Raw genomic sequence first — 230,686 nt, forward strand, 5'->3', positions numbered from 1 at the left:
GGATGTGGTGGGGGACGGTGCGGCGGGGCGAGACAATGCCCGGGACGAGCAAACCCTGTGAATCTTTCGGCATGGTTTGATCCTAGTGCGCCCGGCTGCGTGACTGCGCAGCGGCGGTGCTGTCGAGTCTGGGTTCGCAAATGAGAGCAGTGTCGCGTATGCGGCGGCTTCTCGGCTCGCCATGCCAGCATGGGATACATGTTTGGAAACAAAAAGACGCAGTACTGGTACAACACCCGCACCGGCGAGGTTGAGCAGGGTAAACAATCGCCCGCGCATGAGCTGCTCGGTCCCTTCGACACGGCCGACCAGGCACTTCATGCCGATGAGCGGCTGCGCGCAAACGCGCAGGAGTGGGCAGAAGACGACGCCCGAGAAGAGGCAGAACGAAACGGCGAGAAATACGAATAGCTCGCCGCGGCGCTACTGCTGCGTATTTTCGTAATTCTCTGCCTCGGATGGGTAGGCACCCGAGCGCACATCATCCACGTAGTGACGCGCTGCCTCACCGAGCACACCGGCAAGGTCTGCGTAGCGGCGCACGAAACGGGGCGTGCGGCCGGTGGTCAGTCCGAACGCATCTTGCCAAACGAGAATCTGGCCGTCGCAGCCGGCCCCGGCACCAATCCCAATCGTCGGGATTTGCAATTGTTCGGTAACCCGCTGGGCAACATCCGCCGGCACCATCTCAAGCACCACGGCAAACGCGCCGGCGCGCTCAACAGCGAGCGCATCGGCAAGCAGCTGAGCCTCGGCAGCGCCGCGGCCCTGCACCACATGCCCGCCGAGGCCGTGCTCCGATTGCGGCGTGAAGCCGACGTGTCCGCACACGGGGATACCCGACTCGGTGAGCCGCCGGATCTGCGCCGCCATTCGTTCGCCGCCCTCGAGCTTCACCGCCGCAACATTGGTTTCTTTCATGAACCGGGATGCGGTTTGCCAGGCTTGTTCGGGCGAATTTTCGTACGAACCGAAGGGGAGGTCAGCGACCACCAGGGCGCGCTGTGCCGCACTGGCCACCGCGCGTGCCATGGGGATGAGCTCATCCGTGGTGATCGGCAGCGTTGTTTGGTAGCCGAGCACGACGTTCGCGGCCGAATCGCCCACCAGCAGCAGATCAACATCCGCGGCATCGAAGATTGCGGCGGTGAGCGCGTCATAGCTGGTGAGTGCGGTGATTTTGTGGCCGGCAGCTTTCGCCTGGGCGAAGTGCCGGGTGCGAATACGCTTGCGAGGTTCTGGCTGGCTCATGTCGACAGTCTAAGCGTTGACACCGAGCATCAGTCCGGATCGCAGCCGCTGCAGGCGGCGTGACGGTAGCCTGGAATATATCCGCAGCAGCCGGATCGCGACGATATTTTCGGAAGGTGTGCGCTCATGAGCCGACAGCAAGACTACGTGCTTCAAGCCATTGAAGAACGCGACATACGCTTCGTACGGCTGTGGTTTACCGATGTGAACGGCTCGCTCAAATCGGCCGCGCTGGCACCCGCCGAAGTGGAGGGAGCATTTTCTGAGGGCGTGGGGTTCGACGGCTCATCAATTGAGGGACTTACCCGGCGCACCGAATCCGACATGTTGCTGCGACCCGACCCGTCAACCTTCCAGGTGCTGCCATGGCGCCACGTTGACCCCACCGCGCGCATGTTCTGTGACCTCACGACCCCCGACGGCCAGCCCGCAGCGGCCGACCCGCGCGGGGTGCTGCGCCGAGCCCTCGACCACGCCGCCGAAATGGGATTTGGGTTTTTTGTGCATCCCGAGATCGAGTTCTATCTGTTCGAATCGGGTAAGCCCGGTCCCGAAGGGCTCGTCCCGGTGGATGAAGCGGGCTATTTTGACAACGTTGCCGGCGGCGTCACCCACGAGTTTCGTCGCCGCGCCGTGCGCCTGCTCGAAGATCTCGGCATCCCGGTTGAATACAGTCACCACGAGGGTGGCCCCGGACAAAACGAAATTGACCTGCGCTATGCCGACGCGCTCACGATGGCCGACAACATCATGACCTTCCGCACCGTGGTCAAAGAGGTCGCGGTTGAGCAGGGCGTGTTTGCATCGTTCATGCCGAAGCCGCTCAGCGGCTGGCCCGGATCGGGTATGCACTGCCACCTGTCACTCTTTGAGGGCGATACGAACGTGTTCTACGAACCGGGTGCGCGCCACCAGCTCTCGCAGACGGGGCGCCGATTCATCGCCGGGCTGCTGCGCCACGCGCCCGAAATCACCGCCCTCACCTGCCAAACGGTGAACTCTTACAAGCGCATCTGGGGTGGTGATGAGGCACCGAGCCACGTGTGCTGGGGCCACAACAACTCTTCGGCGTTGGTACGAGTGCCCACCTACAAACCCAATAAGGGCAACTCGGCGCGAGTGGAATATCGCGCGCTCGACTCGGCAGCCAACCCCTACCTGGCATTCGCAGTGCTGCTCGAAGCCGGGCTCAAGGGCATCGCCGAAGAATACGAGCTGCCCGAAGAAATCGACGGCGACCTGCGAGACCTCAGCGAACGAGAACGGCGCGTGCTGGGATTTAAAACCCTGCCATCGAACCTCGACACGGCCCTCGAACTCACGCAGGAGTCGGAACTGGTCGCCCAAACCCTCGGTGAGCAGTTGTTCAGCTACTTCCTCGACAACAAACATGATGAGTGGCGCCAATACCGCGCCCAGATCACCGATTTTGAGCTGCGCACCGGGCTCGCGAAGTACTAGTCACTGAGATAACCGTGCGCACCGCATCCCGAACTGAACTCATCCGCCTCGGTTATTCCAACCCAACCGCGGCACTCGAAGATATTGCGGTAATTGCTGAACTGTTGAGCATCGACACCGATGCGGTACTGGCAGTTATCGGCAACGCCACCGCCGACCCGGATGGCGCCGCCGCGGCGCTGCGGTTGATAATCGAACGAAACCCGCAGCTGGGGGAGACCTGGCACTCAGAATTGCGGATGCTGCGCAGCGGGGCGACGCTTGCGGGCGCGTCTGTGGCATTTGGTGAGTTTTTGCGACGTCACCCTGACCGGCTCGAGTGGATTCACGAGCGGCGACACGAATTGCCTAGCCGGGCCCAGGTGTTCGCCGCCATGCAGGATGCGGTGGCCGGTACAACCGGAGATGCCGCGGTTACCGCACTGCGTGTCGGCTACCGCTCGGTGCTGGCGTGGATCGCGCTCTACGACCTGCGCCTCGACGATCCGGCGGTGTCACTGCACCGCATCGCCGGGGTGCTCGCCGACCTGGCTGACGCCACCGTCGAAACCGCGCTGCAGCTTGCGCGCAACGAGGTAGCCTCCGAAAGCCCGGGATTTGGCAAATTCCCCGCCGCGCAGGTTGAACAGGTGCGACTCGCGGTGATCGCGATGGGGAAATGCGGGGCGCAAGAACTCAACTATGTGTCGGACGTTGACGTCATGTTCGTTGCTGAGCCACAGCGCGGAAGCGAGCTCAGCGGTAACCAGGTCGCAAATATTGCCACAGCAATTGCGCGGCAGATGATGCGCATCATCGAAGAACCGGCTGTCGAACCGGGCCTGTGGGAAGTCGACCCAAATCTGCGCCCCGAAGGCCGACAGGGTGCCCTCGTGCGCACGATTGACGCCTACCGTCGCTATTACGAGCGCTGGGCCGAAAACTGGGAATTTCAAGCCCTGCTCAAAGCGCGTCCGATGGCTGGCGACGCCGAACTCGGCGCCGAGTTCATGGAGGTCATCGAACCGCTCGTTTGGCAGGCCAGTGAGCGAGACGACTTCGTGTTGCAGGTGCAGGCGATGCGCGAACGAGTCATCGCAAACATCCCCGCCGACGAAGTGCAGCGTGAGCTCAAACTTGGGCCCGGCGGGCTGCGCGATATCGAATTCACGGTGCAGCTGCTGCAGCTCGTGCACGGTCAAAACGACCCCTCATTGCGGGTGCGCTCCACACTCGACGCCCTCAGCGGCCTGGTCGCGCAGGGATTCATCGGCCGTGACGACGGCGCTAATTTCATCAACGACTACCGGTTCCTCCGCCTGCTCGAGCACCGCATCCAAATGCGCCAGCTGCGCCGCACTCACCTGCTACCGGTTTCGGAAGCTGAGCTGCGCATCATCGCCCGCGGCGCCCGGCTCGGCACCGCAGCACAGCTTCAGCAAGAACTCAACGAGGTGCGTCGCCGCGTGCGAGGCCTGCACCAGCAGGTCTTTTACCGGCCGCTGCTCAGCGCCGTGGCAGCCCTGCCCAGCGAATCGTTCCAGCTCACCAGCGAACAGGCAGAAGTGCGGCTACGCGCCAGCGGCTATCGCGACCCGCAGGGTGCCCTCAACCACATCAACGCGCTCGTCAAGGGCGTGTCTCGACGGGCCACGATGCAGCGGCACCTGCTGCCAGTGCTCATCGACTGGCTGGGCCGTGGCGCCAACCCCGACCAGGGGCTGCTGGCGTTTCGCAAACTCTCGGAGCAAAACGGCGAAGCATCCTGGTACCTGCGACTGTTGCGCGACTCGAATCTCGCCGCACGACGGCTGTGCGCGCTGCTGTCATCAAGCCGGTTCTGCGCGGTGTTTTTTGAACTTTTCCCTGAAGCGGTGCGCTGGCTCGACTCAGACGACCGGCTGCATCCCACAAACCTTGAGGCGCTCGAAATCGAATTTTCGGGCGCACTCAAACGGCACCGGCAGGCAAACGACCTGGCACGCATCATTCGAAGTATGCGACGACGCGAAGTGCTCCGCTTGGCGATCGGATTCATCCTCGGCATCAACAACATCGACCAGACCGCTCAGGGACTCACCGATATTGCCACCGCCACCATCCGCGCCGCTGACGCCAGCGCCCGGCTACTCGACGAAAACCCGCATCCCAACACCGAGTTCGCCGTCATCGGGATGGGCCGCTACGGCGGGTCCGAGCTCGGATTCGGATCCGACCTCGACGTCGTGTTCGTCTACCGCGGCAGCGAGGACGGCGACGAACAGCGATGGTCGCAGCAGCACGTACACCGGATGGTGGAACTCACCATGGATCCGCGCCTGCCACTCGACCTCGACGCGGCACTGCGGCCCGAAGGTAAGGCCGGGCCGCTGACCCGGTCACTCGACGCCTATCGCAGCTACTACGAGCGCTGGTCACTCAGCTGGGAAGCCCAGGCACTACTGCGCGCTAACCCGGTGGCTGGTGGCCCCAAACTTGGTGACGACTTTCTCGCAGTGGCCGAACCGATTCGGTACCGGGCCGGCGGACTTAGCGCGTCAGACCTGCGCGAGATTCGTCGCATCAAAGCGCGGGTGGAATCTGAACGACTGCCGCGCGGAGCCGACCCCCGCCGCCACCTCAAACTCGGGCGCGGATCGCTCAGCGATGTTGAGTGGCTCGTGCAAACGTGGCAGATGAATCGCGCCCACGACACTCCCGGGCTGCGTACCCCGTCGACACTCACGGCGCTCGCGGTTGCTGAGGAGGCCGAACTAGTCAGTCGCGAGGATGCGCAGGTGCTGCGGCGAGCATGGCTGCTGGCCTCGCGCATCCGCTCGGCCGTGTACCTGTTTGCTAACACCCAGACCGATGTGCTGCCGACCGATCCGGTTGAGCTTGAGGGTGTCGCTCGGCTGCTGGGATATCCGGCGGGTAGCGGTATGGAGCTCGAAAACGACTACCTCGAGGCAACGCGGCGGTCACGGCAGGTGTTTGAGCGGCTGTTTTACGGCGACGAATAGCTGCACCGTTACGCAACGCTGCGCCGCTACTCATATAAAGGGCCGCTGTGGCACGAGCCGAAGCTGTGCCACAGCGGCCTTGGTTGGATGCGCTTAGCGTATCCGGTGCGCTTTAGCAGCCGAATGTGGTCTGGTACTCGAAGGGGTGGGGCAGTGCGGCCAGCGGCGCCACATCCGAGTTGATTTTCAGATCGATCCAGGTGCGGATGAGGTCTTCGGTGAACACACCACCCTTGAGCAGGAACTCGTGGTCTTCCTCGAGCGCGCGCAGCGAGTGGATGAGCGAGGTCGACAGCTGCGGGATATCGGCCGCTTCCTCCGGCGGCAGCTCGTAGAGATCTTTATCGATCGGGGCCATCGGCTCGATCCGGTTATCGATACCGTCGAGCCCGGCCATCAGCTGCGCGGCAAAGGCCAGGTAGGGGTTTGCCGAGCCATCCGGAACCCGGAATTCGATGCGCTTGGCCTTCGGGTTGGCACCGGTGATCGGGATGCGCACGGCAGCCGAGCGGTTACCCTGCGAGTAGACGAGACTGATGGGCGCCTCGTATCCCTTCACCAGGCGTCGGTACGAGTTCGACGACGGGTTGGTGAAGGCGGCCAGCGCGTTGGCGTGCTTGAGAATACCTCCGATGTACCAGCGTGCGGTGTCAGAAAGGGATGCGTAGCCGGCCTCGTCATAGAACAGCGGTTCGCCGTCCTTCCACAGCGACTGGTGGGTGTGCATCCCCGAACCGTTGTCGTGGGCGAGGGGTTTCGGCATGAATGTGGCAACCTTGCCCCAGTCGTTTGCGACGCCCTTGACGAGGTACTTGAATTTCAGCAGGTCATCGGCTGCGGCGACCAGCGTGTCGAAGCGGTAGTTGATCTCGGCCTGACCGCCGGTACCCACCTCGTGGTGGGCGCGCTCGAGCTTCAGACCCGCTTCCATCAGCGTCACCGAGATGGCGTCACGGATGTCTGCCTGCTTGTCAGTGGGCGGGACAGGGAAGTAGCCGCGCTTGAGCGGGATTTTGTTGCCGAGGTTGTTGCCATCGTCTTCGGCAGCCGAGTTCCAGTACCCCTCATCCGAGTCAACCTCGTAGAAGCTGCGGTGGGCGCTGACCTCGTGGCGAACACTGTCGAACAGGTAAAACTCGGCCTCGGAAGCGAAAAACGCGGTGTCGGCGATGCCGGTTGAAGCGAGGTATTTTTCGGCCTTTTTGGCGACCTGGCGGGGATCGCGGTGGAAAATTTCACCGGTGCGCGGGTCGTAGATGTCAAAAATAACGATGAGCGTGGGTTCGGCGCGGAACGGGTCAACGTAGGCGGTGGTCACATCGGGGATGAGCTGCAGATCCGATTCGTTGATCTGCGCAAATCCGGCGATTGAGGAGCCGTCAAACAGCTGCCCCACCGAGAAGAACTCCTCGTCCACAGAGTCTGCCGGGATGTTGAAGTGCTGCTGCACCCCGTGCAGGTCACAGAAACGAACGTCGACGAATACGATCGCGTTCTCTTTAATAAACGTCATCAATTCTGCGGGCGTGGTGAACATTGTTCTCCAGTCGTTGTGCGGGTTGGGCATAATGCCGAAACGAGCCCGGTGCCACAACGCCCGTGGCCCGTCTTGCATGCCTCAATAATACGGGTCGTTATGCCGATGACATTCAGCGCAATGCAGGAAGTCGTGCAGGGCAATACACTTCAAGTCATGTCGAACTCCTCCGCCTCACCAGAATCCGCGTATCCCGGGCAGCGCCTGGGCCTACCCGAAGACGGGCCGGGGTCGATCGCCGGCTATGGGCGGCGAGTGGTCGGCCTGATCATCGACTGGGGGTTCGCCTGCCTGCTCGCCTGGCAATTTTTTAACTATCACCCGGTCGCCATCATGGTGCTGTTTGTGGCGATAACGGCCCTGACCATCACACTTTTTGGCGGCTCGATCGGGCATCTGCTGTGCGGGATGCGCCTGAACACGGTGGCGGGGAAGGCACCGGGGTGGTGGCGTCCGTGGATTCGACAGACCCTCGTGGTGTTTGTGATTCCCGCGCTCATCACCGATGTGGATCAGCGCGGGGCACATGATGTGCTCTCGGGGCTGGTGCTGCGCCGTTACGTTGCCGAGTAGCTCACGCTGCATCCGCCGGCTGACAAAAAACGGTGGTGGCCAGCCGAGCTGACCACCACCGAGTGAGTTACATGCGACTAGCGCATCTGCGAGCGCGAGGGGCGAACCCGGTTCGGGTCGATGCCCTTTGGAATTGGCAGCGATGACTGCTGCAGTGATGCGAGCCGCTTGTCAACGGCGAGGATTTCGGCCTTGTTGAGCTTTTTCGGCAGCTTTTTCAGTTCGCGACGCAGCTGGCCGAGCTTAATCCCGCCCTGACCCACAAGGATGTGGCGTATCGGTACGTTCGGCAAAATTCGCTGCAGCTTGCGGCGCTCATCCGCCAGCAGTTTTTTCGAGGCGGCACTATCCGATTCGGTGATGAGCACCACACCGGGCTTACCGATCGCACGGAACACGACGTCCTGCGTGCGCGGGTTCATTGCCACCGGGGTGTCGCTGGTTTTCCACTGGCCGCGCAGTGACGACGAGAGTACCGCGCCCGAGGCACCTTTTTGGCCTTCGAGCTGGCTGTAGGCCACGCGTTCGGCTCGCCGGTTGAGGGTCATCATGAACAGCAGCAGCGCCACCAGCAGCGACAGCAGCATCATCAGGATCCACATGACCCAGTTGTTGTTGTACACAAACACAACAAGCAGCACACCGGCTACGATCGGCAGCACCACCGCCGCGATCATCAACACGATCGCGAGCTTGTCGTACTTGGCCGTCATTTTGACGATGTCGATAATTTGCCGGATGCGTCCGGGCTGCTTCTGCGTCTGCGCGCTCGATGTATTCGCCATAATGCTCAATTCTAGGTGGGATCTGTCGCACCGGCAGAAACCGCGCCTGCGCTCTGAGCGAGAAGGCAGTTTCCACAACCCGCTGACAGCTCGAGTTTCCACAGCGACCTCATTATGCGAGTGGTCACTGCGGCGGGATCGGCGACACTTGGCTGCCATGACGAGCATTACACGATCCAGGCACGGGGATGCGCCACAGCTGGGCGAGGTCATTGCGGGCTGGCGGCTGGTGCGCCGTCTTGCTGACGATGCGGCCGGGCGGGCGCAGTTTGCGGTTGTGGGGGAGCGCGGCGACGCTGCTGCCGTGGCCAGCACGCACTGGGGTGGTTTCGCGGCTGTAGATCCGGCGACTATTAGTTATTTGGAGCGGCGCGCGGTGGTGGTGCCGGAGGCTGATTCGGCCGGGCTCTTGGCCGAGTGCGCGATTCGGAGTCGACTCGAGGCCGACTTCGTGCCACGGGCTGAAGAAGTGCCGGCGACCGAACATTGGCGCATCGCGATCTATCCGCTGCACTATCTCACCAGCTTCGCCGAATATGTGGCACACGGCGTTGAACTCGAGGCCGGCAGTATTGTCACGATGCTCGTGCCGATTGCTGAGACGATCACGGTGGCGCATCGTAGTGGCGTCGCCCACGGCGAATTGAATCTGCGATGTTGCAGCATCGATGAGGCCGGCCGGCCGCAGCTTGGTGATTGGCATGCCGCCACTGAGCTGGCGAAACTTTCAAATCTGCGACGCGATTTGCAGCTGGGCGCCGATTTGCGTGCGCTCGGGCAGATCGCCGACGCCCTGCTAGCACAGTGCTCGACCCCGGCCACGGCGGCGTTGCGGCAGTCGATCGATCAGCTGCGTAGCGGTGTTGCCGATGATCAGGCTGCCGCCGCGCTGCTGGACGCGCTGTTTCGCTGGGCACCCGCAGCAGCCGTGCCACCACTCACGAGATCCCAGCCGCATAGCGAATCGAGCGCTCTTCGACCACAACTCTCCGGCCTGCAAAATGCGTTTGAGGCCGGAACAGATGATGATGAACCGCTGCTGGCAACCGCACCGCGAAAGCGATTTGCGGTGCTCGAGCCGACTATTGAGCGTTTCCGGCGGCTTGCGGCACCGATCCGGCCGGTGATTTGGTTGGGAGTTGCCGCCATCGGCGCCGTCACAGTTGCCGCCGGTGTTGTGCTGCAAGCCGCCGGTGCGAGCGCAGATGCGGAGCCCGCGCATCAACCCGCGCAAGTGGTGACGGAGCACGAAGCCAGCGGCCAGGAGATGTCTGCCGATGAAAGCTCTGGCTTGGCGGCGCAGGCTACCGATAGTACTGCCGTCGCGGCTGATGACTCGACGGACGCCGCCGGCGATTCGGCAGCGGTAGTGGAAGAGCTCGTCCAGCGGCGCAATGCCTGCCTTGAGGTCGGGGATGCGGAGTGTCTCAACACCGTGTATGCAGTGTCGGCGCCGGGCCTAGAAATTGATGTTGAAGCTATCGGTGCAGGGGAGTCGCAAGCGCGCATCATCACGGCAACGCAGTGGCACAAAAGCACCGATTTGGGTGATGTTGAGTTATACCGCAGCTCGGATGGACGAGTGGCGGTGGCAGTGATGCGTGATTTTGAGCGGGGCTGGCTGCTGCGAGAGGTGTGGATGCACAGCGAATAAACCTGGCAACTGCGGGCTGGCCGTTCAGTAGCGCCGCGCTGCAATAAGTGCTGCCGTGCGGTCAGTGCCGCTGTTCGGGCAGTGTTGCTGTTCGAGAGATGGTTTGAGGGTGGATCACCGCGGTGACCCACCCTCAAACTCTCGGTGCCGGTAAACGGCTGGGCTGCGTGCGCCCGGTTGTGCTAGATGCCGAGATTACCCTCGAACGCACCCTCTTCGAGGCGCTGCTTGACCTGGGCAAGGAAGCGAGCAGCGTCGGCGCCGTCGATGATGCGGTGGTCGTAGCTCAGGGCCAGGTACACCATCGAACGAACCGCGATCGCCTCGCCACCGTCGGCAGTGGGCACCACGGCCGGGCGCTTCACAACAGCGCCGGTGCCGAGGATTGCTTCCTGCGGGAGGAACACGACCGGGGTGTCGAACAGTGCGCCGCGCGAACCGGTGTTGGTGACCGTGAACGTGCCACCGGCCAATTCGTCGGGCAGCAGCTTGTTGTCGCGGGTGCGGGTTGCCAGGTCATCGATCGACTTGGCGAGATCGGCGATGCTCATTCCCGCGGCATTCTTGATAACCGGAGTGAGCAGACCGCGCTCGGTGTCAACCGCCATCGAGATGTTTTCGTAGCCGGGGTAGACGATTTCGTCGCCCTGCACGGTCGAGTTGATGATCGGGTAGGTCTGCAGGGCCTCGATAGCCGCAAGGGTGAAGAAGGGCAGGTACGAGAGCTTCGAACCGGTCTTCTCGAGGAACTCGGCCTTGCGGCGATTGCGAAGCTCGGCAACCCGAGTGACGTCCACCTCAACCACAGTGGTCAGCTGGGCAGTCTGGGTCATCGACTCAACGGCACGCTGCGAAATGACCTTGCGCAGACGCGACATCTTCTGGGTGGTGCCGCGCAGCGGCGAAACCTCAAACGGGGTCGGGGTGTCGGCGGCGCCAGCGGCAGCGGGAGCCGCGGCGGCCGGAGCCTCGACTACCGCATTGAGGACGTCTTCCTTGCGGATGCGGCCACCAACGCCGGTGCCGACGATGGTGCTGAGGTCAACACCACGCTCCTGTGCGAGCTTGCGCACGATCGGGGTGACGTAGCGAGGATCGCCAGCCTGGGCCTTCGGGGCAGCTGGTGCCTGAGGTGCTGCCGGAGCTGCAGGGGCCTTCGGCGCCGCGGGCGCAGCCGGAGCCTTCGGGGCGGCGGGTGCCTGAGGTGCTGCCGGGGCCTTGGGGGCTGCGGGTGCAGCGGCTGGCGCGGGCGCAGCCTGAGCCGGTGCCGGCTCTGCCGCTGGCGCTTCCGGTGCCTCGGCCGGAGCCGCTTCCGGCTCAGATGACTGTGCCGATGCTGCCGACCCCGAACCAACGCGAGCCAAAACAGCGCCAACCTCGGCGGTCTCGTCCTCACCAACCAGGATCTCGAGTACGGTACCGGCTACGGGGGAGGGCACCTCGGTGTCGACCTTGTCGGTTGAGACCTCGAGCAGCGGCTCGTCGACCTCGACCGTCTCACCGACCTGCTTGAGCCAGCGAGTGACTACGCCCTCGGTAACACTCTCGCCGAGCGCGGGCAGGGTGACATCCTGAGCGTCACCCGATTCCGGCTGCGCCTCGGTAGCAGCTGCAGGCTCAGCCTCTTGTTCAGCTTCTGGTTCGGCCTCTTGTTCAGCCTCGGATGCGGCCGGGGCGGCACCCGACTCGGGTGCGGCTGCACCGCTGCCGTCGCCGATGCGGGCGAGCACCGCGCCAACCTCAACCGTTTCGTCTTCACCAACGAGAATTTCTTCGACGGTGCCTGCCACGGGTGAGGGCACCTCGGTGTCGACCTTATCGGTTGAGACCTCGAGTAGTGGCTCGTCGACCTCGACCGTCTCACCGACCTGCTTGAGCCAGCGAGTTACCGTTCCTTCGGTAACGCTCTCACCGAGCGCGGGGAGTGTTACATCCTGAGTCATCTGGAATCGCTCCTAATTGTGTTTTTCAAGCTCGAGCAGGTGTCTAGACCGCGTGCAGCGGTTGACCGGCGAGTGCCATCATGGCCTCGCCAAGCACTTCATTCTGGGTCGGGTGGGCGTGGATGAGCGGCGCAACATCCTCGGGATAAGCATCCCAGTTGACGATCAGCTGCGCCTCGCCAACGAGCTCGCCAACGCGAGCCCCGATCAGGTGGATGCCAACAACCGGGCCGTCCTTGACTCGCACCACCTTGGCAATACCGGCGGTGCCGAGAATCGAGCTCTTGGCGTTACCGGCCAGGTTGTACTCGTAGGTGGCGATGGCGTCGTCGCCGTGCGTTTCACGTGCCTTGGCCTCGGTGAGTCCCACCGAAGCAAGCTGCGGCTCACAGTAGGTCACCTTCGGGATGTTGGCGTCGCTGACGAGCTGCGGGTTGAGGGCGGCAATGTGCTCGGCGACAAAAATTCCGTGGGCGTAGCTGCGGTGCGCAAGCTGCAGGCCAGGCGTGATATCACCGATGGCGTAGATGCCGGGAACCGAAGTCTGCAGGTTTTCATCAACGATGACAAACCCACGCTCCATATTGATTCCGACACGCTCAAAACCGAGGTCGGAGGTGACCGGGCCACGGCCAACGGCAACCATCAGCACATCGCCATCGATAACGTCACCCTTGTCGGTCTTCACGTGAACGCCGTATTCGTCCTGCGTGACCGAGTCGAACTTGGTGTTGGTGTGGAAATTAATGCCGCGTTTGCGGAAGGCACGTTCGAGCTGCTTCGAAAGCGCAACATCCTCGGCCGCTGCGAGGCGGTCAAGCCCCTCAATGATGGTGACCTCGGCGCCGAGTGAGCGCCAGAGACTGGCGAACTCGAGACCGATCACACCGCCACCGAGCACCACGGCCCGGCGCGGCACCCAGTTCATCTGCAGTGCCTGGTCGGAGGTGATGACGTTGCCGGTGATTTCAAGGCCGGGGATGGTCTTCGAGAACGATCCTGTTGCCAGCACGATGTGCTTACCGACATAGCGCTCACCGTCGACCTCAACGGTTTTGTCATCAACGAGGCGGCCGAAACCCTCGACAACCTCGACACCGCGCATCTTCAACAGGCCCTGCAGACCCTTGTGCTTTGACGAGACGATGCCGTCGCGGAACGCGGCGATCTTTTCGCCGTCTACACCGTCAAGGCTCAGGTTGATGCCCATGCGAGCGCCATCGGTCACCGCATCAGCCACCTCGGCGCTGTGCAGCATTGCCTTGGTGGGGACGCAGCCGCGGTGCAAGCAGGTGCCACCAAGCTTGTCTTTTTCGATCACCACAGCTGACATGCCCAGCTGGACACCGCGGATGGCGGCGGCGTAGCCGGCGCTTCCGCCGCCAAGTACGACCAGATCAAAGTTGTGTTCTGACACTCCTGGAGCTCCCTCTCGGTGTGTGTTGTGGAAGTTCTGTGCTCATGCAGAATGCTTCTCGTCAGCAGGATTACTGCCACGAATTCGCGCTCAGCCGATACCTCGCGTCAGCCTACACCGCGCAACCTTGCGCAATCTTGATTGTGAGTCCAGAAAAGATGTGCGGCTGGCTCGGATGCACCCCAAACCAGCCGCAAATCATGCGCGCGTGTGCGTAATCGCTATTGTGCCGCCGCGATCAGCTCAACGAGCGTGCGCACCGGATTACCGGTGGCACCCTTGTTGATGTAGCCGTAGGCACTGTCGCTATTGGCCGGGCCGGCGATATCAAAGTGCAGCCACGGCAGCGGTTTCCCGTCAGCATCCTCACCGACAAATCGCTCGAGGAACGCCCCCGCAAAGAGCATGCCGGCCTCACGGTAGCCGGGCTTTGAATTGACAATGTCGGCGACATTCGACTTCAGCGCGTCGTCGAGCTCTTCCGGAATCGGCATCGGCCACAGCGGTTCGCCCGTCTGCTTCGCGGCAGCGACGGCCGCATCCCGCCAGTCATCGGTGTTCCCCATCAGACCGGTGGTGCGGCTACCGAGCGCAACTACCTGGGCGCCGGTGAGTGTGGCGATATCAATGATGAGGTCGGGACGCTGCTCCGAGGCCAGGCACAGGCCATCGGCCAAAACCAGCCGACCCTCGGCATCAGTGTTGGTGACCTCCACGGTGGTGCCATTGCGCATTTTGAGCACATCATCGGGCTTGATCGCCGAGCCCGACGGCATATTTTCGGCGAGGCAGCAGTAGCCGGTCACCTGCACGTGCAGCCCGAGCTTTGCCACCGCGAGCAGGGTGGCAAGCACCGACGCGGCACCCGACATATCGAATTTCATGCCGAGCATCGAACCGGCGGGCTTGAGCGAAAGGCCACCGGTGTCGAAGGTGATGCCCTTACCAACCAGCGCAATGTGTTTGGCGGCGTTTTCGGGGTTGTAGCGCAGCTGCACGAGTCGCGGCGGGTTGTCTGAACCACGGCCGACCCCGAGGATGCCGCCGCAGCCGGCTTCTTCGAGCGCTGCTTCATCCCAAATCTCAACCTCAACCTCGTACTCGGCAAGTACGTCCTGGGCGAGCGCAGCGAAGTCTTCGGGAACCAGGTCGCTCGGCGGGGTGTTGGCGAGGTCACGAGCCAGCGCAGCCGACTCGGAAAGCACACTCGCCTGCAGCAGTGCCTCGGCGAACTCCTCGCCTCCAGCCACGAACGCAACCTCGCGGTCGTGCTCGTCAGCCTTGCTGAGGAAGCGGTCGAGCTTGTGCGCACCCAGCGCAAAACCGGTGGCAAACGCCTCTACCTCGTCGGCGCTGCCAGCAAAATCAACGATGACCTGCTCGGCCTCGGCGAGCGCGCGGGCGGCTACACCAGCGGCACGGCGAATCGCCTCAAGCTCACGCTCGTCACCGATACCCACCAGCAGGGCGGGGCGCTCGGTTTCACCATCGGTGATCAACACGCGAAGGGTTGCCTCGGCCTTACCGGTGAAATCGAGTGCCGCTAGGCGCTCGGCGGTGATGCCGTAGTCGTTCGCAGCCAGCAGCTGCGGGGTCTCAGAACCGAGCACCGGGATGACGATGATGCCAGCGGCGCCCGCGGTCGAATCAATCAACGAAAAGCTAGGAATCTGCATAGTGCAGACTTTAAGCGCCCCGGGCTGAAAGAGCGCCGTACCCGCGTGACCAAGCGGCTGCCAGCATCCGGTTGGTGCCGCGCGAACGGTCACGCCGTCAGCGAACCAGCCAGAATTTTTTGCCGAGCCGCGTACCATGGCGTTCATGATTGGTCGCGACTCACTTTTTGAACCCGCGGCGCACTGGGCAGCGGTGCCACAGGGGCTGCCGCTGGTGGCGCTGCTCGACGGGTATCGTGACGCCGGCCACACTGTTGCGCTGAGCGTCGAAACCATGCTTGCTGACGATGGCGGGCAGCTGGTGGCGGTGTTCGACACCGATTCGCTGCTCGACTATCGAGCCCGGCGGCCGCTCGTGAAAGTCGAGGGGAACCACATCAGTGACTTCCGCAGCGCCCGTCTCGATCTGCGACTGCTGCGCGACTCGATCGGGCAGCCCTTCCTGCTGCTCTCGGGGTTTGAACCCGACTTCCGCTGGGAAGCGTTCACTCGCGCGCTCAATGAAATCACCACGCATTTCGCTGTGTCGAGCGTGACATGGGCCCACAGCATCCCGATGCCGGTGCCGCACACTCGTCCCATTCGCGTTGCCGCAACCGGGAACCGCGAAGAAATTATCGAACAGCTCTCGGTGTGGAAAGCACACGTCGAGGCGCCGGCTCACGCGCTGCACCTGCTCGAATATCAGCGGATGCAGCAGGAGCTCGACGTGGTGAGCATCGTGGTGCTCACCCCGCACTATTTGGCCGACGGTGCCTATCCTGCGGCGGCGATGCGGCTGCTCGAGGCACTCGGCACCGTTGACGGCATCCTGGTGCCAACCGAATCGCTGCGAGAACGCGATCGCGAGTTTCGGGCGACATTTGAAGAGACGCTCGCCGAAAACGACGAGGCGGTCAAACTCGTCGAAGTGCTCGAACAGCAGTACGACGGTTTTTTGAAGGGCACCCCGCTCGAAAACCCGTTCGCTAACGCCGACGGCGAACTACCCGACGCTGACAAGATCGCGGCCGAGCTCGAACGCTACCTGAAATCACGGTCGGACGGCACGAATTGAGCACCAACAAGGCAGCGAACGAACCCGACGAGTTCACCAACCCCACCACCGCAGCCCTGCAGCTTGTGCCGCGACGGCTGCCGACCGTGATGTTCACTATCGCGCTATTCGCGTATCTCATCGCGGTCACCCAGCGCTCGTCGCTGGGGGTTGCCGGGGTGGATGCAGCCAATCGCTTTGATGCTGGCGGTGCTGCCCTGTCGACACTTGGCGTGATGCAGATGGCCGTATATGCGCTCATGCAGATTCCGGTTGGGATGCTGCTTGACCGCTTCGGCCCGCGGATGCTGATTCTCGCCGGTGCCATCGGTATGGCGCTCGGACAGGCAGTGGTGGCGTTCGCGCCAACGCTCGAGGTCGCTGTGCTTGGCCGCATCCTGGTGGGTATCGGTGACGCCACCACATTTGTTTCTGGTCTGCGCATCATCGCCGCATGGTTCCCGCAGCGCCGGGTGCCGCTGATGCAGCAGTGGTTCAGCAACCTCGGTCAGATCGGCCAGTTTCTTTCAGCGGTACCGTTCGCGATGCTGCTGCACTGGAGTAACTGGACCGTGGCGTTTTTGTCGACCGCAGCACTGTCGGTCATTGTCGCGATTGTGGTTGCGGTGGTGCTCTCCGACACCCCGTGGAAGCGCACCGCCGGTAGCCGCGTGTCGCTGCGCGGCGCATTCGTGAAACTCGGTGACGCTTTCGTGCGCCCCGGCACCCGCATGGGTTTTTGGGCGCACTTTTCGTCACAGTTTGTGGGCACCGTGTTTGCACTGCTGTGGGGATATCCGATCATGGTGCAGGGGCTGGGGCTGGCGAAAGAACTTGCCGCTGTGCTGCTGATTGTGCCCATGCTGGTGGGCATGATCGCGGGGCCCTGGATTGGGCTGGCAACGGCGCGTTGGCCGCTGCGACGATCAAATATTGTGGTTTTGCTGGCGAGCCTGATGACCGCATCCTGGATTGGCCTGATTGTGTGGCCCGGTGTGCCGCCGCTGTGGTACTTCCTGATTGTGCTGGTCGCGACCGGGGTGTGCGGGCCGGGCTCGACCATCGGCTTTGATTTCGCGCGCACCTTTAACCCGGCCTCCAGCTACGGCTCGGCCTCGGGCATCGTAAATATCGGTGGCTTCACGGCGAGTGCAATCACCATGCTGCTGATTGGATTGGGGCTCGACTTCGGGCCGCAAACCGCAGCGGGCGTGCCGAGCTGGGAGGCCTACCAGATCGCGCTCTGGGCCATTCCGCTGATGATCGTCGTCGGTATCGGCGGGCTACTGGCCGAGCGGCGCCGCACGCGCTCGCGGCTGGCCGCAGAAGAGGGCGTTACCGTGGCGCCGCTGTGGTTGGCCGTTGCTCGCCAGCTGCGCCGCAAGCACGACAACTAATTGGCCGCAGCTTGGGGCCACTGCCGGGTATCGGCGTACCGGGCATACGCGAGGGAACACTCGCGATAGAAAGCTGAGTGCCGCTGGGAATAGTAAGCGGTGGCACACTGTAGTATCGATTGCCTAACCCGGTCAATCGTTTCGTGCGACTTGACTTGGGGTTTCATTTTGCCTGCGGTGAGAGGGGATACAACATGGCCAGCGCATCCAAGCAGGTCGCTTCGTACACCGAGACTGAACTTTCAAACAAGCGCGTGGTTGAACTGCGCGAAATCGCTAAGGACGCCGGCGTCGCCGGTGCCTCCGGGATGCGGAAGGCCGACCTGGTTGCCGCCATTGTTGCGAATGCTGGTGGGGCTGGCGAAACCGCCACAGCGGACAGCAAGCCCGCAGCGAAAAAGAAGTCGGCGGCAACGGCAACGAAGCCAAAGTCGGCCGCTAGCGCGTCGAAAGCGAAACAGCCCGCCGAAGATGCGGGGGATGGGTTTACCGAGGCGCAGCTGCGCGGCAAGGTGGTCGCCGAGCTGCGCAAAATTGCCAAGGAAGCCGGTGTCGACGGCATCAGCTCGATGCGCAAAGCCGAGCTGATCGAGGCGATTATCGCGGCCGACGGTTCGGCAACCGAGGTGGCAGAAAAAACCCCCGCCCGCAAGCGCGCAGCAAGCAAGTCGACGGCAAAATCGAGCAAGTCTACGGTCGAAAATGAAGTGATCGACCTCGATGAAGATCACGAGGTCGATGAGGCCGATATGGAAGAGTCGGCCGACGTCGAAGACGATGCCGAAGCTGACGATGACCCCGATCTGGGCGAGCGCGACGAAAAGTCGGAAGATCCCGAAGAGGATGTTGCCAAGGCAGAAACGGCGGTCCGTGCCGCCGGTGCTTTGGTGTTGAGCAATAAGGACGACGACGACCAGCCCGTCTACTCGACGGCCATCACCGGCGCCACCGCCGACCCGGTGAAGGACTACCTCAAGCAGATCGGTAAGGTGCCGCTGCTGAACGCGGCCGAAGAGGTCGATCTGGCCATGCGAATCGAGGCGGGGCTGTACGCCGAAGACAAACTGCTGCGCGAACAGGGGCTCGACCCGAAATATGTGCGTGAACTCAAGTGGATTGTGCGTGACGGTCGCCGTGCCAAGAGCCACCTGCTGGGTGCCAACCTGCGTCTGGTCGTTTCGCTCGCCAAGCGCTACACCGGGCGCGGGATGCAGTTCCTCGACCTGATCCAGGAGGGGAACCTCGGTCTTATTCGCGCGGTCGAAAAATTTGACTACACCAAGGGCTTTAAGTTTTCGACCTACGCCACCTGGTGGATTCGTCAGGCAATCACCCGCGCCATGGCAGACCAAGCGCGCACTATCCGCATCCCCGTACACATGGTTGAGGTCATCAACAAACTCGCCCGCGTGCAGCGGCAGATGTTGCAAGACCTGGGCCGCGAACCCACGCCGGAAGAGCTCGCACACGAGCTTGATATGACACCCGAAAAGGTTGTCGAGGTGCAGAAGTACGGTCGTGAACCGATTTCGCTGCACACTCCGTTGGGCGAGGATGGCGACTCGGAGTTTGGTGACCTGATCGAAGATACCGAGGCCGTGGTGCCCGCCGACGCGGTGAGCTTCACGATGCTGCAACGTCAGCTCGAGTCGCTGCTTGACTCGCTCTCGGAGCGCGAGGCCGGAGTGATCCGGATGCGTTTTGGTATCGGTGACGGTATGCCCAAAACCCTCGACCAGATCGGTGAAACTTTCGGCGTCACCCGTGAGCGCATCCGACAAATCGAATCAAAGACGATGGCAAAACTGCGCCACCCCTCTCGCTCGCAGTCGCTGCGCGACTACCTGGAGTAGCATTTTTGCTTCGAGCATAGGAAGGACCCCACATGAACCTGTCGGTTTTCGACCAGACTGAATCAGAAGTTCGTAGCTACATTCGCTCGTTCCCCACGGTGTTCACCACCGCGAAGGGATCGAAGCTCACTGACGAGGATGGACGGGAGTACATCGACTTCTTCTGTGGGGCCGGCGCGGTCAACTACGGTCACAACGACCCGGACATCCAGGAAGCGGTAATCGAGTTTTTGCGCAGCGACCAGCTGCAGCACGCGCTCGATATGGCCACCACCAGCAAGCGCCACTTCCTCGAGCTGTTCCGTGATCGCATCCTGGCACCGCGCGGTCTCGACTACCGCGTGCAGTTCACCGGTCCGACCGGCGCCAACACTGTTGAGGCCGCGCTCAAGCTGGCGCGGATGGCAACCGGTCGCACCGGCGTGGTCGCCTTCACGCACGGCTATCACGGCCTGTCGCTCGGTGCGTTGGCCGCCACCGCAAACCAGTGGTTCCGGCAGGCTGCCGGCACGACCCTGAACGATGTCACCTTCCACCCGTACGACGGCTACTACGGCGACCAGATCGACACCGTAGCGCTGCTGCGCAAGCACATCGAAGACCCCTCGAGCGGGCTCGATCTGCCGGCCGCGATCATCGTCGAGACGGTGCAGGGCGAGGGCGGCGTGAACGTGGCGAGCGCGCAGTGGCTGCGCGATCTGCGTGCGCTGTGTGATGAGTACGGCATCGTGCTCATCTGCGATGAAATCCAGATCGGCATTGGCCGCTCGGGCAAATTCTTTGGTTTTGAAGAGTCGGGCATCGTACCCGATATGGTCACCCTGTCGAAGTCGCTTTCGGGCTACGGCTTCCCGATGTCACTCCTGCTGATCAAACCCGAGCTCGACAAATGGCAGCCGGCAATGCACACCGGCACTTTCCGTGGTAACTCGATTGCGTTCGTCGGTGCTGCCAAGTCAATTGAAAAATTCTGGAGCGACGACCAGCTCGAAAACACTATTGCCGAGCGCTCGGATGCAGTGGTGACGACGCTCAACGAGATCGCCGAGCAGTATCCCGGCGAATTTTCGGTGCGGGGTCGTGGGCTCCTGCAGGGTCTCGTCTGCGAAAAAGACCGCGAGCTTGCCGGTCGCATCTCGCGGGCCGCGTTCGAGCGCGGCCTGGTTGTCGAGACCGCGGGCGCCTATGACGAGGTCGTCAAGATCATGCCGACACTCAACGGCGATATGGAAACCCTTAAGGCCGGTCTCAGCATCCTGCGCGACGCGGTTGCGGCTGCCCGCGGCTAGGGGAGAGGTAGCAGGGCTGTGACAGAACAACTGCAGGCAAACGAGGGCAAGGCTCTCACCAATACGGCCGACGGCGTGGCTTACGACCGGCTGCCGATCAAAACCCACGTGGTTATGCCCGATGACGACCTCCGTCAGGTCGTGCGCACCTACGCGGCTCCCGTGGTGCAGGATGGCGACATTTTGTTTGTCACCGAAAAAATTGTGGCAATCACGCAGGGCCGCTCGATGCTGCTTGAAGAGATCAAGCCCCGGCGACTGGCTACCGTGCTATCAAAGTATGTGACTCGCACCCCGCACGGCATCGGACTCGGAATGCCCGAGACCATGGAGATGGCGCTGCGCGAATGCGGAACACCGCGCATCCTGCTGGCCGCGGCGGTGTCGGTGGTGTCGAAAAAACTCCTGCGCCGGTCGGGCGATTTTTATCGTGTCGCCGGTGAAAAGGCTCGCGCGATTGACGGCCCCACCGAGGGCACAATCCCGCCCTACGACCGCTCGGTGGTGCTTGGCCCCGCACAACCCAACCGGGTTGCCACCGATCTGAAAGTGTTGCTCGGCAACCGGGTGGAGGTGCTGATCGTCGACATCAACGACATCGGCGGCAATATTCTCGGTTCGACGCTCGATCATAAGCGCAACGAGCACTGGGCTCGGGTGCTCGCCGATAACCCGCTCGGGCAGGGCACCCAGTCGACTCCGATGGGAATCATCCGCCCGCGAAACGACAAATAGCCAGAGTCTCGCAACAGATTGGGCGTGCGACTACCGTGTTCGGTGTCGCACGCCCAATGCGTTGCGCGGCCTGCTTTGTCGCTGCGGCAGCTAGTGCCCGATCGCGGCGCGATACACCGGCAGCAAACCGCGTCGCAGCCCCGAAACAGAGGGCTTGGCCTGGAATACGCCGGTGTTGTAGTTCCCCTCGATCAGAACCGGCCGATCGGGGGCGATCGCCACATCCCAGCCCACATAGGGCACCTCGGGGATGCGCTGTGCCGCAGCCTTGACCGCCTCGATGGCCTCGGCAAAAAGCGGCACCTCAAAACCAACGATCGGCACACCGGTCAGCGGATGGATACCGTGGGTGTCGTTGGCATCATCGAATGCCGGGTAGAGCGCAGTACCCTCGGGCGAGAGCATCGTGTACATACCGCCGCCCGAAAAATTATCGACGTCGCCACCGGCCCCGATGCGCAGTGCCCGGCACAGGATGTGCACTCGATTGCCATCGTTATAGCTGGCGATGCGCATGGTGTTGACACTCGACGAATTGAGTTCGGCCATACGCGGATGCTGCCGCAAAAATTCCTCAACCAGGAACTGGCGGTTACGCATCCGTTCAGCGCGAAAAGCGGCGACATCCGTGACGTCGGCGGTGCGGATGCGTTCGATCCCCTTGCCTCCCAGTGAATCGGGAACCTTCACCATCACATCCGTGAACCGATTGAGGAATGCCGCGAGTTCATCCTCGTCTGTTTCGCGCACGTCGAGCCACTCGCGTCCGATCACATCGCTAAAGCGCACGTTAAAACGCGACTTATCACTGAGGTCACGGTTGGCAGGCTTATCGGTGTTGAGCTGCAGGGCATAGCGGTTCGACATCGGATGCGTGATGTAGGTGCGGCGCTCGGCACGCGACAGAATCGCAAAGTCCCAGTCTTGGAAGTCTTGGAAGGCGCAATCGTAGCGAGCGGCCGACCAGAGCATGTCGCAGAACACATTCAGCCGCGGCTTGCGGAACTGGTGGCCGATAGCGCCGGCCATCTGCCACACCCGTGGCAGATTCGCGGCCCTGGCACGCTCAAGAAAATACGAAAAACGCAGATTTGCCACGGGCGAAGCTCACTTTTCAATCGGGGTCGTTGGCTGGCGACAATTCTAGCGATTGGTTTATCGAAGGCCGGTGCGCCTGAGGGGGTATTGCGAGGAACGGCAATAGATTTTTGCTGTATCTATTCGCTCTCACACCGCTACCGGAGGCGCATTGGCCAACGACTACTCAGCCGCACAGCTGCAGGTGCTCGACGGACTCGAGGCGGTGCGGAAGCGGCCGGGTATGTATATCGGCTCGACCGATTCGCGCGGCCTGATGCACTGCCTTTGGGAAATCATCGACAACGCCGTCGATGAGGCACTGGGCGGCTACGGCGACGAAATTTTGGTGCGGCTCAATCCCGATGGCTCGGTTGAGGTGCACGACCGCGGACGCGGTATTCCCACCGATATTGAGCCGCGCACCGGCATGACCGGTGTGCAGGTGGTGTACACAAAACTGCACGCCGGCGGCAAATTTGGCGGCGGTAACTATGGCGCGGCAGGTGGCCTGCACGGTGTGGGCGCCTCGGTGGTGAACGCGCTCTCGGCGCGGCTCGACGTTGAAGTTGACCGCGGCGGGGTAACCCACGCGATGAGCTTTCGCCGCGGCGTGGCCGGCGAATTTGCCGACGGCAAGGCCGAACCAACACCCGATGCCAAGTTCACCGAGCATCCCGGATCAGCGTCACTGCGCCAACTCGGCAAGGTGAAACGCGGTGTCACCGGCACCCGCGTGCGCTACTGGGCTGATCCGCAGGTGTTCGTACAGGACGCCGAATTTGACCTCGAAAAGCTGCAGGAACGCGCTCGACAGACCGCGTTTTTGGTGCCCGGGCTGGCAATCACCATTGATGACCGGCGCGATCCCGACGAACCCGAGGTCGAAACCTACCGCTACGAGGGCGGTATTTCAGAGTTTGTCGAATATCTGGCACCGGATGCATCCGTCACCGAAACCTGGCGCATTCAGGGGTCGGGGGAGTACGTCGAAACTGTGCCGGTGCTCGATGAAGCCTCGGGACATATGGTTTCGCGCGAGGTTGATCGCGAGATGCACGTTGATGTGGCCCTGCGTTGGGGTATCGGCTACGAAACCACACAGCGCAGCTTTGTGAACATCATCGCAACCCCCAAGGGCGGAACCCACCTGGCGGGTTTTGAACAGGCCCTCGTCAAAGTGGTGCGAGATGAGATCACAAAAAATGCGCGTCGCCTCAAGGTTGGTAACGACAAACTTGAAAAGGATGATGTGCTCGCCGGGCTGACCGCCGTGGTGACCGTGCGCATCCCCGAACCGCAATTTGAGGGCCAAACCAAAGAGGTGCTCGGAACCCCGCAGGCGCGGCAAATCGTGTCGAAGGCGGTTACGGCGGGGCTGAAAGAGCGGTTTGGGTCGACAAAGCGGCAGGACAAAACCGAAACTTCGATGCTGCTCGAAAAAGTCGTCACCGAGATGAAAAGCCGCATTTCGGCGCGCGCTCACAAAGAGACGCAGCGTCGCAAAAACGCGCTCGAAAACTCGTCACTCCCGGCGAAACTCGTTGACTGCCGCTCAAACGATGTGGAACGCAGCGAGCTGTTCATCGTCGAGGGTGACTCGGCGCTCGGCACCGCAAAACCGGCACGCGACAGCGAAGTGCAGGCACTTTTCCCGATCCGCGGCAAAATTTTGAATGTGCAGAAAGCATCGCTTGCCGACATGCTGAAGAACGCCGAATGCGCCAACATCATTCAGGTGATTGGTGCCGGTTCGGGACGCACCTTCGATCTCGATCAGGCCCGGTATGGCAAGGTCATCATCATGTCGGATGCGGACGTCGACGGTGCGCATATTCGAACCCTGCTGCTGACCCTGTTTTTCCGCTATATGCGTCCGATGCTCGAAGCCGGTCGGGTCTATTCGGCCGTTCCACCGCTGCACCGGGTCGTGGTGGTGCATCCCGGTAAAAAACCAAACGAAACCATCTACACCTATAGCGAACAGGAACTGCAGCAGCTACTGGCGAAACTCGAGCGCACCGGTCGCCGATACCAGGAGCCGATTCAGCGCTACAAGGGTCTCGGTGAGATGGATGAAGACCAGCTGTGGGACACCACTATGAACCCCGAACACCGACTGTTGCGGCGGATGACGATGAAGGATGCGGCCGAGGCCGAAACGGTGTTTGAGCTGCTGATGGGCAACGAAGTGGCCCCGCGCAAAGAATTCATCATCGCCGGCGCCGACGAAGTTGTACCCGAACTCATCGACACCTAGGCTGCACATCGGTGCGGGCTTGCGGTTCGCTCGGCACTTGGCTAACGTCATCGGGTGCTAATTCGAGAAGCGAATGCGGCGGATGTGTCCGAGATCGTGGCGATTCTGAACGCCGATACCCTTACGAACCCATCAAGTTGGCGCATCGAACCCGAAACCGAAGCGGATCGCGAAGGTTGGCTTGAGTCGCGTCGCGCCACCGGACATCCGGTGCTGGTGGCAGAAGAGGATGGCCGCGTGCTCGGTTTCGCCTCGTGCGGTCCGTTCCGGCCGTTTGATGCCTGGGCGGGTGTGGTCGAGCACTCGATTTACCTGCACCGGGATGCGCAGGGCCTGGGCCTGGGCAAGCAGCTGCTCCCCGCGCTCATGCACGCCATCGCGGATGCCGGATTCACCCATGTGGCGGCGGTGATTGACAGCGCGAACGAGCCGAGCCTGCGACTGCACCGCAACTTTGGGTTTGAAGATATCGGCCGGATGAACGGGGTGGGGAAGAAGCCCTCGGGTATCCTCGACGCTGATTTTTTGCTCTACGATCTCAAAAAACTCGACCGCGACCGGGTGGAACGCGACGAGTGCGGTGAAGGCGAGTCTGAGCAGTAGCGACGGCGGCGGAAAACGCCACGGGGCGGTGTCGCAATGGCGACACCGCCCCGTTTTGTCGAGCGCTAAATGACACCTAGAGCACACGGCGCAGGAAGGCGCGGGTGCGCTCACGCTGGGGGTTCGTGAGCACCTCCTTGGGGTCGCCTTCCTCGACGACCACGCCCGAGGCCATGAACACCAGGTGGTCACCCACATCGCGGGCAAACGCCATCTCGTGCGTGACCACGACCATGGTCATACCGTCTTCGGCGAGCTGCTTCATTACCTGCAGCACCTCGTCTACCAGCTCGGGGTCGAGCGCTGAAGTGGGCTCGTCGAAGAGCATCAGCTTCGGCTTCATCGCCAGCGCACGCGCGATCGCCACGCGCTGCTGCTGACCACCCGAGAGATGGGCAGGATACGACTTAGCCTTGTGCTCGAGACCAACCTGACGCAGCAGTGCGTGGGCCTCATCGATGGCCTGCTTGCGCGGCACCTTTTTCACCCGCGTCGGAGCCTCGATGATGTTTTCGAGCACCGTCATATGCGGGAAGAGATTGAACCGCTGGAACACCATGCCGATATCGGCACGCTGCTGAGCAACTTCGTGGGGTGCGAGCTCGTAGAGCTTGTCACCGCGCTGCCGGTAACCCATCAGCTCATCTTCGACCCACATCCGGCCGCCGTCGATTGTTTCGAGGTGGTTGATGCAGCGCAGGAAGGTCGACTTACCCGAGCCCGAAGGCCCAACCAGGCACAGCACCTGACCGCGTTCCACGGTCAGCGAAATGTCTTTCAGCACCGTGTTCGAACCAAACCGTTTCACGATGTGTTCGGCACGCACCATTGGCGTGGCTGCGGTAGCGTTCGTGCTCATGCGCCGTCTCCCTTCGGTGCGGTGGTGTTGGTGTTAGTCGGGTCTTCAGCGGTGCCAACAGCACCGGTGGCGAGCTGCTCGGCCGTGCGGTTGTCGGGGCGCTGCTTCTCGGGCGCGATGCCGCGGGCGAAGTGGGCCTCGAGGTAGTGCTGGCCAACCATCAGGATGCTCGTCACTGCCAGGTACCAGATGCTCGCCACGATCAGCAGCGGCACCGGTGCGTACAGCTCGGCCGAAATTTCGCGCGAACGCGCATAGAGGTCGAGCGTGTAGCCAAGCGCGGTGACCAGCGACGTGGTCTTGAGCATCGAGATCAGCTCATTGCCGGTGGGCGGAATGATGACGCGCATCGACTGCGGGATCACGATCCGCAGCATGGTGTGCCGCCAGGTCATACCGAGTGCCTTCGCAGCCTCTTCCTGGCCGCGATCGACCGAGAGGATACCCGAGCGGATAATCTCCGCCATATAGGCCGCCTCGTTAAACGCGAGACCCAGCACGGCGAGCCAGAACAGGCTGAACCCTTCGAAAGGTGAGAACGTGAACAGCTCGACATCGGTGAAGGGGACGCCGACGGTCACGGTCTTATAGATCGTGCCGAGCAGTCCCCAGAACACCAGCTGCACGTACACCGGGGTGCCGCGGAACAACCACAGGAAAAGCCACGACAGCGACTTCAACACCGGGTTATCGCTCAGCCGCATGACCGCCAAGACCAGACCCATGATTACGGCCAGCACCATCGACAGGACGGTAAGCGCGAGGGTGACTCCCGCAGCCTGCCAGATGCGCACATCAAACAGGTACTGCCCGACAAGCGGCCAGCGGTACTGCTCACGGGTGGCGGCGTCGTAGATGAACAACGCCAACACCAAAAGCAGGATTACGGCGAGAACATTTCTCCAGGGGTGGCGCAGCGGCACCGCGGTGATGGGCTCACCCGCAACCACCGCGGTGTCGTTGCCAGTAGTTTTATTCAGTGACACTGTTTACCTTTGCTTCGGTGAAGGCACCGTCTTCAACGCCCCACTTTTCGAGGATCTTGGTGTAGGTGCCGTCGTCCATGAGCTCCTGCATCGCCACCCGAACTGCCTCGGTCATCTCCGAGTCTTTGGCGAGCACGAGGCCGTAGGGCGCTGCATCGAACACGTCACCCTCAAGAGCCACCGAATCACCGGCAACCTTCACACTGTTCTGGGCGATGGGTGAGTCGGCGAGCATGTAGGGAGTGTTGCCGAGCACCACATCGTTGGTGGCCTCGTCCTGGCCATCCTTCTTCAGGATTTGGATGGGCTCCTTGCCCTCCTTGGTGCATTCCTCGCTCGCCGCCTTGAGGTAGTCGTCCGAGGTGGTCGTAGCCTGAGCGCCGATGGTGAGACCGCACAGCGACTCGGGCAGCGGGTCTTCGTCGGCACCGCGCACAAACTGCAGGCCGGCACTGTAGAAGTCGACGAAGTCAACCGACTTCTGACGCTCAAGGGTGTCGCTGAAGCTCGACGAACCCATGTTGAGGGTGCCACCGGTTACCTGGGGAATGATCTGGTCAAAACCGAGCTTTGACCACTCGACCTTCAGATCGAGCTTGGCGGCCACTGCCTCAACCAGTTCGACCTCCCAGCCGACAGGCTGTCCGTCAGCGCCGGCGTACTGGTTGGGGGCATAGGTAGCGTCGGTGCCAACCTTCAGCACACCGCTCGAGCGGACATCGTCGGGGACGAGTGCCGAGGCGGTTTCCGACTTCGAGACTTCAATCTTGGCTTCCTGTGAAGCTCCAGCGCCCTCACCGCTGCTGGCGGCTTCGTTGTTCACGCAGCCGGTGAGCAGCAGCGACGCACCGGCGGCTGCAGCCACCAGCGACATCAGGCGACGGACGGGACGCGTTTTTTGGGTTGGTTGCATCATTGCAACTCCTTCGTCGTGTTCGCGGGAACTCAGATGGTTGAGCATCGAAGTGACACTCGGCCATAGCGATGGGCGACAGCTTCGGTGCCGTCTTTCATCGCATAACTGACATATTGCCACGTTTTTCGCACTTGTGTATGCGATTCACAAAGAGAGTTTGCGAAAAACTCGAAAACTACCTCGCCAGGTGGTGAAATGCTGCGAGATTCGATACTGGCCTGACACTCTGTGACTGTTGGTGAGCAGTTTTATAGCAGATTGGAAAGCTTGGTGCGGCCGAGCGCGGTCAGTCCTGGTTGTCTCCCATTGCACCGCCGAGCCAACCTACCGCGCCCTCCAGCGGCATCCCCGAGCCGTCGCGACGACCGAGTTCCTCGGGCAGCTTCCGAATGGCGCCGTCGCGCGCATTTGCCAGTGGCGGTTCGCCACCGGTCCAGGCAAGCGCCAGCTCAGATTCGCCGGTGAGAAAACGCTGTGCCCGAACGCCGCCGGTCGCGCGGCCCTTCGGCGGGAAGTCTTCGAGCGCGCTGACCTTTGCTGTGCCATAGGCATCCGTTTCAAAGAGCCCATCGTCGTCGGACACTGGCGCAGCAACGGTAACCACCCGCGCCCGTTCGGCCGCATCGGCAACGATCACACCGAAGGCAAGCACGCGCGCGCCCGGGGCGAGTTTAATTCCTGCCATACCGCCCGCAGTGATTCCCTGCGGGCGCACCAGCGATGCGGAATAGCGCAGCAGCTGTGCGTTTGAGGTGATGAACACCAGCTGGGCATCGTCGCCGGCTCGCGCAGCGCCAACAACCTCATCGCCCGGTTTGAGCGTGATCACCGGCAGATCGGTGTGCTTGCCCCAATCAGCAGGATTGACGCGCTTTACGACACCGTTTTTAGTGCCCAGCGCGAGAGGAGTTTCACTGCCGAGGGCAACCAACCCCACCACGCGCTCACCGCGGTCGCTAATTCCGAAATAGTCGCGTGCATTCACACCCGCCGACATGATGGTGGATGCGGCCGGGGCGACCGGTAGTGATGAAGCCACCATCTTGTAGACGCGACCAGCGCTGGTCACCGCAGCAATTTCATCCAATGATGCGCACGAAACCTGCGCCAAGATGGCGTCATGTTTTGAGCGTCGTTTCGGCGCCGGGAAGAGGTCATTATCGCCGAGGTCGACGCGCAAAATCTTGCCCGAAGTCGATAGCAACACGCGGGTGGGTTCATTTTTCACCTGCAACGCCTCGGCACTCACGGCCTTTTTCGAGCGCGGCGAGGCAGCCACCGCATCCTCGCTGAGCAGCACCGTGCGGCGCGGGGTTGTAAATTGATCGGCCACCGATTCGAGCTCGCGTGACACCTGGGCGTGCAATAGCTGCCGATCAGCCAGCAGCGCTTCGAGTTCGGCGATTTCGCGTGCCAGCTGATCGCGCTCGGCCTCAAGTTCAATGCGCGAAAACTTGGTGAGTCGACGCAACCGCAGCTCGAGGATGTATTCAGCCTGGGCATCCGAAAGATCAAAAACGAGCTTGAGTCGCTCACTCGCCTGTGGCGCATCGTCCGATGAGCGGATGATCTGGATCACCTCGTCAATATCGACAATGGCGATCAGCAGGCCCTCCACCAGGTGGAGCCGCTCACGACGGCGATTGAGACGGAACTGGCTGCGACGACGCACCACATCAACACGGTGGTCGAGATACACCCGGAGCAGCTCGATCAGCCCGAGCGTGCGCGGTCCGCCGTCCACGAGTGCGACATTGTTGATGTGAAACGAGTCTTCCAGCGGCGTGTGCCGGTAAAGCTGCTCGAGCACGGCCTCGGGTGCAAAACCGGTTTTTACCTCAATCACCAGGCGCAGGCCGTGGTCGCGTCCGGTGAGATCGTCAACGTTCGAAATGCCGGCGAGCTTTTTTGACTGCACGCCCTGCTTGATTTTTTCGATGACCTTCTCGGGGCCGACGCCGTAGGGGAGTTCGGTGATGACGATGCCGCGCCGGCGTGCCGTGATCTGTTCAATGCTGGCGGTGGCCCGCATTTTGAACGATCCGCGACCGGTTTCGTACGCATCCCGAATGCCGTCCAGGCCGACAATCTGGGCGCCGCCGGGAAGGTCGGGGCCGGGCAAAAACTCCATCAGCTCGTCGAGTGTGGCGTCGGGCACCTCAAGCAGGTGCCGAGCCGCAGCCACCACCTCACCGAAATTGTGCGGCGCCATATTGGTCGCCATCCCCACCGCAATACCGCTGGCACCATTGACGAGCAAGCTCGGCCATGCCGATGGCAATACCGAGGGCTGTTGCAGCGAGTTGTCGTAGTTCGGCACAAAGTCGACGACATCTTCATCGAGCGATTCGGTGAGCGCCAGGGCGGCCGCGGTGAGGCGCGCCTCGGTATAGCGAGCTGCTGCCGGGCCGTCATCGAGCGAACCGAAGTTGCCGTGACCGTCCACCAGCGGCACGCGCTGCACGAACGGTTGCGCCAGCCGCACGAGCGCGTCGTAGATGGCGCTATCACCGTGCGGGTGAAGTTTACCCATCACATCGCCGACCACACGGGCCGATTTCACGTGACCGCGATCGGGACGCAGTCCCATTTCGGTCATCTGATAGAGGATGCGCCGCTGCACGGGCTTGAGGCCGTCGCGGGCGTCGGGGAGGGCGCGCGAATAAATAACCGAGTAGGAATATTCGAGAAATGAGCTGCGCATCTCGGCCGAGACATCGACATCGTCAATCCGGCTCTCGAATGTGGCAAGGCTCTTACTCATGTACTACGAATCCTCGATTGCTGAAACGGGCCCGCGGGCTGTGGGAGACTAGCCCGAGTGAACTCCATCGTATTGACCAGCGCGGAATCTCGGCCCGCACTCGCCGCGGTGATGCCGAATTGTCTGTCAGCGATCCGCGGTGAGACCGATTCGCTGGGGCTGCCGGCGGTACGTGGTGTGATCGTGATGCTCGTGGACGGGCTCGGCGTGGCCCCGCTGATGGCCCGATCCGGGCACGCTCGACGATTGCTATCGGGATGGGATGCGGACGCGACGGCCTTTTCGTTTCCATCCACAACCGCTGCCGGAATCACCCAGCTCACCACCGCGCGCGCCGCTGGTGAACACGGCATGGTCGGCTACGAGGTGTGGGATCGGACCTGCGGCGTATTGCGCAATCAGCTCAGCGGCTGGGGGCCGGGGATGGAGCCAGCCAGCTGGCAGCTTCGCCCCACGGTGTTCGAACAGCTGCGTGGCAGTGGGGTGCGCCCGACGGTGATTTCAGTGGCCGAGTATGCCGACTCGGGGCTGACAAATGCGTCGCTTCGTGGCGCCCGATTTATTGCGGGTGACTCGATGCGGGAGCGTTGCGAGCTTGCTGCGCGCGTGTGTCGCGCAGCTGGCAACCACCTCGTGTATCTCTATCACGCCGAACTCGATCAGGCGGGACACCGCTACGGATGCGGTAGCGACGCCTGGATTGAGCAGCTGGAAGAACTTGACGCGGCCTTCGCGCAGCTGCTCAACGAGCTGCCGGACGATATCGGGGTGCTGGTCACGGCCGACCACGGCATGGTTGATATTCCAAAAGAGAACTATCGTGAGTTCAACACCGATCTGCTCGACGACGTGGCAGCTATTGCGGGCGAACCGCGACTGCGCCACCTCTACCTCAGTGACCCATCACCCCGGGCGGGTCTTGAGTTCTCCCGGCGGATTGCCGACGAAGAGGCAGGGCAAGCAGTGGTGTGCACTCGTGCCGAGGCGATCGCCGCGGGATGGTTCGGTGCCGATATTGATCCGCGTGCCGAAGCGCGAATCGGGGATGTGCTCGTTGCCGCGACCGCTGAGCTGACCTATCACGCTCCCGGCACCCCCGAATCAAAACGGCGGATGATCGGGCAGCACGGATCAATCACGGATGCCGAAACGCTCGTACCGCTGCTGCGGCACGGTGCCTTTGCCGGCTAGAACGCCTTTTGCTAACCGCAACTGGCAGGCGGCTGTTGTGTTCGGACCCGGTTAATCGTCGCTGCGGGTGCCGAAAACGATTTCGTCCCAGGATGGCATCTGAGGGCGGCCCGAACGGCCGCGTCGACCGAGGGATCCGGTGTCGTAGCTGAGCCTGTTGGTTTCTGAGCCGCTACGAGATTCGTTGGTGCCGTCAGTCGATTCCCGAGCTGCGCGCGAGGCGCCGCGGCTGGCCTCCGAGTCTTCGTCGGCGGCATCGTCCGAAGTATCAGGATCGTGCGAAGCAGTGTCCGCGCTCGATTCCTCGGGCGCAGAATCCGCATCCAGTTCGGTGTCTTCATCCAGGCCCGCGAGCGGAATATCGACCGCGCGGGTGGTGTTGGTGCCGGCCGCCCGGAATGGGGTGACCGTAGCTTCCCGCTCGGGCTCATGCGCTGCTGAAAAATCGTCGACGAAGTTTTCATCAAACTCATCGTCAACGTATTCCGCCTCTTCGTCATACGGGTCGCTGGCGCGTTCGCCGCGGCGGCGACGCAGCGCATCGAGTAGATCGGCAGTGTCGAACTGGGTGTTGTGGCGCTGTGCCGCAGCGTCGGTGCTATCGGCTGATTCATCGGTAGATGCCAGTGGAATCACCGCGCTACCGTGGTCGACGGCACGCAAATGCGGTGCCGAAACGTGTGCCGCGCCATCCTGCTGAGACAGGTTGGTTGCCGCCGGTGAGAGCGGGTCGAGTGACTGGCTTTTGGGGTCGAACGCCCACAGTGCATTGCGCTCAACCTCATCGGTGGTGAAATCAATGCCGATGTGCCAGCCCGATTCGGGGTCTTTCCAAGCATCCCAGCGCACGTTTTCGGCACCAAGCTGCTCGAGTCGCTCGTTAATGGCGGAGCCAAAGGTTGCGCCCTCGCCGGCAAGCGGGTCGATCGATTGCTGCAGGCGCACCGGCACCGCGCGGGCTTGCTCTACGAGATAACCGCGTTCAGCGAGAATCGGCCCCTCGAAGCGCTCAACGATTTCTTGATCGGCGCCGGTCTGGTTGACCACCTCTCGCACGGTGCGGCCAGCCCGGATGAGCTGCTGGATCAGTCGTGGAGGCACCGTCTTGGTCTCGGTCGAGCGATGTGCGGGCTGCGGCCGAAGCGCATTGCGCAGCGCATCATCGATGACGAGCTGGAAACGTTCGCCCTCAGCGTTGGTTGCAATAACGGCGCCCTGCTCGACGCCCACAAAACGGAGCTCTTGCACTGTGCCTCCCGGTTCTCAAGCCGTAGCCATACGGATGCCAATGCAGTGATGTTCTCGCCTCTCAAGCGCGGTGCGGTGACATGACCACAGCGCGCCGAAAAATCGTGGCGGAATCGGGTTGAAGTGCTACTTGAGAGTTTCGCGCTCGACGCGCCGCGAGTCAGCACTTGCGCAATGGTGTAGGTTCGTGCAAAATAGCGCGCCGACGGGGAAATGATTTCCCGGGTAACCGAAATTTGGATGGTAATGGCAACCGACTACGACGCGCCCCGAAAAGGCGAAGAAGATAACGACTCGATCGAGGCTCTCAAAGAGCGAGTGCCGCAGTCGAGCTCTCATAACGTTGACATCGACCAGGGCGATGGCGTGCACGGCTTCGACCTCTCCGACGCCGATCTCTCGGACGTCGAGCTGGAGACGGTCGTAATTCCGCCGCAGGTGGATGAGTTCACCTGTATGGAATGTTTCCTGATCAAGCACCGCTCGCAGCTTTCGCCGCAGTCGACCGAGGGCAATCCGATCTGCAACGACTGCGCCTTCTAACGAGGCCTGTAGCCCAAGTATTTTTCGCGCGGTTGTGGCTGTCAGTGGCTAGCGCTGCTGTACGGCCGCAGCCGCGCGTTTGAGTTCGCGCTGCAGCTCGACAGGGCGGCGAGTGGAGAACAACCAGTAGGGCACGGGGTCGAGCGGGTCGCTGATTTCAACCCGTACCGATAGCGGAGCCCAACCCCGCAGGCAGGTCCAGGCGCGCGCATCCAATTCTGGACCGGCGGCCATGCGGGCGCGATCACGGTCGGCGTAGGCTGTCACGTCACCGATGTGGCGAAGCGGCACCCGTGCCGAGCCGACGCGCAGGGTTGTCGAATCGATTTCGATAACTGGCGATGACAGCCACAGCATGAGACAGATCCCCAGATAGCAGGCGACTGCCAGGATGATCCCGACCGTGGCATTGATCGGCCAAAAGACGATGAGTACGGCCGGGATCACCATCGCGCTCACCAAGAAGGCGAAGATGGTCGGGGTTACTCGTTCTCGAAATCGCACACTTCCATTGTGGGCGGATGCATCCGTGCAGATGCTGAATGACAGTCACCACTCGTGCCGCCTCGGGATGCAGACACGGTAACCTCGAGCTATGACCGAATCATTCGATATCCCCTTTACCGGGACGCAGCCAGTTCAGGCGCATCCGGGCGATGCCGGTGCGGATCTGGTCTCGGCGATTTCACTGACGCTCGCGCCGGGGGAGCGCGCACTGGTGCCCACGGGTACGAGTGTTGCGCTGCCGGATGGCACGGTCGGTTTGGTGGCCCCGCGCTCGGGGTTGGCGGCCAAACACGGCATCACCATCGTGAATGCTCCGGGGATCATTGATTCCGGCTACCGTGGCGAGCTCAAGGTGTGTTTGCTCAACACCGACCACCGCGAGGCATATGAGATCGCAGCCGGCGACCGCATCGCCCAGCTGCTAGTGCTGCCCATTCCGCAAATCACGTATCGAGCGGTGACCGAGCTGCCAAGCGGTGAGCGTGGCGATGCTGGCTTTGGTTCGAGTGGATATGGCCAGCGCACCGTAACCGAGGCCGAGTAGTTTGAAAACAGCAAATTTGCAGGAGAGGTTTCATGGGACTTTTTGATTTTTTCAAGCGTGAAGAGCCCAGGGCAAAGGCTGATCGCCTCGTCCTCGACGATGAGGAAGAACTCGAGGTCGAAGACGAACTCGAGGTCGAAGAAGGGCTGCGCGATAAAGAGGCACCCGAAGACCGCGAAGAGAACGGCCCTTTTGATGAGGCTGATGACCATGAGGCCGGCAACGTTATCGACTTCGGAGCGATTCGGATTCCGGTGGTAGAGGGGCTCGGGCTGCGGCTTGAAGTGCAGGAAAAAACCAAGCGTCTGGTCGCAATTGCACTGGATTATGGTGAATCGAGCGTGCAGGTGCAGGCATTTGCTACCCCGCGCTCGTCGGGACTTTGGGCTTCGGTGCGGGAACAGCTCGTCGAACAGCTCGCCAAACAGGGCGGCACGGCTGAAGAGCGTGAAACTGATCTCGGTACCGTGTTGCACGCCAAGGTTCCGGTGATTGCGGGCGGTAAGCCTGAGCGGCGAGTCGAGTTCATCGGCGTCGACGGTCCCCGCTGGTTTTTGCGCGGGGTCATTACCGGGCAGGCAACGGTCGATGACGAGGCTCGTGACAAGCTCTATGAGATCTTCCGCGGGCTAACGGTTGTGCGCGGTGCACATCCGGTGCCGCCGCGTGATCTGCTGCCGCTGCAGGTGCCCGAGGCGATGGCACAGCAGATGGCAGCGGCACAGGCTGCAGCACAGCAGCAGCAGGCAGCACCGCCCACTCCTGAGCAGCGCACGGCTCAGCTCGCACAGCAAAAAGTTCGGGAACAACTGCTCAAACAGCAGAACGGCGGCGAAAAATAGTGCCCACCGACCCGCAACCGCGCAACTCGGCAGATACGGCGTCAGGGTCGTCTACTGCCGAGTCGGTGGCGAAGTCAACGAGCACTGCGACTCGTGAGCAATTGCGCGACAAGCTCACCGACGCGGCCCGTAGCAGCGCAATTGGCAAGGCTGCGGACGGCGAGCTGAGCGGGAAGCAGGTGCTCGAAACATTTGGTGGCTGGTTCGGGATTGTCGAGGCCATCGTTCCGAGCCTGACATTCGTTTTGCTTTTCCGGTTTGTTGGTGAGCTGGGTGTGGCAGTTGCCGTACCGGCAGCGCTTGGGGTGCTGGCGATCATTGTGCGGCTGGTGATGAAACAGCCGGTCGGTGGTGCGGTTGCGGGGCTGTTCGGGATGGTCGTGAGCGGCCTTATCGCAGTCGCCACCGGTCAGGGGGTCGATTATTTTGTGCTCGGCCTTTGGATCAACGCCCTGTGGACTGTCGGACTTGCGGTTTCGATCGCTTTTGGTTGGCCGCTGATTGGTGTGGTGGTTGGGCTGCTGTGGCCCGAGCTCGCGCACTGGCGGCGATCGCGTCGGCAGCGACTGTGGATGCACGGGCTGACCATCATGTGGATGGGTGTGTTTGTCATCCGGTTGCTGGTGCAGGTACCGCTCTATCAGGCCGGAGCGGTTGAAGCGCTCGCTACTGCGCGCATCGTGATGGGTGTGCCGCTGTACGCGCTTGCCGTGATTCTCAGCGTCGTCCTGGCTCGACTGTGCGCCCGTCGTGCCGCCAAACCCAGCAAAACGTCATCAGCCAATATCAACACCCGATAAGATATCTTGATATCGAGATAAATCCGATCGAAGGAGTATCCGCATGAGTGCAGTGAACACCTTCGGTGCAAAAGACGTACTGAACGTCGACGGCACCGATTACGAGATCTATCGCATCGACAAGGTTGCCGGCCACGACAAGCTGCCCTTCAGCCTGAAGGTGCTGCTTGAAAACCTGCTGCGCACCGAGGACGGCGCGAACGTCACCGCAGAGCAGATCAAGGCTCTGGGTGCGTGGGATGCGTCGGCTGAGCCCAACACCGAGATTCAGTTCACTCCGGCTCGTGTGGTGATGCAGGACTTCACCGGCGTTCCCTGCATCGTCGACTTGGCCACCATGCGTGAAGCGGTTGCCGATCTGGGTGGTAACCCCGAGGCCATCAATCCGCTGGCTCCGGCAGAACTGGTCATCGACCACTCGGTGATCGCCGAGCTTTTCGGCAGCTCGGACGCGTTCGAGCGCAACGTCGAAATCGAGTACCAGCGCAATGGCGAGCGCTACCAGTTCTTGCGCTGGGGTCAGACCGCCTTCGATGACTTCAAGGTCGTTCCTCCGGGCACCGGTATCGTGCACCAGGTCAACATTGAGTACCTGGCGCGCGTTACCTTCGTGCGCGAGCAGGATGGTGTCAAGCAGGCGTATCCCGACACCCTCGTGGGTACCGACTCGCACACCACCATGGTGAACGGTCTGGGTGTGCTCGGTTGGGGTGTCGGCGGTATCGAAGCCGAGGCCGCCATGCTTGGCCAGCCGGTTTCGATGCTCATTCCAAAGGTTGTGGGCTTCAAGCTCAACGGCACGATTCCCTCGGGTGTGACCGCCACCGACGTGGTGCTCACCATCACCGATATGCTGCGCCAGCACGGCGTGGTCGGCAAATTTGTTGAGTTCTACGGTGAGGGTGTCGCCCAGGTACCGCTCGCCAACCGCGCGACCATCGGTAACATGTCGCCCGAGTTCGGCTCGACCGCGGCAATGTTCCCCATCGACGACGAGACGCTCAACTATCTGCGTTTCACCGGCCGCGACGAAGCCCAGGTGCGCCTGGTCGAGGCCTACGCCAAGGAACAGGGACTGTGGCACAACCCGGCCAATGAGCCCAACTACTCGGAATACCTCGAACTCGATCTGTCGACCGTGGTGCCCTCGATCGCCGGTCCTTCGCGCCCGCAAGACCGCATCCTGCTCAGTGAGGCCAAGGATGTGTTCCGCGAGACGCTGCCGAAGTTCACCGATGACGACAAGGTTGACGGCATCCCTTCGCGACCCGTTTCGGTGAACAATGATGACGACACCTTCGTGCTCGACCACGGTCACGTCGGTATTGCCGCGATCACCTCGTGCACCAACACCTCGAACCCCTCGGTGATGATGGCCGCCGGTCTGCTCGCGCGCAACGCTGTCGAAAAGGGCCTGCAGCGCAAGCCCTGGGTAAAAACCACCCTCGCTCCCGGTTCGAAGGTCGTTACCGAGTACTACGAGAAGGCGGGGCTCACGAAGTACCTCGACCAGCTCGGCTTCTACCTTGTTGGCTACGGCTGCACCACCTGTATCGGTAACTCGGGGCCGCTCGACGCGCCGATTTCGGATGCGATCAACGAGAACGATCTCGCCATTACCGCGGTGCTTTCGGGTAACCGCAACTTTGAGGGTCGCATCAATCCCGACGTCAAGATGAACTACCTGGCTTCGCCGCCGCTGGTGGTCGCCTACGCGCTCGCCGGCACGATGGACTTCGATTTTGAAAACGAACCGCTCGGCCAGGATGGCGACGGTAACGACGTCTACCTGCGCGATATTTGGCCCGACGCTGCCGAGGTGCAGCAGACCATCGAATCGGCAATCGACACCGAAATGTACACCAGCGAATACGGGTCGGTGTTTGAGGGTGACGAGCGTTGGCGTTCGCTGCCAACCCCCACCGGTGCCACTTTTGAATGGGATGCGGAATCGACCTATGTGCGCAAGCCCCCGTATTTCGAGGGCATGGCACTCGAGCCCACTCCGGTCGCCGATATCGCCGGTGCCCGTGTGCTGGCCAAGCTCGGTGATTCAACCACCACCGACCACATTTCGCCCGCCGGTTCGATCAAGGCTGACTCGCCAGCCGGCCGCTATCTCGCCGAAAACGGTGTCGAGCGCAAGGACTTCAACTCGTACGGTTCGCGTCGCGGTAACCACGAGGTGATGATCCGCGGTACCTTCGGCAACATTCGGCTGAAAAACCTGCTGCTGGATGGTGTTGAGGGTGGCTACACTCGCGACTTCACCCAGGCCGGTGGCCCGCAGTCGTTCATTTACGACGCGGCTCAGAACTATGCCGCGCAGAACACCCCGCTGGTGGTGCTTGCCGGTAAGGAATACGGCACCGGTTCATCGCGTGACTGGGCTGCCAAGGGCACGCGCCTGCTCGGCGTCAAGGCCGTAATTACCGAGAGCTTTGAGCGTATTCACCGCTCGAACCTGATCGGCATGGGCGTTGTTCCGCTGCAGTTCCCCGAGGGGCAATCTGCGCAGTCGCTGGGCCTTGACGGCACCGAGGAGTTCGCGATTACCGGTCTCACGCAGCTCAATGAGGGCGTCACCCCGAAGACCGTGCACGTGGTGGCTACTCCCACCGCCGACTCGCCCGAGGGTAAAGAGCCGGTCGAGTTTGACGCGGTAGTGCGCATCGACACGCCGGGTGAGGCTGACTACTACCGTAACGGCGGCATCCTGCAGTACGTGCTGCGGTCGCTGGTACAGAAGTAGTCACACGGCTCTGAACCACACCACGCAGTGGGCGCAACCAGTCTGGTTGCGCCCACTGCGCTTAGAATGAACTCTTACCGTTCAGTGCTGCGGCATCGAGCAACTTGAGTTGCAGGGAAGCATATGGTCGAGCAGGAGGGAACAGGCGTCATGAGCGAATCGCTACTCGCGCGCATCCAAAGCCCGCGCGATCTGCGCGAACTCAACGCACAGCAGCTGCAACAACTCGCAGCCGAAATCCGTTCGTTCCTGGTCGAAAATGTGTCGCGCAGCGGTGGTCACCTCGGCCCCAACCTCGGCGTGGTCGAGCTAACACTGGCCATTCATCGGGTTTTTGACTCGCCAACTGACGCAATTATTTTTGACACCGGTCACCAGTCGTACGTGCACAAACTACTGACGGGACGACAAGATTTTTCAAAGCTGCGTGAGCGCGGTGGGCTGGCGGGATACCCACAGCGCGGCGAGTCGGAGCACGACATTGTCGAGTCATCACATGCGTCGAGCTCGCTGAGCTGGGCCGATGGTATTTCGCGGGCTTGGAAGGCGTCGGGGCAGGACGATCGCACCGTTGTTGCGGTGGTGGGTGACGGTGCGCTCACCGGCGGGATGACCTGGGAAGCGCTCAACAACATCACCGACGACAATGACCGTCGGCTCGTGATCGTGGTGAACGACAACGGTCGCTCGTATGCGCCGACAATCGGTGGTATCGCGCGCTTCCTCAACCGGGTGCGCACCGACCGGGTGTACACGAGTCTGCAATCAAAATCGAAAAACCTGTTTTCGCGGCTATTCGGTAAATTCGGTCGCGGTATTTTCCGTGCCACTCGCGGTGCGCTGCACGGATTCGCATCCCGGCTGGGGGACACCGGCGGCCTGTATTCCGACCTCGACATCAAATATCTCGGACCGGTTGACGGCCACGATCAAAAGGCGATGGAAGAAGCGCTGCGATTGGCGCGCGCCTACGGCAAACCGGTGATCGTGCACGCCATCACCGAAAAGGGCCACGGATACGAGCCCGCCCGCAACGATAAAAACGACCAGTTTCATGCGGTGGGGCAGATCGATCCGATCACCGGCGAACCGGTTTCAGAATCTTCGGGCCAGTCGTGGACGGGCGTATTCGGCGAAGAGATGGTCAAACTCGGCGCCGAACGTGATGACATCGTGGCAGTTACCGCGGCCATGCTGCGGCCGGTTGGACTCGCGCCCTTCGCAGAGGCGTACCCCGACCGCGTATTTGATGTGGGCATTGCCGAACAGCACGCGGTCACCTCGGCCGCCGGTATGGCGTTTGGCGGGCTTCACCCGGTGGTGGCGCTGTACGCAACATTCATGAACCGCGCCCTTGACCAGGTGCTGATGGATGTCGGTTTGCACCGGGCGGGCGTGACCTTTGCGCTCGACCGTGCCGGCGTGACCGGGCCGGACGGCCCCAGTCACCACGGCCTGTGGGACCTCTCACTGCTGCAGCTGGTGCCGGGCATCCGGATTGCCGCGCCGCGAGATGCCACCCGGCTGCGGGAAGAGCTGCGTGAAGCGGTCGCGATCGAAGATGCCCCAACCGTCGTGCGCTATTCGAAGGGCAAAGTTGGCGACGAGATGGAAGCCGAAATGCGGTTTGCCGACGGCGTCGATCTGCTTCGGCGCGGCAGCCGCCCGGATGTGCTGATCGTCGCAGTTGGCCCGATGGCGAAGCTCGCGCTGGCGGTTGCTGACCTGGTTGAAAAGCAGGGGATTGGGGTCACCGTTGTTGATCCCCGCTGGGTGGTTCCGGTGCTCGAGAGCGTGATCGCGCTCGCCCGCCACCATCGACTCGTGGTGTCGATTGAGGACGGCATTGTGGTTGGCGGCATCGGCACTCGCATCCGCCAAGACCTGCGTGCCGCCGAGGTTGAGGCCACGGTTACCGAACTCGGATTGCCCGATGAGTTCATCGATCACGCGAGCCGCGATGAAATTTTCGCGGATGCGGGTCTTACGCCCCGGCAAATTGCCATGAACATCGTGGCGCAAGTGCTCGGTTCGCGCGTGCCGCACGCGCGCCCCGAACCACCCGAAACCGAAACACAGGCAATTGAAACTGTGCTGCGGCAGCTCAGCTCAAGCGAGGCTTCGAGCGCACACGATAATTAATACGCGTACCACAGCAGCATAAAACGGGGCCGAGCTCGCAACTCTAGCGAACTCGGCCCCGTTGTGATGCCAACTAATTGGCAGCTTCGCGAGTTGCGGCACCGAGAATCTTTGGGGTGTGGAATGTGCCACCAAAGACGCGCTCGGATGCGCCAATCCGGTCGAGATAGGGGGTGAGCCCACCGTTGATGAGCGGGAACCCGGCCCCCAATATCAGGCAGAGGTCGAGATCTTCGGCGGCGGTGACCACCTGCTCATCGAGCATAATTTTCACCTCATCGGCGAGCGCATTCTGTGTGCGTTCGAGCAACTGCTCGGCGGTGAGTGGTTCGTTGCCCGCCGATCCCACTACCGCCTGCAGCTCGCGGGTGTAACCGGTGACATTGCCCTTGCCGTCACGCTTGAGCAGTTTCGCGTCACGGTCGGCTAGCTCATGCAAACTTGCCGAGTCGAAAAAGCGGTCGGGGAAGGGCTCGTGGTGCGATCGCAACACATGCGCCCCGACCTTCAGGCCGATCAGCTCGAGCAGCGTGAATGGCGACATGGGCAGCCCCATTGGTGCCAGCGCGGTATCGGCGATCTCGACACTGGTGCCGGTGTCGACCGCGTGCATCACCTCGCCGAGCATGCGCGCCAACACACGGTTGACAACGAACCCGGGGCGATCGCGAACAATGACGGCGTTCTTTTTCAGTTGCTTGGCCACAGCCATTGCGGTTGCCAGTGTTGCATCGCTGGTGGAGTCCACCTTCACCACCTCGATGAGCGGCATGACCGCAACGGGGTTAAAGAAGTGGAAACCGACAAGCCGCTCGGGATGCTTAAGCGCCGAACCAATTTCGGTCACCGAGAGTGACGAGGTGTTGGTGGCCACGATGGCGTCTTCGGGAATGATCTGTTCAAACTCGCGGAACACCTGTTGTTTTACGCTGAGTTCTTCGAACACCGCCTCGATCACCCAGTCGCAATCGGCAAATTGCTGGCGATCGGTGGTGCCGGTGACCAGGCCCTTCAGCCGAGCGTGGGTGTCGGCGTTGATACGGCCCTTGTCGAGCAGCTTGTCGATCTCGGCCTGCACTGAGGCCACGCCACGGTCGACCCGTTCTTGATCGAGGTCGGTCATCACCACCGGAACCTGCAGACGGCGCACGAATAGCAGCGCGAACTGGCTCGCCATCAGCCCGGCGCCGATCACCCCGACCTTGTTGACGGGGTGGGCGAGCTCACTATCGGGAGCACCCACAGGACGCTTCGCTCGTTTTTGCACCAGGTTGAAGCCGTACATCGAGGCCATGAACTGGTCGCTGGCCACTAGATCGCCCAGTGCCTGGTTTTCGAGTTCAAACCCGGCCTCGCGGTCGCCCTTTTTCACGGCGGCGAGAATTTCCAGCGCCCGGTAGGGTGCTCGCGGCACCTCACCGATTTTTTGTTCGAGCGACTTGCGGGCAATTTTGATGGCCGCATCCCATTTCATGGCCCGTTCGATTTTGCCGGGCTCGTTCGGCCGCTTGATCTTTTCACCATCAAGCACCGCAGTGATGAACTTGATCGAGTCTTCAATGAAGTTCACCGGGGCAATCATGCGATCGAACAAACCCAGCTCGTATGCCTGTTCGGCCTTCAGCATGCGGTTCATCTTGAGCGGGTTCTCGATGATTACCCGCAGTGCGTTTTCGATGCCGATCAGGTTTGGCGTGATGGTGGCACCACCCCAGCCGGGAACGAGGCCCAGATAGGTTTCGGGGAAGGCCACGGCAGGGCAGGATGCATCAATCACCCGATAGTCGCAGTGCAGCGCCACCTCGAGCCCGCCACCGAGCGCCATACCGTTCACGAGCGCGAAACTCGGCACACCCAGCTTGCTGAACAGCCCCAGCGCATCGTGGCCGAGCTCGGCCATCTGACGGGCAGCGACCGTGTCGGGGATCTGGTCGACCAGCGATAGATCAGCACCGGCTGCAAAGTTGAACCGCTTACCGGTGACCGCGACGGCGTGAATCTCGCCGTCCTGCGCGCGCTGTGCGAGTGAGGCGAGCAGCTCACCGAGCTGGGCGAGCGTATTCGGTCCGAGCGTGTTGGGACGCCGGTAGTCGAGGTTGTTATCGAGCGTGATGAGTGCCAGCGTGCGATCGCCGGCTAGCGGCACATCCCGCACCTTCGATTCGGTGATGACCTCGCTATCGGCAGCGTTGAGAATGGCCGAGTAGCGATTGCGATCAAAGAGTTGGTTCGTCATGTGGTCTTACCTTCCGACTCGAGCGTGACGCTTGCCGTTCCAATGCGGGTTTTCCCAAATCACCGCACCACCCTGGCCAAGACCCACGCACAGGGCGGTGAGTCCGAATCGCACTTCGGGGTGCTCGGCAAACTGGTTCGCCAGCTGCATCATCAGCCGCACGCCACTCGCCGCAAGGGGGTGCCCGAGGGCGATGGCACCGCCGTACGGGTTAACGGATGGATCGTCATCGGCGATTCCGAACGCATCCAAGAATGAGAGCACCTGCACGGCAAAGGCCTCGTTGAGTTCAAACAGGCCGATGTCATCGATAGTGAGCCCGGCACGCTGTAGCGCTTTCTTGGTGGCCGGAACCGGGCCGAGCCCCATGACCTCGGGTTCAACACCGGCAAATGCAAAGTTGACCAGGCGCATCTTCGGAGTCAACCCAAATTCCTTTACCGCGGCACCCGAAGCAAGAATGGATGCGGTGGCACCATCGGTGAGCGGTGAGGCGTTCCCCGCGGTAACCCGGCCGTGCGGCCGGAACGGTGTCTTGAGTCCGGCAAGCGCCTCCATCGAGGTGTCTGGGCGCAGATGCTCATCGCGGGTGACAAGCCCCCAGCCGGCGTCAGATTCAATGGCAACCGGCACAATATCGGTTTCGAATTTGCCCGCCCGCACGGCCGCATCCGCCTTGCGCTGCGAGTTTAGGGCGTAGCTGTCGGCACGCTCTTTAGTGAGTTCGGGGAAACGGTCGTGGAGCCGCTCGGCCGTTTTGCCCATGTAGAGCGCGTCGGGCTCAACGAGCTTTTCGGCCAAAAACCGCGGGTTCGGGTCGGCATCGAAGCCCATTGGGTGACGACCCATATGCTCGACACCGCCGGCAATCACCACATCGTAGGCACCGGCGCGGATTCCCGAGCCCATGGTGGTTACCGAGGTGAGTGAACCGGCACACATCCGGTCGATGGCAAGGCCGGGGACCGTATTGGGCAGGCCCGCCAGAATTGCCGTCGTGCGACCAAGCGTGAGACCCTGGTCGCCCTGCTGGGTGGTGGCGGCGATCGCCACATCGTCATAGCGGTCGAGCGGAATCGTGGCGTTGCGTTCCACAACGGCGCGAATCGCCTTTACCGCGAGATCATCGGCGCGGGTGCGTCGATACATCCCCTTGTCGCCGGCACGACCAAACGGTGTGCGGGCACCATCAATGAAGTACGCATCAAGGGCGCTGTGCTGAGCCAAACTGCCTCCTTGCAGATCGGTGCCGTGCAGTGGGAACGGCAGAGATGGACTCTCGCAGCCTAGCTTTCCCGAGCGGCGGATTCCTCAGCGTCTTGGCGCGAGGCTACAAAAGCATCCCAAATAATTGGTGCCGTAATGTTGCACTGCCAATTCCGGGCACCGAGTTCGCGCAATTGTTCGGCAATCGCTGCCTCGCTGTCTCCGGCCGGTTCCCACGCCACCCGCCGCAAAATTGCCGGCGTGAGCAGGTTTTCGGTGGGGAGGTTCAGCTGCTCGGCAGTTTCGGCAACCGCCGGTTTTGCCGATTTGAGTCGGGCGTCAGCTTCGGGCCGCTTGTTTGCCCAGGCTCGCGGCGTGGGAATAGCGTTCGCCGATCGGGCCTGCCGGTCGGGGAGTGCGTCAGTGGTGCGACCGCGCTCAATTGCCGCCCACCAGCGGTCAAGCTGCTCGCGGGACGCGCGGCCGGTAAACGATTTGAGAGCGGCCAGCTGGCCCTTGGTGCGCGGCATCTCCTTTGCCGCCGCGATGAGCGCTCGATCGGGAACGAGACGACTCGGCGCGGTGTCGGTTTCGCGAGCATAGGCATCGCGGGCCAGCCACAGCTCGCGCGCTATGGCAAGCTGACGCGGGCGGTGAACGGTGTGGATGCCCGAAAGTCGTCGCCAGGGCTCCTCGCGCTCGGGGCGCAGCTCGCGGGTGAGAATATCGGCGAACTCTTCGCTTGCCCACTCGAGCTTTTCGGCCTCGCGTAGCTCAACCAGTAACCGGTCGTGTACGTCGAGCAGCAGCTCAACATCGAGCGCCGCATAGGCAAGCCACTCGTCGGGGAGCGGTCGCCGCGACCAATCGGAGGCCGAATGCGCCTTGGCAAGCTCGATTCCGAGTAGTTCATGCACCACCGCTCCGAGCCCGACGCGTTCTTTGCCGAGCAGGCGCGAAGCCAGTTCGGTGTCAAAAATTTCTTGCGGATCGAGACCAATTTCGCGCAGGCTTGGCAGGTCTTGGGTTGCGGCGTGCAACACCCACAGCTCGCCATTGATGACCTCGCCGAGCTGCGCCAGCGAACCAAACGGGACGGGGTCAATGAGCATTGTGCCGGCACCGCGCCGAAAAAGCTGCACGAGGTAGGCACGGTCGGAGTAGCGATAACCCGCCGCCCGTTCGGTATCTACGGCAATTGCCCCCTCGCCGGCCCCGATGCGCGCAATCGCCGCATCCAGAGCCTCGGGAGTGTCGATTACCTGCAGCTCGCCCTGTTCGAGCCGTCGTGCATCAACCGCGACCATGAGCCTTTCTCAATGTCTGTAGCGAAGGTACCTCGCGGGTATCAACCGGTGGCAACCCGGCCAGCATGCACAGCAGCTTCGACCAGCCGGCAAGATGCGCACCAATATCGGTAGTGCGCGGTGTCCACGAGGCGCGCATTTCAATCTGCGACCCCTGCCCCTGTGGTGAGAGCTCACCAAATCCGCGAGAGTTCACAACGGTGACGGTACCCGAGGGGTAGTCGTATTCGGCGTTCGCTTCGGCCAGCGCATCCACCAGCCACGACCAGGCAACCTCAGGCAGCATGGCATCGTCGCCGATATCGGTTTCGAGCGGGGCCTGCGCAAAACACACCACGCGAAACTCACCCCGCCAGGCTTCGGGCTGCGACAAATCGTGCATCAGGATGAATCGGCCGGTTCCCAGCGGTGAGTCGCCGTGCCGGTGCTCGGGGCTCACATCGGCCGCGAGCGCGATAGCGTTCGGTGCCAGCCCCTCGGGCGGGCGAATTTCTTGCACGCGCAAATCACTGCGGAACTCGACGCCTCGAATGCTTTCGACAGCGGCATCAAACTCGGCAGGAACCGGATGCAGACTTACCACCACACGCATGAGGTTAGGCATCCGTGCAGCACGGCACCGGGTGCCACGCCGCCGACGGGCAACTTACTCACTACTGTTGAGGTGGCCAGTGGAACCGACGTCCACAGTGTCGGCGACGAACACTCGCGGATGTGACAGAGGGGGATGTGAGATGCAGCAGCAGCGAACCATACGAGCCGCGACCGCGGCGCTTGCGGGCGCGACCACGTTTGCGGGAGCCCTGGTCGGCACTATCGCGCTGAGCCTCGCACGCCAGGTGGTCACGCTGCCGTCAAAGGCTCGGGAGCCGGTTCGGGTGGTTGAAATCCGTCCCGATCCTGATGGCGACGGCACTCGCGGCACGGTGGTGTTGGAGCGCACGGTTGAGTCACATGCGCTGGGCGAGTTCACGATGCTTTGGAGGCAGGGAGCTGGCCGGGCGCGGCTGCTCGAACGACTGGAAGCAACCGACCGCACGGTGACGCGCCGGTATGGGGATGTGCTTGGTGCAGATTTTGCCGGGGTGCGTGCGGTGCGGTTGGCATCCGCCCCGCAGCTTGGTATTGAAGACCTTGGTTGGCCGTGGAGTGAGGTGGCGATCCCCGGCGAAGGGGGAGAGCTGCCGGGATGGTTTATTCCGGCGGCTGGCGAAAGCAGCGATTGGTGCATCCACATTCACGGGCGCGGTGCGACGCTCACCGAACCGCTGCGCACTGTGCCGCTGGTGGCCGAGCGGGGTTGGCATTCACTGGTGATGCGCTACCGGAACGATCCGGGCGCGCCAGCCGGGCATCACGGTAAAACCGGGCTGGGGCTCACCGAGTGGCGGGATGTGGATGCGGCGCTCGAATGGGCCAAATCGCGCGGAGCGCGCCGCGTGGTGCTGGTGGGCTGGTCGATGGGTGGCGCAATTGCGGTGCAGGCAGCGCTGCGCTCGGTGCATGCCGATCTGGTTGTGGGGCTGATGCTCGAATCGCCGGCGCTTGACTGGACCGAGACGCTGATCTGGCAGGCGGGGCAATTGAATGTGCCAGCCAGTATCGCGAAGCTCGGTATTCGCCTGCTTGGTTCGCCGCTGGCACGGTCGGTTTTGGGTGCCGAAGAACCGCTCGATCTTGCCGAACTGGATGTGGTTGCTCGCGCGGCCGAGTTGCGCTGGCCAACGCTTGTGCTCGCTTCGACGGGCGATACAGTGGTGCCGGTGAGCGGGAGCCAGCGCTTGGCGAAGGCGCGGCCAGATCTTGTCACCTATGAGGAGTTCACTCGCGCCCGGCACACGCGACTGTGGAACACCGACCCTGAGCGCTGGGAGGCGGCGGTGGGGAAGTGGTTTGATCGCCTCAGCGAGCCCGGCAAATCGTAGTTTCGCCCGCCGACGATCGTCGTGGGGCTGTCTACGACCTCACAGTCAGGCGGCTAGTGCTGGGCGAACAAACGCTGATAAACGTAGCCGACCGAATCAACCGCGAGCAGTTCGCGCCGAAATTCGGTACCGCGCCCCGAACCGGGAAGTGACGGCGCCGAATCGGGGGCGAATACAGGTGCCTGCGTGAGGCACACCTCGTCGAGCAGCCCCGCATCCAAAAACTGGCTGATCAGCTGGTTCCCGCCCTCAACCACCAGCTGGTGCAGTCCGCGCTCGTGCAGCTCGTGCAGCACATCGGCGAGTTGGATGCGGCCCTCGGGCGCGGTGAGCGGGATGACTGTGGCACCGGGCATGCTGCCGAGCACCCGGCTGCGCACTTCGGTGGGGCAGCACACGAGCACCGAGTCGGCTGCCTCGTCGGGAGTGATGCGGTGCCCGTCAAGATTGCCGCTGGCAGTCACAATGCACAGCTTCGTCGGGGCGGTGCTGGTGTGGCGTTCTTGGCGCACGGTTTGGGCGCCAACGATGACGGCATCGCTCATTTGCCGAATGAGCTTGAGGATGCGTCGGTCGGCGCGGTTTGACAGCGTGTCAGAGGTGCCATCCGATCCGGTGACGCGGCCGTTGAGCGAACCGATCATATTCATCCGCATCCAATTTGGATGCGGTGGGCGATAGATCGCTTCGAGGTGGCTATTCGTGTCGCTCGCTCTCAGATCGATGGTGAACTCGGATGCGCCATCTCCGGGAATGATGCGCAGAGTATCCGGGTCGGGCATCGACTCGGTGATCGCGCTCACGCGCTGTGCTCCGCGACCTGGCGCTTGACACGGGCGAGCATCCCGACCATGCCGTTGAGACGCAGCGGCGAAACCAGTTCGGTAATGCCGAGCGAGAACGGAAAGTCGGCCGGTAGCGCGAGCACCGACTCGACGCTGGCGCCGGCGAGGCCCTGCACGAGCACCGAGGCAAAACCGCGGGTGGTTGGGGCCTCGGCGGGAGCCTTGGCGTACACCGACACCTTGCCGTCGCTCACCTCAACCGTGATGAACACCGGTGACTGGCACTCAATGACGCGTTCAAATTCGGCATCGGCATAGCGCTCGGGTACCTCCGGCAGCTCATCCGACAGTTCGAGCAGCAGGGTCAGTCGTTCGCTTACGGGAAGCGCCAAAAAATCATCACGAATCGAGGCGAGTTCAGCGGGAAGAGCGGTATCGGTCATAGCGCCAAGCGTAGTGGGCGAGTGTGAGCGAACCGTTAGCGGGTGGGGGCTTCGCCCGGCTCGCTACCGCGCACGATCGGGGCGCCGACGAGCGAACCCCATTCGGTCCAAGATCCGTCGTAGTTGCGCACATCCGCCAACCCGAGCAGGAAGGTCAGCACGAACCAGGTGTGGCTCGAGCGCTCGCCGATTCGGCAGTAGGCGATCGCCTCGGCATCGTCGGGGGAGAGGCCGGCACCCGCAAAATAAATCTCCTCGAGCTCGGCGCGAGGTCGGAAGGTGGCGTCTGCGGCTGCCGCGCGCGACCAGGGCACACTCTGCGCGGTGGGAACGTGGCCGGCGCGCAGCGCGCCTTCCTGGGGGTAGTCGGGCATGTGGGTGCGTTCGCCGGTGTATTCCTCGGGGCTGCGGACGTCGATCAGGCGGCGTCCATCACGCAGGGCGGCGAACACATCATCACGGGTGGCACGAATCGGGGCATCGTTTCGCTCAACAACCGGGTAGTTGGTGCGTTCACGTTCGGGGCGCTCGCGAGTGAGCTCGCGGCCCTCGGCAATCCACTTGTCGCGTCCGCCATCGACCAGGCGCACATCCTCGTGTCCGAACAGCGTGAAGACCCACAGCGCGTATGCGGCCCACCAGTTCGAGCGGTCTCCGTAGATGATCACGGTGTCGTCGCGCGAAATGCCGCGCTGTGACATGAGTTCGGCAAAGCCTGCGCCATCGACATAGTCGCGCATCACCGCGTCGTTGAGGTCGGTGTGCCAGTCGAGTTTCACCGCGCCGGGGATGTGGCCGGTTTCGTAAAGCAGCACATCCTCGTCGGATTCGACGAGCACAATTCCCGATCCCACAGTTGCCACCTCGTCAAGGTGATCGGCGAGCCACTGCGTCGAAACCAACCGTTCGGGATGCGCGTATTCGGCAAACTTGTCACTGGTGTCGATGGGGGCAGCCATATGGGTCTCCTTGAAACGATTCGCGGTGGCAGTCAGATCGTGTGCGGGCGGCGGCTTTTGGTGAGCATCCACCGCCCGGTAATCGAGTATGGCAACGCTTCTTGGAAGTTTGTTATTCCCGCAGTTCGGGTGGTCGGTTGCTGACGGTAACCTTGAGTGGGTGCCGGTTGTGGCACCGAGCTGTCGTACACAAGTTCAGGAGCGTTACGTGGCCGAAGGCACTCTCGTGCATCTCGTTGATCGCATGCCCACCATGACCGCCGAGCAGATGGTGCAGGCACTGGTGCCGCCGCCGCAGTTTGCAACGGCGAGCTTCGATAACTATCGCCCAGACGAAAGTTATCCATCGCAGGCTGAGGCGGTGGAGATTTGCCGTGGTTTTGCCTCGACGATCGGTGGGGCGCAGACCGGGCGCGGGTTTTTTTCGCGCCTGCGTCCCCGCAAAGACGGGCCCGTTAAGGCCGGTGTTTATCTCGACGGTGGTTTCGGTGTCGGGAAGACGCACCTGCTGGCAGCAACCTGGCACGCAGCACGCGGTCGAAAATATTTTGGCACCTTCATTGAGTACACCTCGCTGGTGGGCGCGCTCGGCTACCAGAACGCGGTGAAAGCGCTCACGGGCACGAAGCTCATCGCGATTGATGAGTTCGAACTTGATGACCCCGGTGACACCATGGTGATGTCGAAGCTCCTCGGGGAGCTGGTTGACACCGGTACCCGGGTTGCCGCCACTTCAAACACACCACCGAACGCGCTTGGCGAGGGTCGATTTGCGGCACAGGATTTTTTGCGTGAAATCACCAAGCTCGCGGATGTGTTCCGCACCGTGCGAATTGACGGCGTCGACTACCGGCGTCGTGCAGTCGAGGGTCGTGCGACGGTTACGGCGCCGGACGAACTCGAACGGCTGGCTGCAGCCCGCGTGGCTGCTGGGCAGAGCGTGGCGCGCGATGGCTTCCGTGACCTGATCGACCATCTGGCCAAGGTGCATCCCTCGCGCTATGTGAAACTGATTGAGGGTATCGACGTGCTGGTGATCGACGACGTGAGTGAACTGACCGATCAATCGGAGGCGCTGCGATTTGTGGCCTTTATTGACCGCGTCTACGACGCTCAGATTCCAATCATTGCCTCGGGGGCGTCACTCGACGGTATTTTTGGCGGCGGGATGATTGACGGCGGCTATCGCAAAAAATATTTGCGTTCGGTTTCGCGGCTGATTGCCTCGACCGGCGCGGCTGCCGACTCGAACCCCGCCGGGTAGTTGCAGCTTTGGACCGCCGCATTCCGATTGTGGGATGCGGCGGTTTCTCATCCTCGCGATGGATGGCGGGCTACGACTTGCGAAGTAGTGCGAGGAATTGAAACTCCCGCGATGCGCCTAATCACGTGGCGAATTGCCCTGATCGTTAACCTGCATCACTACGCTAGGCTCCCTACGTAATTCCCGATTAAGAGGAGATCTTCATGAAGCAGTGGCGCAAATTTGCGATTGTTCCCGCAGTTATTTCGGCACTGGCGCTAACTGCGTGTGCGGGCGCCGAACGCCCGTCGGTTGACGAAATCAAGCAGGCCTTCCACAAGTCGGCGGGTGACACCGCGGGGGCTGACCCCGAGCTGCTCGACAAGACTTTTGAGTGCATGGCTGAAAAAATTCACGCTTCCGAGCTGTCAGACCAGACGCTGAGCGACCTGGTCAAGGATGCTGAGGAAGGGAAGACTCAGACCGTCTACGACAGCGAAGAAGAGAAGGATCTCGCCGAGAAGGTTGTTATGGATGCAACCGAGCAGTGCATGTCTGAGACTATGGGCACGGAGTAGCCGTAGCTGCGTACGGTAGTTTCCGGTCGAAAGCATTTGAGGCGCTGGTAAAACCAGCGCCTCAAACTTTTTTGGTGGGCGATGCCGGACTCGAACCGACGGCCTCTTCCGTGTGAAGGAAGCGCGCTACCAGCTGCGCCAATCGCCCGTGGACAAGGAGCAATCTTGCCACACAATTGCGAGCGGGCGCAAATCGCCGTGCTGTGATAGACAAACGCTGCGGGGAAGTCGCTGTGCTGCGCAGATGCGCGTTGGGGTAGTGCGCAACTCGCCGCAAAAGCGGTGCGATTTGTGTTTCGCGCAAAAGTTGCGTTAGAGTCATCTACGCGCTGAACGACATCGCGGAAACAACATGTTGTGCAGAGCAGTGCGGATGTAGCGCAGTTGGTAGCGCATCACCTTGCCAAGGTGAGGGTCGCGAGTTCGAGTCTCGTCATCCGCTCGAGTGTGAAGTGAGGTAAAACTCACGAGCACGGGATTCAATCCCACACGGTGACGTGGCCGAGAGGCTAGGCAGCGGCCTGCAAAGCCGTTTACGCGGGTTCGAATCCCGCCGTCACCTCGCAAGGGCGATTGGCGCAGCGGTAGCGCGCTTCCCTGACACGGAAGAGGTCACTGGTTCGAACCCAGTATCGCCCACTGAAAACTCCCCGGAGTTTTCTACGCGGATGTAGCGCAGTTGGTAGCGCATCACCTTGCCAAGGTGAGGGTCGCGAGTTCGAGTCTCGTCATCCGCTCCACATCGCCCCGGCCAGATAGGTGCCGGGGCATTTTTGTTGGCCGCCACCGCCCATGCCGTGGCCCCGTGTGGGCCGGCGGCAGCGCGACACGTAGGATCGAGTGCATGAAGACTTCTCTGTGGCGGTTGGCTACGCCGCTTGCGATTTCGGCTGTGGCGCTCACCGGATGCTCGCTCGTTGGCGGCGGTGATGATGAGGCCAAGCCCACGATCTCGGGTGAGGCAACCGAGTATCAAACGCTGGATGAACTCAAAGCCGCGTTTGTGGCGGCCGGTGGGGAATGCGATGAGTGGGAAGCGGTCGACCCCGGTGAATATGACGCCGAAGCCGGCCGCTGCGGTGAATCAACCGTGCTGGCCGTGTACCGGAGCCCCGACCAGATTCCCGAGGTGGTGAGCCGCGCCCAACAGCTCGCCACCCAGACCCACCTGCTGGTTGGCGAAAACTGGGTGATCAACACCCCCAACCCCGAAAAGTTCGTCGAACAGCTCGGCGGAACCACCGTGTACTAGCCACAAGCTGCTGATGTTTGCCAGATCGTGCCGACGCATCCGGGCGCACGACGTAGACTGATGGACTAGTCGACGTGCTCCGACCGTCACCCTGTATCCACTGATTAACCGTTGAGGAGAACCTCGTGTCAAACGACGCAATCGATCCTGCTGCCGCACCCTTCCGCGTCGAGGTGACCGAGACCACAGACGGCTTCGCACTATTTACTGATGCTCCCAAACAGCCCCCGGTGGTGGCGATGCGTGTCAACGGTGAGCTGCGCGACCTGTTCCGGGAAGTTGTGCCCGGCGACGAGGTTGAAGCGGTGACGATCGACTCGCCGGACGGGCTGAACATTTTGCGGCACTCGACCGCGCACGTGATCGCGCAGGCGGTGCAAAAACTGCATCCGGACGCGAAGCTCGGCATCGGCCCCTTCATTGAGGACGGCTTCTACTACGACTTCGATGTGGCCGAGCCCTTCACACCCGAAGACCTTAAAGCAATCACCAAAGAAGCCCAGCGCATCATCAAGCAGGGGCAGCGCTTCGCGCGCCGCGTGGTGAGTGACGAACAGGCCAAACAGGAACTCGCAAACGAGCCCTACAAGCTCGAACTGGTCAATCTCAAAGGCAACGCGGGTTCGGCTGACAACGAAAACGTTGAGGTGGGGGCTGGCGAGCTCACCATCTACGACAATGTCGACCCAAAGACCGGCGAAACCTGCTGGTACGACCTGTGCCGCGGGCCGCATCTGCCATCGACCCGATACATCGGCAACGGTTTTGCGCTGTTGCGTAATGCGGGCGCCTACTGGCGCGGCAGCGAAAAAAACCCGATGCTGCAGCGCATCTACGGCACCGCTTGGCCGTCGAAAGAAGAGCTGCGTGCCTACCAGACCCGTCTCGAAGAGGCCGCTAAACGCGACCATCGCCGGGTCGGTAAAGAGCTCGACCTGTTTTCGTTCCCTGACGAGATTGGCTCATCGCTCGCGGTGTTTCACCCGGCCGGCGGCATCATTCGGCTCGAGATGGAAGATCACTCGCGCCGCCGCCACATTGCCGAGGGGTACTCGTTCGTGAACACCCCGCACATCACCAAGGGGCACCTGTATGAGGTTTCGGGGCACCTCGACTGGTATCGCGACGGTATGTTCCCACCGCTGCAGGTCGACGAAGAGCGCGATGACGAGGGCAATATTGTCAAAAAGGGTCAGGAGTACTTCCTGAAGCCGATGAACTGCCCGATGCACAACCTCATCTACTCGGCACGTTCGCGCAGCTACCGTGAACTGCCGCTGCGGCTGTTCGAGTTCGGAACGGTCTACCGCAACGAAAAGTCGGGTGTGCTGCATGGCCTGACCCGCACGCGCGGATTCACGCAGGATGATGCGCACATTTATTGCACTCGCGAACAGATGCGTGACGAGCTCGCGAAGACGCTCAAATTCGTGCTGTCACTGCTGCAAGACTACGGCCTTGATGACTTCTATCTCGAGCTGTCAACGAAGGATCCCGAGAAGTTCGTTGGCGACGACGAGATCTGGGAAGAAGCCACCCGCACGCTCGCCGAGGTGGCAGCAGAGTTGGGTCTCGAACTCGTGCCAGATGAGGGTGGCGCCGCGTTCTATGGCCCCAAGATTTCGGTGCAGGCTCGTGACGCGATCGGTCGCACCTGGCAGATGTCGACCATCCAGCTCGACTTCAACCTGCCCGAGCGATTCGATCTCGAGTACGCCGCCGCTGACGGCACCCGCCAGCGGCCGGTGATGATTCACCGCGCCCTGTTTGGCGCGATTGAGCGCTTTTTTGGTGTGCTTGTGGAGCACTACGCGGGCGCGTTCCCGATGTGGCTTGCCCCCGACCAGGTGGTGGGCATCCCGGTGGCTGAGGAATACGCTGACTATCTCAACGAGATTGTCGACAAGCTGCGGGCCGAAGGTGTGCGGGCCTATGTCGACGATTCGGATGACCGGATGCCGAAAAAAATTCGCAACCACACCAAGGCGAAGGTGCCGGTCATGCTGATCGCGGGTGAAGATGACCGCTCTGCCGGCGCGGTTTCGTTCCGGTTCCGCGACGGTTCGCAGCGCAACGGTGTACCGGTTGCTGAGGCGGTCGAACTGATCGGCCGGGCGATTCGCGAGCACCGCAACATCAATACCGAACAGGATCTGTAGTGGCTGGCGGATTCCTGGGCTTTCCCGAGGGCGAACTCGACGGTGTCGAGCTTCGTTCGGCGGGTGAGTTTGCCGGGGTGCCGGATGCAATGCAGCGCACCTGGGTGCCGCACCGGATGACATACGTTACTTCGGGGGATGAACGGCGCGAACCGGATGCCGAGTGTCCGTTCTGCGCGGTGCCGAAAAAGACTGATGCCGAGGGGCTCATCGTGGCTCGCGGTGAGTTCGCCTATGTGGTGATGAACCTGTATCCCTATAACTCGGGTCATTTGCTGGTGTGCCCCTACCGGCACATTCCCACCTACGATCTCGCCAACGACGAAGAGGTGCTCGAAATAGCGCATCTCACGCAGCGGGCGATGCGAGTGCTTGAGCGAGTATCAAATACGGCCGGCTGCAATATCGGTATGAATCAGGGTGAGGTCGCGGGTGCCGGGGTGGCGGGGCATCTGCACCAGCACATCGTGCCGCGCTGGTTTGGTGACTCAAACTTCTTGCCAATCATTGGTAAGACGAAGCCGGTGCCACAGCTGCTGGGGGACCTCCGGCAGCTCCTCGCAGACGCCTGGTTTGCAGACTGAGCGAGGGCACGGTGTACTGAGACTGGGCGCGGACACCAAGGTGATATACGTGCTTCGCTCAGCAATCCCAGATAATATGAACGGCATTCTCCATCGCTGTAGACAATCCAAGGAAGGAACTCATGTCTGAATCGACTTCCGCTGCCCGCGGTACTGACCGCGTCAAGCGCGGTCTGGCTGAAATGCTTAAGGGCGGCGTCATCATGGACGTCGTCACCCCCGAACAGGCTCGCATTGCCGAGGACGCCGGTGCCGTTGCGGTTATGGCGCTCGAACGCGTGCCGGCCGACATCCGCGCACAGGGCGGCGTGGCGCGCATGAGCGACCCCGACCTGATCGACTCGATCATCGCTGAGGTCTCGATCCCGGTGATGGCAAAGGCTCGTATCGGTCACTTCGTTGAAGCCCAGGTGCTGCAGCACCTCGGTGTCGACTACATCGACGAGTCGGAAGTGCTCAGCCCCGCCGACTACGTTAACCACATTGACAAGTGGCAGTACGACGTGCCGTTCGTGTGCGGTGCAACCAACCTCGGTGAGGCACTGCGCCGCATCAACGAGGGTGCCGCCATGATCCGCTCGAAGGGTGAAGCCGGTACCGGTGACGTTTCGGAGGCGATGAAGCACATCCGCCAGATCCGTGGCGAAATCCGCGCGCTGCAGGGCAAGAGCGAAGACGAGCTCTACGTCGCCGCCAAGGAACTGCAGGCACCCTACGACCTCGTGCGCGAGGTTGCCGAAACCGGCGAGCTGCCGGTGGTGCTGTTCGTTGCCGGCGGTATCGCCACCCCGGCCGACGCCGCCATGATGATGCAGCTCGGCGCCGATGGTGTGTTCGTTGGCTCGGGTATTTTCAAGTCGGGCAACCCCGAGGCTCGTGCCGCAGCCATCGTGCAGGCGACCACCTCGTTCGACGACGCCGGCAAGATCGCCGATGTTTCGCGCGGTCTCGGTGAGGCCATGGTCGGTATTAACGTGGCCGACCTGCCCGCTCCGCACAAGCTCGCTGAGCGCGGCTGGTGAGTCAAGCACCCGTAGGTATTCTCGCCCTCCAGGGGGCCGTGCGTGAGCATCAGCAGATGCTCGAAACGCTCGGCCGCCCGGTGCGGCGAGTCCGCGAGCCCGGCGATCTCGTCGGGCTCGCGGGCCTGGTTTTGCCCGGCGGTGAGTCGACCGTGATGGACAAGCTCACCCGCCGCTACGGCGTTCGCGAACCCATCCGCACCGCGATTGCGGGCGGACTGCCGGTGTTCGGCACCTGTGCCGGGCTGATCATGTTGGCCGACCGCATCTCAGACGGGATCGAAGGACAGCTGACCCTCGGCGGCCTGGACGTGCTCGTGCGTCGTAACGCGTTCGGCTCGCAGGTTGATTCGTTCGAGGCCGATTTGCTGGTTCCAGAGCTCGGTGAGGAGCCGTGCCGCGCTGTGTTCATCCGCGCACCGATTGTTGAATCGGTGGGCGACAAAGTACGGGTGCTCGCAAGCGTTGACGATCGAATCGTGGCCGTCGAACAGGGCAACCTCCTGGGCTTGTCGTTCCATCCCGAGCTCGCCTATGGCGATATGCGCGCTGCCGGTGGCCGCCGTCAGGCTGCTGCCTCCGGTGAGCGGCGCTGGCACGAATATTTTTTGCGGAAGGTGGATGCGGCCGGGATCATCATTACCGACGAGACCGGTAGGGTGACCGCACAGCAGTAGGCGGCCAGCTAGCGCAATTGCGCGGCCAGTAGCCGTGCATCCAATAACGGCCAACCGAGCCCGTGCATCCAGTAGCGGGCAACCGAGCCTGCTTCAGCAATTGCCCCGTGAACCGAAAATCTCCGGTTCGCGGGGCGAACTGATTCGCCACAGTAGCTCGCTGCAGCTGGTGAAGCACCCGACCTCACTGCGTGTCGCAGCCCGGCTGCATCGGGTTCCGGATGCACCCCGCCACCGCCTTCGGCTGGCGAATTTTGTTTCCTGACCTCAGAATTTTGTTTCCTGATTTTTGCTTTTCGGCTGCGTTGTGGCGAGTTTTGGCCGGAAATGGGGCGAGTTGGGCTGATTTGCAGTCAGGAAACAAATTTCATCAACCGGATGCATCCAGGAAACAAATCTCTTCAACTGGGGTGCAGTCAGGAAACAAATTTCGTCAACTGGGGTGCAGTCAGGAAACAAAAATCTGCATGGCGGATGCGGGGCTGTTGCAGGGATCGTGGTGCGGCGCCAAGTGCGGGGAGGTGCAGGGCGGATGCAGGGTGCTGCAGCGGTCGTGGCGGCTGGGACAGTCGGTGGACGACAGCCCCGCTTCTGCCAGGTTCTCTCGGCGGACGGCTGCGCGAGAGCCCCGCCTCGGCAAGTTTTTTCGGCGGGCGGCGCTAGAGTGACGGGTATGTCTGAGCTGTCACACCAGGAAGTTTTTTCGGATTTTTCGGATCTTGTTGTCGCCTCACCCACCTCGTACCACGCTGCCGAAAGCGTTGCGGCGCGGCTCGAAGCGGCTGGCTTTACCCGGCTCGGTGACACTGACGATTGGGCCGGTGCGGCACCAAACGGTCGCGTTGTCGTACGGGATGGTGCGGTGATCGCGTGGCGCACCCCCGAACAGGTGGCAAACACCACCCCCTTCCGCGTCGTGGTGGCACACACCGACTCACCCGGATTCCGACTCAAGCCCGTACCAAGCACCGAGCGGGCAGGATGGTGCTCGCTCAACGCCGAAATTTACGGTGGTCCGCTCACGAACTCGTGGCTAGACCGCGATCTTCGGCTTGCCGGCCGCCTGGTGCTTACTGATGGCAGCACCACGCTGGTGGCAACCGAACCGGTGGCGCGCATCCCGCAACTTGCCATTCATCTCGACCGGCGTGTGAACGCCGACGGGCTCAAACTTGACCAGCAGCAGCACACCCACGCGGTGCTCGGACTGGCCGAGGGAACCGAACCGCTGCAGCTACTGGCCAAGAGCGCAGGCGTTGCGGTCGATGACATCCGCGGCTTTGACATCTTTTTTGTCGACTCGCAAGCACCGGCGCGCCTTGGCACCCGTGGCGAGCTGATCGCATCCGGCCGGATGGACAATCTCGCCAGCGTGTGGGCCGGCACCCGCGCGCTCATCGACAGCCAGCCCGCGGACGGTATTTCGGTGCTCGCCGCATTCGATCACGAAGAGGTTGGTTCGTCCACCCGCACCGGAGCCGCCGGCCCGCTGCTTGGCGAACTGTTTGAACGCATCCAGCCCGATGCCACCGCACATGAGCGCGGCGTATCCCGCGCTGCCAGCTGGGTGGTTTCGAGCGATGTTGGGCACGCGGTGCATCCCAACTATCCCGAGCGCCACGATGATGCGGTGCGTCCCATCGCCGGACGCGGCCCGATCATCAAGGTGAACGCCGATCAGCGCTATGTCACCGACGGAGCCGGCGAGGCGCTGTGGCGCCAGTGCTCGGAAGCCGCGGGAGTTGAGGTGCAGTGGTTCGTTTCAAATAACACCATGCCGTGCGGTTCAACAGTGGGGCCGTTTATTGCCACCCGCTTCGGTATTCGCACGGTGGATGTGGGCATTCCAATTTTGTCGATGCACTCGGTGCGTGAGCTTGCCGTGCTCGAAGATCTTGACGGGCTCGGTCGCGTTCTCGGCAGCTTCATGGTGAGCGCACAGTAAACTGAACCGTTGACTCTACGAATCTCAACCGGATCGGAAGGAATATGGCCGGACACTCCAAATGGGCGACCACCAAGCACAAGAAGGCCGCTATTGACGCCAAACGTGCCAAGTCGTTCGCGAAGCTGATTAAGGGCATCGAAGTCGCTTCAAAGATGGGGGGTCCCGACCCAGCCGGTAACCCGACGCTCGCCGACGCCATCCAGAAGGCAAAAAAGATGTCGGTGCCTAACGACAATATTGACCGCGCGGTCAAGCGTGGCGCGGGGCTCACGGGCGAGTCGATTAGCTACGACAGCATCATGTACGAGGCCTATGCGGCCGGTGGTGTGGCCATGCTCATCGAATGCCTCACCGACAACAAAAACCGGGCCGCGGCCGAGACCCGGCTGGCAGTCACCCGCGCGGGTGGCACCATGGCCGACCCGGGTTCGGTGTCGTTCAATTTTGAGCGCAAGGGCGTTATCGCCGTCGCGAAGCAGGACGGTAAGCCCGACGAAGACTCGCTGCTCGAAGCCGGTCTCGAAGCCGGTCTCGAAGAGGTTATTGACCACGGCGAGACTTTTGAGCTGCGCACCGAAGCCAGCGACATGGTGGCCGTGCGTACCGCGCTGCAAGAGGCGGGTATCGACTACGAGTCGGCGGATGCTGAATTCGTGGCAAATGTCACCGTGCCCGTTGACCTTGAAACCGCCAAAAAAGTCATCGGCGTTATCGACTCGGTAGAAGACCTCGACGACGTGCAGAACGTGTTCACGAATATGGAAATTCCCGAAGACGTGCAGGCACAGCTCGACGCAGAAGACGAATAACTGCGTCGAGATGACACGCAGAATCCTCGGCATCGACCCCGGCCTCACCAGGTGCGGGGTCGGTGTCATTGATGTCGCTGCAGCGCGGCGCTGTGAGTTGGTGCACGTGGATGTGGTGCGCACCGATGTTGATAGTGACCTCGCCAAACGCTTGCAGGTGATCGGGGATGCGGTCGAGACGCTGCTCGACAAATACCGGCCCGACACCGTCTCAATCGAGCGTGTTTTTGCCGAAACCCGCAACCTCAACACCGTAATGGGCGTGGCCCAGATCACCGGAATCGTGCTGCGTGAGGCCGCCGCTCGAGACATCGCCACCGAATTGCGCACACCGAGCGAGGTAAAAGCTGCGGTGAGCGGTTATGGCCGCGCCGACAAGGCCCAGGTGCAGGAGATGGTGCGACGCATCCTGCGGCTTAAAACCGCACCCAAACCGGCGGATGCGGCTGATGCCCTGGCACTTGCCATCTGTGCCGCCTACCAATCGCCGATTGCAAAAATTGCGCCACAATCGCGCAACCACGGATCGGTCGACGCCGCCGTGCAGCGGGCCAGCACCCCAGCCCAGGAAGCGTGGCTCGCCGCCGAAGCAGCCGCCAAACGTCCGCGGCGCCGCCTAGGCTAGCGTCGTGATTGCCCAGCTTTCCGGTTCTATCGTTCAAATCGGCGCCGCCTCGGCCGTCCTCGATGTGCAGGGCGTCGGCTATCGCGTGCTCATCACCGCCGCACACGCCCTGCAATTGCGCACCGGCGAGCACACCACTATCGTGACCGAGCTTGTGGTGCGTGATGATGCGCTACTGCTGTACGGCTTCAGGGACGTATCCGAGCGCGAAGTGTTTGGCCTGCTCACCTCGGTATCTGGAGTGGGCCCCAAATCGGCGATGGCGGTGCTCGGGCAGCTGACTCCGGCCGAACTTGCCGAAGCCGTCGCCAACGACAACGAGCGCGCCTTCAAAACCGTTCCCGGTGTGGGGCCAAAAACCGCCAAACTCATCCTGCTGCAGCTGAAGGGCAAACTCGCGGTAGCACAGCCGGCAGCTACCGAAGCGGTCGCGAGCGGGGCCACGAGCGTGGTCGCCGACGATGTGATCGAGGCGCTGGTGACCCTCGGTACCCAGCAAAAGCAGGCTGCGGCTGCGGTAGCGGCGGTGCTCGAGCGTGATGCCGATGACGCTCGCGATGTGCAGTCGTTGCTGCGCGCCGCACTGCAAGAATTGGGAGGCCGGCGGTAATGGCTGCTGACGACTACGACCGGATGCTGCCGGAAGAACTCCAGTCGGCTGCCGAACTCGAGTTTGAATCATCCCTGCGGCCGCGCACCCTCGACGAATTTGTCGGGCAGCAAAAAGTGCGCACGCAGCTCGATCTGCTGCTGCGTGCCGCGAAACTCGACGGCCGGGCGCCCGACCACATCCTGCTCGCCGGCCCGCCCGGGCTCGGAAAGACCACACTGGCGATGATTGTTGCCGAAGAAACCGGCAACGCGCTGCGCCTGACCTCGGGGCCGGCCCTGCAGAATGCGGGAGACCTTGCGGCCGTGCTGTCGAGCATGGTCGAAGGCGAAGTGCTGTTTATCGACGAGATTCACCGGATGGCTCGCACCGCCGAAGAGATGCTGTATCTCGCCATGGAAGATTTTCGTATCGACATCATGGTGGGTAAGGGCGCCGGTGCACAGTCGGTGCCGCTCGAGCTGCCGCGGTTTACGGTCGTCGGTGCAACCACGCGCGCCGGGCTGCTGCCGGCGCCGCTACGTGACCGATTCGGTTTTACCGCGCATCTTGAGTTTTACGATGATGCTGAGCTCGAGCGGGTGCTGCACCGCACCGCGAATTTACTTGCCGTGGATGCGGCCCCCGAGTCACTCGCGGAAATTGGCCGCCGCTCGCGCGGCACCCCGCGTATCGCAAACCGGCTTTTTCGGCGCGTCCGCGACTGGGCGCTCGTGCACAACACCGACGTGGACGTGGCAGCGGCCCGCGCGGCGCTTGAGCTCTACGATGTGGATGCGCGGGGCCTTGATCGACTCGACCGAGAAGTGTTGCGGGCGCTCATCCAGCGTTTCGGCGGTGGCCCGGTGGGGGTGCGCACCCTGGCCGTAACGGTGGGTGAAGAAGCCGATACGGTCGAATCGGTGGTCGAGCCGTTCCTTGTGCGAACCGGTCTGATTGCGCGCACACAGCGGGGCAGAATTGCCACCCCCGCCGCCTATGAGCATCTCGGCGTCCAGATGCCTGACCTATAATCGGTTCGTTTGCCGTACTGAGCAATAGCACTGAGTAATAAAACCTGACCGACTCAGCCAGACCTGGGAGCCCATTTTGGACGACATTATGCTTTTTCTGCCCCTCATTCTCCTCGTGCTCATGATGGTGTTCATGTGGCGCTCGAACAAGAAGAACCAGGAACGGCAGCAGCAGCTGCGTGCCCAGCTGGCACCGGGTGTTGAGGTGATGACCCAGAGCGGTATCTACGGCACCGTGATTGAAATCGACCACGATCTCAACACCGCCATCATTGAGACCACGCCCGGCACCAACCTCAAGGTGCACTCGGCAACTATCGTCAACGTTGTCAGCCCCGATGTGGTCGTACCCGACGACGCCAGCTCGCTGACCGATGACACCGCGATTGCCGATGATGCAGCGCCTCGCACCGACGCGACGGATGCACCGGCTCATCCGCTTGCCGACGAGGTTGATGCGTCGGACATTGATGGTGACGACGAAACCAATAACGAGCAGCCGAAGGCTTAGTGGCGCGTGGCTGGGAAAAATCGGACATCGGCCGCCACCCGAGCAGCACGTAATGCGCTCATCTGGCTGACCCTCATTGTGGTGGCGCTGACCACCCTGAACTGGGTGTCGGTGACCTGGCAGCAGGGCAGCTGGGCACCGAAACTCGCTCTCGACCTCGAGGGCGGCACGCAGGTTGTTCTGGAGGCCAAACTGGCTGAGGGTCAGGCAGCGCCATCAGCAGACCAGATGGCGCAGGCGGTGTCGATTATTCGCCAGCGAGTTGACGCCGCGGGCGTTTCCGAAGCTGAAATCACCACGCAGGGCGGTCGCAATGTGGTGGTGTCGGTTCCCGGTGAGATGACCGATGAAACCCGCCGTCGCATCGAGTCGAGCGCGAAGCTCGAGTTCCGTCCGGTGCTGCTATCGACCGAGGCCGCCAATGTGCAGGCGCTGAGCCCGGAAGACCTCGGCGTTGATCCCGACAACCCCGAACCCGAGCCCGAACCAACCGACGCCAGCGATAAGTCGCAGATCACCAGTGAACGACTGATCGAATTTGCGGGCTTTGACTGTGCCGCCGAGCTGAACAAGTCGGCGCAGATTGCCGACCCGAATAAACCGCTGGTCACCTGCAACACCGACGGCACCGAAAAATATTTGCTCGGCCCCGTCGAAATCGAAGGCTCCTCGATTCGTGATGCGTCCAGCGGGATGGGAACGAACTCGCAGGGTGTTGCCACCGGTCAGTGGGTGGTCAATCTCGAGTTCGATGCCACCGGCACCAAACAGTTCCGTGAGGTAACCAGCCGGCTCAACGGTTATCTCACCCAGCCCGATCCCGAAACCGGACAGGTCGACGTCAACCGCGGTCGCTTTGCGGTGACAATGGATAACCGAGTGATCACCGCGCCAACCTCTGAGGCCGTGATTACCGACGGTAAGTCGCAGATCAGCGGCTCGTTCACCGAAGCATCGGCAAAAGAACTGGCCGACCAGCTCAAGTTCGGCGCCTTGCCGTTCAGCTTTGAAACCAAGTCGAGCCAGACAATTTCAGCAACACTCGGTAGCTGGCAGCTGCAGGCGGGCCTGATTGCCGGCGCCATCGGGTTGACACTGGTGGTGGTCTATTCGCTCGTGCAGTACCGGGCCCTGGGCTTTGTCACGGTTGCCTCACTGGCGCTGTTGGCGGTTTTGACCTACCTCGTGGTGACGCTGCTGTCGAGTCAAGAGGGGTATCGGCTCTCGCTGGCCGGTGTGGCCGGTTTGATCGTCGCGATCGGCATCACTGCCGACTCGTTCATCGTTTATTTTGAGCGCATTAAGGATGAACTCCGCGAGGGGCGTACCCTCGCCGCCGCTGTGGAACACGGCTGGAGTCGCGCGATTCGCACGATCCTCGCTTCTGATGCGGTGAACTTCCTGGTTGCTGGCGTGCTGTTTGTCGTCGCTGTGGGCAATGTGCGCGGCTTCGCCATCACGCTCGGTATCACCACGCTCATCGACCTTTTGGTGGTGTCGCTGTTCACGCATCCGCTGATGCAATTGCTGGCATCCACGCGCTTTTTCGGTGGCGGTCATCCCATGTCGGGTCTCGACCCGCGGGCACTGGGAGCCGTCTACCGCGGCCGCGGCGAATTCGCACCGCGCGACCGTAAGGACGCGAAGGCGCTGGCAAAACGTAATAAGGCGGCCAGTGGTGAGGCACAGCGCCGACAGACCCTGGCTGAACGCCGGGCAGCGGAGGCGCAGGCCGCATCCGAAACCACAGCCGCGACGACGGGGGAGAAGTAGTGAGCTTCCAGCAATTCGGTAACGACCTCTACACCGGAGCGCGGTCGATCAACTTCATCGGCAAGCGCCGCATCGCGTTTAGCATTGCCGCAATCATGATCGTGCTCTCGGTGCTGGTGCCCCTGGTGCGCGGCGGATTCAACCTCGGTATCGAGTTCACCGGCGGCTCGGAATTTCAGGTCACTAATCCCGCATCCACCGATCAGACACTGGCCACCGACGTGGTTGCCAAAGTGACTGAGACCCCGGCCCGGGTGCAGGAGCTTGGCGATGGTTCGATTCGCGTGCAAACCGATCAACTCTCGTCCGAAGCCAACTCGAAGGTGCGTGCCGAACTGGCGGCGGCCTACCAGGTCGAAACCAACGATGTCGCGGTGTCAACGATCGGCCCCTCGTGGGGTGCCGATATCACACGTCAGATGCTCATCGGTGTGGCCATCTTTTTGGTGATCGCTTCGGCATTCATGGCGTTTTACTTCCGCACCTGGAAGATGTCGCTGGCGGCAATACTCGCCCTCATGCACGACCTCGTTGTGACCGCCGGAATTTACACCCTCACCGGCGTAGAGATCACCCCGGCGGCAGTGATCGGATTCCTGACGATTCTCGGCTACTCGCTGTATGACACGGTGGTGGTGTTCGACAAAATCCGCGAAAACACCTCGCCACTGGATGGCACGAGTGGTCGCACATTCGTTGACTCAGTGAACCTCGCGATCAACCAAACCCTGGTGCGTTCAATTAACACCTCGGTGGTGGCGCTGCTGCCCGTGGCGGGCATCCTGTTTATCGGGTCGTTCCTGATGGGGGCAGGTACCCTGCGCGATATTTCACTGGCGCTGTTCATCGGCATGATCGTGGGTGCGCTCTCAACGATTTTTTTGGCCGGTCCGCTGTATGCCCGGTTGCGGATGGGAGAGGCCAAGGTGCGCGAGCACGACAAAGCGGTTGAGTCGGCTGTGGCGAGCGTAGAATAGTCCGCTACGCGAGCGGTCACCGTACTCGGAGTTGCGGTCCACAGCTCGCCCAGTTAAAGGAGGGCACGTGTCGGACGCGGGAGCGAATTCACGGCGTGGCCTGGTAGCGCGCATATTCAGCAAACCGGTCGCCTATCAGGAGATTGAACCGCTGGTGCGCACGCTCCGGCGGCAAGACCCGAAAGCGGATATTCCGCTGGTGTACCGTGCCTATCAGGTGGCCCGGCGTCAGCACGAGGGCCAGTTTCGACACTCGGGCGAACCTTACATCACCCACCCGGTTGCCGTGGCCAATATTCTTGCTGAGCTTGGCGTGGGTGCGGTGACGGTGGCTGCCGCCCTGCTGCACGACACGGTAGAAGACACCGATTATTCGCTCGATCAGCTCACCGACGATTTTGGTGAAGAGATCGCCATGCTGGTCGATGGTGTCACCAAACTCGACAAGGTGACCTACGGCGATTCAGCCCAGGCCGAGACCGTGCGCAAAATGGTTATTGCAATGTCGAAAGACATTCGTGTGCTGGTGATCAAGCTCGCCGACCGGCTGCACAATGCGCGCACCTGGCGATACATGCCGCCTGAAAAAGCGAAGAAAAAAGCCACCGAAACGCTCGAAATCTATGCCCCGCTGGCGCACCGCATGGGTATTCAGACCATGAAAAATGAGCTGGAAGATCTTTCGTTTGCGGTGCTGCATCCAAAGATTTATCAGGAAATCAGCCGGCTGGTGGAAGACCGACAGCCACGGCGCGAAAAATACCTGTCAAAGGTGATGGCGCAGGTGCGCGCCGATCTGCGCGAGAACCGCATCCGCGGGGATATTGTGGGGCGCCCGAAAGAGCTGTATTCGATCTACCAAAAAATGGTGCGACGCGGACATGATTTCGATGAGATCTACGACCTTGTCGCGCTGCGCATCATCGTTGATACTGTGCGCGATTGCTATGCCGCGCTGGGTGCAATTCACGCGCGCTGGACGCCGATGCCGGGCCGGTTTAAGGACTATATCGCGACACCGAAGTTCAACCTCTACCAATCGCTGCACACTACGGTGATCGGCCCGGATGGTAAGCCGGTAGAAATTCAAATCCGCACCCAAGAAATGCATCTTCGGGCCGAATACGGTGTGGCCGCGCACTGGATGTATAAGCAGCAGGTGACCGGCGGTAAAAACGTTGCGCGCGAAACCAGTGATCTTGCCTGGCTGAAACGCATTAATGATTGGCAGCAAGAAACCAGCGACTCAGAGGAGTTTCTCGACTCGCTGCGCTTCGAGATTGGCAGTAACGACGTCTACGTGTTTACGCCGCAGGGCAAGGTCATCGGGCTGCCACAAAAGGCCACGCCGGTGGATTTTGCCTATGCGATCCACACTGATGTCGGCCATCGCACGATGGGGGCCAAGGTAAATTCCCGTCTGGTGCCCCTTGACACCAGGCTCGTCAATGGTGACACCGTCGAGATTTTCACCTCGAAAAACCCAGACGCGGGCCCGAAACAAGACTGGCTGAAATTTGTGGCCTCTCCGCGGGCACGAAATAAAATTCGGCAGTGGTTTTCGAAGGAGCGTCGCGACGAAGCTATCGAGCAGGGGCGCGAACAGCTGGCAAAGGCGATGCGCCGCGCTGGTATTCCAATGTCGCAGGATATGGTGCAGGAAGCAATTGCCACGGTTGCCTCGCGATTGACCTACCAGGATGTATCGGGGCTCTACGCTGCGATCGGTGACAATCATGTTTCGAGTCACAACGTTATTGAGAAACTGCAGGCCGAACTCAATACCGAATCGGATACTGCGACGTCGATCTCGGAGATCGTTCCCGAGACCGGTGTGCGGCCACGGATCACCAGCGAATCGGGCGTCTTGGTGCGTGGCGCACCAGATATTCTCGTGAAAGTCGCGAAATGTTGCACGCCGGTGCCGGGGGATGAAATTGTCGGTTTTGTGACCCGTGGCCAGGGTGTTTCGGTGCATCGTTCCGATTGCAATAATGTGGCGACGCTCGAAGAATCACGCAAAATAGATGTTGAGTGGGCACCCAATTCGGATGCGCTCTTCCTCGTGAATATTCAGGTGGAAGCGCTCGACCGCGCGGGGTTGTTGAACGACATCACCCAGGTGCTTTCTGAGCACCACGTGAATATTCTTTCGGCGTCGCTGCACACGACAAAGTCGCGGGTGGCGGTATCGAAATTCACTTTTCAGATGGGCGACACCACGCATCTCGATCGTCTGTTGGCGGCGGTGCGGCGCATCGAGGGTATCTACGACGTCTACCGAGTGCGCAACAACTAGTTTCGATCGGTGAGTTGCGGAGCATTCGGCATCCACAGCTCGACCCCACCGACCTGCAGCCGATCTTTAACGGGGATTCGTCGGTTGAGCCAGCGGACCCGCTCTACCGGCGGCAGCCTGCGGGTGCTGTTGCGGGCAATCACAATTTGTTCGGGCGGCGTGCCACCGCGGATGATCCATCGAGCGGTCGCCTCAATGAATACGCGCCCCGGCCGCCACAGCGGCAGCAGGCTGGCGGCTCGATCGACGGCGGTGGGGACCGTACCGATCGGTAAATAAAATTCGTATCCGGCGATTCCGTGACGTTGGATATCGCCGTCACGCCGCATACTTTCTAGCTCGATAGTCGAAAACCCGCGCAGCGAGGGATGCACGTGTGGGCCGGCAACGGAATGATCGATCATGGGATGATCCTGATCGAAAAACGATTCACCCGCCCGGGTTTTCCACAGGCGGGTGAGTCGTTAGGGGCTACAAACTAGCCGATTGCGCGCAGCCACTGGCGACGCGCCTCGAGGGCTTCTTCAGCTTCTTTGATCTTGCGGTTATTGCCGCTCGCCTTGGCCGCTTCAAGCTCTTGTTCGAGCTTGGCGATTGCGTCCTGCAGCTGTGAGGTCATACCCGATTGGCGGGCCTCTTTTTCGGGGTCGGTGCGGTCCCAGTGGTCGTCATCGAGCTTGCGCACGTGCTGTTCCACCTTGCGCAGTCGCTCCTCGATCTCTTTGAAACGGTCACGCGGCACGCGACCAATTTCATCCCACTTGGTCTGTACGGCGGTGAGCCGCTTGCGGGCCTCGTGGCGGTCGGTGAGCTCGAGAATCGGCTCGGCTTCACTGAGCAGCGCGAGCTTGGATTCGAGGTTGGCGGAGAATTCGGCGTTGTCGCGCGCCTCAATTTCGTGTTTGGCGGCAAAGAGCACATCACCGGCGGCCTTGAACTCGGCCCACAGCGCGTCATCGTGCTTACGGCCGGCACGGCCAACCGACTTCCACTGGTCAAGCAGGCGACGGTATTCGGGGATGCCGTCGGCGCCCTTGGGTGCGAGGGCTTCGGCTTCGGCGATGATGCGGCGCTTCGCGTCACGAGCCTGCTTGTGCTGCGCGTCGAGGGTGGCAAAAAACTTGCGACGCTCCGAGTCGAGGTGAGTGCGGGCGGCTCGGAATCGTTTCCAAAGCGCGTTGGCCTCACCCTTGGGGATGCGCGGACCCTCCTTTTGGTGCTGCTGCCACCGGGCAAACAGCTCATCAACCTGCGCCGAGGTGCGCTTCCACTGGATGCTCGCCGGAGGCTGGGCGGCGAGCTGTTCGATTTCAGCGACGATCGATTCGCGGTGGGCGATAGCCTCGGCAAGTTCTTGCTGCTGCTGTTCGTGCTGCTGTTCGGTGAGCTTGTCGAGGTCGGCGCTGATCTCGTTCAAGCGGGTGCGCAGGCTCTCGAGGTCGCCAACGGCATTGGGGGCGACCAGCTGTTCCTGCAGGGCTTTTGCACCCTTGGCGATGTCACCTGGGTTGGCTCCGGATCGCACTCGCTGCTCAAGCAATTGCAGTTGCCCGGCCAGATCATCGTATTTCCGGGTGAAGTAGGCGAGTGCTTCTTCCGGGGTCCCGTCGGGGTACTGGCCTACCTGGCGTTCTTCGCCACCATCGGTGACATAGACGGTGCCGTCGGCTTCAACGCGGCCGAAAGGGTGCTGGGGGAGTTCGGACATGACGTATTCCTCAGTTGCTCGTCGAGCTGACGCTCGTCGGTGGCGTGCGAAACACTTCGCACGGGCGTATCCACCGCATGTTAGATGATTTCGGCGAACGGTTACTGCGGGCAATCTCGAATCGTTGTTGACGTTTGATACGGCGCGGCCCGCAACCAGTGTTGGGGCTACTGCAATTCGATACCGGTGATGGTCACCGGCTGGGCCGGGGGACCGTCGGTTGGGGAGGCGATTCCCTGCTCGACGCCGCTGTCAACGATCTTGGTCTGCAGCTGATCCATACCGCCGGTCACTCGGCCAAACACCGTGTAACCGGGGGCAGGCAGGGGAGAGTCTTCGTAGACGATAAAAAACTGGCTGCCCATTGAGTCGGGTGCCTGGGCACGGGCCATCGCAATTGTGCCGGTGCGGTAGACGCCATCCTCGGGCACATTTTCGAGGGGGCCGAACTGGTAGCCGGGGCCGCCGCTTCCGGTGCCGGTGGGGTCACCACACTGCAGCACGTAAATGCCCTCCGTGGTGAGCCGGTGACAGGGGGTGTTGTCGTAAAAGTGTGACTGGCTGAGGGCAATGAAATTAGCAGCCGCCTGGGGCGCAGTGTCACCGGTGATCTCGATCTCGAGGGTGACATCGTGGTTGAGGGTCAGCGTGCCAGTCCAGGTGCGGTTTTCGGCGAGCGCGGGGTCGGGGGCGGCGACGATGGCGGGGTCGGTGGGCTTCAACGCGGTAAACAGCCATTGCGCGGCAACGGCGAGCACAACGGCTGCGATGAGCAGCCCGAGTCCGATACGTCCATCGCGGCGCTTGCGGTCGAGCTGGATATCATCGACCACCTGGCGGGCTTCCTGCTCGCGCTGGTGCCGACCCGTTGCGCGCTGCTTGGCTGATTCGCTCACTTTTCCTCCGCATCCTGTGCGCTCAAAAGCACACGGTAATCCGCCGGCGAGTCTACATTTGCCGAGCTAAAAGGGGCCATAACCGACCGGTTGTGTTGCGGGGCCTACCATGGCAGGTGATGACTACGCAGGATACTCCGGGCTTTTCACTCGCCGGTGGTGGCGGGAATGCGGCCCCGCTGGCGGCTCGGATGCGGCCGCGCTCGCTTGATGAGGTGGTGGGGCAGCGGCATCTGCTGCGTTCGGGATCGCCGCTACGCCGGCTCGCTGATGCCAGCGCCGCTGAGGCGGCTGGAACTTCGGTAATTTTGTGGGGGCCACCCGGCACCGGTAAAACCACGATCGCCCAGGCGCTGGCCAGCACCGGCAGTCGCCGATTCGTGCAGCTTTCGGCAATTTCGGCCGGCGTGAAAGATGTGCGCACAGTGATGGACGAGGCGATGCGGCATCGTGATTTTTACGGTGAGGGCACGGTGCTCTTTCTCGACGAGATCCATCGATTCACCAAAGCCCAGCAGGACGCGCTGCTGCCTGGAGTTGAGCAGGGGTGGGTGACGCTCGTGGCGGCAACGACCGAAAACCCATCATTTTCGGTGATTGCGCCGCTTTTGAGCCGGTCACTCTTGCTGACGCTGCGCAGCCTCGATGATGACGATCTTGGTGAGCTCATTGATCGAGCCGTTGCCGCACCGCAGGGACTCGGCGGGGATCTCACCATCAGTGAGTCGGCCCGATCGGCGATCATTCGATTGGCTTCGGGGGATGCGCGCCGGGCTTTGACAACGCTCGAGGCGGCGGCTGAGACGGCGCGGGCGCAGGGGCACAGCGAATTGAGCGATGCCGATGTTGAGTCAGCCTCCGACCAGGCGTTGCTGCGCTATGACCAAAGCGGTGATGAACACTATGACGTCATCAGTGCGTTTATTAAGTCGGTGCGCGGGTCTGATCCGGATGCGGCGCTGCACTATTTGGCGCGGATGATTGTGGCGGGTGAAGATCCGCGATTTATTGCGCGCCGGCTGATGATTCTCGCGGCCGAAGATATTGGGCTTGCCGATCCTCAGGGGTTGGTGGTGGCCGAAGCGGCTGCGGCCACTGTTCAGTTGATCGGCATGCCCGAGGGGCGCATCCCCCTTGCTGAAGCGACGGTATATCTCGCGACCGCACCGAAATCGAACGCCGCATATTTGGCAATTGATGCGGCGATCGCCGAGGTGAAGCGTGGCGGTATCGGGCGAGTGCCGCCGCATCTGCGCGATGCGCACTACCCGGGTGCGAAGGCGCTGGGGCACGGCAAAGGCTACCGGTATCCGCACGACACCGAGTTTGGGGTGCTGGCGCAGCAGTACCTTCCCGATCTGTTGGTGGGGCGGGAATACTATTCGCCCACCGATCACGGCTATGAACGCGAGCTCAGCGATCGGCTGGCAAAACTACGGCGCATTACTCGCGGCGGTTAGGGCTGGCCAGTTGCTCACTGCTCGGCCTGCGATGCAGGCGGCCAGTTCACGTGCCGGAAGGGGATGGGTTGGGCAAACGGATGCAGAAGGTGCTAGAGTTGCTGAGTTCGCGCTATATGTGAAACGGCTGCCGTATGGCTGCGGGCATCTTGCGTTTGACGCCCCGAATTCCAAAGGGAGGGGCGGAGAAGCAATTGTTCTGCGCGCTCACGCGCGCCAACGCAACAACGAAAGGAAGACACTTCGTGTCGAAGAAGTCGCGTACCCGCGCAAAGGTAAAGATGTCGCGCGCCCTTGGCGTCGCACTCACTCCCAAGGCCGCTCGTCTCATGGAGCGCCGCCCCTACGCACCCGGTCAGCACGGTCGCACCCGTCGCCGCACCGAGGGTGACTACGCCGTTCGGCTGCGTGAGAAGCAGCGTCTGCGCGCCCAGTACGGTCTGCGTGAGAAGCAGCTGCGCAACACCTTCGAGCAGGCCCGCCGCATGGGCGGTATGTCGGGTGAAAACCTGATCGAGCTGCTCGAAATGCGTCTCGACGCGCTCGTGCTGCGCGCTGGCTTTGCTCGCACCACCGCACAGGCTCGGCAGATGGTTGTGCACCGTCACATCCTCGTTGACGGCAAGATCGTTGACCGTCCGTCGTTCCGCGTGACCCCCGGTCAGCTCATCCACGTGAAGCCGCGCTCGGAGGAGCTGGAAATGTTCCAGGTCGCCGCCGCCGGCGGACACGCCGAGGTGCTGCCCGCAGTTCCCGGCTACCTGTCGGTTGAGCTTGACAAGCTGCAGGCTCGCCTCGAGCGCAAGCCCAAGCGTGAAGAAGTGCCGATCGTCTGCGACGTGCAGATGGTTGTTGAGCACTACTCGCGCTAAACGGCACCGGGCGAGCCAAGTCGCTCGCTAAGATCGAGGGCGGGCTGTCATTTGACAGCCCGCCCCGTGCTATTTCCGGCACAATCAGGCAGTGCCACCCAGACACCGAGGAGAACACTTTATGACCGTAGGCGATATTGCCGGGCTTATTGCCGCAGGCGCTTTTGCAGTGCTGGTGCTGCTGCTGGCGGTACCCATCCTCAAACTGGCGGGTGTATTCACCGAGCTACGTCGTTCGGTGCGCACTTCCACCGACGAACTGCTGCCAACCCTCACCGAGCTGCACGTCAGCGCCACCGAAGCAAACCGGCAGCTGGCCAAGGTTGATGCGATCACCAGTGATGTGCACGAAACCACAAGCAATGTGAACTCGATGGTGGCACTCACCGCTGCCACAGTCGGCGGCCCGCTCATCAAACTTGCCGGTTTTTCAGCCGCCGCCCGCGCCGGATTCAAAACGTTGCGCCCCCGCGGCCGCCGTAAAAAGCACTAACCCCGATATCACCCCTGCAAGCTGCTGTCGCATCTGCCTAATTGAGGAGAACACCCATGCGCTCGTTCCTGCGTAACACCGCACTGGTAGCCGGTGGTATTGCCATCGGTTTTGTCGCCGCCCACCTGGTCAACTCAACCGAGCGCGGCCGCGCGTTCTTTGCATCCGTGAACGAGTTTGTTGACGAGTTCACCGGTGCGGTCAAGGACGGCTACCGGGCACGCACCGAAGCAATCTACGCCGCTATTGATCAGCAGGGCGAATAGCCCCAACGCATCCCTCAACCCAACCACGCTCGAGCAGCCCGCTCGCCAACCGAATCGCAGAACATGAAGACCGCTGAAATCAAAGACCGCTATCTCAAGTTTTTCGCTGACCGCGGTCACACCGTCGTGCCGTCAGCATCCCTCGTCTCTGATGACCCGACCGTGATGTTTACCATCGCCGGAATGGTGCCGTTCATTCCCTACCTCACCGGGATGGTGCCGGCCCCATTCCCGCGCGCGACGAGCGTGCAAAAATGCATCCGCACCAACGACATCGAAGAGGTGGGTAAGACCCCGCGTCACGGCACCTTCTTCCAGATGGGCGGTAATTTTTCGTTCGGTGACTATTTCAAGCGCGAGGCCATCGATTTTGCCTACACGCTGCTGACCACCCCCGAGGCAGAGGGCGGGCTCGGTTTTGATCCCAAGGATCTCTGGGTCACCGTCTACGAAAAGGACGACGAGGCCTACAACTACTGGCTCGAGCTCAGCGATATTCCGGCCGAGCGCATTCAGCGTCTCGGCGCTGACACGAACTACTGGTCGGCGGGTAAACCGGGTGGCCCGGCCGGCCCTGACAGCGAGATTTTTTTCGACCGCGGCCCCGCATACGGTGTTGACGGGGGACCGGCAACCGACGACGACCGCTATGTCGAAATCTGGAACCTCGTGTTCATGCAGTACGAGCGCGGTGCCGACCTCGGTGATGGCACGTTTGAAATTCTCGGCGACCTGCCCAGTAAAAACATCGACACCGGCATTGGCCTCGAACGTATCGCCTTCCTCAAGCAGGGCGTCGACAATATGTACGAGACCGACCAGGTGCGTCCGGTGCTCGACAAGGCTGCCGAACTGTCGGGCAAGGCCTACGGTGATGATGCCGAGGATGATGTGCGGATGCGCGTGGTCGCCGACCACGTGCGTTCGGCGCTGATGCTCATCGGTGACGGGGTACAACCCTCCAACGAGGGGCGCGGCTATATTTTGCGCCGACTGCTGCGCCGCGTGGTGCGTAATATGCGATTGCTCGGGGTCGAAAAAGCAACCTTCCCCGAATTGTTCAGCACTTCGATGCGTGCAATGCGTGACGCCTACCCCGAGGTCGAACGCGACTTTGACCGGATTTCTCGCATTGCCATCGCCGAAGAAGAAACCTTCCTGCGCACGCTCGCGCAGGGTACGACCATCTTTGAACAGGCCGTCGATAGTGCGCGCGAATCGGGCACCACGATCATTTCGGGTGACACCGCGTTCAAACTGCACGACACGTTCGGCTTCCCGATCGATCTCACGCTCGAAATGGCTGCCGAGGCGGGGCTCAACGTCAACCGTGACAAATTCGATGAGCTCATGAGCCAGCAGCGCGCGCGTGCCAAAGCGGATGCCAAGTCGCGCCGCTCGCAGCTGGCCGATCTCAGCGTGTACAGCGACCTGCGGGCCGCGGGCGAGACGGCTTTTGTTGGCTATGACGAGCTGCGGGGCGAGTCGGAGGTGCTCGGCCTCATCGTTAATGGCGAGAGCGTGCCGGTGGCACGCGTCGGCGATCACGCCGAAATCATCCTCGCTGAGACCACGCTCTACGCCGAATCGGGTGGTCAAGACTCTGACCAGGGCTGGATTGTGAAGCCCAGCGGTGGCTTCGAATCGACCGTTGTTGACGTGCAAAAGCCGGTGCCGGGACTGATCTCGCACACGGTCGACATCACCGAGGGTGAGATTGCCGTGGGCGATCGCGTTGAAACCGTGGTGGATGCGCAATACCGCCGTGCTGCCTCGGAGGCACACTCGGCGACGCACCTGATTCACGCCGCGCTTCGCGACACGCTCGGCCCCGACGCACACCAGTCAGGTTCGTACAACAAGTCGGGCTATATGCGACTCGACTTCAGCTGGTCGCAGCCGCTTTCGGCTGAAACCCGCAGCGAACTCGAGGATATTGCCAACAACGCGATCCGCCAGAACCTTGAAGTGGTTACACGTGAGCTGCCGCTTGACGAGGCCAAAGCGCTCGGCGCCCGCGCCCTGTTTGGCGAGAAGTATGGTTCTACGGTGCGCATGGTTGATATCGGTGGCCCCTGGTCGCGCGAGCTGTGCGCGGGTACACACGTGGCAACCTCGGCCGAAATCGGCATCATTAACCTGATTGGTGAATCGAGTGTTGGCGCTCAGAACCGCCGCGTCGAGGCGCTGGTGGGCCGGGATGCGTTCAGTGAGTTTGCCACCGAGCGTGCCATCGTGCGTGAGCTCACCGGCGGTTTGAAGGTGCGTCGCGAGCAGCTCTCTGATCGCGTGCACGAACTGGTCGAACAACTCAAGCGTGCCGAAAAACGCATTGCCGAACTCGAGTCGGCACAGCTGAGCCAGCGGATTCCCGAGCTGCTTGCTTCATCCCAGACCGCTGGCAAGGTTGAGCTGGTCGCAGCCGCGCTAGGCTCGGTGCGGTCGGCCGATGATGTGCGCGGTCTGGTGCTCGATTTGCGCCAGCGGATGGGCTCGCGCGCGGCAGTGATCGCGCTCATTGGTGAGGCTGCCGGTAAGCCATCGGTCGTGGTGGCCACCACTGAAGCAGCACGGGATGCCGGCGCCAGGGCCGGTGCCCTCGTCAAGGTTGCTGCCGGTGTGCTCGGCGGTGGCGGCGGTGGCAAACCGGATGTAGCCCAGGGCGGCGGGCAGGATGTGAGCCAGATTCCGGCCGCGCTTGACCGCATCCGTGACGAGGTTGCGGCACTGTAGATGCGTCGCGTTGTTCGCTTCGGCATTGATGTCGGTAAGGCCAGAATCGGTGTCGCCCGCAGTGACCCCGACGGCCTGCTGGCGATGCCGCTCGAAACAGTGACTCGCGACACTGAGGGAACCGGGCATGTTGACCGCATCGCGCAGCTGGTGGCGGAATACAGCGCGGGGGAGCTCTATGTTGGCTACCCGCTGAACCTGCGCGGTGAGTCGACCCCGTCGACCGAGGACGCGGTGCGGGTGGCGCGCGAAATAGCAACCGGCACCGGGTTGCCCGTGCGGCTGATCGATGAACGACTCACGACAGTGTCGGCAACCCGGCAGTTTCAGGCAGCCGGACGCAGCGCATCGCGGTCGCGGTCGGTGATTGACCAGGCAGCGGCGGTAATACTGTTGCAACAAGCGCTCGACCAGGAGCGTGCCAGCGGCAAACCCGCTGGTCGCGAGATTGAAGTCGACGACGAGGACAAACTTGACTGACGAACAGCAACCAAAATCCAGGCGTGAATTGCGTGCCGCAGAGCGCACGCGGGAAATCGCTGAGCTGGAGCGGCGTCGGCGAGAGGCTGAGGCCCAGCAAACGCAGCTGCAGAGCGCTGAACAGCAGGCCCAGCGGGCAGAGCAGCGGGCCCAGCCGACGCAGTCAGCTGCGCAGGATCAGCCGACACCGCCACAGCAGCCGCTGCAGCAGCCACTCACCGCTGAGCCGCTGGTGACGCAAGCAGAAACCGCTGCGGCCACACCCGACGCTCAAGCTGCAGCGTCGCGGGAACCAGCCGAGCCGGCCACCGCGGCCGACGCGCCAACCCAGCCCGACACTCCTGCCCGGCCCGACACGCTGGCCAGCGCTGACACTCAAACCGACATTGGCGGGCTAGCCCAACCTGGCACACCAGCCCAGCCCGACTCACCTACACAGGGCGCTTCGGCCGACGACGCATTCGCGCAAATTTTTGGCGAGGATGCGGTGGGTGCGCACAAAAACGAGCGTCGCGCACCCGCCCCCGGCCGTCGTCGTCGAATCGTGGTGAACCTGGTGGTTATCGGGCTCATTATTGGGATGGTGGTGGGTGCCGGTGTGCTGGTATGGAACGTCGCCGGAGACCGGATCATGAGCATCCTGAACAATGAGTCGGCCGACTATGAGGGTTCGGGTAACGGCACCGAGGTGGAGTTCACGGTTCTTCCCGGGGACACCGGCACCGATATTGCCAATCGACTCGAAGAACAGGGCGTGGTGCGCACTTCGGGCGCCTTCATTGATGCCGTGCTGGCGCGCCCCGAAGAACCCCAGTTTCAGCCCGGTACCTACCGGCTGCAGGAAGAGATGAGCTCGGCGGAAGCGCTCGTTGCCCTGCTTGACGAAAATAACCGCATCGAAAACACCCTCACCATCCCCGAGGGCACACGCGAGACGGTCGTTTTTGAACTGGTGCAAGAAACCTATGGCGTCCCCATGGACGAACTCAAAAAGCTTGCCGCTCAACCGCAGGAGTTCGGCCTTCCCGAAGAGGCGAAATCGCTCGAGGGATTTCTCTTTCCGGCCACCTACACCTTTGCGCCAGATGTGAGCGGGCAAGAGATTTTGCAGACCATGGTCGATCGCAGCTTCCAGGCGCTTGATGAACAGGGTGTTGCGGAAGAAGACCGCTGGCAGACCGTGTTGATGGCATCGCTGGTTGAGCGCGAGGCTCGGATTGACGAAGACTTCCCGAAGGTGGCGCGGGTGTTCTACAACCGTCTCGAAATCGATATGCCGCTGCAATCGGATGCGACGGTCACCTACTGGACCGAACAGACGCACCGCGCGGCGACGACCGATGATGAGCGCGCGGACGAGAGCAACCCCTACAACACCTATGTGCACACGGGAATGATCCCAGCACCGATTTCGAATCCGGGCGACCGGGCGATCGAAGCTGCGGTGCATCCCGCCGACGGCGATTGGCTCTATTTTGTGACCGTGAACCTCGAAACCGGCGAGACCGTGTTCTCGAATACGCTTGAAGAGCACGAACAGGCGGTTGAGAAGTGGCTGAAGTGGATGGAAGACCACCCCGACTACGAGTAGCACCTGGCAGCTGACACAGGAGATCACGATGTGCGCAACAGTCTTTCCCGAGGTTCCCACCGGCGCGGTAACGAGTGAACCTCCGCGCGGTCGGGGAGCTGCGCGGCTGGCCGTGCTGGGCGACCCGATTGCGCACTCAAAATCGCCGCAGCTGCAGCTGGCGGCCTATCGCAAGCTCGGTGTCGACTGGGAATATTGGCGCTGGCAAATACCGGCTGGTGGGCTGCGCGAACGGCTTGAAAACCGCGGTCAGGGCTGGCGCGGCGTTTCGGTGACGGCACCGCTCAAGGCTGAGGCCCTCGCATTTGCGCAAACGGCCGATCCGCTCGCTGAACTCACCGGTGCCGCCAATACGCTCGTTTTTGAGACACTCGACCCGGCGGCGCCGGCACATGCCGCGAACACCGATGTGGCCGGTATCGTTGCGGCATTCGGTGGGCTCGGCCTTGCCGGTGGGCATGTGGATGTGCTCGGCGCCGGCGGCACAGCGGTTTCGGCCGTCGCCGCGGCAGCCCAGATGGGCGCGCAACAGGTGCGGGTGTTCGCGCGCCGGCCCGATGCCGCGGCTGAGCTCGCTGCCGAACTCGGTCCGAAGTTTGCCGGCGTGCAGCTGCGTGCGGCAGATCTTGCATCCTGGCAGCCCGACGATGCCGCCGCGGTGATCGATACCATTCCCGGCGGCTGCCCGGTGCGTCCAGATTTGCAGGGGACGGATGCGCCGCTGCTGTCGGCCGCCTACGACCCGTGGCCGACTGAGCTTGCAAGAGTGTGGGCTGGTCGGGTGATTCCGGGCACCGAGATGCTGCTGCAGCAGGCGGTGGTACAGGTGCGGTTGTTCTCGGGCCGGGCGATTGACGAACCGCTGCCGAACGAGTCGGCGATCGTGCAAGAGATGCGCGTGGCGCTCGACAACTCAGCCAGCTGAGAAATCCATGAGAGACTAGGCCAATGCTTCGTTGGCTCACTGCCGGGGAATCACACGGCCCCGAACTGCTCGCAATCCTTGAGGGACTGCCCGCCGGCATCCCCATTTCGCTCGATGATGTTCGTGCTGATCTGGCGCGTCGCAAACTCGGCTACGGTCGCGGCGGGCGGATGAAATTTGAACAGGATGAGCTCACCCTCTCGTCGGGTGTGCGGCACGGCTACACGATCGCCTCGCCGCTCGGTATTCGCATTCAAAACACCGAGTGGCCCAAATGGCAGCAGGTCATGTCGCCCGAACCGGTCACCGACCCCGAAGTGTTCAACACCGGCCGCGGCACCCCGCTCACCCGTCCCCGCCCAGGTCACGCCGACCTCATCGGGATGCAAAAATACGGGTTTAGCGAGTCGCGCCCGGCGCTCGAGCGTGCCAGCGCCCGCGAAACCGCGGCACGCGTAGCCCTGGGCGCCGTGGCCAAGCGGTTTTTGGCGGAGCTTGGCATCACCACTGTGAGCCACACCGTGGCCATCGGCACGGTCGAGGTGCCAGAAACTGCAACTTGGCCGACCGCCGCCGATGTGGCCGAAATTGATGCCGACCCGGTGCGCTGCTTCGATGCTGAAACGAGTGAACGCATGGTCGCCGCGATTGACGACACCCGCCACTCGGGAGACACCATTGGCGGGGTCACCGAAGTGCTCGTGTACGGTTTGCCGCCGGGGCTCGGCTCATATGTGCACTGGGATCGCCGCCTCGATTCGCGGCTTGCCGGTGCCCTCATGAGCATTCAGGCCATTAAGGGCGTGGAGGTCGGTGACGGGTTCACCACCGCACGCCGACTCGGCAGCCAGGCACACGATGAACTGTACGGTGTCGACGGCAAGATTCATCGCGCATCCGACCGCGCCGGCGGTATCGAGGGCGGGATGACCACCGGCACCGTGCTGCGGGTGCGCACCGCCATGAAACCGATCGCCACCGTGCCGCGCGCACTGCACACTGTCGATATTGCCACCGGCGCGAATGCCACGGCACATCACCAGCGTTCGGATGTGTGCGCGGTGCCGGCATCCGGCGTTGTGGCCGAGGCCATGGTGGCACTCGTGCTCGCGGATGCGGTGCTCGAAAAATTTGGTGGCGACTCGCTTATCGAGGTGCAGCGAAACCTGGCGAACTATCTCGAAGCAATGCCGCAGGCGGTGGCAACCGACCCAGAAATCGTCGACCCCGCGGCGGTGGCCACCGAGGTGGACGATTCGCCCATGGGCGACTCACTCAGCGAGTGGCGCGTATGAGCCTGGTGTTCATCGGGCCGCCGGCGGCAGGAAAATCGCGAGCCGGCAAGCGGGTCGCTCAGCGCCTGCGTGCCAGCTACGCCGACACCGACAAGCTGTTTGCTCGCGAGCACGGGGCGATTCACGAGTTCATTCCGCGCGCCGGCGAGGCTGAGTTTCGTCGCATCGAACGCGAAATCGTGCTGGCCGCGATTCGCGACTACGACGTCGTATCCCTCGGCGGCGGCGCGATCCTCGACCCCGACACCCAGGCCGAGCTGGAGCACGGCGATCACGTCGTGGTGCAGCTGGTGGCAAAGCCCGCGGCAATCGAAGAGCGCATCAGCGGTAAAAAGAATCGGCCGTTGCTGAAAGGTATCGACAGCTGGATCGCGACGTATGAGGCGCGCAAACCCATCTATGATCGCCTCGCCGACATCACCATCGACACCAGTTTTCGACCGATGTGGCAGGTGGTGAACGAGGTGCGCCGCTACCTCAAACGCATCAACTCACCACTGCTGCCCAAACCCATCCCACAACCACCCGCGAGCGGCAGTGGCGCGGCCAAGACGCAGAAAGAGAGCAAACAGCAGTGACGAATGTAACCCGGCTGAGCGTGGGCGACCACGGCCCGGTGCTCATCGGCCGCGGACTCATTACCCGGCTCGACGAACTGCTACCAGAGCTAATCGGCGACCGCGTCGAACAACTGTTGATCGTGCACCAGCCAACCCTGCGCAATATCGCCGAAGATCTCCACCGACTGCTCGGTGCAAACTATCGCCGGGTGCTGATCGCCGAGGTGCCGGATGCAGAACCCGGTAAGCGCGTCGAGGTGGCGCAGTTTTTGTGGGGCATTCTCGGCAAGAGTGATTTCACTCGCTCGGATGCGATCATTTCGCTCGGGGGCGGTGCCGCCACTGATCTGGGCGGCTGGGTGGCCGCATCATGGTTGCGCGGCGTCAAGGTCGTGCACGTGCCTACCACTGTGCTCGCCATGGCGGATGCCGCCGTTGGTGGCAAAACCGGTATCAACACCGAAGAGGGCAAAAACCTCGTGGGAGCATTCCACCTCCCCGCGGGGGTGGTGTGCGATCTGGACGTGCTCGAATCGCTTCCGCGCAATGAACTGGTGACCGGGTTCACCGAGGCCGTCAAAATTGGTTTTATCCACGAACCCGAAATTCTCGACCTCATCGAAGCCGACCCCGAACGCGCCACCGACCCCACCAGCGACGAGTTCCGCCGCATCCTCGAACTGGCTATCGCCTACAAGCTGCAGGTGACCGCGGCCGACCTTACCGAGCAGGGTGGGCGCGAGATGCTCAACTACGGGCACACGCTCGGCCACGCGATCGAGCACACCGAGCGCTACCAGTGGCGCCACGGGGCTGCCGTGGCAGTGGGGATGCGGTTTGCCGCCGAACTTGCCCGGCTTTCGGGACGGCTCAGTGACGCTGACGCCGACCGGCACACCCGCATCCTGGAACTGCTCGGACTGCCCACGAGCTATCCGCTGGGACGCTGGCAACAATTGCTGGCCGTAATGGCGCGCGATAAAAAGGCTCGCGGGGCGATGCTGCGATTCGTGGTGCTTGAACGTATTGGCAGCCCTGCAATCATGACGGCACCGGATGAATCACTGCTGTTCGCCGCCTACCAGGAGATCGCGTCCTAGCGGCCAACCGGCAGTGCACAGCATCACCGCTAATTGGCGCGGTAGACTAGAACGTCGATTTTTTACGCAGAGAAGGGCCAGGTAATGGCAACCACCGCCGATATCAAAAACGGCATTGTCCTCATCCTCGACGGCCAGCTTTGGCAGGTCGTTGAATTCCAGCATGTGAAGCCCGGTAAGGGTGGTGCGTTTGTGCGCACCAAGCTGAAGAACATCGTGCAGGGCAAGACCGTAGACAAGACTTTCAACGCCGGCGCCAAGATCGAAACCGCCACCGTTGACCGTCGTGACTACCAGTACCTCTACCAGGATGGCGAAAGCTACGTCTTCATGGACGAGCAAGACTTCGACCAGCTGAGCGTGCCCGAGACCATCGTTGGCGATGCCGCTAAGTTCCTGCTCGAGCAGCAGGAAGTGCAGATCGCGATGTACCAGGGCGAACCGCTCTACATCGAAATGCCGCCGTCGGTAGTGCTCGAAATCACCTATACCGAGCCCGGTCTGCAGGGTGACCGTTCGAACGCTGGCACCAAGCCTGCCACCGTTGAGACCGGCGCCGAAATTCAGGTACCGCTGTTTATTGACCAGGGCACGCGCGTGAAGGTAGACACTCGCACGGGTGAATACCTCGGTCGCGTTAACGACTAGTCGATGTCGGCACGTACAAAAGCGCGCAAGCGTGCGCTCGATATGCTCTACCAGGCCGAGCTGACCGAACGCACTCTCGAGGATGTGTTGGCGGCTGAGGCTGAGCGGGCAGTGCACGAACCCGAACGGGCAGCGTCTTGGCGTTACGCTCGGGAAATTGTGCTCGGCGTGGCCGAGCGCGCCGCGGCGATTGACGACCGTATTGCCGCGGCCGCTCGTGACTGGACACTCGACCGAATGCCGCGTATCGACCGGGCGCTGCTGCGCATCGGTGTGTGGGAGCTCGTTTATAACGACGAAATCCCCGTGGGCGTGGCCATTAACGAGGCGATCGAACTCGCCAAAGAATATTCGACCGACGATTCGGCACGCTTCATCAACGGCGTGCTGGGCCGCATCGGGGACCAGCTCGAGGGGTAGTCGTCTTCGGACGCTGCGACTATACGGGCCGCGGGCGATCGGCGAGTGGCGGAAGCCGCCGCGTGATTCGCTCGCGGCCCGTTCGCTTTTCCCGTGGCGTGCGGGGATATCAGCACCCCTCAAACGCACGGTGGCAGACTACTCAGTAGATCAAGCGAGCTGAGCTTCACCGTGCAGGTCTGGTAACTGTTCGCGTATTTTGGAAAGACTGCTATGAACACTGCAAAAGACACACAACACCCCTCGTCCGTTGACGCACAGCGCAGCTCGCTCGAGGTGGCGGTCGTCACGGTGTCCGATCGCAGCGCTGCGGGTGAGCGTGACGATCTTTCAGGACCTGCCGCTCGCGAAGTGCTGGAGGCGGCGGGCTTTCGGGTGAGTTTTGTGGCGACAGTGCCCGACTCCCGTAAGCAGATTCGCCAGACCGTTAAAGAAGCGATCGACTCGGGCGTTGCGGCCATTTTGCTCACCGGAGGCACCGGCATTGCGCCACGCGACAAGACTCCGCAGGCAGTGGCGCCGCTGCTGACGATGCAGCTGCCCGGCATCGGTGAAGAACTGCGCCGTCGCGGCGTGGCAGCCGGTGCACCGGGGGCGCTGCTCTCACGCGGCTTCGGCGGCATTATTCGTGAAAAAGGCAAGTACGAAGTGCTCGTGATCGCCGCTCCCGGCTCGGTTGGTGGCGCAAAAGACGGCGCCGAACTGCTGGTGCAGCTCGGCCGGCACGCCGCCCACCAGCTCGCCGGTGGTGACCACGGCGCCGGTGACGGTGCCAGCATATGAGCGTGGTAATTGCCGAAATCAGTTCGGCGCCACTCGACGTGGCGGCGCATCTGGCGGCGGTGTCACACGATCAGGCCGGTGCGGTCTCATCGTTTGTGGGACTCGTGCGCAATCACGATCCGCAAGTGCACGGCGAGGTGACCAGGCTCGACTATTCGGCGCATCCGGATACGGCCCGGATGCTGCGCCAGCTCGCCGAGGAGGTCGCGGCATCCTGCGGCGATTCCGAGGGCAATATCGAGGTGCGCCTTGCAGTGTCACACCGCATTGGCGAGCTTGCCGTGGGTGATTGTGCCGTGGTGGTGTGCGCATCCTCGGCACATCGCGCCCACGCAATTCGCTGCTGCAGTGAATTGATCGAGCGCGTAAAACATGAACTGCCGATCTGGAAGCGGCAGCACACCGCTGACGGTGTCGCGCACTGGGTGGGGATTTCGTGACCCCGGTTTCGCTCGGTATCCCCACGATTCGACAGCAACCGCCCGGTGACGACGGCGCTGATCCTTTTGCCGCGGGGCCATTGGTCGACACCTTCGGGCGCGTGCATCGTGACCTGCGGGTGTCGCTCACCGACAAGTGTTCGCTGCGCTGCACCTATTGCATGCCCGCCGAGGGTGTGCCGTGGTTGCCGCAGCGGGAGATACTCACCACCGATGAAATTGTGCGCGTGGTGTCGGTGGCAGTGCGGCTGGGAATCACCGAAGTGCGGCTCACCGGGGGAGAGCCGCTGCTGCGCGCCGACATCACCGATGTGGTGGCGCGGTTGACGCGGCTCGAAACCGTGGCCGGGCCGCTTCGTGTGTCATTGACAACGAACGGTTTGCGGCTGCCGGAACTCATGGACGAACTCGTGGCCGCCGGCCTCGAACGGGTGAATGTTTCACTCGACACCGTGAACGCGCAGCGCTATCACGAACTCACACGCCGCGACCGTTTTGCCCAGGCCGTGGCCGGTGTCGAGGCGGTGCAGCGCAGCGGACTGCGACCGTTCAAAATAAATGCGGTGGCGATGCGCGACATTAACGATGACGAACTGTGTGACCTGCTGCGGTTTGCAATCGCACACGAGGCCGAACTGCGATTCATCGAAATGATGCCGCTGGATGCTGGACACAGCTGGCGGCGTGAACAAATGGTGACCGCCGAAGAAATCCTCGCCTCGCTGGGGCGGGAATTTCGGTTGACGCCGACGGGCGATCGCGCCTCATCACCGGCCGAGGTGTTTCAAGTGAACGATGGCCCCCACACGGTCGGCGTGATCGGCTCGGTGACACGGCCGTTTTGCGGCGCCTGTGACCGTGTGCGGCTGACTGCCGATGGTCAGCTGCGTAATTGTCTGTTTGCGCGCGAAGAGTCGGATCTCCGCGAAATTTTGCGCGGGGATGCGGCAGCAGCCGAACAAGACCTGCAAATCGCGCGGGTGATGCGGGCCGCTATTTTGGGTAAGCGCGCCGGTCACGGCATTAATGAGCCGGGATTTTTACAGCCCGATCGGCCCATGTCGGCAATCGGTGGGTAGCCGCGCGCAGCCTATCCACCGGCAAATGGCGGCAGCACATCCACCGTGCTGACGCCGTCGAGCGGGCAATCAGCCGCCGGCTCGTGGCGCACACCGTCCACAAAATACGAGCACTGGGGGAGCACCTCGGCAAAAGCCTCGGGAAGTGTGCGAATGAGCTCGTCACGCAGCTCGGCAAGCGAGGATGCGGTGCTCGTGGTGGCCTCACATTCGGCGGCTGCGGCGGCGGCGGCAAAAAAACGAACCTGCATTAGTTGTCACTCTCCTCGGTGCGATCGGTGGGTGCTGCGTCGACGCTGCGATTCGCGGACTCGGTGCTGTACCGTTCGATTTCTGCTCGCACGAGCGCATTCGCTGCGGCAACCGAGTCGACGCGTCCTTGGCCGAGCGCGAGCCCAATCATGAAGGCTGTCACCGGAGCTCCGGGGCGCACCACCTCGTGTGCCACATCGCGAGCCATATCCAGGATGGATTCGAGCGGCACCTGCTCGGGATCAACACCCAGCTGCGGGGCAAGCTGTGCCACCCAGGGTTCGAGGTCGGGATGCATTCCACGCGACATGTTCGTCCTGCTTTCGTTGTTTTTAACCCGGCGGATTGGCAGCCGGGCACCTATTTGCCGCAGTTGTTCCAGGGTATCGAGGTCGGCGGTGACACTTGCTGGCACCGAAACCTCCGCGAGGTTCAACTCGCTGAGTACGCCGCGAAGCGATGCGTTCACCGGAACCTCGGCGGTCGCCTGCCGCAGAGCTTCGAGCCGGGCGCGAAACGAGGTCCACTGCCGACGGCCGTCGCTGACGAGTATCGCCCCGTCGGTCACGTCATTGGCCTCCCACCGCTCGAGTGCCCGAACGGCCTCGTGTGGCCGCTGCAGATCGCAGGGGAGCACTGTCACGAGGGTGGTGTCAGGTAGGGATGCAAGCGCGGCGACTCCCGTGGCAAGTGCGCTTGCGGGGCCCGCAAAAACCGGGCTTTCGCGCACGAACCGATATCCGGCGCGTACAGACCCAGAGCCGCGCGTGGCCGCATCCGCCGCCGATTCTGGGCCCACAATCACCGGCGCCACCGATAGTTCGCCGATCGCCGAGAGCGTGCGCTCGAGGAGGGTTTGGCCATCGAGTATCACGCGCGCTTTATCCGCGCCGCCAAGCCGCGTCGCCCGCCCCCCGGCGAGCACCACAGCCGCCGTTAGTCGCGCAGCCATTCGCCGCTTTTACCGCCGGTTTTACGAACCAGCTCAATCCGCTCAATCGCCACCTGCTTGTCGATACCCTTCACCATGTCGACGATGGCGAGCGCCGCCACCGAAACCGCGGTGAACGCCTCCATTTCGACGCCGGTGCGGTCGGCAGTGCCCACGGTGGCCGTGATTTCGACGCCTTCATCGGTGATTTCCAGATCAACCGAGGCGGCGTGCACACCAATGATGTGGGCAAGCGGCAAAAGCTGCGCGCACTGTTTGGCGCCGGCGATTCCGGCGATACGCGCCAGGGCCAACACATCGCCCTTGGGGACGCTCTGGTCGCGCAGCGCCGCCACCACCGCGGGCGGGCAGCTCACTCGGCCGCGGGCGGTGGCTGAGCGCACCGTGGGCTGTTTATGGGTCACATCAACCATGTGCACGTGACCGGCAGCATCCAGGTGGGTGAAATTTGTCATTCGAGAATCCTCCAAATAGTAAGTTCATCGCCGGGCAGCACCTGTTCGACGCTCGCGGGAATGAGGGCGAGCCCCTCGGCTGCGGCGAGCCTCGCCACCAGATGCGAACCCGAGCCGCGCTCGGTTGCCGGGGTGACGCGCTGTGCATCCACCCAGCGAACGGGCATGAGCTGGGCGCGTGCCGCCGAGGTGCGCCAGCCGGTTGCCGCGATTGCCGAAAGCGTTTGATGGGTTGGCCCTCGCGAGCCAGCCAGGCGAGCCAGTGCCGGGCGCACAAAGGCCTCAAACGAGGCAAATACGCTCACCGGATTGCCCGGCAGGGCAAACAACAGCGCTCCCGAGGGGGCACGGCCAAAACCCTGAGGCTTACCGGGCTGCATCGCGACCTTGGTGAACTCGACCTGCCAATTGCTGCGCGTGAGCTCGAGCCGCACCACATCAAAGGCGCCGACGCTGACGCCCCCGGTGGTGATGATGACATCGGCGCGCTGCGCCGCCTGCTCGAGCGCGGTAAGTAGCCCGGCGCCCGAATCATCGGCGCGGATTGCATCCACCACCTCGGCGCCCGACTCGGCGAGCAGGCCCTGCAGCAGCGTGCGGTTTGAGTCGTAGAGCTGGCCCCGCTGCAGCGGCGCGCCGGGATCGACGAGCTCATCACCAGTAGAGACGATCACCACGCGCGGGCGGGGATGCGCGAGCACTTCGGCGACGCCGCAGGCAGCTAGCGCCGACAGGCGTCGGGCCCCGAGGAAGTCGCCGGCCGCTGCCACGCGGTCGCCGCAGTGCAGGTCTTCGCCGCGCCGGCGAATATGTGCGCCGGGTCGCGGTGGTGTCGTGACGCGAATTTGTTTGGGAAGCTCGGCGGTGATATCGGTGCCGAGATCGGTCGCCTCCAGCGGCACGACCGCGGTGGCTGCGGTGGGCACCGGTGCGCCGGTCATGATGCGCGCACACTCACCGTGTTGCAGCGGCGGGTCGATGGGCGCTCCGGCGGGCACATCCGCCACCACCGGGAACTCTGCTGGTGCCGGCATCGGGGCATCGATGCGCACGGCATATCCGTCCATTGCCGAATTATCGGCGGTCGGCAAATCGATTGTGGAGTGCACATCCTCGGCCAGATAGCAGCCGAGTGCCGAGTCGAGCAGCATTTTTACCGGCGTGAGCGGGTGGGCCTGCTGCAAGACCAGGTCAAGATGCTCGGTAAGTGGTCGTAGTGTCACAGCTCGGTTCCTTCAATGTTCGGATGCGCGCGCAGCGGCATTTCGCGAATGGTGGCGCCCAGCGTGTCCCACAGCTGTACGCGGCCGATGAGCGGCCGCCCAATACCCGTCAGGAGTTTGATCGTTTCACCGGCCATTGCTGAACCGACCTGCCCGCACAGCGGCGAAAATGTGCCCTCAACCGAGCCCGATCGGCCCGGGCAGCTGAGCATCCGGTCGCGATCAATCAGCGCGTCGATACCGGCGCCACCGGGCGCAAACACGGTGCACATCCCGTCAAACGCGACGACCGAACCCCACACCAGCGGCACACCCAACCGTTCGCAGGTATCGGCCACAACAAAGCGTGTTGGCCAGTGGTCGGTGGTGTCGAGCACCACATCGTGATCGGCGAGTAGCCGCTCGGCATTTTCGGCGGTGAGGCGTTCCAAAACCGGGCGGATGCTGCCGTGCGGCATCGCGCTCGCGAGTCGATCACGGGCCCGTTCGGCCTTGTACCCGCCAATATCAGCTTCGCGGTAGAGCGTCTGACGCGACAGGTTGTGGCGCTCGATCGTGTCGAAGTCGAACAGCGTGATGGTGCCCACCTCGGCGCCCGCGAGCAGTGTCAATGCCGGGGTCGCGAGCCCGCCGGCACCGACCACCGCGATCCGCGCGGCGGTGAGTTTTGCGGCACCGGCCTCGCCTACACCCGCCAGCGCAATGTGGCGTCGTTGCCGTTCACGAGTGTCGGAATGTTCGAGCTGCATGAGAATCAGGCTAGCGCGTTGTTTCGGATAGGCTGGTGGCACCCGGCCACACGGGTATTGATAGCACCCCGCGTCGTCGCAGTGGTGCGGCTTTTGCAGCCAAACCTGGCACTAGCATCGACAACGAAGAGGTGTGGACCCATGCGTAAACCACTGCGTTTGATTGCCCTGCTGGGTGTGGCGGCGATGGCGCTCACCGGCTGCGCCGGTGAAGCTTCAACCGAGGCGGCACCGCTGGAAGTACACGCTGCTGCCTCGCTGAAAGAGCCCATGACCGAGCTCATGAGCGACTATCAAGCAGAACATCCCGATATGGAATTTGCGCCGCTGACCACGGCCGGCTCGCAGCAGCTCGTGCAGCAGGTAAATGAGGGTGCCCCGGTTGATGTGCTCGCACTCGCTGACGAAACGAGCCTCACTCAGCTTGAGGGCGACCACACAGATGGCTTCGACATTTTTGTCGAAAACTCGCTGGTGGTAGTGACCACCGAGGATGCGGCTGCGCGAATTAAATCGGTGGCAGATCTCGCCGACGCGAACAACAAGGTCGTTATTTGCCACTCGAACGTGCCCTGCGGCCGTGCCACCGAACGCCTTTTTGCCGAGGCTGGCGTGTCGGTTTCAGTGGTCAGTGAAGAAGATAACGTGAAGGCCGTGCTCACCAAGGTGACGCTCGGTGAAGCCGATGCCGGTTTGGTGTATCGCAGCGATGTGGTGGGAGTAGACGGCGTCGAGTTTTTTGCTCCCGAAGAAGCGGCTGAAATTGTGAACCGCTACCCGATCGGGGCGCTCAGCGATCACCCGCACGCACAGTCGTTCATCGACTATGTGCGCGGTGAACACGGCCGCGAGGTGCTCAAACGCTACGGGTTCCTGGTGCCCGAGGGCAAATAACCGTATAGGCGATGGCGCAAAAACAACGAGAACGTGAGACAGCCGGTGCGCGCGAGCGGGCGAAAAAAGCGGCACCCACCCGCGTGAGCGGCAACCACTCCATCCGTGATGTACCGGTGCTGGTGGTGATCGCCGCAATCATCACACTGCTGTTCATCGTGGCGCCACTATTGGCGCTGGCGGGCCGGGTGGAGTGGTCAGCGCTCACACAGCAGCTCACGAGCACCAGCACGCTCGTTTCGCTGGGGCTCTCACTCGGCACCGCCTTTGCCGCCACCATCGTGTGCGCGCTGCTGGGGGTGCCGCTGGCGATGTGGATCGCTCGCCTGGGACCCACCGCGGCCGCTGCCGCCCGCGCGCTGGTGCTGGTGCCGATGCTGATGCCGCCGCTTGTGGGCGGGCTCGCGCTACTGGCACTATTCGGACGTAACGGGGCGGTGGGGCATCTGTTCACCAGCCTCACCGGCGAACAAATTCCGTTCTCGACCGCCGCCGTCGTGTTTGCCCAAAGCTATGTGGCGCTGCCGTTTTTTGTGCTCGCGGTTGAACAGGCGATCCGCGCGGTTGATCCGCGACTGGAACTCGTGGCCCGCGGTCTGGGTGCTTCCCGAGGCCGTGTCTGGCGGCGGATCACGCTCCCACTGATCGCCCCGGCAATCGCCTCGGGCGCCATGCTGAGTTTTTCGCGGGCGCTCGCCGAATTTGGTGCCACAGCCATGTTCGCCGGCAACCGCGAGGGCGTTACCCGCACGATGCCGCTGTCGATTTACACGGCGTTTAATGGCGGCGGTGTTTCGGCACAGGAGGCATATACGCTTTCGATCATTCTGGTGGCCGCCGCGATTATCGTCCTGGTGGCGCTGCGCTCATGGCGTGTGGGAGGTGAGCGGTGATGAACCGCAAACCGAACACGCTGCCGCTTGCCGGTCGCATCCTGGTGCCTCGCGACCGGATCACCGCTGATATTGACCTGACGGTGACCGAGGGTGAACGAATTGCGCTCATCGGTGCCAATGGCTCGGGAAAATCAACGCTGCTCGGCGCCCTCACCGGGCTCGCACCGATCGACCGCAACAGCACCATCACACTCTTCGGTACACCGCTTCGTGAAGTGCCGCTCGACCAGCGCCAGATCGGCTACCTCGCACAGGACGGACTGCTGTTTCCGCACCTGAGCGCCGTCGACAATGTGGCTTTTGCCACCGGACTTCCAAAAGCCTCGGCGCGCAGCCGCGCTCACGAAATCCTCGCCGAGCTCGCCGCAACAAAACTCGCCGATGCCCGCCCCGGCGAGCTTTCGGGTGGTGAACGTCAGCGGGTGGCGCTTTCCCGGGCACTTGCCGCGACGCCGCGCATCCTGGTGCTTGACGAACCCTTTGCGGCGCTCGATGTGAGCGCGAGCGCCGAGCTACGCGAACTCGTAGCGTCGGCAGCAGCAAGGCACGGACTGACGCTGCTTTTTGCCAGTCACGATCTCGTGGATGTGGTGCGGCTCGCCGAACGGGTGATCGTGATTGAGGCTGGCAGAGTGATCGAAGACTTGCGTGTTAGCGAGCTGCAGCGGCGGCCGCGTAGCGCGTTCGCTGCCGAATTTGCGGGGCTGGCCCGGATTAACGGTGAAATCATCGACGGCGCCTTCCGCTGTGCGGCCGGCAGCGTGAGGCTCGACGACCGCTTCGGCACTGATTCGCGCGCCGCCGATGCGGTGCCAGGCGCGGCAACGCTGCTCGTGCCGGCTGCATCCGTACTGCCGGCGCCGGCCGAAGCTGCCGATTGGAATGACCGCGTGGTGGCGCTGCTGGGAGACGGTACCGAGGTGCTCGCGCAGCTTGCAAGCGGGCTGCGGATGCGGCTGCCGAACTCGACACTGCGGGTGGGGGATGAGCTGGCGGTTCGGATCTGCGCCGGTGAACTGGTTGCGGGTTTCTAAGCCGAGACTCAGGGGAGGGGTGCCGCTCGCGCGCTACAGCTCCTGATCGCAGCCGGCGACCCGCTGCGGATGGGTGTAGATCGTCGCGCGTTCACCCCGACTGAACCCGACGAGCGTGATGCCCACCTCATCGGCGAGCTCTGCAGCGAGGCTCGACGGCGCCGAAACGGCTGCCATTACGGGGATCCCGGCCAAGTGACACTTTTGGACGAGCTCAAACGAGGCGCGGCCCGACACCTGCATGACCGTCTCGGTGGCCGGCAGCCGATCGTCGCGCAGCGCGGCGCCGATCACCTTATCGACGGCGTTATGCCGACCGACATCCTCGCGCACGTAGAGCGCGGTGCCATCGAAGCGGAACAAACCGGCGGCATGCAACCCGCCGGTGCTGTCAAAAAGGCGCTGCTCGGCGCGCAATAGCTCAGGAAGCTCGAGGAGCGTTTCGCGAGCAACCGTAGCCGGGCCGGTATCGCATCCGAAAACACTGCTGCGACGCACCGCATCGATCGATGTGGCACCGCACACTCCACAGGCCGAGGTGGTAACTACCCTCCTGGAAGTGATCGCATCCGCTGCCAGCAGCGGCAGTGTCGCATCGATCACATTCCACGAGCGGTCGCCATTTTCATCGACGTTTTCGCCGCAATAGCGCATCGAATGCAGCTGCTCGCGATGCGAGATGAGCCCCTCGCTGACGAGGTTGCCGGCGACAAGATCAAAATCATCGCCGGGGGTGCGCATGGTGACGGCCAGCTGACGGTCATTGACGCGGATCTCCAGAGGCTCCTCACCGGCGAGTGTGTCGCGGCGCAGCTTGTGGTCACCGTCGGCATAGATGACGAGCGTGCGGCGACGCTTGGTAACGCGGCGGGATGCGGGGGAGTACGACACGCTACCTACCGTTCTGTGCCCTGGCCGGGACCCGATTCTCCGGCTGCGTTGGCCGTGCCAGTAGCCGGCTCAGTTGATTTGCGCTGCGCGAATGCGTGGATCAGCGCAATCACGCCCGCCACCACCGAACCAACGACAAATCCGAGCACCATTGAGATCAGAGTCTCGACCAGCCAAGACAGTACGGCGCCAACACCGGCAACCGACAGCATCGACTCGGCGATGCCGTGCACAAAACCGTAGGGCTCGGCAAGCCCCACCGCGTGCGATTGCACGAGCAAAATATGTCCGCCAACCCAGAGCATCGCGAGGGTGCCAACAACACCGATGAAGGTCATCACCCGGGGCATGATCGCAACCAGGCTCTGCCCCACGCGCTGTGCGGTTTTTGACTTTCGGGTCGTGAGTGCCAGGCCGATATCGTCGATTTTGACCAGCAGCCCAACTGTGCCGTACACGCCGAGGGTGATCGCGATGGCCACCAGGATCAATACGATCGCCATCAGCATCCAGTTGTCCAGGCGCACCTCATTCATGGCGATCACCATGATTTCGGCGCTGAGGATGAAGTCGGTGCGGATCGCGCCCGAAACAACGCGCTTTTCGGTGTCAGCAGATGTCTCAGAGGAGGCGGCTGCAGCTTCGGCAAGCGGCTGCTCGTCGCGGTGCAGCAGCTTGTGCCACACCTTTTCGGCGCCCTCAAACGCGAGATAAGTGCCGCCGAGAATGAGCAGCCACGGTAGTGCCCACGGCGCCAGCCAGTTGAGCAGTAGCAGCGCCGGCAGGATGATCAACAGTTTGTTGACCAGCGAACCCCTGGTGATTTTCCAGATGATCGGCAGCTCGCGTTTTGGTTCCAGACCTCGCACATACTGTGGCGTGACCGCCGCGTCGTCGATGACCACACCGGCGGCCTTGGCGCTTGCTTTTGCAGTGAGCGCACCCACATCGTCGAGGCTTGCGGCCGTGAGTTTGGCGAGTGCAGCAATATCGTCAAGCAGTGCAATGAGTCCGGACACAACAGCAGCCTAGCGGTTGGCCGTGCCGGGGCGGTGATAGAGTGAATGTCGTTCTGATCATCCTTTAATTGCCGTCCAGTGAGGCGGGGAAGGGGGTCGACCTTGGCCGAACGCACAGTGCTGCAATCCGGCGATGTGTCGCGTGCGCTGATGCGAATCTCGCATCAAATTCTCGAAGCAAACCAGGGGCCCGAGGGACTGGTACTGCTGGGAATTCCCACCCGCGGTGTGCCGCTTGCGCAGCGCATCGGAGCCAATCTTCGGCAGATCTGCGGCGATGACGCCGAGCTATTGGGAAATGACTTTGTCGGGTCACTGGACGTGTCGATGTACCGTGACGATCTGCGACGCCGCAGCATCACGGTGGCCCACCCCACGAGCATCCCGGCCTCAGGAATTGACGGTCGCACAGTGGTGCTGGTCGACGATGTGCTCTTCTCTGGCCGCACGATTCGCGCGGCGCTTGACGCCATCAGCGATATCGGCCGCCCGAGCGCGGTGCGACTGGCGGTGCTCGTCGACCGCGGCCACCGCGAGCTACCGATTCGCGCTGATTTTGTTGGGAAAAACCTGCCGAGCGCACGAAGTGAACGCATCGATGTGCTGCTGCAAGAAATTGACGGTGGCGAGGATGCGGTTGTGATTCGAGACAGCGAGGATGAACGATAGTGCGACACCTCATCTCAACCGCCACGCTCACGCGCGAAGAAGCAATCCTGCTGCTTGATACGGCCGAGGATATGGCCGCCACCCAAGACCGCGAGGTGAAAAAACTCCCCGCACTGCGCGGCGTTACCGTGGTGAATCTGTTCTATGAAGATTCCACCCGTACCCGCATTTCGTTCGAGGCGGCCGAAAAACGGCTCAGCGCGGATGTCATCAATTTCGCTGCCAAAGGATCGAGCGTTTCAAAGGGCGAATCGCTCAAAGACACCGCACAGACGCTGCACGCAGTGGGGGCGGATGCGGTGGTCATTCGTCACCCGGCGTCGGGCGCGGCACAGATGCTTGCCGAACGCGGCTGGATTAATGCGCCGATCATTAATGCCGGTGACGGTTGCCACGAACACCCTACCCAGGCGCTGCTGGATGCGTTCACGCTGCGCCGCCGGCTGCACGGCAACAAGGCGCGCGGTCGCGGTCTTGACGGGGCGCGCGTGGTGATCGTCGGGGACGTGCTGCACTCGCGCGTGGCCCGCTCGAATGTGTGGCTGCTCGGGGCACTGGGCGCCGAGGTTGAGCTGGTGGGGCCGCCGACGCTGCTGCCCGGCGAATTCGACCGCTGGCCCGCCACCACCGACTACGACCTCGACGCTGCACTTGCTCGTAAACCCGACGCGGTCATGATGCTGCGCATCCAAGCCGAGCGGATGCGCGCAGCATTCTTCCCGCACAGTCGCGAATACGCGCGCATGTGGGGGCTTACCGAGCAGCGATTCCGTTCGCTGCCGGAAAGCACCGTGGTGATGCATCCGGGCCCGATGAACCGCGGGCTTGAAATCTCATCGGCCGCTGCCGATTCCAAACAGGCCACTGTGCTCGAGCAGGTGGCCAACGGTGTGAGCGTGCGCATGGCCGCTCTCTACCTGCTGTGCTCGGGCGTGAAAGAAGGCGCAAACTAACCATGAGCATCCTGATTCGTAACGTCCACCCCTATGGCGAGACCGCTCAAGACCTGCTGATTGAGGGCGATCGCATCGCACAAATCGCGCCTGCTGGCAGCATCGAAACCGCCGACGAAATCATCGACGGCACCGGGCTGATTGCGCTGCCGGGCCTCGTTGACCTGCACGTGCACCTGCGCGAACCCGGGTTTGAATCGAGCGAAACCGTGCTCACCGGTAGCCGAGCTGCCGCCAAGGGTGGGTTCACCACGGTGTTCGCCATGCCGAACACGCAGCCGGTGCAAGACACCGCCGGCGTGGTGGAAGCGGTGTGGGCGCTGGGCCGCGAGGCCGGATACGCCGATGTGCATCCGATCGGCGCAGTAACCGTCGGCCAGCAGGGCGAACAGCTCGCTGAGCTCGCCTCGATGGCGAACTCGCGTGCCCGAGTTCGCGTATTCAGCGACGACGGTAAATGCGTGTTTGATCCGCTCATCATGCGCCGGGCACTCGAATATGTGAAGGCATTTGACGGTGTTGTAGCCCAGCACGCACAAGACCCGAAGCTCACCGAGGGCGCCCAGATGAACGAGGGCGCACTCAGTGCTGAACTGGGCCTTGGCGGCTGGCCGGGCGCTGCCGAAAGTTCGATCATCGCTCGTGATGCGCTGCTCGCCGAGCAGGTTGGTTCGCGCGTGCACGTGTGCCACCTTTCGACGCGCGCATCGGTCGATGTGGTGCGGTTTGCGAAGGCCCGCGGTATTCAGCTCACCGCCGAGGTCACGCCTCACCACCTGCTGCTCACCGAAGAAAAAGTGCGTGGCTTTGATGCCCGCTACAAGGTGAACCCGCCGCTGCGCACCGAAGACGATGTGGAGGCGCTGCGTGACGCACTGGCTGACGGCACGATTGACATCGTCGGTACCGACCACGCGCCGCACCCCAGCGACTCGAAGCAGACCGAATGGGACTTCGCATCAATGGGCATGGTGGGCCTGGAATCGGCCCTGCGTATCGTGCACGCCACGATGGTGAACACCGGGCGGCTCGACTGGCGCGGTGTTGCCCGCGTGATGAGCGAAACTCCCGCGCGAATCGGTCAGGCGACGGATGCGGGGCAGCCACTGCAAGCCGGTCAGCTCGCGAACGTGGTGCTGTACGACGCCGAAACTTCGAGCGTATTCACCGAGGCTGATCTGGCCGGTAAATCGGTGAACTCGCCCTATCTGGGGTTGGAGCTCCCCGGCCGGGTACACACCACGATTTATCGCGGCCTGCCCACTGTTCGCGATGGCCAAGTGGTTGATGCCGAAACGCTGCTCGCTGCTCGCCGCTTGCAGCTGGCGACCGAGGGGGAGCGCTAGTGCCAACGACCGTGCTGCTCACCACCGCCGTTATTCTTGGCTGCTGCGCAGCGGTACTGCTTTTGATGCTGTCGGGCTGGCGGCACCGGATGCGCAAACAGCGCGATATTGCCGAACCACCGCAATTGCCGGCCGGGCTTGGCGAACCGCTGTACGCACTCGATGACGTGCACTACGTCGCCACTTCCGAAACCGGACGGGCACTCGAACGCATCGTTGTGCCACCGCTGGCGTATCGGGGTCGCGCAACCGTTGAGGTGCATCCCAGTGGTGTTGCCGTCGGTATTTCTGCAGCCCGCCCCTTTTTCATCCCCATTGACCGCATCGAGACGATTGCCCGGGCGCAGGCGACCATCGACCGCGCCGTAGAACGCGACGGCCTGCTGGTCATTCGCTGGCACATCGACACCGATCACTCAGTTGAAACCTACTTCCGCGTCGTCCATCCCGGTGAACGCCAAGCACTGCTCGACGCGCTGACCTCACTCATTGCACACACGCACACCCAGGAGCACGCATGATTCGCACCGAACCGGCCGTCCTCGTCCTTGAAGACGGCACCCGCTATGAAGGTCTTGCCTATGGAGCTCGCGGTGAGCGCTACGGAGAGCTGGTGTTTACCACCGGTATGACCGGCTACCAAGAAACCCTCTCTGACCCGAGTTATGCGGGCCAGATTGTGGTGCAGACCGCACCCCACATCGGCAACACCGGCGTGAACGATGAAGACATGGAGTCGGCCGGATTTTGGCCGGCAGGTTATGTGGTTCGCGATCCCAGCCGGGTGGTGTCGAATTGGCGGGCACAGGCCGACCTGGAAAGCGCGCTCGTCGAGAGCGGCATCGTTGGGATCAGCGATGTCGACACTCGCGCGCTCACGCGCAAAATTCGCGACCGGGGAGCAATGCGTGCCGGCGTGTTCAGCGGCGAGGCGCTCGGCATTGCCGAAGCTGAGCAGCTTGAGCGCGTGCAGGCCCAGCCCGAGATGGCCGGTCGGTATCTCTCCGACCGCGTTACCACCGATGCAGCCTATGTTGCCGAACACACCGGCAGCGAGCGCATCGGGGTGGTGGCGCTGCTCGACCTGGGCGTAAAAACCGCCACGATCCGCAACCTCAACTACCGCGGTTTTGATGTGCACGTGCTGCCCGCCGACGCCACCGCCGATGATGTGCGCGCGACCGGCGCCGACGCCATCTTCTATTCCAACGGCCCCGGTGACCCCGAAGCCAACGATGCGCAGGCACAGCTGCTGCGCGAACTGCTTCGTGAGGGCTATCCGTTCATGGGCATCTGCTTCGGAAACCAGTTGCTGGGCCGAGCCCTCGGTTTTGACACCTACAAGCTGCCGTTCGGCCACCGCGGCATCAACCAGCCCGTGCGCGACACCGCCACTGGCAAGGTTGAGATCACCGCGCAAAACCACGGCTTCGCGGTCGACGTGCCCCTTGACGGGCCGGTCGACTCACCGGCGGGTCTTGGCCGGGTAGAGGTGAGCCACATCGGGCTCAACGACCAGGTGGTCGAGGGGCTTCGCTGCCTCGACATTCCGGCGTTCTCGGTGCAGTTCCACCCCGAGGCCGCCTCTGGACCGCACGATGCATCCCCGCTTTTCGACCGGTTCCGCGACCTGGTCGTGGCCGCTAAAGCCGACAAACAGCACAACTAACGAGGAGCCGACGAACCTATGCCAAAGCGCAACGACATCAATTCAGTACTCGTCATCGGCTCGGGCCCGATCGTTATCGGTCAGGCAGCAGAGTTTGACTACTCCGGCACCCAGGCGTGCCGCGTGCTTCGCGAAGAGGGTGTGCGAGTAATTTTGCTCAACTCGAACCCGGCGACGATCATGACCGACCCCGACTTCGCCGACGCCACCTATGTTGAGCCGATCACCCCCGAAGTGATCGAAAAAATCATCCTGCGTGAGCGTCCCGACGCCATCTTGCCGACGCTCGGTGGCCAGACCGCACTCAACGCGGCCATGAAGCTGCACGAGCTCGGACTGCTCGAAAAACACGGAGTCGAACTCATCGGCGCCAATGTTGACGCAATTCGCCGCGGTGAAGACCGTCAGGAGTTCAAAGACCTGGTGATCGAGTGCGGTGCCGACGTGGCTCGCTCATACATTGCCCACACCGTCGAAGAGGCCAAGGCCTTCGCCGCCGACCTCGGCTACCCGCTGGTGGTGCGTCCCTCATTCACGATGGGTGGTCTGGGTTCTGGCTTCGCGCACGACGAGGCTGAGCTCGTGCGCATCGTTGAAGACGGGTTGCTCTCATCACCCACCAGCGAAGTGCTGCTCGAAGAATCGATCCTCGGGTGGAAAGAATACGAGCTCGAACTCATGCGCGACGCTGCCGACAACACGGTGGTGATTTGCTCGATTGAAAACGTTGACCCGGTTGGTGTGCACACCGGCGACTCAATCACCGTGGCACCGGCACTGACGCTCACCGACGTCGAATATCAAAAGCTGCGCGATGTCGGTATCGCCATCATTCGCGCCGTTGGTGTTGACACCGGTGGTTGCAACATCCAGTTTGCCGTCGACCCGAGCAATGGCCGTGTCATCGTTATCGAAATGAACCCGCGGGTATCTCGCTCATCGGCGCTGGCCTCAAAGGCCACCGGCTTCCCGATCGCAAAAATCGCCGCCAAGGTGGCCATCGGTTACCGTCTCGATGAGATCGCCAACGACATCACCCGCGAAACTCCGGCAAGCTTTGAGCCGGCCATCGACTACACGGTCGTCAAGGTGCCGCGGTTCAACTTTGAAAAATTCCCGGCCGCTGACCCCACCCTCACCACCACCATGAAATCGGTGGGTGAGGCCATGGCGATTGGCCGCAATTTCACCACGGCCCTGCAGAAGGCGCTGCGCTCGCTCGAAAAGCGCGGCTCATCATTTACCTGGGTCGATGACGAACGCACCGTTGATGAGCTGCTGGAGATCATCAAAACGCCCACCGACGGCAGAATCGTCGACGTGCAAATTGCCATGTCGAAGGGCGCCACGGTCGAGCAGATCTTTGAATCGACCAAGATTGACCCCTGGTTCCTCGATCAGATCGCACTCATCAACGAAATTGCCGAACAGGTGCGTTCGGTTGAGGTACTGGATGCGCCTACGCTGCGGTTGGCCAAGCGGCACGGTTTTTCTGATGCTCAGCTCGCCGAGCTGCGCGGACTCACCGAGGCTGAGGTGCGCGCGATCCGCCGCAATAGCGGCATCATCCCGGTATACAAAACCGTTGACACCTGCGCGGGCGAGTTCCCGGCATTCACGCCCTACCACTACTCGAGCTACGACCTTGAAACCGAGGTTGCACCGAGCGACCGCGAGAAGGTCATCATTCTCGGTTCGGGCCCGAACCGTATCGGTCAGGGTATCGAGTTCGACTATTCGTGTGTGCACGCCTCGTTCGCGTTGGCTGACGCGGGCTACGAAACCATCATGGTCAACTGCAACCCCGAGACCGTCTCGACCGACTACGACACTTCCGATCGGCTCTACTTTGAACCGCTGACGCTCGAAGACGTGCTCGAGGTTATCGACGCCGAACGCGCTTCTGGAACATTGAAGGGCGTGATTGTGCAGCTCGGTGGCCAAACCCCGCTGGGGCTCGCCAAGGGCCTGCAGGCCGCGGGCGTGCCGATTCTCGGCACCAGCCCGGATGCGATCGACAGCGCCGAAGAGCGTGGCCAGTTTGCGCGCATCCTCGAAGAAGCCGGCCTGGCAGCGCCGGCAAACGGTACGGCCACCAACCGCGCCGATGCCCACGAAATTGCCAATCGCATCGGCTACCCGGTGCTGGTGCGCCCGAGCTTCGTGCTGGGTGGTCGTGGGATGGAAATCGTCTACTCGACCGAGCAGCTGGACGACTACTTCGACCGCATCGCCGACCAGGGCATTGTTACGGTCGACCACCCGCTGCTGGTTGACCGCTTCCTCGACGACGCCACCGAAATCGACGTCGACGCGCTGTATGACGGCACCGACATCTATATCGGCGGCATCATGGAACACATCGAAGAGGCGGGTATTCACTCGGGCGACTCGGCCTGCACCCTGCCAGCTATCACCCTGAGTGATGCGCGTTTGCGTGAGGTGCGCGAGGCGACGCTGCGCATCGCCTCGGGAGTGGGCGTGCGCGGCCTGCTGAACGTGCAATTTGCGATCGGTGCTGGGCGGCTCTATGTGCTCGAAGCAAACCCGCGTGCCTCGCGCACTGTGCCGTTTGTTTCGAAGGCGCTCGGTACACAGCTCGCGAAGGCCGCTGCGCGCGTCATGGCTGGCGCCACTATCGCCGAATTGCGTGCCGAGGGGCTGCTACTGCCCGAGGGTGACGGCACGATTCTGCCGCTGGATGCTCCGGTAGCGGTGAAAGAAGCGGTGCTGCCGTTCAAACGCTTCCGCACGCGCGACGGCTCGATTGTCGACACGCTGCTCTCGCCCGAAATGCGTTCGACCGGTGAAGTGATGGGAATTGACAAAAACTTCCCGCTCGCGTTTGCCAAGAGCCAGCTTGCAGCCTACGGCGGGCTGCCCGAGGGGGGCACCGTGTTTGTTTCGGTGAATGACCGTGACAAGGGAGCGATCGTTACCCCGATCATGGAACTGCTCAACCTGGGATTTGAAATCTACGCCACCGACGGCACCGCCAAGGTGCTGTACCGGCACGGCATCGAGGCAAAGCTGGTTGGCAAGTTCACTGACGAGGGCGATACTGAGGTCGCGGCCGATAACCGCCCGAATATTGTCGAGATGATCCAGGCCGGCGAGGTCGATATGGTCATCAACACACCCTCGGGTGCCTCGTCGCGAGGTGACGGATACCAGATCCGCACCGCAGCAGTAACGGCCGATATCCCGATTTTCACCACGATGTCGGAGTTGCACGCTGCGGTTGGATCGTTCCGAGCGCTCCATGACGGGCTGGAAGTGACGCCGCTGCAGGAATACAACGAGCGACGGAAGGTAAACCGGTGACAACCGCGAAGACATTCGGCGAGCGGCTCGCTGAAACCACCGACAAATACGGCCACCTCTGTGTCGGTATCGACCCGCACACCTATTTGCTCGAGCGCTGGCAGCTGCCGGTATCGGCGGTGGGGGCACACGAGTTTGGTCTGCGCGTCGTCGAAGCGCTGCAGGGCCGAGTTGGCATCGTGAAACCCCAGGTTGCGTTCTACGAGCGATTCGGTGCCAACGGCTACCGCGTACTTGAAGACGTGTTCGAGGCGGCCCGGGCTGCCGGACTGCTGGTGATCGCCGATGTCAAGCGCGGTGATGTCGGTTCCACACTCGACGCCTACGCGGAAGCTTGGCTCACTCCCGGTATGCCGCTCGAAGCAGATGCGATGACCATGAACTCGTATCAGGGTTTTGACACGCTCAGCAGCCCGCTCGCAAAGGCGGAAAAATACAACAAGGGCCTGTTCGTGCTGGCCGCGACCTCCAACCCCGAATCAGCCTCGGTGCAGACCGCGATGCGGGTTCGCGGCTCGCAGGAGGGTCGCACTGTCGCCGGCGGTATTGCCGCACGGGCCGCACAGTGGAACCGCGAACACTACGCCGGTCGCGAGAAGGGTTCGATCGGTGTTGTACTCGGTGCCACGGTCGACCAAGAACTGCTCGGCATCGACGTGGATGATCTGGCCGTCGAACCCGACACGCCGATTTTGGCGCCGGGATTCGGCCACCAGGGCGCGCGTTTTGAGGACGTCAAGGAGATCTTCGGGAAGTCATCCGAGAATGTGATTGTTAACGCATCGCGTTCGATCCTTGGCGATGGGCTTGAGGGTCTGGATGCGGCGATCGATCATCACAACGAATTGTTGCGGCGGGCATTCAAATGAAATCGCAAACTCCACCACCAGTCGACCGGGTTGAAGCCTCGAAAAAAGCGGTCGAGGCCCGACGGGCGCGCGCTGAGGTTAAGCGTCGGCTCGCCTCCGGTGCGGCCCGACCGGTGGATGTGTTGGCCGCTGCCCTGCGCACCGACACTCCGCAGCATCCGGCCGCCACGATGCGGGTGCCGCAATTTTTGCGGGCAATCCCGCATATCGGCGAAACCAAGTCGACTCGCATCCTCGAACGCCTCGAAATTTCGCCGGTGAAAAAGCTCGGCGGACTTGGCAAACAGCAGCGCGAACGGTTGCGGCAGTTCCTGCTCGACTGGGAGGCTGCCTCGCCTGTGGAACCGCGAGTGATTGTGCTCGCCGGCCCCACCGCCGTTGGTAAGGGAACCGTCGCAAAATACATCCGTGACAACTACCCGGATGTGCACATCTCGGTTTCGGCAACCACCCGAAAACCTCGCCCGGGTGAGCGCGAGGGCGTCGACTACTACTTTGTCGACGACGCTGAATTTGACCGGCTTATCGCCGAAAATGAGCTGCTCGAATACGCGACCGTGCACAATGCGCATCGCTATGGCACCCCGGCAGAACCGCTGCGCGAGCGGCTGGCAAAATCACAGCCGGTGCTGCTCGAAATTGACCTGCAGGGGGCGCGCCAGGTGAAGGAGCGCATGCCTGAGGCTAGACTGGTGTTTTTGGCACCCCCGAGCTGGGATGAACTGGTGCGTCGACTCATTGGCCGTGGAACCGAATCGGCTGATGAGCAGGAGCGCCGCCTTCAGACCGCGAAGGTTGAGCTGGCATCCGTGAACGAGTTTGACGCGTACGTGGTGAACTCATCCGTTTCGGATGCCGCACACGAGGTTTTGCACCTCATGGGACTTGACGAAGGAAATCACAAATGATTGAGAAGCCCAAGGGCATCATCGACCCGCCCATTGACGAACTGCTGGAGCGCGTGTCGAACAAGTACGAGCTGGTAATTTTCGCTTCGAAGCGGGCTCGACAGATCAACGACTACTACAGCGATCTGCAGGATGGCACCGTGTACGGCAATGTTGGGCCGCTGGTCGACTCGAACGTCGACGACAAGCCGCTGTCGATTGCGCTGCACGAGATCAACCAGAACAAGCTCGTCATGCACGAGCCCGCACCCGAGGCCGCAGTCACCGATCTCGATGACCTCATCGACTTTGGCGACGACCCGGTAACCCCCGCAGAATAAGAGCAGCGCGACAGGAGCGGCGTGGTGGTGCACGATCCACGACACGACGATACGCAGTCATTGCGCATCGTCGTGGGTGTCACGGGTGGCATTGCCGCCTACAAGGCAGTTTCGGTGATTCGGTCACTCGTGCTGCTGGGCCACCACGTCGACGTGATCGCCACCGAACACTCGCTCAAATTTGTGGGCGCGCCCACACTCGAAGCGATCAGCCGCAACCCGTTGCACACCGATCTCTATGAGGGCGTGGCCCAGGTGCGTCACGTGGCACTCGGGCAGCAGGCGGATGTAATCGCGGTAGTGCCGGCCACGGCGAACAGCATCGCGCGGTTCGCCGCGGGTATGGCCGACGATCTGCTCGGCAACACGGTGCTCGCATCCCGGTCGCCGCTGGTGGTGGCACCTGCGATGCACACCGAAATGTGGCAGCATCCGGCCACGCAGGCCAATATTCGGCGCCTCGAAGAGCGCGGCACGGTTATTGTCGGACCCGAATCCGGCGCGCTCACCGGCGGAGATTCCGGCCCCGGGCGCCTTGCCGAAACTGAGACCATCGTCGCGAGCATCCTCACCGCCGCGCGGGCTGCAAAGCGGCGGGCGATTGAAGACGAGCAGGCTCGCGACCTCAGCGGCCGCCGGGTGCTCATTACCGCCGGCGGAACTCGGGAACCGATTGATCCGGTTCGGTTTTTGGGTAACCGCTCATCCGGCAGGCAGGGTGTTGCGCTTGCCGCGCGGGCGCTTGCTCGCGGGGCCGAGGTGACGCTCATCGCTGCCAATCTCGAGGTTCCGGTGCCCGAAGGCGTCAGCGTGGTGCGGGTGTCCACCGCCCAACAGATGGCGACCGCGGCCGCCGAGCTGGCACCGCGCCACGAAATCATCGTTATGGCCGCCGCCGTTGCCGATTTCCGGCCCGAGCGCGTCGAGTCGGGAAAAATCAAAAAAGAAGCCACCGGCGATGCGCTCACGCTCACATTCACCAAAAACCCAGATATTTTGCGGCAGCTCGTTGCCGCCAGGGTGCCCGGTCAAACGCTCGTCGGATTTGCTGCCGAAACCGAGGCTGATGACGCCGAGCGACTCGAAATTGCACGTCGCAAACGTGAGCGTAAAGGCTGCGATCTGCTCGTGCTCAACCAGGTCGGTTGGCATGAGGGATTCCAGAGCGAATACAACCGCGTGCAGATCATCGATGACAGTGGCAGCGTGCTTGCCGATCACGAAGGCGACAAAATGTCGGCGGCGGATGTCATCCTAGATGCAGTTGTTCAGCGATCCCTCGCTGGATGACACAACCCCATTCACAAAGTTCTCCCACGCGGCAGCAGCCGCGCACTCCCAGGGAAGGTGATTTACCCATGTCCGAACTTCGACTGTTTACCTCTGAGTCGGTAACTGAGGGCCACCCCGATAAGATTTGCGATCTTATCTCGGACGGCATCCTCGACTCACTGCTCGAACAAGACCCGGCCGCACGAGTCGCGGTTGAGACCATGGTGACCACCGGTCAGGTGCATGTGGCCGGTGAGGTGCGCACCACCGGCTACGCGGATGTGGCCGGAATTGTGCGCCAAACCATTTGCGATATCGGCTACACCAGTTCAGATTTCGGCTTCGACGGCCGGCTGTGCGGCGTATCGGTATCGATCGGTAGCCAATCGGAAGAAATTGCGACCGGTGTCGACCACGCCCTCGAGGTGCGCGATGGCGATTCGGATGATGACATCGCCCGGCTGGGTGCCGGCGACCAGGGCATCATGTTCGGCTATGCCACCGATGAAACGCCCGAGCTGATGCCGCTGCCGATCTGGTTGGCGCACCGGCTGAGCGAACGCCTCACCGAGGTGCGAAAAAACGGCACGCTGCCGTATCTGCGCCCCGATGGCAAGACCCAGGTGACCTGCGGTTATGACGGGGATGTGCCGAAAACTGTCGAGACAATCGTGATTTCGACGCAGCACGGCAAGGTTGAGCAGGCGCAGCTTGCCGAGGATCTCGAACGCGAGGTGATTCGCCCGGTGCTGAGCCGAGTGGCGCTCGACTCGTCGAAGACCCGGCTGCTGATCAACCCCTCGGGTGGTTTTGAGCTGGGCGGACCGGCTGCCGATGCCGGTCTCACCGGACGCAAAATCATCGTTGACACCTACGGTGGTATGGCACGTCACGGCGGTGGTGCGTTCAGCGGTAAAGACCCCTCGAAGGTTGACCGCTCAGCGGCCTATGCGATGCGCTGGGTGGCAAAAAACGTGGTGGCTGCGGGCTTCGCCAAGCGCGTGGAGTTTCAGGTTGCCTACGCCATCGGCTCGGCACAGCCGGTGGGCCTGTACTGCGAGACCTTTGGTACGCACACGGTTGAGCCCGAAAAAATCATTGCCGCTGTGCGAGAGGTGTTCGACCTGCGACCGGCCGCAATCATCCGCGATTTGCAGCTGTTGCGCCCGATTTATCGTCAAACCTCGAACTACGGCCACTTTGGACGCGAACTGCCTGATTTCACCTGGGAACGTACCGACCGGGTCGAGGCCCTACAGCAAGCCATCCGATAGCCGTGGCCTCCGTCGCGCGGGTTGCGATTGATTCTCCGCTGCCGCAGCTGGATCGCGTATTTGAGTATGCGATTCCGGCGCCGCTGGCAGAGTCAATCGCGCCCGGCGTGCGGGTGAAAGTGCCGCTGCGCGTTGGCGGTCGGATTATTTCGGGCTGGGTGCTTGGGGTATCCGATCAGGCTGAATACTCGGGCCGGCTCGCCGATATTGATTCGGTGGTGAGCGAAGCCCGCGTGCTCACCGACGAACTCGCGCGGCTCGCGCGCGCTGTCGCCGACCGGCAGGCAGGCACCCTCGCCGATGTGCTGCGTCTGGCTATCCCAAAGCGTTCGGCCAGGCTCGAGCAGCGCTGGCTGGATGACGAATCGGGGGAGCGGGCTCGACGCCTCGAGGCATCCCGCGCCCCGGTGGGTGGCAATGCATCCGAGCCTGCCACATCCGCGGGGATTTCCAACCCGCGTGCCGAAGTGGCCGCCATGCCGTGGGCGGAAGCAATCATCAACCCCGGCGGCAGGTTTTCGCTGCGCCCGCCCGTGGGAGTTGCCGACCGTGAGCCGCGCGCCCTCGGTGCACTGGCAGATCTGGCCGCAGCAACCCTTGCGAACGGACACTCGGCGATTGTGCTCGTTCCTGATTTTCGCGACCTGGAACTCGCCGCTGCCGCGCTCGAGCGGCGCATCCCCGCCGAACTGGTACGGCGATTCGACTCGCGATTGAAACCGATGCCACGCTACGAACAGTATTTGCGTGCGCTCGAGCCAATTCCGCAGGTGGTCGTTGGTACGCGCTCGGCGGTCTGGGCACCGGCCGAAGCGCTCGGACTCATCGCAATTTGGGATGACGGTGACGAAAGCTATCGCGAACCGCTGGCGCCCTATCCGCACACCCGCGAAGTGGCGCTGATGCGCGCGGCGATGCAGAGCTGTTCAGTGGTGCTCGCGGCCCACACCCCATCACTTGAAACCCGGCGCCTGGTTGCCTCCGGCTGGCTCACCGAGATGGCAGCGCCCGGGCCGGCCGCAGCGCGGGTGATTCCCGCTGCCGCAACGCTCGGGGATGATTCGGCAGCCAGCGCGGCGCGCATCCCCGAATTTGCCTGGCAGACAGCCAGTCGCGCACTGCGCGAGGGTCCCGTGCTCGTGCAGGTTGGGCGTGCGGGGTATCGTCCCACGCTGCGCTGCGCGAGCTGTCGAGAAATTGCCCGCTGTCGAAGCTGCTCGGGGGAAATTGTGCAGCGCTCAGAGTCAGCTCCGATTTCGTGCCGGGTTTGTGGTGCGATTCAGGCGGGCTGGCACTGCGGTGAATGTGGCGGCGAGTCGCTGCGTGCTGGCGCGGTGGGGCATCAGCGCACCGCCGAAGAGCTCGGTCGCGCGTTTCCCGGGGTGCCGGTGATAGTCGCGGATGCGCAGCAGCGGCAGATCACGATCGGGGCGGCACCGGCGCTCGTGGTGGCAACCCGTGGCGCCGAACCGGTTGCCGCAGACGGTTACCGGGCGGTGCTGCTGCTTGATGCCGAGTTTGCGCTGGCCCGCGAATCGCTCGACACCGTGGTTGAGGTGCTGCGGATGTGGTCGAACGCCGCCGCGCTATCGGCCGATGACGCGATTGTGGCGATCACCGGCGCGGTCTCCGAGCCGGTTGCGGCGCTGCAATCTTGGCAGCAGGCGCTCATCGTTGATGCCGAACTTGAACAGCGACGTGAACTGGAATTTCCACCGGCCGTTCGCGTGGCAACTGTGCGTGGCACCCAGCGGGAGGTCGATGCTGCGCTGCGCCGCATCCGCGATCTACAGCTTGCCGAGGTGTCGATACTCGGCCCCGTGCCCGATGAGGATGACCCCAAACTGCACCGGGCCACGCTGCGTTTTGGGTACCGCGCAGGTTCGGCAGTTGCCACCGCGCTCAAAACCGAGCTGGTGGCGCAGGCTACTGCGCGCCGCGGTGCCGGTGGCCGCGGTGCAGCGTCGACGCTGCGGGTGCACCTGGATGACCACAGCGTTTTTGCCTAGCCATCGAACTGCCACCGACCTGGCCGTCATTGAGGCAGGGGAAGCGCGGGCGATCCGAATGCCAACCAACAGCCGAGTACCCTAGAAAACTATGCGACTTGTTGTAGCCGGTACACCCGATGCCGCGGTGCCCACCCTCGAAGCCCTGGCCGCATCCGAACACGAAATTATTGCCGTGATCAGCCGTGAAGATGCGCCGGTCGGACGTAAACGCGTGTTGACGCCCTCGCCGGTTTCGGCGCGCGCACTCGAACTCGGGCTGCCACTCATCCGCGCAAACCGACTCGACGAGCAAGTTACCGCGCAGCTCACCGAACTCCAGCCCGACCTGGGCGTCATCGTCGCCTATGGCGGTATCGTGCGCGAACCACTGCTGACGATGCCGCGGCTGGGGTGGATCAACCTGCACTTTTCACAGCTGCCCAAATGGCGCGGTGCGGCACCCGTGCAGCGGGCGGTGCTGGCGGGGGAGCGCGAAAGCGGGATTGCCGTGTTCCAACTCGAGGCCGGGCTCGATACCGGCCCGACCTTCGTGAACCGTGCCGAACCAATTGGCACCGATGAGACCGCCGGCGAATTGCTCGAGCGACTTGCGCAGCTCGGGGCCGCAGACGTGGTCAAAACCGTGAACGCGCTCGCCCGCGGCGAAGCGGTGGCAACACCACAAGAGGGGACCCCCACGCACGCCGCAAAACTCGGCGCCGCTGACGGCAAAATTGACTGGCAGCTCGATGCCGAGCGGGTGTACGCGACCATTCGTGGTGCCACCCCAGAACCCGGTGCCAGCACCGAGCTCGACGGAGCACGATTCAAAGTGCATGAGGCGCGACGCGCCGGTGCAGACGAGGTGTTGCAGCCGGGGCAGGTGCGCCTTGTCTCGGGAGCGGTGCTGGTGGGCACCGGCAGCGGGACGCTCGAGCTCGTGCGCGTGCAGCCCGCGGGTAAAGCCGCCATGAATGCCGCCGATTGGTTCCGGGGCCGCCGCGCCGAGTCGGTGATACTCGGATGAGCGGCGCCGATAGGCCGTCGCGGCCGCCACGCGGCAACCGCGGTCGTGGCCCAGCACGTGCAAATGCCTCGAACGGCCAGCGGGATCGTGGTGGGCGCCGCGGCGGGCAGCACCGACGCGTACAGATTGCCGAATCCAATCCGCGCCTGGTGGCACTCGATGTCTTGATCGCCGTCGAACGTGATGACGCCTATGCAAATCTGCTGCTGCGACCACGGCTCGACGCTGCCGGCGTTACCGGGGCCGATGCGGCACTGGCCACCGAACTCACCTACGGCACACTGCGACTCATTGGCTACTACGACGCGGTCATTGAACTCGCCGCGCAGCGGGAGATCACCGATATTGACACGCTGGCCAAGAATGCGCTGCGACTGGGTGCGCATCAGCTTTTGGGGATGCGCACCAAAACACACGCCGCGGTGAACGAGACCGTAAACGTCGCCTCAGCTCGCGGTTCGCGTGGCGCGGTGGGATTTATCAATGCCATCCTGCGGCGCATCGCCGAACGCACACCCGAACAGTGGCATGAAGCGATTCTGGCCGTGCATCCCGACCCGATCGAGCGCCTGGCGGTTGCACATTCGCATCCCGTTTGGATCGTGCGAGCGCTGCGCGACGCCCTCGATATTGAGGGGCGGGTCGATGAGCTCGAAACGCTGCTGGTAGCCGATAACGACAACCCGGCCGTGCAGCTGGTGGCGCTGCCGGGCCGAGCCGATCGCGAAGAGTTGCTGGCGGCGCATCCCGATGTGCTCACCGCCGAGACGGCCAGCCCCACGGCGCTGCGCCTGCGCCACGGTGACCCGATCGATTTTGCTCCGGTGCGGGAAGGGACCGTGCGGGTACAGGATGCTGGTTCGCAACTGGTTGCCCTCGCCCTGACCCGAGTCACGCCGATTGCCGCCGGCGAGCGAATACTCGATCTGTGTGCTGGCCCCGGCGGGAAATCGGCTGTGCTCGCAGCCGAAGCGTTGCGGCACGGTGCCGAGTTCCGAGCCAATGAGGTGACGCCCGCCCGGGCCAAGCTTGTGCGTGATGCCCTGCGCCCGCTCGCAAACGGCAACGAAGAGTTGCCGGTCACCGAGCTTGACGGTCGGGTCTATGCCGAGCAGCCCGAGAGCTTCGACCGGGTGCTGGTGGATGCACCGTGCTCGGGGCTCGGTGCCCTGCGGCGTCGCCCCGAGGCACGCTGGCGCAAGCGCCCCGAAGATATTGCCGAGTTGACGCAGCTGCAGGAAGAGCTGCTCGCGGCGGCGATCATCGCGACAAAACCTGGTGGGGTGATCGCCTATGTCACCTGTTCGCCGCATCTTGCTGAGACTGCGGCGGTGGTGCGACGGGTAATGCGTTCGCATCCGGTAGCGGTACTGGATGCGGTTGCCACCTGCCTTTCGATCGCACCTGAACTTGATTTTGTGCCGCGACAGCTTGGAGAGGGCACAGCGGTGCAGCTGTGGCCGCACCGCCACGGCACCGACGCGATGTTCTTGACACTATTGCGCAAACCCAGCCGGTAGCGATCGGCAGGCGGACGGCCGGGTAGGCTCGAAACATGACCGATGTGCGTATTCAGCCCTCCATCCTCGCCGCCGATTTTGCAAATTTTGCACACGAGTTTGACCGCATCGCCACCGCTGATGCTGCCCATGTGGATGTGATGGACAACCACTTCGTGCCGAATCTCACAATGGGCCAGCCGATGGTGGAGCGGCTGCAATCGCTGAACAAACTCCCGCTCGATCTGCACCTGATGATTGCCCATCCCGACCGCTGGGCGCCGCAATTTGCCGAGATGGGAGTGTTTTCGGTGACCTTTCATCTGGAAGCGGCAACGGCACCGGCAACGATCGCCCGCAATATTCGCGCGCAGGGGGCGAGGGCCGGGGTGGCGCTGCGTCCCGGCACCCCGTTCGCGCAGATCGAAGAGCTGCTTGAGCATTTTGACCAGCTGCTCATCATGACCGTTGAACCGGGATTTGGCGGGCAGAAGTTCATGCCCGAGACCATGCCGAAACTTCGACAGGCACGCGAGTGGGCCAAACGTCACGGCAGTGAAATTTGGCTGCAGGTGGACGGCGGTATTTCGGCCGACACGATTGGGATGGCGGCCGAGGCGGGTGCAGACACTTTTGTGGCGGGTTCGGCCGTATTCCGTGGCGAACCAGAGGTGGAGATCGCCCGGCTGCGACAGCTCGCCACCGAGCATCGGCACGCGGCTCATTAGTTGAATGTGTGAGTGGCCCGGTGCACGACGAAACTCGGGCCACACTGCCCCGACTAGACTGGATAACCGTGAAAACCTTTGAATCTCTTTTTGCCGAGTTAAAAGAAAAAGCACAGACCCGTCCTGAGGGGTCGGGTACGGTGGCCGAACTTGATCGCGGCGTGCATTTCATCGGCAAAAAGCTGGTCGAAGAGGCGGCTGAAACCTGGATGGCTGCCGAATACGAAAGCGATGCTGAGTGCCAGGAAGAGATGGCACAGCTGCTGTATCACCTGCAGGTGATGATGATCGCCAAAGGCTACGAGCTGAACGACGTCTATCGCTATCTCTGACCTGTCTCGCTATTTGGTCTTCCGCTATTTGACGGCTGCTGAGACAGCCAACTCGAAAGGAATCAACGATGCTGCGCATCGCAGTGCCGAATAAGGGCATGCTGGCTGAAACCGCAAACGAGATGCTTGTGGAGGCGGGGTATCGCGGACGCCGCGGCCGTGAACTGACCGCCATTGACCCGGCCAATGACGTCGAATTTTTTTATATCCGGCCCCGCGATATTGCCACCTATGTGGGTGAGGGCGTGCTCGATATCGGCATTACCGGCCGCGACCTGCTGCTCGACAGCGAGTCGAGCGCGCAGGAGGTGCGCGAGCTGCACTTCGGCGACTCGACATTCCGTTTCGCGTCGCGCCCCGGCGAGTTCACTGATGTCACCGAACTGGCGGGTAAGCGCGTGGCCACGAGCTATGTGGGGCTGCTGGGCCGCTATTTCGCAGAGCGCGGTATCGACGCCGAGCTCGTGAAACTTGACGGCGCCGTCGAATCTTCAATTCAGCTCGGGGTTGCGGATGCAATTGCCGATGTGGTTTCGACTGGCAACACACTGCGCGGTGCTGGCCTGGAGATTTTTGGTCCGGTGATTTTGAAATCAACCGCGGTGTTGATTTCCACGCCCGACAAGGTGGATTCGGCTTCGACGCTGATTAAGCGGCTCGAGGGCGTGCTGGTGGCGCGTGAGTACAGCATGATGGACTACGACATTCCGGCCGACCGGCTCGAAGCCGCACTCGAGGTGACCCCCGGGTTCCAATCGCCGACCGTCTCTGACCTGGTCGACCCGGAGTGGAAGGCCGTGCGTTCGCTGGTGCCGCTGGGCGATCTCAACCAGGTGATGGACCGGCTCAGCGAAATCGGCGCGCGGGCCATTCTCGTGACCGCGCTGCAAGCGGCTCGGATGTGATCGCCATGACCGCGAACAAAACTGGTGGCACCGCGCTGGCAAACGGGTTGGCGGTGCGGGTTATCCCGTGCCTGGATGTGGCCGATGGCCGGGTGGTGAAGGGCGTCAACTTCCTGAACCTGCGGGATGCGGGTGATCCGGTTGAACTGGCGGCCAAATATGCCGCCGAGGGCGCCGATGAGATCACTTTTTTGGATGTCACCGCAACCAGTGATGCGCGTGAGACAACCTACGATCTGGTCACCCGAACCGCCGAGCAGGTGTTTGTACCGCTGACGGTCGGCGGCGGTGTGCGCAGCGTTGAGGATGTCACGCGACTGCTCGCTTCGGGCGCCGACAAGGTCGGCGTGAACTCGGCCGCGATCGCCCGCCCCGAACTCATTGACGAAATTGCGGCACGTTTTGGTGCCCAGGTGCTGGTGCTGTCGCTCGATATTCGCCGCAGCAGCGAAACCGAATCTGGTTTTGAAGTGACCACCCACGGCGGCCGTAAGGGCACCGGCCTCGACGCGATCGCGTGGGCCCGGGAAGCGTGCGAGCGGGGTGCCGGTGAGCTGCTGGTCAACTCGATGGATGCTGATGGCACCAAGGCCGGGTTTGATCTAGAGCTGACACGGCTGGTACGCGAGATCGCAACTGTGCCGGTGATTGCATCCGGTGGTGCTGGCGCACTCGACCATTTTGCGCCCGCGATTGCTGCTGGCGCGGATGCGGTGGTGGCCGCGAGCGTTTTTCACTACGGCGAGTTCACGATCGCCGAGGTGAAACGCGCCATCGCCGAGGCCGGTTATCCGGTGCGCCAACCAGCTGGCGGTGGCGAAGCTGCTGACGGTGAGGCTGTTGCAGATGCGCAGCGTTGAGGGGCTTAGCGAGTCGGAAATTGCCACGATCGTCGACTCGGTGCGCTTTAACGATGACGGGCTGGTGCCCGCGATCGCCCAACAGTTTGACACCGGCGAGGTGCTCATGATGGCGTGGATGAACGGCGAATCGCTCGCCGAGACTCTGCGGCACCGGCGGGTGGTGTACTGGTCGCGTTCGCGCGGGGAACTGTGGCGTAAGGGAGACACCTCGGGCCACAGCCAGCAGCTGGTGTCGCTCGCGCTCGATTGCGACCGTGACACCGTACTGCTCGGCGTTCATCAGATGGGCGCAGCCTGTCACCGCAATACGCGCACCTGCTGGGACACGGACGAGCTCGCAGTGAGGTTCACGCAGCCGATTGGAGATCCGTGACCACAACCGAAACAAATTCGCCACAGGCTGCTCGGGGACGCGTATACCAGCGGGCCTCGATGCTGCTGGTGCTGGCCGGAGCGCTGGCAGGTCTTGTCACCACACTGCTGCCGTGGGTAACCGCGCACGCCGATGGCGGTCAGCAGCTGAGTGCCAGCGCCGATGTGGCAAACCCCGCAACACTGGCGCTGTCGCTTGCCGGACTCGCGAGCGCCGCAGCACTGTGGCTTATCGGCCGGTGGCCGCGCATTGTGCTCGGGGTGCTGCTGGTGCTGATTGGTATCGCCGGGGTTATGACCGTGGCAACAATGGCCGATGCGCAGGTGCTGCAGCGAGCACTCGAACGGCAATTGCAGCTCGACCCGGCCGGTGCCCTCAATAGCGGTGCCGACCTGATGCCGGCCCGCACATTTGCGCCGTGGCTGGCGATGCTCGGTGGGGTACTGCTCGCCATCGGCGGCGCATTGACCGCCGCAACCGCACAGCTGTGGAAGGGCGGTGGGCGGCGTTATGCGGTAGCCGGCGGTGGGGCCGCATCCGAACCAGCTGCGCAAACAAAAGCCGATGTGCGGGTAGACCAGTGGGATGCACTCAGCGCCGGTGAAGATCCGACGCTCGATGACGAGGATGTCTCCAGTCGCGAGAATTCACAGTAGACTAGCGAGAGTTCCAGACCTCTTGAAGGAGTTATGCATGTCGAACCAGCAGGCAGCCATCGAGCACTACGAGGACGAGGGCCACTCGGTAGCCGGGTGGATCGGCGTCACGCTGATCATGTTCGGTTTTGCGCTGGGCGCTGTCGGCCTGTTCATCGAGTCTGAGGTGCTGGTGTGGATCGGTGTGGCCTGCGTGCCCGCCGGCGCAATCATTTGGCCGATTCTGAAGGCTATGGGGCTCGGGCCGAAGGAAGCGTAGTGATTCTCGACGACCTGTTTGCCGGGTCGCTCGAAGACGCTGCCCGCCGTCGCGAACAATTGCCGACGGCCGAACTTGAACGTATTGCTCTCGCGCAGGCACCCGCTATCGATGCTGCTGCAGCCCTGCAGCACGATGACCAGGTGCACATTATTGCCGAGGTGAAGCGCGCATCGCCCTCACGGGGGCGTCTCGCCGGTATCCCCGATCCGGCACAGTTGGCTCGCCAATACGAACAGGGCGGTGCTTCGGCGATCAGTGTGTTGACCGAAGAACGCAAATTTTTGGGATCGCTCGATGACCTGCGCGCGGTGCGTGCCGCGGTTGATGTCCCGGTGCTGCGCAAGGAATTCATCGGCGAGGAATACCAGATTCTTGAGGCTCGCGCCGCTGGCGCCGACCTGGTGCTGCTCATCGTGGCGAGCCTGACCCAGCCACAGCTGGAGCGGCTCAAGCGCTTCACCGAACAGCTCGGTATGACCGCCCTCATTGAGGCACACACCCGCGATGAATTCGCGCGCGCACTCGATGTGGATGCGCGGGTGCTCGGCGTGAACGCGCGCGATCTCAAAACCTTTGAGCTGCATCCCGAACTATTTGCCGAGCTCGCGCCGGAATATCCCGAGGGCGTGGTGCGGGTGGCCGAATCTGCGGTGCTGCGCCCCGAACACGTGCGTGCCTATCGAGATGCCGGCGCCGATGCGGTGCTCATCGGTGAGGCGCTCGTGACCGGTTCCGACCCGGTGACAACCATTAAGGAGTTCAGAAGCGTATGAGCGAGCAGCAGCTGCGCCTCGCCGAAGGTCCCTACTTCGGCGAGTTTGGTGGCCGATTTGTGCCCGAAAGCCTGATGGCAGCGCTTGATGAGCTGACGCACGAGTGGGATTCGGCGAAGCGTGACCCGGAATTTTTGGACGAGCTTCGTCGCCTGGGCCGTGAATATAGCGGTCGACCGTCACTGCTCACCGAGGCGCCGCGATTTGCGCAGCACTGCGGGGGCGCGCGCGTTTTTCTCAAACGCGAAGACCTCAACCACACCGGTTCGCACAAAATCAACAATGTGCTCGGTCAGGCACTGCTCACCAAGCGCATCGGAAAAACTCGCATCATTGCTGAAACAGGCGCTGGCCAGCATGGCGTTGCGACCGCGACCGCGGCAGCACTGTTTGGGCTTGATTGCACCATCTATATGGGCGCGGTCGACATCGCGCGGCAGAGCCTGAATGTGGCGCGGATGCGATTGCTGGGCGCCGAGGTAATTTCGGTGGCCTCGGGGTCGCAGACGCTGAAAGACGCGATCAACGAAGCATTCCGCGACTGGGTCGCGAATGTTGAAACCACCAACTATCTCTTTGGTACGGCAGCCGGTCCGCATCCGTTCCCGGCGCTGGTTCGTGATTTGCAGCAGGTCATCAGTGAAGAGGCTCGCGAACAGATTCTTGAGCGCACCGGAAAGCTTCCGGATGCGGTGCTCGCCTGCGTTGGTGGCGGTTCAAACGCGATCGGCATGTTCGAGGCCTTCCTCGATGATCCGCAGGTGCGCCTGTACGGTGTCGAAGCCGCCGGCGAGGGGCTCAACTCGGGCCGTACCGCCGCGACAATCGAGGTGGGCCGGGCTGGTGTGCTGCACGGAGCGCGCACCATGCTCATGCAGGACACCGATGGCCAGACCATCGAATCGCACTCGATCTCGGCTGGGCTCGACTATCCGGGCGTTGGCCCGGAGCACTCGTGGCTGCATTCGATTGGCCGCGCAGAATACATTGGCGCCACCGACTCGGAGGCGATGACCGCGATGCGGCTGCTCTCGCAGAGCGAAGGCATTATTCCGGCAATTGAGTCGGCACACGCGCTTGCGGGTGCGATGCGCGTTGGTAAGCAGCTCGGTGAAGACGCGATCATCGTGGTGTCGCTATCGGGCCGCGGCGACAAAGACATGGAGACCGCGATGAACTGGTTTGCGCTCGGTGATGCGAACCGCGTGATCGGGGAGGGGCAGCTGTGAGTGAACTCGTCTCGGTGCTTGATCGGGCCCGTGCGGAGCGTCGCGGCCCACTGATTGCCTACCTGCCCGCCGGTTTTCCCGATTTTCAAACCTCCGTTGATGCCGCTGTGGCGCTCTCGGAAGCCGGCGTGGATGCGCTTGAGTTTGGCGTGCCCTACTCCGATCCGGTCATGGACGGCCCGGTTATCCAGGCCGCCTGCCAGCGGGCGCTGCAGGCCGGTTTTCATGTTGACCAGCTTTTCCGTGCGATCGAGCAGGTGCGTTCGCGGGTCGATATGCCCATCGTGGTGATGGGCTACTACAACCTGATGCACGCTCGCGGCGTCGACAATTTCGCCCGCGATCTGAAAAATGCCGGTGGTGCCGGTATGGTGACTCCCGATCTCATCCCCGAAGAGGCCGGTGAGTGGCTGACCGCATCCGATAAATACGATCTTGACCGCATCTTCCTTGCGGCACCGACCTCGAGCGATGAGCGGCTGCGCAAAATCATCGAAGTTTCGCGAGGCTTTGTTTACACGGTTTCGACCATGGGAATTACCGGGGCACGAGCCGACGTCGACCGCGCGGCCCGCATCCTGGCCGACCGGCTGCACGACCTCGGCTGTGAACGTGCCTGCGTGGGCATCGGTATTTCCACCGCCGACCAGGTACGCGATGTGCTCGGTTACGCCGAGGGAGCGATTGTTGGTTCGGCGCTGGTACGGTCGCTTGCCGAGGGCGGTGTTACCGCGTTGTCTGCCACCGCCACCGAACTTGTTCGAGGAACGGAACGTTAATGCCACCGGTACTGACCGCCATCCCGTCACCACCGCTCGAATGGCGCGCCTTCGCGCTCGGCCCACTGACCATCCACACCTATGCGCTCATCATCGTGGCCGGGATTGTTGTCTCGGTGCTCTGGACGAACCAGCGCATGACCCGCCGCGGCGGTGAGCCGTGGGTGATCATCGACATCGCGATGCCGGCGGTGCTGCTGGGCCTTGTAGGTGCACGACTGTGGCACGTGTTTACGCATCCGGCCGACTATTTTTATCCCGGCGCAAATTTTTGGAATGTTTTCGCGATCTGGGAGGGCGGTAACGCCATCATCGGCGCGCTCATCGGCGGGGCAATCGGTGCCTGGCTGGTGTGTCGGGTGCGCGGCATCCGGTTCCTATCGTTCGCGGATGCGGCCGCACCGACGATCCTGCTCGCGCAGGCAATCGGCCGGCTCGGCAACTGGTTTAACCACGAGCTTTTTGGCTGGCCCACGAATCTGCCGTGGGGGCTGGAAATTTTGCCGACGAACCCCGCCTATCCGTCCGGTCTGCCGGCCGGCACGCTCTTCCATCCGACCTTCCTGTACGAGCTGCTGTGGAATCTCGTCGGTGTTGGCGTGTTGTTGCTGCTTGAGCGGATGCTGCGCTGGCGCGGCGGGCGGATGCTCGCCGGTTATCTCATCTGGTACGGCCTGGGACGAATGGCGATCGAGTCGATTCGCGTCGACTATTCGGAGGTGATTTTTGGGATGCGCTCCAATGTGTTTGGCGCGCTACTGATGGTGCTTGTTGGCGTGGCGGTGTACATCGTTGCCGCGCGCCGTGAGCGTGAGACGCCTCTCGAACGCACCATTTATGTGTCGAACGAGCCATTTGTACCCGAAGACACCGATGCCAAGACTGCCGGTTCGACTGTCCCAGATGCTGCGGCAGCAGATTCGGTTGACACCCAAGATTCGACCGGATCCGAAAGCCCCGGTGCCGAGAACCGTGAAGCGTCGCCGGATGCATCCGATGACGCCGGCGGTAACCCCGAAAGTCAAACCACATCGGTCAGGTAAAGTGCTGCCCGGATTCGTCACGTATTGATCGGAGGATCATGAATCGTCGCGCAAAAATCGTTGCCACGCTGGGACCGGCCGTCAACACACCCGAGGGGATCCGCGCACTGCTGAGCGCCGGTGTGAACGTGACTCGCTTCAACCTCAGTCACGGTGACCACACCGTGCACAGCCAAAACTACGAATTGGTTCGTGAGGCTGCCGCCGAGCTCGGCCACCAGGTGGCGATTCTCGTCGACCTACAGGGGCCGAAGATTCGCCTCGGTAAGTTCGATGATGGTGCGCCCTATGAGCTGGCTGAGGGCACGCTGTTCAAGATCACCACTGACGACATCGTTGGTAACCACGAGATCGTGAGCACCACGTTCAAGGGGCTGCCGCAGGATGTGCGGGTGGGCGACCCGTTGCTGATCGACGATGGCAAGGTCATGCTGCGTGCGGTCGAGGTGTCAGACACCACGGTTACCGCGCGCGTGGAAGTGCCCGGCCCGGTGTCGAACAACAAGGGCATTAACCTGCCCGGTGTGGCCGTGAACGTGCCCGCACTGAGCGAAAAAGACGAGGCCGATCTGCGCTGGGCGCTGCGTATCGGTGCCGACATAATCGCGCTCTCATTCGTGCGCGGCCCCGAAGACATTCATCGCGTACACCAGATCATGGAAGAAGAGGGCGTCACACTACCGGTGATCGCCAAGATCGAAAAACCGCAGGCGGTTGACCGGCTGGCTGAGATCGTGGATGCATTCGACGGCATCATGGTTGCGCGTGGCGACCTGGGTGTGGAATTGCCGCTCGAATCGGTACCCATCGTGCAAAAGAAGGCCATTGAGCTGGCACGTCGCCGTGCGAAACCCGTGATTGTGGCCACGCAGATGCTCGAGTCGATGATGAGTAACCCGCGCCCCACCCGTGCCGAGGCATCCGACTGCGCCAACGCGGTGCTTGACGGCGCGGATGCGCTGATGCTCTCGGGTGAGACGAGCGTGGGGCAGTATCCGATCGCGGCGGTTGAAACGATGAGCCGCATCATCGCATCCACTGAGGAGCACGGACTGAACCGTATTCCGCCGCTCGGAACGAAGCCGTTTACGCAGGGCGGCGCGATCACGCTCGCCGCGGTTGATCTCGGCGAGTTCCTTGGTGCGAAGTATCACTGTGTGTTCACCGAGTCGGGTGACTCGGTACGCCGGCTTGCGCGCCTGCGGCCGCGCATCCCAATTCTTGGATTTACGCCGCGCGAATCGATCTGTCGACGTATGAATCTGTACTGGGGCGTGGAGGCGACGCTGGCCGAGCGCGTGACCCACACTGATGAGATGTTCCAGCAGGTGGAGCGCTATTTGCTCGACAACAACCTGGCTAAGCGCGGCGACAAGGTGATCATCGTTTCGGGCATGCCTCCCGGGGTTCCGGGGTCGACGAACGATGTGCGCGTGCACCGGGTGGGCGAGGCGGAGGACCAGAGTATCCCCGCCTACCGGGGGCGGCACACTCGCGACTAGTTCGATAGCTCTCGCCGGTGCGGTGAGTGCGAAACATATTTGCGGGCGGTTTGATCGCAAACTTGCGCTACATGGTTAGGTAAGGCTAACCTTACCTACGAGCCGTGGAGTGATCACGGCTTTCGTTTGGAACCAGGAGTTATTCGTATGCGCATTCGTCGCATTTGTGCTGCAGTGGTTGCCACTGCAGCTGCTTTCGCCCTCACCGCCTGCTCGTCGGCGGCAGCCCCGAGCGAGTCGGCAAGCCCCAGCCAGGGTGCAGCCGCCGCCGCTGACCTGACGCTCACCACGGTTGACGGTGAGCGCACCATTGATGCGGTGCCCGAGCGTGTGGTCGTCCTCGACTATGCGAGCCTCGACACGCTCAATGCGGTGGGGAAGTCGGATGTTGTGGTTGGCACCGCCACTAAGTCGCTGCCCGAGTCGCTGAAAAGCTATGCCGATGTCGAAAATGTCGGCACGCTCAAAGAACCCGACTTCGAGGCAATTGCCGGACTCGACCCGGATCTGATCATCATCTCGGCCCGCCTGGCTGAGCAGGCGCCGCAGCTCGAGGAGATCGCCCCGACGGTGAACCTGTCGAGCGACTCAAAAAACTGGCTCGAAAGCGTCAACGAGCGTGCAGTCGACCTGGCGGCACTGTTCGGTGAAGAAGCAGCTGCTCAGGAACGCGTTGACGAAATCACAGCTGCGGCCGACGAGCTGCGCGGCAAAGCCGGTGAAGCCGGTAAGACCATGTTTGTTATGAGCTCCGGCGGCAAGCTCTCCACCTACGGCCCCGGTGGTCGATACGGCTTCGTATTCGATGACCTCGGTTTCGTGTCTGCAGATGAAGCGGCCACCGCTGACGAAGCGCGCCACGGCAAAGAAATTTCGTTCGAATACATCGGCGACAAAAACCCGGCGCAGCTGCTGGTCATCGACCGGGATGCAGCAATCGGTTCTGAAGGGCAGGCAGCCGAGCAGGTGCTCGACAACACGATTGTCAACGCCACCGATGCTGCCAAGAATGACCGAATCACCTACCTTGATGCGGCAAGTTGGTATCTCGTGGGTGGTGGCCTTGACACCACCAAGAGCATGATCGACGAACTCTCCGCTGCAATCGGTGGATAGTTTCCAGCGCAGTTTTTCACGCTGGGGTTTGTGGGCGCTGATCGCCCTCACTCTGGTCGCTAGCGTCGTCAGCCTCGGAATCGGGGCTGCCGGCGCTAGCGGCGCTTCCAGCGGCACGAACGACATCAACCTGCTGTGGACCAGTCGCGTGCCACGCACGATCGCGCTGCTACTTGCCGGCAGCGCCATGGCCCTCAGCGGCATGATCATGCAGATGCTGGCACGCAACCGCTTTGCCGAGCCCTCCACCGCCGGTACCGTCGACTCGGCCGCCCTGGGTATCGTGCTGGTGATGGTGCTCGTTCCGGGCATCCCCGTGATGGGGAAGCTCGCTGTTGGTGCACTGGCCGGGCTCGCTGGCACGCTCCTGTTCATGCTCATCCTCAAACGCATCCCGATGCGCGACCCACTCATGGTGCCGCTTTTGGGCATCATGCTCGGTAACGTTATTGGCGCCGTGGCGTCGTTTATCGCCTATCGCACCGACCTGCTGCAATCACTCGGCAGCATGCAGTCGGCGAGCTTTAGCGCGATCATCGAGGGGCGCTACGAGCTCATGTGGATCGCCGCCGCCCTGACCGTCGTGGCGTTCATTGCTGCCGACCGGTTCACCGTGGTTGGGTTGGGAGATAATCTCACCACCAACCTCGGTCTGAACTACACACGCATTGTGCTGCTAGGCCTGGCCATTGTGGCGCTCAACACGGCAATCGTCGTCGTGCATGTGGGAGCAATTCCGTTTATTGGCCTCGTCGTTCCCAACCTGGTGGCGATGCTGCTCGGTGACAATGTGCGTCGAACCGCGCCCTGGGTGCTGGTGCTTGGGATGCTGCTGGTGGTTGTGAGCGATATTTTTGGGCGCATCATTAATTGGCCCTATGAGGTGCCGCTCGGGCTCGTGATGTCGATTGTCGGTGCCGCAGTGTTCCTCACCATGCTGCTGCGGCCACGGCGAAAGGGAGCGGTTCATGGCTAGTTTGAGTCAAATAGCAGTGAGCGCGCGCCACTCAGGCAGCCCCGGCGGGGCCGCCCAGCGCGCGAACCAGCGGCGGGACCTGATCGTCATGGTGGTGCTGGCGGTGTTCATGGCCGCACTCATCGGCGCGTACCTGCTGACCGACCTCAGCGGCAATATCGACTACGTGCTCGGACGCCGACTGCGCTCGATCTGGGCCTTCGCGCTGGTTGCGATTGCGATCGGCATTTCGACCGCAACCTTTCAGACCATCACCGCTAACCGGTTGCTGACCCCGTCCATCATGGGATTCGACTCGCTGTACATCCTGCTGCAAACCGTAATCGTGTTTTTGATTGGCGGAACTGCGACGAGCGTATTCGGCGCGGTCGGGAGTTTTTGGGTCGAGGTGGGCTGCATGGTCATCTTCGCTGTGCTGCTGTATAGCTGGCTGCTACACACTCAGGTGCGGGTGCACACGCTGCTGCTCATTGGTGTCGTGCTCGGAATGCTTTTCCGAAGCGTTTCGACTTTTTTGCAGCGAATGATCGACCCCGACACCTTCATGACCCTGCAGAACACCTTTTTCGCATCCTTTACGAATGTGCCGAAAGAGCTGCTCTTGCCAGCATCAGTCTTGCTAGTCGTGAGCATGGCGGTGAGTTGGTACGATCATCGCCGGCTCGATGTGATGGCGCTGGGCGTACCGGTTGCCACTAATCTGGGTATTTCACCGCGGGCGATGCGGGTGCGCACACTCACTTCGGTGGCGCTGTCGGTATCGGTGGCAACCGCTCTGGTGGGACCGGTGACTTTCTTCGGTCTTATCGTGGTGCATCTGGCATATCGGATGCTGCGCGTTTCGCACCATGCCACGATGCTGCCAACTGTGGCGCTCATCGGCATGATCGCGCTCGTCGGGGGACAGCTGCTGGTGGAGCGAGTGTTCCAACTCGACATCGCACTCGCGATGATCGTGGAATTTGTGGGCGGACTGCTATTTATTGTGTTAATTCTGAGGAGGAAGCCGCTGTGATCACCATCGATTCGGTTGTGAAGCGCTTTGGTGACACTGTCGTGGTTGATGATGTCTCGTTGAGAATCCCACCCGGCGGCGTGACATCGATTATTGGCCCGAATGGGGCGGGTAAATCAACCCTGCTTTCACTCATGAGCCGCCTCGAGCCAATGAATGCCGGCGTGATCACCGTGGACGGTCTCGACGTCAGCAAGACCAAATCGGCCGTCCTCGCCAAGCGGCTCGCTATTTTGCGGCAGGAAAACCACGTCACCATTCGACTGACGGTGCGCGATCTCGTCGCCTTTGGGCGCTTTCCACACACGCAGGGACGGATCACCGATCACGACAATGTGCTGATCGATCAGGCCCTGGCGTTTTTGGGGCTCACTGAGCTGCAAGACCGCTTCGTCGACGAACTCTCGGGCGGACAGCGGCAGCGTGCGTTTGTGGCGATGGTGATCTGTCAGGACACTGACTATGTGCTGCTTGATGAGCCGCTCAATAACCTCGATATGCGCCACTCGGTGGCCATGATGCAGCACCTGCGCCGCATCGCGACCGAGCTGGGTAAAACCATCGTGATTGTTGTGCATGACATCAACTTCGCCTCGGTGTACAGCGACACCATCATTGCCATGCGTGAGGGGCATGTGGTGGTCCAGGGCACACCTGGCGAAGTGATGACCGAACGCAAACTTGCCGAAATTTACGACATGTACATCCCGATTCACGAGATTGAGGGTCGACGTATCGGCATGTACTACTGGGCGCCCGAAATGCCGGTGCGTCGCGAGCAGCGCGCAATCGACCAGCAGCGCAAATAATTGGTGCCGATGGTGGGAGTCGAACCCACACGTCCTTGCGGACAGCGCATTTTGAGTGCGCCGCGTCTGCCATTCCGCCACATCGGCATGTGTTGCTCACAATGAGCGTTCTTCAATTTGAAGTGTTTTTCAACATGAGTAGAGTAGCCTGATTTTGTGACTGATACTGATGCACCCCAAGTTCCACGGCGCGTCGTCGTCGCTGAAGACGAGTCGCTGATCCGCATTGACATCGTTGAAACGCTTCGCGACAACGGATTTGACGTGGTCGGCGAAGCCGGGGACGGCGAAACCGCTGTGGCATTGGCGCGCGAGCTGCGGCCCGATCTGGTCGTAATGGATATCAAGATGCCGAAGCTCGACGGTATTGCCGCAGCCAAACAGCTGACTGACGACAATGTCGCGCCAGTCGTGCTGCTTACCGCGTTTAGCCAGCGTGACCTTGTCGAGCGGGCAACTGAAGCCGGTGCGCTTGCCTATGTGGTCAAGCCATTTACCCAGAACGACCTGCTGCCGGCGATTGAGATCGCACTCGCACGCCACCAGCAGATCGTGGCCCTTGAAAACGAAGTTGCCGATCTTGCCGAACGATTTGAAACGCGCAAGCTGGTCGATCGCGCCAAGGGCCTGCTCACCGACAAGATGGGTCTGAGCGAGCCGGAAGCGTTCCGCTGGATTCAAAAAGCTTCGATGGACCGCCGCCTCACCATGCACGAGGTCGCCCAGGCGGTCGTCGAGCAGCTGGCTCCGAAAAAAACCGGCAAATAATTCCGCTCATGCCGCCGCCCCGCATCAGGGGCGTGTGGCAACGGCGCAAACGGCTGACGGAAAGCGGCAACGCTGACCGTCAGCCGTTGAGTTTCCGGATGAGATTGGTGATGCGCACCGTCGAGCACCGGCGGCCATCCGCATCCCGAATGACGATTTCATGCACCGTTACCGATCTGCCCAGGCTGATGGCGGTGCACTCACCGGTCACCCAGCCGCTGGTTGCTGAGGCGGTGTGAGTGGCGTTGATATCGATACCCACCGCGTAGTGCTCGGGCGAAATCGTGGTGGCGTGGGCATACGCCGACATCGACCCGAGCGACTCACCCAGCACACAGTTCGCGCCGCCGTGCAGCAACCCGAGCGGTTGTGTATTGCCCTCGACCGGCATCACTGCGACGGTGCGCTCGGGCGAAAACTCGATCAGGTAGATCTGCATCGTGGCCGCCAGCGCGCCCGTACCGCGGCCGTGAGTGATGTGCAGCTGGTCGGGAATCAGCATCCCATTGATGGTTTCGCCGACATGTGCGGTGGGCGCGATCGGTGGCGGGGGAGTGTGCATCGGGCTCAAGCCTCCTATTTGGGGTGGAGATCTGCGTGGGTGGGGATCTCCTGAGTGAACGGGGGCCTCGCAACTGAACGGACCAGTAGGCTGGCCACTGTGACAACGAAACAGCAGCAACCCAAGCCCACGCTCATGGTCATCGACGGCCACTCGCTCGCGTTTCGGGCATTCTATGCCCTGCCGGTCGACAGCTTCGTGAACAGCGAGGGGCAGCACACCAACGCCATTCACGGATTCGTGTCGATGCTGCTGTCACTGCTGCGGGATGAAAACCCCTCACACCTTGCCGTCGCCTTTGACGCGGGATCAAAGTCGTTCCGCAACCGGGAATACCCCGAATACAAGGCCGGGCGACAAGAAACACCACCGGAGTTCCGCGGGCAAATTGAGCTCTTGCAGCAGGCACTCGAAGCCATGGGCATTATCTGGCTGCAAAAAGAAGACTTTGAAGCAGACGATATTCTCGCCACGCTCGCGCACGCGGGCGAGCGGGACGGCTACCAGGTGCTTGTGGTGTCGGGCGACCGGGATGCAATTCAGCTGGTCAACGACGAAACAACGCTGCTCTATCCGGCGGTGCAGGGAGTTTCGAAGCTCACCCGCTACACGCCCGAAAAGGTCGCCGAAAAATACGGTGTCGGTCCCGAACGCTATTCAGACCTGGCGGCGATGGTCGGTGAAAAAGCCGACAATTTGCCCGGAGTCCCGAAAGTCGGTCCGAAAACCGCGGCAAAGTGGCTCAACCAGTACGGATCGCTCGAAGGGATTCTCGAACACGATGCCGAACTCACGGGCAAAGTGGGCGAGTCATTCCGTGAGCACCGTGACAATGCGATTCGCAACCGTAAACTCAATCAGCTGCTCACCGATGTTGAACTCGGTGTCGAGCCAGACGGGCTGGAAATCGCACCGGTGGATGTGGATGCGGTGCGTGAGCTGTTTACCCGGCTGCAATTCCGCACCCTGCAAGACCGGGTGCTGAAGCTGGCAACCGAACGTGACGGTGCCGCTGTGAGTCGAGCCGCGCATCCCGCCGCTGAGCTGACGGTGCATCGCGACCTGAGCGCCGATAAGCTGCGCGAGTGGATCGCCGATCAAGAGCCCGGCTGCCCTCTCGGTATCGGAGTTGAACTCGTGTTCGGTGCCGATACCGAGGGCAACACAACGCTACTGCAGGCCGGTCTCGGCGGCGACGACTCGGCGGCGGTGGTTTCCGAGCCCGAGGCGCTGTCAATTGTGGTGGAGTGGCTCGCCACCGAAACTCCGAAAACCTTTTTCACCGCGAAACCGCAGCTGCGACAGGCAATCGATGCGGAAATTGTCATCGACGGGCCGATTAATGATGGCCGTGTCGCAGCATTTCTCGGCAACCCCGTGGGCGTACCAAAACGGCTTGCCGAACTGGTGCTGCGAGGACTCGGCGAAACACTTCCCGAATCAGCCCCCGAAACACTGCTGGATGCTGACGAGGTGGGGGACAGCGCCGACGCCGGATCAATCGGCGCGGATGCGTGGTTCATCCGTCGCGCTGCCGAGGCTGCCGTCGCCTCGCTGCCCGAACCCACGAAGCCCGTGTTCACCGATATTGAGGTACCGCTCATCCCGGTGCTGGCACAGATGGAATCGAGCGGTATCGCCATCGACACCGAGCTGCTGGCTGAGCTCTCGCGCGAGCAGGGGGAGCGCGCCGCCGAATTTGAGCAGCAGGCGTTTGCCGCCATCGATGGCGAGCGAATTAATCTCGCGTCGCCAAAGCAGCTGCAGGCGGTGCTATTTGACAAGCTCGGCATGCCAAAAACTCGACGCACGAAAACCGGCTATTCAACCGATGCCGAGTCGCTTGAATCGCTCGAGCTGAAATCGCCCCATCCGTTCCTCGGAGCGCTGCGCGGCTATCGCGACTGGACCAAACTTCGGCAAATGACCGAGTCGCTGCGAAAGTCGGTGGCAGCGGATGGTCGCATCCACACAACCTATTTGCAGACCGGGGCCGCAACCGGGCGGCTGGCTTCTGCCGACCCCAACCTGCAAAACATCCCGATTCGCAGCCCGGAGGGACAGCGCATCCGGTCGGCATTTATTGCGGGTGAGGGATATAGCGAGCTGCTCACCGCCGACTACTCGCAAATTGAGATGCGCATCATGGCGCACCTCTCACAAGACCGTGATCTGATCGACGCGTTTGTGCGTGGGGAAGACACGCACCGATTTGTTGGCTCACGGGTGTTTGGTGTTGCGCCCGAGGACGTTGATCCCGAGATGCGCACCAAGGTGAAGGCCATGTCATACGGGCTCGTGTATGGGCTCAGCCCCTTTGGTCTTTCTAAGCAGCTGGGGATCCCGGTTGCGGAGGCAAAAGCTCTGGTTGCGGGGTATTTTGAACGATTCGGTCGCGTGCGTGACTACCTGCGCGGCTCGGTTGAGCAGGCGGCGAAGGACGGCTACACGCAGACCCTGTTCGGGCGGCGGCGCCCGTTTGGTGATCTCAACTCGACCAACCGGGTTGCGCGCGAGAACGCACAGCGAGCGGCGCTCAATGCGCCGATTCAGGGCACCGCGGCCGACATTATTAAGATCGCGATGATTCGCATCAGCGAGCGTATGGCTCGCGAACAATTGCAATCGAACCTGCTGCTGCAGGTGCATGACGAATTGATTTTCGAGGTTGCTGCGGGAGAATCCGAGCGGCTCGAGCAGCTGGTGCGCGATGAGATGGGTTCAGCTGCAGATCTTGATGTGCCACTGGATGTTTCGGTGGGACGCGGCAAAAACTGGCAGGAGGCAGGACACTAATGACACAGCCACAGGTAGGGGATGCTTCGGAAGCGCGGGCAGCAACGCCGCTGGATGCGTTTTGTGAGCGTTGGGTAGACCAACTCGTTGAGCTCTATCCGGAATTGCGAATTGACCTCGCACGAGCGGGCGATCTGGCTGCCTACGCCGACTATTCACCGGCGGGAATCGCAGCTGAACGCGAGCTGGTGGCTCGAGCGCTGCGTGAACTGGCTGAGGTGCCGGTGCAGGATGCGGTCGACCGTGTGACTGAACTCGAGCTGCGTCGCGACCTCGAACTCAAACTTGCGTTGATTGATGCGGGAATGCCGTATCGCGACGTGAACAATATTGCCACCCCGGCGCACGGCATCCGCGCAATTTTTGACCTGATGCCGCAGGAGCGCGCCGATGATTTCGCAGTCATTGCCGAACGAATGCGACGGGTGCCCGAGGCGGTTTCGGGATACCTCGAGACGCTGCGCGAGGGTGTGCGGCGCGGGCATGTGGCAGCTAAACGCCAGGTGCGTGAGCTTGCCGACCAAACCGCTGCCTACGCCAAATTGAACGGGCCGTTTGGTGAACTTGCGGCGGCGGGGGCAAGCGTCGCTCCCGACCTTGCTGATGAGCTGGCGGCCGCTGCGCGAGATGCGGCCGAGGCGTATGGTCGGCTCTCGCTCACGCTGCAGCGCGAGATTGAACCGGCCGCGAGCGAGTCGGATGCGTTTGGGCGAGAGCTGTACGCGCTCAATTCAAAAATGTTTGTCGGTGCCGAGATTGATCTCGACGAAACCTATGAGTGGGGCATCGCCGAACTGCAGCGCATGATCGCCGAGCAGCGTGAAATTGCCGACTCGTTCGAGCCCGGTATTGCCATCGCCGACCTCGCCGAGCGACTCGATAATGACCCGAAATACCGCATTGAATCAGCGGAAAAACTCCGTGAATGGATGCAGGTGCGCGCCGATCAGGCGGTTGCCGACCTCGCCGGCTCGCATTTTGAAATCAGCGACCAGATGCGCGCCATCCGCTGCATGATCGCGCCGACTAACGAGGGCGGTATTTATTACACCGGCCCGAGCGAGGATTTTTCGCGCCCGGGTCAGATGTGGTGGTCGGTGCCGGAGGGCGTGACCAGTTTTGCCACCTGGCGTGAGTTGACCACGGTGTACCACGAGGGTGTTCCGGGCCACCACCTGCAGATCGCTACAGCGACGGCTCAAAAAGGGAGCCTCAACACCTGGCGCCGCATGAACTGGTGTTCGGGACACGGCGAGGGGTGGGCCCTGTATGCCGAGCGGCTGATGGATGAGCTCGGTTATCTCGACGATCCGGCCTACCGTTTCGGGATGCTCGATGCGCAGCGGATGCGTGCGGCACGCGTCGTGCTTGATATCGGCGTACACCTTGGTAAAGAAGTACCGGTCGAGTTCGCCAGCGCCGATGAGCGAGGCCGAGTGTGGGACTACGATTTCGCGCTCGCATTCATGACCGAAAACATGATGGCGGATCCCGGTTCGATTCGCTTCGAGGTAAACCGCTATTTCGGTTGGGCAGGACAGGCACCCTCATACAAGGTGGGCCAGCGCATTTGGGAGCAGCTGCGGGAAGCGGCCGCGCAGCGTGCGGGTGCGAACTTCTCGCTGCGTGACTGGCACACCCGGGCCCTGAAACTTGGCACAGTGAGCCTTGACACGCTGCGCGAGGTGCTTGCGGCTGAGAGTAACTAGCCGCGCACCCGAGCTGGTCGGGTGGATATTTACCGAAAAAGTAGGGTAGACTCGAACAGCATTTTTGTGCGCTTTATCCGTTTCTGGATGTTGCGAATGGCAAACCCGCCACTGCTGCAGTCCAGCCGACCCTATCCATCCTCTGGAGCACGACCTACATGACGAATCCCACGACCGATCAGGCGAACAAGCAGATCGCAGTTAACGACATTGGGACTGCGGACGATTTCCTCGCCGCGGTCGAACAGACTATGAAGTATTTCAACGACGGCGACCTGATCTCGGGTACCGTCGTTCGCATCGACCGCGACGAGGTGCTCCTCGACGTTGGTTACAAGACTGAGGGTGTTATCCCGCAGCGCGAACTCTCGATCAAGCACGATGTCGACCCCGACGACGTTGTCGAACTCGGTGACGAGATCGAGGCCCTGGTCATCCAGAAGGAAGACAAGGAAGGTCGTCTGCTCCTGTCGAAGAAGCGCGCACAGTACGAGCGCGCCTGGGGCGACGTCGAGAAGATCAAGGAAGAGGACGGTGTCGTTACCGGTACTGTCATCGAGGTGGTCAAGGGTGGCCTTATCGTTGACATCGGTCTGCGTGGCTTCCTCCCTGCTTCGCTGATCGAGCTGCGTCGCGTCCGTGACCTCACTCCCTACCTCAACCAGGAGATCGAGGCGAAGATTCTCGAGCTCGACAAAAACCGCAACAACGTGGTGCTTTCGCGTCGTGCGCTGCTCGAGCAGACCCAGTCGGAGACCCGCGCGAACTTCCTCAACCAGCTCCAGAAGGGCCAGGTGCGCAAGGGTGTCGTTTCGTCGATCGTGAACTTCGGTGCGTTCGTGGACCTCGGCGGCGTTGACGGTCTCGTCCACGTCTCGGAGCTCAGCTGGAAGCACATCGACCACGCCTCGGAGGTTGTCGAGGTTGGTCAGGAAGTCACCGTTGAGGTGCTCGAGGTCGACATGGACCGCGAGCGCGTTTCGCTCTCGCTGAAGGCGACTCAGGAAGACCCGTGGCAGGTGCTCGCTCGCACCCACGCCATCGGCCAGATCGTGCTCGGCAAGGTCACCAAGATCGTTCCGTTCGGTGCGTTCGTGCGCGTCGCCGATGGCATCGAGGGCCTCGTCCACATCTCGGAGCTGTCGAACCAGCACATCGAGACCGCCGACCAGGTCGTTTCGGTGGGCGAAGAGCTCTTCGTCAAGATCATCGACATCGACCTCGAGCGTCGCCGCATCTCGCTTTCGCTCAAGCAGGCGAACGAGGGTGTTGACCCGGACGGCGTCGACTTCGACCCCGCCACCTACGGCATGCTCGCCGAGTTCGACGAGCAGGGCAACTACAAGTACCCCGAGGGCTTCAACCCCGAAACCAACGAGTGGATGGAAGGCTTCGAAGCCGAGCGCGAGGCTTGGGAGCAGGAGTACGCTCAGGCTCAGGGTCGCTGGGAAGCTCACAAGGAGCAGGTCCGCAAGGCCCTCGCTGCAGAGCCGGTCGCTACCGAGGCTCCGCAGGGTTCGTTCTCGAGCGAGTCGGACGACAGCTTCGGCACTCTCGCCGACGATGAGTCGCTCGCCGCGCTGCGCGAGAAGCTCGCCGGTCACTAGGCATTAGCCGAGCGGTCTGACCGCTAATACTTCGGGGTGTGGTTTGTCAGAGCCACACCCCGAAGTGGTTTCCAGAGTGCCCCGCGCGGATAAGCGTCTCCAGCATCTTCAGTGCCGACCAGAGTAGGCTGGCTGCATAAGGATTTGCCTCGCATCGGTGCGCGGCCCGGCCCTAAGGAGGTTCCAGTGACGACCATCGCACTCACCGGAGGGATCGCCTCTGGGAAGACCACCATTTCGAACCGACTTCGTGAGCTCGGAGCGTTCATCATCGACGCCGATGAAGTGGCCCGCGAAATCGTGCAACCCGGCACCCCGACGCTGCGCGCCATCGTGGAGCGGTTCGGTGAGGGGGTGCTTGAAGCAGATGGCACCCTCAACCGGAAGGCACTCGCCGAAATCGTTTTTAACGATGACGATGCCCTCGCCGCGCTCAACGACATTACGCATCCCGAAATTCGCCGCGTGACCAACGAACGTATTGATCGCATCCGCGCCGAAGAGCCCGACACGATCTTTGTGCACGATATTCCGCTGCTCGCCGAAAACCGCTCCAATTTTGACTATGACGAAATTTGGGTGGCGGATGCACCGGCATCGGTTCGGCTTGAACGGCTCATGGAAACCCGAGAGATGAGCCGCGAAGAGGCGCAGGCCCGCATTGACGCGCAGGTGAGCGATGAGCAGCGCCGCGTGATCGCGGATGTGGTGATTGACACCACCCGGCCGCTTGCTGAGACGCTCGACCAGGTGGATGAACTCTACGCTCGGTTGCGTGCCGGTGAACTCGCGTCGATTGATGAGGTGAGCTACGACACGGCGCCAATCACGATCCCAAAAGAAGAGCGCAGCGACGAAAGCTAATCGGTAAGAGCTAGCGCAGATCAACCCAGCCGGTGTCCAGCAGCTCGAGGCTGGCCGTGCCCTGCGAGAGCGCGGCAATTCCAGCCTCGAGTGCGGCCACCTCGTCCGGTGCGTCCGGGATTCCGAGTGTGAACCGCACACCGGCGGTGTCGTAGTCGGTGCCGAGTACCGCGACGTCCGTGCCGCGCAGTTCGTTTTCCCACCGGCCGGCAGCATCAAGCGGTGCCGTAACCGTATACTTTCGCGTCTGCTGCCGCGTAATAAAGCGTGCCGTGGCCAGCGCCTCGGTAACCGAGTCGGCGTAGGCGCGCACCAGTCCGCCGGTTCCGAGCAGCACGCCGCCAAAATAGCGCACCACCACCGCAATCACGTCAGACACATCAGCCACAGCTCTGCCCGGCCCCACAAACCCGGTGAGCGCTTCGAGCATCGGGGCACCGGCGGTGCCGGACGGCTCGCCATCATCGTTTGAACGCTGGAGCTGGCGGCTCGCGCCGAGCACAAACGCCGAGCAGTGGTGGCGGGCAGTGCGGTGCTCTTGGCGAATCAGCTCGATAAACTCGCGAGCCTCATCCTCCTGTTCAACCCGGCCGAGATAGGTGATAAACCGCGAGCGTTTGACTTCGAGCTCATGCTCGACATCGTCTGCCAACACGCTGTACGCCGGGGCGCTGTGGAGATTTCGATCGGGCTCGGCAACCATGTCTCGAGTGTACTGATTGCGCGGCTGGCATCAGGTTGGCGGCATAGGCTGAACATATGGAACCAACCCGACTTGTGCGCCCGTTTGAAGTGGTGAGCGAATATCAGCCCTCCGGTGACCAGCCGCAGGCGATTGCTGAGCTCGCGCAGCGAATCAACGCAGGTGAAACCGATGTGGTGCTTTTGGGCGCAACCGGTACGGGTAAATCGGCGACGACCGCCTGGCTGATTGAGCAGGTGCAGCGGCCCACGCTCATCATGGCGCACAACAAAACGCTTGCCGCGCAGCTGGCGAATGAGTTTCGGCAGCTGATGCCGAATAACGCGGTCGAGTATTTCGTCTCGTACTACGACTACTACCAGCCCGAAGCCTATGTGCCACAAACCGACACCTTCATCGAAAAAGACTCGTCGATTAACGATGAGGTTGAGCGGCTGCGGTATTCGACCACCAACTCGCTGCTTTCGCGTCGTGATGTGGTGGTGGTGTCGACCGTTTCATGCATCTACGGTCTCGGTAAGCCCGAGGAATACTACGACTCGATGCTGGCGCTGCACGTGGGGGATACCGTCGACCGTGACGAGATCATCCGCAAATTTGTGGCGATGCAGTACAGCCGCAACGATGTGGCGTTTGAGCGCGGCACTTTTCGGGTGCGGGGCGACACCATCGAAATTATTCCGGTGTATGAAGAGCTCGCGATCCGCATCGAGCTTTTTGGTGACGAGGTGGATGCGATCAGTATGCTCAATCCGCTCACGGGGGACGTTGTGCGCGAGGCCGACTCGGTGAGTGTGTTTCCGGCATCCCACTATGTGGCGAGCCAGGATGTGATGCATCGGGCGATGGACGGTATCCGTACCGAACTTGCCGAGCGGCTGCAGGAGTTTGAATCGCAGGGGAAGCTGCTCGAGGCGCAGCGGCTGCGGATGCGTACCGAATTTGATCTCGAAATGATGGAGCAGATCGGATTTTGCTCGGGCATCGAAAACTATTCGATGCATATTGATGGCCGGCACCGGGGCGAGCCGCCGCACTGTTTGCTCGACTACTTCCCGGATGATTTTTTGCTGGTGATCGACGAATCGCACGTGACCGTGCCGCAGATTGGTGCGATGTATGAGGGGGATGCCTCACGCAAGCGCACCCTGGTGGAGTACGGCTTTCGCTTGCCGTCAGCCCTCGACAACCGGCCGCTGCGCTGGGATGAATTTAAAGAACGTATTGGCCAGACCGTCTATCTATCGGCCACTCCCGGTAAGTACGAGCTTTCGCAGGCTGACGGAGTCGTCGAGCAGATCATCCGTCCCACCGGCCTGCTCGACCCGAAGATTGTGGTGAAGCCCACGAAGGGACAGATTGACGATCTGCTCGAAGAAATTCGTGTGCGGGTCGAAAAAGATGAGCGGGTGCTGGTCACCACGCTGACCAAACGGATGGCCGAAGACCTCACCGAGTTTTTTGCCGAAAACGGTGTTCAGGTGCGCTATCTGCACTCGGATGTCGACACGCTCAAGCGGGTGGAGCTGCTCAGCGAATTGCGTGCGGGACAGTTCGACGTGCTGGTGGGTATCAACCTGCTGCGTGAGGGGCTCGACCTGCCGGAGGTGTCGCTGGTGGCAATTCTCGACGCCGATAAAGAAGGCTTTTTGCGTTCATCCACTTCGCTTATCCAGACGATCGGTCGTGCGGCTCGAAATGTTTCGGGCGAGGTGCACATGTATGCCGATAAAGAGACCGAGGCGATGCGGGTCGCGATCGAAGAGACCGAACGCCGTCGTGCCAAACAGATGGCGTACAACAAAGAACACGGCATCGACCCGAAACCGCTGCGCAAAAAAATCAACGACATCACCGAGGTGCTCATTCGTGAGGGACGCGACACCGAAGAATTGCTTTCGGGTCGTGCCCGTGACGATCGCCGCAGCACCACCCCGAATTTGCGGCGTGAAGGGATCGGTGCCGAAGGCGCGGAAACGCTCGAGGCGATCATCCACGACCTCAATGAGCAGATGCTGCAGGCCGCGAGCGAACTCAAGTTTGAGTTGGCGGCGCGGCTGCGTGATGAGCTTGCCGAGATGAAAAAGGAGCTGCGGCAGATCGAAAAAGCGGGCCACGCCTAACTGGACCAAAACCGGGCAAGATTGCAGCGCATCCGGGATACTGGAAGGGATGCGAAACGAAACCAGCCGCCAGACCCGCTCTCAGTCGCCCCGCAGTGACCGACCCCAGGTGCGTCCCACCGCCGAGGGGTGGGTGCAGCCGATGGGTCCGGATGGGCGTCCGCAGCTGCAATTCGCGGCTAAGCGGCGCGTGAAGCCGTCGCCCCGCCACCTGGCTGATCTCACCATGGCCGAGCGGCAGGAGTGGCTAAAAGAACTCGGGTTCCCGGCGTTTCGTGCCAAGCAGCTTTCGACCCATTATTTCCAGCACTACACCGACCGGGCAGAAGATATGACTGATCTGCCCGCGAAAGATCGCGATGAGCTGGTGGCACAGACTCTACCGACGCTGCTGACCGAGGTGCGTCGATTGCGTACCGATGATGGCAACACCATCAAATTTTTGTGGCGCTGTTTCGACGGCGTGCTCGTCGAGTCGGTACTCATGCGCTATCCGGGGCGGATCACGCTGTGTGTTTCTTCGCAGGCGGGATGCGGGATGAACTGTCCGTTCTGCGCCACCGGGCAGAACGGTCTGACACGGAATCTTTCGACAGCTGAAATTGTCGACCAGATCGTGCAGGCAAACCGGGCGATCGCCGGCGGTGAGCTCGGGGGAGTGCATGCGGATGGCGTGCCCGAGCGGGTGAACAATATCGTGTTCATGGGGATGGGTGAACCCCTCGCCAACTATAAGCGCATCATGAATGCGATCCACCGGATGGTCGACCCGGTTCCCGAGGGCCTCGGCATGTCGGCGCGCGGGATTACGGTGTCGACGGTTGGTCTCGTTCCCGCTATCCGCAAACTCGCGGATGAGGGGCTGCCCCTCACCTTCGCGCTATCGCTGCACGCGCCCGACGATGAGCTGCGCAATGATCTCATCCCGGTCAATAGTCGCTGGCAGGTGGATGAAGCACTGGATGCGGCCCGCGAATATTTCGACAAAACCGGCCGTCGGGTGTCAATCGAGTACGCGCTCATTAAAGACATGAATGACCACGCCTGGCGCGCCGATCTGCTGGCCGACAAACTCAACGCGCGCGGTCGCGGCTGGGTGCATGTGAACCCGATTCCACTGAACCCCACGCCGGGGTCGATTTGGACTCGGTCGACCCCCGAAGCCACTGCTGAGTTTGTCGAACGGCTGCGAGCTAAGGGAGTGCCGACCACGCTGCGCGACACCCGCGGTAAAGAAATCGACGGCGCCTGCGGACAGTTGGCGGCGGCCGACGAGCAGCGTTAGCCTGGCGCGAGTAGCCGAGCCACTGGGGAACGACCGAGCTCGCCACGTTTGGATCGTGGCGGATCTGGCTCGGTGACGCGCGGTGAGACCAACCAATTCTAATCGGGGCGACGTACCCTTGATGGGTGCCAGAATCCGCGTTTATGTCTCCGAACCAAGCCAAGACCCCGGTGCTGCACGTGCAGAATGCACGGGTGCACAATCTCAAAAATGTGTCGGTCACGGTGCCCCGTGACAAGATGATTGTGTTCACCGGGCTTTCGGGGTCGGGAAAGTCGTCGCTGGCGTTTGACACGATTTTTGCTGAGGGGCAGCGCCGCTATGTCGAGTCGCTCTCGTCATATGCGCGGATGTTTTTGGGGCAGGTTGACCGCCCCGATGTTGACCTTATCGAGGGGCTGAGCCCGGCGGTATCGATCGACCAAAAATCAACCAACCGCAACCCGCGCTCGACCGTCGGCACCATCACCGAAATCTACGACTACATGCGTCTGCTGTGGGCGCGAGTTGGTACCCCGCACTGTCCCGTATGTGGTGAGCGAATTGCGGCGGCCACCGTGCAGCAGATGGCCGACCGATTGATGGAGCTTGACACCGGGACGCGCTATCAGATTCTTGCCCCGGTAGTGCAGCAAAAAAAGGGCGAGTTTGTCGACCTGTTCTCGTCACTTTCACAGCAGGGGTTCGCTCGCGCGATTGTCGACGGCGAACGCGCGCAGCTGACGAACCCACCGACGCTCAAAAAATCGTACAAGCACGATATTTCAGTGATCGTTGACCGCCTCGCCGCCAAGGATGATCTGCTCGGCCGGCTCACCGACTCGCTGGAAACCGCGCTGCGACTGGCCGATGGGCGAGTCACGATCGATTTTGTCGATCGCGACAGCGACGATCCCGAGCGCACTATCACGTTTTCCGAGCAGCTCTCATGCCCAAACAATCACGACCTGGCGCTTGCCGAAATTGAGCCGCGCACATTCTCGTTTAACGCACCCTTCGGTGCCTGCCCAACCTGCGATGGTCTCGGCACCCGAATGTCGGTGGATGAAGAACTCATTATTGGCGATCCGGATGCATCCCTCGCAGAGGGTGCGATTTTGCCGTGGTCGTCGCAGGGGAAATCGCTCTACCAGTATTTTGATCGGCTGCTGCGCGGATTTGCCGATGAACTTGGCTTTTCGCTCACCACTCCCTGGCGCAAACTCCCGAAGGATGTGCAGCACGCTCTATTGCACGGCAAGGACCACAAGGTGCGAGTGCGATACCGCAATCGATACGGCCGCAACGTCACCTACTCATCGGGATTTGAGGGGGTCGTGCCCTACCTCGAACGGCAATTTGCCGAGGCAGAATCAGACACTGCCCGCGACCGGTGGCGCCAGTATTTGCGTGAGGTGCCGTGCGCCACGTGTCAGGGCGCGCGGCTGCGTCCCGAGGTGCTGGCCGTAACCATCCAGGGCAAATCAATCGCGGACGTCACCTGGATGTCGCTCGATGAGGCGCTCGCCTTTTTTGACAATCTCGAACTCACACCGCGCGAGCAGCAGGTGGCAGCCCAGGTGCTGCGCGAACTGCGTTCGCGGCTGAGCTTCCTCACCGAGGTGGGGTTGAGCTATCTCGATCTGGCCCGATCAGCGGGCACGCTCTCGGGTGGAGAGGCGCAGCGCATCCGGTTGGCGACACAGATTGGTGCCGGACTCACGGGTGTGCTCTACGTGCTTGATGAGCCCTCGATCGGTTTGCATCAGCGCGACAATCGGCGGTTGATCGACACGCTCATCAAATTGCGTGACCTCGGTAACACCCTGATCGTGGTCGAACACGACGAAGACACGATTCGGGCGGCGGATTGGCTCGTTGATATTGGCCCCGGGGCGGGGGAGTACGGCGGTGAGGTCGTGCACTCCGGTAACTATGACGAGCTGCTCAAAAACGAGGCGTCGATTACCGGCGACTATCTAGCCGGCCGGCGCAGCATCCCGGTGCCCGCGAAGCGGCGCAAGGTTGACCCGAAGCGCAAGCTCACGGTCGTGGGTGCCCGTGAAAACAACCTCAAAAATGTCACGGTCGATTTCCCCCTGGGCGTTTTTACCGCGGTGACCGGTATTTCAGGTTCGGGGAAATCGTCACTCGTGAACGATGTGCTCGAAAAGGTACTCGCCAACCGGCTCAACGGAGCCCGACAGGTTCCGGGCAAGCACACGCGAGTGACCGGTGTCGAACATCTCGACAAGGTCGTGCATGTTGACCAAGCCCCGATCGGCCGCACCCCGCGCTCGAATCCAGCCACCTACACGGGGGTGTTCGACCGCATCCGGAACCTGTTTGCTGAAACGCCAGAAGCGAAGGCGCGTGGCTACCAGGCCGGCCGCTTTTCGTTCAACGTCAAGGGCGGCCGGTGCGAAGAGTGTCGCGGTGACGGCACGATCAAGATCGAGATGAACTTTTTGCCAGACGTTTATGTCAAGTGCGAGGCGTGCGACGGCAAACGCTACAACCGCGAAACCCTGCAGGTGCACTACAAGGGCAAGACCATCTCAGATGTGCTTGATATGCCGATCTCTGACGCGGCCGAGTTTTTTGAGCCCATCACCGCTATCCACCGCTATTTGCAGACGCTGGTTGATGTGGGGCTTGGCTATGTGCGACTCGGGCAATCAGCAACGACGCTCTCAGGCGGTGAGGCGCAGCGTGTGAAGTTGGCAACCGAACTGCAGCGGCGCTCAAACGGGCGCACGGTTTATGTGCTGGATGAACCCACCACCGGGCTGCACTTCGAAGATGTGCGCAAGCTGCTGCTGGTTCTCGAGGGCCTGGTCGAAAAGGGCAACACCGTTATCGTCATCGAACACAACCTGGACGTTATTAAATGCGCCGACTGGGTGATCGATCTCGGTCCCGAAGGTGGTGCCGGCGGTGGCGAAATTGTTGCTACGGGAACCCCAGAGCAGGTTGCCGCGGTCGCCGAGAGTGCCACCGGCCAGTTCCTCGCCGAGATGGTTACACCGGCGCGAAGCCGGTCGCGCGGCAAAAAGTCGTAGTGAATGATGCGTCATGAGTGAAGCTCTGGATTGGCGGCCACGCACCGGAGATATTCCCGATAAACCGGGCGTGTATCGCTTTATTGATGCCTCGGGCCGGGTGCTCTACGTGGGTAAAGCCAAGCGGCTGCGGCAGCGGCTACAAAACTATTTCGCCCCGCCGGCAACACTGCCTGAGCGCACCCGCCGAATGGTCACCTCAGCCCGCGATGTGCAGTGGACCGTGGTCCGGAATGAAGTCGAGGCACTGCAGCTTGAATACTCGCTCATTCAAGAGCTCTCGCCACCGTTCAATGTGCGGCTCAAAGACGATAAATCATATCCGTTTATGGCCGTCACCTTGGCCGATGAAGCACCGCGGGTGATGGTCACCCGCAATCGTAAAATTCGCGGCGCCCGCTATTTCGGACCGTATCCAAAAGTGTGGGCGGTGAACGAAGCGATCGATCTGATGATTCGGGTGTTCCCCATCCGCACCTGCAACGACAGCAACTACCGTCGCGCCATGCTGACCGGAAAACCCTGCTTCGCCGGGCAAATTGGCAAATGCGGCGGCCCCTGCTCGCAAAAGGTCAGCATCGGGGAACACCGCAAAATCGTCGCCGAATTTGTGCACTTCATGGAGACCTATGACCGGTCGATAGTGGAAGATCTCGAACGGCAAATGCGGGAGGCATCCGAGCAACTGCGATTTGAAGATGCCGCCAAGCTTCGCGACCGGGTGGTCGCACTCAACACCGTGCTCGAAAAATCTACCGTGGTGGTTGCCGATTCAACCGACGCGGACGTGTTCGGGCTAGCCGACGACGAACTCGCTGCCGCAGTGCAGCTGTTTACCGTGCGCAAGGGGCGCGTGCGCGGCGTGCGCGGCTGGGTGCTCGATAAAGAACTCGATGTGGAGCATCCGGTGCTGGTTCAACAGATGCTGCAAGACGTGTATGGCGAACTCGAGCAGGTTCCGCCACGCGTCGTGGTGGTGCCGGAGCTCCCCGATGATGCCGAAGCGCTTGCCGATGTGCTCAGTCAAATACGCGGTGCAAAGGTTGAGCTGCGCCAGGCACAGCGCGGGGCGCTGGCAGACCTATCGCGCAGCGCCTACGCCAACGCGGCCGAGTCGCTGAAACAGTACAAATTGAAGCGCACCGCCGACTATGTTGCGCGCACTGACGCACTCAACGATTTGCAACAGGCCCTCGGCTTGAGCGAGGCGCCGCTGCGGATCGAGGCCTTTGATATTTCGCATCTGCAGGGCACCGGCATCGTCGGATCGATGGTGGTGTTCGAGGATGGGCTTCCCAAGCGCGGCCACTATCGCCGCTTCAATATCGCCGCGGCTCGAGACGATACGGATGCGATGCACCAGGTGCTTTCGCGCCGCTTGGCATATCTTGTCGAGCCCGAAGCCGACGCTGCAATCACAGCCGAGTCTGGTGCGGATGCGGCGGCAGCGAAACAAAAATCAAAATTTGCCTATCCGCCGCAGCTGCTGCTTATTGACGGCGGGCAACCGCAGGTGGCTGCTGCACAGCGCGCCGTCGACGAGTCTGGGGTGTCCGGGCTCGCCGTGGTCGGCATCGCAAAACGGCTCGAAGAGCTGTGGCTACCGGATGATGATTTTCCGGTTATTCTGCCCCGTTCATCCGAGGCGCTCTTTCTCGTGCAGCGGCTGCGCGACGAGGCCCACCGGTTTGCGATCACGGCACAGCGCAAATCGCGTCGCCGGGATATTCGGTCGCAGCTCGAAACGGTGCCGGGGCTCGGACCGACGCGGATTGCAGCGCTGCTGCGCACTTTCGGTTCGGTGGCGAAACTGCGACAGGCGACCATTGCCGAGCTGTGTGAGGTGCCGGGCATCGGAGAAACAACCGCCAAGGCAATCCATGATGCTCTCGGCAGCCCAGAGACCTAAAAATCAGTCTCAACCTGAGGTTTAAACTCGGAGCGGAAGCGCGGGTGAGGTCGGTACGCTTTAGCTACTGCCTGCAGCTGAGGGGGAAGTATGGAAGACACATCGGTACGTTCGGTGGATGATGAGCGACAGCGGCTGGTCATTGTTACCGGTATGTCGGGGGCCGGGCGCTCTACCGCCTGCAAGGCTTTTGAAGACCTGGGCTGGTTTGTAGTCGACAATCTGCCGCCGCAGATGATTCGACCGCTGAGCGAAATTGCCACGCACGCGAGCGGCTCTATTCCGAAGCTTGTGGTGGCAGTCGATATTCGCGGTGGCCGACTGCTCGAAGGCTTTGCCGACTTTATGAAGACGCTGCGTGAAAACCACGATGTTGACGTGGTTTTTCTTGACGCTACCGATGAGCGGCTGGTGCGCCGTTACGAACACTCGCGACGGCCGCATCCGTTGCAAGAGGGCGGCACCGTTCTTGAGGGTATTCAACGCGAGCGTGAACGGCTCAGCGAAATCCGCAGCATCGCCGATATGGTCATTGACACCACCGAGCTCAACGTGCACCAGCTGGCGCGGCGAATTTTTGAGCGCTTCGGAGACCCGGATGAAAACCGCATCCAGGTGTCGGTGACCAGCTTCGGTTTCAAATACGGCATCCCCGCCGACGCCGACCTGGTGTTCGATATGCGGTTTTTGCCGAACCCGTTCTGGATTGAAGAACTGCGACCGTTCAACGGCCGTGACAAGCAGGTGAGCGACTATGTGCTCGAACAGGATGGGGCTGAAGAGTTCCTCGCCGCATTCCGCCAGCTCATTGGCCCGGTGCTTGACGGTTACGAGCGAGAAAATAAGCGGCACGCACTCATCGGCATCGGCTGCACGGGCGGAAAACACCGTTCGGTAGCCATGACCGAGCGAATTGCGAGTATTCTTCGTGAGCGCGATGATGTCGCCGTCCAAGTGCGACACCGCGACCTTGGCCGCGAATAGATCTGGCTGCGCTCCGATAACAACCGGATGCTTGCGCCGCGTCATCGGCCAAGCGCACGAGCAGACAAAGCGGTAGCCGCAACCCAGGCGGAACTACCGAGTGATGAGAAAGCAGGAAACCAATTGTTGTTGACCGCGCAGGTGAAGCGTGAGATCTCTTCGGTGAACCCGGGTAGTACACAGGCTCGGGCTGCTCAGGTGTCGAGCCTGTTGCGTTTTGCCGGCGGCCTGCAACGAATTTCGAACCAGTATGTGATCGAGGCTGAACTCGGCGACGAAAGGGCCGCCCTGCGGCTGGCCACCGAGCTCAGCGCACTGTTTGCCGCCCGCCCACGGGTGAGCAAGCAGGTTGGCAGCGAGGGCAAAACCTTCGTGGTGCGAGTGCTCGAAAAAGGTGACACCCTCGCTCGCCAAACCGGTCTCATGGACAACCGCGGTCAAATCGTTCGTGGCCTACCAAACCGGCTCGCGATCGGTCAGGCTGAAACGCTCGTGGCGGTGTGGCGAGGTGCTTTTCTGGCAGCCGGCACGCTCACCGAACCCGGCCGCTCGGCGTCACTTGAAATCGCCTGCCCCAACCAAGAGACCGCCATGGCTCTCGTCGGTGCGGCAGCACGGCTCGGCATCTCGACGAAGGCGCGGGAAGTGCGCGGCGCACACCGCGTGATCATCCGCGAGCCCGAAGCAATTAGTGCCATGCTGTCGGCGCTCGGAGCGAAAGAAGTGTTGGCCGAGTGGGAGAAAAACCGACAGCGGCGCGAAACCCGAGCAACAGCAAACCGGCTCGTGAATTTTGATGACGCGAATCTGCGCCGTTCGGCGCAGGCTGCCGTGACCGCCTGCGCGCGCGTGGAGCGGGCGTTCGAAATTCTCGGTGACGATGTGCCCGAGCACCTGCGCTATGCCGGCGAATTGCGGCTGAAATATCGGGATGCATCGCTCGACGAGCTTGGGCGTCAGGCTGAACCGCAGATGACCAAGGACGCGGTCGCCGGGCGCATCCGTCGGCTGCTGGCCCTCGCCGACCGAAAGGCCGCTGAACAGGGGATTCCCGACACCGAAACTGCGCTTGAGCACGAAGATCTGATCTAGTTGGTCGGCCGTCTGACCCGAACTCGATAGCCGCGGATATGCGGGCTTAAAAGCTGGGAACCGAGTTTGCGTTGTCCCGCTAACCTGGCCCCGGAGTCAATCCGGGGTCAATACCGCGTTACCTCAACCAGAAACGCACACTCCCAACACCTAGGAGCATCCTGTGACCAAGATCGCGATCAATGGATTTGGCCGTATCGGACGTAGCTACGCCCGTGCCCTACTCGACGGCAGCCACCCCAACCTCGAACTGGTTGCCATCAACGATCTCACCGACAACCACACTCTTGCTCACCTGCTGAAGTACGACTCGACCTCGGGTGTGCTGCCCAACGACATCCGCCACGATGACGAAAACATCTACGTGGACGACCGCCAGGTGCACGCACTCGCCGAAGCCGACCCGGCCAAGTTGCCGTGGCGCGAACTTGGCGTTGAACTCGTGCTTGAGTGCACCGGCCGCTTCAACGACCCGGCGAAGTCGCAGGCCCACATCGACGCTGGCGCCAAGAAGGTGCTGCTCTCGGCTCCCGCCAAGGGCGCTGGTGCTCCCACCTTCGTGTGGGGTGTGAACCACACCGACTACAACCCCGAAACCGACCACATCGTGTCGAACGCTTCGTGCACCACCAACTGCCTGGCCCCCATCGTCAAGGTGTTCAACGACAGCTTCGGCATCGTCTCGGGTCTGATGACCACGGTGCACGCCTACACCGCTGACCAGAACCTGCAAGACTCGCCGCACCGCGACCTGCGTCGTGCCCGCGCGGCCGCGCTGAGCATCATCCCGACCACCACGGGTGCTGCTAAGGCCATCGGCCTGGTGCTGCCCGAGCTGGCAGGCAAACTCGACGGTTTTGCGCTGCGCGTGCCGGTCGAGACCGGTTCAATCACCGACCTCACCATCGTCACCGAGCGCGAGCTCACCGTCGAAGAGGTGAACGAGGCGTTCCGGGTAGCTGCCGAGGGCGAGTTCAAGGGCATCCTCAAGTACAACGAAGACCCGATCGTCTCGCGCGACATCATCGGTGAACACCACTCGTCGATTTTTGATGCACCGCTGACTCGCGTTATCGGCAACCAGGTCAAGATTTCGTCGTGGTACGACAACGAGTGGGGTTACACCGAGCGTCTCATGGACTTCTCGGCCTACATCGCTGAACGCCTCTAACAACCCACCGCTTCGACACCTTCGAACCTCTAGGGAAGGAACTAGCAATGGCTCTGCGTACGCTGGAAACCCTCGGCGACCTCGCCGGTAAGCGCGTGATCGTGCGTTGCGACCTCAATGTGCCGCTGGACGGCACCGAGATCACCGACGACGGACGCGTGCGTGCCTCGCTGCCCACGCTGCGAGCACTGCTCGAACAGGGCGCCAAGGTTATCGTCATTTCACACCTCGGTCGACCGAAGGGCACCCCGAAGCCCGAGTTCTCGCTCGCGCCAGCGGCAGCCCGCCTCGGTGAACTGCTCGGTCAGGATGTTGTGCTCGCTGCCGACACCGTGGGTGAGAGCGCCCAGGAAGCGGTGGCCAACCTGGCTGATGGTCAAGTCGTGGTGCTCGAAAACCTGCGCTTCAACCCCGGCGAAACCAGCAAGGACGATGCCGAACGCGAAGCCTTTGCCGCTGAACTCGCGAAGTTCGGTGACGCCTATGTCTCGGACGGCTTCGGTGTTGTGCACCGCAAGCAGGCGTCGGTGTACGACCTTGCCAAGGCGCTGCCATCGGCTGCCGGATACCTCGTTGCCAACGAGGTGGAAAAGCTCGGTCGCGTGGTAAACGACCCCGAAACTCCGTTCACCGTGGTGCTCGGCGGTTCGAAGGTGTCGGACAAGCTCGGTGTCATTGAGAATCTGCTGCCGCGGGTGAATCGTCTGGTTATCGGCGGCGGGATGCTCTTCACCTTCCTGGCAGCTCAGGGGCACGCCGTGGCCAAGTCGCTGCTGGAAGCTGAACAGCTCGACACTGTCAAGGGATATATCGACGAGGCTGCTGAACGCGGCGTTGAGCTGCTGCTGCCCAGCGATATTGTCGTTGCCGAAAAATTTGCCGCGGATGCCGACCACGAGGTCGTTGCAGCAGACGCGATCGAATCATCGAAGTTCGGTGCTGAGGGCATCGGTCTCGACATCGGCCCCGAAACTGCTCGGGCCTACGCTGAGGCGATTCGCACCTCAAAAACGGTGTTCTGGAACGGCCCGATGGGTGTATTCGAATTCCCGGTATTTGCCAACGGCACCCAGGCCGTTGCGCAGGCGCTCACCGAGGTCGACGGACTTTCGGTGGTGGGTGGCGGCGACTCGGCCGCTGCGGTGCGGACGCTCGGTTTCGCGGATGACGAGTTCGGCCACGTCTCAACCGGTGGCGGTGCGAGCCTCGAACTCATCGAGGGCAAGCGCCTACCGGGCCTCGAGGTGCTGGGATGGTAACGCAGCGCACCCCGCTCATGGCGGGCAACTGGAAGATGAATCTCGATCACCTGCAGGCGATCGCTCTCGTTCAGAAGCTCGCATGGACCCTGAAAGATGCCGGGCACGACTATCAGGATGTTGAGGTCGCGGTATTTCCGCCCTTCACCGACATCCGTTCGGTCCAGACCGTGGTGGACGCCGACAAGCTCGGCGTCCGCTACGGCGGCCAAGACCTGTCGCCGCACGATTCGGGTGCCTACACCGGTGACATTTCGGGTGATTTTTTGAAGCGCCTCGCCTGCAGCTACGTGCTTGTGGGGCATTCAGAACGTCGCACGATTCACGGCGAAACCGACGAGGTGTGCGCCGCGAAGGTGCAGGCAGCACTGCGCCATGAACTGGTGCCGGTGCTGTGCGTTGGTGAAACGCTCGAGCAGCGCGAAGCGACCGATCACCCGGCCGAGGTTGCGGTGGCGCAGATGCAGGCGGCACTGGCAGATGTTGCGGATGACGCCGAAGTGGTAATCGCCTACGAACCAGTGTGGGCAATTGGCACCGGGAAAGTCGCGACTGTCGAGCAGGCCCAGGAAGTGTGCCAGGCGCTGCGAGCGGCACTCGCCGAGCGCTTCGGCACCGAGCGTGCCGCACAGTTGCGCATTTTGTACGGTGGCTCGGTCAAACCCGACAATGTCGCTGCGCTCATGCGCGAGCCGGATATTGACGGTGCTCTCGTGGGAGGCGCCAGCCTGAGCGTTGAAGATTTCGCTTCGATCGTTCGATTCCGGCACCACGTGGGCGCGTAGTCGTTTTCTATGGCGTATCACCGTTAGACTGTTACGAGGTCTGGCTCCGGGCAGGCCTCGTAACAGCATTCGGTGCCAACCGTAAACAAGAGGTTTCCGTGGACATCTTCCTCATCATCCTGCAAGTCTTGCTCGCTATCACCAGCGTGCTGCTCGTGCTGCTCGTGCTGCTGCACCGCGGTAAGGGCGGCGGTATTAGCGACATGTTTGGTGGCGGGATTACCTCGAGCGCACAGTCATCGGGTGTGGCCGAAAAAAACCTCAACCGCATCACCACCTGGGTGCTCGTGTTCTGGGCACTCATCATTGTGCTGATGGGCATTATCACCAAGTACCAGACCCCCGGCCTGGCGTAGCGGGCGAGCTCCGCTCAGCTCATCGCGGCATCGTCGGCATACAGCCGCAGCGATTCTTTTGCGGCAATCCGAGCAATCGGATAATTTTCGCGATTTTCGCCGAGCGCATCCGCCAGCGCGTCGCGTTTACCGGCCCCGGTTGCGTACACCGCCACCATCCGGGATGCATTGATCACCGGCAGCGTGAGCGATACCCGTTCGGCGGGCGGCTTGGGGGAGTCGTGCACCGCAATCGCAACCCGGTCGGTTACCTCGACCCCGGCCAAACCGGGGAATAGTGATGCAGTGTGTCCGTCGGGCCCCATCCCGAGCAGCATCACATCAAATTGCGGAGTACCGGATGCATCCGCGGGCAGCGTGCGAGCAATTTCGTCACTGTAGCGTGCTGCTGCGGCCGCCACATTCACCACAGCACCTTTTGTTGGCACTTCGTGGACCTGCTCATGATGCACACCGGTAGCCTCAGCTAGCGCAGCTGCCAGCAGGATGGCATTGCGTTCGGGATCCTGCGCTGGGAGAAACCGTTCATCGGCAAACCAAAAGTGCACCCGCTGCCAATCAAAACCGGCGGCAGTTCCGGCACGGAAAAGCTGCGGCAACACCACCTCTCCGAGTGAGCCACCCGACACCGCGATCTGGATGTTTTCGGGAGCTTCGGCACGGCGAATCAACCAGTTGAGTACATCGTCAACGAGAGCTGCGGCAGCAGCCGCCGGGGTGGGCGCGTGGACGAGAGCAGCGTCGCGCAGCGACATCGGATCCTCCATCTGGGCGGTGAGCGGGGACGTGTTCGAGGCTGGGCGCGCTACCTATTGCGCGCCGTGGTGGTCATCGAGCTGCAGGCGCGGAACACCACGAAGCAGCACATCGGCGTACACCTCATCGGGGGCCAGTGAACGAAGTTCTTCGGTGAGCACTTCGGTGACCGTACGCACCGGCAGCGGGATGAGCTGCTCGGGTTGCCCCTCCTGACTGAACCGCAGCGTGTCGGCATCAATACGTTCGAGCACAAACGATCCCGAGTTGCGCTTCAGCGTGACCGAATAGAGGTTCACACGGCTGTTGGCGCTGAGAAGTTCATCGGCCTCGTCCGCGATTGGCACAATTTCAACCGGAACTTCGAGAAAGTGCTGCAGCCACGCCGACATCAGCAACGGCACCGTACTGCCGGCACGGCCAACGACGCGGGCGCCCAGCACCGTCTCAAACGGTGGTTGATCGAGCACCGCCGCCAGCTGTGCACGCCAGCCGGTGATGCGGGTCCAGTCGAGGTGCGCATCCCCGGGGTGAAAATCGGCGGCCAGGCGCCGCAACCGTTCAAGTGTTGAGGCACAGTGCGGTAGCTGGTTGGTAGCCTCATCAACAATGCGCACGGCCGCCAAACGTCCCAGGGGAGTGGTCGAGGGCGAGCCGCCAGCCCAGCGAGGCCACCAAACCACCACGGGCGCGTCCGGCAACAACAGGCCCTGCACGAGGGTCTCGGCGTCTGCCGCTGCCTCGCCACTGGCGTGCAGCACCACGACCTCACCGGCACCGGCATCGCGACCGACACGGATTTCGGCATCCAACTGGGTTTCGGCATCGGGGCTCGTGTGGATCACGATGACGCGCATCGGGTGCTCGCTACTGGCCTCGTTCGCGGCGCGAATGGCTTCTTCATCCACCGTGTTTTCGTTAACAACAACGAGTGTCAGCACTCGGCTGAGCGCCAGCGCGCCGCCCTCCTCACGCACCTCAACGAGTCGGCGGGCGATCTGCGAGGTGGTGGTGTTGGTCAGTTCGATAATCACGGGCGCCTCCACATCCGGCCGTCACGACGCATCAGCGCATCCGCCGACGCCGGCCCCCAAGAACCGGGACGATAAACTTCGGGTGCTCCGGCCGCTGCCCAATACTCCTCAATAGGGTCGAGGATGCGCCACGATAGCTCCACCTCTTCGTGTCGCGGGAATAGGGGCGGGTCACCCAGCAGCACGTCGAGGATGAGCCGCTCATAAGCCTCAGGACTCGACTCGGTAAAGGCGTGTCCGTAGCCCATGTCCATGGTCACGTCACGCACCCGCATCCGAGCACCCGGCACTTTAGAACCGAAACGCATTGTCACGCCCTCATCGGGCTGCACCCGAATCACGAGGGCGTTGGGCCCGAGCGAGGCACGCTCGGCAGGAGCAAACAGGTGCACGGGCGCCGGCTTAAAAGTGATCGCGATTTCGGTAACGCGGCGGCCAAGCCGTTTACCGGTGCGCAGATAGAACGGCACCCCCTGCCAGCGGCGCGAGTCGATTTGCAGGCGCATCGCGGCATAGGTTTCGGTGAGCGACTCGGGGTTCATCCCCTCTTCTTCGCGGAAGGCGCACACGCGTTCGCCGCCCTGCCAGCCGCTGCCGTACTGGCCGCGGGCGGTGGTGAGTCCGAGATCATCACCGAGCCGCACCGCCGCCAGCACCTTTTCTTTTTCGGCACGCAGATCCTTGGCGGTGAACGAAAGCGGTTCTTCCATCGCGGTGAGCGCCAGCAATTGCAGGAGGTGGTTCTGGATTACATCGCGGGCAGCGCCGACCCCGTCGTAGTAGCCAGCGCGACCTGAAACGCCGATATCTTCGGCCATGGTGATCTGGACATGATCCACCCAGTTCGCATTCCACAGCGGCTCGAACATGGTGTTCGCAAAGCGCAGCGCCAACAGGTTTTGCACCGTCTCTTTACCGAGGTAGTGGTCGATGCGGAAAATCGAATCGCTCGGGAAACACGACTCAATGATGTTGTTGAGCTCGCGGGCGCTGGCCAAATCGTGGCCGAACGGCTTTTCAATAATCACCCGGCGCCACTGGTCTCCGATCGATTCGGCCAGGCCCGATCGGCGCAGCTGCTCGGTAACGGCGGCGAACGAGCGCGGCGGAATCGACAGATAGAAGGCGTGGTTGCTGCGGGTTCCACGATCACGGTCGAGCTCGCCGAGCACTCGGGTGAGTTCATCAAATGCCGCATCGCTGTTGAACTCGCCGCTCACGAAACGCACGCCAGCGGCCAGCTGTCGCCAGACTTCTTCGTTCCACTCGGTACGAGCATGGGCGCGAACGCTCTCGAGCACAAAATTGCGGAACTCGTCGTCGTTCCACGGGCGGCGGCCAAAACCAACCAGTGCGAACGAGGGTGAGAGTAAGCCGCGATTGGCCAGATCGTAGATGGCAGGTAGCAGCTTTTTTCGGCTGAGATCGCCCGTAACGCCGAACAGCACGAGACTGCTGGGGCCAGCGATGCGATCGAGACGCCGCTCAATCGGCGGCCGGAGCGGATTATGAGTGGCCGAAACAGGAACCGGAGTCAACTCTGCTGCCATCCCCTAAAGATCACGAAGTGCGTCGAGCAGCTGCTGCGCACCGGCCTCGGGGTCGGTCAGCTCCAGGCGCAGCACCGGCATACCCGCGGCTGCCAGCACCGATGCATCCCCGGCTGCCTGGGCGGCAATCAGGCGACCAAAAGTGAACGGACGGCCGGGGATTTCCACGTCAACGTCTTCATCCGTGGTGATTTGCAAGAACACTCCCACACGCGGTCCGCCCTTGTGGAATTGACCGGTCGAGTGCAAAAAGCGCGGAGCCCAGCCGAAGGTCACCGGACGACGCGAACGATGCGCGATCAATTCGCGGGTCTGGGGAAGCAGCTCGGCAGCCAGCCGGTTGGCGTAGGCCTGGATGCTGACATAGCCGCCCTCGGGCAGCAGCGCGAGCAGGGCCGCGACAGCGTCCTTGACGGATGCGTCGCCTCGCAGCACGTCCTCGGTGCCGCGCACGGCGATTGCGCCGTCAACAAATGCGGCCGGCTCGGGCTCGGGGGTGTTGTCAAGCAGCTCACGCGCGGCGGCCTTTGCCGACTCAACATCGGGCTGGTCGTAGGGGTTGATGCCGATAATTCGACCGGCCACAGCAACCGCCACCTCCCACAGCAGCATCTGCTCGGCCAGCGTGCCCGAAACGGCAATCTCATCGCCCTGTGCGGGAGTGACGGCGGCGTCGGCGACCAGCCGGACCACCTGCAGATCGGGGATGGGGAGCCCAATTTCTGGTGCATCCGCGCCGAGCACTACCGGTAGCAGTCCCTTGCCCTCTTTACCGGTGGATTCGGCAATGAGCTGTTCGGCCCAGTCGCCGAACCCGACGATCGGGGTGCCATCCTCAACGATTCCCACATAGGTCTTGAGCGGGTCACCGCCGGCAAGGGCGGCACCGAGCACCAGACCCGGGTTATCGGGTGAGTCGGCGGCGAGTTCAGCGGCCACGGATTCAGCGTCGGCAAGTACCGCGGCAATGTCCAGACCGGCGAGTCCCGTGGGGACAAGTCCGAAAGCGGTGAGCGCCGAGAACCGGCCACCGACGCTCGGGTCGGCGAGGAAGTGGCGGTACCCCGCCTCCTGCGCCCACTGCGCGAGCGGTGAGCCGGGATCGGTAACGATGCAGATGCGTTCAGCCGGGTCGATGCCGAGCTGCTCAAATGCCGCGATGAACGCGCGACGCTGCGAGTCGGTCTCGACGGTCGAACCCGACTTTGACGACACCACGACGGCGGTGTGCTCGAGGTCGGATTCGAGCACGTCGGCGACGTGTTCCGGGTTGGTCGAGTCGAGGACGTCCAGTTCGATTTGGGCGGTGCGCGCCATCACCTCGGGTGCGAGTGACGAACCACCCATACCGCACAGCACGATTCGCGTGACCCCTTTTGCACGCAATTCATCGCGGGCCGCGGTGATCTGCGCAATCAGCGGCTGTGACACTTCGTGGGCCGCCGTCCAGCCAAGCCGTTTGCTTGATTCATCGACCGCGGCCTCGCCCCACAGCGTGGCGTCCTGTGCAAATAGCCGCGAAGCGAACTGCTCGGCGACAAGCTGATCGAGATAACGTCGAGCTGCACTGGTGGCAGCGTTTGCGGTAGAAACCTTGATGGCCATGAGCGGTTCTTTCTCGGTAGAGCGGGCTGCGGTGGTCGACTGGTTTGAGCTGGGTCTCTTGCGTGAGCTTATTTGTCGGCGGCGAGCTGATCCGCGACGGTTTGCTGCAGTTCACGCCACGAGACAATGAATTTTTCGACGCCTTCGCGTTCGAGCAGCTCGACCACCTCGGTGTAGGAAATGCCGGCGGCGTCGATCTCATCGAGCAGTCGATTAGCGTCGTGGTAGGTGTCGCGAATTGAATCACCGTGTAGCTCACCGTGGTCAGCGAATGCCTCGAGCGTTTTTTCGGGCATGGTGTTGACGGTGTTGTTTGCGACTAGCTCGGTGACGTAGAGCGTGTCGGGTAGCTGCGGGTCTTTTACGCCGGTGGATGCCCACAGCGGGCGCTGCAGCTGTGCTCCGGCATCGAGCAACACTTTGGCGCGCTCCGAGCTGAACATCTCTTCAAAGAGCTGGTAGGCAAGGCGGGCATTCGCGAGCGCGGCGCGGCCGCGCAGCGCGTGGCAGTCGCCCAGCCGACGGTCGATCTCGACATCCACGCGCGACACGAAGAACGATGCGACCGAGTGGATACTCTGCAGATCATTGCCGCGTTCGAGTGCCTGTTCAAGACCGGTGAGGTAGGCGTTGATCACCTCGCGGTAGCGGGGGAGCGAGAAGATGAGCGTGACGTTCACCGAAATCCCGGATGCGATCGCCTCGGTAATTGCCGGCAGGCCTTCGACGGTTGCCGGGATTTTGATCATGGCATTGGGGCGATCGACCTTTGCCCACAGTGCTTTCGCCTCGGCGATAGTGCCCTCGGTGTCATTGGCCAATAGCGGCGAAACTTCAATTGAAACGCGACCGTCGATGCCGCCGGTGGCGTCGTATACGGGACGCATCACATCGCAGGCACGGCGCACATCCTCGGTGGTGATTTCGATGATGGCGCTGTCGACGTCGGCGCCGGCGGCTGCGAGCTGTGACACCTGCTCGGCGTAGCTTTCGCCATCGCGCAGCGCAGCGGCAAAGATCGACGGGTTGGTGGTGACGCCCACGACATTGCGTTCGGTGATGAGCTGCTGCAGCGACCCGGAGGTAAGCCGTTCGCGTGAGAGGTCGTCGAGCCAAATGCTGACGCCGAGTTCAGAGAGTGCCTGGGTGTTGGGGTTCGACATGGTGAGCTGGCTCCTCGGAGTTTTTGTCGGTACGAGAGTGCTGACGGGCTGGCCGACTACTTGCCGGCGGCGATCGATTCGCGCGCGGCCGCAATGACAGCCTCAGTGGTGATGCCGTAGCGGCGCAGCAGATCGTTGCCGTCGGCGGATGCGCCGAAGTCTTCAACCGAGACCGAGCGTCCCTGGCTGCCCACGAAGGGTGCCCAGGTGAGCGCCAGGCCGGCTTCAACACTGACGCGAGCGGTTACTGCGGTGGGCAATACCGATTCGCGGTAGTCATCGCTCTGCTGCGAGAACCATTCCTGGCTCGGCATCGAAACCACGCGGGTTGCGGTGCCCTCGGCCTCGAGCTGCTCGCGCGCGGCAAGTGCGAGCTGCACCTCCGAACCGGTGGCGATCAGAATTACCTCGGGAACGCCACCGCGAGCCTCAGCAAGGATGTAGCCGCCGCGGCTGGTTGCCGTGGCCGACGCGAGTTCGTCACCCCGCGCATCCCCGGTGCCGCGCTGCAGCACGGGCAGGTCTTGGCGGCTGAGAATGAGCCCCACCGGCGCGGTGTGGCGGCGCAGCGCTTCGAGCCACGCCTGTGCGGTTTCGGCGGCGTCGGCGGGACGAACGATCTCTACGTTCGGAATGGCGCGCAGCGAAGTGAGCGTTTCGACCGGCTGGTGAGTCGGGCCGTCACCGCCGAGCGCGATCGAGTCGTGGGTCCACACATAGATGGGTGCGATCCGCATGAGCGCGGCCAGGCGTACGGCCGGGCGCATGTAGTCGCTGAAAATGAGGAAGGTGCCGCCGAAGGGGCGGGTGGGGCCGTGCAGCACGATGCCGTTGAGGATCGCGCCCATGGCGTGTTCGCGCACACCAAAGTGCAGCACCCGACCGGTGAGATCACCGGTCCAGGTCGAGGTGGAGTGCTCGGCGGGAACAAACGACTTCGCGCCCTTGATGACAGTGTTGTTCGAACCGGCAAGGTCGGCGGAACCACCCCACAGTTCGGGGAGTTCGGCCGCGAGCGCGTTAATCACCTGCCCCGAAGCCTTGCGAGTTGAGAGTTTTTCAACACCCTCGAAAGTCGGCAGTGCCTCGGCAATATTTGCGGGCAGTTCGTGGGCCATGAGTCGATCGAAAAGCGCCTTGCGTTCGGGGTTTTTCGCAGCCCAATCGTCAAAACGCGCCTGCCACTGTTCACGCACCGGCTGCATCCGCTCGGCAAGACCGCGCGTGTACTGCAGCACCGCGTCTTCGATGATGAAGTCTTCGTCGGGGTTGAAGCCGAGGATTTCCTTCGTGGCGCGGATCTCATCCGCACCCAGCGCGGCGCCGTGCGAAGCGCCGGTGTTCTGCAGGTTTGGTGCCGGATAGGCGATGAAGTTTTTGAGGATGATGAGCGAGGGCTTGTCGGTCACCTGCTTGGCGGCCTCGATCGCCTCGGCGAGCGCGGGCACATCTTCGGTGACTCGCGTGTGGTTATTGGTCCAGTCGACCACGCGCACATCCCAACCGTAGGCCTCGTAGCGCTTGGCCACATCCTCGGTGAAAGCAATATTGGTGTCGTCTTCGATCGAGATGCGGTTCGAGTCATAAATCGCGATGAGCCGGCCAAGCTGCTGGTGTCCGGCCATCGAACCGGCCTCTGAGGCGACGCCCTCTTGCAGGCAGCCGTCGCCGGCGATCACATAGGTGTAGTGATCGAAGGGGCTTTCACCCTCGGGGGTGTCGGGGTCGAACAGGCCCCGTTCGTAGCGCTGCGCCATTGCAAAACCGACTGCGGTTGAGATGCCCTGGCCGAGCGGGCCGGTGGTCATTTCCACATGTTTGAGATGGCCATATTCGGGGTGGCCGGCGGTGGGGGAACCCCAGGTGCGCAGGTTTTTGAGATCGTCGAGTTCGAGACCAAAACCGCCCAGGTAGAGCTGGATGTACTGAAGCAGCGAGGCGTGCCCGTTCGACAGGATGAAACGGTCGCGTCCCAGCCACTGATCATCGGCCGGGTCATGGTGCATGACGTTCTGATAGAGCAGATGAGCGACGGGCGCGAGACTCATCGCGGTGCCGGGGTGGCCACCCTTTGCAAGTTCGACCGCGTCTGCGGCGAGCAGGCGGGCGGTGTCGGTTGCGCGCTGGTCGAGTTCGGTCCAGTTCACAGTGCTCAAGATGGCTCCTCAACGAGTCGACGGTGTTGCGCCGTTTGGCTTTGCTTCGAGCCTAGCGCGCAGCCGTGGCTCTTCGCTGACGAAACCGCACGAGATGCGGGCGAGTGCGGTGAATTGCGGGATGGGTGTGGCTTTGCAGCCGCGTGACGTTACGTGACTCTGCGCGCGCCTGACGGTAGAATGTCGTGAACGCGTTTGTAAGGGATTGGTGTCTGTGTCAATCAAAAATATTGCCGGTGCGCACACCGGTTCGGTCCACCAGGTCGAGTCCGCGGGCTCGCAAGCTGGCGCCAAGGCGGGTGTGGCGTTGCCGACCTGGCGTCGGAAACTGGCGGCCTACATCTCCCTCGTCAAACCCCGCATCATTGAGCTGCTGCTGATCACCACGCTGCCAACGATGATTCTCGCCGAGCGCGGTATGCCCGATGTGTGGCTGATGCTCGGCGTGCTGGTGGGTGGAGCCATGTCGGCAGGCAGTGCCAACACCTTCAATTGCTATATCGACCGCGATATCGATCGCTTGATGAAGCGCACTTCGAAGCGGCCTCTGGTTACCGGTGAGGTTAGCGACCGCGAGGCGCTCATTTTTGCTTGGACACTCGGCGTGCTGTCGACCGTGGTGCTGTGGGCGGTGTCGAACCTGCTGGCCGCGGTGCTCTCGGTGGTGGCGATTTTGCTCTATGTCGTGCTGTATTCGCTGATTTTGAAGCGTCGCACCGACCAGAACATCATCTGGGGTGGTGTCGCCGGATGTATGCCGGTGCTTATCGGCTGGGCTGCCGTGACCAACTCGCTCAGCTGGGAACCCCTCATCCTGTTCCTGATCGTTTTTCTTTGGACTCCGGCACACTATTGGCCGCTTTCGGTGAAATACGCCGACGACTACGACCGGGCTTCGGTGCCGATGCTCTCGGTTACCGAGGGGGTCGGCTCGGTGGCACTGCAATCGGTGATCTACGCCTGGGCCACGGTCATTGCCAGCCTGATGCTCGTACCGGTGGCACCGATGGGCTGGGTTTACACGGCTGTTGCACTGCTTGGGGGCGTGTGGTTCATTTGGGAAGCACACAAGCTGTACTTCAATGTGGTGCAGGATGATGGTCGAGCTCGGCCGATGCGGGTGTTCCATCTGTCGATCACCTACCTGACGCTTGTATTCCTCGCGGTGGGTATCGACCCGTTCGTCTATCTGGCACTACCGGGACTCTAAGCGGATGTGTTTTCGGCGAGTGTGGCTGACTGTTGTAGCGACAGCGGCCACACTCGCACTGTTATTGCCAACGAACGCAGTGTTACCTGTGGCAGCGCTACCGGCGGCAACCGCAAGCACACCACCCACCGGCAGCGAGTCACCCACCGAGGCCCAGGTGCCATTCACCTCGATCCCGCCGGTGTCACCGGTCGAGCTCGAGACCGGGACCTGGGAGCCCTCAGCACTCGAGCGCATCGTGGTGGTACAAGACGGGCTTACACGGTCGTCAACCGCCAATGACGTCGTCTCCGGCGCGCTTCGCGAAGCTGACCGGCTCGCGCATGAGTTTGCCGCGACCGGGCTCGTGGCGAGCGAACCAACGATTAGCTACACCTCGCCAGAAGTTGTCGAACAGCAGCCCGATGCGGCGCAGCTCGTGCTCTCGCTCGATGAAGGACACCGTGAGCGACGCGATGAGGACGCCCCGAACGACAACGGCACCATTACGGTCGATGAGCGCGGCGTCACGATCACTGCCGCTGACACCACTGGCCTGTTTCGCGCGGGCCGCGCACTGCTACAAACACTGAACGCTAATGGCAAGGTGAGCCACGGCAGCTACGAACTGGGGCAGTCAAGCCCGACTCGCAGCGTGCATCTGGATGTTGCCCGCAAGCGCTACGCCATCGACACCATTGAGCAGCTGCTGCGGCAAATGTCGTGGCTCGGGCTGAACGAGCTCGAACTCCATTTTTCAGAAAATGAAGGCTGGGCAATTGCCAGTGATGCGCATCCCGAAATCGTCAGTGACGACGCCTACACGAAAGCTGAAATCCGCGAACTGATCGCCTACGCGGCCGATCTACACATCCGCATCACCCCGTCACTCGATATGCCGGGGCATCTCGATCACGTGCTTGAAACGCATCCCGAATGGCAGCTGCGGGCGAATGATGGTTCACCGGTATTTGGCGCGCTCAACATTAGTGATCCACAGGCGCGCGAGTTTGCGTTCGAACTGATCGACGAATACGCCGAGCTTTTTGAACCGGGCCCGTGGAATCTTGGCGCCGACGAATTTGTCGACTTTGACGACTACAGCGAGGTCGCGGTGCTGAGTGAATATGCGCGGGCGTATATTGGCGCGGATGCGAACGCCTCGGATGCGCTCACCGAGTTCGTGAACGAGGCGGATGCGCGGCTGCAGCAGCACGGCTACTCGGTGCGCGTGTGGAGTGACGGGATGCTGAAGGGCAGCTCGGTGGCACTCAACCCGGATATTACGGTGGCCTATTGGACGACGCGACCCGCAGACGTGGCTGGTATTGACGAGTTCGCTGTGAACGGTAATCCGCTGCTCAACGTGAACGATGAGTACCTGTATTTCGTGCTCGGTGAACGGGTGGGCTATCGCTATCCCACCGGCGAGGAGATTCTCAGTGATTGGGATGCCGGGGTTTTCCCGGGCGGGCAGCTCGCGGGTGGAGACGCCGAGGTTACCGGCGGCATGTTTGCGGTGTGGAGCGATATTCCCGAGGCACTTGACGATGCCGAATTGCTTGCGCGCCTTCGGCTACCGCTCGCGGCGATGGCGTGGAAGCTCACTATCAGCGAAGAATTGCCAGGCTGGGATGAATTTCAGCAGCTTGTTGAAGAAACCGGCGAGCCGGTTGCGGTGCCTCTGAGCGCGGATGGCAGCGAGGCGCAGGGGGAGTGGCCGGTCGAATCGAGCCCCGCACCCACCGCGAACGAACCTGATGCGCCCGGCAATGGCCCGGGTCTGTTGCCGTGGTTAGTCGCTGTGGGCGCAGCACTGGTGGTAGCCGCCTTCGCCACATTTCGGCGCCGACGGGCGAGCGGCTAGCTGAGGTCAAAGGATGCGAGCGGCCGCATTAGCGAACGCTTTTTATCGACATGGCCACCCATCCGCGAGAGGATCGAGTCAAGCGCCGAAATCGCCTCGACAATGAACGGCCCCTTGTTCAACATCACCGCCTCGGCCCGGCGCGACATGGCCGCATCCGTCACTTCGGCACGCGAGGGCAGGCCCGTGCGGGCGAGTGAGTCGAGCACCTGCGTGGCCCAGATCACCGGCACGTGAGCGGCCTCACAAACCCAGAGAATTTCTTCCTGCACTTCGGCCAGGCGATCAAAGCCGAGTTCGACGGCGAGATCACCGCGAGCGATCATCACCCCAACTTCGCCCCAGCGCATTGCCTCGAGGAGCATCTGGGGGAGCGCCATAAAGCCGGGCTCGGTTTCGATTTTGAGGGTGATCGCCAGTCGGTCGGCACCGAGCTGCTCGAGTTCATGGATGAGGTCGGCGACGTCTTCGCGCGAACGCACGAATGAGAGATTCACCATGTCTGCGTGCTGCGCCACGAACGGCAGATGCGAGCGATCATCGTCGGTGAGTGCGGGGATGCGCAGGGTGGTGTCGGGCAGATTGATGCCCTTTTCAGCACGCAGCTTGACGCCAGCGGCACCGGCACGCACGACATCTACGACGATTTCATTCGGTGTAACTTCGCGGACGAGCCCCTCGATCTTGCCGTCGTCAAAGAGGGCACGGTGGCCGGGGCGCACATCACTGAACGCGGCCTCGAGTGAACAACCGATGCGATGCACGCGCGTGGTGTGTGCGGGCTGGGGTGACATTTCCCGCTGCAAACGAATTTCATCGCCGGCGAGCACCAACAGGTGCTGACGCACCTCGGGAAGCTCACCCACGGTGATCGCATCGAGCGCGCCGGGCTGGATCTGCTGACCGGTTTCGAAATACAACGTGCGGTCAAAAGTGACGACCACGGCAGTCTCATTGGCAGCGACAACCTGCAGTTTGCGGCGCCGGCCGCGCGCATCCCGCATCTTGAGCTGATCGCCAACGCGCAGGTCAGATAGTTTGCCGCGCACCGGAATGACCGTCTCGATTTCGGTTGTGCCGGCTTCGACGCCCTCACCCTCGAGCACAAAACGCACGCGCGCGGGTTCGGTGACCACACCCTGATCGTTGCGCGTGGGTTTGACCTTGATGACTTTGGGGCCGGCTTCAAGGGGACCGGTGCGCAGTTTGGGGCCGCCGAGGTCCATTGCCACGAGCACATCACCGGGGAGTTCACGCACCGAATTCACCATCCGGCTCCAGGCAGTTTCATCATCATGGGCACAGTTGATGCGAGCGAGATCCATTCCGGCGGCACCCATGCGGCGCACGAGCGCATCATCATCGGCGGCCTCAGAGGGCATCGTCACCATGATGCGGGTGTCGCGATCAGCGCTGCTGTGGACGTCACCGAGGGTCGCCATGGTGTTGCGTTCGAGCACAAGGTCGCCACTGTCGAGCGCACCCCAGATGTCGTGACGGTGACGTCCCTCGAGCATGGCCGCAACGGTCTCGATGACGGTCAGCAGCCACGAGAGCACCTCAGATTCGGTGCGGCCAAGGCTCGAGAGGCCATAGGCCGACAGTGATACCTGCAGTGGGCGCAGATCGTGCTGGCGAATTGCCACGTAGTGGACGAGATTGCGGGCGCTGGAACGATGCTGGGGTTGTACCGCGGCGATCTGCTCGACGGCCGCTGCCTCGGCCGCATACAAGCTGTCACGCAGCGCGCACAGCTGCGCGTGCAGCTCTGGTAGAGACAGGACGTGAGCACGCTGGAATTCCATAGTCTTCATTGCATCGCATGAAGGTGAATTACGCGAGCATGTTTGCGGGCGTCCCCGCCTGCCGTGACTGGTCGGAACCAGCATCCCGCAGCAGTGAGCAGGCAGCGCGTGCTATTGATCGCAGCGCTACTCACTACCACAGCGCTATTCAGCCACTTCAGTTGGCCGGCTGAGTTCGCGTCGCAAATTCACCAGCAGCACTGAAAGCATTGCCAAGACGGTTACGGCGAGCACCATGTGGACCGCCACCGACCAGATCGGCAGCCCGGTACGCGCCTGATAAATACCGAACCCAATCTGCATCATGACAAACACCGCGAGCGTGTCGGTGAGTTTTTGCGAGGCATCAAGTTTGGCACGTGCTACCAGGATGCGCAGCACCACGATTGAGATCAGTAGCGCATACCCCGGCCAGGCGTGCACGTGGTGCATGACCACCGGGTCGAGGCCGTTGCGCGCGGCAAGCTCGTCACCGGCGTGGGGGCCAGACCCGGTCGTGAGCACGCCAACGAGCTCGGTGAACCAGCACAGCACCGTCACCACGAGCGCCGCGAACCACGCGCCGCGATCGCGTGTGATCGCGAGGTTTGCGGGAAGCTCGTGGGCTCGCTGCACGCGAGCGAGCTGCAAGCCTGCCAGAGCGGCAAGCAGCGCCGAGAAGAGGAAGTGCACCCCGACGATACGCGGATCGAGTTCGAGCCACACGGTAATTCCACCCACCACGGCCTGCACGATGATGAGAATTCCAATCCACAGCGGAATCCGGCGCAGCCCGAGCTGCTTCGGCGTGCGTACCACCGCGAGAAACGCCAGTAGTGCAACCACCACCAGTACAAATGTGAGCGTGCGGTTACCGAACTCGATCATCCCGTGGATGCCCAGCTCGGGGGTGGGGAAGATCGACTCGGGCGTGCAATAGGGCCATTCCGAGCATCCCAGCCCCGATCCGGTGAGCCGCACCAGCCCGCCGGTGCCGACAATCCCGATATTGGTGATGACGTTTAGCCAGGTGACCACCCGCGTGTAGCGTGTGATCTCGACGGGCATGATTCGGTCGCGGAAGGATGACTGAGTTTGTGCGGGACGCATCGCCATAGTTTCTGGTCGGGAGTTCGCCACCGCTGCTGGATTACGACCGGCCGCGGGCTGGGTAACAGCTGCGAACGGTAATCCACGGTGGCCTAGACTCGTATTGCTGTCGGAAAAGCGAGGCTGCGGAAGCGGCACTACGCGGGCGCGGAATGTTTTGCCGCGCTAGGTTGTTTCATTCTATGTTCGAAACTCCGAACCGCGCCGACGACCGACCACAAAGAGAGGAAGAGCTATCGATGTCTGACGTGCTCATCGACCGCCCTGAACTGAACGACCTAGGAAACTATGAGTTCGGTTGGCATGACACGGATGCGGCCGGTGCTGCGGCGCAGCGTGGTCTCAGCGAAGCGGTTGTGCGGAATATTTCCGAGATCAAAAACGAGCCCGAGTGGATGCTCGAACGCCGGCTTTCGGGTTTGAAGATGTTTGATCGCAAGCCGATGCCGCGCTGGGGCGCTGACCTCAGCGAGATCGACTTTGACAGCATCAAATATTTTGTCCGCGCTTCGGAGCGCCAGGCGACCACCTGGGAAGAACTGCCCGAGGACATCCGCAACACCTACGAGCGGCTCGGCATTCCCGAGGCCGAGCGTCAGCGCCTGGTTGCCGGTGTTGCGGCACAGTACGAATCTGAGGTGGTCTACCACCAGATCAACGAAGAGCTCGAGCGCCAGGGTGTCATCTTCATGGACACCGACACCGCGCTGCGCGAGCACCCGGAGTTTTTTGAAGAATACTTCGGCACCGTGATCCCGGCCGGCGACAATAAGTTTGCCGCGCTCAACACGGCGGTGTGGTCGGGCGGTTCGTTCGTGTACGTTCCCAAGGGCGTCCACGTGGAGATTCCGCTGCAGGCCTACTTCCGTATCAACACCGAAAACATGGGGCAGTTCGAGCGCACGCTGATCATCGCCGATGAGGGCAGCTACGTGCACTACATCGAGGGCTGCACCGCGCCGATCTACAAGACCGACTCGCTGCACTCGGCAGTGGTCGAGATCATCGCCAAGAAGGACGCCCGGGTTCGCTACACCACCATCCAGAACTGGTCGAACAACGTCTACAACCTCGTGACCAAGCGCGCGATCGCTGAAGAGGGCGCCACTATGGAGTGGGTTGACGGCAACATCGGTTCGAAGGTGACCATGAAATACCCGTCGATCTACCTCACCGGTGAACACGCTCGCGGTGAGACGCTCTCGGTAGCGTTCGCCGGACCCGGTCAGCACCAGGATGCGGGCGCAAAGATGATTCACCTGGCACCGCACACCCAGTCTTCAATCGTTTCGAAATCGATTGCCCGCGGTGGCGGCCGATCGGGCTACCGTGGCGAGGTGCGCATCGGTGACGGTGCCTATCACTCTGCAAACTCGGTGATCTGTGACGCACTGCTGGTCGACACCATCTCGCGTTCTGACACCTACCCGGCCATCGATATTCGGGTGGATGACGTACAGCTCGGCCACGAAGCAACCGTCACCAAGGTTTCGGAAGAGCAGCTGTTCTATCTCATGAGCCGCGGTCTGGAAGAAACCGAAGCGATGTCGATGATCGTGCGCGGTTTCATCGAACCGATTGCTCGCGAGCTGCCCATGGAATACGCGCTCGAACTCAACAAGCTGATCGACATGTCAATGGAAGGATCGGTGGGTTAAGCCACATGACGACCGCAAAATCACCGGTGGCGCACAACGCTGAAAAGTTTGTTCCGGTACAGACCCGTTCGGAGCGTCCCAAATCGTTCGTGCCGGCCGATTTCAGTGCGCCCACGAATCGCGACGCCGAGTGGAAATACTCACCGGTAGACAAATTCGCGCCGCTCTTTGTCGACGAGGCGGCACAGGCTCAGCTCAACTATGACGTTGACGCCCCCGAGGGTGTTGAGGTGGCTTCGATCGCTGCCAATGAGGGGCCGCGTGGCCGCGCTTTCATTCCCGAGAACATTGCCTCAGCCATTGCACACGCGCGCACCGAGCAGGCCCTGCTGGTGCGCATCCCTGCCGAGCAAGAAACTGCTGAGCCGGTGCGCGTGCGTATCTCGGGTGATGACGCCACCAAGCGTTCACTCGGCCACATCGTGCTGCATGCCGAGCGTCACGCACGCGGCACCGTAATTCTCGAATACACGGGCTCGGCGCTGCACAGCGAAAACGTCGAGATCGTGCTTGACGACGAATCTTCGCTCAAGGTCATTGCCCTGCACGAGTGGAATGACGACACGGTGCACCTTGGTATCCACCACGCCACCGTCGGCCGAGCAGCGGCGATTGACCACTCGATCGTCACGTTCGGCGGTTCCGCAGTGCGCGTGAACCCCGAGGTGCACCTGGATGGAAACGGTGCCGAATCGGATGTTCGCGGCCTGTACTACGCCGACGCCGGTCAGCACTTTGAGCACCAGGTCTATATCGACCACACCGCCGAGCGCACCCGCACTGATGTCAACTACAAGGGCGCACTGCAGGGTAGCGGCGCACGCACCGTGTGGATTGGTGACGTGCTTATTCGTGAGGGCGCAGTTGGCACCGATAGCTACGAGCAGAACCGTAACCTCGTGCTCTCGGATGGTGCCCGCGCCGACTCGGTACCCAACCTCGAAATTGAATGCGGTGACATCGAGGGTGCCGGACACGCCTCTGCCACCGGCCGCTTCGATGAGGAGCACCTGTTCTACCTGATGGCTCGCGGCATTGATGAGCTCAGCGCCCGACGCCTCGTGGTGCACGGCTTCCTCAACGAGATCGTGCAGCAACTCGATGATGAAGCACTCGCTGAGCGCGTGCAGAACCGTCTCGAAGAAGAACTCAAAGTGGCAGACGCCGCTATTGCAGCGATTTACGAGCGTGAGCAGGCCGAGAAGGAGCGCAAGTAATGGCGTTCGAACGAGTCTGTGCCGCCTCCGAGGTGCAGGTGGACACGCCCAAACGCGTGGTGGTGGGCGAATGGCCCATTGCCGTTGTGCGGGATTCGGCCGGTAATCTCTTCGCGATCGGTGATCGCTGCACTCACGGCGACATCTCGCTGTCGGAAGGCTTTGTCGAGGGATGCGAACTCGAGTGCTGGGCACACGGTTCACGTTTTTCGCTGACCACCGGCTGGCCACAAAACCTCCCGGCATTTGAGCCGGTACCGGTTTTCGAGATCAAGCTCGAAAACGATGACATCTTGATTGATCCCACTCCGATCTACAAGGAGAAAAAATAAATGCCTCAGCTTGTTATTGAAAACCTGCACGTTAGCGTCGAAACCGACCAGGGACCGAAGGAAATCCTGCGCGGTGTGAACCTCACCATCAACTCGGGCGAGATTCACGCCGTCATGGGACCGAACGGTTCGGGTAAATCTACTCTCGCGGCCACTATCGCCGGTCACCCCAGCTATGAGGTGACCGAGGGCTCGATCACCCTCGACGGCGAAGACGTGCTTGAAATGTCGGTGGATGAGCGCGCCAAGGCCGGCCTGTTCCTCGCAATGCAGTACCCGGTCGAGATCCCGGGCGTGACGCTGTCGAACTTCCTGCGCACCGCCAAGACCGCCGTTGATGGCGAGGCTCCGGCGATCCGCTCGTGGATGAAGACCGTCAAAGGCACGATGGAAGAACTCCGCATCGGTGACGAGTTCCTCGCCCGCAACGTGAACGAGGGCTTTTCGGGCGGTGAGAAGAAGCGCGCCGAGATTTTGCAGCTGCGTCTGCTTGAACCGAAGTTCGCCATCCTCGACGAAACCGACTCGGGTCTTGACGTTGACGCTCTGCGCATCGTCTCGGAGGGTGTCAACAACGCCAAGGCCGAGACCGACCTTGGCGTTCTGCTGATCACGCACTACACCCGCATCCTGCGCTATATCAAGCCCGACTTCGTGCACGTGTTTGTGAACGGTCGCATGGTTGAAGAGGGTGGCCCCGAGCTCGCTGAGCGACTCGAAGAAGAGGGCTACGACCGCTACCTCGCGGACGCGAGCAGCAACTAGTCGCTGAGCCCCGGTAGCTCGTCAACGTGGCGCGCTACCGGGGCCCATCCGGGTTCTGAGGAACGGAGACAAGATGGCACTGATCACGCTAGAGCCGGCGCGATACGACGAAATCGAAGAGGCGATCAAGGACGTTGTCGACCCTGAGCTGGGCGTCAACATTGTCGATCTCGGGCTCGTTTATGACCTGCACTGGGAAGACGAGCTGGATGCGTTGATTATTTCGATGACGCTCACCTCGGCCGGCTGCCCGCTCACCGATGTAATCGAAGACGATATCGCCAAGGCCTTGGACGGTGTCGTGGAACGGTTCAAGATCAACTGGGTGTGGATGCCGCCGTGGGGGCCCGAAAAGATCACCGATGACGGACGCGAAATGATGCGTGCGCTCGGGTTCAATATTTAGCCCGGTTGGGGTAACGCCAGCATTGAAATGGGCGGATGCGGCACCGATTTGTGGTGCCGCATCCGCCCATTTTGCAGTCGTGTTTTGAGAGCCGTGCTACTTGAGGTATTCGACCTCGATAAAGACGACATCGCTGTCGCCGCGGTTTTCGTTTTCGTGCTCCGAGCCGGCATCGCGACCGTAGGCTGTGCCCGGTTTTAGTGCCGCTTCAATGAGTTCGCCGTCGGCGGTGGTGACGTGCATCAGGTTATCGCTGAGCGGAACGACCACATAGTCATATTCGTGGCGGTGCATCGGAATCGTGCCACCGGGCTGGATGGTCCACTTGGTGGCGCGGAATCGATCGTTTTCGAAGACAATCTCACTGTGGCTTTTCATAGCGTCATCCTAGTGGTACTGCGAGCACTAAATGATCGAATTAGTTGTTTGCGTCGCGCTCGACCGTGCGCACGAGTCGCCAGGCCAGGGGCAGTAGGGCAGCGGCGAGCAGCCACTTCACGATGCCACCAATGATGAACGGGGTTACACCGTACTGCATTGCGAGCGCGAAGTTCATGTCGGTGCCGAGCTGTTCGAGCGCGACCCACATGTACGGTACGCCAAAAACAAACGGCACCAGGCTCGCCCCAAAAAAAGCGACAAGTGAGAGCAGCGGGCGACGGTCCCAGTTGCGTTGCGCGAGCCAGCCAATAAGCGCAGCTGCAAATACGAAACCGATGATGAACCCGAACGAGGGTTTAGCGACGCTCGCGATACCGCCGGTCAAACCAGCAAATACCGGCAGTCCCGCAAGCCCCGCGACGAGATAGGTGAGCAGCGCCGCGGCGCCACGCCAGGCACCCAGAGTGGCACCAACGAGCATTACGCCGAGCGTTTGGCCGGTGATGGGTACCGGCCACATCGGAATCTCCACCTGTGCCAGCAGGGCAACGGTCGCGGCACCGGCGCCGATCAGCGCAATATTTGCGGCCGCGGAGCGGCTAGTGACCAGGTGGTCAGCGAGGACGGTGCCGTGGGTGGTGAGGGATGATGCGCTGCTGGTCATTGGCGGGTTTCCTTCGGCTGGTGAGTGCGCCGAAATGTAATCGGCGGCGTGGTTTGATAAAAAGTTGAACGGTGTTCAACGCGCTTGAACAGTGTTCAAGATAGCCAATGAGGGGGATTGACGCAATGACCAAGCTCACTCGCGAGTCGATACTGCAGGTGGCGATGCGTCGGCTGCACGAGTACGGACTCTCGGGGCTGTCGATGCGCGGTATCGCCACCGAACTCGGGGTGCAGCCGGGCGCGCTCTACTGGCATTTTTCAAATAAGCAGCTGTTGGTGGCGGGAGTGTGTGATGAGCTGATGGCACCGCTTGCCGACCAGCAATTCCCTGACCCGGTTACCGCCGGGATGGCTATTCGCGAGTGCCTTGTGTCGGTACCGGATGGTGCCGAAATGGTGGCGAGCACCATTGCGTTTGGGCTCGGGGCCGAGGCCGCTCACTCCTGTTTGGTCGAGGCCTGTCGGGAGGCGAATCAACCGGCCGAGCTTGCCTCCACCGCATTGCACCTGGTGCTGGGCGAGGTGCAGCACGAGCAGCAGCGGGCTCAGGCTGTGGCGCTCGGCATTGAGATCGGTTCAGAGTCAGTGCGGGCCAGCGAACAAACGCTGCGCACCGGATTGCAGGCACTTTTTGGTGGGAGGCATGAGCATTGTTAGCTGTGATCGGGCTGCAATTGCAGCGCCGCAACCCGTGGTTCGAGACACAGCATGAGATCGGTGATTAGCTGCGGATCACGTATCGATGCATCCAGTGCCTCTTCAATTCGGCCGAGTCGGTAGCGCACCGTATTTGGATGCACATAGAGGTGTTGAGCTGTGGCTGGAATCTCCATATGGCTCGCCAGATACACGGCCAGGGTGTGGAGCAGTTCGGGCTGATCGTCGAACGCCCGCAGGATGCGTCGGCGTCGTGCGGCAAGCTCGCCACGGTCGGCTGTGGCGGTAAGCCACTGGCGCAGTGGGAGTTGGGCGTAGTGCACTTGCGCGCCCGGGGGAGCTGGGTTACCGGGCGACTCGTGTAACGCGGCACCGAAATCAGCCGCGACGCGCTTCGCGAGTTCTGCTTCCCGCAGCGCGCGAGGCACGTCCGTGAGAATTGAGTGAACACCTGAGATGCCCAAAAAGTGGTGTTCGCCGAGGCTGTCAAGCCAGGCGCGTGCATCCGGGGTGTCGGCAACGAGCGCATGGAATTCCTCATCGCTCGCGGCCGAGACCAGGTGATCCGCAAAAAGAACGCCAAACTCAGCGCCACCGACTCTGGTGATGTGCTCGCGAACGACGCGACTAGCATCGGCGCTCGGTGATGCTGGAACGCCCGTCACAAAAACGAAGGGTGCGTGCGCGATGAAACCAAATTCAACCAGCCGCGGCCAAAAGCGCGACTCGCGATCGCGGGGGATGCCTTGTTCGAGGGTGGTGAGCAGGTCGGCGCGGTCGCGAATTCGCGTGGAGTCAAGCCCCTGCAGGGCAGAGAGCACGGCGGTGGTGGCGGTGCCGGCGACGAGCTTGGTGGTTTCATCAATGGCACGGCGATCGAGTGTCGCCAGCACGAGCACGTGCGCGGCACTGCGCGTGCCGGTGATGAGTGGATTCAGCTGCCAGCGACCCACGCGCAGCACCGGCAATGCTGCGGATGCATCCCTTTCGTTTTCATGCAGATGCGGCTGGAGCGCCTCCCAGATGAGCCGCGCGGGAGCGGGTCCGGCCGTTGCTCGCATCTCGCCGACGGCGTTGAATAACACCGCGGAGGCGCCGGTTTGCTGGGCGATGCGTTGCAGCACGCTTTGCAGCTGCTGGTGGTCGGGTAGCTGCGTCAAGGTTTCGTGCAGCCAGTTCAAAGAGAGTTGAGCAGACATGAAAATGAACCTTTTTCAACTATTCGCGGCGTAAAAAATTGGCTGAGTGGAAGCTGAAAATACAAGCCGTTCATCAGCGCCGATATGCGGGGCGTTCCACAGGTATTTGTAAATACTACAAAGAGGTCGGCGAAGAATCTGTATTTTGCGCAATAGAGTTTTTGAAACTCACAATCCAAGCTTGTCGACAAGTTCAACGACGAACCCAACTGGAGGAAGCAATGACGCAACTTCGAGTCGCCGTCGACGTGGGTGGCACGTTCACCGACGTGTGCATTTTCGACGAAGACGAAAAGACAATGAGGGTCACCAAGGTTCCCTCAACCCCGCACGATCCCATGATCGCCGTTATGAACGGCGTCAAACGAGCCGAAATTAACCTGGCGGATGTCGAGCTGTTTTCGCACGGCACGACCGTCGCAACCAACGCGCTCATCACCCGCAACTTCCCGCAGGCTGCGCTGGTGACCACTACCGGATTCCGCGATGTGATCGAAATCCGTGACGGCACCAAGGACGACCTCTGGGACGCCTACCGCGACGTACCGGGCCCGTACATCCGCCGCCGCGACCGCTTTGAAGTCACCGAGCGCACCGACTACCGCGGCGAGGTGCTCACCCCGGTTGACGAAGACGAGGCCCGCAAACTCGCCGCCCTGCTTCGCAAGCGCGGCACCAAAACCATCGCCGTCTGCTTCGTGAACTCGTTCGCCAACGCTGCCAACGAAATTCGGATGCGCGAAATCCTCGAGGAAGAAATTCCCGACGCAACCATTTCGACCTCGGCAGAAATTCTCCCCGAGATGTTCGAGTACAACCGGTTCAACACCGCGGTTGCGAACGCGGTGCTCGCGCCGCTGGTATCCGGATATGTGAACCGGCTCGAAAAGCAGCTCAGTGATGGCGGCTACCAGGGCGACCTGCTGCTCCTGCACTCGGGCGGTGGCTCGATGACCCCGCGCATGGTCGACCGGTTCCCGGTGCGACTGGCCGCCTCGGGTATTGCTGCCGGCGCGATTTCGGCCCAGCACATTGCCTCGCAATGCGGCTACGCCAACGCGGTCAGCCTCGACATGGGCGGCACCTCAACCGACATCGCCATGGTCGCTGATGGTGAACTGCGCGTGACTCAGGAATGGGAGGTCGAATACGGTCACCCGATCATCTTCCCCTCGATCGAGGTGCTCACGATCGGCGCCGGTGGTGGCTCACTGGCACACATCGACGTCGCGGGCTCGCTGCGCAACGGCCCCCAGTCGGCCGGCGCCGACCCCGGCCCCGCCTGCTACAACACCGGCGGCGACCAGCCCACCAACACCGACGCGAATGTCGCGCTGGGACGCCTCGGCACCTCACTCGCCGGTGGTGCAAAAACACTGCAGCGCGACCTCTCGGTTGAGGCGATCAACCGGGTAATTGCCGAGCCGCTCGGACTTTCACTCGAAGAGGCGGCCGAATCGATCCTCAAGGTTGCGAACGCCAATATGGCTGATGCCGTCCGCCTCATTTCGATTCGCCGCGGCTACGACCCGCGCGATTTTGCACTGCTCGCATTCGGTGGTGCCGGCGCACTGCACGGCGTGGATGTTGCTCGCGAACTCAACATCCCCACTGTGGTGGTGCCCCCGAACCCGGGTGTGACCTCAGCGATGGGCTGCCTGCTGGTCGACATCCAGCACGACCTCTCGCAGATGCACACCGGTGCGCTTTCGAACATCTCCACCGAAAAAATCGAAGATGTCTTCCGTCGCCTCGAGGGTGAAGCGCGTGACCGCCTGCGTCATGAGGGCGTCAGCGAAAGCGACACTGTGCTGCAGCGATTGATTTCGATGCGCTACGCGGGTCAGTGGCGTTCGCTCGTCGTTCCGGTCGGCAGCGGCCCCGACTTCCTCGATGCCGCGGTGGAGGCTTTCCACGAGCGCCACGAACGCGAGTTCGCCTTCCGCAACGATGAGGCACCCATTGAAATTTATGAGGTGCAGGTCAAGGCCGTGGGCAAGGTCAACAAGCCTTCCTTCGTGCCCGCCACCAAACAAGACACCGGCCCCGGTGAGCCGGTTGAGGTGCGCCCCGTCTACTTCGACGGTGAGTGGGTCGAGACGCCCGTCTACGGCCGCGACAACATCCCCGCCGGCGCTCAATTCGAAGGTCCGGCCATCATTAACCAGCTTGATGCCACTACGGTCGTGCCGCCCAACACGCGCGCCGAAATTGACGAGTGGCTGAACATCCGCATCCACCTGGAGGGGAGCGCGAAATGACCACCAAGGTAAACACTGTCGACCGTAAACTCGACCCGGTCACATTTGAGGTGCTGAAAAACGCCTTCGCGACCGCAGTCGACCTGATGAGCGAACAGATTCTGCGCACCTGCTACTCGTTCGTCATCTACTCGCGCGACTTCTCGTCGGCGCTGTGTGACGCACAGGGCAACACGGTGATGCAGGGGTCGGCCGATATCGCCGTGCACGTGGGAACACTGCACTTCCAAGCCCAGGCCGTGCTGGAAGAATTCGGCGACGATATCCACCCCGGTGACGTGTTCATGATCAACGACCCGTACCGCGGTGGCACCCACTTCAACGATGTGTCGTTCGTGCGCCCCATCTTCGTGGACGGTGAAATCATCGCGTTTTCGCAGAACAAGGGCCACTGGGCAGACATCGGTGGTGTTGTGCCCGGCTCGTTCTACGTCAACGCCTCTGACCACTTCGGTGAGGGTGTGCGCATCCCGCCGGTGCGCGTGTGGCGCAAGGGTGAGTTCCTGCACGATGTGGCACAGCTTGTTGTGTCGAATACCCGCTCGCCCGAGGTTGCCATGGGCGACCTCCACGCACAGTCGGAAGCAACCGCAGTGTGTGAGCGCGAGGTGCTCCGGTTGGTTGACCGCTACGGTAAAGACACCGTGGTCGACGCGATGCAGGAGACCCAAGACTATGTTGAGCGCACCGTACTCGCCCGCATCGCCGAGCTGCCGAAGGGCACCTGGGAGACCATCGACTACATCGACAACGACCCCTCGACTCCCGAAGGCATGATCCCGATCCGGATCAAGCTCACCGTTGATGACGAGGGCATCCACTACGACCTCAACGGTTCGGCACCGGCGGTCGCCACGTTCTTGAACTCGGCCTACGGCACCACCCACTCGTCGCTGTACTCGGGCACGAAGACGTTTTTCCCCGAGGTGCCGCTGAACTCCGGCTTTTATCGCGCGGTCACGGCCGATATCGGCCCCGAGGGCTCCGTGGTAAACGCCGGCTGGCCCAATGCGGTGACCGGCTTCTGCTCGGGACCACACGAAAAAATCATGAACGCAGTGTTCGAACTCTGGTCGCAGATCATGCCCGAGCGCGCCATGGCCTGCGCCTTCAACCTCGAGTATTTGCTCGTCGGTGGCCGCGATGCTCGCACCGAAGCCAAGCCGTACTTCATGTGGTACGACTGGATGGCCGGTGGCTGGGGCGGCCGGGCAACTAAGGACGGTTCGGATGCCACCGCGCCTGTGTTCGGTGCCGGCCTGGCAGTGCAGCCTCTGGAGGGTCAGGAACGACTCTCGCCGGTGCTCACCACCGAACACGCCATTCAAACCGACTCGGGTGGCCCCGGTAAATTCCGCGGTGGTTGCGGTATCCGCAAGGGTGGCGTGCTCACCGACGGTGAGTCGACCGTGATGAGCTACTGCTGTGACCGGTCACGCTCGCTCACCTGGGGAATTGAAGGCGGGCTGCCCTCAATTCCGCACGGTGTGTGGCTCAACCGCGGCAGCGACGACGAGCGCTTCCTCGGCACCGTCTTCTCATCGGTGACGCTGCAGCCCGGTGACCGTTTCGAGCGCCCCTCGGCCGGTGGCGGTGGCTTCGGCGACCCGCTCGAGCGCGACCCGCAGGCGGTGCTCGACGATGTCATCGACGGTTATGTTTCGCTCGAGCGCGCCGAACGCGACTACGGTGTGGTCATCACCACCGGTGATATTGAGCTCGACGAGTACTTCCTTGACGAAGCTGGCACCGAAAAGGCACGCGAACACATCCGCGCCAACCGCGCCGAGTGGTTCGCCGCCGACGCCGAGGAAATTGCCGCGGGCTACCGCAGCGGCGAAATCGACATGCTCGATGTGATTCGCCGCTACGGCGTGATCCTCGACTGGGGAACCGGCGAGCTGCTCGCGAAGTCGACCGAGCAATTCCGCGAGTCGATGCAGCGCCGCAGCGTCGACCACTGGAGCTAACTCGACGCGCTGACTATGCGCATACAAAGTGGTGTCGCGGGAAATGGTCCCGCGACACCACTTTTGTGTGCCCGGACGGTGCCGTGGTGCCGGCAACTTCGAGGCGTCTAGAATTGGCAGGTTATTGCGTACCGCATTCGGTACCGCATCCGTATCGATCCGACCAGCCACAGGGAGCCAGCCATGATTGCCGTCCACGATCTCGAGATCACCGTGGGCGCGCGAACCCTCATGAGCGAGGTCAACTTCCGCGTTGGTGCGGGCGACAAGGTGGGGCTTGTGGGGCGTAACGGTGCCGGTAAAACCACGCTGACAAAGGTACTCGCTGGTTGGACCCAACCCAGCGCCGGCCGAGTCGATAGCTCCGGCGAAATCGGCTACTTGCCGCAGGACCCGCGAGCAGGCGACCCCGAGCAGACCGCGCGTAACCGCATCCTGGATGCGCGCGGGCTCGGCCAGGTACGCAGCCGGCTCGCCGAGTCGGCCAAGCTGATCGCCGACGCCGAAACTGATGCCGACCGCGACCGTTATATGCGCCGTTATTCGCGACTCGATGACGAATTTGCGATGCTCGGTGGGTACGCGGCCGAGTCGGAGGCCGCGGCAATCGCATCAAACCTCTCACTGCCCGACCGCATCCTCGACCAGCCGTTGCGCACCCTCTCGGGTGGTCAGCGACGCCGTGTGGAACTTGCCCGCATCCTGTTTTCGGATGCTGACACCATGATTCTTGACGAGCCAACAAACCACCTCGACATCGACTCGGTGGTGTGGCTGCGCGAGTTTTTAAAAACCTATCGGGGCGGGCTCATCGTCATCTCGCACGATGTTGAACTCATCGGCGAAACCGTGAATCGGGTGTTCTATCTCGATGCCAACCGGCAGGTCATCGACATCTACAACATGGGCTGGGCCCACTATCTCAAGCAGCGTGAAGCCGACGAGGAGCGGCGACGCAAAGAGCGCGCGAATATCGAAAAGAAAGCCACCGCGCTGCAGCAGCAGGCGGCAAAATTTGGTGCGAAAGCCACCAAGGCTGCCGCGGCCCACCAGATGCAGCGCCGCGCCGAGCGGATGCTCGCCGGGCTTGAGGATGTGCGGCAAACCGATCGGGTGGCAAATCTCCGGTTCCCGACGCCGGCTCCGGTGGGGAAAACCCCGATTCAGGCGAAAGGGCTGTCAAAGTCGTACGGTTCGCTCGAAATTTTTACGGGTGTTGATCTCGCCATCGACCGCGGTTCGCGAGTGGTGGTGCTGGGCCTGAATGGTGCCGGCAAGACCACGCTATTGCGCATCCTGGCAGGTGTGGATGCACCCGATACCGGAGAAATCATTTCCGGTCACGGCCTCAAAGTCGGTTACTACGCGCAGGAACACGAGACGCTCGACGTGCAGCGCTCCGTGCTCGAAAACATGATTTCGGTGTCACAGCACCTCACCGAAACCGAGGCGCGCAAGGTGCTCGGCTCGTTTTTGTTTACCGGCGATGATGTGCACAAACCCGCCGGGGTGCTTTCGGGTGGTGAAAAAACCCGCCTCGCGCTGGCAATGCTGGTGGTGTCGAGTGCGAATGTGCTGTTGCTTGACGAACCCACGAACAACCTCGACCCGGCCTCGCGCGAACAAATTCTCGGCGCGCTTGCACACTACGAGGGTGCGGTGATCCTCGTTTCGCACGACGAGGGGGCCGTTGCGGCGCTCAGCCCCGAACGAGTGCTGGTGATGCCCGAGGCGGTCGAAGACCTGTGGAGCGCCGATTATTTTGAACTCATCGGCATGAACTAGCGCTTCAGCATCGCGGCGCAGGAGCTACCGGTTCATTGCCTCGTCGATCAGCGCATCCTCAATTTCGGCATCGCTTGGCCCGTAACGCTCACGCCGGCGCTGTGCGCGCAACCGTTCACGCTGCTTGGCAGCCTGAACCCGCGGGTCATCGGCGTTGCGCTCACGGAATTCGGCGCGCACGCCATGAATCAACCCCACCGCGGCGATCACCGCGAAGATGATCCACTGCACCGCGTAGCTGAGGTGGTTACCCTCAGTGATCTCTGGTTTTGCGGTGAGCGTGCCAGTTTCGGCGTCACCGCTTTCGCTGCGTAGCAGGCCGTAGGCGCCGGTATAAACCTCGCCGCCAAGCTGCTCGGCAATCCCGGGCAGGTAGATGGTCGGCACCTGGCCGGCGGGCGCTTCGCGGCCGGGAATATGTGGCTCGGTTGGTTTTAACCGTGCCGTCAACACGACCTGCCCCTCGGGGGGAGCGGGGATGTGGTCGGGCAGGTCACCGCGCTCACCGGTCGGCAGCCAGCCGCGATTGACGATAAAAATTTCACCCGAGTCGGTGCGAAACGGGGTGAGGATTTCAAATCCCGGCTGGCGCTCATACGGTCGGTTGCGAGCCAAAAGCTGCTGGTCGGCGAGATATTCACCGCGCATCGCCACCGGCAGCCACTCCTGTTGCGGGTCGAATGAATCGAGCTGCGGCAGCGCCTGCTCAAGTGTTACCGGTTCGGCATCAAAGTTGGCGATTACCTTATGGTTTTCGCCCAGTCGCCAGTCGCGGCGTTCAAATTGCCAGTGCGAAAGAAATCCGCAGGCGATCGCAAAAATAACCAGCAACACGAAGTAGCTAATCCAGCGACGTGACAGCAAAAAACGCAAGCCACCGCGCTGGCGGTCGGGATGTGACTCAGTCAAACAATCGGCTCCTCATTCACCGGGTCGGCTACCGCGTGCAAACGCACCGGGAAGCCGCGCGACTTGAGAAAACCCAGCAGGAAATCGAGATGCTCATCGCAGCTCAACCAGATTTTGATCCGATCTTCACTGTGAATGCGCGGGTTGCGCCACTCAATGCGCCGGGTAGCGGTCGTATCGCACTTGGCTCGCGAACAGGTCACCTCGGGCGCAAATGCTTCTAGCCCGATACGCGTGCGAAGATCAAATTCACCGGAACTCATCATTGTGCTCCTGTCGTTGTTGTTGCTGTGACTGCGCGGCTTCGCGCCAGGCCTCTTCATTCACACCTGGGCGGGTGACGACCAACGGCCGTTCTTCGGGGCTGGTCAGTTTGCCTCGGCGGCGCTGCCGGAGGTGGTTGGCAAAAACGACGGCGATCCAGGGGAGTACGATGGCGCCGGCAGCGAATGCCCAGATCATCGGGCCGCGTACGACCACCATGCCCACGACGCAGAGCGTGCGGATCAACATGGTGATGGCGTATTGACGCAGACGCGACTCGCGTTCTTCGTGCATTGAGTCAGCCATCGAGGTGATGGTGGCCACCCGATCGCCCATAGCTGCACCCGCCTCCTGTCTATCAGTCCAGGATAGACCTTCACCGCATAGGATGTCAGCGCTGACGCGGAGTATCTCCGCGTGTTATTTCCAACCAGACACCGAGCAAAGGAGCACTATGACAGAGTCGCGAATCGCACTCGTAACCGGTGGAAATCGAGGTATTGGTCGAGCAATCGCCGAAGACCTCATGGCCGCTGGCTATCGGGTCGCAGTGACCTCGCGATCGGGCGAGGGCGGCCCAGAAGGTGCGCTCACGGTCGCCGCCGATGTGACCGATAGTGCATCCATTGACGCTGCCTTTAGCCGCGTTGAAGAAGAGCTCGGTCCGATTACTGTGGTGGTCGCGAACGCTGGCATTACGCAAGACACGCTGCTGCTGCGGATGAGCGAGGATGATTTCACGAGCGTGATCGACACCAACCTCACCGGTGCGTTCCGGGTGATTAAGCGTGCCACCAAGGGGATGCTGCGAGCAAAATTTGGTCGCGTGGTGCTGATTTCGTCGGTGGTGGGGCTGTACGGTTCGCCCGGTCAGATCAACTATGCGGCCTCGAAATCGGGCCTGGTGGGTATTGCGCGCTCGCTCACGCGTGAGCTTGGCGGCCGCGGCATCACCGCCAATGTTGTGGCGCCCGGTTTCATTGAAACCGAAATGACCGCGGTGCTGCCGGAAGAAACTCAGCAGCAGTATCTCGCTTCAATTCCCGCCGGTCGCTTCGGACGGGTGGATGAAATCGCCAAGACTGTCCGCTGGCTGGTATCCGACGACTCGGGTTATATCTCCGGTGCGGTCATCCCGGTTGATGGCGGCCTCGGGATGGGGCACTAGCCGGTCAGCTGCTGCGGCGCGTGGTGCCTAGGGCAGTAGCGGGATGAGCTGAGAAAGGTCGCGATCGGGCATCGAGATCGATGCCTGTTCGCGCACCACCGGCTTGGCGTCGAAGGCTACCGATAGGCCCGCGACCGACATCATCCCGAGGTCATTGGCACCGTCACCGACGGCGATGGTGCGCTCCGGCGGCACTCCGAGTGAATTTGCCCATGAGCGGAGGGTGAGCAGTTTTTGCTTCCTGCCGATGATTGTGCCGTCAACCTCGCCGGTCAGCACACCGTTCTGGTCAGCAGCGAAACGGTTGGCACGCCAAAGATCCAGCTGTAAATCGCGAGCGAGCTCGTCGAGCACCTCGTGAAAACCGCCCGATACGGCCGCGACGCGGCCACCACGCTCGTGTACCGCGCGCACCATCGCGGGTACGCCCGGAGTCACTGTGATGCGGTCACGAACCTCGGCGATTTCGTTGAGTGTTACGCCGCGCAGCAGTGCCACCCGCTCGCGCAGCGACCCTTCAAAGTCGAGTTCGCCACGCATGGCACGCTCGGTTACTTCGGCCACGCGGTCACGCACACCGGCGTAATCGGCGACAAGTTCGATTACCTCATCGTTAATCAGTGTCGAATCGACATCGAGCACGACGAGGAATCGGGCGCCAGGGGTGATGTCGCCGCTACCGACGACCGGATCAAGACGGAGCTCAGAATTGGTCACCGTTTGATGATCGCATTTTTTGGCACCACGGTGATGCCGCTTTCGGTGACGGCGAACCCGCGAGCCTCATCCTGAGCGCGATCGACACCCACCTGCGCGCCATTTTCGACGACCACGTTTTTGTCGAGAATCGCGCGACGCACGACCGCTCCGTCGCTCACTACGACTCGGTCGAAGGTCACCGAATCCACGACAAGTGCGCCGCTGCGAACGTTGGTCCAGGGGCCGAGCACCGAACGCTCGATGTGGGCACCGGAAATAACCGAACCCAGCGAAATGATCGAGTCGATCATTGTGCCGGTTGAGCCGCGCGCATCGCGAACGAACTTCGCCGGCGGCGAGTTCAGCTGCTGCGACATGATCGGCCAGCTCTCGTTGTAGAGGTTGAAAATCGGCAGCGTGGCGATGAGGTCCATGTGGGCCTCGTAGAACGAGTCGATCGTCCCCACATCGCGCCAGTAGTCACGGTCACGCGGCGTTGAGCCGGGCACATCGTTGTTGATGAAGTCGTAGACACCGCAATCGCCCTGCTCAACAAAATAGGGGATGATGTCGCCACCCATATCGTGCTTCGACTCGTCGTCGAGCGAGTCGCGCGAGACGGCCTCAACGAGCTTGTCGGCATCGAACACGTAGTTACCCATCGATGCCAGGATTTCGTTCGGACTGTCGGGCAGACCCTCGCAGTGCTCAGGCTTTTCGAGAAACTCACGGATGCGCCACGGGTTTTCGGGGTCAACATCAATAACCCCGAATGACTTCGACATCTCAATCGGTTGGCGAATCGCCGCCACAGTGGCCCCGAGCCCCGACTCGATATGCTGCTGCACCATCTGTGCAAAATCCATGCGGTACACGTGGTCGGCACCAACCACGACGACAATGTCGGGCTTTTCATCGTGGATGAGGTTGAGCGATTGGAAGATAGCGTCGGCCGAGCCCGAGAACCAGTGCTTACCGCGACGCTGCTGCGCTGGCACGGTCGAAACATACGAGCCGAGAATCGCCGGTAGTCGCCAGGTTTGCGAAACATGTCGGTCGAGCGAGTGCGACTTGTACTGCGTGAGCACCACGATCTTGCTCAACCCTGAGTTGATCAGGTTTGCCAACGCAAAGTCGATGAGTCGATACTGTCCCGCGAACGGCACCGCGGGCTTTGCCCGGTCGGCAGTGAGCGGCATCAGGCGCTTGCCCTCGCCGCCAGCAAGTACGATTCCGAAGACCTTTTTTTGCGCCATGACCATGGGGTCAGAATAACCCAGCCAGGTAACCAAAACTGATGAAATTTGGGAGGCTTCTTGATGCCTGTGTTCACCCGATTCGCATAGGGTGGAAACATGCGTGTCGACGTGATTTCTCGTGAGTACCCACCGGCCGTCTACGGGGGAGCGGGGGTGCACGTCACCGAGCTTGTCAAAGCGATGCGAAACGACATTGACGTGGTCGTCCGCTGCTTCGGTGATGAGCGTGATGAGGCGAATACCTACGCCTACGATGTTCCGAACGATCTGCGCGATGCGAATGCTGCGCTCGGATTTCTCGGTACCGACCTGCGCATCGCTGCCGATGTCGCCGGGGCCGATATCGTCCACTCGCACACCTGGTATGCGAACCAGGCCGGCAATATTGCCAAGCTGCTGCACGGCATCCCGCACGTGATTTCGGCACACTCGCTCGAGCCGCTGCGCCCGTGGAAGGCCGAGCAGCTCGGTGGTGGTTACCGACTGTCGAGCTGGATGGAGCGCGATGCCTACACCAATGCCGACCGCATTATCGCGGTGTCGAATGGGATGCGTGCCGATATTTTGCGCGCCTATCCGCACCTGAACCCCGATAAGGTCGTGACGATTTACAACGGGATTGACACTTCGGTGTGGCAGCCGGTGGACGACCCCGACTATGTGCGCTCACACGGTATTGACCCCGACCGCCCAAGCGTGATTTTTGTGGGGCGCATCACCCGCCAAAAGGGGCTGCCGTATTTGCTGCGGGCACTGCGTTCGCTACGCCCTGAGGTGCAGGTGGTGTTGTGCGCGGGTGCGCCTGACACTCCCGAGATCGAGTGCGAGGTGCGCGGACTCGTCGATGAATTGCGCACCGAGCGTGACGGGGTGTTCTGGATCTCAGAGCACCTACCCAAACAAAAGCTCATGGCGCTGCTCACGAACGCGGATGTCTTTGTTTGCCCGTCGATTTATGAGCCGCTTGGGATCGTGAATCTTGAGGCGATGAGCTGCGGCACCGCCGTGGTTGGGTCTGGCACCGGCGGCATCCCCGAGGTGGTACAAGACGGGGTGACCGGCACCATTGTTCCGATCGACCAGGTTCAAGACGGCACCGGAACGCCGACCGATCCCGAGCGCTATGTCGCCGACCTGGCGGCCGCGATTAATGATCTGCTCGCCGATCCCGAACGCACCGCAGCCTATGGCCGTGCCGGTCGTGAGCGGGTCGAAGCCGAATTCACCTGGGAGCGGATCTCGCAGCAGACACAGCAGCTGTATCGCGAGATTCTCGAAGAGTCGGCGGTAGCGTAGCCATCATGAGCGAAGTGCTGCGATTTGAAAACGTCAGTGTTGTTCGTGACGGTAAGTCGATTCTCGACGGGGTCAGCTGGTCGGTTGATGAGGCAGACCGCTGGGTGATACTCGGCCCGAATGGCGCCGGGAAGTCGACGCTCCTCATGCTGGCAGCCGGTTTTATGCATCCCACCCGCGGGAAGGTGACCGTTCTCGGCGAACAGCTCGGTCGCACCGATGTCACCGAGCTGCGCACCCGTGTGGGGCTCGCCGCATCCCGTCAGAGCCAGCTACTTCCCGGGAACGAGACCGTGCTGAACTGTGTAATGACCGCGAGCTACGGCGTATCGGGCCGCTGGCGGGAAGAATACGACGAGATCGACTTGGCTCAGGCACATGCGGTGCTCGAGGCCTGGCAGCTCGATGGCCTTGCCGACCGCAAGTTCGGCACGCTTTCGGATGGCGAGCGTAAGCGCACGCTTATCGCTCGAGCGGTGATGGCCGACCCCGAATTGCTGCTGCTCGACGAGCCGAGCGCATCGCTCGATCTCGGTGCGCGGGAGGCGCTGCTGGCATCACTGCGCGAATACGCGGCCAGCGAGCTCTCGCCGGGAATCATCATGGTGACCCACCACGTCGAAGAAATTCCCGTGGGGGTTACGCACGCGCTACTGCTGCGCGACGGTAAAGTCGTGGCGGCCGGGCCATTGGCAGACACGCTTACCTCGCAAAACCTCACCGCCACGTTTGGCTTGCCGCTGCAGGTCATGGTGCAATCGGGCCGCTATTCGGCACGCGCCAGCTGAGCTCACCGCGGCAAATCAAAGTTTGGCGCGAAACGCGCCCGATTGGATGCTGGATTGCTGCGAGCCTGCGTGGTAAGCTCAATGCTTGGCTTGTCACGTCCGAGCGTCCACGTTGGCGCCTGTGGCGCAGTTACCTAGTTCAACCGTTTCCAGAAGAGGAACCCGATGAAGGCAGATATCCACCCGGACTACCACTACGTGGTGTTCAACGACCTCGCGTCGGGCGAGAAGTTCATCACCCGCTCGACCATCACGAGCGACAAGACCATCGAGTGGGAAGACGGCAACACCTACCCGGTGGTTGACGTCGAAATCTCGAGCGCATCGCACCCGTTCTACACCGGTAAGCAGCGCATCATGGACTCGGCCGGTCGCGTCGAAAAGTTCAAGAACCGCTACGCGAAGTTCGGCAAGAGCAACTAAGGTCGCTTACGCAAATGGCGGGCATCACTCTCGTGGTGCCCGCCATTTCGTATGCCCGGATGCGCACAGCGGCTAATCGAGAGCGCGCATCGGCCAGCCGCGATCGGCCGTGAAATTTGTGTCGCGGGTGCGGCGCATATAGTCCTCAAAACTTGCCGCCTGCGTCTGCGCCCACTCGCGCTGTTTTTCATGCAGCGTGGGCAGATCGACCAGGAGCTCATCGGGATAGCGCTGCGCCAGGGCCAGCGCGAGCCGGCCCGAGGCCACTGCATCAGCACTGGCATCGTGTGCGTCGAGCAGCTCAACGCCATATTCAACAGCGGTATCGGTGAGCGTGCGTTTACCGCGCCGATAGCGGTCGACTGCCCGGTCGATCACGAGCGGATCAACCACCTGCGGGCCGACCACCGGCGCATCCAGGCCGTGGCGGCGGCACTCGGCGGCAACCAGCGTCAGATCGAACGGTGCGTTGTACACCACCAGCGGCAGTTTGTTTCTGGCGATCCAATTGAGCGAATCACGGATGCGTTCCACAACATCACGTGCCGGTTCGCCGTTTTCTTGCGCCATCTCGGTTGAGATTCCGTGCACGTCCGCCGCCTGGTCCGGGATCGGCACGCCCGGGTCAGCGAGCCAATCCGAGCCGCGCTCGACTTCGCCATTGGCGTCAATAATGCCCACGAACGCGGTGACAATGCGGTCGCTCAGCGGGTTCGTGCCGGTGGTTTCGGTGTCAAATACCGCGAGGCGTTCGGTCCAGCTCATGCCGCATCTCCGTCGTTTGCGCCGCTGAGTCCACGAATAATTGGGATGGCACTCGTTGCGGTGCTCACCGTGTCGGGTTCAGCCAGCAGCAGCCAGTAGAACTGTTTTGACCCAAAAGTGAGTGTGATCGTGCCCTCATCCGACACGGGTTCAAATTCCTGCCAACCAAAAATGTCGAATACTCGCCGGCTCTCATTACCCGGCAGCGAAATTGTTGCCTGGGTGGGGGTTTCGGCGAATGAAAACGCGCAGAGGATGCGCTCGGGTTTGTCTCCGCTGTGGGGGTGTTCGGGCTCTCCCGCATAGTCGCGCAAATAGGCCAGCACCGATTCGTGAGTGGTGTCGCGCACGTGCAGGTCACCAAGACCGAAGGCGGGATGCTGGCGGCGCACCTGCATGATGTTGCGCACCCATCGCAACAGCGATGAGGGCTGTGCCATCTGCGCCTCAACATTGACGTGCTGGTAGTTGTAGACGAGCGACTGCACCACCGGGTGACGGAGTTTGCCCGGGTCGGCCGTCGAAAAGCCGGCATTGCGGTCGGGCGACCACTGCATCGGGGTGCGGGATGCATCCCGATCGGGAAGCCAAATATTGTCGCCCATGCCAATTTCGTCTCCGTAGTAGAGAATTGGGGAGCCCTTAAGCGACATCAAAATTGCGTTAGCGAGTTTGATTTCGCTGAGTGAATTTTCAAGCAGTGGCGCGAGGCGTCGGCGGATTCCGACATTCGCTCGCATCCGCGGATCGTAGGCATACCAGCCGTACATGGTTTGGCGATATTCCTCATCCACCATTTCAAGGGTGAGCTCGTCGTGGTTGCGCAGGAACACACCCCAGGTGGCATCCCGGGGAATTTCGAGCTGCTCGCGCAACACCTCTTCGAGTTCGGCCTTGTATTGCGAGCGCAGGGCGTAGAAGATGCGCGGCATAGTGGGGAAGTCGAAGGCCATGTGACACTCGGGATCGTCGTCGGTGCCAAAATATTCGACCACCTCGTGCGGCCACTGGTTCGCTTCGGCGAGCAGCACGCGGCCGGGATATTCCTCGTCAACCATGGCGCGCAGTCGGCGTAGGAACTCGTGTGTGGCGGGTTCGCTTTCGCCGTTGCCCTCTTCGCTCTCAAAAAGGTAGGGAACTGCATCCAATCGAATACCGTCGACGCCGAGGTCGAGCCAGTAGCGAATTACGTCGAACACCTCTTGCTGTACGGCCTCGTTTTCGAAATTGAGGTCGGGCTGGTGCGAGAAGAACCGGTGGAAAAAATATTGGCGTCGCTCAGGATCGAACGTCCAGTTCGACTCTTCGGTGTCAACAAAAATGATGCGGTAGTTTTCGTACTTTTCGTCGGTGTCGCTCCACACGTAGTAGTCGCCATAGGGACCGTCGGGGTCTTGTCGCGATTGCTGGAACCATTCGTGCTGGTCGGAAGTGTGGTTGATCACGATGTCGATCAGCACGCGCATATTGCGGGCGTGTGCCTGTGTGACCAGTTCGCGGAAATCGTCGAGGGTGCCGAAATCTTTGAGCACCTCGCGGTAGTCGGCAACGTCATAGCCGCCGTCGCGCAGCGGTGATTCATAAAACGGCGGCACCCAGATCACGTCGATGCCGAGCCACTGCAAATAATCGAGTTTCGAAATCAGGCCCTGGAAGTCGCCGATACCATCACCATCAGAGTCGGCATAAGAGCCCACCAGCACCTCGTAAAAAACGCCCCGCTTGTACCAGTTTTCGTCGCGCTGGAGTCCGGGCAGGAGGTCTGAGCCACCAAAACTCATTGCGTTGCTCCTCTCGGTTATTCGGCTAGCAACCCCTACACTCTTTCACGATGAGTCTGCACAACCCCCTCGAACAGCGCCTGATTGATATTCCGGTGCGTGAACAACACCTGACGGTTTGTGGCAGCGAAACTCGTGTGTGGCACTACGGCCCGGAAACTGCCGACCACACTATTTTTTTGGTGCATGGCTTTCGCGGCACCCATCACGGCCTGCTCTCGCTTGTGGCGGCGATGCCCGAGGTCCGCTTTATCGCGCCCGATCTGCCCGGGTTTGGTAAATCTTCGCCGCTGCCGAGGCCACACACACTGGATGCCTACGCCGAATGGCTACAGGATGCGCTCATTCAGCTCGATCCAGCCGGCACCGCGATCGTGCTCGGACACTCGTTCGGGTCGTTGATCGTTGCGCGTCAGGTGCAGCGGTTGCGCGACCGCCGCATTGTGCTGGTGAATCCCATCAGCGAAAACGCCCTCAGTGGCCCCGAACGAATCGGCACCGCGATTGCGGTGGGCTACTACCGTTTGGGAGCGGTGTTGCCAGCGCCCCTCGGTCAGGCATTGCTTTCGTCATCGCTGATCACCCGCATCATGAGCGAGGTGATGGTGACCACGCGTTCGCGGGCGCTGCGCCGCTGGATTCACGACCAGCATCACCGCTATTTTTCGCGCTTCACCGGGCGCGACGTGCTGCTTGAAGCGTTCCAGGCTTCGGTGTCGGATGCGGTCAGTGCGCAGGCGGCAGACTTCCCGCCCGGCACCCAGCTGGTGGTGGGGGAGCGCGATGCAATTGCGCCACTTGCGGCTTCGCGCCGGCTGCACGAAGCGATGCCGGGCTCGCAACTGCACATTGTCGGCGGTGTGGGGCACCTTATTCACTATGAAGCGCCGCTGGCATTGGCTCGCATCCTGCGTGAGTGGCTCGATTGAACGGGCCCCGGCCCAACGCGCGATAATTGCACGATGCACATCATCAGCGTTACCGAGCTCGATAGTTCACTGCATCCCGGGCTCGACGACTATCTCAACCTGACCGATGTGGCGCTGCGCAAAAAACTTGAGCCGGCCGGTGGTCTGTACCTGGCCGAATCAGAAAAAGTGATCGCCAGGGCGATCGCAGCCGGTCACCGTCCGCGATCGCTGCTGACCCAGCCCAAGTTTCTCGAACAGGCCGAGCGATTGCTCGCGCACTGGCCCGAAACACCCGTGTATGTGGCAGCAGAAGAACTCCTCACCGAACTGACCGGTTATCGGATGCATCGCGGCGTGATCGCGGCAATGCATCGTCCCGAGCCCACCGATCCGGGCGAGCTATTGCAAAATGCGCACACAGTGCTGGTGCTCGAAAATATTGTCGACCACACCAATGTTGGTGCGGCGTTCCGCAATGCTGCAGCACTCGGTGCCGATGCGGTACTGGTGAGCGAAGAGTGTGCCGATCCGCTGTATCGCCGCAGCGTTCGGGTTTCAATGGGAACGGTGCTGCAGATTCCGTGGGCACGACTCCCAAACTGGCAGCGGGCTGGTGAACTTTTTCGCCTGCACGGCTTTGAAACGGTCGCGCTGGCGCTTGACCCGCAGGCGATTCCGATTCGTGAGTATGCGGCCAAGCGCGCGCCGCGAGTAGCGCTGATGCTCGGTACAGAGGGGCACGGGCTCAGCCGTGCGGCACTCCAAACCGCCGACCAAACGGTGATCATCCCCATGCAGCACGGTGTTGATTCACTAAACGTTGCGGCAACGAGCGCTGTGGCGCTCTACGCACTGCTTAACGAAATATGAGATGTGTCGGTGGCACGGGTTACCGTAGTGGGGTGACTGAAGTGCAACCGTTCCGTATTCAAGACCTGCTGCCCGCATCCCTGCTGCACGAAATTTATGAGCGTGCCGCAGGAGTTGATCGAGAAAATGTTTTTCCCGATGAAGACCTCCGGGCGCTGAAAAATACGGGCTATTTGCGAATGCTCGTGCCAACCGAGCTTGGTGGCGGGGGAGCGACACTGCTGCAGGCCGCTCAGGCACAGATGAAGCTGGCCAAAGCATCCCCGTCGACCGCGCTGGCGATCAATATGCACCTCATTACCACCGGGATCGCGCGGAATTTTTATCAGCACGGTGACCACAGTCTTGACTGGCTGTTGCGGGATGCAGCGGCCGGCGAAGTATTCGGCCTCGCTATTTCTGAACCCGGTAATGATGCCGTCACATTCGACTCAACCGTGACGGCAGCGGCGCAACCCGATGGCGGATATTGCTTTACCGGCACCAAGTTTTTTACCTCGCTCGCTCCGGTGTGGACCCGGCTTTGGGTTTTTGGTCGGGACGATCAACACGATGACCCGCGTGTGGTACACGCGGTGCTGCGCCGTGAAGATGGCGGCACGCGCAGCCACGATGACTGGGACACGCTCGGCATGCGCGGCACCCAGTCGCACACCACGAGCCTCGAGGGCGCCTATGCGGCGCTCGAGCGCGTGGTGGGTTATGCACCTGCCGGGCCGAACGCCTCGCCGATCGTGTTCGGTATTTTTGCCAACTTCCTGCCGCTGATCGGTGCCTGCTATGTGGGTATGGGTGACCGTGCGGTCGAGCTTGCCGCTGAGGCCGCACACCGCCGCCACAGTCGAGTAAACGACGCCCCCTACGCAGATGACCCCGGCATCCGGGAGCTCATTGCGCAGATGGGCACGCGGCAGCTATCGGCTCGCCTGCAGGTCGAGTCGGTGTGCCGCTCGGTGGATGAGCAGGACGACCTGGGTGCGGAGTGGTTCCCGCGCCTGACGCTTGCCAAATATGTGGGCACCCGCGCAGCTCGCGAAACCGCAACCGACGCGCTCGAAGTCGTCGGCGGCAGCGCGTACCGGTCTGGGCACGAAATGGGCCGGCTGTACCGTGACATCACCGCGGGCATATTCCAGCCCTCGCAAGATCGCGGGGTTCGAGCAGGCATTGCCAACTGGATTCTCGACGCGGCAGCTGAGCGCCTGACAGTTGAGGATTCGGATTCCCAAGGCGGCGCCGCACAGGCATGACCCAGCCCGCATCCGGTTCACACCCGGTCGATGAGCCGCGCCCGGGTGATAGCGAAGTACAGCTCGGTAGCTATGCTGCCGAGCATCTTTCGCCATCCTTTCCGCGCCGCGCGCCCTGGGGTACCGCATCCAATCTCCGGGCCTGGCAGCAGGAGGCACTCGAGCAGTATTTTGCTAGCGAGCCGCGCGATTTTCTCGCATCCGCAACTCCCGGCGCCGGGAAGACCACGTTTGCGCTGCGCTTGGCGAGCGAGCTGCTGCGCCGCGGCACAGTTAATCGCGTCATCGTGGTTGCGCCAACCGATCATTTAAAAACGCAGTGGGCGGCTTCAGCGGCGCGCGTGGGCATCCATCTCGACCCAAAATTTCGCAACTCGAGCGGCGCACTTTCGCGTGACTATCACGGCGTTGCCGTGACCTATGCGCAGGTCGCGCTGAAGCCCTATGTGCATGAGCACCTGTGTTCTTCCGCACGGTCGCTAGTGATTTTGGACGAAGTGCACCACGGCGGCGATTCGCTTTCGTGGGGTGACGGGCTGCGCGACGCGTACCAGTATGCCGAGCGCCGGCTCTCACTCACCGGCACGCCGTTCCGCTCTGATACCGCGCCAATTCCGTTCGTGCGATACGAGTCGGATGCTTCTGGTGTGCGGGTGTCGAAGGCCGACTACAACTACGGCTACGGTCGGGCCCTGCGTGACGGGGTCGTGCGGCCGGTGATGTTCATGTCGTACGCCGGGTCGATGAACTGGCGTGACACGAGCGGCGAACAGATGAGCGCCGGTCTTGCCGACGACAACACCAAAGACATCATTTCGCAGGCGTGGCGCACGGCTCTGGATCCCGAGGGCGACTGGATGCAGCAGGTGCTGCGAGCCGCAGATAGGCGGCTTACCGAGGTGCGTGAGCAGGTTCCGGATGCCGGCGGCCTGGTAATTGCCACCGATCATCAGGCTGCCCGCGGCTATGCAAAATTGCTCGAATACATCACGGGCACCGCGCCGGCGCTGATTTTGAGCGATGATCCCGGAGCTTCTGCCCGCATCGATTCGTTCTCGGCAAACGGAAGCGAGCGGTGGATGGTGGCCGTGCGGATGGTTTCTGAGGGCGTCGACGTGCCCCGGCTCGCTGTCGGCGTGTATGCCACGAGCTCATCGACGCCGCTATTTTTTGCACAGGCGATCGGCCGCTTTGTGCGGGCGCGTCGCCGGGGCGAAACTGCCACCGTGTTTTTGCCGTCGGTGCCAAAGCTCTCGGCCCTGGCGCACGAACTCGAACTTGAGCGCGATCACGCGCTCGACCGTAAAGACGGCAGCGACAGTGACGATGCGGCCGGGATGACGCCCGAGGAGCGCGAACTGCGGGAGGCCCAGGCCGAAGATCGAGCCTCGGAAGAGCTCACCAAATACAAATTTGAGGCGCTGTCATCCGAAGCCCAGTTCGACCGGGTGCTCTACGACGGCGGTGACTACGGGTATGCGGCCGAAGTGGGGTCGCTAGAAGAGCTCGAATTTTTGGGTTTGCCGGGAATTTTGAACCACGATGAGGTCGCCGCGGCGCTTGAACAGCGCGCCCAGCGGCAGCATCGCATCCAGGATGCACGTGCGCGGGGATCACTGAACGACGGTCACCAAACCGTGCAGCCGATGCACCGCTCGTTAAAAGAGCAGCGCAACCTGTTGCACTCGCTGGTGGGGCTCTACGCGCGACAATCAGGCCAGCCACACGGGGCCATTCATTCGCAGCTGCGTGTCACCTGCGGGGGCCCTGCGGTGGGGCAGGCAACCGCCCACCAAATTCAACAGCGCATCGACTACCTGCGCCGCAAATTGCACTAGCTGGGCCAGTTGCACTGGTAAAGCCGGTGTCTCGCAACTGCTGCTGACCCGCGCGGGCGCGTGGGTTTCGATAACACCGGGAAAACAATGAGGCCGAACCGGATTGCTCCGATTCGGCCTTCCTATGCGCGAAGGGGGACTTGAACTGACCTCGACCCCCTCGCACCGCGAATCTCGGCGGCCCGTTCTGCCGCATAAAAACAACGATCTACGGCATGTGCCCTGTGGATAACTCCACCGCGATACCCCGACCTACGGGTTGCTTAGCACTTTCGTTAGCACTCTCGCGGCCGTGGAAGCCATCGATTCTCACTTCAGTGACTCTCGCAATGGGCCTAGGTGTTCTTCCCCGACACGTTGTGATCGTGTGAGGTAAGGCGAGGGCCTCCGGGGACGATGTGGGTTACCACACTCAGATCGTCGCCACGGAGGCCCTCGTGACTCACGCTAACGCGCCTTTGACGCCGGAGGGGCGTCGTCGTCTTGCTTCGCTGATCGTCGATGAGGGCTGGGCGGTGAGACGGGCGGCGGAGCGGTTCCAGTGCTCGCCGGCGACGGCGTCGAGGTGGTCTCGCCGGTATCGGGCGGGCTTGCCGCTGACGGATCGCAGCTCGCGCCCGCACCACTCGCCCAGTCGAGCGTTGCAGCATCTGGAACGCAGGATCGTCAACCTGCGGTTCACGCGCCGCTGGGGACCGCATCGCATCGGCTACCACCTCGGAGTCCCTCGGTCGACGGTCGGGCGGGTGCTCGCCCGCTACCGGATGCCGCTGCTGGCGCATCTGGATCAGGGCACTGGGCTGCCGGTCCGCAAGCCAACACCGGTCCGCTACGAAAAGCAGACACCGGGCGAGCTGGTCCATGTCGACTTCAAGAAACTCGGGATCATCCCGGACGCGGCGGCTGGCGCGTCCGCGGCCGCGATTCCGCTCAAGCCCGCCGCGTCGGCGTGGCATCTGATCGCGCGCCCCGTCAGGGCGCGTCCCCCTCCAGGGGATACGCGTTCCTACACCACGCAGTCGATGGCTGCACCCGACTGGCCTATTCCGAACGCTTGCCCGACGAACGCAAGGACACCGCTGCCGGGTTCTGGGAGCGCGCAAACGCGTTCTTCGCCGAGCACGGCATCATCGTCACCGCAGTGATGACCGATAACGGTTCCTGCTACCGATCGCACACGTTCGCCGCCGCGCTCGGGCCACGGATCACGCACCGCCGCACCCGCCCGTTCCGACCACAAACCAACGGCAAGGTCGAACGCTTCAACCGCACCCTCGCCGCCGAATGGGCCTATGCACGGCCCTACCGATCCGAGATCGAACGCGAAGCCGCCTACGCGACCTGGCTCCATCACTACAATCACCACCGACCCCATACCGGACTCGCAGGCTCAACCCCCGCCCAACGAGTTCACAACCTCACGGGGAAGAACACCTAGTACGGCGTAGCCGGCAGGCGTTTCGCAGCCGCGCCGGTAGACCAGAGATGCTCCCTGCCGGAACGCGTCGCGACGCGGACTCGTCTCATTGTGCATATCGATGTGCATGTTTCATGTACGATGATGACGTGAAGAAGAGCTGGCAGGTGTTCGCGCGCGACGTCGGCCGACTCGCCCGCGTACGCAAGGCGTGGATCATCGTGATCGGGGTTCTCATCACCCCGGCGCTGTACGCGTGGTTCAACATCAGCGCCTTCTGGGACCCGTATTCGAACACGGAGAACGTCAGCGTCGCCGTGGCGAACCTCGATGAGGGCGCGACGTCCGATCTGACAGGTGCTGTCAATATCGGGGATCAGGTCGAGGAGCAGCTCAGGGGGAACGACGATCTCGGCTGGGACTTCATGACCCACGAGGAAGCCCTCGAGGCAGTCCAGCGCGGCGACGCGTATGCGGCGATCGTCATCCCAGCAGGCTTCAGCGAGGACCTCCTCAGCATCACGACCAGTGATTTCGCCCAACCGGCGCTGCAGTACTACGTCAACGAGAAATCCAGCGCTATCGCGCCGAAGATCACCGACGTCGGGGCCACGGAGCTGGACAGGCAGATCACGTCCGCCTTCGCCGAAGAGGTCGCGTCCGCCGCGAGCGAGGCGGTCAGGGACGCCGGCGACGATGCGCAGCAGCGACTGCTGAACGCACAGGATCGTGCACTGAACACCTTCGACAGCACGTCGCAGAGACTCGCCTCCGTACGGGAGAGCATCGACGATCTGCAGCAGGGGATCGACTCGTCCCGCGAGTCCCTCTCGTCGACCCGGCGAACGCTGGGCGACATCGACGCGACGCTGGGAGACGTGCAGCAGGCGATCGACGAGACGCAGGGGATCATCGCGGAGGCGCGGACCCAGGTGATCGACTTCACAGACGCAGCGACGGCCGCGTACCTGCAGGGAACGACTCTGCTCGCAGACGCCTCGTCGAGCGCGAACACCTCGGTCACGCAGCTGACTCAGAGCCTCGACGCCGCGGGTGTGCGGGTGGAAGCCGCAATCGAGGATCTGCAGGGGGTTCTGGAGTCGAACGAGGCGGCGATCGCCGAATTGCGGACGGTTCTCGACGACGCAGGCCTCGATCCGGACACGGCGGAGCGGCTGTCCGGTGTGATCGAGGCCCTGGAAGAGCGCAACGCGGCCGATCAACAGCTCCTCTCAGAACTGTCTCAGCTCAGCTCCAGCGTGGCCGAGACCGTTCAGGCGCTTCAAGCGGCCGCGGATGCCATGGACGGCGCCATGCAGGACACAAAGTCGGCCGCCGTCGACCTGCGCGTAGCGCTCACCGAGAACCTGCCCGCGCTCAACAGCGCGATGTCGCAGTTGTCGGAGAGCGCCGGCGAGTTCTCGGCCGCCGTCGGGTCGCAGCGTCGGGTGCTGGCGCAGGCGGGGGAACTGCTGCTCGGGGTCGATACACAGCTGGCGTCGACCTCGGTGGCGCTCGGCAGCTTCGACGACGACATCGCGAACATCGAGTCGAGCGTTCAGACGGCGCGCACCGACGTCGAGGCACTCGTCGCCGCGTCGGAGTTGGGGGCGTTGAGCACCCTCACCGGTCTGGACCCCGACGACATCGCGCAGTTCATCGCCTCGCCGGTCGAGGTCGATGAGCAGATCCTCTTCCCGGTGTCGTCATACGGATCCGCGATGGCGGCCCTCTTCACGAACCTCTCGCTGTGGATCGGCTCCTTCGTGCTCATGGTGATCTTCAAGATTGAGGTCGACACCGAGGGCGTCGAAGGCGTGAGCGTGCTCGAGGCCTATCTGGGGCGTTTCGGTCTGTTCGCAATGCTCGCCGTCGCCCAGGCGTTGATCGTCTCGATCGGCAATCTCATTATCGGTGTTCAAACAGCGAGCGCTGTTGCGTTCGTCGGCACGGCCGTGCTGATCGGGCTGGCCTACGTGAGCATCATCTACGCCCTGTGCGTCGCCTTCGGGCATGTCGGTCGGGGGCTGTGCATCCTGCTGGTGATCATGCAGATTCCCGGTGCGTCGGGCCTGTATCCGATCGAGATGATGCCGGACTTCTTCAGAGCCATCTATCCCCTTCTGCCCTTCTCGTACGGCATCGATGCCATGCGCGAGACGATCGCGGGCTTCTACGGCAACCACTACTGGCGGTTCATGGGCGCGCTCGCGGTGTTCGTCGCTCTCGCGTTCCTGCTCGGCCTCGTGTTGAGGCGTCGCCTGGCCAACCTCCACATCCTGTTCAACAAGGAGATCGCCTCGACCGACCTCCTGATCGGTGAGAAGGTGCAAGTCACCGGAACCGGTTACCGCCTGAGCCAGGTGATCCACGCGCTGTCGAACCGTCGGGAGTACCGCGACGAGCTCGCCCGCCGGGCCCGGCCGTTCACCCGGCACTATCCGACGCTGTTGCGGTTAACGCTTGTCGTGGGTCTTGCGGGCATACTGCTGCTGGCGGTCGTCGCATGGCTGTTCCCGGAGGCCAAGGCGCTTCTATTGGGGCTGTGGAGCCTGTGGTGCCTGCTCGTCATCGGGTTCCTCGTCGCCATCGAGTACGCCAAGCGGAACTTCGCCCAGGCCTACGCGGTTGCGGCTCTGGAGGATGCCGAGCTGCGAGAGGTCGTCCTCGCCGGGGACGCCGCCGGCCTCTCGGAGGACTCGGCGCAGACATCGGCGCAGACGACGAGGATCGATGTGCCCGCGCAGACGCTCGAGATCGACGAGATCGATGAGGGAGATGCCCCCGCGGGGCCGGATGAGGAGGCCGATCTGCTCGACGAGATCTTCACCCTCGGCGAGCCCGCCGAACGGGACGAGCCGGATCCGGACGCGGAGACGACCGAACTCGATGTGGTCGACGAACAGGACGAGACCGACCCCGCCGACGACGGCGAGGAGCGCGCGTGAGAGACATCTTCGCCCTGGCGCTCCGCGACGTGCGTCATGCGACCCGGAACGTGATGGCCGGTATCGTCATCTTCGGACTCGCCGTCATTCCTTCGCTCTTCACCTGGTTCAACGTGATCGCGACCTGGGATCCGTTCGACAACGCAAGCAATCTGAAAGTCGCCGTCGCGAGCACCGACGAGGGATATGAGAGTGACCTCGTGCCCATCCGCATCAACGTCGGCGAACAGGTGCTGTCGGAGTTGCGGGCGAACGACGACTTCGACTGGGTTATCACCGACGAAGAGGATGCGATCGACGGAACCAGGTCGGGCGACTACTACGCGGCGATCGTCCTCCCGCCGTCGTTCAGCACCGACATGATGACGTTCTATGTCGACGGCGCAGATCACACGGACATCGCGCTGTACACCAACGAGAAGAAGAACGCGTTGGCTCCGAAGATCACCGAGCAGGGCGCCGAGGGGGTCTCCTCCCAGATCACCCAGACGTTCACACAGACGCTCAGCGAGATCGCCCTGGGCCTGATCTCCTCGCTCTCCGACTACCTCACGGACGCGGATACCCAGGCTGCTCTCACCCGCCTGGAAGCGCGTGTCGCGAACGTGTCCACGCAGCTGCGTTCCAGCGCGCAGACGGCGGACATGTTCACGGCGCTGATCGAGTCGAGCATTCCGGTGGTGAACAGTGCGTCGAGTCTGGTCGATGGCGCCGGCGACGCGTTCGACGACGCATCGAACGCGGTCGGCAGCGGGAGCAAGGCCGTGGACGAGCTCCGATCGACGCTGCGTACCGCGACGCAGTCGGTGACGCAGGCGCTCTCGGCGACCGCGTCGAGCTACGACACGGTGGGGGATCGCATCGACGACCTCTACTCCGAACGCGACACGCTCAGCGGAGAGCATGTGACGGTGCTCGAGACCCTCGCCGATCGCGTACAGGACCAGATCGACCGGTATGAGTCCCTCCGCGACACCGTCGAGACGGACATCGCCCCCACTCTGCCGGAGTCCGCACAGGGCAGCCTCGACGCGGTCGTCGACGCGCTCGACGATGCGATCGCACGTCAACAGGCGGTGCACGACCGTCTCGCACAGGCCGCGCGCGACGTCGAGGAGGGCAACGAATCTACGCAGAGCTCCCATCAGGAGATCAAGGAGGCGATCGCGGACGCCCAGAGCGCGATCGGGGACGCACAGACTGCCTACACGAACGGGTTGAAGCCGCAGCTGGACCAACTGTCGTCGACACTCGGAGACATCGGATCCGACATCTCCGAGCTGCGTGCGGACATCGACGAGATTTCATCGAGTCTTTCGGATTCATCCGGTTCGGTGCTCTCGACGATGAACCGCGCGAAGACCGTGACGGAGGGGCTCTCCGACTTGCTCGACGAGACTGCCGACAGATTCGACGAGATCGAACGGGCACTGGGCGACGCGGCCGACACCGGCGATCTGAGTGAGCTCAGCGAGATCATCGGCTCCGATCCTGGTATCCTGGCCGCGTCGCTGGCCGACCCCGTGAGCGTCGACCGCATCGCCGTGTTCCCGGTCGGGAGTTTCGGCGCGGCCATGGCTCCGCTGTACACGATCCTCGCCCTCTGGGTGGGCGCTCTGCTGATGACGGTGACGATCCGCGTCGACGTCGACAGCGAGACGCTTCCCGACCGTGCCGAGCTCACCCCGACGCGGAAGTACCTCGGAAGGTACGGCATCTTCGCGCTCGTCGGCCTCGCGCAGAGCACGCTTGTCACGCTCGGGCTCATCCTCTTCGTCAGGATCGAACCTGCGCATCCGCTTCTGATGATCCTGGCGGGTTGGGTCACCTCGCTCGTGTTCACGCTCATCGTCTACACGCTGGTGGTCGCCTTCGGCAACGCCGGGAAAGCATTGTCCGTGCTGCTGCTGGTCATCCAGATCTCTGGTTCGGGAGGAGCGTATCCTCTGGAGCTCGTGCCGGAGTGGTTCCAGAACATCAGTCCCTTCCTTCCCGCGACATACGCGATCGGAGCCATGCGATCGACCATCGCGGGCGTCTATGCAGCCGACTTCTGGATCTCACTCGGGATGCTTGCCCTGTTCGTGCTTCCCGCGTTCCTCCTCGGGCTCGTTCTGCGACGTCCGCTGGTGGCCTACAACCGTGGCCTGACTGAGGCCCTCGAGTCGACGAAGCTAATGTGAGTGGCGATATGAGCGTTCACATGCCCACAGACGACTCTCCGTCGCCGAGCGCCACGCCGCCACCACGCACCCGCCGTCGCGACGCCGCCACCAACCACGAAGCGCTGCTCCACGCCGCACAGGCGGTTCTCGCCGAGAATCCGCACGCCTCGCTGGACGCGATCGCACATGCGGCGGGCCTGTCCCGGCGTGCACTCTACGGGCACTTCGCCGACCGTGAAAGCCTGCTGCGCGAAGTCATCGCCATCGGCGCGGAACGTTTCAACCTCATCGCCGAGGCCACCGCGGATACGGACCCGCGTATCGCCCTCGCCCGCATGGCCGCGCGTCTGTGGCACGAAGTCTCGACGGTGCGCGCCCTAGCGAACATCGCGCTCGACGAGCACCACGTCGCCGACACCGCTCGCGCTCTCGAGCCGCTGCGGCGTCGCATCCGCGAGATCACCAATGACGGTGTCCGGTCGGGTGTCTTCCGTCAAGACATGACGCCAGAGGTGCTCGCCTTCCTCATCGAAGAAACGGCACGCTCCGTGCTGCGCGGACTCCGCCTCGAGACGCACGACGCGGGGGCCATCGTCGCCAAGGTCATCTTGAGCGTCGCCGGCTTGTCCTGGGCGGAGCAAGCGGAGCTCGACGGGGATGCCCAGCGAGTGCAAGCCGGAGGAGATTGATCGGTGGATGCGCGGGGAACTTGTGCTCACCGATGAGGGGCTGTTCAACTACTGGCAGCAGGAATGGGTGATCTGCACCGATCGCATCCACCATCTCGAAACCACCCTCGCGGGCATGACCGCCCCGAGCAGAGACGACCCCGAGAAGCCGAGTGCGCACCCCAAGACCATCGCCGCCTACCAGGAACGCCTAGAGACGGCACGGGCACGCGCCCGCGTCATCCAAGAGCGAGGCGTGCAGCTCGACCCGGAGGGGCGCGTGTTCAACGCCGCCGACTACGAAGCAACAGCGGCGCTCCCGCTCGCGGCAGCCCGGCTCGATCCAGTCCTACGACACCGACACGGGGAAGCGGTGGCGGTTCCAGATCTACGTCCTGAAAGACCCCGAATACCCCGAGATGGGATCGCGCAGGCTCACCCGCTCCGGGTTCACCAGCACCGACGAGGCCAACGACGCCTTGCAGGAAGCGCTCAAGCAGCGCAAGCAGAACGAGAAGTTCGGAAACAAAGTACCCACCGTCGGAACCTACGCGGATGAGTGGGTAGCGGGACTCAAGCTCGCGGCGTCCACGATCACCGGGTACAAGAAGATCATCCGAAACCACATCCGCCCCCAGCTCGGCACGATCCGGCTCGACAAACTCACCGCCACCCGCATCGCCCGCCACTACCGCGATACCCTCGAAGACGAGCTGTTCCCGCTGTGGCGACTCATCGCCTACACCGGGATGCGCCGCTCCGAAGCCCTCACCCTCAAGTGGTCGGAGATCAACGCGAAGACGATGCGGGTCAGCATCCGCGGCGCCGTCGATACCGACGACTGGACGAAGACGAAGACCACCAAGACCGGCGGGGCCCGCGTCATCGACGTCGACGCCGATACCCTCAAGGTGCTCGCCTCGTACAAGGTCGCCCGCGCTGAGGTGTCGTTCGAGCTGGCGAAAGCCGACGCCTACGTCTTCGGCGACGACGACGGGAAGCTCCGCTCACCCGACGCGATGACCAGCCGCTGGGATCGCCGCCTCAAGTGGGCGACCGCGAAGTTCGACACCCTGCACCGAGTCACGACCAAGGGCCTGCGTCACACCCACGCGACCCTGCTACTCGATCTCGGCGAGCACCCCAAGGTCGTCCAGGAGCGGTTGGGCCACTCAACGATCACGACGACGATGAACATCTACTCCCACGTCACCCCGACCATGCAGAGGTCGGCAGTTGACCGTTTCGCGGCCCATCTCGGCAAGGCTTAGCACTTTTTCTAGCACTTCGGACGCGAATGACCCCCAACCCGGAGAACTAAATCCCAGGTCAGGGGCCATTTCATTCGCGTGCGCGAAGGGGGACTTGAACCCCCACGACCTAAAAGCGGTCACTAGCACCTCAAGCTAGCGCGTCTACCAATTCCGCCACCCGCGCAGGTGTCGTGTTTCGGCGCTTAGCGCCGCGGCACGAATGACAACTTTACTGCACACATTATGGAATGTGCAAATCAAGACTCGTGGGCGCGTCGAAACTCCCGGTCGTGCCTCGCGGATGCAACCAAAGCTCCTAGAGTGGTGCCATGACCGACCTCGAACACGACGCTACTGTCCGCACCGCTCAAGAGCTCATCCGCATCGACACCACCAACTGGGGTAATGGTCGGGCGCGGGGAGAGCGCGAAGCCGCCGAATATCTTGAGGCACGGCTCACGGCGTTGGGGAGCCGCGTACACGTGTTCGAGGCCGCACCGCGCCGCACGAGCATCGTGGCACGCATCCCCGGCCGTAATCCAGAGCTGCCGGCGCTGGTGGTACACGGCCACACCGATGTCGTGCCGGCAGATGCCGATGACTGGAAGGTCGACCCGTTCGCTGGCGAAATTCGTGACGGCATGCTGTGGGGGCGCGGAGCGGTCGACATGAAAAACGTCGACGCCATGATGATCACCGCCCTCGAACAGCTGCAGGCAGTCGGTGAACAGCCCGCTCGGGATCTCATTGTTGCGTTTTTTGCCGACGAAGAAGACGGCGGCAAACTTGGTGCGCACTGGCTGGTAGAACAGCATCCCGAACTCTTTACCGGCGCAACTCAGGCGATCAGCGAGGTTGGCGGCTATTCAATCAACGTCGATGGTCGCCGTGCCTATCTATTGCAAACCGGTGAAAAGGGGATGATTTGGGCCCGGTTGCAGGTGCGCCGCCGTCCCGGACACGGATCCAAACATATTCATCCCGATGACAATGCCATTCAGGTGCTGGCCGCAGCCATCGTGCGTCTGGCCGAGCACGAGTGGCCGATGCACCTGGGTGACACAAGCCGCGAGATGATCGCCGCGCTGTGCGAGCTGACCGGTGAAGACGTCGAACAAATCGGGGCCGACCAGCTGGCACTTCGCTGCGGCTCGGCGGCTGCCTGGCTCACCGCTTCGCTGCGAACTACCGCAAGCCCCACGGTGCTCGAGGCCGGCAGCAAACAAAACGTTGTTCCCGCAACGGCAACCGTCACCCTCGACATCCGCCCGCTACCGGGCGACGAGGATGCGGTGCTCGAAACATTGCAGCAGATCGTCGGCGACGATGTAGAGATCGCCATCGACTGGCGGTTCAACGGTGCCCAAGCCCCGGCAAAATCGGATCTCGTTACCGCGGCAACGCGCGCACTGCGCAAATTTGATCCCGATGCGGTGGTCGTGCCATACCTGCTGCCCGCCGGAACCGACAATAAATCACTCGCTCGGCTCGGCATTGACGGCTACGGTTTCGCACCGCTGCTGCTGCCCGACACACTCGACTTCCCGGCACTATTTCACGGTATTGACGAGCGGGTACCGCTCGAATCGCTGGTGTTCGGTAGAGAAGTGCTGGCAGCGTTTCTCCGCGACTTCGACGGGTCGTAGCTCGAATCGGCGCGCCGGCGCCGGGGGTGTTAATGGAGGCGTAAACTCACTGCGTTTAAAGCAGCGCACTTACTGTCGATAGAAAGCGGATGGATGAACTGGTTTGAAGCGTTCGTGCTGGCGGTCGTGCAAGGACTCACCGAGTTTTTGCCGATCTCGTCCAGCGCCCACCTGCGCGTTGTCGGCGAGTGGATCGGTAGCGGCGACCCCGGCGCCACCTTCACCGCGATCATTCAGATTGGCACTGAGGCGGCCGTGCTCGTGTACTTCTGGAAAGACATCGTGCGGATTATCAGCCGCTGGTTCGGAGCTCTGCGCGGTCGGGTGCCAAAAAACGATCCGGATGCACGCATGGGCTGGTGGATCATCCTCGGTTCCATTCCCATCGTGGTGCTGGGCGTGCTCTTTCAAGATTTGATTCGCAGCCAGTTCCGTTCGCTGTGGATTGTCGCCACCACACTCATTTTGTTTGGCATCATCCTGGGCCTGGCCGATGTGCTCGGCCGGCGCCAAAAAGATCTCACCCAGCTCGACGCCAAGGACGGCCTGATCTACGGGTTCGCGCAGGCACTCGCGCTCATCCCCGGAGTATCGCGCTCGGGCGGCACAATCACGGCGGGACGCCTGCTCGGATACGATCGCGCATCCGCCGCGCGCTACGCCTTTTTGCTGGCTATTCCTGCGGTACTTGGCTCGGGTCTTTACGAGCTCTACGGGGCGATCAAAGAACCCACCGAAGTGAACGCGATCGCGTTCGGTCCCACCGCGCTTGCCACGGTCATCTCGTTCGTCGTTGGCTGGCTGGTAATCAAATTCCTCATGAAGTGGGTAGAGCAGCGCAGCTTCATGCCATTTGTGCTCTACCGCATCGCGCTTGGCACGCTATTGATGGTGCTATTGATCACCGGTGTTCTTGATCCGCTGGCCGGGGCCCCGACGGGATAGCCGGCACAGTAACGGACGGCTGCGATACGGCAGGCAATGATTGCGTGCCGATACGAATTAGACTCGTATCGTGCAGTTCGTCAATTCTTGGCCTCAGGTTCAGGTTCCACAGCTAGCGGGCGAGAGCGTCCCGGTGGCGCTCTATGACGCTGAAACTGACTCGGTGCGGCAGGTGACGACTCCTGATGGGGTTGCAACACTGTATGTGTGCGGCATCACGCCCTACGACGCCACCCATCTGGGACATGCCGCAACCTATCTCGCCTTCGACACACTCAATCGGGCGCTGCGGCAAGGGGGAGTGGCGGTGCGTTTCGCCGAAAACATCACCGATGTCGACGATCCGCTGCTCGAACGTGCCGAGCGTGATCAGGTTGATTGGCAGCAACTCGCGCAATCGCAGACCGATCTTTTTCGTTCGGATATGGACCAGCTGCGAGTCATCGCTCCCGACGCATTTGTGCGGGTACAGGATGCGATTGACGAAATTGCGGCGGCCGTTGCGCAGCTGCTGCGGGACGGGTTTGCCTATTCGGTAACTACACCGGATGCGGTCGATGACGATATTTATCTTGACGTGCAGGCGGTGCAGGCACGCACACCGTATGAGCTCGGCGCGATCAGCCATTTTTCGCCGGAGCAGCTTGCCGCCGCGTTTGTCGAATTCGGTGGCGACCCCGATCGTCCCGGTAAACGCTCGCCGCTCGATCCGCTGCTGTGGCGGGCAGCGCGTGTGAACGAACCCAGCTGGCAGGCTGCCGACGGTGTTCCTGCGGGGCGACCGGGATGGCATGTGGAGTGTTCGGTAATCGCAACCGGCGCGCTTCCGGTGGCGGCCGAGGGCACGCTCATCAGCATCCAGGGCGGTGGCCGTGACCTGCTGTATCCCCACCACGAAATGTCGGCTGCTCATGCATCGGCGCTGACCGGACGTGAATTCGCAGGCCATTTCACCCACGCCGGACTGGTTGCGTATCAGGGTGAAAAGATGTCGAAGTCACTCGGCAACCTGGTGTTGGTTTCGCAGCTCGTGGCCGCGGGTCATGATCCGATGGCGGTGCGGCTGGCAGTGCTGGCGCATCACTATCGCAGCAGCTGGGAGTGGTTTGCCACTGACCTCGATGCCGCTCAGGCTCGCCTGTCGCGGTGGCTTGCGGCGGCGCAGCGGGCCGAAGTCTCGGGTTCGGAAGAGTCGGGTTCGAAAGAGTCGGTGGTGCGTCGGCAGCTGCGCGAGGCGATCGCCAATGATCTCGACACCCCGACCATGATCGAAGTGGTGGATGCGTGGGCTGAGCTTGAAAATCCCCAGGCCGATGTGATTGAGGCGGTTGACGCGCTACTGGGTGTGCCGCTGCTCACAAGCTGAGGAACTAGCCGCGCTCGCCGTCGCGCAAAATGGCACTAGTTGCGGTCGTTGGCGTCATCCTCGCCGGGATCATCGTCTTCACGGGTGGGATCATCGTTGCGATCATCCGCATCCGTTGACAAAAACGCCTCAAACTCGGCAGCGATCGCATCACCACTGGCGGCCTCAGAATCGACCATGTCTCGTGTTTGTTCGAGAAACTGAACGTATTGGCCGAGGTCTTCGTCGCGCTCTACCGCCTGCGTCACCCGCAGCTCCCAGGCATCGGCCGCTTCACGCATCGATTCACGATCAAAGTTGAACAGGAGCAGTTCAGATAGTTCTTCGGTGAGGGCCAGCGTGGCCTTTGCCGCGGGAAGGTCTGGGGCCTGCGCATAGTGGGGCACCGAGGCCCACAGCGCAACGCTGCGGATGCCTTCAAGTGCAGCAGCCTCGGCAAAGACCGACAGCACCCCGAGCGGCCCCTGATATTTTGAGACCTCAAACGAATACTGCAGTCGCAGCTCATCATCATCGCAATAGGAATTCACCTGGATATCGCGAGTGTGCGGGGTGTCGGCAAGCAGCGAGCCCACCTGCACGATCGCGGTAATGCCCTCCGTAACGCACAGGTCGAGCAGCAGGTCGACATAGCTCTGCCAGTGCAATGACGGCTCGTCGCCGATCAGCACATAGATACCGTGGTCGTCTTCGGGGCGTGGCCCGTAGATCACCGAGTGTGGCCACTCGATGCGGCGTTTGCCGTTGGTGATTGACACCCAGGGGCGGGTTGCCGAGTAGTCGTAGAAGCGCTCGTCATCGATACCGCCGACAACCTGGTCGAGACCGAGGGTTTTGCGCACTTCGGTGACCGCGTCTGAGGCGGCGTCTCCGGCGTCGCTCCAGCCACGCATCGCGCACACCAGCACGCGTTCTCCATTGAAGAGACGACCTACCGACATAGTTGAGTTGCTCCCGGGTGTTTGACTACAAAACGGATGCATTGCCGTGGTTGCTAGCGCAATTACCGCGCACAGCGCTCAAGGGCTGCATACACCGCTTAATAAGATACCGAGGTATCGCACGGCTTTCCGAATACGTGTGGGGTCCGTGACCGTAGTCACGGACCCCACAGCGTCGATCCTGCTATGCCCGTCGGCGCTGGCTTACGAGCAAGGCACCGGCCGCGAGCAAGGTCGCTCCAGCAGCCGCCAGCAGACCGCTACCCGTTGCACCTGTCCGTGCAAGCGGTTTGCCGCTCTCTGGCGTAGTCGGCGGCGTGTCCGGTTGAGTGCTCGGCGGAGTCACCGGAGGCGTTGCCGGTGGGGTTGCCGGTGGGGTTGCCGGTGGAGTCACCGGAGGTGTAGCCGGCGGAGTCGTCGGCGGTGGTACGTCCTTGGTGTTGGTGATTGTGAACCCGTCTTCCGGGGTACCGGTGACCGTGCTGGTGTACCCAGCCACCTCGTCTTCGGTCACGGTGTAGTGAATCTCGACCTGGTTGTCACCGTCGGTGCGGTACTTGGGCAGGTCAGTGAACTCACCTTCCCAATTGTTGGCGGCGGTGAGTGTCAGGGCGTGGTCGGTTGCGTTACCGTCCGCGAGCAGTTTCACCGTGATCGAGTCAGGACGATCCGTCGCCACATCACCTTCCCAGCGCTTGTGCACCTGGATCGACGTAGAGGGTTCATTCTGGAGCTCGACCTCATAGGTCTTCGCTTCTTCGTTATAGGTCACTTTGGGAGCGTGACCCACATAGCCGTCGACCTTTTGCTCGACGAAAGTGAGCTCCAGTTTTTCGCCCGTTTTCGCATCAATCAGCGTGCTCGGGTCTGGATAGTTGGCGAGCTCAACCTGCCAGTTATTGTCCGCCTTCAGCGTGACGGTCTCGATCTTCTTATCGCCAAGCATGACGTCGAGAGTGAGACTTTCGGGGCGGTTTTCCTGCTTGTCGTTCGCCCAGACCTTCGTCACTTTCAGCGTCCAGGGGTTGTTTTCGCCGAATGTCAGCTTGCCGTTATTGGCGATGCCGGCACCAGAAATGCCGGTGCGCGTTGCCTTGTTGTTTTCGATGCGAACGGCTGCCAAGGTTTCGGCAATGGCTTTTGCGTCGTCGCTGGGGACAGATTTGAACGCAATGTTGTCGTCGACCCGTTTGTTCGGTTCGATCGCGGTATTGGGGCCCTCCGCCGAATAGCGCGGCACCTGTTTTCCGTCGGGCCAATTGGTGTGGATGCTGTAGATCGAACCATCCTGATACCAGTTGCGCTTGCTACCGCCAAGCATTCGTTCGGTAATAATGACCGAATTGCCCTCTACCGGATTCGGGTCATCGTACCTGTGGACCTTGATGCTAGCGAAATCATCACCAGCACCCTTCAGCTGACCTTGATCGGGGGCGCTGTTCTCAAAAATTGCCACCCCGCGAGTTACATGCATCACGGTGGATCCAGTGGGGCAGTTCCACACGCCGCCACCCTGGGCACTCGGTGGGCGGTTACCGGCACCCACCATGAACATTTCGTCCATCGTGTTATTACGAATCAGCGCGTTGTAGATCGTCACATCGGTGTGGGTGTCGTTGTACATCGCGCCGCCACCCCAAAAGCCTTTCGAGACGTTCTCGCGCAAATCGGCCGCGTACAGTGTGGCCTTCGTTGTGCCGTTGAAAGCGATGCCACCGCCGGAATCCAAAGCAGAGTTACCGGTAATGATGGCTCCGCGGATCTCCACCACAGCATCCCCCTGGGTGTAGATACCTCCCCCACGCCAGGTAGAAACATTGTCTTTAAAAGTGGCGCCGTCAATCGTTAGCGAGCCCCCATTTTGATACAGCCCGCCCCCGGCACCCTTGTACTCACCGTTGTCATTTTTCTGAACGACACCGCCGTTGAGGTCGACCGCGCCACCGTCGAAAGCAAGCCCGGCGCCGCGTTCTGTTGAGTTGTTCTCTATGGTTCCGCCGGTGATGGTCACCTGTGCGTTCTTGCCGTAAACACCTCCGCCGTATCCCAGCAACTGCGGGTGCGCAACCTTGTTGCCGGAAATAGTTCCTCCCGACATCGCGAAGGTGGGTGTGCCACCATCTCGTGACCAGAGGCCGATCACACCGCCGCGAAGGAGTCCCTCGTTGTCGTTCAGCGTGCCACCTTCAATTCGGATGGTGCCGTTGTAGGCGGTGATGGGTGCGTACTCCGATTCAGTGATGCCCTCGGGGAGTGCGCCCGAGATATTTGCCACAGAGTTATTGGCAAACTCGGCCGCTTCGGAAATGGTGAGGCTGCCTTCGTGATCCACAAAAATCACCGGACCGGTCACCGAGGTGTCGCGGATGGCGCCATCTCGGAAGTTCAGGTCACCGCTTACGGTGAACTGCGTTTTCGTGAAGGTGGGGCCAGCAAGAGTAAGTGCGCCACCCTTATCAACCGTGATCAGGGGAGCGTTGGTTCCCACGATCTTCCCGCTGCCGGTGAGCGTCACCGTCGTCCCTTCACGAACGACAAGTTTTTCGGCGTCGGCTGGGGCTTCGATGTCGGCGTCGACAGATACCTCCGCAGATTCTCCTGCGTTGAGGCTCGCGACCACGGCAACAAGTTCGCTCCAGGTGTTCACGGGCGCAGCGAAAGCTACACCCGCGGGTAGTCCGACGAACGCCATCATGGCGGCGAGCATTACTCCAAGGCGCTTTAACCAGCGGGAGCTCATGACTTCCTCTATTTCTTTATGTCTGCACGCCATTGCCGCGTGCATTCCGGGGGACTGGGATGTGCAACGGATGTCTGAGCCGGCGAAACGCCGGCGATCGACTTGCAGCTTTACTCTCCATGATATATGACCCTGTGTCGCAGTGGCTGGCGGTCATCAAACCCTGCCCGTACCCGAATCATTGCCGCCACTAGAATGACCTTTGTGACTGTACGGCCAGAATCGAGCGAGCAACACCGCAGCAGCACTGTGCTGCATGCGGTGCTTTGGGATATGGACGGCACACTCATCGATAGTGAAGTCGAGTGGACGCGCGCCCAGTCGGCGCTTCTTGAACGGTTTGGCCTGCCGGCACTCACCCCCGCAGTCGAAGCACAGTTCGTTGGTGTCGCCATTGAACAGGCTGCGCTGCGCTTCCAAGAACTCGGTGTCCCGCTATCGACCGACGATATTGCCCGCGAAATCACCGACGATGTGGCCAGACGCGTCGCCGCCGGAGTGAATTGGCGTCCCGGTGTCGCCGATCTCCTTACTGAACTGCAGGCGGCGCGTATTCCCATGGCAGTGGTCACCAACTCAAGTCAAAGCATCGTCGATGCCATGCTCACACGCCTGCCCGGCCACGGTTTCACCGCGGTGGTGACAAGTGAACGGGTGACCAACCCCAAACCGCATCCCGAACCCTATGAACTGGCCGCAGCAGATCTTGGTGTGACACCCCGATTTGCGGTTGCAATTGAAGACTCACCGACGGGTGTGGCGAGCGCCGTTAGTGCCGGCTGTACTGTGCTGGCAGTTCCCCACGGTGTCGGCATTGCCGCGGGTGACAGCTACCACGTGCGCCCGACACTTGCCGGGATGGGAATTGCTGAACTCGAGCAGCTGCTGGCAAACCCGATCCAGTAGGCGCCGTGGGGCTGTCGCTGCTTTGCCGGCCCGCTCACCATTAGCCACAACGAATGAGGACGATGACTGAACCACAACCGGATGCCACCATCCCCGCCAGCTTCGATGTGGTCTATCCGCCCTCGGGGCCGCTGCGCGATGGCGAACGTGTTCAGCTGACCGGGCCCAAAGGCCGGATGAACACCATCTGGCTTACAGCGGGGGAGCAATTCCACTCGACCAACGGGTCAATCGCCCATGACGAGCTCATCGGTGCCCCCGACGGCTCGGTGGTCGTTTCAACAACCGGCCACAGCTTCTTGGCCCTGCGACCGCTGCTTGAAGACATCATTCTGTCGATGCCTCGTGGTGCCGCAGTGATCTACCCGAAGGACGCTGTGCAAATTCTGGCGCGTGCAGATATTCGCCCCGGTTTGCGCGTGGTCGAGGCCGGTGTCGGTTCGGGTGCGCTCTCGCTGTGGCTGCTGCGGGCCCTCGCGGGTCGCGGTGAACTGCACAGTTTTGAACGCCGTGCCGATTTTGCTGATGTTGCCCGCGGCAATGTCGCCAGCTACTTCGGCGGCGAACCCGAAAACTGGCGCATCCACCTTGGCGACCTCGGCGAGCAGCTGCCCAAAAAATGCCCACCCGCAAGCGTGGATCGTGTCGTGCTCGACATGCTCGCGCCCTGGGATTGCCTGGATGCGGTAACCGAGGCGCTCATCCCTGGCGGCGTGCTCGTGTGCTACGTCGCCACCGCGACACAGCTCTCGCGAGTTGCCGAAGCGATTCGCGCCACCGGCGTGTACACCACACCGAGCGCCGACGAAACCATGATTCGCGGCTGGCACCTTGAGGGGCTCGCGGTGCGCCCCGAACACCGCATGGTCGGCCACACCGGGTTTTTGCTGACCGCCCGCCGACTCGCCCCCAACACGCAAACCCCGCAGCAAGCACCCCGAGCCAATAAAGCGGTTGGCTCCAGCGTCGACTGGGAAGCTTGGACACCGTCGGACCCCGCCGCTTGGACCGAGCAGGCTGTGGGTGTGCGAACCGTGAGCGATAAGGTCTTGCGCAAGCGCGCCCGCGAGGCACAGCGTGCCGCGGCTCGCGCGGTCGCCGCCGCGGTCATCGCGAATGGTGAAAAGCAGGCGGACACCGACGGCGGCGCGATCACCGAACTTGCCACCCACCCGATGACGCCAAGACCTGACACAATGACAAGCGCCGCTGACCCAGTCAACGGTGAAACCGATGAACGCACCACCGAGAACGGGGACAGCCAGTGACAGGTCACCAAATTCGTGCCACTCGCAGCGCTGCAGCGGCGGCGATCGCACTCACCGCGATCGGTCTGGCGGGATGCTCCCAGCTGCCGGCGAGCGACAACGCCAGCGCCTGCATCCCCACAGATCGATTTGCGGTCGAACGCGCGGGCGAGGGATCTGGCCCGGTGATCACGGACAACGGAATCGCGACGTTCACCATCGATATTCGCGACGATAAGGGCCAGCTTGTTGCCGAAAACCAGGCGGTGCGCACCGACCCCAATACCGGTGAACCGGCGCCCATTCCACTTGCTGGGCTCACACCCGGCCTGAGCGAAATGCTGCGCTGCTCGCAGGCTGGGCAGACCATCAGCGCCGATATTCCGAACAGCGAGTTTTATTCAGACGCCGCTATCGCCAGCGGTCAAGTGGCGGCCGATGGCGAACAGCATCTCACGGTGCACGTGTCGAAGGTGTACCACTCGGCTGCCTCGGGCCGTATTGCCCCACAGCGCAATGGAATTCCCGCCGTGGTGAATGCCCCGGACGGTGGTCATGGCGTGACCATGCCGAAGGAACCGACACCTACCGACCGCCGTGTCGCCGAAACGATTTCGGGATTCGGCGAAAGCGTGCAGCAGAACGATCTGGTTGTCGTACAAATGTCGGCCTACACGTGGGGCACCGGAGAAGAGCTATTTAACAGCTGGACCAATGTCTCAGAGGCCATGGTGCTTCCGGCAGCACCCGGGCAGGTTTACACCCTCGGGGATGCGCTCATTGACCGGCGCATTGGCAGCCAGATCGTTGTTGTGGTGCCGGCTGCCACGCTAGAAAAAGAAGCCGCTGCGGGTCGCCAGCCATTCGGTTATGGGGATGCCGTGGTATTTGTTGTCGATCTGCTTGGAAAGGTATAGCGAATTGTCGAACTTCTATCCAGTTCGTGCACGTCGCCTTGGGCGCGTGGTTGCCGCCTGTGCCGCAACAGCCCTCGCATTCACGCTCGCCGGATGCAGCGGCACCGATACCGGCGATGGTGCTGACGGCAGCAGCACCGAGGCAGCGCAGGGCACCCCGGCGCTTGACACTGCCACTGTGACCGGCGGCTTCGGCGAAACTCCCGAGGTGACCGCTGGCGACTCGGCAAAGCTCACCGACCAGGTTGAGCGCAAGGTGCTCGTTGAGGGAGATGGCGCGCCACTGACCGAAGACATGTATCCGGTGCTGAAAGTAGCGACCTTCGATTTTGGTAGCGGCGAGCCGCTGAGCGACTACGCCTCACTGCCGGTGCAGAGCACCCTGGCCGAGTTGCAGCTGCCCGAGCCAGTGCACTCGGGCTTGCTCGGCACCCCGTCGGGCTCACGCATCGTTCTGCTCCCGCCGGCTACCGAAGCGGCGCAGAAGCCGGGCTCGCAGCAGACCCCGATGTACGTCATCGACGTCATCGGCGTCGAAAAAAACCAGGCCGCAGACGGCAAACCGGCCGAAAACTCCATCGATTTTATCGAGGTGAGTGACGGCGACGACGGTTCGCCCCAGGTGAAAATTGCGGCTGATGCACCGAAACCAGCCGAACAGCTCATCAGTACGGTGCTACAGGGCGACGGTCCCGAGGTTGGCGCCGGTGACGAGGTTGTGGTGCAGTACCGTGGTGTGCTGCTCGACGGCACCGAGTTCGATTCGAGCTGGGCTCGCGGCGGCGTGCCCACGATGTTTTCGACCGACGGTGTGGTGACGGGTTTTGCGGATGCGCTTGTCGGCCAACAGGTGGGTTCGCGCGTGGTGACCGTATTCCCGCCCGAGCTCGGTTATGGCGATCAAGAAACGGGCTCGATCCCGGCAGATTCACATCTCGTGTTCGTCGTCGACATTCTTGCCGCCTACCCGAAGACCACCGATCAATAGTGATGCAAACGGGGCAGCAGTGACGGATGCGGTTGCGCCGAATAGTCAGCGGCACCTGCGGCTGCTCATGCTGCTCAGCGGCAGCACAACGCCGCTGAGCAGTGATGAGATTTTTAATTCAGTGAGCGGTTACCGACACGATCCCGGAAAATCTCCAGCCAGCACAGACGCGCTGGAAAAGCGGCTGGCGCGCGACCGTGAAACACTCACGGAGCTCGGTTTTCCGGTGACCACGGTGGTTGATCCTGATGCACCGGGCGACCGATCCCGATGGCGATTTGCCCTCGACCGCGCCGCGGTCACGGCTTCATCGGAACCGGTGCCGCTCACAATCAGTGCCGAGCAGCTGCTGCTGCTCGATGCCGCGGCCAGGGTTTGGGACGCTGCTGGTATTGCGGCAGACGCGCGGCGCGCCTATCTGAAATTACTTGGCAGCAGCGAGGCCGACTCGGCCGCATCCGAATTACCGCAGATCACCCATGTGCGACGAACCGGCGGGGCTTTTGCCGCACTGCGCGACGCTATTGCCCTCCGACACGATGTGCGGTTTGACTACGCAAAGCCCGGCACCGCGGCTCCCGACACGCGTTCGGTCGCACCCCTGCAGCTGGTGCAGGTGGAGGGACACTGGCTATGCAATTGTTTCGACTATGCGCGTGACGACGAACGCAATTTTTTGTTGCGTCGCATCGTCGGCGACGTGACACTAACCGGCGCGCGCAAAACCACCTATGAGCCGTCAACCAATCTCGCCGCCAAACTGCGCGCGCTGGGGGAGCAGCAGGCAGCCACGGTGACCGTTGCTGAGAGCTCACGCGCACAGCAGGCACTCAGCCGCCGGGCACTCGACACTGTCACGCATGCCGACGGCGTCGAGCTGCGCATCCCGAGCTGGGATCATGAACTACTCGCCGACGAACTGGCTGCATTCGCAGCCGATATTCGAGCGATTTCGCCCGAATCGTTGCGAGAACGCGTTCGGTCACGGCTCGCGCGTGTGGTGGCCACGCACCACGGCGGAGGTGACCGTGGCGAAATTTGATGCGCTGACAGCAGCCGCTGTACTTGAACTGCTGCAACGTCACGAAGATGGCCTGCCGCTGCCAGAGCTTGCCCGCCGGATCAACACCAGCGTCGAGGCCACACGCAAGCTCATTGATTATCTATGGACACTCGGTGTGCCCGAACCAGACGGGTTTGAAGATCCGTACGGAATGTTCGATTTTGACTATGACGACTACGAACGCGACCATATTCGGCTCACGCATAATCCGGTGGAAACGTTTGAATTGCCGCTATCGCCGATCGAACGGGTGACGGCGCTCATGGGGTTGTTGCAATTGCTGCCGTTTGCGGATGGCGCCCAGCAGGATGCGATTGCGCAGCTCGTACAGCAACTTGATCCGACACAGAGTGTGACGCCCGAAACCGGCGTAAGCAGTGAACTTGGCGTGATCAAGGCTGCCATTGCGAACGGACATCAGCTGCAACTCGGCTATCGGGCGGAATCTTCCAACCGTTTCACCGAACGCACTGTTGATCCGCTCCGCATCGAAGCCCGAGACCGCTACGTGTATTTGAATGCCTGGTGCAATTGGCGCGACGAACAGCGATGGTTTCGCGTCGACCGAATTGAGTCGATTACCGAACTCGACACACCGGTTGCCAAGCATCCCAAACGAGTGCTCGAGGCACCGCTGGTGGTCAACTCGCCGGAACTTATCGAGGTTGAGTTTTCTGCCACACCGCTCGGGCTGGAAATACTCGGCCCCTACCTGTCGACTACTGGCCGAGCTGAAACAGCTGCTGATGGTCGCCACCGAGTGCTCGTGGGGATGCGCAGTCAACAGCTCGTGACGCGACTGGTGTGCGAAAACGCCGGAGAGATCGAGGTGGTGGGCCCGCCGTCGGTGCGACAAGCCGTGTTTGACGCGGCGAGTGATCTGCTTGCCACAGACCTGTTCGCCCCCGACGAGCCGCTCGCACCACAGCGCGAACCTCGCGTAGACTAGCCGGACTATGGCCTGGTGGATGTGGCTTTTAATTTGGGTGGCGCTGACGGCGCTGCTGGTTGTCGTGCTCTTTTTCAGCGGCAGAGCGCTTTTTCGCGCGGTGATGGGCACCGGCGAGGAAGGGAGCCGACTCTTGGACGCGATTGCGCAGCTCGAAATCTCCGACGAGGATGTGCAGATTCACCCAACCCCCAACGCCATAGTGCGTGGCCGTGCCACCGTGGCCGCCGAGCGACGCGAGTTCACTATCGCGCGCGATGCACGGCGTGAACGGCGCCGGGAAGCTAAAATTGCCCGGGCGCGGGCACTCATTGCTGCAGATCCGATGCAGTACGCATACCTAACCGAATACAAACGGCGAGAGGCTTAGATCAACTATGTTCCAAGGATTGTCGGGCGCGCACTTTTTGGTGCTGCTGATCATCATCCTGCTGCTGTTCGCCGCGCCGAAACTTCCGTCGCTGGCCAAAAACCTCGGCCAATCAATGCGAATTTTTAAGAAGGAAGTTCGCCAGATGCGCGACGACGACGCGCCCACCGGTGGCACCGTCAACAACGAAGCCGAAAAAACCGATAGCGACCGCAGCAGCGCAAGCGACAACACACAGAACTAACGTTCGTGAGCGACACGGCGCGCAAAACGCGGCGGTCGGCATCCAAACGCCCGCACTATTCGCGTAAACGGAACCCGGAAGGCCGGATGAGGCTGGCCGATCATCTGATCGAGTTCCGCAACCGATTCATTATTTGCCTGATCGCCATCGTCGTTTCGATGGTGATCGGATTCATCCTGTCTGAACCGGCGCTCGACCTCATTCGTCGACCGATCCTCGCGATCGCCCAAGAACGCGGCGGTCGGGTATCGATCAACTTCACGAATGTCACCACCGGCTTTGATCTGCGTCTGCAAATGGCGCTCACACTCGGCGTGGTGATCGCATCACCGGTGTGGCTCTACCAGGTGTGGATGTTCCTCATGCCGGGCCTAAAAAAGACCGAGCGCCGCTATGCACTGGGGTTTTTGGGCACCGGCATACCGCTATTTCTTGCCGGCGTGGTGACTGGTCTGGCAATCCAGCCGCGCATCGTGCAGGTGATGACGAGTTTCGTCCCCTTTGAAGACACCGTCTTTTACGACGCAAAAACCTACTACTCGTTCGTATTGACGCTCTGCCTTGCCGTCGGTATCGCCTATATTGTGCCGGTGCTACTGGTGATGCTTGACCTCGCCGGCGTGCTTACCGGTCGGCAAATCTTGGCCGGCTGGCGATGGGCGGTGCTGATTACCGCACTCTTTGCGGCTATCGCAACTCCGGCCGCGGATGTGATCAGCATGCTGCTGCTGATGGTGCCGATGGTGCTGCTGTACTTTTTGGCGGCGGGCGTGGCGTCACTATTCGATCGCGCGCGCGTGAAGCGGCGCAAAAAGATCGAAGCCGAAATTGAGGCCGATATCGCAGCGGAAGCGACGGCGGTGCCTAATCCCGAGCCGGTCGATCAGGATGGCACCGGCAGTTCTGATCCGCGAACGGGTAGGTTCGAAGCGTGAATCTCAGCCCCTCCGAACGCTATGCCCGGGCCGCCGAGCGTGCCCGCCACCCAGAAACGGAGCTGTTTCGGTCGGGGCAGCGATTCGATCTCGACGACTTTCAGATAGCGGCTTGCCACAGCCTCGAGGCGGGGCATTCGGTGCTCGTTGCCGCTCCCACCGGTGCTGGGAAAACCGTGGTTGCCGAGTTCGCGGTGTTTCTCACCATGCGCGACCCGCACGCCAAGATTTTTTACACCACCCCGATTAAGGCGCTGTCGAACCAGAAGTACCAGGAGCTGGTCGCCGAATACGGCGCCAGTGAAGTGGGCCTACTCACCGGCGACACGAGCATCAACCCGCAAGCCCGCGTGGTCGTCATGACCACCGAGGTGCTGCGCAACATGATCTATGTTGGCAGCGATCTGCTCACCGACCTCGCCTATGTGGTCATGGATGAGGTGCATTACCTTGCCGATCGATTCCGCGGTGCGGTGTGGGAAGAGGTCATCATTCATCTGCCGAGTGAGGTGCGCCTCGTTTCGCTTTCGGCAACGGTTTCGAATGCGGAAGAGTTTGGCGACTGGCTGCAGACGGTGCGTGGCGATACTGATGTGATCGTCTCCGAACACCGCCCCACGCCGCTGTATCATCACGTTTTGGTCGGCTCGCGGCTGCACGATCTTTATGCCGAGAAAAGCGGCAAGAAAAAGCGGCGCGTGAATCCCGACCTGCTGCGAGCGGTGGGAGCTTCGCGCGCGCCCAGTAGCAGGCGTGGTCGCGGGGGAGGGCACCGGCGGCCCGCGGCTCGGCTCGATCGAGGACCATTTGTCGAACTGCTGGACGAGGCGCAGCTGCTGCCGGCCATCTTTTTTATTTTTTCGCGTAACGGCTGCGACGATGCGGTTCGGCAGGTGTGCAATTGGGGAGTTCAGCTCACCACGCGCACCGAACGTGACGAAATTCGCTGGATCGTCGATGAATACACCCGCACGCTGCTCGATGAAGACCTCGGGGTGCTCGGTTTTTACCAGTGGCGTGAGGCGCTCGAGCGGGGTGTTGCCGCTCACCACGCCGGTATGCTGCCAATTTTTAAAGAAGTGGTTGAGGTGCTTTTCCAGCGCAAACTGCTGAAAGTGGTGTTTGCCACCGAGACGCTCGCACTCGGAATTAATATGCCGGCGCGCACTGTGGTGCTCGAGCGGCTCGAAAAATTTAACGGGATTTCGCGGGTGCCGATCACCCCCGGCGAATTTACGCAGCTGACCGGTCGCGCCGGGCGCCGCGGAATCGATGTGGAGGGGCACGCCATCATCCAGTGGCGTGAAGGGATGCAACCTGAATCGGTTGCGGCGCTCGCATCCAAGCGCACCTATCCGCTCAATTCTTCGTTCCGGCCGACCTACAACATGACGGTCAATCTCATTAACCAGTTCGGCCGCGAGCGAACTCGGCGAGTTCTCGAGTCGTCGTTCGCACAGTTCCAGGCCGACCGGGCGGTGGTTGATCTGGCACGTCGAGTGCGACAACAGCAGGATGCGCTCAGCGGCTATGCCGAGTCGATGCGCTGCGAGCGTGGCGACTTCATGGCGTATTCGGCGATCCGCCGCGAACTCACCGATGTTGAACGACAGAAGGTATTGCCGGGTGACCACGGCGCCCGCGATGCCCGCAGTAGGCGGCTTGCCGCGCTACGTGACCAGCTGCGATCGCATCCCTGCCACCGCTGTCCAGAGCGAGAGCAGCATGCCCGCTGGGCCGAGCGCTACTGGCGGCTACAGCGCGACACCGACCACCAGCTGCGCGAAATTGAGCGGCGCACGGGGGCTGTGGCCCGCGTATTCGACCGCCTCACCGAGCTGCTGCTGCGTCGCGGCTATCTTGAGTCGACCGCCGACACAGATGCCGGTGAGCCCACCATTTCCGCCACCGTTCACGGTGAACTGCTGCGGCGCATCTTTGGCGACCGTGATCTGCTGGTTGCCGAGTGCATCCGTCGCCAGCTGTGGCTGAAGCTGGATGCGCAGCAATTGGCCGCCATGTGCTGTGTGCTCACCTACGAGCCGCGACGTGACGAGGTGAACCCACCGGTCGGGCACCTGCCCAAGGGTGAATTTCGAACCGCGCTCGCGCGCACCGAAGAGCTTTGGGGAGAGCTCGACGAAATCGAAGACGAACTGCGGGTCCCGCGCACCCGGCCGCTGGCGACCTCGCTCGCCAAACCAATGTTCAAGTGGTCAAGCGGTGCCCCGCTCGAACGCGTGCTCGAAGATGCTGAAATGTCTGCGGGTGACTTTGTGCGCTGGAGCAAACAGACCCTCGATCTGCTCGATCAGCTGGGAACGGTCGCCACCGGCAATCTCGCTCGCACCGCCCGGCAAGCATCCGAGCTGGTGAGGCGCGGCATCGTTGCCTACACGGGCACCGAGCAATAGTCCGCACCGTGTCTGCCGAAATACCGTGACCGCCGAAGTACTGTGTTTGCCACGATGACTGCACGATTTACGCTGCCAACCGCGACCACACCGGCTGCGCTGCTGGCCGCGTCAACCGCTGCGCAATTACTGGCGGCGTCCTATCCCGGCTGGGCGCTGTGGGTGCTTGTCATACCGGCAGTGATGCTCAGCCTGTGGTCGGTGCGCGGCCGCTCCACTGCCGGCGCGGCGGGCTTGGGGTTCATTACCGGGCTGGTGTTTTTTCTCGTGCACGTGTCATGGAGCAGCGAGTTTTTGGGCCCAATACCGTGGATTGCGCTCTCGACCTTTATGGCGGCGTGGTGGGCAGCCGGCCACGCGCTCATCGCGCTGCTGTATCGGCGGCGGCAGGGACGGAACATTGCGCTGACAAGCATCGGTGTCGCTGGTCTGTGGATCGCTCGCGAAAGTCTTTCAGCAACCGTTCCCTACGGCGGATTCGCCTGGGGGCGTATCGCCCAATCGCAATCGGCCGCGCCGAGCGTTGAACTCGTTTCTTGGCTCGGCTTTGCGGGGCTGGGATTCGTGTTGGTCGCATTTTGTGCGTTCGCCCTCGAGCTGTTCATGCTGCCGACGACAACGAGCCGCGCCTTCGACGAGTTCGGAAAGCCGGTTCGCCCACCGCTCGGCTGGCCGGCGCGCGGTGCCGCGCTGGCGGCACTGGCGCTCGTGATCATCGGCGCCCCGCAGTTCCCGCTGCCGCAAACCGGCACGGTGCGGGTGCTGGCGGTGCAGGGTGATACCCCCGGCGCGAGCTATTTCATCCCCTCAGATCCGGGCGAAATCATGGTCGCGCACGCCGAGGCAATGTCGCAGCTGGCGGAAGACACCGAAGTGGATGTGATCCTCTGGCCGGAGGGGTCGGTCGACATCAGCCCATTTGAATCGACACGGGCTGCGGCATGGCTGAGCGAACTTTCGGCGGCGTACGGTGCCCCTATCCTGGCGAATACGGTTACCCGCACCGGCGATTGGAACGACCCCGAAACCCGCTATTTCAACACCCAGTTCATTTGGACCGCGGCAGGAGCCGGCGCCCAGCAGTATGACAAGGCGCATCCAATTCCGTTCGGGGAATATGTGCCCGACCGCGAGTTTTACCAACTGCTTGCACCGGACCTCATCAATCTCATTCAGCGTGAATACACGCCGGGAACGCGACCCAATGTGCTGAGCGCGGCCGGGCACCAGTACGGCGTGTTCATTTGCTATGACATCGTTGACGACCGGCTCGCCCGCGAGGCCATCGACTACGGTGCGGAACTGCTTTTGGCACCCACCAATAACGCCGATTTTGCCCGCACCGACGAGTCGGCACAGCAGCTGGCAACCGCGCGACTGCGGGCGGTTGAATCGGGCCGCACGCTCGTGCAGGCATCGACCGTGGGATGGAGCGCCGCCTACGGCCCTGACGGCAGCGAATTAGCGGCACTCGATTGGTACCAGCCGGGAATATTTGTCGTGGATGCGCCAATCACCACGGGCGTAACGCCCGCTATTGCGTTCGGGTCGGCAATCGAAGTCCTGATCGGAGGAGCGGGCGTGGTGCTGCTGATTATGAGCAAACCGCGTCACGAGCTCGGTGATAAACGAGCCGCTCGTCGACGCCGGGAGCGGCATTAGCCCGCCGACACCACCTCGAGGGAGGGGAGTCGGCTCGGCAGTGCCCGCTGGTTAAACCTGGCTACTTTTTCTTTTTCTTAGCCGCCTTGGCTTCGGCTTCTTTTTCGGCGCGGGTCTGTGCCTGCGGGCGCCCCTCGATATCAATCACGCGCGTGGGGGTTTCACCGCTGCGGCCCGTGGTCTGCGGAGCACCAGCGGTGGGTTCGCGCTGCTCACGATTCTTGGTGCCGCGACGCTCACGCAGATAGTCGAGGCGCACCTGCAGTACCTCTTCGAGGTCTTCTTTGGTGCGGCGCTCGAGCAACATATCCCAGTGGGTTCGCTGCGGTTTTTGCTCCGGGGGAGTGTAGGGCACCTCGTCGCCATCGGCGTCAAGCAGGCGTCCCTCATCTCCGGTCTTTGGCGATTCCCACACCTCGGGAGCCTCGGCATCGGCCGCGAAGGTTACGATGAAGCGCTCACCCTTCTCGGTCTGATAGGTGCGCAGCTGGTGGTCGACCAGCACCACACCCTCATCGCTCTGCAGGCTCTGCGCGCCCAGGCGCATTCCACGAAGACTGCGGTCTGCCATAGTTCCGGCTCCTCTCCGCCTCAAGTCATGCTTTGGATCAATCCGCGCTGATACGAAATGACCCGACGCCCAAGCCTACCTGGCTTTCGCTCAATGCCGGGTGAGTTTTGCTCACGCGCCGGTCAAGGAGTCGCCACGATCAATGACTTTTCGCGCCAGCGCTGTTTCATCGGTGATGATGCCCGCTACGCCCGCCGCAAGCAAACGCTGCATGAGCTCGCGATCATTGACCGTCCACACGTGCACCTCCCGGGCATGTTGCAGGTAGGCATCCAAAAGTCGTGGTGACACAAGACTCAGCCGACGCACCGCGGGCGGAATCTGTACCGCATCCGCACCCGCTAGCGCCCGGCGCAGCAGCCGCTGCGAACGTGCCGCAACTGCCATAACGGCGAGTAGCACTGCCTGCTGTCCGGTGCCGAAAAACGCATCCGGCAACAGTTTGCGCAGCGCATCGATAGTGTGCTGGTCAAAAGAAGTGAGCAGCACCCGTTCGCTGGCGCCGGCGTCGCGAATGGCCCCAGCCGTCGCCGTGATTGCTGTCGGAGTTTTGACGTCAATATTGAAGCGCGTGCCCGGAAACAGGTCGAGTGCCTCGCCAAGCTCGAGAATGTGGTGCGGTCCGCGTCGGCGTTGCTGCAATTGCGCGAGGGTGAGCGAGCTGATCGCTGTGGGGGTGTCATCCCAGCGTGCCAGCACCGGATCGTGCCAGAGCACCGCGCGATTGTCGGCGGTGACGTGAACATCGGTCTCGAGCACGTCTGCACCGGCCTCGAGTGCCGCGTGAAAAGCTGCCGCTGTATTTTCGGGGGCCGTTGACGATTCGCCGCGGTGAGCGATCACTCTCGGCGTTGGCTGATCAAAATAGTGCACGCTTCCAGTGTGCCGTGTGCGGATAAGAGATCGGTAGACTCGCGCTATGGAATCAAATGCGACCAACCCTCTTGCCGGCCACGATGTCGCTGGCAAACGCGTACTTGTCACCGGATCCTCGCGAGGTGTCGGAGCTGACACCGCCCGCTATTTTGCTGAGGCCGGCGCGAGCGTGGTGATCAACTACCGAAACAAGGCGGCTCGGGCCGAAAAACTCGTTGCTGAATTTGCCGGATATGACGGCGACAGCTTCGCCGTCGGCGCCGACCTCACCGACACAGATTCGGTGGCAGCGATGCTAGCCGAAGTGAAGGCGCGGCTGGGCGGTCTCGACATACTCGTGCTCAACGCATCGGGCGGTATGGAACAAAACATGGGAGCCGACTACGCACTCCGGCTTAACCGTGACGCACAGGTGGGGATGCTCAACGCTGCCCGTGAGCTGATGGGTGCCGGCGGCCGAGTCGTATTTGTCACGAGCCACCAGGCGCACTTCATCCGCACGACTCCCACGATGGACGCCTATGTGCCGGTGGCCGAGTCGAAGCGTGCCGGTGAGGATGCGCTGCGCGAAATGATCCCGTCGCTGGCCGAGCAGGGGATCGAGTTCGTTGTGGTTTCGGGCGACATGATTGAGGGCACGATCACCGCAACCCTGCTGAACCGGCTCGAGCCGGGCGCCATTGAGGCGCGTCGTGAAACCGCCGGTCGGCTCTACAATGTCGCCGAGTTTGCAGCCGAAGTAGCGTTGGCTGCCGTTGAACCAGTGCCGGCCGACAATACGCGTCTGGTTGGCGACGTTTCGAGTTTTAACGCCGAATAGCGACCCCATATGGGCGAGGTTCAAACCTTCGACGAGAGTCTCCACTCTTGAGAAAGTTTGAACCTCGTCCTTTTTCTTTGCCTGCTCGGCTCAGTTGAGCGCGTTGCCCTGGGTCTCGATGTCGCAGAGTGCTTCGTATGACGGCTGGTACTCGACCCGCACTTCCCGGTCCTCGTCGATGAAGATCTTCCGGAAGAACGCCTGGTTGCACAGTCTCCTGTTCTGGTTGTCGCACCGGCTGTAGATCAGCGAGACGTTCGCCAGCAACGCCAAGCAATCATCCAAGTTCTCGCGGGCTGCCGCGTACTCGTCGTGATGCGCGGACAGCCTCCCCTTGATGTCATCAAGCCTGGCTTCGATCCGCATCTGCTCTTCCTTGAGCAGCTCCAGCGAGATCGCACCATAGGCTTGCCGCAGGCCACACCGGAGAGGAGCACCACGATGTCGACTGTGATCGAGGTGTACCCGTCGTCGCCGCACTTGCCAACGTTCAAGGAACTCGCCGACGCGGTCCAAGCCGTGCTAGTCGAGCACCGGTCCGCCCCGTACCTGGCGAAGATCATTGGCGAGGTCTCGGATGTGGAGCTGCGACCGCACATTGAGCGGGTCATGGAGATGCCCGGCGGGAAGCGCTGGGCCAGGTTCGATGAAGAGACGGAGACGTTGAACCTTCGCGGCGACGACTACGGGTGGCTCTCGTTCCCGGTGATCGAGTACGCCTTCGACTTCTACTTCGACGACGACGTCAACGAGTTTGAGGACGTCCCACACGCGGCGGTGATCGCCGACTATGCCGACCGGGCAGCGAAGATCGGGACTCTGGCCGGGTTCCCGTTCGAGAACGCCGCCCACGTGGAGCACTGCTGGTTCTTACGAATGCAGGCAGCGCAGCCTCTCCAGACACGCCTTCTCGCCGGGTACGTAGCTGTCGCGCTCGCGCGCCTCACCGAGGGGTTCATCTTCTCCGACGATGGCGGCATCGACTACGACCGCGCCCCAGCCGACCCGGCGACGTTCCTGACCTGGTACCCGGAGTGGATCACACGCGACATGCTCGGACCGTCTAGCGACGGCCCGAGCATTCAGAAGTAGCAGCGTCAGAGCGTACGCGAAGGCTGATTCTCCCGCCGCGCGGGCTGCACGGGTGCAGAGCCGAAGATCTGCGTGAGTGCTGCACTGCCTCCGAGTCTGGCGAGGTCTTCGATGTCGCTGGCGTGCGCGATCAGGTGCGCGCGGTCTTGCTGGAGCAGCATGTTGGTGCCGTTGCTCGCCGCGCTCAGCACCGAGCCGGGCACCGGCTTCGACGATCACGGTCGTCTCCGAGAACGCGGCGAGCACACGGGCAGGGTCGAGGAACCGCTGCCGCGTCGGCTGCCCACCCGGAGCGACCTCGGACACGATGAGCCCCGCGGATTCGATCCGTTCGAACAGATCCGCGTGCCCGGAGGGATACGGCCGGTCGATGCCCGACGCGAGTACCGCGATCGTGTTCCCGCCTGAGGAGATTGCGCCGCTGTGAGCTGCGCCCTCGATGCCATACGCGCGGCCGGAGACGACGGTGTACTTCGCGTAGGCCAGGTCGCTCGTCAGCATCCGGGTAACTTCCTCGCCGTAGCTCGTCGCCGCCCGCGCTCCATCGAAGGTGACCATCGAATACGGCTCCACACGGAGCAGGTCGATGCTGCCTCGCGCCCAGAGCCCGTACGAGGTCCGGCTACCCAGCTCCTCCAACTGCCTCGGCCACTCCGCATCAATCGGCGAAATGAACCGATATGCCTCGACTTCGGCGATGATCCGGGCGACGGTGTCGACACCCATACGGTTGTGTGCATGTTCCCGCCAGAGCGCCGCCTGCACCGGAGTCATGCCCGGGACGTCGGTACCGCTGTCCATCAGGGCGACGGTCTCAACGGCCCCGACCCGGGCGAGCAACTGGCCCGTGGGTGCATCGTTCGCGGTGCCAACGATGGAGAGCACCATCCGGGCGGAATGTTCCTCACGGGCGAGATCAGTGAGCGTAGACATCAGCGGGGGGGGGGGCTCCTTCACGATCGGTCTTCGCCCCATAGGTGCGCAGCGAGTTCCGTCCGCTGTCTCACCGAGCTACGCGATACTCGCCCTTCGGATGGCGTGGCGTTCAGCCACACGCACGCGCGCCAGAAGCACCAGCGATACCGGGCCGTAGAGGAGGAACTTGAACGCGTTCCAGACGCACACGACCATCACCGGGTAGAGCCACTTGGAAGCATCGTGCTCGACGAGCACGCTCATGAGCGCTGCGAGGTAGAAATAGACGACGGCAAGCAGCATCGCCGGGATGCCCCACTTCAAGCCGCGGCGGCTGCGGAGCTTGTCGAGCACGATGTTCGTCGGCATGAGCCGCCGCATGAACGCGCGGACGTATAGGCTGGCGATCCAAATGAAGCGAAGCATGGGAACAGTCCTCTCCTGTCGGGAGGCGACAGGTAGTAGAAGGACCGTTCGACCGGAGCCGCACGTCGTGCCATCACGACGAGTGATGGCGTAGCGGGTAGAGGTCGCCTACTTCCAAGCTACGCCTGAACTTCTACCGAGGCAAGAGCCGCCGATACACTGACCGCATGGGCGAGGAAGATACTCACGACAGCGGCGCAGAAGGTAAAGGGTCGTCACAGTTGAGTGGCTTTTCGGCACACGTGTCGCCCCAGCTTCAGACACAGATCAACCGCTCGATCGGCATCATCAAGGGCTCCGCACTCTCGGGCCTGAAAATGCCAAATCTAGGTCTCAACGCGTCGCTGTTCAAAGACATGGGCTCGACGGCCAAGATCTTCGAGTCGCAACAAAAGACGTTGGCCTCGATTCTCAAGACTAACTCGGATTCTATATCGCTCATCAAGGGCGCAGGCATCAAGATGCCACAAGGCGCAATGTCTGCGCTCAAGCTGAACCAGGATTTCCTCGGCTCATACACACAGTCGATCCTCAATAGCGTCGATCTTGGAGTCTCAGACACCGTTAGTCGCGCCATTGCGCAGTTCGCGTCAATACAAGCTGATTGGCTCAAGCATCTTGCCCCTACGCTGGCGAACCTGAAGCGAAGTTTCTATCCTGAGAACCTTCAGCCCATCGATGGTCTTCGGTTTGAATCTGTCGAAGAGATCGTCATGTCGGATGGAATCCCGCTGTATGGAGTTCCACGTACGTCGATTGCGCAGGCGCTCCTCGAAGCAGATGGTCGCGGCAGACGACGCGAGATACTTGGACGTCGATGGCGCTCGATTTCTGAAGACTGCCGCGTCGTGCTCGATAGTTGTCAGTCCTTGGCAACTAAGGCGTTCAGGGATTCGGCGCGTGCGGCGTTGGATGCTCTGGACGCTGGGTATTACCAAGCAGCACAGGCACTGGCCGGGTCCATCATCGACGCGATCCTCAACATGTACTTCGGTAGCGAGAGGACGAAGTACACGCCGCACCCTGCTGGCAAGCGCACAACGGCAGCCTACGAAGAATTCGGTAGTCGTCAGTTCATCGCGTTCGCACCAATCTGGACTACCTACCAGCAGTTCCACGTCAACCAGGGCGACAGCATACCGAGCACTTTTAGTCGAAACGCAACGGCCCATACCGTGAGCCCGCGTCAATACAACCGCCGCAATGCGATTCAGGGGTTGATGGTCGCATGCAGTCTGATCCTCCGCGTGCATGAGGAGCACGAGGCACGCCGCGGCTAAGTCACACACCCGCGGAGCGTGAAAAGTTCACTGTCCCAGGAAAAGCTTGCCGATTTCGATCAATGAACCGGAAATCACTTCAGAGGAGATCGAAAGCCCGAGTGCTACGGCTCCTGTGCGCACCTTCGACAAGAATCCCCGTGCCCGTTCCGACTCGACCGACTTTTCGCTGGCCACAATTTCAACGAACTCTTCCGCGTCTTCAGCAGAGAGGCCAAGTTGCGTAACCTGGCGAAGGAACTCATCTCTATTTCCGAGCAGCTTGGCTTTCTGAGAAATGTTCGACCCTGTAGCTACGCTATTTCCACTGCCGTAGATGTTGTTTGTCGTGTTGAACACAACCGGAGCCAGGGAAGGCTCCGTAGACAACGATGGTCCACCGACAGTTCCCGCCTCAGGGAACTGAGTCTGAAGAGCAAGACCGAACTCCATCGCCTTGTTTCGGATCGTGTCGATGATCCCCATCAAAGACTGTCGCGGGATGGAGTTCCAGGCGCTGAAGAGTCCGTAAAACTCAATTCCGAAGATCCCCGCTTCCTCGTAGCGCTTGACTTCCCACGCAGGCCAATTCAGCTGCGGGTCATCGTCACCAGAAGCAAACGCTTGTAACTCCGCCAGCGGCTGACGCATCCGAATAGTGAACTGGTCAATGAAGTCGGGATGCGGCGGGAGCGGCTGCTTGATTTGGCTCTGAAAGGGGCCGGTAAATAGACCTGTTACCGAAGTGATCGTCGAGCGATAGGCAGGAAGGTCCGTTTCATCGTCGTACCCTGCAAGCTCCCGTTTCGTCCACTCCGAAACGTCATCTGCACCAACTCGCGTAGCCGCGATCTGTACCTTTCGGAGAAGATTGACTGTGCTGACAGAGTCATCCGTAGCACCGTCAATGATCTGATCGAGAAGCGTCTGCACTGAGTCCTCCTATTGCACTGAGCGGGCTGTCCCAGCCTACTTGGCACCTACGACAATCGAGCTGGCTCCTGACGCCCCTGAGGCGCTTCCCGACAGACGCACTTCGGAATTTCGTCGTACCGCTCCAGCGTCTTCCGCACCGAGTCGCGGCTGGCCCCGATCGAGCGGGAGATCCCTCGAAGCGATTCGCCTTGGCGGAACAGTCGAACGGCCTCGGCAGCCACCCAACCGTGGAGCCCGGCCGAGCGCCGCACGACGCCGTTGTCGGTGAGGTGCCGGGAGACGGTGGCGCGGTGCACCTCGTACGTGACGGCAAGCTCCGTGACCGTCGCGCCGCCGAGGTAATCGTCGACGAGCTGGTTCACCTGAGCGGGGGGTGAGAAAGGTTTGAACAGTTGCATTGCCCGTCACGACCGGCCCACGAACGTCGCAAATTGGGTCCTCCGCCCCCCCCTCTGAGAGGTGCGGTAGACGCCACGCTTCCATCGCTTGATCAGGGCTTTCTGCCCGGGGGTAAGGTTTGTGAACAGAAGCCTCAGGGACCCTCACGCGCTGCTTTGCGGTTGCCCGGATCAGGCGTCGTGGATACGGCGCTCGATTCGGGCAACCGTTTTGTTATCGGCCAAATATTCGCCGAGCGCCCCAAGAAATTCACGCCAACCATCCCGACTTTCGGCGATCACACGCAGCGGGTCTTCGGCAGCGGCGAATCCCTGCTCGACCACCCGAACGCGGGTTTTGTGGGCGAGCTGCGTCACGGTGATGGTCACGTCAGAGTGCACGCCGCGTGGCTGCGACAAGAGGCTGAGCTGAATTTCCTCACCTTTTGTCACCCGTACAACCCGGCCGGTTGCCACACGCGGGCGCTTTTTACGCGGCCGCGGGGTTTGAAAGGATGCGCGCGCTCCTGAGCGTTTGGGAAGCTGCAGCGAAGGCCACCACTCGCTCGTGTAGCGGTGCTTGGTTAGCGCAGCCCAGACAATATCGGCACTCACCGGAAAACGGGTTGAAATATCAGCTGTCGGGGTGAAAGACATGACGGCTCCAGTTACGGAAATAACAAACGCCCCCGGTATTGCGAGCCGGGGGCGGTGCAGCTTAGTGCCTGCGGCGGTTATTTGCGACTGTGGCCGAACACCTGCCAGGGCAGGAAGAACGCGAGGCAGCTGAGGCCAATACCGGCAAGGAAGAGCAGCAGGCTGCCAGTGCCCTGGTCTTCGTGGAATGCGAGCCCGAAGCAGTAGAGGCCAGCGGCAAATACTGCCAGGCACAGGATGGTGAGAATCCAGCGCATGAATAACTCCCTAGTTGGCAAGAACCGTAAATTGTGGCGCAAAAGGCGCTGGCAAACACTCTACGCGATTCCGCGGGTTCGTGCGTTCGACGCGCGTGTTTTGGTGTTTAGGGGCACAAAAACCCATTTGGCTATGCGCGGCGACAGTCCAAGACCGTGATCGGCCGTCTGTGCACTGGACCATATATGATCTGGCGTAGCTAGGCGAAGTTTGGCATCCGCAATGAAGGGGAGAACGCCATGCTGTTTCACGATCACGGTTATCACTCGGATGATCCACGGGTCAAACCAGCTGCTGGCTGTGGCATCGATCGAGCCAGCGACCTACCCGATGAGATCGACGTGCTCATCGTCGGTACCGGGCCGGCCGGGATGCTCGCTGCCGCGCAGCTATCACGATTCCCGAATATCAACACGCGCATCATTGAGCGCCGCGCCGGACGACTCGAAATTGGCCAGGCCGACGGCATCCAGGCGCGCAGCGTCGAAACATTCCAGGCATTCGGGTTCGCCGACCGCATCATCCAAGAGGCCTTCCATCTCACCGAGATGGCCTTCTGGAAACCCGACCCCGAGCATCCCGAAAATATTCACCGGGCGGCACGCACCCCTGACGATCCCGCGAACGTCAGTGAGTTTCCGCATCTGATTGTGAACCAGGCACGCGTGCTCGACTACTTCGCCGAATATGCCCGGCAGCGGCCCGGCCGCGTGACCCCCGACTATGGCGTCGAATTTATCGAGCTGAGCTTCGACGACGGTGCCGAATACCCGGTGCTCGTTGATGTCGAATATGTCGCGGGCCCACGCGAGGGTCAGCGGCGACAGGTGCGAGCAAAATACGTGCTCGGTGCTGACGGAGCCCACTCGCGAGTGCGAAAAGCCATCGGTGCGAAGCGCCAGGGAAAGGTGGCTTTTCACGCGTGGGGCGTTATGGATGTGCTTGCCAACACCGATTTCCCCGATATCCGCACCAAATGCGCGATCACCTCAAATGATGGCGGCAGCATTCTGCACATCCCGCGCGAGGGCGGCTACCTCTTCCGCATGTATGTCGACCTCGGTGAAGTTGCCGCAGACGATAACCATCAGGTGCGCAATACACCCCTCGACGAAATCATTAGGCGTGCCAACAGCATCCTGCACCCGTACAGTCTGGATGTGCGGCAGGTTGCCTGGTGGAGCGTTTATGAGGTTGGCCATCGCGTCACCGACCGCTTTGACGACATTTCGCCCGAGCGTGAGCATCTTGAACCGCGCGTGTTCATCGCCGGGGATGCTTGTCACACGCACTCGGCCAAGGCGGGCCAGGGAATGAACGTTTCGATGCAGGATGCGTTCAATCTGGCGTGGAAGCTCGCCCACGTGCTTGAAGGGCGCAGCCCCGCATCGTTGCTGCGCACCTACACCGGTGAACGCCAGGTGATCGCACAAAATCTCATCGATTTTGATATGCAGTGGTCGTCGATGATGGCAAAAAAGCCGGAAGAGTTTTCGAGCCCCACCGAGCTGGAAGATTTTTACCAGTCGACATTTGAATTCCCCGCCGGATTCATGACCCAGTATGAGCCGTCGATGATCACCGGCACCGATGAGTATCAGCATCTGGCCACCGGGTTCCCGGTGGGGAAGCGGTTTCGATCGGCACGGGCAATTCGCCTCAGCGACCGCACCGCCCAGCATCTCGGGCACCTGCACGAGGCTGACGGGCGTTGGCGGCTGTATGTGTGCACCGGAACCGATATTTCAGCCGACGGGCCATTCGCGTATTGGGCCCAGTGGTGGTCGAGCGACCGGCACTCGCCCCTCAATACGCACGTGCCCCAGGGGGATGATCCCGAATCGCTCTTTGATGTCAAAGCAATTTATCCCCACGACTACACCGAGATTGAACTCACCCAGGTACCGGATGCATTCAAACCGGCCGGCGGCCCGCTCGGGCTTGTGAACGTGAACAATAGTTTTGCGCAGGGCACCACTTGGCGTACCCCGGCAGATTTTTATAGTGAGCGCGGCATTTCAGATACCGGATGCGTGATCGTGGTGCGTCCCGACCAGTATGTGGCAAACATTCTGCCGCTGACCGCAACCGACGAGCTGGCCGAGTTTTTCCGGGGCTTCCTGCTCGATCGCAGTGGCGAGTGGAGCGATATGCTGACCCAGGAGCGTGCCAAGATGGATCTTTCAACTCCTGAGCGCACCAAACTATCGGCCGAATAGGGAGCAACAATGATGTCCGAGAGCGGAAGCGTGCCAAGCATCCTCACCCGTCGCGAACACGTGCTCGCTGGCACCTACCGGCTCTTCTATGACGACCCCGTGACCGTGGCGCAGGCCAACGGAATTCGCATCACGGATGCATCCGGTGCCGAATATCTTGACGCCTACAACAATGTGCCGTGCATCGGCCATTCTGACGCTGAAGTCGCCGAAGCCGTGCAGGCCGAGATGCTGCGCGCCAATACGCACACACGTTATGCCGACGAGGGCGTGGTGGCCTATGCCGAGGCGCTGCTCGCGCACTTTCCCGAGCCTCTCGACCGGGCAGCGTTTACCTGTTCTGGTAGCGAGGCGAATGATCTCGCTCTGCAGCTCGCGCGCCACGCTACCGGGGCGCGGGGCATCATTGTTACCGAGCACGCGTATCACGGCACCACAACAGCGGTGCGGGAAGTTTCGCCCAGCTTTGTCGGCCGAGTTGGCATCGCCGACTACGCCGTTACCGTCGCGATTCCGCGGGCCGGCGCAGAGGATGAACGCGCGGCACAATTTGCGCAGTCGGTCGCTGACGCAATCAAGGTGCTGGAGTCACGCGGCCACGGCGTGGCTGCGCTGCTGATTGATACCGCACTCACCAGCGACGGTATTTTTGCACCGGCGACGTTTATTGCGGATGCGGCGGCACTGGTACAAGAGCACGGCGGGCTCATAATCGCCGACGAGGTGCAGGCCGGTTTTTGCCGCACCGGACGCTGGTGGGGATTTGAACACGCTGGGATCGTGCCTGACCTCGTGACCCTCGGAAAACCGATGGCGAACGGGATGCCGATGGCCGGGGTGGTGGGCCCGGCCGAGCTGTTCGAACGGTTCGGCCGCGAGTTTAGATATTTCAATACCTTTGCCGGCACGGCCGCACCGGTTGCCGCTGCGAGCGTTGTGTTGCGTCGCCTCGAGTCGATGGCGGCGCCGGATAGCGTCACGCAGCTGGGAGAGCAGCTTCGCAGTGGGCTTGACCGTGTGTTTGCCGAGCACGGCGTTGCTGCGCAAGTGCGCGGCGCCGGCCTCATGGTCGGTGTGGATCTTGATCCGACGGGCGAAAACCCCGCGGCTGCGGGTGCACAGGTTCGGGCTCTCGTGAACGGGCTGCGGCGCGGGGGAGTGCTGGTGAGTCACACAGGCCCGAACGGTGAGGCACTCAAAATTCGTCCGCCGCTGTGCATCCAGTCGATTGAAATCAACGAAATTGTCGCCGCGGTTGACCGCGTGCTCGCCGAAGCTTCGGAGCAGCGCCAATGAGCGGCGTAGCGGCTCCGGCGCTTTCGATCGATCAGCTGGCACCACTATTGGCGAAGGCCTACAGGCTCACGGTGCGGGATCCGCGCTGGCTCGAGGGCGAGTACGACCGCAACCTGCGTCTTATTGACGATGCCGGCGCGTATTGGGTTGTCAAAATCAGTGATGGCTCCGCAGCGCCGGCCGTGGCTTGGCAGGAGGCGCTGCTAACGCACATCGAGCAGCATCCGCTCGACTTTGCGGTGCCGCGTCTACTGCCAACAGCCACCGGCTCGAGACACCTCGAATTTGCAGCAGATAACGGCCAGACGGCGATTATTCGGGTGCTCAGCTGGGTTGACGGCACGCTGCTATGTGATGTGCCGGAGATTACTCCGGCACTGCTGCGCTCAATCGGTAAGGCATCCGCGCAGCTGACGAATGCGTATCGGGGTTTCGCACCCGAGACGATGCCACCGCGGCACCACTGGCTCATTGAGGATGCGCTGGAGTCCTTCGACGCGGTCCGGCCGCTGGTCACCGGCGAAGCTGCCGCTTTTGCTACCGAGTTGGAAGCGATTCGGAATGAATTTGCCCAGGTCAAACCGGTATTTGCGAGACTCCCACAGGGTGTCGTGCATCAGGATTTGCACGACCAAAACGTGATGGTCGATGTCGAGAACGGCCGAGTGAGCGGTGCCATCGACTTCAATGATGCGTACCCGACTGCGCTTGTTGCCGATCTCGCGATTGCTGGGGCATACGGGATGCTTCGACTACCGGACCCGGTAGCCGCGCTGGCTGAGGTTGTACAGGGATATCGCGAGTTTCGCGCACTGAGTGCCGACGAACTCCGGGTGATTCTGCCCGCCGCGGCCATGCGGCTGGCAATCAACTGGCTCACCTGGGCTGCACGAGGCAGTGCCGGGGGAGAGGGGTATGCGCAGGCCCGCTCGCTGCATACAAGGCCGACTCTGGAGCTACTCCTGACCGAGGGGATTCCCTCCGCCACCGAGCGGTTGGCGGGCCTATTGCAATCAGATCAGCAGTAGGTCTGCCGACTGCATAGCGCTTGCAGGGATTGCCTGGGTGGCAATCGCAGCCGAACGTGGATTTTGCAGCACCGAGAAGGTAGGATGATATTGCCCAATTGTGTATATTATGTCATTCTAGTGGTGCTTGCGAGCGCTCTGTGCACTGGTGCAACCGTGCAGCCTTCAACCATGATCAGCAAGCAGGCAGGTGCTCGTGCAGCGCAATGGCGCCCAGAGCGCAGATCTCGCTCAAGCTGAGATATTTGCGCAGTGAGCGTTTTGCCA

Annotated in this window: 203 protein-coding genes, 7 tRNA genes and 2 pseudogenes; 148 read left to right on the forward strand and 64 right to left on the reverse strand. The window is 62.0% G+C overall.

The genetic code is table 11. The features are described from left to right. Positions 1-198: 198 nt before the first annotated feature. Positions 199-411, forward strand: a complete 213-nt coding sequence (locus JMV54_RS00005) for an SPOR domain-containing protein (RefSeq protein ID WP_201516850.1) — start codon at positions 199-201, stop codon at positions 409-411. A 12-nt stretch (positions 412-423) separates the two neighbouring features. On the opposite strand, the gene panB is transcribed toward JMV54_RS00005, so the two are convergent. Next, complete coding sequence (gene panB / locus JMV54_RS00010; RefSeq protein ID WP_201516851.1) at positions 424-1,251, reverse strand: 3-methyl-2-oxobutanoate hydroxymethyltransferase; 828 nt, start codon at positions 1,249-1,251, stop codon at positions 424-426. Between the two features lie 126 nt (positions 1,252-1,377). Between panB and glnA (JMV54_RS00015) the strand changes: the two genes are divergently transcribed. Then, a complete protein-coding gene (gene glnA / locus JMV54_RS00015; RefSeq protein ID WP_201516852.1) occupies positions 1,378-2,712 on the forward strand; it encodes a type I glutamate--ammonia ligase in 1,335 nt (444 codons plus the stop codon). A gap of 14 nt (positions 2,713-2,726) precedes the next feature. Then, positions 2,727-5,693, forward strand: coding sequence for a bifunctional [glutamine synthetase] adenylyltransferase/[glutamine synthetase]-adenylyl-L-tyrosine phosphorylase (locus tag JMV54_RS00020; RefSeq protein WP_230972732.1), 2,967 nt, complete (start codon positions 2,727-2,729; stop codon positions 5,691-5,693). Positions 5,694-5,805: 112 nt separating this feature from the next. Here the strand turns inward: JMV54_RS00020 and glnA (JMV54_RS00025) are convergent, their stop codons facing one another. Further along, positions 5,806-7,230: a type I glutamate--ammonia ligase gene (glnA, locus tag JMV54_RS00025; RefSeq protein ID WP_201516853.1), complete on the reverse strand. Its 1,425-nt coding sequence runs from the start codon at positions 7,228-7,230 to the stop codon at positions 5,806-5,808. A 156-nt stretch (positions 7,231-7,386) separates the two neighbouring features. On the opposite strand from glnA (JMV54_RS00025), the gene JMV54_RS00030 reads away from it, so the two are divergent. Then, complete coding sequence (locus tag JMV54_RS00030) at positions 7,387-7,803, forward strand: RDD family protein (protein WP_201516854.1); 417 nt, start codon at positions 7,387-7,389, stop codon at positions 7,801-7,803. 77 nt (positions 7,804-7,880) lie between these two features. Here the strand turns inward: JMV54_RS00030 and JMV54_RS00035 are convergent, their stop codons facing one another. Next, on the reverse strand, positions 7,881-8,588 hold the full coding sequence (locus JMV54_RS00035; protein WP_201516855.1) for a DUF4191 domain-containing protein: 708 nt from the start codon (positions 8,586-8,588) through the stop codon (positions 7,881-7,883). A 157-nt stretch (positions 8,589-8,745) separates the two neighbouring features. Here JMV54_RS00035 and JMV54_RS00040 point away from each other — a divergent pair, with 157 nt between their 5' ends. Continuing rightward, on the forward strand, positions 8,746-10,242 hold the full coding sequence (locus JMV54_RS00040; RefSeq protein ID WP_201516856.1) for a hypothetical protein: 1,497 nt from the start codon (positions 8,746-8,748) through the stop codon (positions 10,240-10,242). Positions 10,243-10,424: 182 nt separating this feature from the next. Here JMV54_RS00040 and sucB read toward each other — a convergent pair whose 3' ends face one another. The 3 genes from sucB to JMV54_RS00055 form a co-directional block, all read right to left on the reverse strand. Then, on the reverse strand, positions 10,425-12,185 hold the full coding sequence (sucB, locus tag JMV54_RS00045) for a 2-oxoglutarate dehydrogenase, E2 component, dihydrolipoamide succinyltransferase (protein ID WP_201516857.1): 1,761 nt from the start codon (positions 12,183-12,185) through the stop codon (positions 10,425-10,427). A gap of 43 nt (positions 12,186-12,228) precedes the next feature. Then, positions 12,229-13,602, reverse strand: a complete 1,374-nt coding sequence (gene lpdA, locus JMV54_RS00050) for a dihydrolipoyl dehydrogenase (protein WP_201516858.1) — start codon at positions 13,600-13,602, stop codon at positions 12,229-12,231. A gap of 221 nt (positions 13,603-13,823) precedes the next feature. After that, positions 13,824-15,278 carry a leucyl aminopeptidase gene (locus tag JMV54_RS00055; protein ID WP_201516859.1) on the reverse strand — a complete coding sequence of 485 codons (1,455 nt, stop codon included), beginning with the start codon at positions 15,276-15,278 and terminating at the stop codon, positions 13,824-13,826. Positions 15,279-15,423: 145 nt separating this feature from the next. Here JMV54_RS00055 and JMV54_RS00060 point away from each other — a divergent pair, with 145 nt between their 5' ends. The 5 genes from JMV54_RS00060 (at position 15,424) to JMV54_RS00080 (ending at position 21,588) form a co-directional block, all read left to right on the forward strand. Continuing rightward, positions 15,424-16,335: a proteasome assembly chaperone family protein gene (locus JMV54_RS00060; RefSeq protein ID WP_201516860.1), complete on the forward strand. Its 912-nt coding sequence runs from the start codon at positions 15,424-15,426 to the stop codon at positions 16,333-16,335. Beyond that, positions 16,332-17,711, forward strand: coding sequence for an MFS transporter (locus tag JMV54_RS00065; RefSeq protein WP_230972733.1), 1,380 nt, complete (start codon positions 16,332-16,334; stop codon positions 17,709-17,711). The genes JMV54_RS00060 and JMV54_RS00065 overlap by 4 nt, the downstream gene beginning before the upstream one ends. A gap of 194 nt (positions 17,712-17,905) precedes the next feature. Then, positions 17,906-19,564: an RNA polymerase sigma factor gene (locus JMV54_RS00070; RefSeq protein WP_201516861.1), complete on the forward strand. Its 1,659-nt coding sequence runs from the start codon at positions 17,906-17,908 to the stop codon at positions 19,562-19,564. Positions 19,565-19,596: 32 nt separating this feature from the next. Continuing rightward, entirely contained in the window at positions 19,597-20,853 is a 1,257-nt protein-coding gene (gene ectB, locus JMV54_RS00075) for a diaminobutyrate--2-oxoglutarate transaminase (RefSeq protein WP_201516862.1), read from the forward strand. Positions 20,854-20,871: 18 nt separating this feature from the next. After that, positions 20,872-21,588: a coenzyme F420-0:L-glutamate ligase gene (locus tag JMV54_RS00080; RefSeq protein ID WP_230972531.1), complete on the forward strand. Its 717-nt coding sequence runs from the start codon at positions 20,872-20,874 to the stop codon at positions 21,586-21,588. 90 nt (positions 21,589-21,678) lie between these two features. On the opposite strand, the gene JMV54_RS00085 is transcribed toward JMV54_RS00080, so the two are convergent. Then, on the reverse strand, positions 21,679-22,686 hold the full coding sequence (locus JMV54_RS00085; protein ID WP_201516863.1) for a sugar-transfer associated ATP-grasp domain-containing protein: 1,008 nt from the start codon (positions 22,684-22,686) through the stop codon (positions 21,679-21,681). 151 nt (positions 22,687-22,837) lie between these two features. Between JMV54_RS00085 and JMV54_RS00090 the strand changes: the two genes are divergently transcribed. Continuing rightward, positions 22,838-24,925: a DNA gyrase/topoisomerase IV subunit B gene (locus JMV54_RS00090; RefSeq protein ID WP_201516864.1), complete on the forward strand. Its 2,088-nt coding sequence runs from the start codon at positions 22,838-22,840 to the stop codon at positions 24,923-24,925. 54 nt (positions 24,926-24,979) lie between these two features. Continuing rightward, complete coding sequence (locus JMV54_RS00095; protein WP_201516865.1) at positions 24,980-25,528, forward strand: GNAT family N-acetyltransferase; 549 nt, start codon at positions 24,980-24,982, stop codon at positions 25,526-25,528. Between the two features lie 76 nt (positions 25,529-25,604). Here the strand turns inward: JMV54_RS00095 and JMV54_RS00100 are convergent, their stop codons facing one another. The 4 genes from JMV54_RS00100 to JMV54_RS00115 all read right to left on the reverse strand — a co-directional run bounded on the left by JMV54_RS00100 (position 25,605) and on the right by JMV54_RS00115 (position 31,053). After that, positions 25,605-26,387 (reverse strand): amino acid ABC transporter ATP-binding protein, encoded by a 783-nt coding sequence (locus tag JMV54_RS00100; RefSeq protein WP_276529507.1) that lies wholly within the window; start codon positions 26,385-26,387, stop codon positions 25,605-25,607. Next, the gene (locus JMV54_RS00105) at positions 26,384-27,373 is read right to left on the reverse strand and encodes an amino acid ABC transporter permease (RefSeq protein WP_201516866.1); all 990 of its coding nucleotides are present in this window, start codon (positions 27,371-27,373) and stop codon (positions 26,384-26,386) included. The genes JMV54_RS00100 and JMV54_RS00105 overlap by 4 nt, the downstream gene beginning before the upstream one ends. Beyond that, positions 27,360-28,289: an ABC transporter substrate-binding protein gene (locus JMV54_RS00110; RefSeq protein WP_230972734.1), complete on the reverse strand. Its 930-nt coding sequence runs from the start codon at positions 28,287-28,289 to the stop codon at positions 27,360-27,362. Before JMV54_RS00110 ends, JMV54_RS00105 begins: the two co-directional genes overlap by 14 nt. Positions 28,290-28,575: 286 nt before the next feature. After that, the gene (locus tag JMV54_RS00115) at positions 28,576-31,053 is read right to left on the reverse strand and encodes a DNA gyrase/topoisomerase IV subunit A (protein ID WP_201516867.1); all 2,478 of its coding nucleotides are present in this window, start codon (positions 31,051-31,053) and stop codon (positions 28,576-28,578) included. A gap of 57 nt (positions 31,054-31,110) precedes the next feature. On the opposite strand from JMV54_RS00115, the gene JMV54_RS00120 reads away from it, so the two are divergent. After that, the gene (locus JMV54_RS00120) at positions 31,111-32,244 is read left to right on the forward strand and encodes an alkaline phosphatase family protein (RefSeq protein ID WP_230972735.1); all 1,134 of its coding nucleotides are present in this window, start codon (positions 31,111-31,113) and stop codon (positions 32,242-32,244) included. 51 nt (positions 32,245-32,295) lie between these two features. Here JMV54_RS00120 and sepH read toward each other — a convergent pair whose 3' ends face one another. Continuing rightward, a complete protein-coding gene (sepH, locus tag JMV54_RS00125; protein ID WP_201516868.1) occupies positions 32,296-33,492 on the reverse strand; it encodes a septation protein SepH in 1,197 nt (398 codons plus the stop codon). A 246-nt stretch (positions 33,493-33,738) separates the two neighbouring features. On the opposite strand from sepH, the gene JMV54_RS00130 reads away from it, so the two are divergent. After that, on the forward strand, positions 33,739-34,035 hold the full coding sequence (locus JMV54_RS00130; RefSeq protein ID WP_201516869.1) for a DUF4193 domain-containing protein: 297 nt from the start codon (positions 33,739-33,741) through the stop codon (positions 34,033-34,035). A 48-nt stretch (positions 34,036-34,083) separates the two neighbouring features. Here JMV54_RS00130 and JMV54_RS00135 read toward each other — a convergent pair whose 3' ends face one another. Next, the gene (locus tag JMV54_RS00135; RefSeq protein WP_201516870.1) at positions 34,084-34,539 is read right to left on the reverse strand and encodes a DUF3093 domain-containing protein; all 456 of its coding nucleotides are present in this window, start codon (positions 34,537-34,539) and stop codon (positions 34,084-34,086) included. Between the two features lie 91 nt (positions 34,540-34,630). On the opposite strand from JMV54_RS00135, the gene dut reads away from it, so the two are divergent. The 5 genes from dut to dxs all read left to right on the forward strand — a co-directional run bounded on the left by dut (position 34,631) and on the right by dxs (position 41,622). Continuing rightward, positions 34,631-35,086 (forward strand): dUTP diphosphatase, encoded by a 456-nt coding sequence (gene dut / locus JMV54_RS00140; RefSeq protein WP_201516871.1) that lies wholly within the window; start codon positions 34,631-34,633, stop codon positions 35,084-35,086. Between the two features lie 32 nt (positions 35,087-35,118). Next, a complete protein-coding gene (locus JMV54_RS00145; RefSeq protein WP_201516872.1) occupies positions 35,119-35,928 on the forward strand; it encodes a DUF3710 domain-containing protein in 810 nt (269 codons plus the stop codon). Continuing rightward, positions 35,928-36,728 carry a DUF3159 domain-containing protein gene (locus JMV54_RS00150; RefSeq protein WP_201516873.1) on the forward strand — a complete coding sequence of 267 codons (801 nt, stop codon included), beginning with the start codon at positions 35,928-35,930 and terminating at the stop codon, positions 36,726-36,728. The genes JMV54_RS00145 and JMV54_RS00150 overlap by 1 nt, the downstream gene beginning before the upstream one ends. 43 nt (positions 36,729-36,771) lie before the next feature. Then, positions 36,772-39,480, forward strand: coding sequence for an aconitate hydratase AcnA (acnA, locus tag JMV54_RS00155; RefSeq protein ID WP_230972530.1), 2,709 nt, complete (start codon positions 36,772-36,774; stop codon positions 39,478-39,480). A 150-nt stretch (positions 39,481-39,630) separates the two neighbouring features. After that, complete coding sequence (gene dxs / locus JMV54_RS00160; RefSeq protein ID WP_201516874.1) at positions 39,631-41,622, forward strand: 1-deoxy-D-xylulose-5-phosphate synthase; 1,992 nt, start codon at positions 39,631-39,633, stop codon at positions 41,620-41,622. 73 nt (positions 41,623-41,695) lie between these two features. Here dxs and JMV54_RS00165 read toward each other — a convergent pair whose 3' ends face one another. Genes JMV54_RS00165 through JMV54_RS00180 form a run of 4 tightly spaced genes read right to left on the reverse strand, consistent with a single transcriptional unit; the run spans position 41,696 to position 46,957 of the window. Next, positions 41,696-43,858: a 3-hydroxyacyl-CoA dehydrogenase NAD-binding domain-containing protein gene (locus JMV54_RS00165; protein ID WP_201516875.1), complete on the reverse strand. Its 2,163-nt coding sequence runs from the start codon at positions 43,856-43,858 to the stop codon at positions 41,696-41,698. A 6-nt stretch (positions 43,859-43,864) separates the two neighbouring features. Then, entirely contained in the window at positions 43,865-45,085 is a 1,221-nt protein-coding gene (locus JMV54_RS00170; RefSeq protein WP_201516876.1) for a thiolase family protein, read from the reverse strand. 59 nt (positions 45,086-45,144) lie between these two features. Then, entirely contained in the window at positions 45,145-46,371 is a 1,227-nt protein-coding gene (locus tag JMV54_RS00175; RefSeq protein WP_201516877.1) for a ribonuclease D, read from the reverse strand. Next, positions 46,358-46,957, reverse strand: coding sequence for a DUF3000 domain-containing protein (locus JMV54_RS00180; protein WP_230972736.1), 600 nt, complete (start codon positions 46,955-46,957; stop codon positions 46,358-46,360). Before JMV54_RS00180 ends, JMV54_RS00175 begins: the two co-directional genes overlap by 14 nt. 148 nt (positions 46,958-47,105) lie before the next feature. Between JMV54_RS00180 and JMV54_RS00185 the strand changes: the two genes are divergently transcribed. After that, positions 47,106-48,296: an alpha/beta hydrolase family protein gene (locus JMV54_RS00185; protein WP_201516879.1), complete on the forward strand. Its 1,191-nt coding sequence runs from the start codon at positions 47,106-47,108 to the stop codon at positions 48,294-48,296. A gap of 53 nt (positions 48,297-48,349) precedes the next feature. On the opposite strand, the gene JMV54_RS00190 is transcribed toward JMV54_RS00185, so the two are convergent. Genes JMV54_RS00190 through JMV54_RS00200 form a run of 3 tightly spaced genes read right to left on the reverse strand, consistent with a single transcriptional unit; the run spans position 48,350 to position 50,483 of the window. Continuing rightward, positions 48,350-49,099: a dihydrofolate reductase family protein gene (locus tag JMV54_RS00190; RefSeq protein ID WP_201516880.1), complete on the reverse strand. Its 750-nt coding sequence runs from the start codon at positions 49,097-49,099 to the stop codon at positions 48,350-48,352. Further along, on the reverse strand, positions 49,096-49,524 hold the full coding sequence (locus JMV54_RS00195; protein ID WP_201516881.1) for a SufE family protein: 429 nt from the start codon (positions 49,522-49,524) through the stop codon (positions 49,096-49,098). Before JMV54_RS00195 ends, JMV54_RS00190 begins: the two co-directional genes overlap by 4 nt. 35 nt (positions 49,525-49,559) lie before the next feature. Further along, positions 49,560-50,483 carry a sulfurtransferase gene (locus JMV54_RS00200; protein WP_201516882.1) on the reverse strand — a complete coding sequence of 308 codons (924 nt, stop codon included), beginning with the start codon at positions 50,481-50,483 and terminating at the stop codon, positions 49,560-49,562. Between the two features lie 244 nt (positions 50,484-50,727). Between JMV54_RS00200 and zapE the strand changes: the two genes are divergently transcribed. Both zapE and JMV54_RS00210 read left to right on the forward strand, forming a co-directional pair. Continuing rightward, positions 50,728-51,747 carry a cell division protein ZapE gene (gene zapE / locus JMV54_RS00205; protein ID WP_230972770.1) on the forward strand — a complete coding sequence of 340 codons (1,020 nt, stop codon included), beginning with the start codon at positions 50,728-50,730 and terminating at the stop codon, positions 51,745-51,747. 203 nt (positions 51,748-51,950) lie between these two features. Continuing rightward, the gene (locus tag JMV54_RS00210) at positions 51,951-52,304 is read left to right on the forward strand and encodes a hypothetical protein (protein ID WP_201516884.1); all 354 of its coding nucleotides are present in this window, start codon (positions 51,951-51,953) and stop codon (positions 52,302-52,304) included. 72 nt (positions 52,305-52,376) lie between these two features. Here JMV54_RS00210 and JMV54_RS00215 read toward each other — a convergent pair. Continuing rightward, a tRNA-Val gene (locus JMV54_RS00215) sits at positions 52,377-52,452 on the reverse strand. Between the two features lie 221 nt (positions 52,453-52,673). On the opposite strand from JMV54_RS00215, the gene JMV54_RS00220 reads away from it, so the two are divergent. The 18 genes from JMV54_RS00220 to JMV54_RS00305 all read left to right on the forward strand — a co-directional run bounded on the left by JMV54_RS00220 (position 52,674) and on the right by JMV54_RS00305 (position 68,563). Then, positions 52,674-52,746: transfer RNA gene (locus JMV54_RS00220), tRNA-Gly, on the forward strand. 49 nt (positions 52,747-52,795) lie between these two features. After that, positions 52,796-52,866 (forward strand) — tRNA-Cys (locus JMV54_RS00225). Positions 52,867-52,871: 5 nt separating this feature from the next. Further along, positions 52,872-52,943 (forward strand) — tRNA-Val (locus tag JMV54_RS00230). Between the two features lie 25 nt (positions 52,944-52,968). Beyond that, a tRNA-Gly gene (locus tag JMV54_RS00235) sits at positions 52,969-53,044 on the forward strand. A 104-nt stretch (positions 53,045-53,148) separates the two neighbouring features. Then, positions 53,149-53,556: a hypothetical protein gene (locus JMV54_RS00240; protein ID WP_201516885.1), complete on the forward strand. Its 408-nt coding sequence runs from the start codon at positions 53,149-53,151 to the stop codon at positions 53,554-53,556. A 239-nt stretch (positions 53,557-53,795) separates the two neighbouring features. Beyond that, positions 53,796-55,715 carry a threonine--tRNA ligase gene (gene thrS, locus JMV54_RS00245; RefSeq protein WP_201517246.1) on the forward strand — a complete coding sequence of 640 codons (1,920 nt, stop codon included), beginning with the start codon at positions 53,796-53,798 and terminating at the stop codon, positions 55,713-55,715. Positions 55,716-55,804: 89 nt separating this feature from the next. Further along, complete coding sequence (locus JMV54_RS00250; RefSeq protein ID WP_201517247.1) at positions 55,805-56,299, forward strand: HIT family protein; 495 nt, start codon at positions 55,805-55,807, stop codon at positions 56,297-56,299. A 122-nt stretch (positions 56,300-56,421) separates the two neighbouring features. Then, positions 56,422-57,321, forward strand: coding sequence for a pyridoxal 5'-phosphate synthase lyase subunit PdxS (pdxS, locus tag JMV54_RS00255; protein WP_201516886.1), 900 nt, complete (start codon positions 56,422-56,424; stop codon positions 57,319-57,321). After that, positions 57,315-57,998 carry a pyridoxal 5'-phosphate synthase glutaminase subunit PdxT gene (gene pdxT / locus JMV54_RS00260; RefSeq protein WP_269144434.1) on the forward strand — a complete coding sequence of 228 codons (684 nt, stop codon included), beginning with the start codon at positions 57,315-57,317 and terminating at the stop codon, positions 57,996-57,998. The genes pdxS and pdxT overlap by 7 nt, the downstream gene beginning before the upstream one ends. A 673-nt stretch (positions 57,999-58,671) precedes the next feature. After that, the gene (locus tag JMV54_RS00265; protein WP_201516888.1) at positions 58,672-59,943 is read left to right on the forward strand and encodes a M18 family aminopeptidase; all 1,272 of its coding nucleotides are present in this window, start codon (positions 58,672-58,674) and stop codon (positions 59,941-59,943) included. Positions 59,944-59,987: 44 nt separating this feature from the next. After that, on the forward strand, positions 59,988-60,755 hold the full coding sequence (locus JMV54_RS00270) for a YebC/PmpR family DNA-binding transcriptional regulator (protein WP_201516889.1): 768 nt from the start codon (positions 59,988-59,990) through the stop codon (positions 60,753-60,755). 10 nt (positions 60,756-60,765) lie between these two features. After that, positions 60,766-61,380 carry a crossover junction endodeoxyribonuclease RuvC gene (gene ruvC / locus JMV54_RS00275; RefSeq protein ID WP_201516890.1) on the forward strand — a complete coding sequence of 205 codons (615 nt, stop codon included), beginning with the start codon at positions 60,766-60,768 and terminating at the stop codon, positions 61,378-61,380. A gap of 4 nt (positions 61,381-61,384) precedes the next feature. Continuing rightward, complete coding sequence (gene ruvA, locus JMV54_RS00280; protein ID WP_201516891.1) at positions 61,385-61,990, forward strand: Holliday junction branch migration protein RuvA; 606 nt, start codon at positions 61,385-61,387, stop codon at positions 61,988-61,990. Beyond that, a complete protein-coding gene (gene ruvB / locus JMV54_RS00285; RefSeq protein ID WP_420842068.1) occupies positions 61,990-63,003 on the forward strand; it encodes a Holliday junction branch migration DNA helicase RuvB in 1,014 nt (337 codons plus the stop codon). The genes ruvA and ruvB overlap by 1 nt, the downstream gene beginning before the upstream one ends. Before the next feature lie 88 nt (positions 63,004-63,091). After that, a complete protein-coding gene (yajC, locus tag JMV54_RS00290) occupies positions 63,092-63,514 on the forward strand; it encodes a preprotein translocase subunit YajC (RefSeq protein WP_201516892.1) in 423 nt (140 codons plus the stop codon). 6 nt (positions 63,515-63,520) lie between these two features. Further along, complete coding sequence (gene secD / locus JMV54_RS00295) at positions 63,521-65,287, forward strand: protein translocase subunit SecD (protein WP_201516893.1); 1,767 nt, start codon at positions 63,521-63,523, stop codon at positions 65,285-65,287. Further along, entirely contained in the window at positions 65,287-66,264 is a 978-nt protein-coding gene (gene secF / locus JMV54_RS00300) for a protein translocase subunit SecF (RefSeq protein WP_230972738.1), read from the forward strand. Before secD ends, secF begins: the two co-directional genes overlap by 1 nt. Before the next feature lie 67 nt (positions 66,265-66,331). Continuing rightward, complete coding sequence (locus JMV54_RS00305; RefSeq protein ID WP_201516894.1) at positions 66,332-68,563, forward strand: RelA/SpoT family protein; 2,232 nt, start codon at positions 66,332-66,334, stop codon at positions 68,561-68,563. On the opposite strand, the gene JMV54_RS00310 is transcribed toward JMV54_RS00305, so the two are convergent. The 3 genes from JMV54_RS00310 to JMV54_RS00320 all read right to left on the reverse strand — a co-directional run bounded on the left by JMV54_RS00310 (position 68,560) and on the right by JMV54_RS00320 (position 71,167). Further along, positions 68,560-68,967 carry a hypothetical protein gene (locus JMV54_RS00310; protein ID WP_201516895.1) on the reverse strand — a complete coding sequence of 136 codons (408 nt, stop codon included), beginning with the start codon at positions 68,965-68,967 and terminating at the stop codon, positions 68,560-68,562. The two genes, JMV54_RS00305 and JMV54_RS00310, sit on opposite strands and share 4 nt — an antisense overlap. A gap of 74 nt (positions 68,968-69,041) precedes the next feature. After that, on the reverse strand, positions 69,042-70,271 hold the full coding sequence (locus tag JMV54_RS00315; protein WP_201516896.1) for a DUF349 domain-containing protein: 1,230 nt from the start codon (positions 70,269-70,271) through the stop codon (positions 69,042-69,044). Between the two features lie 167 nt (positions 70,272-70,438). Continuing rightward, a complete protein-coding gene (locus JMV54_RS00320; protein WP_201516897.1) occupies positions 70,439-71,167 on the reverse strand; it encodes a peptidylprolyl isomerase in 729 nt (242 codons plus the stop codon). Between the two features lie 119 nt (positions 71,168-71,286). Between JMV54_RS00320 and JMV54_RS00325 the strand changes: the two genes are divergently transcribed. The 16 genes from JMV54_RS00325 to moaA all read left to right on the forward strand — a co-directional run bounded on the left by JMV54_RS00325 (position 71,287) and on the right by moaA (position 86,312). Then, the gene (locus JMV54_RS00325; protein ID WP_201516898.1) at positions 71,287-72,627 is read left to right on the forward strand and encodes a replication-associated recombination protein A; all 1,341 of its coding nucleotides are present in this window, start codon (positions 71,287-71,289) and stop codon (positions 72,625-72,627) included. A gap of 245 nt (positions 72,628-72,872) precedes the next feature. Further along, complete coding sequence (gene rpsD, locus JMV54_RS00330) at positions 72,873-73,499, forward strand: 30S ribosomal protein S4 (protein ID WP_201516899.1); 627 nt, start codon at positions 72,873-72,875, stop codon at positions 73,497-73,499. Between the two features lie 121 nt (positions 73,500-73,620). Next, complete coding sequence (locus JMV54_RS00335; protein ID WP_201516900.1) at positions 73,621-73,992, forward strand: DUF948 domain-containing protein; 372 nt, start codon at positions 73,621-73,623, stop codon at positions 73,990-73,992. Between the two features lie 56 nt (positions 73,993-74,048). Continuing rightward, positions 74,049-74,258: a Na+ dependent nucleoside transporter N-terminal domain-containing protein gene (locus JMV54_RS00340; RefSeq protein WP_201516901.1), complete on the forward strand. Its 210-nt coding sequence runs from the start codon at positions 74,049-74,051 to the stop codon at positions 74,256-74,258. 63 nt (positions 74,259-74,321) lie between these two features. Further along, entirely contained in the window at positions 74,322-76,991 is a 2,670-nt protein-coding gene (gene alaS, locus JMV54_RS00345) for an alanine--tRNA ligase (RefSeq protein ID WP_201516902.1), read from the forward strand. Next, positions 76,992-77,471 (forward strand): Holliday junction resolvase RuvX, encoded by a 480-nt coding sequence (ruvX, locus tag JMV54_RS00350; RefSeq protein ID WP_201516903.1) that lies wholly within the window; start codon positions 76,992-76,994, stop codon positions 77,469-77,471. Beyond that, complete coding sequence (gene mltG, locus JMV54_RS10645) at positions 77,464-79,062, forward strand: endolytic transglycosylase MltG (RefSeq protein ID WP_230972739.1); 1,599 nt, start codon at positions 77,464-77,466, stop codon at positions 79,060-79,062. The genes ruvX and mltG overlap by 8 nt, the downstream gene beginning before the upstream one ends. 28 nt (positions 79,063-79,090) lie before the next feature. Beyond that, the gene (locus JMV54_RS00360; protein WP_201516904.1) at positions 79,091-79,987 is read left to right on the forward strand and encodes a shikimate dehydrogenase family protein; all 897 of its coding nucleotides are present in this window, start codon (positions 79,091-79,093) and stop codon (positions 79,985-79,987) included. 23 nt (positions 79,988-80,010) lie between these two features. Then, a complete protein-coding gene (gene aroC / locus JMV54_RS00365) occupies positions 80,011-81,282 on the forward strand; it encodes a chorismate synthase (protein ID WP_201516905.1) in 1,272 nt (423 codons plus the stop codon). Next, positions 81,279-81,860, forward strand: coding sequence for a shikimate kinase (locus tag JMV54_RS00370; RefSeq protein ID WP_230972772.1), 582 nt, complete (start codon positions 81,279-81,281; stop codon positions 81,858-81,860). The genes aroC and JMV54_RS00370 overlap by 4 nt, the downstream gene beginning before the upstream one ends. Beyond that, entirely contained in the window at positions 81,857-82,942 is a 1,086-nt protein-coding gene (gene aroB, locus JMV54_RS00375) for a 3-dehydroquinate synthase (protein WP_201516907.1), read from the forward strand. The genes JMV54_RS00370 and aroB overlap by 4 nt, the downstream gene beginning before the upstream one ends. An 84-nt stretch (positions 82,943-83,026) precedes the next feature. Continuing rightward, positions 83,027-83,590, forward strand: coding sequence for an elongation factor P (gene efp, locus JMV54_RS00380; RefSeq protein WP_201516908.1), 564 nt, complete (start codon positions 83,027-83,029; stop codon positions 83,588-83,590). A gap of 3 nt (positions 83,591-83,593) precedes the next feature. After that, a complete protein-coding gene (gene nusB / locus JMV54_RS00385) occupies positions 83,594-84,010 on the forward strand; it encodes a transcription antitermination factor NusB (protein ID WP_201516909.1) in 417 nt (138 codons plus the stop codon). A gap of 213 nt (positions 84,011-84,223) precedes the next feature. After that, a complete protein-coding gene (locus tag JMV54_RS00390; protein ID WP_201516910.1) occupies positions 84,224-84,793 on the forward strand; it encodes a MogA/MoaB family molybdenum cofactor biosynthesis protein in 570 nt (189 codons plus the stop codon). Beyond that, on the forward strand, positions 84,790-85,233 hold the full coding sequence (locus tag JMV54_RS00395) for a molybdenum cofactor biosynthesis protein MoaE (RefSeq protein ID WP_201516911.1): 444 nt from the start codon (positions 84,790-84,792) through the stop codon (positions 85,231-85,233). Before JMV54_RS00390 ends, JMV54_RS00395 begins: the two co-directional genes overlap by 4 nt. Beyond that, positions 85,230-86,312: a GTP 3',8-cyclase MoaA gene (moaA, locus tag JMV54_RS00400; protein ID WP_230972740.1), complete on the forward strand. Its 1,083-nt coding sequence runs from the start codon at positions 85,230-85,232 to the stop codon at positions 86,310-86,312. The genes JMV54_RS00395 and moaA overlap by 4 nt, the downstream gene beginning before the upstream one ends. A gap of 11 nt (positions 86,313-86,323) precedes the next feature. Here the strand turns inward: moaA and JMV54_RS00405 are convergent, their stop codons facing one another. The 5 genes from JMV54_RS00405 to JMV54_RS00425 are packed head-to-tail and all read right to left on the reverse strand — an operon-like array spanning position 86,324 to position 89,943. Next, positions 86,324-86,563, reverse strand: coding sequence for a MoaD/ThiS family protein (locus JMV54_RS00405; RefSeq protein WP_201516912.1), 240 nt, complete (start codon positions 86,561-86,563; stop codon positions 86,324-86,326). After that, on the reverse strand, positions 86,563-87,516 hold the full coding sequence (locus JMV54_RS00410; RefSeq protein ID WP_201516913.1) for an NTP transferase domain-containing protein: 954 nt from the start codon (positions 87,514-87,516) through the stop codon (positions 86,563-86,565). Before JMV54_RS00410 ends, JMV54_RS00405 begins: the two co-directional genes overlap by 1 nt. Continuing rightward, positions 87,501-87,971 (reverse strand): cyclic pyranopterin monophosphate synthase MoaC, encoded by a 471-nt coding sequence (moaC, locus tag JMV54_RS00415; protein ID WP_201516914.1) that lies wholly within the window; start codon positions 87,969-87,971, stop codon positions 87,501-87,503. The genes JMV54_RS00410 and moaC overlap by 16 nt, the downstream gene beginning before the upstream one ends. Then, the gene (locus JMV54_RS00420; RefSeq protein WP_230972741.1) at positions 87,968-89,194 is read right to left on the reverse strand and encodes a molybdopterin molybdotransferase MoeA; all 1,227 of its coding nucleotides are present in this window, start codon (positions 89,192-89,194) and stop codon (positions 87,968-87,970) included. Before JMV54_RS00420 ends, moaC begins: the two co-directional genes overlap by 4 nt. Beyond that, positions 89,191-89,943: a HesA/MoeB/ThiF family protein gene (locus JMV54_RS00425; protein WP_201516915.1), complete on the reverse strand. Its 753-nt coding sequence runs from the start codon at positions 89,941-89,943 to the stop codon at positions 89,191-89,193. The genes JMV54_RS00420 and JMV54_RS00425 overlap by 4 nt, the downstream gene beginning before the upstream one ends. Before the next feature lie 141 nt (positions 89,944-90,084). Here JMV54_RS00425 and modA point away from each other — a divergent pair, with 141 nt between their 5' ends. The 3 genes from modA to JMV54_RS00440 are packed head-to-tail and all read left to right on the forward strand — an operon-like array spanning position 90,085 to position 92,767. After that, positions 90,085-90,837: a molybdate ABC transporter substrate-binding protein gene (gene modA, locus JMV54_RS00430; RefSeq protein WP_201516916.1), complete on the forward strand. Its 753-nt coding sequence runs from the start codon at positions 90,085-90,087 to the stop codon at positions 90,835-90,837. 11 nt (positions 90,838-90,848) lie between these two features. Continuing rightward, entirely contained in the window at positions 90,849-91,730 is an 882-nt protein-coding gene (gene modB, locus JMV54_RS00435) for a molybdate ABC transporter permease subunit (RefSeq protein WP_201516917.1), read from the forward strand. Next, positions 91,730-92,767, forward strand: a complete 1,038-nt coding sequence (locus JMV54_RS00440; protein ID WP_201516918.1) for an ABC transporter ATP-binding protein — start codon at positions 91,730-91,732, stop codon at positions 92,765-92,767. The genes modB and JMV54_RS00440 overlap by 1 nt, the downstream gene beginning before the upstream one ends. Before the next feature lie 33 nt (positions 92,768-92,800). Here JMV54_RS00440 and fdhD read toward each other — a convergent pair whose 3' ends face one another. Both fdhD and JMV54_RS00450 read right to left on the reverse strand, forming a co-directional pair. Next, positions 92,801-93,658, reverse strand: coding sequence for a formate dehydrogenase accessory sulfurtransferase FdhD (gene fdhD, locus JMV54_RS00445; RefSeq protein ID WP_201516919.1), 858 nt, complete (start codon positions 93,656-93,658; stop codon positions 92,801-92,803). Between the two features lie 5 nt (positions 93,659-93,663). Continuing rightward, positions 93,664-94,677, reverse strand: a complete 1,014-nt coding sequence (locus JMV54_RS00450; RefSeq protein ID WP_201516920.1) for a DUF808 domain-containing protein — start codon at positions 94,675-94,677, stop codon at positions 93,664-93,666. Positions 94,678-94,779: 102 nt separating this feature from the next. On the opposite strand from JMV54_RS00450, the gene pyrR reads away from it, so the two are divergent. From pyrR to JMV54_RS00600, 30 genes are all read left to right on the forward strand, one after another. Beyond that, a complete protein-coding gene (gene pyrR, locus JMV54_RS00455; RefSeq protein WP_201516921.1) occupies positions 94,780-95,346 on the forward strand; it encodes a bifunctional pyr operon transcriptional regulator/uracil phosphoribosyltransferase PyrR in 567 nt (188 codons plus the stop codon). Then, positions 95,346-96,299, forward strand: coding sequence for an aspartate carbamoyltransferase catalytic subunit (locus JMV54_RS00460; RefSeq protein ID WP_201516922.1), 954 nt, complete (start codon positions 95,346-95,348; stop codon positions 96,297-96,299). The genes pyrR and JMV54_RS00460 overlap by 1 nt, the downstream gene beginning before the upstream one ends. A 2-nt stretch (positions 96,300-96,301) precedes the next feature. After that, complete coding sequence (locus tag JMV54_RS00465) at positions 96,302-97,645, forward strand: dihydroorotase (RefSeq protein WP_201516923.1); 1,344 nt, start codon at positions 96,302-96,304, stop codon at positions 97,643-97,645. Continuing rightward, a complete protein-coding gene (locus JMV54_RS00470) occupies positions 97,645-98,166 on the forward strand; it encodes a PH-like domain-containing protein (protein ID WP_201516924.1) in 522 nt (173 codons plus the stop codon). Before JMV54_RS00465 ends, JMV54_RS00470 begins: the two co-directional genes overlap by 1 nt. Beyond that, positions 98,163-99,314 carry a glutamine-hydrolyzing carbamoyl-phosphate synthase small subunit gene (gene carA, locus JMV54_RS00475; protein WP_201516925.1) on the forward strand — a complete coding sequence of 384 codons (1,152 nt, stop codon included), beginning with the start codon at positions 98,163-98,165 and terminating at the stop codon, positions 99,312-99,314. The genes JMV54_RS00470 and carA overlap by 4 nt, the downstream gene beginning before the upstream one ends. Before the next feature lie 18 nt (positions 99,315-99,332). After that, the gene (gene carB / locus JMV54_RS00480) at positions 99,333-102,638 is read left to right on the forward strand and encodes a carbamoyl-phosphate synthase large subunit (protein WP_201516926.1); all 3,306 of its coding nucleotides are present in this window, start codon (positions 99,333-99,335) and stop codon (positions 102,636-102,638) included. Further along, positions 102,635-103,507, forward strand: coding sequence for an orotidine-5'-phosphate decarboxylase (gene pyrF, locus JMV54_RS00485; RefSeq protein WP_230972523.1), 873 nt, complete (start codon positions 102,635-102,637; stop codon positions 103,505-103,507). Before carB ends, pyrF begins: the two co-directional genes overlap by 4 nt. Continuing rightward, positions 103,504-104,415, forward strand: coding sequence for a guanylate kinase (gene gmk / locus JMV54_RS00490; protein WP_201516927.1), 912 nt, complete (start codon positions 103,504-103,506; stop codon positions 104,413-104,415). Before pyrF ends, gmk begins: the two co-directional genes overlap by 4 nt. Next, a complete protein-coding gene (gene rpoZ / locus JMV54_RS00495) occupies positions 104,412-104,735 on the forward strand; it encodes a DNA-directed RNA polymerase subunit omega (protein ID WP_201516928.1) in 324 nt (107 codons plus the stop codon). The genes gmk and rpoZ overlap by 4 nt, the downstream gene beginning before the upstream one ends. A 60-nt stretch (positions 104,736-104,795) precedes the next feature. Next, positions 104,796-106,025, forward strand: coding sequence for a bifunctional phosphopantothenoylcysteine decarboxylase/phosphopantothenate--cysteine ligase CoaBC (coaBC, locus tag JMV54_RS00500; RefSeq protein ID WP_201517253.1), 1,230 nt, complete (start codon positions 104,796-104,798; stop codon positions 106,023-106,025). A gap of 68 nt (positions 106,026-106,093) precedes the next feature. Then, positions 106,094-107,281: a methionine adenosyltransferase gene (gene metK, locus JMV54_RS00505; protein WP_201516929.1), complete on the forward strand. Its 1,188-nt coding sequence runs from the start codon at positions 106,094-106,096 to the stop codon at positions 107,279-107,281. Positions 107,282-107,283: 2 nt separating this feature from the next. After that, the gene (locus JMV54_RS00510; RefSeq protein ID WP_201516930.1) at positions 107,284-109,290 is read left to right on the forward strand and encodes a primosomal protein N' family DNA-binding protein; all 2,007 of its coding nucleotides are present in this window, start codon (positions 107,284-107,286) and stop codon (positions 109,288-109,290) included. A 91-nt stretch (positions 109,291-109,381) separates the two neighbouring features. After that, entirely contained in the window at positions 109,382-110,299 is a 918-nt protein-coding gene (gene fmt, locus JMV54_RS00515; RefSeq protein ID WP_201516931.1) for a methionyl-tRNA formyltransferase, read from the forward strand. Next, a complete protein-coding gene (locus tag JMV54_RS00520; protein ID WP_201516932.1) occupies positions 110,296-111,819 on the forward strand; it encodes a transcription antitermination factor NusB in 1,524 nt (507 codons plus the stop codon). Before fmt ends, JMV54_RS00520 begins: the two co-directional genes overlap by 4 nt. 35 nt (positions 111,820-111,854) lie before the next feature. Next, entirely contained in the window at positions 111,855-112,526 is a 672-nt protein-coding gene (rpe, locus tag JMV54_RS00525; protein WP_201516933.1) for a ribulose-phosphate 3-epimerase, read from the forward strand. Positions 112,527-112,594: 68 nt separating this feature from the next. Beyond that, on the forward strand, positions 112,595-112,858 hold the full coding sequence (locus JMV54_RS00530; RefSeq protein WP_201516934.1) for a phosphoribosyl-ATP diphosphatase: 264 nt from the start codon (positions 112,595-112,597) through the stop codon (positions 112,856-112,858). A gap of 68 nt (positions 112,859-112,926) precedes the next feature. Continuing rightward, on the forward strand, positions 112,927-113,763 hold the full coding sequence (gene hisG / locus JMV54_RS00535; RefSeq protein WP_201516935.1) for an ATP phosphoribosyltransferase: 837 nt from the start codon (positions 112,927-112,929) through the stop codon (positions 113,761-113,763). Between the two features lie 5 nt (positions 113,764-113,768). After that, positions 113,769-114,623, forward strand: a complete 855-nt coding sequence (gene hisF / locus JMV54_RS00540) for an imidazole glycerol phosphate synthase subunit HisF (RefSeq protein WP_201516936.1) — start codon at positions 113,769-113,771, stop codon at positions 114,621-114,623. Then, positions 114,610-114,999 carry a phosphoribosyl-AMP cyclohydrolase gene (gene hisI / locus JMV54_RS00545; protein WP_201516937.1) on the forward strand — a complete coding sequence of 130 codons (390 nt, stop codon included), beginning with the start codon at positions 114,610-114,612 and terminating at the stop codon, positions 114,997-114,999. The genes hisF and hisI overlap by 14 nt, the downstream gene beginning before the upstream one ends. Further along, positions 114,996-115,655, forward strand: a complete 660-nt coding sequence (locus tag JMV54_RS00550) for a Trp biosynthesis-associated membrane protein (protein WP_201516938.1) — start codon at positions 114,996-114,998, stop codon at positions 115,653-115,655. The genes hisI and JMV54_RS00550 overlap by 4 nt, the downstream gene beginning before the upstream one ends. 37 nt (positions 115,656-115,692) lie before the next feature. Continuing rightward, entirely contained in the window at positions 115,693-115,914 is a 222-nt protein-coding gene (locus JMV54_RS00555) for an HGxxPAAW family protein (protein WP_201516939.1), read from the forward strand. 2 nt (positions 115,915-115,916) lie between these two features. Continuing rightward, the gene (gene trpC, locus JMV54_RS00560) at positions 115,917-116,690 is read left to right on the forward strand and encodes an indole-3-glycerol phosphate synthase TrpC (protein WP_201517254.1); all 774 of its coding nucleotides are present in this window, start codon (positions 115,917-115,919) and stop codon (positions 116,688-116,690) included. Beyond that, positions 116,687-117,919: a tryptophan synthase subunit beta gene (trpB, locus tag JMV54_RS00565; RefSeq protein WP_201516940.1), complete on the forward strand. Its 1,233-nt coding sequence runs from the start codon at positions 116,687-116,689 to the stop codon at positions 117,917-117,919. Before trpC ends, trpB begins: the two co-directional genes overlap by 4 nt. Further along, a complete protein-coding gene (gene trpA / locus JMV54_RS00570) occupies positions 117,916-118,698 on the forward strand; it encodes a tryptophan synthase subunit alpha (RefSeq protein ID WP_201516941.1) in 783 nt (260 codons plus the stop codon). Before trpB ends, trpA begins: the two co-directional genes overlap by 4 nt. Further along, positions 118,698-119,741, forward strand: coding sequence for a prolipoprotein diacylglyceryl transferase (gene lgt, locus JMV54_RS00575; RefSeq protein WP_201516942.1), 1,044 nt, complete (start codon positions 118,698-118,700; stop codon positions 119,739-119,741). Before trpA ends, lgt begins: the two co-directional genes overlap by 1 nt. A 38-nt stretch (positions 119,742-119,779) precedes the next feature. After that, positions 119,780-121,243, forward strand: coding sequence for a pyruvate kinase (gene pyk, locus JMV54_RS00580; protein WP_201516943.1), 1,464 nt, complete (start codon positions 119,780-119,782; stop codon positions 121,241-121,243). A 147-nt stretch (positions 121,244-121,390) separates the two neighbouring features. Further along, positions 121,391-122,359, forward strand: a complete 969-nt coding sequence (locus tag JMV54_RS00585; RefSeq protein WP_201516944.1) for a siderophore ABC transporter substrate-binding protein — start codon at positions 121,391-121,393, stop codon at positions 122,357-122,359. After that, complete coding sequence (locus tag JMV54_RS00590; protein ID WP_230972522.1) at positions 122,352-123,335, forward strand: ABC transporter permease; 984 nt, start codon at positions 122,352-122,354, stop codon at positions 123,333-123,335. Before JMV54_RS00585 ends, JMV54_RS00590 begins: the two co-directional genes overlap by 8 nt. Beyond that, positions 123,328-124,350: an iron chelate uptake ABC transporter family permease subunit gene (locus JMV54_RS00595; RefSeq protein WP_201516945.1), complete on the forward strand. Its 1,023-nt coding sequence runs from the start codon at positions 123,328-123,330 to the stop codon at positions 124,348-124,350. The genes JMV54_RS00590 and JMV54_RS00595 overlap by 8 nt, the downstream gene beginning before the upstream one ends. Beyond that, complete coding sequence (locus JMV54_RS00600) at positions 124,347-125,159, forward strand: iron ABC transporter ATP-binding protein (RefSeq protein ID WP_201516946.1); 813 nt, start codon at positions 124,347-124,349, stop codon at positions 125,157-125,159. Before JMV54_RS00595 ends, JMV54_RS00600 begins: the two co-directional genes overlap by 4 nt. A gap of 1 nt (position 125,160) precedes the next feature. Here JMV54_RS00600 and JMV54_RS00605 read toward each other — a convergent pair. Further along, positions 125,161-125,246: transfer RNA gene (locus JMV54_RS00605), tRNA-Leu, on the reverse strand. A 69-nt stretch (positions 125,247-125,315) separates the two neighbouring features. Here JMV54_RS00605 and JMV54_RS00610 point away from each other — a divergent pair. Then, positions 125,316-125,927, forward strand: a complete 612-nt coding sequence (locus tag JMV54_RS00610) for an ANTAR domain-containing response regulator (protein ID WP_201516947.1) — start codon at positions 125,316-125,318, stop codon at positions 125,925-125,927. A 79-nt stretch (positions 125,928-126,006) separates the two neighbouring features. Here the strand turns inward: JMV54_RS00610 and JMV54_RS00615 are convergent, their stop codons facing one another. Beyond that, positions 126,007-126,429: a PaaI family thioesterase gene (locus JMV54_RS00615; RefSeq protein ID WP_201517256.1), complete on the reverse strand. Its 423-nt coding sequence runs from the start codon at positions 126,427-126,429 to the stop codon at positions 126,007-126,009. Between the two features lie 195 nt (positions 126,430-126,624). Between JMV54_RS00615 and polA the strand changes: the two genes are divergently transcribed. The 4 genes from polA (at position 126,625) to coaE (ending at position 133,465) form a co-directional block, all read left to right on the forward strand. Beyond that, complete coding sequence (polA, locus tag JMV54_RS00620; RefSeq protein WP_201517257.1) at positions 126,625-129,285, forward strand: DNA polymerase I; 2,661 nt, start codon at positions 126,625-126,627, stop codon at positions 129,283-129,285. Continuing rightward, positions 129,285-130,994 carry a DUF885 domain-containing protein gene (locus tag JMV54_RS00625; protein ID WP_201516948.1) on the forward strand — a complete coding sequence of 570 codons (1,710 nt, stop codon included), beginning with the start codon at positions 129,285-129,287 and terminating at the stop codon, positions 130,992-130,994. The genes polA and JMV54_RS00625 overlap by 1 nt, the downstream gene beginning before the upstream one ends. 158 nt (positions 130,995-131,152) lie before the next feature. Beyond that, positions 131,153-132,601 carry a 30S ribosomal protein S1 gene (rpsA, locus tag JMV54_RS00630; protein ID WP_201516949.1) on the forward strand — a complete coding sequence of 483 codons (1,449 nt, stop codon included), beginning with the start codon at positions 131,153-131,155 and terminating at the stop codon, positions 132,599-132,601. A 186-nt stretch (positions 132,602-132,787) separates the two neighbouring features. Continuing rightward, positions 132,788-133,465 carry a dephospho-CoA kinase gene (gene coaE, locus JMV54_RS00635; protein ID WP_201516950.1) on the forward strand — a complete coding sequence of 226 codons (678 nt, stop codon included), beginning with the start codon at positions 132,788-132,790 and terminating at the stop codon, positions 133,463-133,465. Between the two features lie 10 nt (positions 133,466-133,475). Here the strand turns inward: coaE and JMV54_RS00640 are convergent, their stop codons facing one another. Then, positions 133,476-134,168 carry a YigZ family protein gene (locus JMV54_RS00640; protein WP_201516951.1) on the reverse strand — a complete coding sequence of 231 codons (693 nt, stop codon included), beginning with the start codon at positions 134,166-134,168 and terminating at the stop codon, positions 133,476-133,478. A 56-nt stretch (positions 134,169-134,224) separates the two neighbouring features. Here JMV54_RS00640 and uvrB point away from each other — a divergent pair, with 56 nt between their 5' ends. The 10 genes from uvrB to secG all read left to right on the forward strand — a co-directional run bounded on the left by uvrB (position 134,225) and on the right by secG (position 148,173). After that, positions 134,225-136,291 (forward strand): excinuclease ABC subunit UvrB, encoded by a 2,067-nt coding sequence (gene uvrB, locus JMV54_RS00645; RefSeq protein WP_201516952.1) that lies wholly within the window; start codon positions 134,225-134,227, stop codon positions 136,289-136,291. 49 nt (positions 136,292-136,340) lie between these two features. Next, positions 136,341-137,576, forward strand: a complete 1,236-nt coding sequence (rlmN, locus tag JMV54_RS00650; RefSeq protein WP_201516953.1) for a dual-specificity RNA methyltransferase RlmN — start codon at positions 136,341-136,343, stop codon at positions 137,574-137,576. 143 nt (positions 137,577-137,719) lie between these two features. Continuing rightward, positions 137,720-140,617, forward strand: a complete 2,898-nt coding sequence (gene uvrA / locus JMV54_RS00655; protein WP_201516954.1) for an excinuclease ABC subunit UvrA — start codon at positions 137,720-137,722, stop codon at positions 140,615-140,617. 13 nt (positions 140,618-140,630) lie between these two features. After that, on the forward strand, positions 140,631-142,526 hold the full coding sequence (uvrC, locus tag JMV54_RS00660) for an excinuclease ABC subunit UvrC (RefSeq protein WP_201516955.1): 1,896 nt from the start codon (positions 140,631-140,633) through the stop codon (positions 142,524-142,526). Positions 142,527-142,616: 90 nt separating this feature from the next. Then, positions 142,617-143,510, forward strand: a complete 894-nt coding sequence (gene rapZ / locus JMV54_RS00665; RefSeq protein WP_201516956.1) for an RNase adapter RapZ — start codon at positions 142,617-142,619, stop codon at positions 143,508-143,510. A 123-nt stretch (positions 143,511-143,633) separates the two neighbouring features. After that, complete coding sequence (whiA, locus tag JMV54_RS00670; protein ID WP_201516957.1) at positions 143,634-144,602, forward strand: DNA-binding protein WhiA; 969 nt, start codon at positions 143,634-143,636, stop codon at positions 144,600-144,602. A 163-nt stretch (positions 144,603-144,765) separates the two neighbouring features. Then, positions 144,766-145,773 (forward strand): type I glyceraldehyde-3-phosphate dehydrogenase, encoded by a 1,008-nt coding sequence (gene gap / locus JMV54_RS00675; protein WP_201516958.1) that lies wholly within the window; start codon positions 144,766-144,768, stop codon positions 145,771-145,773. Between the two features lie 47 nt (positions 145,774-145,820). Further along, the gene (locus JMV54_RS00680) at positions 145,821-147,032 is read left to right on the forward strand and encodes a phosphoglycerate kinase (protein WP_201516959.1); all 1,212 of its coding nucleotides are present in this window, start codon (positions 145,821-145,823) and stop codon (positions 147,030-147,032) included. Then, complete coding sequence (tpiA, locus tag JMV54_RS00685; protein ID WP_201516960.1) at positions 147,026-147,817, forward strand: triose-phosphate isomerase; 792 nt, start codon at positions 147,026-147,028, stop codon at positions 147,815-147,817. The genes JMV54_RS00680 and tpiA overlap by 7 nt, the downstream gene beginning before the upstream one ends. 98 nt (positions 147,818-147,915) lie before the next feature. Beyond that, complete coding sequence (gene secG, locus JMV54_RS00690; RefSeq protein WP_201516961.1) at positions 147,916-148,173, forward strand: preprotein translocase subunit SecG; 258 nt, start codon at positions 147,916-147,918, stop codon at positions 148,171-148,173. Positions 148,174-148,187: 14 nt separating this feature from the next. Here secG and pgl read toward each other — a convergent pair whose 3' ends face one another. The 6 genes from pgl to tkt all read right to left on the reverse strand — a co-directional run bounded on the left by pgl (position 148,188) and on the right by tkt (position 156,437). Beyond that, positions 148,188-148,928 (reverse strand): 6-phosphogluconolactonase, encoded by a 741-nt coding sequence (gene pgl / locus JMV54_RS00695; RefSeq protein WP_201516962.1) that lies wholly within the window; start codon positions 148,926-148,928, stop codon positions 148,188-148,190. Between the two features lie 54 nt (positions 148,929-148,982). Then, entirely contained in the window at positions 148,983-149,963 is a 981-nt protein-coding gene (locus tag JMV54_RS00700; RefSeq protein WP_201516963.1) for a glucose-6-phosphate dehydrogenase assembly protein OpcA, read from the reverse strand. Beyond that, a complete protein-coding gene (gene zwf / locus JMV54_RS00705; protein WP_201516964.1) occupies positions 149,960-151,513 on the reverse strand; it encodes a glucose-6-phosphate dehydrogenase in 1,554 nt (517 codons plus the stop codon). Before zwf ends, JMV54_RS00700 begins: the two co-directional genes overlap by 4 nt. Positions 151,514-151,516: 3 nt before the next feature. Continuing rightward, positions 151,517-153,118: a glucose-6-phosphate isomerase gene (locus JMV54_RS00710; protein ID WP_201516965.1), complete on the reverse strand. Its 1,602-nt coding sequence runs from the start codon at positions 153,116-153,118 to the stop codon at positions 151,517-151,519. Positions 153,119-153,186: 68 nt separating this feature from the next. Further along, a complete protein-coding gene (tal, locus tag JMV54_RS00715; protein WP_201516966.1) occupies positions 153,187-154,281 on the reverse strand; it encodes a transaldolase in 1,095 nt (364 codons plus the stop codon). Positions 154,282-154,337: 56 nt separating this feature from the next. Continuing rightward, on the reverse strand, positions 154,338-156,437 hold the full coding sequence (gene tkt, locus JMV54_RS00720) for a transketolase (RefSeq protein ID WP_201516967.1): 2,100 nt from the start codon (positions 156,435-156,437) through the stop codon (positions 154,338-154,340). Positions 156,438-156,738: 301 nt separating this feature from the next. Here tkt and JMV54_RS00725 point away from each other — a divergent pair, with 301 nt between their 5' ends. Beyond that, positions 156,739-157,647, forward strand: coding sequence for a heme o synthase (locus tag JMV54_RS00725; protein WP_201517258.1), 909 nt, complete (start codon positions 156,739-156,741; stop codon positions 157,645-157,647). A gap of 64 nt (positions 157,648-157,711) precedes the next feature. Beyond that, positions 157,712-159,493 (forward strand): beta-N-acetylhexosaminidase, encoded by a 1,782-nt coding sequence (locus JMV54_RS00730; protein WP_201516968.1) that lies wholly within the window; start codon positions 157,712-157,714, stop codon positions 159,491-159,493. On the opposite strand, the gene JMV54_RS00735 is transcribed toward JMV54_RS00730, so the two are convergent. Then, on the reverse strand, positions 159,490-161,298 hold the full coding sequence (locus tag JMV54_RS00735; RefSeq protein WP_230972742.1) for a pyruvate kinase: 1,809 nt from the start codon (positions 161,296-161,298) through the stop codon (positions 159,490-159,492). The genes JMV54_RS00730 and JMV54_RS00735 overlap by 4 nt on opposite strands. Positions 161,299-161,442: 144 nt before the next feature. Beyond that, positions 161,443-162,387 (reverse strand): COX15/CtaA family protein, encoded by a 945-nt coding sequence (locus JMV54_RS00740; protein ID WP_201516969.1) that lies wholly within the window; start codon positions 162,385-162,387, stop codon positions 161,443-161,445. A gap of 239 nt (positions 162,388-162,626) precedes the next feature. On the opposite strand from JMV54_RS00740, the gene sufB reads away from it, so the two are divergent. From sufB to JMV54_RS00765, 5 genes are all read left to right on the forward strand, one after another. After that, complete coding sequence (sufB, locus tag JMV54_RS00745; protein WP_201516970.1) at positions 162,627-164,045, forward strand: Fe-S cluster assembly protein SufB; 1,419 nt, start codon at positions 162,627-162,629, stop codon at positions 164,043-164,045. 5 nt (positions 164,046-164,050) lie between these two features. Next, positions 164,051-165,262: a Fe-S cluster assembly protein SufD gene (sufD, locus tag JMV54_RS00750; protein WP_201516971.1), complete on the forward strand. Its 1,212-nt coding sequence runs from the start codon at positions 164,051-164,053 to the stop codon at positions 165,260-165,262. Then, positions 165,262-165,594 (forward strand): non-heme iron oxygenase ferredoxin subunit, encoded by a 333-nt coding sequence (locus JMV54_RS00755; RefSeq protein WP_201516972.1) that lies wholly within the window; start codon positions 165,262-165,264, stop codon positions 165,592-165,594. Before sufD ends, JMV54_RS00755 begins: the two co-directional genes overlap by 1 nt. Further along, a complete protein-coding gene (gene sufC / locus JMV54_RS00760; protein WP_201516973.1) occupies positions 165,595-166,359 on the forward strand; it encodes a Fe-S cluster assembly ATPase SufC in 765 nt (254 codons plus the stop codon). 73 nt (positions 166,360-166,432) lie between these two features. Then, on the forward strand, positions 166,433-166,765 hold the full coding sequence (locus JMV54_RS00765) for a metal-sulfur cluster assembly factor (RefSeq protein WP_201516974.1): 333 nt from the start codon (positions 166,433-166,435) through the stop codon (positions 166,763-166,765). Positions 166,766-166,861: 96 nt separating this feature from the next. On the opposite strand, the gene JMV54_RS00770 is transcribed toward JMV54_RS00765, so the two are convergent. Then, a complete protein-coding gene (locus JMV54_RS00770; protein WP_201516975.1) occupies positions 166,862-167,143 on the reverse strand; it encodes a cupin domain-containing protein in 282 nt (93 codons plus the stop codon). Between the two features lie 40 nt (positions 167,144-167,183). Beyond that, complete coding sequence (locus JMV54_RS00775; RefSeq protein WP_201516976.1) at positions 167,184-167,810, reverse strand: biotin transporter BioY; 627 nt, start codon at positions 167,808-167,810, stop codon at positions 167,184-167,186. Between the two features lie 125 nt (positions 167,811-167,935). Here JMV54_RS00775 and JMV54_RS00780 point away from each other — a divergent pair, with 125 nt between their 5' ends. Next, complete coding sequence (locus tag JMV54_RS00780) at positions 167,936-168,469, forward strand: TetR/AcrR family transcriptional regulator (RefSeq protein ID WP_201516977.1); 534 nt, start codon at positions 167,936-167,938, stop codon at positions 168,467-168,469. Here JMV54_RS00780 and JMV54_RS00785 read toward each other — a convergent pair. Then, the gene (locus tag JMV54_RS00785; protein WP_201516978.1) at positions 168,466-169,668 is read right to left on the reverse strand and encodes a PucR family transcriptional regulator; all 1,203 of its coding nucleotides are present in this window, start codon (positions 169,666-169,668) and stop codon (positions 168,466-168,468) included. The genes JMV54_RS00780 and JMV54_RS00785 overlap by 4 nt on opposite strands. Before the next feature lie 221 nt (positions 169,669-169,889). Here JMV54_RS00785 and JMV54_RS00790 point away from each other — a divergent pair, with 221 nt between their 5' ends. The 3 genes from JMV54_RS00790 to abc-f all read left to right on the forward strand — a co-directional run bounded on the left by JMV54_RS00790 (position 169,890) and on the right by abc-f (position 175,684). Then, positions 169,890-171,929 carry a hydantoinase/oxoprolinase family protein gene (locus JMV54_RS00790; RefSeq protein WP_201516979.1) on the forward strand — a complete coding sequence of 680 codons (2,040 nt, stop codon included), beginning with the start codon at positions 169,890-169,892 and terminating at the stop codon, positions 171,927-171,929. Beyond that, on the forward strand, positions 171,926-173,899 hold the full coding sequence (locus tag JMV54_RS00795) for a hydantoinase B/oxoprolinase family protein (protein WP_201516980.1): 1,974 nt from the start codon (positions 171,926-171,928) through the stop codon (positions 173,897-173,899). The genes JMV54_RS00790 and JMV54_RS00795 overlap by 4 nt, the downstream gene beginning before the upstream one ends. A 183-nt stretch (positions 173,900-174,082) precedes the next feature. Beyond that, a complete protein-coding gene (gene abc-f / locus JMV54_RS00800; protein ID WP_201516981.1) occupies positions 174,083-175,684 on the forward strand; it encodes a ribosomal protection-like ABC-F family protein in 1,602 nt (533 codons plus the stop codon). Positions 175,685-175,708: 24 nt separating this feature from the next. Here the strand turns inward: abc-f and JMV54_RS00805 are convergent, their stop codons facing one another. From JMV54_RS00805 to JMV54_RS00815, 3 genes are read right to left on the reverse strand one after another with little or no spacing between them, the layout of a single operon-like run. After that, positions 175,709-176,593: an SURF1 family cytochrome oxidase biogenesis protein gene (locus tag JMV54_RS00805; RefSeq protein ID WP_230972743.1), complete on the reverse strand. Its 885-nt coding sequence runs from the start codon at positions 176,591-176,593 to the stop codon at positions 175,709-175,711. Then, positions 176,590-176,859: a hypothetical protein gene (locus JMV54_RS00810; protein ID WP_420842069.1), complete on the reverse strand. Its 270-nt coding sequence runs from the start codon at positions 176,857-176,859 to the stop codon at positions 176,590-176,592. Before JMV54_RS00810 ends, JMV54_RS00805 begins: the two co-directional genes overlap by 4 nt. Next, complete coding sequence (locus JMV54_RS00815; RefSeq protein ID WP_201516982.1) at positions 176,843-177,193, reverse strand: DUF3099 domain-containing protein; 351 nt, start codon at positions 177,191-177,193, stop codon at positions 176,843-176,845. Before JMV54_RS00815 ends, JMV54_RS00810 begins: the two co-directional genes overlap by 17 nt. Before the next feature lie 118 nt (positions 177,194-177,311). Between JMV54_RS00815 and JMV54_RS00820 the strand changes: the two genes are divergently transcribed. Beyond that, positions 177,312-178,025, forward strand: a complete 714-nt coding sequence (locus tag JMV54_RS00820; protein WP_201516983.1) for a beta-ketoacyl-ACP reductase — start codon at positions 177,312-177,314, stop codon at positions 178,023-178,025. Positions 178,026-178,052: 27 nt separating this feature from the next. Here the strand turns inward: JMV54_RS00820 and serB are convergent, their stop codons facing one another. Beyond that, positions 178,053-178,742 carry a phosphoserine phosphatase SerB gene (serB, locus tag JMV54_RS00825; RefSeq protein ID WP_230972744.1) on the reverse strand — a complete coding sequence of 230 codons (690 nt, stop codon included), beginning with the start codon at positions 178,740-178,742 and terminating at the stop codon, positions 178,053-178,055. Next, positions 178,739-179,980 (reverse strand): glucose-1-phosphate adenylyltransferase, encoded by a 1,242-nt coding sequence (gene glgC / locus JMV54_RS00830; protein WP_201517263.1) that lies wholly within the window; start codon positions 179,978-179,980, stop codon positions 178,739-178,741. The genes serB and glgC overlap by 4 nt, the downstream gene beginning before the upstream one ends. Positions 179,981-180,079: 99 nt before the next feature. Between glgC and glgA the strand changes: the two genes are divergently transcribed. The 3 genes from glgA to JMV54_RS00845 all read left to right on the forward strand — a co-directional run bounded on the left by glgA (position 180,080) and on the right by JMV54_RS00845 (position 182,490). Next, on the forward strand, positions 180,080-181,279 hold the full coding sequence (gene glgA / locus JMV54_RS00835) for a glycogen synthase (protein WP_201516984.1): 1,200 nt from the start codon (positions 180,080-180,082) through the stop codon (positions 181,277-181,279). A 5-nt stretch (positions 181,280-181,284) separates the two neighbouring features. Beyond that, the gene (locus JMV54_RS00840) at positions 181,285-182,067 is read left to right on the forward strand and encodes an ABC transporter ATP-binding protein (protein WP_201516985.1); all 783 of its coding nucleotides are present in this window, start codon (positions 181,285-181,287) and stop codon (positions 182,065-182,067) included. A 165-nt stretch (positions 182,068-182,232) separates the two neighbouring features. After that, positions 182,233-182,490, forward strand: coding sequence for a type B 50S ribosomal protein L31 (locus JMV54_RS00845; protein WP_201516986.1), 258 nt, complete (start codon positions 182,233-182,235; stop codon positions 182,488-182,490). Between the two features lie 72 nt (positions 182,491-182,562). Here the strand turns inward: JMV54_RS00845 and JMV54_RS00850 are convergent, their stop codons facing one another. Both JMV54_RS00850 and treS read right to left on the reverse strand, forming a co-directional pair. Then, positions 182,563-183,255 carry an exonuclease domain-containing protein gene (locus JMV54_RS00850; RefSeq protein WP_201516987.1) on the reverse strand — a complete coding sequence of 231 codons (693 nt, stop codon included), beginning with the start codon at positions 183,253-183,255 and terminating at the stop codon, positions 182,563-182,565. Further along, positions 183,252-185,036: a maltose alpha-D-glucosyltransferase gene (gene treS / locus JMV54_RS00855; RefSeq protein ID WP_201516988.1), complete on the reverse strand. Its 1,785-nt coding sequence runs from the start codon at positions 185,034-185,036 to the stop codon at positions 183,252-183,254. The genes JMV54_RS00850 and treS overlap by 4 nt, the downstream gene beginning before the upstream one ends. A gap of 50 nt (positions 185,037-185,086) precedes the next feature. On the opposite strand from treS, the gene JMV54_RS00860 reads away from it, so the two are divergent. From JMV54_RS00860 to JMV54_RS00900, 9 genes and pseudogenes are all read left to right on the forward strand, one after another. Beyond that, positions 185,087-185,965 carry an alpha/beta fold hydrolase gene (locus JMV54_RS00860; RefSeq protein WP_201516989.1) on the forward strand — a complete coding sequence of 293 codons (879 nt, stop codon included), beginning with the start codon at positions 185,087-185,089 and terminating at the stop codon, positions 185,963-185,965. 33 nt (positions 185,966-185,998) lie between these two features. Continuing rightward, positions 185,999-186,817: a TrmH family RNA methyltransferase gene (locus JMV54_RS00865; RefSeq protein ID WP_201516990.1), complete on the forward strand. Its 819-nt coding sequence runs from the start codon at positions 185,999-186,001 to the stop codon at positions 186,815-186,817. Between the two features lie 32 nt (positions 186,818-186,849). Continuing rightward, positions 186,850-188,067, forward strand: a complete 1,218-nt coding sequence (locus JMV54_RS00870) for an acyl-CoA dehydrogenase family protein (RefSeq protein WP_230972745.1) — start codon at positions 186,850-186,852, stop codon at positions 188,065-188,067. Then, complete coding sequence (locus JMV54_RS00875; RefSeq protein ID WP_201516992.1) at positions 188,064-189,905, forward strand: DEAD/DEAH box helicase; 1,842 nt, start codon at positions 188,064-188,066, stop codon at positions 189,903-189,905. Before JMV54_RS00870 ends, JMV54_RS00875 begins: the two co-directional genes overlap by 4 nt. Before the next feature lie 437 nt (positions 189,906-190,342). Then, positions 190,343-191,343, forward strand: a pseudogene (locus JMV54_RS00880) (IS481 family transposase). 128 nt (positions 191,344-191,471) lie between these two features. Then, the gene (locus JMV54_RS00885; RefSeq protein ID WP_201516993.1) at positions 191,472-194,270 is read left to right on the forward strand and encodes a YhgE/Pip domain-containing protein; all 2,799 of its coding nucleotides are present in this window, start codon (positions 191,472-191,474) and stop codon (positions 194,268-194,270) included. Continuing rightward, positions 194,267-196,453: a YhgE/Pip domain-containing protein gene (locus tag JMV54_RS00890; protein ID WP_201516994.1), complete on the forward strand. Its 2,187-nt coding sequence runs from the start codon at positions 194,267-194,269 to the stop codon at positions 196,451-196,453. Before JMV54_RS00885 ends, JMV54_RS00890 begins: the two co-directional genes overlap by 4 nt. Before the next feature lie 20 nt (positions 196,454-196,473). After that, positions 196,474-197,124, forward strand: a complete 651-nt coding sequence (locus JMV54_RS00895; RefSeq protein ID WP_201516995.1) for a TetR/AcrR family transcriptional regulator — start codon at positions 196,474-196,476, stop codon at positions 197,122-197,124. Between the two features lie 398 nt (positions 197,125-197,522). Next, positions 197,523-198,374 (forward strand): site-specific integrase, encoded by an 852-nt coding sequence (locus JMV54_RS00900; RefSeq protein ID WP_201516996.1) that lies wholly within the window; start codon positions 197,523-197,525, stop codon positions 198,372-198,374. 79 nt (positions 198,375-198,453) lie between these two features. On the opposite strand, the gene JMV54_RS00905 is transcribed toward JMV54_RS00900, so the two are convergent. Continuing rightward, a tRNA-Leu gene (locus JMV54_RS00905) sits at positions 198,454-198,540 on the reverse strand. Between the two features lie 145 nt (positions 198,541-198,685). On the opposite strand from JMV54_RS00905, the gene JMV54_RS00910 reads away from it, so the two are divergent. From JMV54_RS00910 to mshC, 3 genes are all read left to right on the forward strand, one after another. Beyond that, positions 198,686-200,002 carry a M20/M25/M40 family metallo-hydrolase gene (locus JMV54_RS00910; protein WP_201516997.1) on the forward strand — a complete coding sequence of 439 codons (1,317 nt, stop codon included), beginning with the start codon at positions 198,686-198,688 and terminating at the stop codon, positions 200,000-200,002. Positions 200,003-200,095: 93 nt separating this feature from the next. Beyond that, positions 200,096-200,947, forward strand: a complete 852-nt coding sequence (locus JMV54_RS00915; RefSeq protein ID WP_201516998.1) for an undecaprenyl-diphosphate phosphatase — start codon at positions 200,096-200,098, stop codon at positions 200,945-200,947. Between the two features lie 70 nt (positions 200,948-201,017). Then, entirely contained in the window at positions 201,018-202,313 is a 1,296-nt protein-coding gene (mshC, locus tag JMV54_RS00920; protein WP_201516999.1) for a cysteine--1-D-myo-inosityl 2-amino-2-deoxy-alpha-D-glucopyranoside ligase, read from the forward strand. 35 nt (positions 202,314-202,348) lie between these two features. Here mshC and JMV54_RS00925 read toward each other — a convergent pair whose 3' ends face one another. Together JMV54_RS00925 and JMV54_RS00930 are read right to left on the reverse strand one after the other, a co-directional pair. Next, a complete protein-coding gene (locus JMV54_RS00925; protein ID WP_201517000.1) occupies positions 202,349-203,254 on the reverse strand; it encodes a proteasome assembly chaperone family protein in 906 nt (301 codons plus the stop codon). Positions 203,255-203,438: 184 nt separating this feature from the next. Then, a complete protein-coding gene (locus JMV54_RS00930) occupies positions 203,439-205,961 on the reverse strand; it encodes a Cna B-type domain-containing protein (RefSeq protein WP_201517001.1) in 2,523 nt (840 codons plus the stop codon). Positions 205,962-206,198: 237 nt separating this feature from the next. Between JMV54_RS00930 and JMV54_RS00935 the strand changes: the two genes are divergently transcribed. From JMV54_RS00935 to lnt, 11 genes are all read left to right on the forward strand, one after another. After that, positions 206,199-206,900, forward strand: a complete 702-nt coding sequence (locus tag JMV54_RS00935) for an HAD family hydrolase (protein ID WP_201517002.1) — start codon at positions 206,199-206,201, stop codon at positions 206,898-206,900. 62 nt (positions 206,901-206,962) lie between these two features. After that, positions 206,963-208,168 (forward strand): tRNA (adenine-N1)-methyltransferase, encoded by a 1,206-nt coding sequence (locus JMV54_RS00940; RefSeq protein WP_201517003.1) that lies wholly within the window; start codon positions 206,963-206,965, stop codon positions 208,166-208,168. Beyond that, a complete protein-coding gene (locus JMV54_RS00945; RefSeq protein ID WP_201517004.1) occupies positions 208,165-209,064 on the forward strand; it encodes an FKBP-type peptidyl-prolyl cis-trans isomerase in 900 nt (299 codons plus the stop codon). Before JMV54_RS00940 ends, JMV54_RS00945 begins: the two co-directional genes overlap by 4 nt. Positions 209,065-209,068: 4 nt before the next feature. Continuing rightward, on the forward strand, positions 209,069-210,052 hold the full coding sequence (locus JMV54_RS00950; protein ID WP_201517005.1) for an FKBP-type peptidyl-prolyl cis-trans isomerase: 984 nt from the start codon (positions 209,069-209,071) through the stop codon (positions 210,050-210,052). Between the two features lie 19 nt (positions 210,053-210,071). Further along, positions 210,072-211,094 carry a helix-turn-helix transcriptional regulator gene (locus tag JMV54_RS00955; protein WP_201517006.1) on the forward strand — a complete coding sequence of 341 codons (1,023 nt, stop codon included), beginning with the start codon at positions 210,072-210,074 and terminating at the stop codon, positions 211,092-211,094. Continuing rightward, complete coding sequence (locus tag JMV54_RS00960; RefSeq protein ID WP_201517007.1) at positions 211,081-212,064, forward strand: helix-turn-helix transcriptional regulator; 984 nt, start codon at positions 211,081-211,083, stop codon at positions 212,062-212,064. The genes JMV54_RS00955 and JMV54_RS00960 overlap by 14 nt, the downstream gene beginning before the upstream one ends. Before the next feature lie 7 nt (positions 212,065-212,071). Then, the gene (locus JMV54_RS00965) at positions 212,072-212,434 is read left to right on the forward strand and encodes a hypothetical protein (protein WP_201517008.1); all 363 of its coding nucleotides are present in this window, start codon (positions 212,072-212,074) and stop codon (positions 212,432-212,434) included. Positions 212,435-212,441: 7 nt separating this feature from the next. Next, positions 212,442-212,678 (forward strand): twin-arginine translocase TatA/TatE family subunit, encoded by a 237-nt coding sequence (locus tag JMV54_RS00970; RefSeq protein WP_201517009.1) that lies wholly within the window; start codon positions 212,442-212,444, stop codon positions 212,676-212,678. 5 nt (positions 212,679-212,683) lie between these two features. After that, a complete protein-coding gene (gene tatC / locus JMV54_RS00975) occupies positions 212,684-213,613 on the forward strand; it encodes a twin-arginine translocase subunit TatC (protein WP_230972746.1) in 930 nt (309 codons plus the stop codon). Then, the gene (locus tag JMV54_RS00980; protein WP_201517010.1) at positions 213,610-216,027 is read left to right on the forward strand and encodes a DEAD/DEAH box helicase; all 2,418 of its coding nucleotides are present in this window, start codon (positions 213,610-213,612) and stop codon (positions 216,025-216,027) included. Before tatC ends, JMV54_RS00980 begins: the two co-directional genes overlap by 4 nt. Before the next feature lie 54 nt (positions 216,028-216,081). Beyond that, positions 216,082-217,689, forward strand: a complete 1,608-nt coding sequence (gene lnt / locus JMV54_RS00985; protein WP_201517011.1) for an apolipoprotein N-acyltransferase — start codon at positions 216,082-216,084, stop codon at positions 217,687-217,689. Positions 217,690-217,750: 61 nt separating this feature from the next. Here lnt and JMV54_RS00990 read toward each other — a convergent pair whose 3' ends face one another. Next, a complete protein-coding gene (locus tag JMV54_RS00990) occupies positions 217,751-218,260 on the reverse strand; it encodes an RNA polymerase-binding protein RbpA (RefSeq protein ID WP_201517012.1) in 510 nt (169 codons plus the stop codon). Between the two features lie 111 nt (positions 218,261-218,371). Continuing rightward, on the reverse strand, positions 218,372-219,133 hold the full coding sequence (locus JMV54_RS00995) for a glycerophosphodiester phosphodiesterase family protein (protein ID WP_201517013.1): 762 nt from the start codon (positions 219,131-219,133) through the stop codon (positions 218,372-218,374). 46 nt (positions 219,134-219,179) lie between these two features. Between JMV54_RS00995 and JMV54_RS01000 the strand changes: the two genes are divergently transcribed. Beyond that, positions 219,180-219,956: an SDR family oxidoreductase gene (locus JMV54_RS01000; RefSeq protein ID WP_201517014.1), complete on the forward strand. Its 777-nt coding sequence runs from the start codon at positions 219,180-219,182 to the stop codon at positions 219,954-219,956. A 90-nt stretch (positions 219,957-220,046) separates the two neighbouring features. Here JMV54_RS01000 and JMV54_RS01005 read toward each other — a convergent pair whose 3' ends face one another. Continuing rightward, entirely contained in the window at positions 220,047-220,322 is a 276-nt protein-coding gene (locus tag JMV54_RS01005; RefSeq protein WP_201517015.1) for a hypothetical protein, read from the reverse strand. Positions 220,323-220,397: 75 nt separating this feature from the next. Between JMV54_RS01005 and JMV54_RS10650 the strand changes: the two genes are divergently transcribed. Beyond that, complete coding sequence (locus tag JMV54_RS10650; protein WP_230972747.1) at positions 220,398-221,048, forward strand: hypothetical protein; 651 nt, start codon at positions 220,398-220,400, stop codon at positions 221,046-221,048. Between the two features lie 246 nt (positions 221,049-221,294). Here the strand turns inward: JMV54_RS10650 and JMV54_RS10805 are convergent. Together JMV54_RS10805 and JMV54_RS01015 are read right to left on the reverse strand one after the other, a co-directional pair. Next, a pseudogene (locus JMV54_RS10805) lies at positions 221,295-222,023 on the reverse strand (DNA-processing protein DprA); the annotation flags it as partial. 36 nt (positions 222,024-222,059) lie between these two features. Further along, entirely contained in the window at positions 222,060-222,389 is a 330-nt protein-coding gene (locus tag JMV54_RS01015; RefSeq protein WP_201517017.1) for a sulfate permease, read from the reverse strand. Positions 222,390-222,556: 167 nt separating this feature from the next. Here JMV54_RS01015 and JMV54_RS01020 point away from each other — a divergent pair, with 167 nt between their 5' ends. Further along, positions 222,557-223,669: a hypothetical protein gene (locus JMV54_RS01020; RefSeq protein ID WP_201517018.1), complete on the forward strand. Its 1,113-nt coding sequence runs from the start codon at positions 222,557-222,559 to the stop codon at positions 223,667-223,669. A 27-nt stretch (positions 223,670-223,696) separates the two neighbouring features. Here JMV54_RS01020 and JMV54_RS01025 read toward each other — a convergent pair whose 3' ends face one another. From JMV54_RS01025 to JMV54_RS01040, 4 genes are all read right to left on the reverse strand, one after another. After that, positions 223,697-224,581: an AbiTii domain-containing protein gene (locus tag JMV54_RS01025; RefSeq protein ID WP_201517019.1), complete on the reverse strand. Its 885-nt coding sequence runs from the start codon at positions 224,579-224,581 to the stop codon at positions 223,697-223,699. 47 nt (positions 224,582-224,628) lie between these two features. Beyond that, on the reverse strand, positions 224,629-224,946 hold the full coding sequence (locus JMV54_RS01030) for a hypothetical protein (RefSeq protein WP_201517020.1): 318 nt from the start codon (positions 224,944-224,946) through the stop codon (positions 224,629-224,631). A 207-nt stretch (positions 224,947-225,153) separates the two neighbouring features. After that, positions 225,154-225,618, reverse strand: coding sequence for an SRPBCC family protein (locus tag JMV54_RS01035; RefSeq protein WP_201517021.1), 465 nt, complete (start codon positions 225,616-225,618; stop codon positions 225,154-225,156). A gap of 77 nt (positions 225,619-225,695) precedes the next feature. Continuing rightward, positions 225,696-225,875 (reverse strand): hypothetical protein, encoded by a 180-nt coding sequence (locus tag JMV54_RS01040; protein WP_201517022.1) that lies wholly within the window; start codon positions 225,873-225,875, stop codon positions 225,696-225,698. A 240-nt stretch (positions 225,876-226,115) separates the two neighbouring features. Between JMV54_RS01040 and JMV54_RS01045 the strand changes: the two genes are divergently transcribed. The 3 genes from JMV54_RS01045 to JMV54_RS01055 are packed head-to-tail and all read left to right on the forward strand — an operon-like array spanning position 226,116 to position 230,419. Continuing rightward, on the forward strand, positions 226,116-228,095 hold the full coding sequence (locus tag JMV54_RS01045) for an FAD-dependent monooxygenase (protein ID WP_201517023.1): 1,980 nt from the start codon (positions 226,116-226,118) through the stop codon (positions 228,093-228,095). A gap of 9 nt (positions 228,096-228,104) precedes the next feature. Then, the gene (locus JMV54_RS01050) at positions 228,105-229,391 is read left to right on the forward strand and encodes an aspartate aminotransferase family protein (protein WP_201517024.1); all 1,287 of its coding nucleotides are present in this window, start codon (positions 228,105-228,107) and stop codon (positions 229,389-229,391) included. After that, positions 229,388-230,419 (forward strand): phosphotransferase, encoded by a 1,032-nt coding sequence (locus JMV54_RS01055; protein ID WP_201517025.1) that lies wholly within the window; start codon positions 229,388-229,390, stop codon positions 230,417-230,419. The genes JMV54_RS01050 and JMV54_RS01055 overlap by 4 nt, the downstream gene beginning before the upstream one ends. The last annotated feature ends 267 nt before the right edge of the window (positions 230,420-230,686 follow it).

This window comes from Gulosibacter hominis (assembly GCF_904842695.1).
GTDB classification, from domain to species: Bacteria; Actinomycetota; Actinomycetes; order Actinomycetales; family Microbacteriaceae; genus Gulosibacter; species Gulosibacter hominis.

What these genes read in the sequence shown, in the direction of transcription:
- JMV54_RS00005 (WP_201516850.1), top strand. Translation starts at nt 199, where the DNA reads ATGTTTGGAAACAAAAAGACGCAGTACTGGTACAACACCCGCACCGGC.
- panB (WP_201516851.1), bottom strand. Translation starts at nt 1,251, where the DNA reads ATGAGCCAGCCAGAACCTCGCAAGCGTATTCGCACCCGGCACTTCGCC.
- glnA (WP_201516852.1), top strand. Translation starts at nt 1,378, where the DNA reads ATGAGCCGACAGCAAGACTACGTGCTTCAAGCCATTGAAGAACGCGAC.
- glnA (WP_201516853.1), bottom strand. Translation starts at nt 7,230, where the DNA reads ATGTTCACCACGCCCGCAGAATTGATGACGTTTATTAAAGAGAACGCG.
- JMV54_RS00030 (WP_201516854.1), top strand. Translation starts at nt 7,387, where the DNA reads ATGTCGAACTCCTCCGCCTCACCAGAATCCGCGTATCCCGGGCAGCGC.
- JMV54_RS00035 (WP_201516855.1), bottom strand. Translation starts at nt 8,588, where the DNA reads ATGGCGAATACATCGAGCGCGCAGACGCAGAAGCAGCCCGGACGCATC.
- JMV54_RS00040 (WP_201516856.1), top strand. Translation starts at nt 8,746, where the DNA reads ATGACGAGCATTACACGATCCAGGCACGGGGATGCGCCACAGCTGGGC.
- sucB (WP_201516857.1), bottom strand. Translation starts at nt 12,185, where the DNA reads ATGACTCAGGATGTAACACTCCCCGCGCTCGGTGAGAGCGTTACCGAA.
- JMV54_RS00055 (WP_201516859.1), bottom strand. Translation starts at nt 15,278, where the DNA reads ATGCAGATTCCTAGCTTTTCGTTGATTGATTCGACCGCGGGCGCCGCT.
- JMV54_RS00060 (WP_201516860.1), top strand. Translation starts at nt 15,424, where the DNA reads ATGATTGGTCGCGACTCACTTTTTGAACCCGCGGCGCACTGGGCAGCG.
- JMV54_RS00070 (WP_201516861.1), top strand. Translation starts at nt 17,906, where the DNA reads ATGGCCAGCGCATCCAAGCAGGTCGCTTCGTACACCGAGACTGAACTT.
- ectB (WP_201516862.1), top strand. Translation starts at nt 19,597, where the DNA reads ATGAACCTGTCGGTTTTCGACCAGACTGAATCAGAAGTTCGTAGCTAC.
- JMV54_RS00100 (WP_276529507.1), bottom strand. Translation starts at nt 26,387, where the DNA reads ATGAGCACGAACGCTACCGCAGCCACGCCAATGGTGCGTGCCGAACAC.
- JMV54_RS00110 (WP_230972734.1), bottom strand. Translation starts at nt 28,289, where the DNA reads ATGATGCAACCAACCCAAAAAACGCGTCCCGTCCGTCGCCTGATGTCG.
- JMV54_RS00115 (WP_201516867.1), bottom strand. Translation starts at nt 31,053, where the DNA reads ATGAGTAAGAGCCTTGCCACATTCGAGAGCCGGATTGACGATGTCGAT.
- JMV54_RS00130 (WP_201516869.1), top strand. Translation starts at nt 33,739, where the DNA reads ATGGCAACCGACTACGACGCGCCCCGAAAAGGCGAAGAAGATAACGAC.
- dut (WP_201516871.1), top strand. Translation starts at nt 34,631, where the DNA reads ATGACCGAATCATTCGATATCCCCTTTACCGGGACGCAGCCAGTTCAG.
- JMV54_RS00145 (WP_201516872.1), top strand. Translation starts at nt 35,119, where the DNA reads ATGGGACTTTTTGATTTTTTCAAGCGTGAAGAGCCCAGGGCAAAGGCT.
- acnA (WP_230972530.1), top strand. Translation starts at nt 36,772, where the DNA reads ATGAGTGCAGTGAACACCTTCGGTGCAAAAGACGTACTGAACGTCGAC.
- dxs (WP_201516874.1), top strand. Translation starts at nt 39,631, where the DNA reads ATGAGCGAATCGCTACTCGCGCGCATCCAAAGCCCGCGCGATCTGCGC.
- JMV54_RS00165 (WP_201516875.1), bottom strand. Translation starts at nt 43,858, where the DNA reads ATGACGAACCAACTCTTTGATCGCAATCGCTACTCGGCCATTCTCAAC.
- JMV54_RS00175 (WP_201516877.1), bottom strand. Translation starts at nt 46,371, where the DNA reads ATGGTCGCGGTTGATGCACGACGGCTCGAACAGGGCGAGCTGCAGGTA.
- JMV54_RS00185 (WP_201516879.1), top strand. Translation starts at nt 47,106, where the DNA reads ATGCAGCAGCAGCGAACCATACGAGCCGCGACCGCGGCGCTTGCGGGC.
- JMV54_RS00195 (WP_201516881.1), bottom strand. Translation starts at nt 49,524, where the DNA reads ATGACCGATACCGCTCTTCCCGCTGAACTCGCCTCGATTCGTGATGAT.
- JMV54_RS00200 (WP_201516882.1), bottom strand. Translation starts at nt 50,483, where the DNA reads ATGGCTGCCCCCATCGACACCAGTGACAAGTTTGCCGAATACGCGCAT.
- zapE (WP_230972770.1), top strand. Translation starts at nt 50,728, where the DNA reads ATGCCCACCATGACCGCCGAGCAGATGGTGCAGGCACTGGTGCCGCCG.
- JMV54_RS00210 (WP_201516884.1), top strand. Translation starts at nt 51,951, where the DNA reads ATGAAGCAGTGGCGCAAATTTGCGATTGTTCCCGCAGTTATTTCGGCA.
- JMV54_RS00240 (WP_201516885.1), top strand. Translation starts at nt 53,149, where the DNA reads ATGAAGACTTCTCTGTGGCGGTTGGCTACGCCGCTTGCGATTTCGGCT.
- thrS (WP_201517246.1), top strand. Translation starts at nt 53,796, where the DNA reads ATGCGTGTCAACGGTGAGCTGCGCGACCTGTTCCGGGAAGTTGTGCCC.
- JMV54_RS00250 (WP_201517247.1), top strand. Translation starts at nt 55,805, where the DNA reads ATGCAGCGCACCTGGGTGCCGCACCGGATGACATACGTTACTTCGGGG.
- pdxS (WP_201516886.1), top strand. Translation starts at nt 56,422, where the DNA reads ATGTCTGAATCGACTTCCGCTGCCCGCGGTACTGACCGCGTCAAGCGC.
- JMV54_RS00265 (WP_201516888.1), top strand. Translation starts at nt 58,672, where the DNA reads ATGTCTGAGCTGTCACACCAGGAAGTTTTTTCGGATTTTTCGGATCTT.
- JMV54_RS00270 (WP_201516889.1), top strand. Translation starts at nt 59,988, where the DNA reads ATGGCCGGACACTCCAAATGGGCGACCACCAAGCACAAGAAGGCCGCT.
- ruvC (WP_201516890.1), top strand. Translation starts at nt 60,766, where the DNA reads ATGACACGCAGAATCCTCGGCATCGACCCCGGCCTCACCAGGTGCGGG.
- ruvB (WP_420842068.1), top strand. Translation starts at nt 61,990, where the DNA reads ATGGCTGCTGACGACTACGACCGGATGCTGCCGGAAGAACTCCAGTCG.
- yajC (WP_201516892.1), top strand. Translation starts at nt 63,092, where the DNA reads ATGCTTTTTCTGCCCCTCATTCTCCTCGTGCTCATGATGGTGTTCATG.
- JMV54_RS00310 (WP_201516895.1), bottom strand. Translation starts at nt 68,967, where the DNA reads ATGATCGATCATTCCGTTGCCGGCCCACACGTGCATCCCTCGCTGCGC.
- JMV54_RS00315 (WP_201516896.1), bottom strand. Translation starts at nt 70,271, where the DNA reads ATGTCCGAACTCCCCCAGCACCCTTTCGGCCGCGTTGAAGCCGACGGC.
- JMV54_RS00325 (WP_201516898.1), top strand. Translation starts at nt 71,287, where the DNA reads ATGACTACGCAGGATACTCCGGGCTTTTCACTCGCCGGTGGTGGCGGG.
- JMV54_RS00335 (WP_201516900.1), top strand. Translation starts at nt 73,621, where the DNA reads ATGACCGTAGGCGATATTGCCGGGCTTATTGCCGCAGGCGCTTTTGCA.
- JMV54_RS00340 (WP_201516901.1), top strand. Translation starts at nt 74,049, where the DNA reads ATGCGCTCGTTCCTGCGTAACACCGCACTGGTAGCCGGTGGTATTGCC.
- alaS (WP_201516902.1), top strand. Translation starts at nt 74,322, where the DNA reads ATGAAGACCGCTGAAATCAAAGACCGCTATCTCAAGTTTTTCGCTGAC.
- ruvX (WP_201516903.1), top strand. Translation starts at nt 76,992, where the DNA reads ATGCGTCGCGTTGTTCGCTTCGGCATTGATGTCGGTAAGGCCAGAATC.
- JMV54_RS00360 (WP_201516904.1), top strand. Translation starts at nt 79,091, where the DNA reads ATGTGCGCAACAGTCTTTCCCGAGGTTCCCACCGGCGCGGTAACGAGT.
- aroC (WP_201516905.1), top strand. Translation starts at nt 80,011, where the DNA reads ATGCTTCGTTGGCTCACTGCCGGGGAATCACACGGCCCCGAACTGCTC.
- JMV54_RS00370 (WP_230972772.1), top strand. Translation starts at nt 81,279, where the DNA reads ATGAGCCTGGTGTTCATCGGGCCGCCGGCGGCAGGAAAATCGCGAGCC.
- efp (WP_201516908.1), top strand. Translation starts at nt 83,027, where the DNA reads ATGGCAACCACCGCCGATATCAAAAACGGCATTGTCCTCATCCTCGAC.
- nusB (WP_201516909.1), top strand. Translation starts at nt 83,594, where the DNA reads ATGTCGGCACGTACAAAAGCGCGCAAGCGTGCGCTCGATATGCTCTAC.
- JMV54_RS00390 (WP_201516910.1), top strand. Translation starts at nt 84,224, where the DNA reads ATGAACACTGCAAAAGACACACAACACCCCTCGTCCGTTGACGCACAG.
- JMV54_RS00395 (WP_201516911.1), top strand. Translation starts at nt 84,790, where the DNA reads ATGAGCGTGGTAATTGCCGAAATCAGTTCGGCGCCACTCGACGTGGCG.
- JMV54_RS00405 (WP_201516912.1), bottom strand. Translation starts at nt 86,563, where the DNA reads ATGCAGGTTCGTTTTTTTGCCGCCGCCGCCGCAGCCGCCGAATGTGAG.
- JMV54_RS00410 (WP_201516913.1), bottom strand. Translation starts at nt 87,516, where the DNA reads ATGGCTGCGCGACTAACGGCGGCTGTGGTGCTCGCCGGGGGGCGGGCG.
- moaC (WP_201516914.1), bottom strand. Translation starts at nt 87,971, where the DNA reads ATGACAAATTTCACCCACCTGGATGCTGCCGGTCACGTGCACATGGTT.
- JMV54_RS00425 (WP_201516915.1), bottom strand. Translation starts at nt 89,943, where the DNA reads ATGCAGCTCGAACATTCCGACACTCGTGAACGGCAACGACGCCACATT.
- modA (WP_201516916.1), top strand. Translation starts at nt 90,085, where the DNA reads ATGCGTAAACCACTGCGTTTGATTGCCCTGCTGGGTGTGGCGGCGATG.
- modB (WP_201516917.1), top strand. Translation starts at nt 90,849, where the DNA reads ATGGCGCAAAAACAACGAGAACGTGAGACAGCCGGTGCGCGCGAGCGG.
- JMV54_RS00440 (WP_201516918.1), top strand. Translation starts at nt 91,730, where the DNA reads ATGAACCGCAAACCGAACACGCTGCCGCTTGCCGGTCGCATCCTGGTG.
- JMV54_RS00465 (WP_201516923.1), top strand. Translation starts at nt 96,302, where the DNA reads ATGAGCATCCTGATTCGTAACGTCCACCCCTATGGCGAGACCGCTCAA.
- carA (WP_201516925.1), top strand. Translation starts at nt 98,163, where the DNA reads ATGATTCGCACCGAACCGGCCGTCCTCGTCCTTGAAGACGGCACCCGC.
- carB (WP_201516926.1), top strand. Translation starts at nt 99,333, where the DNA reads ATGCCAAAGCGCAACGACATCAATTCAGTACTCGTCATCGGCTCGGGC.
- gmk (WP_201516927.1), top strand. Translation starts at nt 103,504, where the DNA reads ATGAAATCGCAAACTCCACCACCAGTCGACCGGGTTGAAGCCTCGAAA.
- rpoZ (WP_201516928.1), top strand. Translation starts at nt 104,412, where the DNA reads ATGATTGAGAAGCCCAAGGGCATCATCGACCCGCCCATTGACGAACTG.
- metK (WP_201516929.1), top strand. Translation starts at nt 106,094, where the DNA reads ATGTCCGAACTTCGACTGTTTACCTCTGAGTCGGTAACTGAGGGCCAC.
- fmt (WP_201516931.1), top strand. Translation starts at nt 109,382, where the DNA reads ATGCGACTTGTTGTAGCCGGTACACCCGATGCCGCGGTGCCCACCCTC.
- JMV54_RS00520 (WP_201516932.1), top strand. Translation starts at nt 110,296, where the DNA reads ATGAGCGGCGCCGATAGGCCGTCGCGGCCGCCACGCGGCAACCGCGGT.
- rpe (WP_201516933.1), top strand. Translation starts at nt 111,855, where the DNA reads ATGACCGATGTGCGTATTCAGCCCTCCATCCTCGCCGCCGATTTTGCA.
- hisG (WP_201516935.1), top strand. Translation starts at nt 112,927, where the DNA reads ATGCTGCGCATCGCAGTGCCGAATAAGGGCATGCTGGCTGAAACCGCA.
- hisF (WP_201516936.1), top strand. Translation starts at nt 113,769, where the DNA reads ATGACCGCGAACAAAACTGGTGGCACCGCGCTGGCAAACGGGTTGGCG.
- hisI (WP_201516937.1), top strand. Translation starts at nt 114,610, where the DNA reads ATGCGCAGCGTTGAGGGGCTTAGCGAGTCGGAAATTGCCACGATCGTC.
- JMV54_RS00555 (WP_201516939.1), top strand. Translation starts at nt 115,693, where the DNA reads ATGTCGAACCAGCAGGCAGCCATCGAGCACTACGAGGACGAGGGCCAC.
- trpB (WP_201516940.1), top strand. Translation starts at nt 116,687, where the DNA reads ATGAGCGAGCAGCAGCTGCGCCTCGCCGAAGGTCCCTACTTCGGCGAG.
- lgt (WP_201516942.1), top strand. Translation starts at nt 118,698, where the DNA reads ATGCCACCGGTACTGACCGCCATCCCGTCACCACCGCTCGAATGGCGC.
- pyk (WP_201516943.1), top strand. Translation starts at nt 119,780, where the DNA reads ATGAATCGTCGCGCAAAAATCGTTGCCACGCTGGGACCGGCCGTCAAC.
- JMV54_RS00585 (WP_201516944.1), top strand. Translation starts at nt 121,391, where the DNA reads ATGCGCATTCGTCGCATTTGTGCTGCAGTGGTTGCCACTGCAGCTGCT.
- JMV54_RS00595 (WP_201516945.1), top strand. Translation starts at nt 123,328, where the DNA reads ATGGCTAGTTTGAGTCAAATAGCAGTGAGCGCGCGCCACTCAGGCAGC.
- JMV54_RS00615 (WP_201517256.1), bottom strand. Translation starts at nt 126,429, where the DNA reads ATGCTGATTCCCGACCAGCTGCACATCACTCACGGCCGCGGTACGGGC.
- polA (WP_201517257.1), top strand. Translation starts at nt 126,625, where the DNA reads ATGGTCATCGACGGCCACTCGCTCGCGTTTCGGGCATTCTATGCCCTG.
- JMV54_RS00625 (WP_201516948.1), top strand. Translation starts at nt 129,285, where the DNA reads ATGACACAGCCACAGGTAGGGGATGCTTCGGAAGCGCGGGCAGCAACG.
- rpsA (WP_201516949.1), top strand. Translation starts at nt 131,153, where the DNA reads ATGACGAATCCCACGACCGATCAGGCGAACAAGCAGATCGCAGTTAAC.
- JMV54_RS00640 (WP_201516951.1), bottom strand. Translation starts at nt 134,168, where the DNA reads ATGGTTGCCGAGCCCGATCGAAATCTCCACAGCGCCCCGGCGTACAGC.
- uvrB (WP_201516952.1), top strand. Translation starts at nt 134,225, where the DNA reads ATGGAACCAACCCGACTTGTGCGCCCGTTTGAAGTGGTGAGCGAATAT.
- rlmN (WP_201516953.1), top strand. Translation starts at nt 136,341, where the DNA reads ATGCGAAACGAAACCAGCCGCCAGACCCGCTCTCAGTCGCCCCGCAGT.
- uvrA (WP_201516954.1), top strand. Translation starts at nt 137,720, where the DNA reads ATGTCTCCGAACCAAGCCAAGACCCCGGTGCTGCACGTGCAGAATGCA.
- uvrC (WP_201516955.1), top strand. Translation starts at nt 140,631, where the DNA reads ATGAGTGAAGCTCTGGATTGGCGGCCACGCACCGGAGATATTCCCGAT.
- rapZ (WP_201516956.1), top strand. Translation starts at nt 142,617, where the DNA reads ATGGAAGACACATCGGTACGTTCGGTGGATGATGAGCGACAGCGGCTG.
- JMV54_RS00680 (WP_201516959.1), top strand. Translation starts at nt 145,821, where the DNA reads ATGGCTCTGCGTACGCTGGAAACCCTCGGCGACCTCGCCGGTAAGCGC.
- tpiA (WP_201516960.1), top strand. Translation starts at nt 147,026, where the DNA reads ATGGTAACGCAGCGCACCCCGCTCATGGCGGGCAACTGGAAGATGAAT.
- pgl (WP_201516962.1), bottom strand. Translation starts at nt 148,928, where the DNA reads ATGTCGCTGCGCGACGCTGCTCTCGTCCACGCGCCCACCCCGGCGGCT.
- zwf (WP_201516964.1), bottom strand. Translation starts at nt 151,513, where the DNA reads ATGGCAGCAGAGTTGACTCCGGTTCCTGTTTCGGCCACTCATAATCCG.
- JMV54_RS00710 (WP_201516965.1), bottom strand. Translation starts at nt 153,118, where the DNA reads ATGGCCATCAAGGTTTCTACCGCAAACGCTGCCACCAGTGCAGCTCGA.
- tal (WP_201516966.1), bottom strand. Translation starts at nt 154,281, where the DNA reads ATGTCGAACCCCAACACCCAGGCACTCTCTGAACTCGGCGTCAGCATT.
- JMV54_RS00735 (WP_230972742.1), bottom strand. Translation starts at nt 161,298, where the DNA reads ATGGAATTCCAGCGTGCTCACGTCCTGTCTCTACCAGAGCTGCACGCG.
- JMV54_RS00740 (WP_201516969.1), bottom strand. Translation starts at nt 162,387, where the DNA reads ATGCGTCCCGCACAAACTCAGTCATCCTTCCGCGACCGAATCATGCCC.
- sufB (WP_201516970.1), top strand. Translation starts at nt 162,627, where the DNA reads ATGTCTGACGTGCTCATCGACCGCCCTGAACTGAACGACCTAGGAAAC.
- sufD (WP_201516971.1), top strand. Translation starts at nt 164,051, where the DNA reads ATGACGACCGCAAAATCACCGGTGGCGCACAACGCTGAAAAGTTTGTT.
- JMV54_RS00755 (WP_201516972.1), top strand. Translation starts at nt 165,262, where the DNA reads ATGGCGTTCGAACGAGTCTGTGCCGCCTCCGAGGTGCAGGTGGACACG.
- sufC (WP_201516973.1), top strand. Translation starts at nt 165,595, where the DNA reads ATGCCTCAGCTTGTTATTGAAAACCTGCACGTTAGCGTCGAAACCGAC.
- JMV54_RS00765 (WP_201516974.1), top strand. Translation starts at nt 166,433, where the DNA reads ATGGCACTGATCACGCTAGAGCCGGCGCGATACGACGAAATCGAAGAG.
- JMV54_RS00770 (WP_201516975.1), bottom strand. Translation starts at nt 167,143, where the DNA reads ATGAAAAGCCACAGTGAGATTGTCTTCGAAAACGATCGATTCCGCGCC.
- JMV54_RS00775 (WP_201516976.1), bottom strand. Translation starts at nt 167,810, where the DNA reads ATGACCAGCAGCGCATCATCCCTCACCACCCACGGCACCGTCCTCGCT.
- JMV54_RS00780 (WP_201516977.1), top strand. Translation starts at nt 167,936, where the DNA reads ATGACCAAGCTCACTCGCGAGTCGATACTGCAGGTGGCGATGCGTCGG.
- JMV54_RS00785 (WP_201516978.1), bottom strand. Translation starts at nt 169,668, where the DNA reads ATGTCTGCTCAACTCTCTTTGAACTGGCTGCACGAAACCTTGACGCAG.
- JMV54_RS00790 (WP_201516979.1), top strand. Translation starts at nt 169,890, where the DNA reads ATGACGCAACTTCGAGTCGCCGTCGACGTGGGTGGCACGTTCACCGAC.
- JMV54_RS00795 (WP_201516980.1), top strand. Translation starts at nt 171,926, where the DNA reads ATGACCACCAAGGTAAACACTGTCGACCGTAAACTCGACCCGGTCACA.
- abc-f (WP_201516981.1), top strand. Translation starts at nt 174,083, where the DNA reads ATGATTGCCGTCCACGATCTCGAGATCACCGTGGGCGCGCGAACCCTC.
- JMV54_RS00810 (WP_420842069.1), bottom strand. Translation starts at nt 176,859, where the DNA reads ATGATGAGTTCCGGTGAATTTGATCTTCGCACGCGTATCGGGCTAGAA.
- JMV54_RS00815 (WP_201516982.1), bottom strand. Translation starts at nt 177,193, where the DNA reads ATGGGCGATCGGGTGGCCACCATCACCTCGATGGCTGACTCAATGCAC.
- JMV54_RS00820 (WP_201516983.1), top strand. Translation starts at nt 177,312, where the DNA reads ATGACAGAGTCGCGAATCGCACTCGTAACCGGTGGAAATCGAGGTATT.
- glgC (WP_201517263.1), bottom strand. Translation starts at nt 179,980, where the DNA reads ATGGCGCAAAAAAAGGTCTTCGGAATCGTACTTGCTGGCGGCGAGGGC.
- glgA (WP_201516984.1), top strand. Translation starts at nt 180,080, where the DNA reads ATGCGTGTCGACGTGATTTCTCGTGAGTACCCACCGGCCGTCTACGGG.
- JMV54_RS00840 (WP_201516985.1), top strand. Translation starts at nt 181,285, where the DNA reads ATGAGCGAAGTGCTGCGATTTGAAAACGTCAGTGTTGTTCGTGACGGT.
- JMV54_RS00845 (WP_201516986.1), top strand. Translation starts at nt 182,233, where the DNA reads ATGAAGGCAGATATCCACCCGGACTACCACTACGTGGTGTTCAACGAC.
- JMV54_RS00850 (WP_201516987.1), bottom strand. Translation starts at nt 183,255, where the DNA reads ATGAGCTGGACCGAACGCCTCGCGGTATTTGACACCGAAACCACCGGC.
- treS (WP_201516988.1), bottom strand. Translation starts at nt 185,036, where the DNA reads ATGAGTTTTGGTGGCTCAGACCTCCTGCCCGGACTCCAGCGCGACGAA.
- JMV54_RS00860 (WP_201516989.1), top strand. Translation starts at nt 185,087, where the DNA reads ATGAGTCTGCACAACCCCCTCGAACAGCGCCTGATTGATATTCCGGTG.
- JMV54_RS00865 (WP_201516990.1), top strand. Translation starts at nt 185,999, where the DNA reads ATGCACATCATCAGCGTTACCGAGCTCGATAGTTCACTGCATCCCGGG.
- JMV54_RS00875 (WP_201516992.1), top strand. Translation starts at nt 188,064, where the DNA reads ATGACCCAGCCCGCATCCGGTTCACACCCGGTCGATGAGCCGCGCCCG.
- JMV54_RS00895 (WP_201516995.1), top strand. Translation starts at nt 196,474, where the DNA reads ATGCCCACAGACGACTCTCCGTCGCCGAGCGCCACGCCGCCACCACGC.
- JMV54_RS00900 (WP_201516996.1), top strand. Translation starts at nt 197,523, where the DNA reads ATGGGATCGCGCAGGCTCACCCGCTCCGGGTTCACCAGCACCGACGAG.
- JMV54_RS00910 (WP_201516997.1), top strand. Translation starts at nt 198,686, where the DNA reads ATGACCGACCTCGAACACGACGCTACTGTCCGCACCGCTCAAGAGCTC.
- JMV54_RS00915 (WP_201516998.1), top strand. Translation starts at nt 200,096, where the DNA reads ATGAACTGGTTTGAAGCGTTCGTGCTGGCGGTCGTGCAAGGACTCACC.
- JMV54_RS00925 (WP_201517000.1), bottom strand. Translation starts at nt 203,254, where the DNA reads ATGTCGGTAGGTCGTCTCTTCAATGGAGAACGCGTGCTGGTGTGCGCG.
- JMV54_RS00930 (WP_201517001.1), bottom strand. Translation starts at nt 205,961, where the DNA reads ATGCTCGCCGCCATGATGGCGTTCGTCGGACTACCCGCGGGTGTAGCT.
- JMV54_RS00940 (WP_201517003.1), top strand. Translation starts at nt 206,963, where the DNA reads ATGACTGAACCACAACCGGATGCCACCATCCCCGCCAGCTTCGATGTG.
- JMV54_RS00965 (WP_201517008.1), top strand. Translation starts at nt 212,072, where the DNA reads ATGGCCTGGTGGATGTGGCTTTTAATTTGGGTGGCGCTGACGGCGCTG.
- JMV54_RS00970 (WP_201517009.1), top strand. Translation starts at nt 212,442, where the DNA reads ATGTTCCAAGGATTGTCGGGCGCGCACTTTTTGGTGCTGCTGATCATC.
- lnt (WP_201517011.1), top strand. Translation starts at nt 216,082, where the DNA reads ATGACTGCACGATTTACGCTGCCAACCGCGACCACACCGGCTGCGCTG.
- JMV54_RS00990 (WP_201517012.1), bottom strand. Translation starts at nt 218,260, where the DNA reads ATGGCAGACCGCAGTCTTCGTGGAATGCGCCTGGGCGCGCAGAGCCTG.
- JMV54_RS01000 (WP_201517014.1), top strand. Translation starts at nt 219,180, where the DNA reads ATGGAATCAAATGCGACCAACCCTCTTGCCGGCCACGATGTCGCTGGC.
- JMV54_RS01005 (WP_201517015.1), bottom strand. Translation starts at nt 220,322, where the DNA reads ATGCGGATCGAAGCCAGGCTTGATGACATCAAGGGGAGGCTGTCCGCG.
- JMV54_RS10650 (WP_230972747.1), top strand. Translation starts at nt 220,398, where the DNA reads ATGTCGACTGTGATCGAGGTGTACCCGTCGTCGCCGCACTTGCCAACG.
- JMV54_RS01015 (WP_201517017.1), bottom strand. Translation starts at nt 222,389, where the DNA reads ATGCTTCGCTTCATTTGGATCGCCAGCCTATACGTCCGCGCGTTCATG.
- JMV54_RS01020 (WP_201517018.1), top strand. Translation starts at nt 222,557, where the DNA reads ATGGGCGAGGAAGATACTCACGACAGCGGCGCAGAAGGTAAAGGGTCG.
- JMV54_RS01035 (WP_201517021.1), bottom strand. Translation starts at nt 225,618, where the DNA reads ATGTCTTTCACCCCGACAGCTGATATTTCAACCCGTTTTCCGGTGAGT.
- JMV54_RS01040 (WP_201517022.1), bottom strand. Translation starts at nt 225,875, where the DNA reads ATGCGCTGGATTCTCACCATCCTGTGCCTGGCAGTATTTGCCGCTGGC.
- JMV54_RS01045 (WP_201517023.1), top strand. Translation starts at nt 226,116, where the DNA reads ATGCTGTTTCACGATCACGGTTATCACTCGGATGATCCACGGGTCAAA.
- JMV54_RS01050 (WP_201517024.1), top strand. Translation starts at nt 228,105, where the DNA reads ATGATGTCCGAGAGCGGAAGCGTGCCAAGCATCCTCACCCGTCGCGAA.
- JMV54_RS01055 (WP_201517025.1), top strand. Translation starts at nt 229,388, where the DNA reads ATGAGCGGCGTAGCGGCTCCGGCGCTTTCGATCGATCAGCTGGCACCA.